We start from the raw sequence: 230,686 nt of genomic DNA, 5'->3' as shown, positions 1-230,686 counted from the left end.
GGTAAGCGGAACTTGTTTTTTTAAGATGTTACTCGGTATTTTAAGCTTTCCTACATCATGGAATAATGCACCTAATCCAACCAACTCAATATCTTCACGGCTCCATTCAAGGCTTTTAGCTAGCATCATACAAATGACCGAAACATTCATTGAGTGATGATAAATGAGATCGTCTGGCTTTGCGTCGCTCATTAAATGAAGTACTAAATCATCTGAACTAAGCAACATATTAGTCATGGTACTAATCATATCTTTAGCATCATTAACCGAGTTTAGCGGACGGCTCCCTAACTTTGATACTGTTGAGCGCATCATTGCTAATGACCGCTCAAATTGCTGTTCAGTTTTTTTGATGCTTCGACGTAGCTTGTTTTGGTACTCGATTTGATCTTGTTTGTATTGATCCATTTCGAGTTTCAATTTATCTAAACCTTCATCTTGAACAGGCGCAGATTTTTTAGTGACATCTTTTTTATCGATTATTGGACTATCGCTTCGTTCAGTATCGAAAAATACGTGCTCAATTCCGAGGCTTTTGATCAATTCTATTTGAGACTGTGTTTTTACTTTAAAGCTACTAAACAGGAATGGGTGTTCTTTCCACGCGACAGGTAAGCGGATAAAGTTACCCACTTGAATTTGATTGATTAGAACTTTTACAGATTTTTTCATAGGTTACAGCAAGTGCCTAAAGCATTTTTTATTATTGAATAGCAAATGATAAGTTGAGTACTTTTGCCAATTTATCAAATCCATGGCAGCATATTATCACTACATTATTAAAAAGTGCTGATTTAATATGGATTTTATTGAAGTCATCCCGAATGCTTTACCCGATGATTTGTGTGACAGACTCATTATGGCTTTCGAGAATCATGAAGGCGTAATAGAAGGAAAAACAGGCCAAGGTGTTGATAGGGCTAAAAAGCGAAGTTTTGATTTAACCTTGGATAATCATCAAGATATGATTTCGCTTAAAAATGAACTATTACAGAATACATTAAAGCACACCGCTGATTATTTCAAAAAATACCCCATGGCTTTGATGGGAGCGGTTTCGGTTTCTGTTGCCGATGAGCAAGGTAAACCAGTCACTCTTAATCCAGATAATTTTTCTGCTCTTGGTGAGCGCAGAGCAGAAGCATTAACTAAGTATTTGTATCGTAGCGGCGTGGTGAATATTCAAAAGTATATTAAAGGTGTTGGTGGGTATCCTCACTGGCATTCAGAACATTTTCCTCAAACAGGCTCGCATGAAGCGCTTCATCGTGTGCTGTTATATATGTTTTATCTTAATGATGTAGAAGAAGGTGGAGAGACCGAATTTTATTATCAGAATAAATTAGTTTCCCCTCAAAAGGGCACTATGGTCATAGCGCCTGCTGGCTTTACCCATACCCATAAAGGCAATACACCGATTAGTGGTGATAAATATATTGCTACGTCGTGGATAATGTTTAACAAGGCTGAACACTTATACGCGCCAATTAGATAAAAACGAGGCTTGAGGCCTCGTTTTGTTTTTACCTATTGATGCAAGGTCTTGTGTTTACAAGTTTGTCATTCGAATAATGATTATTGAGGCGGAATTTTGATGGTAAATTTCGCGCCTTGCAAATGGCTTTCTGTAATTGAAAGTAACCCATGGTAACTACTGACAATTTCGTTACACACTGCTAGGCCAATTCCTTGCCCTGGTGATTGGGTATCTGCGCGTACTCCGCGTTGAATGATGCGCTCTTTTAAAGCATCTTCAACGCCGGGCCCGTCATCTTCAACAATGAGTAAAGCATTACCATCATGGTCAATACACGCTGTAACGATGACTTCGCTAATCGATAGCCTAAAGCCGTTTTCCATCAAGTTGCCACATAGCTCCATTAAGTCGCCTTTATTAATCGGGAAACTCACTTCTGGGGAAACATTAGCGGTAAATTTTAGGTCTTTTTCACGATAAATTTTAAATAGCATTTGTGATAACTGGTCAATCATCGGCTTTACAGGAGTTTGTTCGTGCACTAAGCCTTGCCTGCCAACTAAAGCGCGTTTTAATTGATATTTAACCAACTGATCCATCTGACCCACTTGCTGCATAATTTTCTCGCTTGCATCGGCTTTAGTCAGTGAATTGTCGTCAGTAATAGCGTGCACTGCAGCTAAACGTGTTTTGAGACTATGCGCTAAGTCATTCATCGCGTTTTGGTAGCGCTCTTGTTGATCACTGGATTGTGATAATAATTGGTTTAAAGCTTGAGTGACGCCTTCAAGCTCATGGGGATATCCCTCTGAGAGGGCTTCTTTTTTACCGTCTCCAATTGCTTGTAATTCGCTTTTTAATCTTGCCATAGGGCGCATTCCCCAGTACGCAGCACTGACAAGTAATACCACTGCAAGCAGCATAACCACAGCGAGACGTAGATAGGTGAGCTTTTTGAAGCGAATAAACTCGTTCTCAACCGAATCTGCATCTTTTAACACGACCATGTTGTACTGGGTTTGATTGAGCTCAACCGGCAACATGTAGGCAAAGTAGGATTTTTCATCCGACATGGTCAAATAATAGGGTGGGTTTGTATCAGCTATGGATTCAAAACGCTGACAAATGTTATTTAAACCGCTGTCTTTGGCTGAGGAAGAGATCCATACTTCGTCAAAAGTCTGGGTACAACTCGCCATCATATAGCGTTTCTGCTTATTATTTTCATTCAACCAGCCATTGTCTGCTGGGATGAGGTCGTATTCTCTTAGCTCAGCAGCAATTTGTGGCATCTCGGCAATGAGCTGTGAAGTTTCCTTATTATAACTGTTTTGGGCATGAAGGATGGTCACTGACCAAGCCAGCCCAAACCCCACCAATGCAATGATAGATAATGAAGTAATGAACATCCGTGTTAACAGACGTTTTTTAGGCTTAAAGCTTAGCTGCATGGGAGATTAAATTTATATCCTTGGCCGCGAATAGTGGCAATAGGATTTTCAATCCCACCTTTACTGAGTTTTTTACGAATACGGCTGACCATCACTTCAATGGTATTCGGGTCGCCTTCTTTATCGCCATAAACTACATCTAATAAGCGTTGTTTCGCGACGACTTCGTGGCAGTGGCGCATTAAATACTCCAAAATGAGATATTCAAAAGCAGTCACTTCCATATTTTCATCATTTAAAATCACCTGTTTGGCCGCTAAATCCAGTTGCAGTGTACCGCTGCTGATAGTGGGTTTCACAAAGCCTGCGCTTCGTCTTACTAAAGCGTCTAATCGTGCTACCAGCTCTTCTTTTTGAAAAGGTTTCACTAAGTAATCATCGGCGCCAGCATTTAAGCCTTCTACTTTATCTTGCCAATTGACTCGTGCGGTTAGAATTAAAATCGGCGCTTTGACGCCAGCATTACGCATGTCTGATATGAGGGTCATGCCGTCTTTGTCGGGTAAGCCTAGGTCGACTATAGCGATATCAATAGGGTAGTTCGTGGCCTGATAAAACCCTTCTTTGGCTGTTAAGGCAACCTGAACTTGATTACCCAAATCAGATAATTGCACGTTCAAGTGATGAGATAAAATAGGGTCGTCTTCTATTACCAAAATTCTCATAAAAATACTCTTTGGTGTTATCGCTATAAAATTAGAAATATGATTTGAAAGGTTATTAAATAGTGTTTAGTGAACTCTTCTAAGTCACTATTTAACTACCTGCTATAGGTAGATATTAAAGTCATAATGCTTAACCTTAACTGACTGTAATAGTAATTGACTTATCAGACAAGCAGTTGCTGTATCAAACTGAGTAATATGGTGATCGCCACTCCGATGAATATCACTCCTGTAATTGCATCTATGATATTGCTTCCTTTACTCATTTTATTTTGTATTGCTGGTTTAGTCAGTATTACGGCTAAAAAGCAAAACCAAATAAGCGATAAAATAAACAATAAGCTGGCCGAAGCTATTTTGGTTGATGCAGTAACTTCAGGTGTCACCAGTACTGTGAATATTGTAATAAAGAAAATCAGCGCTTTGGGATTAAGTAAATTAGTATATAAGCCGATTTTAAAGCCTTTAGCAGGCGTTATAGTATCGAAATTGATATTAGTTTTCGCAGAAGGAGTTTGCAGTATTTCAGAAGGCTTCGATTTATTTTGAAAAGATTTTACTGCAGAAACTAACGCCCCAAATCCCATCCAAGCAAGGTAACTTACCCCAATGATTTGCACTGCGAAGTATGCCAGTTCAGATTGCTTTATCATGATGCTTATCCCCAGTAGTGACAGTAAACTGTGGAGTAAAATTGCGACGCTAATGCCTGTTGCGCACATCAATGCAGTTTGACGGCTTTGCTGGGTAGATGTTTTTACAATAATGGCGAAATCTGGACCTGGACTAATAAGTGCTAGGCAATGTATTACGGCAAGTGTTGAAAGTAAGGCAAAGTCCATTTTATTTCCGAAGTGTTGGGTTATAAAAATACTGAAATAAGGGAGGATATTACTTCTGTATAAAATAATAAATGTTAGGTTATCCCATAAATAAAAAAGGCGCCATTGAGGCGCCTATTTATTCGCTATAGATACAAGTTAGTTATTAAGCATTTTTAACTTGTTCTTCAAAGCTTGAACCAACTTTGCCTGCTTGAGAGTCATTAAAGACTTCTTCGTTGAACTCGCCTTCAGATTTAGCAATCACGACTGTAGCAACTGAGTCACCGGTAACGTTTACTGCTGTACGGATCATATCTAATAGACGGTCCACACCAATAATCAGTGCAATACCTTCAACAGGAAGACCAACTTGGTTAAGTACCATAGCAAGCATGATTAGACCAACACCAGGAACACCCGCTGTACCGATAGAAGCCAACGTTGCGGTTACAACCACTAAGGCATAATCCATTAGACCTAATTCAATGCCAAATACCTGAGCTATGAATACCGTTGCAACACCTTGCATGATAGCGGTGCCATCCATGTTGATGGTTGCACCTAATGGCAGAGTAAATGAAGCGACTTTATTGTCAGCACCTAAACGGTGTTCACAGGTTTCAATGGTTACAGGTAACGTCGCATTTGAGCTAGCGGTACTAAATGCAAATAGCTGAACATCACGCATTTTGCGCAAGAACATAAATGGACTAAGTCCTGTAAATGTTTTCAACAGTGTTGGATAAACCACCAATGCCTGCACAAGTAAAACGAAAATGACTAGGAAGAAGTATTGAACCACACTGCCAAGGGTTTCTAGCCCAAGAGTTAAGCTTAACTTAGCCATTAAAGCAAAGACACCGTATGGTGCAAGTTGCATGACTAACGTTACTACACGCATGATGACTTCGTTTAAGTCATTAAATAGCGCCGATACACGAGCACCGCGTTCACCAATATGAGAAATGGCAAAACCAAAGATGACTGCAAAAATGATAATTTGCAGCATGTTGCCTTGGCTCATTGCTTCAATTGGGTTAGTTGGCACAATGTTAATCACAACTTCAGCAAGACTTGGTGCATCTTTGGCACTGAACTCCATAGCTGAAGTTGCAAGTGATGCATTACCTGGATGAACGATAATAGCGAGCGTGATTGCGACGGTTAGTGCAATTGCTGTGGTGAACATATAAAAGGCAATGGTTTTACCGCCTAGTCGACCTAATTTAGAAGGATCACTCAATGAACTTGTACCACAAACTAGCGATACAAATACAAGTGGTACAACCAACATTTTCAAACTTGAAATAAATATGGTGCCGACAACATGTAAAATGCCTTCGGTAATATAGTCTTTTACGAATAGGCTTTCAGGAAATACGTTTCTCAGAATTAAACCGAGAAGAATACCCGCGCCCATACCTATGAGGATTTTGCTTGTTAAACCAAGCTTACTATTTTTATTCAAAACTACTTCCTTCCAATCTCAATCATCGATTTTTAATGATTTTTATTTTTTATCTTTTAAAGCCTAGCAGGAAAATAAATCTTATGAAACGGTGTAAAAGTTAAAGTTTTTAAGGAAAAATGCCGAATAAAACAGTAGAGTAACAAAAAAGTTACCAGATTTTTGTGTAATATAACGTTATAAGTAACTATTATAAATCTTAAGTACGATTTTAATGTAACAGGGAGACTGACAATGAGGTCAGCACAAAGACTATTTTTAGCGCTTTTAAGTTCAATTTTTCTTTTCGCTTGTAGTGGTGGAGGAAGTATTTCAGATGACGGTGGTGGGGGGACAAATCCTGAAACTATAACAGTGACACTGACTGTTGATAATAATCAAATATCTGTGGCAGAGCCTGCGACTTTAACTGCAACGGTAAAGACCTCTAGTGGAACTGCTGTAGATACCTTAGTTAGTTTTGAGTTAAATGATGGAACTTTCGGAACTTTTGCCCCTGCAACTGGGCAAGTTGCGACTAATTCTGATGGTGTGGCATCAATTCAACTGAATACCGCATCAATAAATACAGGTGCATCTGTTACTGCAACGATTACAAGTGGTGAATCAGCAACTGTTAATGTAACTATGGCTGGAGATGGCGGTGAAGCCGGAGGTGGGGCGCAAGTTTCAGTGGTACTTACTGACGCCGATGGAATTCCAACTGATACTATTAGTACACTTTCCCCTGGTAAGCTTGTTGCTACAGTGACAGGTATTAACCAAGCTACGATTGTTACTTTTGAATCTGACATTGGGGATTTACCTATTTTAACTGCTGTAACTAATGAAGAAGGCAAAGCGAGTGTTGATATTTATGCTGGTAGTTCTCTAGGTGCAGGAACGGTTACAGTTACTCTTCCGACCAATGAACAAGGCTCAACAATTGTTGTTGTGGGCGCAACGAATGTACTAATGGGATCTGGTGACCCATTTGTTGAAGGCGCTGCAGAAGTAAGTATAGAAAATTTATCAGCTGGTGGTACTGCAACGATAACTGTGCTGATTCAAGATGCAGAAGGGAATCCATTTAATCAACCTGTAGATGTTAATTTTTCATCGACTTGTGCAACAAAGTCTCCAGCCCAAGCGGAAATTAGTTCTCCTGTGTCTTCGAGCAATGGAGTAGCTACTTCAACATACTTGGCGCAGGGTTGTGTAGGTGAAGATCAAATCAATGTGACAGCAAATGCTGGTGGAATAAGTTTGTCTGCTGTTGCATCGTTAAATGTATTGCAAGCTGATGTTGGTAGTATTGTATTTTTATCAGCTGAACCAGAAAATATTGCTATCTTGGGGACTGGAGGTGTTGAATCATCAGTAGTTAAGTTTCAAGTGCTGGATAAAAACAGTAATGTTGTGGCTAATCAAAAAGTTGATTTTGCTTTAAATACTGATGTTGGTGGGATTAGTTTGGATCCTTTTACTGTTACGACAAATAATGAAGGTATTGCCCAAACAGTTGTTCGAACAGGTACTGTGGCAACTTCCGTTCGAGTTACTGCTACAGTCGATGATGGTTCAATTCCTGCGATATCAAGTCAATCTAAGCAATTGGTTATTTCAACAGGTATTCCAGATCAAGATAGTTTTTCACTATCAGCAGAAACAGTTAACCCTGAGGGTTGGGGCATTGATGGAACAAAAGTAGTCGTAACTGCCCGGATGGCGGATGCATTTAATAACCCAGTGCCTGATGGAACCACTGTTTCATTTACTACGGAAGGTGGTGCAATTGAAGATGCCTGTCAAACTGTTAACGGCGCATGTTCAGTAACATGGATTTCACAACAGCCACGTCCTCAAGGTGAGACTATTACTGGAGGTGCCGGGACATTACCTCGTAACGCTGATTCAGATATTCTTTATTATTCGGATTTAGGGGTATCAGGCAATGTTTACGGTCAAAAATATGGTGGCAGAGCGACAATTACAGCCACAGCTATTGGTGAAGAGTCATTTCCTGATTTGAACGGTAACGGTCGATTTGATGAATCAGAAATGGATGAGTTTTTAAATGGTGTAGATGTAACAGGTGAACCATTTGATTTAAATGATGCCTTTAACGATTACAATGAAGATACAGTGTTTAATCCTCAACCTGCAGGGCAACCTACAGGTCAAGACGGAGGCGATTTAGAAGAGTTAATTGATTTTAATTCAAATGGCCAGTTTGATGTAAAAGATAGCTTATATAATGGTGTACTTTGTTCAGATCCTGCTCATGCAGGCTGTGCTGATGGAGTTAGTGATTCAAAGTCAATATATGTAAGACGTAGTATTGTGATTGTTATGTCTGGTAGTGAAGCATATAGAACGCTTGATTCAGATATTCTTGTTAATGATAGCCGAGGCTCTGTTGTTGGACAGAGTGATATTGTTATTGTTGGTAAAGGTGTTGCTAGTGTTTTCTTCGATATATCAGACTTACATAATCAGCAAATGCCATCAGGAACAATCGTTCGCTTCTCTACGAGTGCAGGTAGTATTTCCTCTTCAAGTGAACTTGTGTGGCCAATATCCAATGTAAATAGCGGTCGTGGATTTTCTGCGCAATTGAAAGGTGAAGAAGAGCCTAATGCTGGTGTTTTCTCTGTTGAAGTAGAAACCCCTTCAGGTTTAATTACTCCATTACTTAATATGAATGTAACGATTCAGTAGTTGTAGGCGTCCTTTTGCTAAATAAAAATGCCGCTCATTGAGCGGCATTTTTTTATGCTTGTTAGAAGTAGAAAGTTTTACTTTTGGAATTGATAAACACTGCCCAGTTTTAAAATCTGAGTTAACTCATCTAACGCTGTACGAGATTCAATTATTAATTGTGGGTCAGCTAAGTCTTTTACTTCAAGGCTGTCGCGGTAATGTTTATCTACCCAGACATTTAACCGATTAAATAAAGCATCATTCATCAATGTGTTTTGATTAACTGCCGATATTTCTAATTCACTCATTGCAACACGTAAACGAAGACATGCTGGACCGCCGCCATTTTGCATACTTTGTTTCACATCATAATACTGTACTTGTTTAATAGGCGTGCCTAAAGTAACCAGTTCATTGAGGTAAGCAAATACCGCAGGGTTCTCTTGACAGTTAGTCGGCGCAATAATCGCCATTTCGCCGTTTGGTAGGGTAATGATCTGAGTATTAAATAAATAACTCTTAACAGCATCGTTAATTGAAACTTGATCTGTTGCGACTTTAATAAAGTAGACATCGGTGTTCATCTTGCTGCGGATTTCTTCAAATTTGGCTTCAGTATTTAAAAAAGCTTGTTCGTGGTAGAACAGTACATTTTGGTTACCAACTGAAATCACATCGTTATGAAATACACCTTGATCTATCACACTAGGGTTTTGCTGCATAAAGACACTGCTTTCTTCATCTAGTTGATGCAAGCGAGCGACAGCTTGTGAGGCTTCTAATGTTTGCCTAGCTGGGTATTTAGTCGGCTTGACTGCGTTTGGGTTGGTTGCTTCTTGACCGTAAACAAATAGCTCTACACCAGAGTGACCGTAATCTTGGCAAAGACGAGTATGATTGGCAGCACCTTCATCACCAAAACTTGCGTGTTCAGGTAAATGCAGATGATGTTTAAAGAAACGCTCATCTTTAAATGTCGCTTTGAGAATATTACCTGTAGTTAACGGCTCAATGCTGCGGTGCAGCTTGTCGACCAAGTTTGCTGGTGTGAAATGCACTTTTCCATCGCGAGTATCAGCACTCGGTGAGACAGTGGCCGCATTTGCTGTCCACATTGATGATGCACTGCAACAGGCATTTAATAAAGCAGGAGCATGCTTAGCGGCTTGGTTTAGTACTTCAGCGTCAGAACCTGCAAAACCCATACGGCGAAGAGAGTGAAGGTCTGGACGTTCTTGAGGGGCTAATACTCCTTGAATCATACCTAAGTCAGCAAGTGCTTTTGCTTTTTTGAGTCCTTGCTTCGCGGCAGACTTTGGATTTGAAGCTTGCGCAGCGTTGCTATATGAGGCTACATTACCAAAAGATAAACCTGCATAATTGTGGGTTGGTCCGACAAGTCCATCAAAGTTCGCTTCGAAGTGCTTCATTTATTATCCTTAAAAAATATTTATTATTGTTATGAATTATTGTTATGAAAATGAGTTCATTTGCTGCTAGGTACCGCAAGAATACAGCCAGTATACTGATGAAATAGGCCTTAACAAGCGGTGACTTTGGTCTCAAAAATTGAAAAAGTGACTAAACATGCACAACTTTTACTTGCTAGACCATAAATAATGAAATATTACTTTTAATTAACGCAATATTATTTTTTTTCATTTTTTATAATTGATTAAAAAATGGCTCGCTGGACACATATTAGAGGTATTTACTTGAAACATTCGTCTCAACACTCTATATATGGAACCAATTTAATCTATCAGAGACTTTTTGGCGCAAATTAAACTATGGGTAAATCGCTAGTTATTGTCGAATCGCCGGCCAAAGCCAAGACTATTAATAAATACCTTGGTAAAGAATTCATCGTTAAATCGAGTGTAGGTCATATCCGTGATTTGCCTACATCATCATCGCCTGACAGCAAGGTTGCGACTAAAACGCCTGCTGAAGTTAGGAAAATGGCCCCTGAAGAGAAAGCTAAATACAAGCTACAACGTGATAAACGTGCGTTAGTGGCTCGTATGGGTATTAACCCTGAAAAAGGCTGGGCCGCCAAATACCAAATTTTACCTGGTAAAGAAAAAGTCGTTAAAGAATTAAAAGCACTTGCTGAAAAAGCTGACCACATCTATCTCGCAACCGATTTGGATAGAGAGGGAGAAGCAATTGCTTGGCATTTACAAGAGATCATCGGTGGTGACGAATCTCGTTATCAACGTGTTGTCTTTAACGAAATTACCAAGTCAGCTATTCAAGATGCATTTAGTGAACCTTCAGCTCTTGATACCAATATGGTTAATGCACAACAAGCTCGTCGTTTCCTCGACCGTGTTGTGGGTTTCATGGTGTCACCATTACTTTGGAAAAAAGTAGCACGTGGTTTATCTGCAGGTCGAGTGCAGTCTGTGGCAGTTCGCTTAGTTGTTGAGCGTGAAGGTGAGATTAAAGCATTCGTGCCAGAAGAATTCTGGGATGTTCATGCTGATCTTGCTACTTCACAGCAGCAAAAGCTTAAAATGCAAGTTGCCAAGTTTCAATCAGGTGCATTTAGCCCAATTAATGAAGCTCAAGCTCAAGTTGCACTAGATGCATTAAAAGATGCCAAGTTTGTTGTCACTGGTCGTGATGACAAAGCAACGTCAAGTAAACCTTCTGCACCATATATCACTTCTACACTGCAACAAGCTGCGAGTACGCGACTTGGTTTCGGTGTTAAGAAGACCATGATGATGGCGCAACGTTTGTATGAAGCGGGCCATATTACTTATATGCGTACCGATTCTACAAACTTAAGTAAAGAAGCCGTTGAAGGCGTGCGTGACATGATTGGTTCAGAGTACGGTAAGAAGTACTTACCTGAACAACCATTACGTTATGGTAGCAAAGAAGGTGCTCAAGAGGCGCATGAAGCTATCAGACCGTCAAACGTCATCGTACAGTCAGCATCTTTAACAGATATGGAAAGAGACGCTCAGCGTCTTTATGAGCTCATTTGGCGACAATTTGTTGCTTGTCAGATGATGCCTGCCAAATATGATGCAACTCGTCTTACTGTCACTGCGGGTGATTACGAATTAAAAGCCAGTGGTCGCACATTACGTTTTGATGGTTGGACTAAAGTTCAGCCACCAATGGGTAAGAAGAATGATGAAGACAACACATTACCACCTTTAGATAAAGGTGATGTGTTAGATCTTAATGAGTTATTGCCGAAACAGCATTTTACTAAACCGCCTGCGCGCTTTAGTGAAGCATCTTTGGTTAAAGAACTTGAAAAACGCGGTATCGGTCGTCCATCAACTTACGCAACGATTATTTCTACGATTCAAGATCGTGGTTATGTCAAAGTTGAAAACCGTCGATTTTTCGCGGAAAAGATGGGTGAAATTGTTAGTGACCGCCTGGTTGAAAGCTTCAGCGACATTATGAACTTTGACTTTACTGCTAGCATGGAGCAAACGCTCGATGACGTAGCACAAGGTAAGTTAGAGTGGAAAACCGTACTTGATGGTTTCTACGCTGAGTTAACTAAGCAGCTCAAAAATGCTGAGTTAGATCCTGAAGAAGGTGGTATGCGTCTCAATGAGATGGTACTTGCTGAAGATATTAAGTGCCCAACTTGTGGTCGCCCAATGGGGATCCGCACAGGTACAACCGGGGTATTCTTAGGTTGTTCAGGTTATGCATTGCCGCCGAAAGAACGTTGCAAAACGACAATGAACTTAACGCCTGGTGAAGAAGCGGTTAGTGATAATGAAGATGCTGAAACTGATGCACTTCGTGCCAAACATCGTTGTGGCAAATGTGGCACTGCCATGGACAGCTACTTAATCGATGAAGGCCGTAAATTACATGTTTGTGGTAATAACCCAACGTGTGAAGGGTACGAAATCGAAGCGGGACAGTTCAAAATTAAAGGCTATGAAGGCCCAATCATTGAGTGTGATAAATGCGGCAATGATATGGAACTTAAAAATGGCCGCTTTGGTAAGTACTTTGGCTGTACTAATACAGAGTGTAAAAATACTCGTAAGCTGCTTAAGAGCGGTGAAGCGGCGCCGCCAAAAGAAGATCCAATCTTCTTACCTGATTTAAAGTGTACTAAGTCTGATGCGCATTTCGTTTTGCGTGACGGCGCTGCAGGTATTTTCCTTGCTGCAAGTACATTCCCTAAATCCCGTGAGACTCGTGCACCGTTAGTGGAAGAGCTTGTACATTACCGTGAGCAACTATGGCCTAAATATCAGTATCTAGCTGATGCACCGGTTACAGATGATGATGGTAATAAAGCTGCAGTTAAGTTTAGCCGTAAAACCAAGGAGCAATACGTTGCGACTGAAGTGGATGGTAAAGCGACAGGTTGGTCTTCGAAGTTTATTGGTGGCAAGTGGGTAAGCGAATCGACTAAGAAAAAACCAGCAAAAAAAGCGGTTAAGAAAAAAGCCTCTTAATTTGATTAAGCTTTCAAATTTAAATGGGACCTAAGGGTCCCATTTTTGTTTCTGGTATTTATATGGATTAGAGAGATCTCTTTGGTTCTCAGTGGATAAGTTTTAAAGCTATAACCTAAGGCTTGTACCTTTGTTAGACACATTTAAATCAATGCTATCACTTGAGTGTCATTTAGATACTCAAGTGAGTCCTCAGTAAGACTTTCGTGATTAATCATGTGTGTTATTACACACCCATTTACTGACCCAATTACAGATACAAAAAAGCCTCTTTCGAGACTTTAATTAAATAATCAATTTTTATGCTAGAACAAAACTAATGAATGCGTTACCACTTCTTCTTAGGCTGGAATAGCATATCGATATCGTCTTCATCATTTTTAGGTGTTTTGATCGCTTGAGGATTCAATTGCTTCTGTTGAGAATCAATTTCTTCTAATAACTCTTTTGCTTCTTCGACTTTTCGGCTGATGAAAGGGTCATTAGGTGTTTTAGCTTTAATAGCCTGTAATGTTGCTAGTGCTTTGGACACCATTTGTTTAGATGAACCAAATTGTTTTAGTGAGTTAGCAGCACGTGAACGTGAAAGCATTGACTCAACATTAATACGCAATTGGTAGCTATCTATACGGTTTTCTGCTTCAGCAAACACTTGCGGGTCAAGTTTACCTTTGTTGTTTTCTGCTCTAACAATAGCTTTAAGTTTCTTGAGCATCTGTACTAATTCTAAAATTTGCTTGTCATTGTCCGGTAAGCGAAAGTTTTCAATCGCTAAAGCTTGTGATGGACTAGAGCTTAAAGTAGTGATTTGAGCTTGGATATCGACTAAGCGGCGTTGGTAATCCGCTTGTTGTGGTTGATTTTCAAGATGAGTTAGGGACATTTCAAGCGCTTCATTAATTCGCTTGTAAAGCACTAAAATGACACTGCTAGGGAATGATGCCAAGCCAGTGTTAGATAAAACGTTTTCGGTTTCATTAATAATGGCTCTATGGCGTTTTAATTCCATTCTGCGCTCTGCTTCAGCACGTTCTTTTTGTTGCTGAATAACACTAATACCAATGATCAGAATAAAAAGTGCACCTAGCAGTATCAATACCAAGGTAAAGGTCATATGGTTTCCGTTCAATAATTAACAGCAGAGTGGTTTATTACCACTTTTATTAAATTTGTAGTTTATATCTTAGCGCATGACACGCAGCGTGTCGTATAAAAAGTCATTCAAATCGTTAAGAATTGCTATAACTTTGGACTGAGTCCGCAAGGTTACCATTAGAGGCCAATAACATGCAAAATTCTCAAACTCGTTATTACTATTTGCTTTAATATTTTAGATCGTCTATAACATTTAGCTATAACGGAATCTTTCATAAGCTGTTTTGGTTGTGTTTTATTTAAACAGTTTAGCTTCTATCGAAAGCTTCTAATAAATAAAACTGATTCACATCTGGCGCAAGGCGAAGGTCGTAACATGAAATTACAGCAACTAAGATATATTGCAGAAGTGGTAAAACACAATTTAAATGTCTCAGCAACAGCAGAAGACCTTTACACCTCGCAGCCAGGGATCAGCAAACAAGTCCGAATGCTTGAAGATGAGCTGGGTATTCAAATCTTTGGCCGCAGTGGTAAGCATTTAACTCATGTGACACCAGCTGGGCAATTAGTGATTGATATTTCCAATGATATTTTAGGTAAAGTTGAAAGTATTAAAAAAGTATCGGAAGAGTATACCCAACCTAATCAAGGTGAGCTTAATATTGCGACCACTGATACACAAGCCCGTTATGCGCTGCCACAAGTCATTAAGCCTTTTATTAAGCGTTATCCGAAGGTTAACCTGCACATGCATCAAGGTACGCCTTCACAAATCAGTGAACAAGCTGCAAGAGGTGATGCTGACTTTGCAATTGCAACAGAAGCAATGCACTTATATTCAGATTTAATTATGTTGCCTTGTTATCACTGGAATCGCTCGATTGTTGTTACTCGCGATCACCCTTTGGCTAATCGTAAAACACTGACTATTGAAGATTTGGCTGAGTTTCCATTGGTGACTTATGTATTTGGTTTCGACAAAGCATCTGAAATTGAAAAGTCATTTAAAAAAGCTGAACTAGAGCCTAGAGTCGTATTCAGTGCCACTAGTGCTGATGTACTAAAAACCTATGTGAGATTAGGACTGGGTGTCGGTGTTATTGCTTCAATGGCGATTGATCCCGTAATTGATAAAGACTTAGTGGCAATTGATGCGAGACATTTGTTTGCCCACAGTACGACAAAAATCGGTTTCAGACGTGGCAGCTTCCTACGTAGTTATATGTATGATTTCATGTATAACTTTGCGCCGCACTTAACTCGTGATGTCGTAGAAAAGGCGGTAGCATTGCGTGACCAGCAACTGATTGATGAGATGTTTGCTGGAATGGATTTACCGGTTCGCTAACTTTTGGTTTTAACACGTTAGGCTTATTTGATTCGATAAAAAACAAAAAATCTCGCCAAGGCGAGATTTTTAATTTTTAAGCTTTATTAAAGGAATTAATCAGGTGCGTAACCGTGAATACCAATAAGTTGGTCATCCAAATAAGCTTTTTTATCGACCATTTTTAATCGGTTTAAGCTAAACCATTTTACCACTAGTGGGTAGATAGCATGCTCTTGTTCATGAACTCGGCTAGATAAGGTCTCTACTGTGTCATCTTCATAAACAGGGACTTTAGCCTGTAATACGACAGGGCCAGCATCCAGTTCAGGTATGACAAAGTGAACACTCGCACCATGCTCCGTATCTTTGGCATCTAATGCTCTTTGATGAGTATGCAATCCTGCATATTTAGGCAATAAAGAAGGGTGGATATTGATCATCTTACCCATATATTGACTAACGAACTCATCAGATAAAATACGCATGAAGCCAGCAAGCACAATTAAATCAGGTTGATACTGCTCAATGGCTTGCTGTAGACGCATGTCATATTGCTGGCGGCTCTCATCCTTTCGGGCGATAACACAGCTGGTATTGATTTCACCATGATGAGCACGGACAAGTCCGTAAGCATCAGGTTTGTTGCTAATAACACCAACAACTTCAGCGTTAAGGTTATCATCACAACCATCAATAATGGCTTGTAAGTTAGTACCGTTACCTGAGATAAGAACAAGAACGCGGCAGCATTCAGACATCTAGTTAATCTCCACTTGCTCTTCGTCACCTTGACGATTTGCAATTTCACCAATTAACCAAGCGTTTTCACCTTCAGCTTTAAGTAGTTCAAGTGCTGACTCTACTTTTTCGGCAGGCAGAGCAATAATCATACCTACACCACAGTTGAAGGTGCGGTACATTTCAAACTGCTCAATGTTGCCGTTCTCCATTAACCAGTCGAAAACAACAGGCCACTGCCAAGAGTCACCTTTAACGACGGCTTTGCAATCGTCAGGTAATACGCGTGGGATGTTTTCCCAGAATCCGCCACCAGTAATATGTGCCATTGCATGAACTTCAGTTTGCTCAAGCAACTTAAGTAAAGGCTTTACATAAATCTTGGTAGGTTCTAATAAATGTTCGATAAGTGGCTTACCAGCAAGATCTTGCTGTGGATCTGCCTTGCTCACTTCTAATACTTTACGTACTAAAGAGTAACCATTTGAGTGAGGGCCAGTTGAACCTAGTGCAATAAGTGCGTCACCAGATTTAACTTTAGTACCGTCGATGATAGCTTCTTTTTCAGCGACACCAACACAGAAACCAGCTAAATCGTAATCTTCACCTTCATACATACCAGGCATTTCAGCAGTTTCACCACCGATTAACGCACAACCTGATTGATGACAGCCTTCAGCAATACCGTTGACAACTGAAGTGGCAGTTTCAACATCTAACTTGCCCGTTGCGTAGTAATCTAGGAAGAACAAAGGTTCAGCACCAGATACGATTAAGTCATTTACACACATAGCAACTAAATCAACACCAACAGTGTCGTGCTTTTTGTAATCAATGGCTAAACGTAACTTGGTTCCAACACCGTCAGTACCAGAAACTAATACTGGGTGTTTATACTTAGTTGGCAATTCGCAAAGAGCGCCAAAACCACCTAGGTTGCCCATTACTTCAGGACGGTGAGTGCGTTTTACCGCAGATTTAATGTTATTGACTAATGCATTACCAGCATCGATATCAACGCCAGCGTCTTTGTAGCTAAGTGGTGTAGGAGTGCTCACGGAGGATCCTCTAGGGTACATCGTTTTATGGGATTTTATGCGGCGCTATTCTATCAGTTTGTGGTAGGCGTCGAAAGTCATGATTTAGCTTTATCCGATTATGAAAACAGTTTTCTGTAATGGTTTTAGCTGTTTAGCGTGAGATTGGCTGCAATTATGAAACTTTATGTTTTATAAAGAGAATAAATAAACTAGAATTTGAACAATTTGCGAAAAATATCTCATCATCAGGAGTGCAAAAATGAAAGTCGTTGAAGTAAAACACCCGTTAATTCGTCATAAAGTAGGCTTAATGCGTGAAGCTGAAATCAGTACTAAACGTTTTCGTGAGCTAGCCACAGAAGTTGGTAGCTTATTAACGTACGAAGCAACTGCAGACTTTGAAACAGAAACTGTCACTATTAATGGCTGGAACGGCCCTGTTGAGATAGAACAGATTAAAGGTAAGAAGGTGACTGTTGTTCCTATTCTACGTGCAGGCTTAGGGATGATGGATGGTGTATTAGAGCATATGCCAAGTGCTAAAATTTCTGTTGTTGGTATTTACCGCGACGAAGAAACTTTGGAGCCTGTTCCGTATTTCGACAAGCTTGTTAGCAATGTTGATGAGCGTGTGGCGATTGTCGTCGACCCTATGCTGGCAACTGGTGGCTCGATGATTGCTACTATCGACTTACTTAAAAAACGTGGTTGTGTGTCAATTAAAGCACTTGTATTGGTTGCCGCGCCTGAAGGTATTAAAGCTTTAGAAGCTGCACATCCAGATATCGAACTATATACAGCATCAATCGATGATTGCCTAAACGAGCAGGGTTATATTTTACCGGGTCTTGGTGATGCTGGTGATAAGATTTTCGGTACTAAATAAATTTAGTTAACCCAATAAAAAAGGAGCCATTGGCTCCTTTTTTATTGGGTCTTAATCAGTATTCAAGACTTTATATTGTTTAAGACTTCATATTGTTCAAGACTGATAATGTTATTGACGACTAGAGTACCATTGCCGCAATCCAGCCAAAGCCGATAAGTGGAATGTTGTAGTGAATAAAGGTCGGGATAACACTGTCACGGATATGATCGTGCTGTCCATCAGCATTTAGACCCGCTGTTGGGCCTAAGGTTGAATCTGATGCCGGTGAACCTGCATCGCCCAATGCTGCAGCTGTACCCACTAATGCAATTGTCGCCGCAACAGAAAAGCCAAAGGTGAGTGCTAATGGCACATAAATGGTGGCGATAATAGGAATTGTTGAGAATGAAGAACCAATCCCCATAGTAATTAATAATCCTACAATCAACATGAGCAATGCTGCTAAGGCTTTATTGTCGCCTATAATGTCACCTAAAGAAGTAACAAGGGTGCTGACTTCACCTGTTGATTTTACAACAGCCGCAAAACCCGCTGCAGCAATCATGATGAAACCAATATTGGCCATCATCAATACACCTTGGTTAAACATATCTTGTCTAACATCAGGTTTAATAATGCCTGAGAAACGGAAGATGATGAAACCAGTTAATGCACCAAATATCATTGAATCGGTTTGTAATTGAACTACTAACGTTGCAACGATAGCCACAAGTGAAATGATTATGGTCTTCTTGTTAATGCCCACTTCTTCATTTTGTTCTGCAACAATATCCTTTGCTTCATAAACTCGTGGTTTACGGTAAGTAATGAACACTGCCGTTAATAGTCCAGTGATCATTCCTAGCGCAGGCAACAGCATAGCTGTTGGAATTTGTTCTTTAACAGCTTCAAGGCCATTGTTGTTCAAGTTAGCCAATAAAATATCATTTAAGAAAATACCACCAAAGCCAACCGGTAAAATCATATAAGTGGTAACAAGACCAAAAGTGATAATACAAGCAACTAAGCGTCTATCTATTTGTAGTTTGCTTAATACATGTAGTAGTGGCGGGATTAAAATCGGAATAAACGCAATATGGATTGGCAGAATATTCTGCGAGCTTATTGCCATTAATAAAATGGATGCAAGTAGCAACCAACGCACAACTAGCGTATTTGTGCTGTTAGGTTCTTTACCCACTTTTTTAATAATGTTGTGAGAAATAAGCGTAGTTAAGCCAGAATGCGATAAAGCAGCAGCAAAGGCGCCAAGTAAGGCATAACTTAACGCAATTTGTGCACCGCCTCCAAGGCCATCATTAAAGGCTGAGATGGTTTGATGGATATCTAAGCCTCCAACTAACCCTGCAACAAGTGCGCTTACAGTTAGTGCAATGACAACATTCACACGCATGAGACTTAATGCAAGCATTAAGGTGACAGCAATTACGACCGCATTCATATTAATTTTTTCTTATTTAGTTTTGTTATTAGATAGACATAGTGAAGTCATTCTTGTCCGTATCAAACTTCATGTCCAGTTTATCTCTATTCAGTTTACAAAAAGTGTATTCATGTAAGGAGGGTTTTTCATTGATGTAACAAGGCCTGTAGTTATGTTGAATATAATCTTTTGTATATACCAAGTTATCCATATGCCTTTTTCTTATCGACAAGTGGACTGTTTTTTCAGCAGGTAAAACATATTTCATCTTAAAGGACTTATTTCTTTAATCAATTAGGGGTAAGGTATATCGCAATTAACCAAGATACAGATTCATTTCAAGTTAAAGCAATTGTGTGAGCTGTCTCGCATAATGCTTTAGTTTGGGTATAATGCTACTCAGATTAACAGGCATTGTTTTTAAGTTTTTTTCAATCCATAGATGGAGATATAAAATGAGCGTATTAGTAGGCCGTCCGGCCCCAGATTTTACTGCCGCAGCGGTTCTTGGTACTGGTGAAATCGTTGATAGTTTCAATCTATCTACCGCGATTAAAGGTAAGTCAGCAGTTGTTTTCTTCTACCCACTAGATTTCACTTTCGTGTGTCCTTCAGAATTGATCGCATTCGATCACCGCATTGAAGAGTTCACTAAACGTGGCGTTGAAGTTATCGGTGTTTCAATCGATTCTCAGTTCTCTCATCACGCTTGGAGAAATACTGCTGTAGATAAAGGCGGTATCGGTGAAGTTAACTACACACTAGTTGCTGACGTTAAGCACGAAATCTGTAAAGCATACGACGTTGAGCATCCAGAAGCTGGTGTTGCTTTCCGTGCTTCTTTCTTAATCGACAAAGAAGGCCAAGTTCGCCATCAAGTCGTTAACGACTTACCATTAGGTCGTAACGTTGACGAGATGCTTCGTATGATCGATGCACTACAATTCCACGAAGAGCACGGTGAAGTTTGTCCTGCTGGTTGGGAAAAAGGCGACAAAGGTATGACTGCAACAACTGAAGGTGTTGCTTCTTACTTAAAAGATAACTCTGACAAGCTTTAATCGCTTTTGTTAGGTATTAAAAAAGCTGCCTAGGCAGCTTTTTTTGTGTCTTATATTTGTGTCTTATAAATGTGTAATAGGTTGTTGCTAACTCTCTGAATCTTCTTTCACTTCGACTTCATCCACTTCTTCACTCACCATTGGCCAACCGCCCAATTTTTTCCACTTATTGACGATATAACAGAATAACTCTGCGGTTCGTTCGGTGTCATATAAGGCTGAATGGGCTTCTTTATTATCAAAGTCAATTCCAGCCATTTTACATGCCTTAGCTAGTACGGTATGACCGATAGCTAAACCCGCTAAGGTTGCAGTATCAAAAGTCGCGAATGGGTGGAATGGAGAACGTTTTAAGTCATTACGCTCAATAGCTTTGTTAACAAAGCCAATATCAAATGCAGCATTGTGAGCCACGATAATACAGCGATGACAGTCAGCCGCTTTTTGCGCTTTTTTGACATTTTTGAAAATTTCTAGGAACGCTTGCTTTTCATCAACGGCACCACGTAAAGGGTTAGTTGGGTCGATGCCATTAAACGCTAACGCTTCAGGTTCAAGATTTGCACCTTCAAAAGGCTCAATATGAAAGTGTTGGGTTTTATCAAGTTCGATAAAACCATCATCATTCATTTTAAGTGTGGTGACAGCTATTTCTAGCAACGCATCAGTTGCGGCATTAAAACCTGCAGTCTCGACATCGATAACAACAGGAAAGTAGCCTCTAAAGCGGTGTTTGAATTTGTTTGCGTCGCAGATATCGCTCATTAAAAACCTCATTCTCAAATATGTCGGCTATTATGCTAAAACTGTGGCTCAGTGTCATGTTTGATTGTGTAATTTCTCTGCTAAAGATTAATAAAACTTTGCCGATATAGAAATGTGACTAGCAGACAGGGTGTTTTTATGTGGCGTAAAGCAATTCTATTTTCAAGCTTAGGTTTTGTATTTCCTGCGCAAGCAGATTTACAGCACTATGTTGCATCTTTGGATGACTCAATGTGGCGCATTAGCCAGAACAGCCCGATTGAATGCCGCCTAGAGCATGATATCCCTGACTACGGTAAAGCTATTTTTACCAGTAAAGCGGGTAAAGATTTAAACCTAAACTTTACCTTAGATATGTGGAACAAGCCTGATCAAGTCACAAATGCAGAGCTTATCAGTAAAGCCCCTCAATGGCGTCCTGGCGTGAATGAAAAAGCCATAACTAAACTTAAATATCAAAAGCAATTCAATGGCGAAGTACCTAAACAAGCCGCGTGGTCCATGCTCTCTGAGTTAAGTAAGGGGATGCAGCCTACTTTTTATTATGCTGATTGGTATAACCAATCCGATAAAGTGGCGGTAGGTTTATCGGCTGCGAATTTTGGTGGCCAATATAGACAGTTTCGCTCTTGTTTATCGACATTATTACCCTATGGCTTCGACGATATTGCTTTTACCGTATTGAATTATGAAGAGGGCGGTACTAACCTAACGCGTTTTTCGAAACAGCAACTGAGTCGCGTACAAGAGTACTTATCCTATGATTCTGATGTTGAACTGATTTTCGTGGACGCTTATACCGACAGTTATGGCGGCCGCTCGACTAACCAACGTGTATCAGAGCGCCGTGCAGACTCTGTAGCGGACATTCTAGTGGCCAGCGGTATTGAAGAAAGCCGTATCCATAAAACAGGTCATGGTGAAAGACGTCATGTAGCGTCTAATAACTTAGTGGAAGAAAGAGCCCGTAACCGCCGAGTTGTGATTAAGATTTCTAAAAGCATTTAAGGTTAGTCAAAAGGGCGATTAACTAACAAGAGTTTGATGCTTAAAGAACAATGATAATGGTTTAGCTTTATGAGCTAAGCCATTTTTTATGCGTGAAACAAAGATATCAGTAAATTTAATAATGGTTTTAGATAATAAATTTTAGATAAAAAAAGCCCGCTTAAAGTAAGCGGGCCAAACAATTTGTATTCACAAATTCAAGGAAGGAAGTCAAGCATAAGAACCAGGGATAAGATGAGGTATTGGGGTACATCATCTTGGAGTTCTTGGTTTTCAATAACTAAATTAGCTATGTCCTGAAAACAAGATACATATTAGAGAGATTGCTCTAGATTGACAAGCTAGAAAAATTTCAATTTATCATTAGTAAAACTAATCTGAGTTGTGTGGCTCAATTATGATGTAATCACGCTTAAGTGATAAAACTAGATTAAAACATACTTTATAAGCATTGCGAGTGCATATTTAGTCGATTTAAACGTTTTAAGCAATGATATACAATTGTTAAAAGTCAGCTTGATTACAGTAGTATGAAAAAATTATAAAATAAATTATTTACTTGTAAGCCCATGATTTCGGGTTGTTAGCTCAAATAGTGATGGCTATCACCTTTTGAAATTAGAGAATAAAACTTAGCTCAATATCCTAGGTTTTATTGGATGAGTATAATTAATGCCAAATGGCTACTTTAACCGTTTACCACCTAATATAAGCGCGAATACGTTAATTTTACTGCTGGATTGAGAAGTCACTATTAAGCGAGGTAAGGTTTTGAGTTTCGAAGTATGCAATAAATAATCTTATCCAAAACTGATGTAAGGCTTTTAGTGGATAAATTCTGATGAATAGTGCCTTATTTAACTTTGTGTGATATTTGCTTTTGCAGCACTTTGATAAGTATTTTGTTGAGAACTTTAATTGAGGCAGTGGCTGACAGATAATAATTCTTGAACACGAATGCTGATCTACTGCTTATCAATCTACTTTTTATATAGAAAGTAAGAAAGGCGCTAAATTCGCTTTGCGGTATATATAAGTATAAAAACAGCATTTGGTGCCGTGGAAATTCAAACTAAAGGCTGAGCAACAAAATTTGGTGGTTATTTCGGCACTGTTCGATAAGTTTGTTTACTTGCCTAGGTTAATAGAATGTAAACTTTTCAATGGTTAACATTAAACTTTCTTCATTTCTCTGTGTAAAGCCTGAAAAAGCCGTTTTTTAATGGCAAATTAAGCGTTGAAGCATAAAATAAAGCCGGCTTTACTGAGTCCTTTTATTCACAAGCGTTGAGGTACTCGGTATAGTAAGCCATCTTTTATTACGCAAAATTTACAATCGCTAATTATGTTTACATGGCCTATTTCAATTTATTATGAAGACACCGATGCTGGTGGAGTAGTTTATCATTCTAACTATTTAAACTTCTTCGAACGCGCCCGAACCGAGTGGTTAAAATCTATGGGTATCGTTCAGAGTCAGTTATTAGCAGAAGATATTGCTTTTGTTGTTAAGCATGCTGAATTAGATTTTCGCATTGCAGCGCGATTCGAACAGAACTTATTTGTAGAGTCACAGGTCATAGAATTGAAAAAAGCCTCTTTGGTGTTTAAGCAGCGTTTGCTTGATGACAAAGGCGACTGTTATTGTGAGGGCACTATTATTGTAGCCTGTATTGCTTTATCACGTATGCGACCAAGAGCTATCCCATTAAATATTGTGCAGGAGTTCAACCGTGCAAGCTGAAATTTCTTTTATCGGTCTTTTTTTAGAGGCAAGTGTTCTCGTTAAGTTAGTGATGCTGACTTTATTATGCTTATCTATTGCCTCATGGGCTGTCATTATTCAGCGCCGAAAGTTATTAAATAGCGCTCGGGCTAAAGCGATCAAATTTGAAGATACATTTTGGTCCGGTGTTGATCTCAATAAATTGTATAAAGAATTATCTGCGCGCAGTGAAGGGGTTTCAGGCCTTGAAGCTTTATTTGTCGCAGGGTTTAAAGAGTACTCACGTTTAAGCCAAGCCAATAGTAAATCACCTGAAGCTGTCATGGATGGAACTACTCGTGCTATGCGAGTGAGTTTATCTCGTGAAGTTGAGCGACTAGAAACACACCTTCCTTTATTAGCGACCATAGGCTCAACAAGTCCGTATATTGGTTTGTTCGGAACAGTATGGGGCATCATGAACTCGTTTATTGCTCTTGGCGCCGTTGAAAATGCCACGCTTACCATGGTTGCACCAGGTATTGCTGAAGCCTTGATTGCAACAGCTATGGGCTTGTTCGCCGCGATCCCTGCTGTTATCGGCTATAACCGTTTCTCGACTCAAGTCGAAAAGATTGAAATGTCGCACGTTAACTTTATGGAAGAGTTTTCTAACATATTGCAGCGCCAGGCCTACAGTGAGAAGGAAGCGGTGTAATGTATCAACGTAAGCGCCGTCGTCCGGTCGCCGAAATCAATGTTGTACCTTATATTGACGTGATGTTGGTGCTGTTAATCATCTTTATGGTTACTGCGCCAATAGTTTCGCAAGGGGTCAAAGTTGAATTGCCTCAAGGTGAAGCTGAACCGTTACCAGCTGAAAGTAAACCACCTATTGTGGCGTCTATAGATGAGTTTGGAGAGTATTTCCTAAATGTAGGAAGTGGATCTAATGATGATTCACTGTCTTTGGATGAAATCTCAATTCAAGTGGGAGCAATGATCTTACTTGAACCTGAAAGACCTGTGGTTGTGAAAGCTGACCGCCGTATTCCTTATGAAAATGTGATTCAGTTAATGGTCAGTCTGCAAGGTGCGGGTGTGCCTGCAGTGGGCTTGATGACTGATTCACCTAAGGAGTAATTTAGTGGCTGCTAAATCTCAATTAACCTTACCAATTACAATCTCAGCAGGTGTGCATGTTGGCGTTATTGTCGCGCTAGCATTAGGCATCAGCTTTGATGATAAGCCTAAACATTTGCCACAAGCTCAACAATCAGAGCCAATTGTGCAAGCTGTAGTGGTAGACCAACAGCGTATTAATGAGCATGCTGAAAAGCTGAAAAAGCAACGGGCTGATACTGCTCGTATCGAGCGTGAGCGTCAAGCTGAGTTAGACAGGCAAGCACGCAAAGCAAAAGATGAAGTGCGTAAAGAGCAAGAACGCATTAAGCAGCTCGAAAATCAGCGTAAGTTGAAAGAGCAAGAAACTCTTAAAGCTAACAATGCGGCAAAAGCGGCAAAGTTAAAAGAAGCTGAAGAAAAAGCCAAAGCACAAAAAGCAGCTGATTTACGTAAGAAGCAAGAAGCTGAACGCCAAGCTGCTGAGAAAAAAGCGGCTGAAAAACGCAAAGCAGAAGAAGCCGCAGCGGCTAAAAAACGTGAAGATGAGCGTAAACGTAAAGAAGAGGCTGAAAGAAAGCGTAAGGCCGAAGAAGCTGAACGTGCTCGTCAAGAACGTGAAATGGCAGAAGCAATGGCGGCTGAACAAGTTGCCTTATCAGCTACTCGAAATAAGCAAGTTGTGTCTGAAGTAAATAAGTACACCGCAATGATCAAATCAACTATTCAGCGTAATTTGGTTGTTGATGAGTCTATGCGCGGTAAAAGTTGTCGAGTATTAATTCGCTTAGCGCAAGATGGTTTTGTCACTGCAAGCCAAACATTAAGTGGCGACCAAGTAGTTTGTCGTGCAGCTAAAGCGGCAATTAACAAAGCGGGACGTCTGCCTGTTTCAGCTGAAGCAGATGTTTATAACAAAATGAAAGAAATTAATTTAACCGTATCACCGGAATTTAATTAAAGGAGTCACATGAAGATTTTGGCAAAATGGTTAACGATATTTGTACTATTTATTAGTACTACCGCTAATGCAGCATTAGATATTGTTATTACTGAAGGTGTTGACGCTGCTAGACCAATTGCGATTATGCCTTTTGTTTGGCAGGGTACAGGTCCAGCTCCACAGCAAATTAGCGATGTCGTTAACAGTGACTTAGCGCGAAGTGGTACTTTTAATCCGCTTGATGCGCGCGGTTTACCACAAACGAATATCAGCACTGTGAAAGAGTTTGTTGCCACAGGTTGGGGCGAAACGGCTTCTGAAGCATTACTCGTAGGTTCTATTAAGCCTTATGGTACTAATCAATATCTAGTGAGCTTTGATCTGATTGATCTTGTTAAAGCGCAACTGCAAACAGGTAAAGGCCCGACGACTTCAAGTGACTTATTACTTGAAAGCCGTGAAACGGTCATTAGTGAAGCGCAATTTAGACAATACGGTCACCGTATCAGCGACATCGTATATGAAAAGTTAACTGGTATTCGTGGCGCATTTTTAAGCCGCGTAGCTTATGTAGTCGTTAAGCAAGGTGAAAAGTCGCCATATCATTTAATGATTTCTGATTATGATGGCTATAACGAACAAATGTTATTACGTTCACCTGAGCCATTAATGTCACCAGCTTGGTCGCCTGATGGACGTCGTTTAGCTTATGTAAGTTTTGAGAACCGTAAAGCGGAAATCTTTGTTCAAGATATCTATACTCAAGAGCGCGTTAAAGTGAGCTCGCATAATGGTATTAATGGTGCGCCAAGTTTTTCACCTGATGGTAAAAAGCTGGCAGTGACTTTATCTAAAGATGGTCAGCCAGAAATCTATATTATTGATATCGCCACTAAAGCATTGAAGCGTGTCACTAATCATTATGCAATTGATACTGAAGCTTCGTGGACGCCAGATGGTGAGTCGTTAATTTTCACCTCTGAACGTGGCGGCAGACCACAAATTTATCAAGTAAAACTGAGCACTGGAAAAATATCACGTGTGACATTTGAAGGTGAGTGGAATTTAGGTGGCACGATAACACCTGATGGTCGCAGCATGATTTTTGTTAACCGTACAAACGGAAAATACAATATTGCGAGAATGGATCTTAAAACTCGCTTTATGCAAGTACTGACTTCGACTCAACTCGATGAGTCTCCAAGTATTGCGCCAAATGGAACCATGGTTATCTATGGTACCACTTACCGCGGTAGCCAAGTGTTAGCTGCGGTATCTATGGATGGAAGATTTAAAGCAAGACTACCAGCAGGCCAAGGCGAAGTGAAATCGCCAGCCTGGTCTCCATTTTTATAAAAAATTAATTAAGGATTACCCATGAATCTGAATAAGTTGTTTAAAGCTATGTTAGTTGTAGTACCTGTAATGGCATTAGGTGCATGTAGCACAACTTCAGAATCTGAAACAGATGCAAGTGGTTCAACAAGTGGTTCAACAACCACAACTACTGGCGGTGAATATGGTTCTGGTGGAGTTGAAACTGGTGGCGTAGCGCCAATCTTGACACCAGAAGAGCAACAACGAGTTGAGCAAGAAGAATTACGTGCTCAAAACATCATTTACTTTGATTTTGACCGCAGTGAAGTACAAAGCGAAAATGCGGCTATTATCCAAGCTCACGGTAACTACTTAGTAGAACATCCTAATGTGCGTGTATTGATTGAAGGTCATGCAGATGAGCGTGGTACTCCTGAATACAATATCGCTCTTGGTGAGCGCCGTGCAAAAGCCATTGCTAAATACTTACAAGGCATGGGTGTTCAAGCTAGCCAAATGAGTGTGGTGAGTTACGGTGAAGAAAAACCATTAGATTTTTCTCGTTCAGAAAGTGGTTTTGCTAAAAACCGTCGTGGTGTTTTAGTTTACTAATAACGTAATAACAACCGACGTTTACGGAAGGCCAGTCCTGCTGGCCAGTTTAGGAGTTTATTGATGAAACATGCTGTTTTAGTTGCTGCAATGTTTGTAGCTGCAGGCGCCACAGCCGCACCTGCGCCGGTACAAGATATTGCTGGTGGTTCAAGTGATGATCGAATCTCTCGTTTAGAACGTATTATAAAAGCGAAACAACAAACTGAATTTGAAGCCCAACAACGCTTAGATGCTTTACAACGTGAAGTATTAGATTTACGTGGCATTACTGAACAGCAAGATTACCAAATTAGTCAAATGCTTCAGCGTCAACGTCAGCTTTATGAAGAAATCGCCAATTTATCTGCTAGCGCTGCCTCAACGACTGTCACGGTTGCTGATTCAAGTGCGAGTTCAGCGACAAAGTCGACATTAGGTGAAACTGCAAGCTATGAGCAAGCCGTTAACCTTGTGTTGAAAGAAAGAAAGTATGATGAAGCGATCCCAGCCTTCAGCGAGTTTATAAAGCAATATCCTGATTCAACTTATGCTGCTAATGCAAATTATTGGTTAGGACAGTTATTATTTAATAAAGGTACCTTCCCAGAAGCTAAGCAAGCTTTTGATACTGTGGTGACAAAATACCCTAATTCAAATAAGCGTGGTGATAGTTTAGTCAAGCTAGGTATGATCGCAGAGAAAGAGGGTGATAGCGCAACAGCAAAGACTTTCTATAACCGCGTATTAAAAGAATATGCAAATAGTGCCTCTGCTCGTCTAGCACAACAACAACTGTCGGCTTTATAAGCCTAATTTAACTAAAAAACAGCCTCTTAGTTTATTTTTAGTGCAAACGGCAAAAAAACCATAAATTGCACTTGCATGAGAAGATGAAAAAGGTATTATAGGCGCCCTCAGAACGGAGCGACGTTCTGGGGTCATTAAACAGGTTAGATTAACTTATTTTGATGACAGATTGATTGAACTCTATTTATAGTCTTCACTTAATCTAAGAAACAGAAATGGGTCGTTAGCTCAGTTGGTAGAGCAGTTGGCTTTTAACCAATTGGTCGAAGGTTCGAATCCTTCACGACCCACCACTTTTCTGAAAGTGAGATTGCCAGTCAGGCTTTAATTCAGACGTAATGAATCGTTACGTAAAACTAGATGGGTCGTTAGCTCAGTTGGTAGAGCAGTTGGCTTTTAACCAATTGGTCGAAGGTTCGAATCCTTCACGACCCACCACTTTTCTGAAAGTGAGATTGCCAGTCAGGCTTTAATTCAGACGTAATGAATCGTTACGTAAAAATAGATGGGTCGTTAGCTCAGTTGGTAGAGCAGTTGGCTTTTAACCAATTGGTCGAAGGTTCGAATCCTTCACGACCCACCACTTTTCTAAAAGTGTTGCCAGTTAGGCATAGATTTAGACGTAATGAATCGTTACGTAAAACTAGATGGGTCGTTAGCTCAGTTGGTAGAGCAGTTGGCTTTTAACCAATTGGTCGAAGGTTCGAATCCTTCACGACCCACCACTTTTCTAAAAGTGTTGCCAGTTAGGCATAGATTTAGACGTAATGAATCGTTACGTAAAACCAGATGGGTCGTTAGCTCAGTTGCTTGTGCTCTTGTTAACAAGAACAGACAGTTGGCTTTCTCTCCGATTAAGACATAAGTTTTAATAAAAAATAGATGGGTCGTTAGCTCAGTTGGTAGAGCAGTTGGCTTTTAACCAATTGGTCGAAGGTTCGAATCCTTCACGACCCACCACTTTTCTAAAAGTGTTGCCAGTTTGGCATAGATTTAGACGTAATGAATCGTTACGTAAAACCAGATGGGTCGTTAGCTCAGTTGGTAGAGCAGTTGGCTTTTAACCAATTGGTCGAAGGTTCGAATCCTTCACGACCCACCACTTTTCTGAAAGTGAGATTGCCAGTCCGGCTTTAATTCAGAATCCTCATTTAGTATTCAAAACATCCTAGTTTCGTTTCAGCTGAAATTCCAAAACTTTCAACATCCCTAAAACTTTCTATATCCCTAAAGCTCAAACATTTACTAAAAACTTCTAATTTGATTCCTAAACCTTACTACTTATTAGTAACGTTTTCTCATTCTTTAAATTCGCTAGCCTTTCCTTTTTTTAATTCTTTTTATTTTATAAGTTTATCTTTTAAGACAGTAAAACTTCCTTATTCAATTTAGGGCGTTCTCATCTACTTTTGTCTAATAGACCTATTGCTAATGTTGCTTGGATGTTAACTGGGTCATATTGCTATGGATGATAAGAACAGGGAGAGCATAATGAAACAAGTAAAATATGGTTTAGTAATAGGTATCTCGATGCTGGCATTAAGTAATGTAAGCTATGCAGATACTGATATGCATTTTGGCGGTTACGTAAAAGCTGATGTGATGTTCAGTGATTACGGAAATGGTGCACCTGATTCTGGCAGTTTGTCTCGACAGTTTTATGTGCCAGGTACAATTTATGGTAAGGAAGGTAACGGCAACCAAGTTGTTGATTTTCAAGCCCGTGAAACACGCTTTAACTTTAAAACTGTGTCAGATTTTGATGGTCATAAACTGACTGGTTTTATTGAATTAGATTTCATGACTCATACAGATGGTAATGAGCGTGTATCAAACAGTTATTCTCCTCGTATTCGCCAAGCATTTGTAAGTTATGATAATTGGACTGTAGGTCAAACATGGACCACATTTCAAAACCCTGGCGCATTACCTGAAAATTTAGATTTCGTTGGCGCAGCTGAGGGTACACCTTTTGTACGCCAAGCGATGATCCGTTATACCAATGGTGGTTTCCAGTTAGCGGTAGAAAATCCAGAAACAACCGTAAATCAATATCAAACAGCGTCTCGTTTAACCAGTGGAAGTGGTATTGTGCCTGATGTTGTTGCGCGTTATAACTTCAAAACCGAAGGTGGAACAGCCATCTCTGTTGCAGGTATCTTACGTCAATTAAATGTAGAGCAAAATGTAGGAGACCAAGCCGTTGATTCAACTGAAATGGGCTATGGCGCAAGTATTGCGGGTATCATTCCGGTTGGTAACGATGATTTCAAATTCTCAGCGACATATGGCGAAGGTCTAGGACGTTATATGGCGCTTAACTATGCCAATGCTGGTAATTTAGATGCATCTGGCGAAATACAAACCATTAGTTCATACGGTGGTTATGCAGCTTATCGTCATTGGTGGAATGATAAGTGGCGTACAAGTGTAACGGTGTCAGCTTTTAAAGCAGATAACGATACTATGCTATCAAGTGACCAGGTTAATGCTGAGTCTTATTCAAGCTATGTTAACTTACTATACTCACCAACTAAGCCATTAACTTTTGGTGTTGAATATATGTATGCGATGAATGAAAGAGAAGATGGTAGTGATGGTGACTTAAGCCGTATTCTGTTTTCTGCTAAATATGTCCTATAGCAAAGTAGTTTAATTTTGTAACTTTCCCCCCGAAAATCAAGTTACATTAAAAAAGGGTTAATTCAATGAATTAACCCTTTTCTTTGTATAACATATTCGAAATAGTAGCCGTACTATTTAGCCTAATAAGTTATTTGAACGAACATATTGTTCGAATTCAGTGTAACCACCTACATGAACTTCATCTACGAAGATTTGAGGTACCGTTTCAACTGGCTTGCCCACAGTTTTCTCTAAATCAGCTTTAGAAATGCCTTCAGCATGAATGTCTACGTACTTAAATTTAAAACCGTCACGTTGTGCAGTTAGTTTTTCTGATAATTCAACAGCACGAACACAATATGGGCAGCCTGGACGGCCAAAAATAACAACAAACATAGTGACTCCTTTTTTTGATTTGACGATTTATACCATAACTCTTATTGAATTGATAATTTATACCGAACTCAGTTAAAAACTACTTTCATCAATCGTTTTATAACGACCTTTATAGTCAAAAAACTTCTCCACTAAATCCCATTTGTGTTTTTGTTTTTTGAGTAAGAGGAGATCTGGCTTTTTAAAATGCTCTGCTTGGTCAACAAGTTGATTTGGTGTTTTATATTGCGGATGTTTCATTCCTGGCGTTCGAGAATGCGGTGCGATAAAAATGGCAAATAGCGCGCGGCGCTGGGCAGGTGTTTCCATTCTAAAGGTTTCTTTGAAGTCATTGGCTTCAATATCGAAGTACTGCACGATCAATTTATTGTCATCTACCGTTAGCAGCATTTCTTGGCATTTAAAGAGGTGGTGATGCTGAGAAGATAAGACTTGCTTCAAGCGTTTATCAGGATCTATCAATGTTGATTGACAGGTTTGGCATATGCGGGCGGCAATATCATTCTCAGCGCCGCAATCAGGACAGGATTTTGATCTGAATCGAAAGTCACATTGGTGCTTCTGGTTATCATGAGTATTTTCAATTAAGCCTTGGCACCGTCTGCCAAAGTGCTCAACAATATCGCCGTCACTATCAACTAGTCCCCAAAACGTGTTGGCAAACTGACAAACAGGGCAGTGAACTTGCACTGGGACAGACTTACTGTTGGTTTTCACTTGACCAACTTCGGGGAAGTATAAGTCATAGCCATTTGCAGCGTAATCAATAACTAGGCAATCATCTTTCTCAGGCGCTAAACGGAGCCCTCGGCCAATCATTTGCTGAAATAGACTCACTGATGCAGTGGGTCTTAAAATTGCGATTAAGTCTACATGAGGGGCGTCAAAGCCTGTGGTTAATACTGCAACGTTGACAATAAATTTGAGTTGCTGTTGTTTAAAGCGAGTAATTATTTCATCACGCTCAATATGAGGAGTATCTGCGGTTATTAATGCTGCATCTTGGCTGAGTAAATTGATGATTTCTTTGGCATGCCTAACTGTTGCGGCAAAAATGAGTACACCTTTACGGTGCTCGGCAAGTTGTAGCACTTGCTTGATAATAGCGGTTGTTGCTCGCCCTTGATGATTGAGTAAGTCATCAACTTCTTTTTGCGGGTACTCTCCCGATTCTGAAGGTGTGACTTGGCTAAAGTCATATTGAGCACTTAAGCCATCAAAAATCTTAGGCGCAGTTAAATACCCTTGCTTGATTAAAGGCCGCATTGGCAGCTCAAATATACATTTTTCAAAAATTGGCTTTTCAGTGTTACCCACTTTGCCATGGTAATGGTGACGATATATCCAACCTAAACCTAAGCGATATGGCGTTGCGGTTAAGCCCAATAATTTAAGCTGAGGGTTACGTTTTTTTAAATGAGCCAACAGTTGCCAATATTGGCTATTTTCATCGTTACTCACGCGGTGACACTCATCAATGATCACCAAAGAAAAAAGCTGATTGAATTTTTCAGGTGCTCTTGCTGCAGATTGCACACTGGCAACAACGGTTTTACCAACGGCTTTTTTTTGATTGAGTCCTGCAGAATAAATACTGGCTTCTTCGGTCAGTAAACCCACTTTTTCAGCATTTTGTGCCACTAATTCTTTGACGTGAGTGAGCACTAAAACATTTCCGCGTGCAATACGTGCAAGCTCAGCGATGACGATGCTTTTGCCTGCGCCAGTGGGTAATACTAGCACCGCTGAATCATTGCTTTGTTTAAAATGGGCTATGGCAGCATTGACTGAGTCTTGCTGATAATCACGAAGCGAAATTGTTACTGGCATAAACTCGTTATTGTTGAATGTGTTGAAAAGATAACTGAGGCATTACTTTATCACGTAACGATGTGGATGTTAGGTTATTACGATTTGCTTAAGCTGAGTTTTAACATAAAAAAGCCCCCTCATTTGAGGGGGCAATGAGAATCTGGTCAAGACTCTCTAGGTGGGTAGGACGTAAAGGTTACGATTAACCTGACAATCACTTATCGTCAGTATTACTCGGTTTTATTTAAGCGGGATTCGATAAGTGTATCGATTACCGCTGGATCTGCCAGTGTTGACGAATCACCTAAGTTGGTCACTTCATTAGCAGCAATCTTACGTAAGAAACGACGCATGATTTTGCCTGAACGTGTTTTAGGAAGTCCGCCTGCCCACTGAATTAAATCTGGGGTTGCTAGGGCGCCGATTTCTTTACGAACCCATTGGCGTAGACCTTGACGAAGTTCTTCTGTTTCTTCAATGCCTTTAGTAAGCGTCACATAAGCGTAGATGCCTTGGCCCTTGATATCATGGGGGTAACCAACTACTGCAGCTTCAGCAACTAGCTCATGTGAAACAAGCGCACTCTCAACTTCTGCTGTACCAAGTCGATGGCCGGATACATTGATAACGTCATCTACACGACCAGTGATCCAGTAATAACCATCTTCATCACGACGAGCACCGTCACCAGTGAAGTACATGCCTCTAAAGGTTTTAAAGTAAGTTAGTGCAAAACGGTCATGGTCGCCATAAACAGTTCGCATTTGGCCAGGCCATGAATCTAGGATGACTAAGTTACCTTCAACCGCGCCATCTAAAATATTGCCCATGTTATCCACTAGTGCAGGTTGTACGCCAAAGAATGGGCGAGTAGCAGAGCCTGGCTTTGCGTCAGTCGCGCCAGGTAGCGGACTAATTAAAATGCCACCCGTTTCTGTTTGCCACCATGTATCCACAATAGGGCAAGACTCATGACCAATCACTTCGTGATACCAGCGCCATGCTTCTGGGTTAATAGGTTCACCTACTGAGCCCATAACACGTAACGAGCTGCCATCGAAACCTTCAAATTGCTCTTTGCCTTCAGCCATTAATGCACGGATTAATGTCGGAGCAGTATAAAGAATGTTCACTTTATGGCGGTCAATCATTTCGCCTAAACGAGAAGGGCCTGGGGAGTTAGGAACACCTTCATGAATTAACACGGTTGCGCCATTAGCAAGCGGGCCGTATACCATGTACGAGTGGCCGGTAATCCAACCCACATCAGCAGTACACCAGTAAACTTCACCTTCTTTGTAATCAAATACATATTCGTGAGTCATTGACGCATAAACCATGTAACCGCCTGTAGTGTGTAACACACCTTTAGGGTTACCAGTCGAGCCTGATGTATAAAGTAAGAAAAGCGGGTCTTCTGCGCCCATTTCTTCTGCTTGGCAATGCTCTGAAGCTGTTGCCATTACATCGCTCCACCAAATGTCACGACCTTCAACCCAATCGATGTCGCCACCAGTTCGGTTAAGTACGATAACTTTTTCGACGCAATCCACATCTGGATTATTCAGTGCATCATCAATGCTACGCTTTAATGGAATTTTACGACCGCCGCGAACACCTTCATCGGCAGTAATGAGTACTTTTGAATTGCCATCAATCACACGTGATGCTATTGAGTCAGGTGAGAAGCCACCAAAGACAACAGAGTGAACAGCACCGATACGGGCACAAGCTAGCATTGCGACTGCAGCTTCTGGCACCATTGGCATATAAATGGTTACTACATCGCCCTTACAAACACCTTGACTACGTAGGGCGTTAGCAAATTTACATACATCAGTATGAAGCTCACGGTAGGTTATTTTGCGTTGTTCGCTGGCATCATCGCCTTCCCAGATGATGGCAACACGGTCGCCATTTTTTTCAAGGTGACGATCTAAACAGTTAGCTGAAGCGTTCAATGTGCCATCATAAAACCAGTTAATTGACAGGTTATGATCATCAAATGACGTCTTCTTAATTTTGGTGTAGGGTTTGATCCAATCAATACGCTTACCGTGTTCTCTCCAAAAACCTTCTGGATTTACCACAGATTCTTGGTACATTTTCTTATAGGTATCATTGTCTACCAGTGCGTTGGTTGCGAAATCTGCTGGTACTTTATAGAGAGACTGCGAGCTCATATGGCTTCCCTTTGTCGAATTTAGCGTTACGAAAGTATCGTCTGCAAGGTGAGGTTAACACTATTAGACCTTGGTCTAGTTTTAAAATATCCTTAATATTTAACCTGTTGCGCATGTTAGCATGGCACCAAATTGACACAGATTTATTGCTTGATTATTAAGCGAATATAATAAGAAGAGAACACCATGAATTTGACCTTAGTCGTTGCTGTCATTGCAATTTGCTATGTATCTTTACTGTTTATTTTAGCGTGGGGAGCTGAGCGATGGTTTAGCAAGATCACCAAAAAAGTTCAGGTATGGATATACGGCTTAAGTCTAGCGGTTTATTGTTCATCTTGGAGCTTCTTAGGCACAGTTGGTCAGTCTGCGAACGATTTGTGGTCTTTTTTACCGATATATTTAGGGCCAATACTGGTTTTCACACTCGGTTTTGGTGTGCTGCGCAAGATGGTTATCATCTCAAAAGCACAAAATATTACCTCCGTTGCCGATTTTATTGCCGCCCGCTACGGTAAATCTCAAACCCTTGCAGCGATTGTTACTCTCATTGCACTATTTGGCATCATGCCTTATATCGCCTTACAACTTAAAGCGATGGTATTCAGTTTAAACCTCTTCCAGCCTGAAAATCAGCCATTAAGTGCTGTCAGTGTGCCTTTACTGATTACCTTTATATTGGCTATTTTTGCGATTCTATTTGGTACACGAAAGCTTGATGCGACTGAACATAATCCCGGGATGATGGTCGCAATTGCCTTTGAATCATTGGTTAAACTCGCGGCATTTTTAATCGTCGGTTTTGTGATCACTTATGGCTTTTTTGATGGCTTTGCCGATATATGGCAACAAGCGTCAGAGAAAGACATTATCAAAAATGGCAACCTGAATATTGTGTCATTTTTGCCTGAAATGCTGGTGGGTATAGCAGCCTTCATGTGTATGCCAAGGCAATTCCATGTAATGGTGGTTGAATGTGCTGAAGAAGCTGTTCTGAATAAAGCTCGTTGGATATTCCCGCTTTACCTTGCCATGTTTGGTTTATTTGTTGCGCCTCTGGCATTAGCTGGCACCTTGTTATTAGGTGACAATGTGGCAGCTGATACCTATGTGATTAATTTACCTTTGGCACTCGACCAACCTGTACTTGCGGTCATTGCATTGCTAGGTACTTTATCGGCTGCTACAGGCATGGTCATCGTAGCTGTCGTGACCATTAGTGTGATGATCAGTAATGAATGGTTAGTGCCGTTTATGCTGCGAACTGGCCGTGTAAATGGTACCAACTTTAATCAATTTGCCCGATTTTTATTGAATGCTCGCCGTTTAGCCATCGTGATCATTTTGGCTTTAGGTTATTTAAGTTACTTGTTGTTTGGTAACAGTGAATCGCTGTCTCACCTTGGGCAGCTTTCTTTTGGGGCATTTGCGCAGTTAGCGCCAGCTTTATTAGGCGGCATGTATTGGAAATACGGTAATCGCTCAGGGGTCTTTTTAGGCTTAGCAGTTGGTTTCTCGCTTTGGTGTTACATCTTATTTGAGGGCAGCGTAGGGATTGGCGGTGAGACGGGTCTGTTAGCGTCTATTAGCCCAGAAGTTGCTGACACCTTAATTGCATTACTCGCCAATGTGGTTTGCTATATTTTAGGCTCTCTTTGGTTTAGGGCGGGTGTCGCAGAGCGTATTCAAGCCAGTCACTTTATAAATCCTGGGTTAAATAAACAGGGCGATAAGAAGGACACTAACCGTAAACATGGGGCAATCTCTCAGCAGGACTTATTAATTCTTGCTAGCCGCTTTGTTAGTCCAACAAGAGCTTATGAAAGCTTTAGTAAGTTTTCACCAGATGCTGTGCGCAGTGATTCATGGCACAAGGTTGCTGGTGAAGAACTGATTTCGCATACCGAACATATGCTCGCGGGTGTGCTTGGTGCATCCAGTGCTTCACTGGTGATGGATTCGGTATTGCAAGGGCGTGATTTGGCCCTTGATGAAGTCTTTAGTTTAGTAGATGAAGCATCGTCAAAAATCATTTTGAGCCAAGACATGCTTCGCGGCGCAATTGAACATGCCTATGAAGGCATGAGCGTGGTCGATAAAGACTTAAACCTTGTGGCGTGGAATTATAAATACGCAGAGCTTTATGATTATCCTGATGACTTTTTACAACAAGGGATGCCAATCAGTGAAGTCGTGCGTTTTAATGCTGCGCGAGGTTACTGTGGTGAAGGCGATATAGAAACTCAGGTTGAGATCCGTGTTCAGCACATGCGAAATGGCACCGAACATACTTCAGAGCGGCAACGCAAAGACGGCAAGGTTATTAAGATTCAGGGTAATCCCATGCCAGATGGCGGCTTTGTGATGACCTTTACCGATATTACCCAGTATCGACAGCAAGAAAAGGCTTTGATTGAAGCGAATGAAACTTTAGAAAGTCGAGTACAAGAGCGTACGTATGAGCTAGCAATGCTAAACAGTGAGCTACTGGAAGCCAAAGCCCAAGAAGAGCTAGCTAATGCCTCTAAAAGTCGCTTTTTAGCCGCAGTAGGCCATGACTTAATGCAGCCGTTAAATGCGGCGCGTTTATTTACAGCATCTCTTGCACAATACCCCAACTTAGATTTAGAAGGTAAAACCACGATTTCCCATATCAATAATTCACTGCGCACAGCAGGTGAGTTGTTAACGGATTTATTGGATATATCAAAATTAGATTCAGGCATGGTTGAAGTGAACCGTCGTGATTTTGCGCTAGCGGAGCTACTAAACGGTTTATCGGTAGAGTTTGAAGCCATGGCAAAGGATAATCAAATTCGCTTCAATATGATTGCTTGTAGCGCCACGATTAACTCAGACTTATCTTTACTTAGACGCATTTTACAAAACTTCCTGACCAATGCTTATCGCTATGCTAAAGGTGGACAAGTTTTACTAGGTTGTCGTCGTAGAGGGGCTTTTATCGAGATACAAGTGCTTGATACGGGCTGTGGTATTGATGAGCATGAAACCGAAGAAATCTTTAAAGAATTTAAACGACTTAATCATCCAAGCAGCCGCAATGTCAGCGGGTTAGGTTTAGGCTTGGCCATTGCCGACCGCATCAGTAAGGTGCTTGACCACCAAATACAAGTGAGATCCAAACTAGGTCAGGGTTCGGTGTTTTCAATCACAGTGCCGCTTGGTGAGACTGTCAGTGAAAAAGTTATTAAGCCGGTGCCAACATTAACTCAGCCATTAGCAGGGGTTAAAGTGCTTTGTATTGATAACGAAGAAGCGATTTTAGCAGGACTTGAGAGTTTATTAACCCGTTGGAAGTGTGAAGTCGTGTGTGCATCTGACTTAGCAGACGCCCGGATTAAACTTGGCTTAAAAGGCGTCGCGCCAGATATTGTATTAGCCGATTATCATTTAGATAATGATCAAAATGGAGTTGATGCAATGGACGGCATTCGGTCTCGTTATGGTGAGCATTTACCAGGGATATTGATTACTGCTAATACTAATAAGGATTTGATTGACGATGTACAAAAGCGCGGTTATCACTATATGGCGAAAATGGTAAAACCTGCCGCATTAAGAGCGCTTATTTCTAGCCTAGTTAAGTAAGACTTAAAATTAAGAGCATAATAAGCGATTAGTCATCAAACCAAAATAAATATCAGTTTCACAAGAACAGCGAATGATTACAGTATACGGAGATGAGAAGTCAGGTAATTGCTATAAAATTAAACTTACACTACATCTGCTTAATATTGAATATCAGTGGCAAGTCGTAGACTTGATGAAAGGGGAGACGAGAACGTCAGCGTTTTTAGCCAAAAGTCCCCAAGGTAAGTTACCGATTATAGAATTAACTGATGGCGGAGTGCTGGCTGAATCTAATGCGATTATCGGTTATTTAGCCAGTCATTCAGCGCTCATCCCTGAAGATGAATTCGATAAGGCGTTGATGTATCAATGGATGTTTTACGAGCAGTATACCCACGAGCCGTGTATTGCCGTTGCACGCTTTATTCAGTTATACCAAAACATGCCTGTTGAGCGTCAAGCTGAATATGATGCATTACATGCTAAAGGGGAAAAGATCCTTAGCTTACTTGATCAGCAGTTGTCAGGTAACTCATTTATTATTGGCTCGCAGTTCACCTTGGCTGATATTGCTCTTTATGCCTATACCCATGTCGCGGATGAAGGTGGTTTTGATTTATCTCATTATGACAACATCAATAACTGGTTAGAGCGGGTTACTCAGCAAAGTGGATATGTGAGCATGTTTGGCTGACAAGAGATGGGTTAACTATCAGAACAGAGAATTCTCTTAAATACAGCCATTAATGATTTATAACGAGTTGAATCATTAAAGTAAAACGTTAGCTTCAAAGCATTCATTTCAAAATATTAACTTCAAAATATTTTTAAAAACATTACCTTACAAACATAAAAAAACCTTACTGAGTGTGACTGCATGGCAGTGTTTACACTCTAGTAAGGCTTTTAAGCAAGCTTGTTTTAAATTACTTCTCTAACTTAGCGAAGTAATCAAAAATTACAGGTACGTCATTTTGACCCATACCTGCATCAACAGCAGCTTGTAAGCTTGTTGAAGTACCTTGAGCAATTAAAGACTGAGTACCTAAGTCTTCACACATTGCTAGGAAGTAGCCAAGATCTTTGTTGGCATTAGCAACAGAGAAACCTAATTTTTCTTCGCCATCTACAGCATAGAACTTACAGAACTGCATGAATGGAGAGTTAGAAGGACCCGCTGACATGATGTCAAACAGTTGTTGGCCATCAACACCTGCAAGTTTTGCAACAGCAAAAGCTTGAGACATAGTAGCAACAGTAGTCATACCCATGAAGTTGTTGATTAACTTGGTAGTGTGACCCGCACCTAATGCACCTAAGTGGAATACATTCTCGCCTTGCTCTTCTAAAAGAGACTTAACCTTGTTGAATGTATCCATGTCGCCAGCAGCCATAATGTTTAATAGGCCATCTTTCGCGTGTGCAGGAGTACGACCTAAAGGAGCATCAATCATGCCTGCGCCTTTTTCTGCTAGTGCAGCACCGATTTTCTTGGTAGAAGCAGGGATAGAAGTACCGAAGTCAACTAATACTGAACCTTCTTTAATACCCGCTAAAACACCGTCGTCGCCGTAAACAATCTTTTCAACAACTTCTGAAGTTGTTAGGCAGAACTGAACAACATCACTTGCAGCTGCTAATTCTTTTGCTGAAGTAAACGCAGTTGCGTTACCACGGTCAGTAACTCGAGCAACAGCTTCTGCACTAAGATCCATTACATTTACTTGATAACCTCTCTTTTGAAGGTTCTCAACCATGTTGCCGCCCATAAGGCCAAGTCCGATGAAACCAATGACAGGCTTTGTCATATCTAACTCCTAAATATATTGGTAAATGCTATCTGAATGCTATTTGCGCTAGCATCAAGAATAGGCGTGCTAAGTTATTTTTATAAAAGCGAAATGATAATCAGTCTTGCTTTTATAGTTTCAATTAAAAATGTACGAATTCTTCACTTACTTCTGATTTTTCAATTGTATTACAATAAGACTGTAAAGCCAATTAATTACTGACCAATTTTTATAATTGGTTTACCAATTGCAGATTTTGTGACATTGGTTGTTTTATTTCGAAGTAAACAAAGTGGTGTGGTTAGGGTTTATTTAAAGAGAGCCTATTAAATTAACAGGCTCTCTTTGAGAGGTGCGACTAAATTAGAATCTAGCGCGTAAACCTAATGTGTAACGACGATCTGATTCACTATATTTCCATACAGAACCAAGTTCCGTTGTATATTCAATTGGCTCACCAGTTAAGTTAACAACGTTACCGACAACAGCGAAGTGTTCGTTAATATCCCAACTTGCAGAAAAATCAAACTGACCACGTGCTTCACGGTAGTTATTACCTACTGTTGCGTCAAAATCATCTGCAGTAGGGTCATTTTGGTTAAATACGTTATAACCTAATGCACCAACAGTTTGAACGCGTTTTTCAGCTTGTGAATATAAGTAACGGTCACGCCAGTTGTACGCTAAACGGAACTGAAGATCTTCATTTTCCCAGTAAATTTGGCCATTAGCTGTATTTTCTGAAATGTTCAGTAGTGGGTTGCCATCTGGCTGCTCACTGTCTGCATAAGTATAGTTAGCATTAACACCAAAACCTGACCAGAAACCTGGTAAGAAAGTGAACTGTTGCTGATAACCAAGCTCTAGACCTTTAACTTCACCACTACCACCGTTAACGTCAGTATCAATTACAATACCCGTTTGACCTGCGGCTTTTTGTTGATCGACATAAGCTAAACCTTGATCTTCTGTCGCGAAGTTAACATCACCTTGGCTTTGACCCGCTGTGTCGAGTAAACAAATGTTACCCCACTCAGTCGTGTTTTGACCTGATACTGTACTTGCATCAGCTAAACAGCTGCTGTCAGTTTGGGTAAATGAGTTAACATCTTTATAGAAAAGCGCAGCAGAAACGATACCACCGTCGCCAAAGTAATGCTCTACAGAGAAATCGTATTGTGTAACACGGTATGGCTCAAGCTGGTAAGAACCTTGAGTACCGGTCACTAGCGAGTTATCGATTGAAAGTGCAGGACTTAATTCATCAAAATCAGCACGACGCATTACTTTCGCTGCAGCAAAACGCATTAACGTTTCTTCAGTTAAGGTATATGTGACGTTTAAGCTAGGTAGGAAGTCTGAATAATCGTTTTTACCAGTATCTAGTACTTTATTACCGTCAGCGTCAACTGAAGCAACAACACTCGACTCTAGTTCGGTTTGAATATAACGACCACCGAATACCGCAGTTAAATCGTCAAAATCTAAATGGAACTGAGCGTAAATAGCACTGGTTGTCTCGTTAATTTCTTTATATGCGCCGTTATCTTCAACCATGTTGTCAGCTAAAGTACCGTTCATCGCATAAGAAGTGTCTTGCAGCATTTGTTGTACAAGTGCATAAGTGGCTTCAGTATTTTGCAGCTGATCAGCGTCGTATACATTATATGTCAACAAATCGTTTTGACCGTTAACACCAGTTTGGTCGAACGAATTATTCAAGTTAACGATATTCATGCTATCGGCAAGTAAGGCGTTATCAATCCAGATTGGTGCGAAATTACCATTATCATCAACGGCTTTTTTATATGAATCTTTAAGCGTTGTGTTGCCATTGATTGGCTTAAGATCGAAGCGGTTCGCTGTGTAATCACGGTCTGTAAAGCGAACACCGGCTTTAACAGCTGATACCCAATTTACACCAATGTCACTGATTTTAAAGTCAAAGCGTAATGCTTGCTCTTCATTGTCAGTTTCTAATGTTTTGTGGAAAAATTCACGGAACACTAAGTTATCTGGGTTAGTTAGCATACCTGAGTCAGCATACATATAACCTGGAATACCACCACCGCTGTATGAGCTACTTGTACTTGTATGAGTAGTTAATGAGTCAGTTGGGTCAGTACGTTCAATAGGGCGTAAATTAAATTCGTTAGCGGTTTGTTTTTCTTCAGATTTAGATAATGAATACTCTGCAGATAATTCGATATTATCGGTAATAAACCATTCACCACCAATGGCATGTGAGGTGGTATCTGAAGTAGTAAAGTCACTCCATGTTTTTGGAATGACGAGTACGCCATCTAAATCGTAATTATGAAGCTCGCCGTTAGCGTCGTAGTAAGAATCACTTCTTGCAACAGAAGAACCACCTACATCAAGAATAGAGTAAGCAGACTGGCCGCCATCTAGTTTAGTTGCATTTAAATCTAGGTAGATATTGGCTTCAGCACTAACTGGTTCCCATTGTAAAGAAACACCATAAGCAGTACGTTCGCGCTCTTCAGTTTTTTGCTCTACCGTGTTTTGAGTGCGGCGCAGGTATTTACCGTTCGGTCCACCTGAATCATCAACAACACCGTCACCATCAATGTCGATATTGTCTTGTAAATCTACTTTACTAAAAAATTCATCACGGCGTAATTCGCGATCTAAATAAGCTAAATTGGCCGAAGCGCCAAAAGTACCCGCATCACCTAGGTCCCAGTTATTACCAATACCCATTGAAAAGTTAGGTGCTGTATTTTCTGTTTTATCCGCGTATTCACCGTCTAACGTTATCGCTACGAGTGGCTCTGAAAGCTCTAATGGGCGAATCGTTTGCATGTTGACAGTACCACCCAAGGCACCTTCAATCATTTCTGGTGTTGGAGATTTAATGACTTCAACAGTTTTTAAGAAGCTAGATGGGAAATCGTCTAAACCAATACCACCACGGCCAGCGCCAGCAGTAGAACGGCCATTCAGTAATACAAGGTTTTCTGATACGCCGCGAATAGTGACAGATTCACCTACGCCGAAGTCAGTACCAATTGAAACACCGGTAATACGTTGTAGTGCTTCTGCAATATTGTTATCAGGTAACTTACCAATGTCTTCAGCAACAATAGCGTCGACAATACGGTCATCAGTTCGTTTTAGTAAGTTAGCTGCTTTCAAGCTACCGAAGATACCTTTAACTGCGATTACTTCAATTTCACTTGTGTCGGCTTCTGCAGCAACACTTTCAGCAGGTTCTGCTGCAAACGCTGGCATGGTTAGCAAAGCCGTTAAAGTAGCACCAAAGAGCGACACATTAGTCGCTTTACTTTTAGCCTCACTAAACATAGCGCTTATTCTATTAAGCTTCATAATTCCCCCAAAAATTGTTTTTAGTCATGGTTAAACTTTGTTATGACCAATTGTTGTTGTTTTAATCAACAGTAACATTTATATAACAGGGGTAATCTGATTGCAACTTATTATTACCAAAATTATTACATTGGTATACCAAGGTCTAGTGTGGGTAGGTTTGTTGTCATACGTGAACGATCACTTTAAAATTTCGATTTGTAATAAGTAATATAGGTCTCTGTTGGGGCTTTTCTTTAAGCTTATGATTCTAAAGTGTTTAAGTCTATTGCCTATAAGTGGGTATAGTTAGGGTTTTATTGATCTGGATGATTGTTGGTAAGGCTTTGGTCATGTAATGGTTTAATTATTGGTAATACCAGTTTTGATTGTTTTTGTAACAATATTAGTCGGATTAGAGGAGCATTTTGAACGTTAAATGGCTTTATAAAGCATAAAATTTAACAATGAAAAAGTGAGGTGATATTTTTTGTTTAAGTGTGGATTGGTGTGGATTGGTAATAGGGCTTGAACCCTAATTGGGCTATGTATTTAATTTTCCTCGATGCTCTAGTCTATGTGTTAATCCATTTAATGAATACAAGAAAACAAAAGACCCTTTACCTGGCTTGATAAAGGGTCTTTATTGTGTCTGCTTATTAAAGTCGGTTAGCCATTACTGAATGTATCAGCACTGCTTTGTTCCTGGGTGATATCGGCTGCGATGGTTTTCATCGCATTTGTCAGTTTGGTTAACTGAGCTGACGTAATCGTGTAGGGCGGGGTGATGTATATAACATTGCCAAAAGGTCTAATCCAAACGCCAAGCTCAATAAATGCTTGCTGTAGCGCCCCGGTATTAATCGCACTGTCCATTTCAATCACGCCAACAGAGCCAAGCACTCGCACATCTTTTACATGCTCATAATCAATTGCTTCAGCAAGCTCTTGCTTCATTTGCGATTCAATATCGGTGACTTGCTGCTGCCAATTGCTTGTTTGTAAAATCTGTAAACTTGCATCCGCAGCGGCACATGCGAGTGGGTTCCCCATAAAGGTCGGTCCATGCATAAACACGCCAGCAGGAGAGTCACTTATTCCTTTAGCCACTTCGTCACTACAAATCGTTGCTGCAAGGCTAATGTATCCACCTGTTAACGCTTTGCCCAAACATAAAATATCAGCTTCGATATTGGCATATTCATAGGCAAACAGTTTACCTATGCGGCCAAAGCCTGTGGCGATTTCATCTAAAATTAACAGCACTTGGTATTTATCGCATAGACCGCGTAAAGCAACTAAGTATTCGGCTGAGTAAAAGTGCATTCCGCCAGCGGCTTGCATAATCGGCTCAATGATAATTGCGGCAATGTGTTGATGATTAGCTTTTAATATTGCTTCTAAGGCATCAGTATCACCATCGACTAGCGCCTGATTAAAATCAGATTGCGGTGCAGGAGCAAATAATTGCTCTGTGACTGCGTTGCCAAACATAGTGTGCATACCATTATCTGGGTCGCACACACTCATGGCTGCGAAAGTATCGCCATGATAACCACGTTTAACGGTAAGCAATTGTTGTTTTAATGGCTGGTTTTTACCTTGCCAATATTGCATCGCCATCTTCATGGCAACTTCTACAGCAATGGAGCCAGAATCGGCTAAAAATACTTTAGTTAGATTAGGACTGGTCATATCCACAAGGCGCTTACACAAGTTTACAGCAGGTGCGTGGGTAATACCGCCAAACATCACATGGCTTAATGTGGTTAATTGATGCTGCATGGCTTCGATAATTTCAGGGCGATTATAGCCATGAATACAAGCCCACCAAGAGCTAGTGCCATCAACAACCACTTGACCATCAGATAAGGTTAACTCACAGCCGTCAGCAGATTGGACTCCCGTGACTTTTGCCGCATGGCTCATGGAAGTATAAGGATGCCAAATATGCTGTTTATCGAAGTCAAAGTCGATGGTTGAGCTAGAATGTTGAAAATCTTTATTGTTCATATTTTAACCGTTAGTCAAGGTGTGTCGCTTGCTAGCATTGACAGTTTAAACGCTGAAGGTATCCTAACCCAATATAAAGTGAATACAAAATGAATAAAAAAAGGATTAATCATGTCATCGTCAGCGATCCGTCACGACTGGACCAAAGCAGAAATTGAAGCGTTATTTGCTTTACCAATGAATGATTTACTGTTTAAAGCTCACAGTATTCACCGTGAATCTTTTGATCCTAACGAAGTGCAAATTAGTCGCTTATTGTCGATTAAAACCGGTGCTTGCCCAGAAGATTGTAAATACTGTCCGCAAAGTGCACGCTACGATACCGGTCTTGAAAAAGAACGTTTGCTTGAAATCGAGAAAGTTATCACTGAAGCGAAAAGTGCCAAAGCTGCTGGCGCATCACGTTTCTGTATGGGAGCCGCTTGGCGTAACCCGCGTGAACGTGACATGCCTTATTTAACTCAAATGGTGAAAGATGTTCGTGCCTTAGGCATGGAAACCTGCATGACCTTAGGCATGTTGTCATCAGAGCAAGCAGATGAGTTAGCCAGTGCAGGTCTTGACTACTACAATCATAATTTAGATACCTCGCCTGAGTACTATGGCGATGTTATTACCACGCGTACTTATCAAAACCGTATCGATACCCTATCTAATGTTCGCGCATCAGGCATGAAAGTGTGTTCAGGTGGTATTGTCGGCATGGGCGAAAAAGCGACTGACCGTGCAGGTTTACTGCAACAGTTAGCTAACCTTGAACAACATCCTGACTCTGTACCGATCAACATGCTGGTTAAAGTGGCGGGAACGCCGTTTGAAAAAATTGATGATTTAGATCCGCTTGAATTTGTCCGCACTATTGCTGTTGCACGAATTATCATGCCTAAATCGCGAGTTCGTTTATCAGCTGGACGCGAGAACATGACTGATGAATTACAATCTATGTGTTTCTTCGCTGGCGCCAACTCAATCTTCTATGGTTGCAAGTTGCTGACAACGCCAAACCCAGAAGAAAACGACGATATGACTCTATTCAAGCGTTTAGGTTTGCATCCTGAGCAAGGACCATCGGCAGATATTGAATCAGACAGCGCCTTGTTAGCAAAAGCGAACGCTAAAAAAGATAAAGCGACTCAACAGTTCTTTGATGCTGGCGCTATCTAGTCGTTAAAGGCAATGATTATGGGCAGTCATCCTATTTTAGATAAAATCAGCCAACGTATGCACAAGCTAGAAAGCGATGGCTTACTCAGACAACGTAAGTTGTCAAAGGCTGATAAAAATCAACAAATTATCGACTTTAGCCATAATGACTACCTTGGCTTAGCTAATGCCGCTGAAATGGTTGATGCCGTTACTCAAGGGGCAACAATCTATGGCGTTGGCAGTAAAGCATCGCCTTTAGTTTCAGGTTATAGCCAAGCTCACTTGCAATTAGAGCAAAGATTATGCGAGCTGACAGGTCATGAAGTAGGGCTTTTGTTTTGCTCGGGTTTCAGTGCTAATCAAGCGCTAATTAAAACGCTATTTGACGCTAATGATGTGGTGATTGCCGATAAGCTCATTCATGCATCAGTGATTGATGGCGTAAAAGATAGCGGGGCAGTTTTTAAACGCTATAAACACAATGACCTTGACCACGCCGAGCAACTGCTTAAGCGAAATCCTAATAGCGTGTTAATGACCGAAAGCGTGTTTAGTATGGACGGTGATACAGCGCCATTATCTGAACTAAAGCGTTTATGTGAGCAATATAATAGTTGGCTTGTGGTTGATGACGCCCATGGTTTTGGTGTCAGCAAAACTTCAAGAGATGATTCTCAGCAAACTAATTCTCAACAAGATAAGAGTCAGCAAACTAATTCTCAGCAAATAAAAAAACAGCTGTGCGATATTCAAGTGGTGACATTTGGTAAAGCGCTTGGTTGCCAAGGAGCTGCGATTCTTGGCCCACAGGCTGTGATTGATTTTATGGTGGCGCAATCTCGCCAATATATATACTCAACCGCCTTATCGCCAGCGAGCGCTCATTTAGCTTTAACCGCGGTCAATTTAACTGAGTCTCAGCCACACAGGCTTGAAGCGCTTAATGCTAATATTGGCGCATTTAGACAAGCTTGTATTAAACACAATATTGCGTTGACGGATTCCATCACAGCAATTCAACCTGTACTCATTGGTGACAGTGATAAAACGGTATCGATTGCGAGTAAATTGTATGATGCAGGTTTTGCAGTTGGCGCCATCAGGCCGCCGACCGTACCTGCTGGTCAAGCAAGACTGCGTATCACGATAAATGCGCAGCATAATAACAACGACATTGCTCAATTGGTCGACGCATTAGCGACTTTAATTTAATTTTTTTAAGCATACTTTCATCAAAAAAGTATCGCTTAGCTATCGTTTCGAGAGCGTGAATGAACTCAAATAATCCTGTGGCAGTAAAGTTTTCTCAGGCAGCGTCAACCTATAAGCAGCATGATGTGTTGCAGCGGATCACCGCTGAAAAATTATTAAGTAACCTCCCGCTACAGGGCGATATTGTCGATATTGGCTGTGGCCCAGGTACTGACTTTTCCTCGTTTAATCACAAACACCAAGGCATTGCCACTGTGACTGCCATTGACTTATCTGAGCCGATGCTAGCAGTGGTGAATCAGTCATTCCCATCTTATAAAACCTTGTGCGCTGACGCTGCGAGTTTACCCATCATTGAACAGCAATTTGACGGCTTATATTCAAACCTTGTATTGCAATGGTGTGACGATTTACAAGCTGTATTTAGCGAGTTTCATCGCGTACTAAAACCTACAGCGTCTTGTTTAATCAGTATTGTCAGCCGTGGCAGTTTACCTGAGCTAGAAACCTTAGGCTTGGGGCATAATGCCTTTCGTTCAGTTGAAGAAATAACAGCTGCAATCGATAACCAATATTGGCAAGTTGATAGTGTGGATGAATGCAGTGAGTCGTTATATTTTAATGATTTACGAGTACTGCTTTACTCAATAAAAGGGGTTGGGGCATCGGTGAAGTCCTATCAAGAGACTCCATTACAAAAGCCTTTATTACAAAACTCTTCAATTCAAGAGTGTTCACATCAAAGCCGTTCATTACAAGAGCGTTCGCTTCAAAGCTGTTCTTCAAAAGAGCGGGTAACGCTTCGTGGTCGCCAAGATTGGCTAGCACTAAAGCAACATGCTGAAACCTTGCGACAAGCTCAAGGTATCCCCTTAACTTATCAAATTACTTATTTGCAGCTAACAAAAAAATAAAAGGCTTATCGCAATGATTTATTTCGTCACAGGTACCGACACCGATAGCGGCAAAACCCTAGTTTCGTCTGCGTTATTGCACGGGGCTAAAGGTAATAAAATGGGCGTTAAGCCCATTGCATCAGGTTGTGAGCAAACTGAAAATGGCCTGAGAAATAGCGATGCATTAGCTTTGATTGCTGAGTCAAATATCAAGCTCGAATATAACCAAGTCAACCCAGTTGCATTTAAGCCAGCTATTGCGCCCCATATTGCTGCAATGCAGCAAGGCGTGATGTTAACAGCACAAGGTGTTGTAGACTCCTTACCATTAACAGAGCTGACTAACGCTGATTTTGCCTTAATTGAAGGCGCTGGTGGCTGGCGTTTACCACTAGGCAATGGGGAATACTTATCAGACAGTGTTAAATTGCTGGCAATGGAGCAGCAAGTCGGCATCATTTTGGTAGTAGGAATGAAGTTAGGCTGCCTTAACCACGCTTTATTAACTCAAGAAGCCATATTGTCAGATGGACTAAAAATCGTTGGCTGGGTAGCTAACCAAGTCGACTCAGATATGGCATATCAAGATGAAAACCTCGCGACATTAAAACAAATGATGAGTTCTGACTTTCTTGGTTACGTGCCACATTTATCGAATCCAAGCGCAAAGCAAGCTGCTCAATCAATTACCTTTAAAAATTTATAGTGCAATATTTACTTGATATCCATAGGGCTTAATACACCTGTTTGGTGTAAGCCTGCCACATGGGTATAAATTTGAGTTGTCTTAACATCAGTGTGTCCAAGTAACTCTTGAACTGTTCTTATATCGTGGTCCCGTTGCAATAAGTTCGTCGCAAATGAGTGTCTAAAAGTATGGGCCGTAACGCGCTTACAGATTGTTGTTTTAGCTACAGCTTTTCGTAATGCTTTACTAAACGTAGTGGGGTCAATGTGATGCCTACATGTATAACCATCATTGGGATGAGTTATGTAATGAATAGATGGAAATAAGAATTGCCAGTGTAATTGTTTCGCGCTAGACCTGAATTTTCTCAACAGACTTGATGGTAAGGAAGCCATTCCTAGCCCCTGAGACAAATCAAACTGGTGAGTCTGACGTACATTTTGTATTTGTTGATGAACAGTATCGAGAGTCATGTTGGGTAAAATGCATACTCTATCTTTTTTACCTTTTCCTCTGAATACGAACAGTGTTTCTTTGTCAAAATCAATATCTTTAAGTCTTATTTTTAAGGCTTCATTTAATCTCAAACCAGCTCCATATAATAAACTCCCTATCAATTGATATTTGCCATGTAAATTATCTATAACCAGTTTTGCTTCTTGATCCGTTAATACTTGAGGAATGCGTTTTGGAGCTTTTGCATATGGGAATTGCAAGTTCTCTGTATTAATCGCTAGTACATGTTTAAAGGCAAAAACGAGCGCGCATAAGGCTTGTTGCTGGGTGCTGCTTGAAACATGTTTCTCATTAGCTAAAAAAGATAAAAATTGTTCGATATGTGATGATTTAATACACCTGGCATTAGAAAACTTAAAATATCGAATAAAATATTTATTCCAATATAAATAAGATTTTTCAGTTTGGTAGCTATAGTGCCTTATGCGGATCTGCTCGCGAATTGCCTGTAAATATTTAGTATCAGCCATCAATTACTCCTTTAAATAGGGTTAACTGTATATACATACAGTTATAATGTGATTTGACAAAATAACAACTAAAAATGCTGAAAAATCGGTCTTAAGTTGTAGAGAGCTTATAACTGAAAAAAACATAATGAATTGATATTTATAGATTTATATTTTTAGGTTCTTTTCTACTTCGCTAGTTTTAAGAGCGAGCAAGGTTTGTTTGCTGATATCAGTTAAATTTATTGCTTTACATCAATGAGATAGCAAATGTAGGATGTTATAAATCAATAACTTAAACGGCCGACTTTATCAGGCGAGCCGTATAATAAGCTGTTATGTCATTCAAATGGAGTAGCAAATTTTGGCATCAAAAGAACTTATACTTCCCAAAGACAGTTCAACTGAATCAATCGAAACAAACCAAAGTATTTTACTTGTTGGCGCTAATGGTTCAGGGAAAACTAGGCTTGGATCTTGGGTAGAGATTAACTCTCCTCAGAAAGATTTAGTACATAGAATTTCTGCTCAAAAATCTTTAGCTTTACCTGACTCAACAACCCCCCAATCGATTGAGCAGGCAGAAAAAGATTTATTATTCGGCCACCCAAACTGGGGGCCCCAGAATAAAACAAGTAAATGGCAAAGCAAACCTGCTACGACTTTTATGAATGACTTCCAAAAACTTATGGTTTACTTATTTTCTGACGAGACAGAAGAAAATGCAAAATTCAAAAGAGCTTGTAAAGAGACTGATGAACGGGTCAACCCACCAAAAACTAAAATTGATCTTGTAAAAGAGTTGTGGGAAAAAATTCTTCCTCATAGGGAGTTAATTATTGGTGGATTGAGAATACAAACTCGCATAAAAGAGGATGCGGATAAAATATATAATTCATCTGAAATGAGTGACGGTGAGCGTGTAATTTTTTATTTAATAGGTCAATGTTTGGCTGCTCCTGCCAATGGAATTGTCGTAATTGATGAGCCCGAACTACATTTACATAAGTCAGTTCAAGCCCCCCTGTGGGATGCTATAGAAAAATTACGTCAAGATTGCTTATTTGTATACCTAACTCATGATGTGGACTTTGCGGCTGCAAAAGAAGCTGCTAAAAGAGTGTGGCTGAAATCATTCAATGGACAACAGTGGGATTGGTCACTTATAAACAATGATGAAAACTTACCAAGTGAGTTATTAATTGAGGTGCTGGGAAGCCGAAAACCTGTTGTATTTGTTGAGGGGGAAAATGGCAGTTTCGATGTTAGCCTATACCGAGAATTATTATCTGACTTTCTTGTCATTCCTCGCGGTAGCTGCTCCCAAGTTATTCAATCTGTAAAGGCCTTGAAAACAAATAGTCAAATTCATCACTTAGATGTATTTGGAATTATAGATCGAGATAGACGCCTCCAACCTGAGATAGAAAGACTAGAGCAAGACTCAATATTTGTTTTAGAAGTTGCAGAAGTGGAGAATTTATTTTGTACGGAAGAAGTATTAAAAATAGTGAGTGAAAGACTTGCTCGAGATCCCTCCGCTGACTTTTTAACAGTATCTAATACAATCTTTGGTAGACTCCAAGGAGAGCTAGATACGCAAGTATCACTACATGTTTCCAGTGAAGTTAAGTTTAAATTAAATGTATTCGATGTGAGTCAAAAAGGTACTGAGAATATAAATTCTGCTCTTCAAAGCTTAATTGCCAGCATTGATGTTAACCAAATATATTCAGAAACAAATCAGAGGTTCATTGATGTATTAGAAAGTAAAGATTATAAGCAGTTATTGGCCTTGTATAATCGGAAGTCACTTTCCAACCAAGTAAGCAATTCATTAGGATTAGCTAATGGTAGCCTGCCTGATACCATATTGAGGCTAGCAAAAGGAGATTGTAAGGAAGCTGTAATTGATGCTCTAAAACCTTACTTTGGTTCTTTTCAGCAATTCATGACATAACAAGGCGCTTAAATGGAAAAATTACAGTTGGCCATCGCTCCGCGATTATAGCCAACTCCAATTTTCCATTTAGCTTAGCGTTATGCACCATCACTAAACATCTAGCTATATCGAGAACTTATAATGGCAGTAGTAACAAACATAGACCTCAGGGCAATCATTTCGGTTTTATTTGGTCAATTTAGTCAAATAGAAGCTGCGTATATATTTGGCTCTCGTAGATTCGAATCAGGAAGCACAAGATCTGACATTGATATTTTATTAACGACTTCTGGCCATTTGAAGCCGTCTGATTTACGAGATTTCACTGTAAAATACTGTAAGTCTTTAGATTTATTTATTCTAGAAAATGGTAAAGCAGTTAGTGTTGCCAATGAAAGTTATGTGACGGCTGAAAATAATGATGCACTTGTTGAAAAGTTAAATGCAAAGCTAATCTATGACTGCGATAACGGTTCTTCAAATTATTTAGATGACTTAGCATCAATTCAACTGGATGAGAGGTTTGAAGAAAGAGGACTGACTGTAATGCCAAATGGCCCAGCAGATGGCCTTGAAGTAAATGCGTTGGTCAAGTTTTTTGACCGTGCTGAAAGAAACAGTCTACCTGTGAAACCATATTTGGGTGCTGATATAAACGAAGCTTGCGATATGGTGATCGATATAATTAAGCGTTTGGAAAGTGCAAATGAATCCGTTACTGGATATGGGGCTGCAAAAACTGGGTGGACAAATAATCTATCAAGTGAATATGACTTTCAAAATTTATTTTGGATTACTGTAAAGCCTTGGCTGCCAAGTTTAGCAAGAGAGGAGGTAGCCATTAGATATGATGGACAAGAAAAAAAATCTGATTTCAGCTTGTTTTCTAGCCAAGTTATTTTTGAATTTAAATATATCAAAAGTGACGGAGATAAAAGGGCTGTAGTTAAAACCCTTAGTGGACTTGGTGAATTTTACAAACAACATAGAAATGTCGGGATTGTCATATTTGTGATCTTCGTAAAGAAAGGAATAGATATTGACAAACACCGATGGGAAGAAGATTACTCGTATATATCTTCTACCCCTTCCGTCAGGACTGTGGTTATCCAAGCAGGTGCATAACAAGTTGCTTAAAAGGACAAATAACAGCTGGCTTTTGCTCCTTTGTCGCCATTGTAGCCAACAATTATTCGCCTCTTAGCAGGGCGTTAAATGCAATGAAGAATATAGCACTATTACTAACCCTACTTTTACCTGTATCAGTTTTAGCTGAAGAGTGCTCAACTGAAAAAGTAAAGCAGATCAAAGACAAGCTTTCAAACAAAAACTTGGGTAAGCCGGGTGGGCATGGGAAGCTACCAAAACTCACCGATCACGACTATCCAATAAAGTGCTCTATAAACCATAATGGTCAAGTTTTTACTTGGTATACGGACTCTGATGAATCGCACTACATTATTAGAATTCAATCAGGGGAAAAATCGGAGTATTTCGGTGTATTTAAGTCAGTCATTTAACTAATAAGGATAGGCCGCGCGCAGCCGCGTCCTTATCCCAAGTTTTGAGCAAGCCCGAGTGATACCTTTATAGTGTAAATATCGACGTAAGAACTAACGCTTTTTATGTGTGTGCTGTATCGCTAATGTTTTTGTCAGGCGCAGTAACCACTTAGTCTTGTTAGCTAATTTATTTACGCAACATATCAATGCCTTACCATCTCCTTATACTTACACTAATCTACATTTTTCTGTGTGGGTTTTATCATCCTTCGGCTTAAACAGTCGCATTAGGCGTCCTTTTATTTGGCCAAATAATCCTTGTTGGCCGCCTAGGCTTGTTTACATTACTTTGTTGCCAACAGCCCATAAATTTCATCGGCTGTTGGCAGCAAGGGCAAGGTCGTATGGCTTGGTTTTTGGTGCTGTTTTCGAGCGGCATCAACTTTGCTCCTGCAACAGCTAACATCAAGCCTATTAGTTGACCACTACATATGTTATCAGGACATGCATCGAAATCAGCACTAATGCGCCTGACAGCGTAGCTTCGTTCAACAAGAGCATTAATGATAAATCACAATCAATACGAATTATCGTACAGCTTATAATCTGCATATTAGTTCTGAACTGTAATCTCATCACATCATCTATTGGTAACACCTGTGTCAAATTGGTAATAGTCATTTTTACTAATTGGTAATACAGCTGCGTCGCTAACTAACTTTGTTCTGTTATTTGGTCATGTTGTTATAACCATTGGTAGTGAATATGAAAACTATTCAATAATAACAACTCACCATCTCTGTAATCTTTTGTTTATATTGTTTATTTTTATTTTATGGAAAAAGCGTTAAGCCAATGCGTTAGTCTTTTTTATGCCATTGTTACTACCAATTTTGGTTTTTGGTAATGCTTGAGGTGCTATTTTGGTTGACAATGATATGTTGTGCTGGTTATATTTTGTTTAATGAAAGGTTGCAGGTGTGAATGGGTTGTTAATACAGTGGCTGTATTGGATGGCTTATGTGTGATTTGTGTGGGGCAATTAATCATAGCTCTTTGATCATATGCAACAAAGAGTTCTGCTTCTTTTTACAACGAAATTAGATAATTTGTGGTGTTAATTAGAAGCAAAGTCTTACCTATTTTTATTACGTTTTTCAGGGGTAGTTAAGTTCATGTGTAGGTGCGCCACTATATGCAGCGCATATAGGTATTCTGAGTAAGCTTTGAAAATAGTTAAGCCGAACAATACACGAACATATTCAACAAAGAGATCGTAAATTATAAAGGATTCCAATATCAACACATATCAATCTTACCGACATTTTCAAAAGAAAATGTGTGACATTTTCGCTGTGCTAGTTTTTGCTTTAGCTGTTTTTAGCGCATCACTCAATGCTCAGGAAATTGAGGAGAATACGCTTATTCCTAAGTCACACACTAGCCTTGCTGAAGGTGTTTTACTGGGGGATCTGTCAAAACTCGATCCGCTTAAAAAGCCAGGTGAAAATTTTGACTTACTCGATTGGTCGTTAACGTTGCCAACCGATCTCAACGAAGATAAAAAAGCTGATACCGTCTATGAGAAATCATTAGATAAAGGCTTTAACTTAAAGCCATTTTTTTATACAGCAGATGATGGTGGCTTGGTATTCGCTTGCCCAAACGTAGGTGCAAAGACCTCAAAAAATACAAAATATGCGAGAACCGAACTACGCGAAATGCTACGTAGAGGTAATAGTCGAATAAAAACTCGTGGCCTGACTAAAAATAACTGGGTTTTTAGCAATGCGCATGGTTCGGCGAAAGCTAAGTCTGGGGGGGTTGAAGGCAGTTTGGAAGGGACTTTGGCAATAAACCGGGTATCTACCACAGGTGATAAAAAAAGGTTGGACGCGTGGTCATCGGGCAAATTCACGCGACGGATGACGAACCTATTCGTTTATATTACCGAAAATTACCAGCCAACTCGAAAGGGGCTATTTATTTTGCCCATGAAATAAATGATGGTGACGATATTTGGATAAATATGATTGGCTCACGTTCACATACTTTGTCAGACCCTGATGACGGAATCGCCTTAAACGAAAAATTCTCTTATAAAATTTCCGTCGAAGATGAAGTGTTGTTCGTCACAATAATCAGGGAAGGTAAGCCTAATATTACTAAGTACTACGATATGAAAGATAGTGGTTATAGTGCTAGTAACCAGTATATGTACTTTAAAGCGGGTGTTTATAATCAAAACAATGACGGCGCTGATGGTGATTATGTGCAAGCCACTTTCTATCATATCCATAACATGCATAAAGGGTATAAATTTTAGCGCAGTTAACACATGAATTTGAAATTCGTAACTACAATTATTGGTTATATTTTAATTTAAATTAATAGGTTAAAACTTTTGTTTGGGTTTCGTCTGTTGGAATTAATATAACGCTAATTTAAATATAAGGATTTCATGGCAGTAACCTGCTTGCAATAATAAATATATGAATTTAATGGCAATAACCTGCTTTCAATAATAAATATAAGAATTTTATGGCAGAAACCTGCTTGCAATAATAAATATAAGAATTTAATGGCAGTAACCTGCTTGCAATAATAAATGTATGAATTTAATGGTAATAACCTGCTTTCAATAATAAATATAAGATTTTTATGGCAGAAACCTGCTTGCAATAATAAATATAAGAATTTAATAGCAATAATAAATATAAGAATTTAATAGCAATAATAAATATAAGAATTTAATGGCAGTAATCTGCTTGTAAAAAAATATACCAATAAATGGCATTAACATGCTTATTAAAATACTAAGGGGAAGTACGGTATGTCGACAAAATTAAGTAAAAAAACAAAACCCATCCATAAAATAGGGAAGTTCAAGCTTTCACCTATAGCAAAATGGATGAAGCTTGCTGCATTTACTTCTGTAACCAGTTCTTTTGCATTTTCGGCAATAGCACAAGAAGCCGAAACTGAAAATCTAGATAAAGTTGATAATGATATAGAAGTTGTTGTAGTTACTGGTACACGTAGAACAATTCAAGACCAAATTGCAATAAAGCGTGAATCTACCACGGTTGTTGACGGTTTATCTGCTTCAGATATTGGTGATTTACCTGCACTTTCAATTGGTGAGGCGCTAGAGACATTAACGGGAGCATCATCTCACCGTGAAAATGGTGGTGCTACTGAAATCAGTATTCGTGGTTTAGGCCCATTCTTAAGTGCCACTAACATCAATGGCCGTGAAGCGACCAATGGTAGTGGTGACCGTTCAGTTAACTTTTCTCAGTTCCCATCAGAGTTGATGCAGAAAGTAGCTATTTATAAAACACAAGACGCTTCCATGATTGAAGGTGGGGTTGCGGGTGTTATTACCCTGGAGACACTTAAGCCTTTAGATTTTGGTAAGCAACGTTTTCAGGCTGAGGTAAAAGGTAACTACAACCCAGACCAAGGAAACGTTGACAATTCACTTCAAGGTGATTTGGGCTACCGTGGAACACTAAGTTATGTTGATCAATTTGAGTTTGATAACGGTCAAGCATTTGGTTTGAGTGTAGGTTTGCAGCGTCAAGATATTAGCCAGCCAGAAGCTGAATATAGAAGCTCAAGCCCAACGGGTTCATCTTTGTGGGCATGTTTGAATGATCCAACCGATACCAATACCGGTTTTTTCCGTAGCTCAGCGGGCGATTGTGAAGATGAAATTGTTGGCTCGAATAACCAAGGTTATAATAATGATATTGATCCAGAAACAGGTCTTGCAGTAGATGATGGCAGAGAATACGCATGGACTGGCTCAAGCCGAAGCTTCCGTCAAAATGAAACATCTGATGAAAGAGACGCTTTATTCTTTGCTCTACAATACCAACCCTCAAATAAATGGGATATCAATTTTGACGCGCAAATTTCAGATCGTACCCAAGCAGAAGCGCGTCATGATTTAATTTTCTTACAAAAGCGCGTTACACCGGGTGTAACTGGGCAAAATCTGATCACAAACGATGTTGGCGGTATTCTACATTGGGAAGGTGAAGAACGCATCGAATCTGCGGGCGAGCAATTTTCGCGTGAAGAAAACTATCGTGGATATGGCTTGAACGTTGAACATTTTTTCTCTGATGATCTAAAGATTAGTGTTGACCTTGGCTATTCTAAAACCAGCCGTGAAGAACTACAAATAACAAACCGAGGAAGAACGAGCTCTCGTCCTTTCTTATCTTGGGATTTAGGTGAATATATTCCTCATTTCACAGTGACTGATTTTGATGTGACTGATATTTCCAATTTTACTGATAGCCTTCGTACTCGTATCGACAGAGAAAATGTCCGCGACAACGAAATTATGGGTGCACGCCTTGATATTGATTATCTTCTAGACAGTGATTTTTTTAGTAGCGTTCAAGCTGGCGTTCGCGTTTCTGAGCTAACATTTGTTCAATTTGGTGGCACGAACGGTAATGGCTCAAGAACTACATTTAATTTAGATGAATCTGCAACATCGGCCATCGATGTACTTGAAGGTTGCCAAATAGCCTTCCCTGAGACTGATTTTTTATCTAGTGTTTCTGACGGTGATATTATCACCCATGTTGACAGTTCAGGTAATGTTGTAGAAAGCGGTACAGGCGCTTCGTGGGCAACTTACAATAACGAGTGTTTCTCTCAAGCAGTCGCAGCATCACAAGGCGGCGAATTCGCATATCCAGAGGTTACATACGAGAATGCAGGTACTATTGACGTAACAGAACAAACTACCTCTGCTTACGCCATGCTTAATTACGACACTGAAATGTTTGGTAAATATATTCGTGGTAACTTTGGTGTTCGTGTAGTGGATACTGACGTTACCTCTATTGGCTTTAGAGAAGGTTTCGACGTTGTCACTGATCCGGCGACAGGTATCGTCGAATTAGTACCAAACGGAAGTATTGAAAAGATTGTTGGTGGTGGTGATTACACTGAAGTACTACCAAGCTTTAACTTAGTCGTTGATTATGATGACAATATTCTCCTAAGGGCCGGTATTTACCGAGGTATGTCACGTGCAGATCCATCTGATCTAAGTTATAGCCGCACATTCGTAACCGATGACTCGGATGACCCTGAATCAGTAGAAGACTTGTTGGTTGGTGTTAATGGTTCAGGTAATCCTGATCTTCAACCATTAATGTCATGGAACTATGACGCTGCTTTTGAATGGTATCCAAGCGATGACTCTATGGTAGCGCTAGGTGTTTACTACAAGCAATTCAATGGCGGTTTCCAACAGCAAACACAGTTAGAGAATTTTATCGTTGACGGTGTGGAAGTTTCTTTACCTATTACTAATTCAGTCACTACTGACGAAAACAGTGACCTTTATGGTTTCGAAGCGACATTCTCGTATCGTTGGGATTTAGGTATTGGTGTGAAGCTTGGTTATAACTACGCCGATACAACCTATGAGTTTGAAGACAGTAACTACGGTAATACCTTTACTACTGATTTAGACGGTGAAACCACTCAGCTTACCGCAGGTATTGTTCCACCTGCCTCAGTACCTGGATTTTCTGAGCATGTATTCAATGGACAGCTTTACTACCAAATAGGCGATTTTGATACTGCTCTTATCTACAAGTATCGTAGTGAATACTTCCAACCATACACTTCTAACGGCACAAGACTGCGTTATGTTGATGAGGCAGGTATTTGGGAAGCTCGTGCTGCATATAAAATCAACAAACACGTTCGTGTTAAAGTTTCAGCAATTAACTTGTTCAGTGAGCCACGCAGTGATGACTTTTATACTCAAGGTAACTTGGGTCAAGTAAGTGATTACGGTCCTCGCCTGTTCGCAGGTGTCAGCTTTAAGTACTAGCCAACTCTAGTACTTAAATAAAACAAGCTAAATTTGGAAAGAATCTTTTTGGAGTCATAAAAATGAATAATAAATCTCTTATACCGCTCATCATTGCGACAGGCCTATTAGGTTGTGGCGGTGATGACGGTGCTGAACTAGATGGAAATACTCGCGGAAGTATAGCAATAACCGGAAGCAATTTTATCGCTGGCGAAACAATCTCTGCAGCAGCTACTGATGCTGACGGAATTATTGCAGACACCATTACCTACGTTTGGTCAACAGGTACTATCGGCACATCTTACACAATTACTGAAGCTGACGAAGGCACAGTTATTTCTGTTTCTGCTAATTATACCGATAATGCAGGCTTTACCGAAGGTGTTGGTGCATCTACACCTGTTATCAACCCAACCTTAAATGTTTCTGCTAGCATTATTAAGGGCCCTATTGATGGTGCAACTTGTGACATATTTAAAGTTGATGATAGTGGTGCTGCGGTTCTTCCTACGCAAGGCACTGCAACCTCTGACACTTCAGGTGGCGTTACATTTATCAACGTACATTTCGAAGGTACAGGTTTAATTGCATGTACTGGCGGAACTTATACGGACGAATCAACAGGTTTAACCTTAGATGCTCCTCAACTAAGATCTGTAGTGAATGTAGTTGAAAATAGTGTTCAGACTAATGAAGGAGGGGAGGAAGTATTAGTATCACCACCTACCTATGTTGTCTCTCCTTTAACCGAAATGGCTGTTCAAAACGCGGGTAGTGATTTAAACCAGTTTGCTGACGAAGCTGAAATAATTAATGCTCGTTTTGGTATTCGTTTTGATACAACAGAAGTGCTTCCTACTTTAGTTGGTACTGTTGAACTTGGTGCTGATGGTGCTGAAGATGCTGATAGATATGGTTCTGTGCTAGCGCTACTATCACAAGTTGATGCAGACAACGCAGACGCAGATTTATCTACCGTTATGCAAGACCTTGCTAGTGACGTCGCTGATGGTTCTTTTTCTGAAGAGTCTTTAGTTACACTTGAGACAGCACAAATTAATTTGCAAACTACTTCACAAGTTGCCAGTTCTGTTGATGAAGCGTTACTTGACGTAATTGGAGCCGCTGTTGGTTATAACAATGACCCTGTAGCAGCAATCATTGAAGGTGAATTTGGCGGTACTGTTCAACATACTGCTACGGATCCATTAACAGGTTTAGTAACCATTATTGATCCAAACTTTGAAGAAGATGCTTTTGTTGCTCAAACTGATGTAGCACTTGATTATGGTACATTTAGTATCAGTTCCAACGGTAGCTGGTCATATACTGTTAGCACTGAAAACGATACTGTGGCTAACCTTGAATTAGGTAACTCTGTAAGTGATTCAATCACTATCGCTTCTATTGATGGTACCACTGCTGAAATTAATATTCGTGTTGCTTCGCTTACTCAGGTTGTAAAAATAAGCGATACAGGCGGCGATACGGGTGAGATTAGATTTAGCGTTGATAACCTTCGTCAAGGTAAGCTGAGTGCATCTATATCTAAAGAAGTTGCGCTTGGTAGTGATGGAAATGTTAAAGATGCTTACATTACGCTTTATGGCTCATCTGGTAGTTCTAGTGAATCGCTTATAGATTTGCGTATTCAAGGAACTCAAACTGAAGACGACGGCACTGTAATTGACCCTCGTTTCTTTGTTCGAAATACTGACAGTGACGCTTACCCTGGCAATATGATCACTGCACCATTTGTTGAAGAGCAGTTCTATGATGTACAAATCGCATGGGACTTAGATCAAGCAGATCAAATCACCGTGACTATTGATGGTGAAGTGATTGGTGGGAGTTCTTTCTCTACTGCAGCAGTTGTTGACTCTGATTATACAGGCTTAGACCAGTGGTTCGCTGATGGTGTTAAAGCTATCCAATTTAGATTCGGTGATAATGATAGAACGATTCCTTTCGGTTCTTTCTATGTTGATAACATTGAGGTATTTTCAGATACGGCTGGCACTACAAGTATATTTTCAGATGACTTTGAAGGTTATGATGCAGGTGAAACTTTAGATGGTACAGACAGCCAGTATGGCTTAGCTATTTACTCAGAAGTTATTGTATTTGATGCAGGTGACGGCACAGAAGAACCTACACCAGCAGTATTCTTTGATTTAACAGGAAGAATTGCAGCTGATGAAGCAACGACTACAGGTTTAGTAAGTGTACTTGACCCAGATGATGGCGAAGCTTTTATTGTTCAGACAACCTTAATGGGTACATACGGTTCATTTGCAATATTAGACGATGGCTCATGGACCTATACCCTCGATACCGCTAATGCCACTATTGCAGCACTTGTTGTAGGTGAAAGTGAACTCGATACATTTACTATTGAATCTTATGATGGCACTACCGCTGAATTAGCAATCACAATAACAGGTACAGTTGTTGTGGCGACGGGAGACAACAATGTTGCCAGAATGGCTGATACATCATTAACGGCTGATGCTGAGTTACGTTTAACAACGGATCCACTAGCTGAAGGTTCTATTTCTACAACCATTAAGATACAAGCAATTGCTGGCTTCACTGCTACACCAGAAGTTTCTGAAGATAATACCGCTTACATCAGTATTTACGGTGGCTCTGCTTCTTCAAGTAACCTAACCGGTGAAATTGTCTTTAGTAAAGGCGCTGTTAAATATCGTGATGCAGAAAAATCTCAACAAACCATTGATGGCTTAACTTATTTTGATGATACCGATATTGATGTAGTTCTTGCTTGGACAGCAACAGGTTATTCACTTTCAATTGATGGTGGTACAACGTTCTACGGTCCTTATGAAGCAATCAATACAGGTACAGCGACAGAGACGTATCAAATACGTATTGGTAGCTCTTCGAAAGAGTCAGCAAAAGAATTACTAGCTGATGATGTCGTCATTGCTGATGAAACAGATATGGCAGTGCTATCTGAGGACTTCGAGACTTATGCTGAAGGTGAAGATTTAAGCACAATGTATTCAAGTTCTGCTGAAGCAACCGTTAAGACCATAGCGGGAAGTAGTGTAAATAAAGTTGCCCGAATGGCTGATACATCATTAACGGCTGATGCTGAGTTACGTTTAACAACGGCGGCACTTGCTGAAGGCTCTATTTCTGCAAGCATTAAGCTACAAGCCATTGCTGACTTCACTGCTACACCAGAGGTTAGCGAAGATAATACCGCTTATATTAGTATTTATGGTGGCTCTGCCTCTTCAAGTAACCTAACGGGCGAAATAATCTTTGCTAAAGAGGGCGTGGTTAAATATCGTGATGCAGCAAAAGAGCAGCAAACCATTGAAGGCTTAACTTATGCTGATGACACCGATATTGATGTAGTTATAGATTGGACTGCAACAGGTTACTTTTTGTCAATTGATGGCGGTACAATGTTCTACGGTCCTTATGAAGCAATCAATACAGGTACAGCGACAGAAACGTATCAAATACGTATTGGTAGCTCTTCAAAAGAGTCAGCAAAAGAGTTATTAGCTGATGATGTCGTGATTGCTGATGCAACAGATACGGCGGTTCTATCTGAGGACTTCGAAAGTTATGCTGTGGGTGACGATCTAAGTACGACTTACTCTAGTTCTGCCGAAGCAACAGTGCAAGAAGACTAATCAACTTGCAGTTGTAAATTAATGTTTTAAACAATGTGTTAAAAATGCCGCTTATTGATAGCGGCATTTTTTGTTCATATTTTGTAGACCAAAAGGAGCAGGAAAAGCGTCTTACTTTATTACCATCGACTCCAACGGTATTGAAGTTAGTAAAGAACTGATCAACTCTACTCCTGATAGGTGGATGACTCAAAAACATCTAGATAAAATGCCAAAGCGACAGTATAAGCCTTCTGAAACTAACCTTAATAAAAGACCTGTTAAAGTTAAAGTTTCATCTGAAGTTAAGCGTATGGGTTAATCAAAACATTACAAGCTGTTCAAGCGGGATAAATAACAGTTTACCCGGTTCCGCTCCGCTTCACATTATAGCAAGCTATTAATCAGCCCCTTATTGGGGCACTAAGGCCTTCTTAACTTTCAAGTCATGTACTCCAAATTACCTAATGAAATTCAAACCACTCACCTTAGTCAAAGTAACTTTTGAAACTGTCCCAAATGCCTAGTGATGTATCAGGAAATAAGTCGATCCCCAGTGCGGACTTTAATAGGTAGAGCATTAGTAGCCCAAGTAGCATGCTAATGACTATAAATCCGCCGACGGTGGCAAACATCATCAACATAGACATGTTCTTTTCTCGCCTTGTGTAAGCGCGTTTATTTTTACCCAATAAAAACACGTAATAAAAGCGCCATTTGATAAATGGAAACTTAAAGGTGCCACGTTTATCAATAAAATGACCGCCCCAAGTGTCTGGCCCCAGTGACATTTTTATTGCATTAAGTTGTTCGTCAGTAAAACTGGCGGCAATATTTGAAGGTGAACGTTTAAGCACTTTTTCAATCAGTGGATCTTGTCTTATGGCGTCGCTAGAAGCTTGAGGTTTTTCTGCCATAGATGTCCTAAAGTGTGTCTATTTCAAAGTCTATTTTAAATCTAGCATACAATTGTTAAGTTACTGCAATGGATATATAAATTGAGGAAGTGCTATGAGCGATTTTCAGCAGGTGATTTCATTTTGGTTTGATGAGATAGACCACGCTTTGTGGTTTAAAAAAGATAGCGAGTTTGACCGAGTTATTATGTCGAAATTCGCAACACTGCATGCTCAAGCGATGGCTGGTGAACTCTATGAGTGGCGAGCTAGTCCTCTTGGCAGGCTCGCAGAGATTATTGTGCTCGATCAGTTCTCTCGGAATATGTACCGTGACTCTCCTAAGGCATTTTTATCTGATCCTCTTGCTTTAGTGTTAGCACAAGAAGCGGTTGCTCAAAGCCAAGATAATCAGTTAACGCCTATTGAACGTAGTTTTTTATATATGCCTTATATGCACAGTGAATCAATGATAGTGCATCAGCAAGCTCTGGTACTGTTTAATCAAGCAGGGCTTGAGTCAAATTATGCATTTGAAAAGAAGCATCTTGAAATTATCGAACGCTTCGGCCGTTACCCGCATCGTAATAGTATCTTAGGCCGAGAATCGACTGCTGATGAAATAGCCTTTTTGATGCAACCTAGCTCATCATTTTAGCTAAGAGATTTGCAAGCAAGATTGGAAGTATGTTCAGCGAGCAGTTAGGTTTATGTTGTTAAAACAAAACGCCTATTACCGGAGTAATAGGCGTCATCATGACTTATCTAGAGCAGATTAACCTTTAGCGGTTTATCTGAACAATGAGTTTATGCTTCGAAGTTTTGCTGTTCGTAACGTAGTAAAACTAAATCATCATTACCATTCAAAACGTGTTTAACAAACGGATTATTGAACAAGCTTTCACTTTTAGCTGAATGTAGAGTGATAGGGCCGTTTGTTGGTACTTTTTCAAGATAAATATCATTTAACAAGTTACTGTAATAACCAACAAAACTAGGAAGAATAAGCGTGATGTCAGATGATAAAGTGTGAATGAACTTAATAATATTCATTCGAATATTTTTATCTATAGCAACGATACTGACTAATTTTATGAAACCATTTTGGGCAACACAAAAGGCTAAATGACCAATGATTGAGTTATTAAAGTAAAAACAAACCACTTTGACGCGCTTACATTCAATGTGCTCAAGGGTGTCGTTAAAGTCATAACCGCTTTGTACTTTATGAGCGCGATAGATACCTTCTTTTTCATCTTCAGTCATTTCATCAAACCAAAACTCTTTGATTTGATTAATGCTGTAGTTGTAGATGTTTGGCATTTGACCATCGTTAATACGATTTTTACGCGCTTTTTTAATTACTTTTAATTCATGTGCGTCGTATTGATAACATTGATTAAAGAAGTTAGCTAAGCCCACTCTTCTGTTTAACGAAGGTAAGATGGTACCTTTTTCCCACAGACTGACCATCGATTGGTTAATGTTCTTAAACAGACTATGGTTATTCGCTAGGTCATCAGCTAAAGACTGTTGTGATAAACGATAAGATTTCCGATATTGTCTTAGTACTGTTGCGAAGGTTTCTTTGCAAAATTCTGGTTCTGTTACCTGATTAGTCACTATCTTCCCCTAGATACATATGTGAACTGGATTACGTTTTAAAGTAAGTGACGCAAATCCTAGTTAACATATGTGACAGGTGCTACTTATAACAACTATAAGCTATGCTAATATAGATTGTGAAAATTAGGCAATTGGGTGGTGTATGTACAAAAAGTATTCGGAGCAAATAAGCTTAAATTACTTGCGAGTATTCAACGAGTTATATAGTACTCGCAGTACAACTTTAGCTGCGACTAAGTTAGGTATTTCTCAATCAGCTGTGAGTCAGGTTTTATCTAAATTACGTGAAGCCACGAACGATCCGTTATTTATCAAAGGGCAGGGTAAATTAGTCCCCACAGTTAGGGCGACCAGTATTGGTGAGGGCTTGGCTTCAGAGTTGATGCAGATTGAGAAACGGCTTTATCCTGAAGACTTTTTCAATCAGGCTGATTTTGATGGTGAGATAACATTTGCGATATCGAGTCCACTGATTGATATCATTGCAAAACCGCTAGTAGAAGTATCCTCAAGGATTTTACCCAAGGCCAGAATTACTTTTGTTCATTGGAACGATCATACCCTTGATCAAATTATTAATGGTGATGTGCATATTGGCCTAAATTTATTCCCTTTAAATTCCCCTAAAGAAATTAGACAAATCCCGATTACTGGGGCAAAACCTGTTTTCGTTAGTCGTACTCAAAATCAGTGGATTGAAGAAGGTATGGAAAGCAGTGGTTTTGCTGAGCACATCTTTGCAGGTGTCATTTTGAGTGGAATTAACCGTATTCAAGCCATTCTTGAAAATAGTGATTTAATGGAAGGTTTTAAATTTAAATATCGCTCAGAATCGCAAACCATTTTGGCTAATCACTTGTTGCTTGATAAGAGCGTTATTTTAGTCGATGAACTTTCAAGCTCCCATTACAAAGATTATTTTTGTTACCAGGCTCCGCAGCGACTTAATAAGCTGCTGCCAACATCGCTGAGTTATGCTATCTATTATTTACAAGCTAATCATCAACATCCGATTTACGCAGATGCCGAACGCGTTGTGAAAAAAATATTAGATGGTTTGCTCAAAGATGTGCAACTTATCCCGAATCAAAATATTTACTAAATTGGCGAGGAGTGATTGATAGATGTTTGGTGGTTAATGGAGGTTTGGTAAATAATGGAGATTTAATGTGAAATAAAACGCTACATTGGCGAAAATGAACGCTTTTGCGGTGATGATAAACGAAGCTTCAGAGACACTCATCTTGAGTGTCTCTTTTAATTGCTTATATCAAGTGCAATATCGGTATTTACAGCTTAACCATCAGCTTGCCTTTGTTTGCACCTGTAAAGAATAGGTTTAACCCTTCAATTGAAGACTCCAAACCTTCTAATACATGCGAGCGGTGTTTGATTTGTCCTTTTAATACATAAGGGGTTAACTTTTCTAGTAAACTCGGCACTTCGCCAAAGTGATCTGGCATGGTAAAACCTTGCACAGTAATACGTCTTCTAAGGATATTCATCCAGCTAGGGCCCGGCGCTGGCGTTTGTTTGCTGTAATCAGCTATTAACCCGCAGACCATAATGCGGCCATGGGGATTCATTTTATCAACAATTAAGCTTTGGATAGGGCCTGCGGTATTTTCAAAAAATAAATCAATACCTTGTGGTGCTAATTTATCTAACTCAGCTGCCAAATCTGCCGTTTTATAATTAATCGCTGAATCAATACCTAACTCATTGACAATCCAATCTGCTTTTTCATCGCTGCCAACAACGCCAATTACGTGTAATCCATCTGCTTTGGCCAATTGCCCCACGATTGAGCCTACTGAGCCCGCTGCACCAGTAACAATAATCGTTTCGCCAGCTTTTGGTTTACCGACATTGAATAAGCCTTGTGTGGCCGTTAAACCCGGTAGGGCAAATATTGATAATATGGCTTCGTCAGGTAGCGGTGCGTCGACTTTATTAATGCCTTTACCGTTAGTTAAAAAGTATTCCTGCCAACCCATCATCCCCATAACTCGATCGCCCGCTTTAAAATCTGGGTGATTGCTTTCGACCACTTCACCCACACCGCTGCTTCGCATGACATCGCCTAAATTAACCGGCGGGATATAACTATCTGTGTCTGGTTGCATCCAACCAAACATGGCTGGATCTAGTGACATGTGATTTTGTTTAATCAGAAGCTCGCCAGGTTTAACAACGGGCATAGGCTTTTGGATAACTTCAAATATATCAGAAGTGATTGGGCCGCCTTGTGGGCGTTTAACAAGGTTAATGGCGGTATATGTGTTCATGAAATTATCCTTAATGCTGTTTGTTCTTTAATAATGAAATCTATTATTCCTTTTCTTTCTTATAAGATATAGTGGCTAAAAAGCGATTCTTTATTGCTTTAAAGACAATAGTGGCTGGGTTATGGATCAATTAAGAGCACTAAAATACTTTGTTAAAGTGGTGGAGCTAGGCAGTTTTACTCAGGCTGCGAAGGCATTTTCTGTTCCTGCTTCATCTTTATCACGGCGGGTTGCTGATTTAGAAAAAAGTCTTGGGGCGACCTTATTAAAACGCTCAACCAGAGCCGTTAATTTAACTGAAATTGGTGCAGAATATTATCAGCAAGTATCACTATTATTAACCCAGCTAGAGCAAAGTAATGAAGCTGTACGCAGTTACCAAACTGAGCCCATGGGCAAGTTACGTATAAGCGCTATGGTGGGTATTGGTCGCGAGGTGTTAATTCCGCTTTTAGAAGAATTTTCCACGTTATATCCCAAGGTTATTTTAGATATTGAGCTGAGTGATGAATTGTCTTCAGTTGGCCGTGATGATGTTGATATTGCTATTAGAGGCGGCTATGCCCCCAACGATCGAGTCGTGGCGATTAGATTAATGGATAATCAATTTATTCCTGCAGCGAGTGAGCAATATCTTAATCATATGGGGACGCCAACTCATCCTAATGAATTATTACAACATAAAGGTTTATATTATCGATCCCCTAATGGCAGAGTGCCTTGGTTAAGCCTTATTGAAGGGCAATGGCAAGATGTGTCTGCTCCTGCTACCGCCATTAGTAATGTTGGTGAGTGGCTAATTGAAAAAGCGAAAAAAGGTGAGGGGATTGTGATGATGCCAAGGTGGGTTTTATCACCATTTCTGGAAAGAGGTGAGTTATTAGAACTTGATTTTGAACCGCCGTTATCAGCGACTCAAAGTGCAGACTTTGGAGTGTATTTGATATATCAAAAACAACGATACCATGTACCTAAAGTCAAAGCCGCAGTGGATTTCTTGGTAGCAAGAATCAAAAATGTTTGATGGTGAGCGAAATCGATTTACCTATAACGACAGATCATTAATAGGTGAGTTGGTCCTATTGGAACGTTAGCTAGAACATTAATTAAAACATTAATTAGGGCACTTTAGGGAAGGATATGGAATTTCAAATTTCAACAACGCGTTTAATCATTCGCCCCTTTGTGGCTGAAGATTTACCCATGTTTACGCAATACCGTAACGATCCCATTATTGCCAAATATCAAAGCTGGACTGATTACAGTTTTGAGCAAGCACAATCTTTTTTTGCTGCGATGGATTATAAGGCGTTTGGTCAGTCAGGCTTATGGTTCCAATTGGCTATAGCAGATAACCAAACTCAGCTTATTATGGGTGATATTGCGGTGCATTTTATTGATGATGAACAAATGGAAATAGGATTTACCTTAGCGCAGCAATATCATCGGCAAGGCATTGTCTTTGAGGCGGTATCCGCAGTGATAAACTACTTATTTATTGAGCTTAAAAAGCATCGAATAATAGCGATTACTGATGCTGAAAATATCCCATCGATGGGATTACTGAACAAGTTAGGATTTAGAAAAGAAGGGCACTTTATAAAAAATATCTTTTTTAAAGGGCAATGGGGCGATGAATGTGCTTTTGCCATGTTAAGGGATGAATACATTTCAAATGCGAATAGTAAAGTTGAAGGGTAAATGAATGGCCTGTGATGATTGCCAAGAGTCGATATTCAAGCAAAAAATAGGCAGGTGTAAATCGTGTATGTTGCAATTAACCTTACTATCTTTGGTGGGATGGCCGTTATGGTGGTGGCTGTATGCTGATGATATGTCGTCGGTTGAGTCAATCGCCATGATGTTTTTCTGTGGCGCTTTTAGTGGTTTATTGTGTGTTCATTTAATAGTGTTAGCTTATCGAAAAATCAATAATTTAAAGTAATAAACCTTTTAAATTCAAAAAGTCAGCAACATTGCTGACTTTTTTGTTTTAACTTTTGTTTTAAGCTTTGAATTATTTTAGTGAAGCTTTAATTCAAGATTAATTTCTACGATTCCATTTGAATAATACTGAGTATTTCCAAAGACTTTTAATCACAAAAAAGCTAATAAGAGCGAAAATACAACCTAGTACGATACACCCCAACAGGAATGGTGGGCCAATGGTGCCAATAGAGCTTTCTACCCATTGCCAGCTGGCTTCAAAAGCAAAATCTGTGGTATCCAAGCCTAAAATCTTAGAACCTAATAAATAAGCTGCATAAAACATAAACGGCATTGTGATTGGGTTAGTTAACCAAACAAGAGCAACGGCGAGCGGAATATTGACGTTAAAAAATATCGCCATGCCAGCAGCTATGACCATTTGAAACGGTACAGGAAGCCAAGCTACAAATAAGCCCACCGCAAATGAGCCAGGAGCAGATTTGCGATTCAAACTCCAAAGGTTGGGTTTATCCAACAAATTTCCGAAAACCCGTAAATATTTGTGATTACGCAAGGTTTCAGGCTTCGGCATAAATTTTTGTAATAATTTTTTTGGCATATACGCGATTACTGTCTTTAATTAATCAATGATAAATCGATTCATTTATGGTTTTTGCGCCAGTATGCTTTTTAGCAATTTATTGCCAAGCTTACTTCCTATATGGATGGCGTCTATCATTCTGATTGTCGTTTTATCCACCTTCACAAAATGGCCTTTCATCAGCGGAACACTTTGTGGAGTGATGTTAGTTTCTTTTTGTTTTAATTCATTATTTTCTTCACATGAATCAGAAATCCCTGTTCAAAAACAATTTAAGGCAGAGATAGTATCACTAGTTAGCACAAACAGCGACTGGATAAGTTTCGACATTAGAGTGATTTCTGACCAATACCAATTTTATCACTCTAACTATAGACTCACATGGCAACAACCGCCTGAAGTAAAAGTGGGTCAGGTTTGGCAGTTTACTGCGCGAATGAAGCCAATCACTAGTCCGTTGAACCAAGGAGGGTTTAATCAACAGAAATACTTTTTAAGCCGTCATATCGTTGCTAAAGGCCGAGTCAAACAGGCTGAACTTGTTGATTATAATGCCCCATTACGACAGAAAATCATTAACAAGATGGCACCCATATTACAAACACGTTCAAATGGGGCAATATTGAAAGCCTTGCTGTTTGGCGATAAATCCGATCTAAGCCCCACTCAATGGCAGCAACTAAGACAAACTGGCACCGGACATTTAGTGGCCATTTCAGGTTTACATTTATCGGTTGTATTTGGTTTGTTCTGGTTTATTTTTCGCAGTGGTTTGCAGTTTTTTCCATCATTTAGCAGACGCAATATACTGATTGCTATGGTGTTGGCTGCATTAATGGCGACGGGTTACGGCTACTTAGCAGGTTTTGCCATCGCCACTCAGCGCGCGCTGATTATGCTACTCATCTTAATTGTATTAACGATGGTGAACCAATATTCATCGCCTTGGCAACGATTAACTTGGGCATTGTTTGCCGTTTTAGTTATTGATCCGTTTGCCAGTTTAAGTGCAGGTTTTTGGTTATCTTTCAGTGCGCTTGCCATCATATTATTTACGCTAGAATATTCAGTTGCTAAAGCAAAGATAAACAGAGCTGATAGTGAAAGCACGCTTAATGATCCAAAAAATCCCCTTGAAATTAGTCATAATGAGATTGAGTTAAAAGGCATTAAAGTAAATGAACCTTATACACAAAATCTTTCATTGCTTGAGCGCCTCGCAAACCGTTACCAAGATTATAAAAATAAACTTATTGGCTTCTGGGTTGGGTTTTGGTCGATTCAATGGCGTCTGGCTATCGGTCTCGGTTTAATGCAGGCCATATTGTTTGGCACTATTTCAATTAACAGCATTTGGGTCAATTTACTCATGGTGCCTTGGTTTAGCATTGTGGTCATTCCGTTGAGTATTATTGCCTTGGTATTGAATCTCTGTTTGATGTTTATTCCAATGACTGATGAATTGAGAGGTTTTATTGGCGAAAAATTGATGAGTTTTGCTGATGTTGCTTTAACACCATTTCAGTTACTGATTAGTGGGAGCGATCATTGGCCTTTATCTCTTATACATCTATCAGACAAGTTAGTTATCAGCATAATGTTATTCATATTAGGCATATTTTTAATGATGTGGGCTGTCAATACCTTATGGCGATTGGCTGTTGGCGTGTTGTGCATCCCTTTACTTTTGTATTCATGGGTTTCTTTTTATTCTTCACCAACGCAACTTGTACCTTCTTGGCAAGTACATGTACTGGATGTTGGCCAAGGTATGGCTGTACTTATTCAGCAAGGTAATCGAGGTTTGTTGTATGACACTGGCGCCGCATACGGTGATAACTTCAGTTATGCTGATAGAGTCATAATCCCTGCACTCAATGCGAAGGGGATAAGCAAACTTGATTACATCATTATTAGCCATGATGATAATGATCATGCTGGTGGCCTAGATGCTTTAATGAAGCAATACCCTGATACTCATATTATTAGCGATTCATTCGAGAGTCATTCTAACTACTCTGTAGAAGATGGGAGAAGTCATAACTCTTGTAATAATCATCAATTTGATTGGCACGGAGTAACGCTGAGACTAGCTATCAATGCTATTGCTAAAAATGATAATAATCGCTCATGTATTGCGTTTATCACTGATGGGCAGCATCAAGTTTTGCTCGCTGGGGATATTGAGAAGAGTTCAGAGAGATATTTCATCAATAACAATATGTTATCTAAGTCTGATATATTGCTTGCGCCGCATCATGGCAGTCGGACATCTTCCACAGAGGCATTTATAGATGCGGTATCACCACAAGATGTTATTTTTACTGCAGGGTTTGCCAATCAATATGGATTCCCTAAAAATGATGTCGTCGATCGGTATAAAATGAGAGGAGTTGAAACACTCGTTAGCGGAACTTCAGGCCAAATTAGTATAGATTTTGAACCATCAACTTATACAATTCGACAATATCGTTCAGATATTGCGCCATTTTGGTATAACAAGGTGTTTAGATTTGGTGAGAAAGTTAAAGCAGAGTAGAATGTGGCCTTTGTTTGCTATTCAAGTGTTAATGTAATCAATGACAACAACTAACAACGAAATGTCGAGCGTATTTAAACGCCTTCTTACTTATCTCGTTCCAATGAAAGGAATGTTCCTATTAGCTATTGCTGGCCTGTTAACTTACGGCCTTGTCGATGCTGCTTTCATTGCATTCATTAAACCTTTTATTGACGAAGGGTTTGGTCAAGCTCCTGCTGTAGTCGGTGGCGTCGAAGTTGATGTCCCAACTCACGGCGGTTTTAACGCCAATAAAGATATTATGCTGATGGCCCCTTTAGTGGTGATAGGCATGTTTACTTTGCGTGGTATTGCTAACTTTGTATCGACTTATTGTGTCTCGTATATGAGTGCGAAGTTGATCATGGATATGCGTCAACAAGTGTTTGAGCACTATCTTCGTTTACCAGTAAGCTACATTGACCGTGAAAATAGTGGCAATTTAATTTCCCGTGTGACCTTTGATACAGAGCAAATCGCTCGAGCATCAGGTAGTGCGTTGATTTCTATTGTGCGCGATTCTATTACCGTTATTGCGATGCTCGCTATTATGTTCTTTTATTCTTGGAAGTTATCACTGTGTATTTTAGTGATAGGGCCATTGATGGGCATAGTTATCAGTGTGGTCAGTAAGCGCTTTCGTAAGGTATCTAAGCAAATTCAGTCCGCTATGGGCGGCGTAACTGCTACCACTGAACAAATGATTAAAGGCCATAAAAATGTGTTGGCATTTGGTGGACAAAAAACGGAAGTCGATCGTTTCTTTAAAGTGAATGATTCTAACCGCCACCAGAATATGAAATTAGCAGTAGCCCAAGCAATCAGCCAACCTGTCATTATGGTTATTGGCTCATTTGCACTGGCGTTTGTGTTGTATGCAGCAACATTCCCAGGTTTAAAAGATGATATTACCGCGGGTACTTTTGCGGCAATTCTAGGCGCAATGATGGCCATGCTTCAGCCAATTAAAAACTTAACCCGTGTGAATGCTGAATTCCAACGGGGTATTGCGGCTTGTACTACTGTGTTTGAATTATTAGATACCGCACCTGAATCAGATACTGGTGAGTTTGAAACTCAGCGCGTTAAAGGTAACTTGAAGTTTAACAATGTTACTTTTAGTTACCCTGATACTGAAAAACCTGCGTTAACTAATATTGATTTTGAAGTTAAGCAAGGTAAAACCATTGCGTTAGTAGGCCGAAGTGGCTCAGGTAAATCAACCATTGCTAGTCTTATGACCCGATTTTATACCGGTGTTTCAGAAGGGGATATTACCCTTGATGACGTCAGTATTTATGATTACAAGTTAAAGTCGCTGCGTAATCAAGTTGCATTGGTATCCCAGCAAGTCACATTATTTAATGACACTATTGCCAATAACATTGCTTATGCATATCCGGGAGAAGTGTCCCGTGAGCAAATTATTAAAGCGGCTGAACTGGCTTATGCGATGGAGTTTATTGAAACCTTGCCTGAGGGATTAGATACTGAAGTCGGTGAAAATGGTGTGTTGCTGTCAGGCGGGCAACGTCAGCGTATAGCAATTGCACGCGCAATGTTACGTGATGCACCGGTATTGATTTTAGATGAGGCAACATCGGCATTAGATACTGAGTCTGAAAAAGCGATTCAGCATGGTTTAGATAATTTGCGCCATAACCGCACGTCAATTGTGATTGCTCACCGTTTATCTACGATTGAATCTGCCGATGAAATCTTAGTGATCGACCAAGGTTCAGTGGTTGAACGCGGCACTCACACCGATTTGATTGCCAAAGAAGGCATTTATTCCAACCTGTACCAAATGCAATTTGGTAATTAAATGCAATCGTTAGTGAATAAAATTTGGTATCAAGGGCATCCAGCTAAATGGTTATTACTGCCATTGAGCTGGTTGTTTGCTTTAGTGTCTTTGCTAAGGCGTTTAGGATATAAATTTGGTTTTAGCACTGCAGAAACCTTACCAGTACCGGTTATTATTGTGGGTAACATCACCGCAGGTGGCAGTGGTAAAACCCCAACGGTTATCTATTTAATCAACTTATTGCGCGAGCATGGTTACAAGCCTGGAGTAATAAGTCGTGGTTATGGCGTTAACATTGACGGCGTTAAAGCTGTGAATGTTACAGGTAAAGCCTACGATGTGGGTGATGAGCCAGCGATGATAGTTGCTCGAACGCAGGTTCCTATGGTTGTTGGCGCTAAACGCATTGACGCTGCTAAAGCGCTTTTAGCTGAATTTGATGTTGATGTGATCATTAGTGATGATGGATTGCAGCATTATGCATTAGCTCGAGATATTGAGCTGGCAATAGTCGACGGTCAGCGCCGATATGGTAATCAGTGTTTGATCCCAGCAGGACCTTTACGTGAAGGTTTGTGGCGTTTAAATACGATAGATTGGGCAATTAATAATGGTGGCAGCCCTCAAGCAAATGAAATTGCGATGAGTCTAGAACCTTCTGCGCTAAAAGCGGTTAAACCTTCATTGAATCATGAGAAGTGGCAACAACAAGAAGCTATAGCGATGGCTGGTATCGGTAATCCACAGCGATTTTTTGATAGTTTAGACCATTTAGGTTATCAAATTAAGCAAACCAAAGCGTTTGAAGACCATCAAGCGTTTGACGAAGCTGAGCTAAAGCAGCTTTCACAACATACTCCATTGATAATGACCGAGAAAGATGCGGTTAAATGTCGCGATTTTGCACAACAAAACTGGTGGTATCTGCCAGTTAATGCGAAGCTTAATGAAAGTTTTGACCAAGCATTTTTGAATAGACTTAACGAAGTCGTCAAAGTTAAACAAGGAAACCTCCATGGCGTTCGATAAAAAATTACTTGAGATTGTGGCTTGTCCTGTTTGTAAAGGTAAGTTGGAATTTGATAAAGAAGCAGATCAGTTAATCTGTAAAGCTGATAAATTAGCGTATCCAATCACTGAAGGTATTCCTGTTTTACTTGAAAACAGAGCGATACCACTAGAGTCGTAAAGGGTTTATCACTTCTAAAAAGTGAATATGATCTCATTCACCATTTGTAAAAAGCGCCTGTCATGGCGCTTTTTTTGTGCATGATATTCAACGTACATTTCATTGCTTTGGTTAATTATTGTGCGAACCTTGTTATTTGTATGTGGAATCTGTTTGTAGAGTAATTACACTAAATATAATAAAAGGTAAAAGTTAGCAATTTAGTGCTAGCTAAATTTGCGGTTATTGTCTGTATATCGGGATACTGAATATTCAAAATGATAACGGACAGCCCATATGACTCAAATGCAATCCTTTAAAGATAAAGTCTCCCAAATGTTGGTATTAAACCAAGGGCAGAGGATCAGCCATTTTGAACATGGTGGAAAACGTTATTGGCTAAAGCAAGTAGAACACCTTGAAGGAGCGATGCGCTTTTTAAAGGCTGATTCAGCAAAAGCTCTGACCAAAGAAACCCAAGTTTTAAAGCAATTAGACAATGAAGGTGCGCCTGTACCTAAAGTGGTGGCTAATGGTGACGGTTATTTGGTTGTGGAAGATGCAGGTAGAACAGTCCGAGATTGGTTAGATAGAGATGATGTTGAGTTAGATAAACAGCAAAGTATTCTTGATGATGCAAGCCAAGCATTAGCAAGCTTACACTCTATGCAGTTAGCACATGGTCGCCCCGCACTTAGAGACATCAGCTGGCGCGCAGGTGAAGTTAAATTTATTGATTTTGAAGCAAATCAACAAAAGGGCTCGGTAGCTGAGCAGCAGATCCGTGACTTATTGGTGTATGTTCATAGCTTGTATCGTTATTTAGGCGAAGATAGCGAGCGTATCTCGAAGACTATCTCTGTTTATAGGGAAGCTGGCGGTGAAATTATTTGGCAGAAAGCTAAGCAGTTTTTGGCAGCGTGGCAATGGCTGTATTACTGTTCTCGCCCATTTAAAAACATTGGCGGCAAAGATTTAAAGCCTGTTTATTGGGTGTTGTGGCACTTTAGAAATAACTAGTGTGTTAATTCAACCCAATAAAAAAGCTTGTGAGGTTCACAAGCTTTTTTATTCTGAAAACTAAATCGATTTGAATGTTACTTTTTCAAATCTTGATAAAGGGTATCAATCCATTTCTTTTCGGTTATGAAATTCCAGCTCCAATCTTTCCATTTTTCAGGGAAGCCTTCTGCATGAACTTGCTCCAGAGTTTTGCCTTGAGTGATTTTTTCATTCATCCAATTAATAGAATGATCAAGCATATGCTTAAACTTCATCAAATCATCTTTATTGGCAAGCTCACCATGCCCGGGAATTATCTGGGTTTGATCGTCAATTTGGCCAATTACTGTGGCGACATTATTTCTGTAACCAATTACCGAGCCCCCTCCGTTTAAATCCACGTAGGGGAAGCGATCTTTAAAGAACAAGTCACCCATGTGCACGACGTTATCTTTAGTCCAAAATACCACGCTGTCACCGTCAGTGTGGCCTGGCCCCATATGCTTTAAGGTCATAGTGTCGTTATTAAAACGAATCGAAACATCTTCAGAGTAGGTCACAACCGGAAGCGCTGCTTCGGGCGTGCCTTCTTTCGCACTGAGTCGCTTTAAAACATTGTGATGGGCAAAGATAATCCCTTGTTCACCAAAGTGAGCATTACCACCAGTATGATCACCATGATAGTGAGTGTTGATGACGTATTTTGGGTTTCCAGGTTGGATTTGATTGAGTGAAGCGCTAATTTTATCGGCTAAAGGTGCAAACTGGTCATCGATAATTAATAGGCCGTCACTGCCGGCTGAAACGCCAATATTGCCACCGGAACCTGTAAACATATAAGTGTTTTCAGTGAGTTTCTTAGAAACGATTTCTACATCTTTAAAGCGGTCATCGTCAGCAAAAACACTGGTATTAACAAGGGATAGTTGAATTATCGATAGGGTGAATAAACTGAGACGTTTCAGCGTCATTGTGGGCTCCTGGGTCATGTAACCATTTAGCCAGCACATTAATTTAATTATGTTATCTGCTGGCGTAAATGGCTTAGCTTCCGTATTACTAATTACTTACAGTGTCCAAGGTAGCAGCTTTTTAGCTCTTTTGTCAGCTAAACCTAATTTAACCGATGATTGATAGCGAATACGGTACAGGGCTTGATAACACAAAGGCACTAAATACAAACTGGTGACTGTTGAAAAACTCAAACCACCGATGATTGCAATGGCCATAGGTGAATAGGGTGGACCACCGCCACCAATTTGAGTGTCACCCATTGCTAATGGCACGAGCCCTAGCACTGTCGTCGCCACAGTCATCAATACTGGGCGTAATCGAGTAATACAAATAGATTTTATCGTAGTTGAAAGATCAGTTAACTTTGGCGTCATTTGGTTTATTTGGTCGACCAATACAATACCATTGTTCACTACGATCCCCATCAAGATAAGGATCCCTATCATTGCCATTACTGACATTGCCGTGCCTGATATCCATAATGCCCAAAATACCCCAGTGATTGAAAATAGAATTGAGCTAATAATCGCAGTGGGTAAAAGCAGTGATTCAAATAGGGCTGCCATGACAATATAAATCATCGCTAGTGCCAGAATCATGTTTACCGCCATGATGGATTGATCTTCATCCTGACGCTGGAAACCACCACGCAAACTATAGTCATAACCGTAAGGGAAATTGACATTTTGCATCACCTTTTCAATTTGTTCTTGGGCTTCCTCGGTGGTGATTTCATTAACGTTTGCACCAATCGATAGCGCGGTTTGACGGTTGTAATGTCTAATGGTGTCAAAACGTGGCTGAATTTTGATTTCAGCTAAATTATCTAAATTGTAAACACGCTCACCTTTACGAATAATCGGCAGTTGTTTGAGTTGCTCCAACGAACGTTGCCAGCTTTTATCATAGGCAAGCTCAATACGTAATTCACCATTAGGATCATGTCTGAATGAACGCAGCGGTGTACCACGCAGTGCCATCGAAATATGTGAGGCAACTTCATTGAGTTTTAAATCTAAACGAGCTGCCATTTCCCGGTTGATGGTCACAATCACTTCTTGCTGAGCGCCATTAACCTCTGAGCGCACATCCTCTAATCCTTCAATAGCACTTAATAGCGGCACGACTTGCTTACTTAAGGTAATTAATTCAGAAGTAGAGCGGCCTGTTAATGTAATTCTTAACCCAGAATTTTCATTGCCCCAACCAAATTGAGGTGTAGCTGCAGCGTACTTAGGGAAACCTTCTCGAATGGTTTGCTTAAGTTCTGACATCGGCGTTTCTATGTCTTTTTCGAGTAAAATAGTGGTTTGGATACTGTCAGCTGAATAATAGCTATACACAGAATCAATCATGAAGGCTTCTTTATTACCATAAAGGTAGTCTTCCATTTGATTAATCATCGCTTCAGTGACTTTAAGGTTATGACGGCCTTCTAATTGATAGTTAATGTATAAGCGGTCATTTCCTTCGCCATCAGATTGATCTTGTTTAACTAAACTCAAAGGTAGGGCCGTTGATACAAGTATCAATACTGCAAGTACGCCTGATATTTTTGAGTGTTCTAGCACCCAAGTTAAACTGCGCTGGTAATAACGCTGCAATCTAGACTCTTTTTCTTCGGTATCAATCTCAAAATGTAGTTTGGTTAGCAGCAGTGGAATCAAGGTTTTTGCTACTAATAATGATGCTGCAAGAGATATACAAATTGAAATCGCCACATGCTCTAGGAAAATAGTTAACTCAACTTTTACCCCAACGATATTAGGTAAGAACACAATTGCGGTGGTTAAGGTGCCAGCGAGGACTGCTAAGGCAACTTTTTCAACCCCTGTGAGTACAGCAGATTCGTTAGCTTTTTGGCAATGGGGCTTGGTATCTTCATTACCGGTTAACCCACATCGCTGCTTTTCTTGCAGAACACTTTCGGTGACTACTACCGCGTTATCAATCAACATACCGACAGCTAACAATAGTCCCATCATGGATAAGATATTTAAGCTGTAACCCAGTAAATACATACCTGCGAGCGTCATACAAATTGAAATAGGCACAGATGAAACGACAACCAAGGTCATCTTTAAATTACGTAAAAATAGATATAAAACACCGAAAGATAAAAACGCACCGATTAATCCTGAAATCAGTAAGTCTTGCAGTGATGATTTAACCCCATAGGCTTGGTCTTCCATGACAAACAACTTAATGCCTTGGAATTGTTGATCTTGCTTAGTTTGTTCAATCACTTTAAGTACACGTTCAGAGACATGGACTAAGTTGGCACCCGATTCTTTAAATACATCTAGACCTACAGCGTATTTTTGATCTAAATGGCGGCCTTCGAAGGGTTCTGGCAAGGTAAACTTAACAGAGGCGATATCGCCAAGGGTTGTGGTGGTATTTAGTTTAACCGCTTTGATATCTTCAAGAGATAAAAACTCTCCCTTAGGTGAAACCTGAAATACCTGATTGTTATTGCGTACAGTACCTGCGCTAATAACAAAGTTTTCAAGTTGTAGGCGCTGCCTAAGCTCTGATGGATTAATGCCAGAAGCTGCTAGTTTATCGGCATCTAGTCGTATTTCAATTTGCTTTTGATCGACGCCATATAAAGTAACTTTAGACACCCCCTCAATACGCTCAAGTGGTTTACGCAGCTGTTTATCGAGCAAATCAAATGCATTTGATAATTCGCGCTCACTTGAAATTCGAATGGTAAGAACCGGCATATCAGCAGTAGAAAACTGCTGAATAAATACGCGTTCAACATCCTTTGGCAGTAAATGCCTGACTGAATCAATTTTCTCGCGGGCTTCTAAACTTTTGGTTGCTACGTCTTGTCCCCATTTCATATTAAGCTGAATATTGGCGCCGTCTTGAGATGAGTTTGAGCGAACTTCTTCAATACCACTCATGGTTGCTAAAGACTCTTCTAGCACCCGAGTAATATCACGTTCTACTTCAGCAGGAGTCGAGCCCTTATAAGGAACGTTAACCTGTATTTGCGGAATATCGATACCAGGAAACATTTCTAGTGGTAACAAGCGACTCGACGCCATGCCAAATAGCAGTATGGCTAGAAAGAACATGCTGGTGGTCACCGGCCTTTTAATCGCAAGGCGAGTGATACTAAACCCCTTTTCAGTGGATTGAGCATCATGGTTCGAAGCTTGATTGCTTTTACTCATGACTGTCCCTCCACGCTTGGTTCTGCGCTTACGTTAGTATTGCGGTTAGCTTGTTCATCTTCCGTTTGCTGATAGCTCTTTTTATCAAAAATACCGTATAGAGCAGGGATGACTAACAGAGTCAGCATCGTTGACATGCTTAAGCCGAATATAACTGTAATTGCCATAGGTGCGCGGATTTCACTGCCATCACCGACACCTATAGCCATAGGTAATAGGCCTAATGTGGTGGTTAAAGTTGTCATCATGATTGGGCGCAGACGTGACTTAGCAGCAGTGCTGATAGCCTGGTCTTTCTCGATGCCTTCTTTACGCAACTGGTTAATTCTATCGACCAGGACAATGGCATTATTTACCACAATACCTGCGAGCATAATCAGTCCGATAAATACCACCACGCTAATGTGTGTACCTGTGATAAATAAGCCAATAATACTGCCACCTACCGCCATAGGAACGGCAAATAGAATTAACAATGGGTGCAATAGAGACTCAAACTGACTGGCCATCACTAAGTACACCAGAAATACCGCAAGAATAAGTGCAATTTTTAATGACTCAAAAGAGTGTTCCATTTCTTCATTTTGTCCACCGAAACGTGCCTGAATAGAAGAAGGGAATTGCTGTTGGTTTAAAATAAGCTGTGCTTCTTTAACCGCTTCACTTAAATCACCATAACTTAAGTTAGCCGATACAATTGCCACACGCTGCTGACTCACACGGTTTATGGCAGAGGGTCCAACTTGGAGTGACACATCGGCTACCGCGCTTAATGGAATGGCATGTTGGCTATTAGGGTTGATTATTAATGCATTAACGTCTTCGATATTATTACGCTCAGCGAGTTCACTACGTACTAGAATATCCACTTTACGATCGCGCACCGTATATTGGCTGGCGATAGTGCCGCCTACACGATGTGCTATTCGACTGGCAACGGTTGGTGCATCCATGTCTAATGCTGCTAAGCGAGCATGGTCGAAGCGAATACTAATTTCTGGTTGACCGTCACGTAGCGAGGTATTGATATCGCTGAATCGATTAGACTGAGATAGCGCTGATACCAACTGATCGCCACTTTGTTTTAACTGGGCTAAATCATAACCAGACAGTTCTATCTCAAGCGGGGTTTTAAAACTGAACAATTCAGGATGTTCAATTTTGGCATCAAGGGCAGGAATGCGCCTTGCTGTTTCACGTAATGTTGCAGCAACGCTATCAAAGGCATGAGTGTTAGCAAGCACAACTTGTAAACGTCCCCAGTTTTCACCACCGCGTGCAGTATCTGATGTCATTAATCCACCACTACCTGCTTGGCTGAACGTGTGTTTTACATCTTCGCTGTCACTGATTGAATAGGCCAGTTGCTCAAGTACCGAATCGGTTTTTTGAACTGCTGTTCCTGGTGGTAATAAAATTTCCACATAAAACTCGCCTTGATTCATCGGCGGGATTAACTCAACTCCCAATCGTGGGAATAAGCTACCTGCACCAACTGTAAGCATGATGGCAATAACAACAGTAACTACTTTGTGTGCCATTGCATGCTTTAACACGCGGTGATATATCCTTTCGATAAAGCGATAAAACACATTAAAACCTGCGCTTAAAGGACGCATGAATAAACTAAATAACCACGAAATAAATCGAGTTAAAATAATGACTAAGTTTAATAGGGCATTAGGTAGGTAACTCAGTAGTACTTTGAACGGAAACCCAAGCACTAAACCGCAATAATGAGCAATTTTTCCTTTAGTGGTGGTCGGTTTTGCTTTTGGCTCTGCTATGGTTTCTTCAGGTAATTGTTTGAAACCTTGGCGAGACGCCAGCATTGGAATGGCTGTTAAGGCAACAAATAATGAAGCTAATAGCGCGAAAGTCACCGTTAGGGCTTGGTCAGAAAACAAAGCACCTGCAATACCATCAACAAACACTAGAGGCACAAACACTGCCAGTGTCGTTAAGGTTGAGGCAAAAATAGCCCCCGCAACTTCTTTGCTGCCTTTTACTGCGGCATCTAGCCTTGCTAAACCTTGGGCTTTATATCTGTCAATGTTTTCCAACACTACGATGGCATTATCGACTAATAAACCAATGGCTAGAGCGATACCGCCAAGTGACATAATGTTTAAACTGATTTCAGCAAAATACATCATATTAAAGGTGGCGATAACTGAAAATGGAATCGAAATTGAAATAATTAAGGTGGCAATAATGTCACGCAGGAATAAGTAAATTACCAGCATGGCTAATAAACTGCCGAAAAGGGCTGCTGAGGTCACTTCGCTGACGGCGCTTTGGATAAATTCCGATTGGTTATAAATAACTTTTAATTGGTTATCTTCTGATTCAGCATTAAGGTTATTAAGCTCAGCTTGGATTTTTTGCGCAACAGAAACCGTATTCGCGTCACCTTCTTTATAAATCGCCAACTCAATGGATTCAACATCACCAATACGAGTGACATCGCTTCGCTCTTTGTATCCATCAACGATGTCAGCCACTTCACGTAAGCGTATAAGAGTCTGGCCGTTGCGATATACGATTACATCACGTAACTCTTCTAAAGAGTTAAACTGGTTTAAGGTTCTGACCAAGTACTCTTTGTCTCCTTGAATCACTTTACCAGCTGATAAATTGATATTTTCTTCATTGATTCGACGTTTAATATCGTCAGCATTTAAGTTTAATTGCTGAAGCTTTTGCTGATTTAATAGAATATGAACTTCTTGCTCTAAACCACCTGATAATCGAACTGCAGCTACACCAGATAAGGCTTCAAGGCGGCGTTTTAGTTCTTCTTCAGCAAAGGTTCTCATGCCTTTTAATTGAGATTCACTTGCATCAGGCACTGATAATGCCAAGCGCATGATGGGATCTAAATTCGGGTTAAAGCGAAGCAATAGTGGTTTATTAATGTCTAAAGGCAGCTCGATAGTATCAATTTTTTCGCGTACTTCGAGGCTTGCCATATCCATATTGGTGCCCCATTCAAACTCAAGCACCACATCAGACATACCTGAACGGGATATAGAACTAATCTTGCGTAACCCTTTAACTACGCCAACAGCTTCTTCTATTGGTTTAGAGAGCAGCTGCTCCACTTCGACTGGCGCAGCGCCATCGTAAGCGGTGCGCACAGTGACACTGGGATAACTTAAATCAGGCAGTAATTTCACCGCTAACCGGGTAAATCCAACCATTCCAAACAGCATGATGGCAAGCATAAACATCCATACGGTTACAGGACGTTTAACCGAAGTATTAATCAATGACATAGTAACTCCCTTACTTAGCGTTTAAGCTGTTTTTGGCATAAGAAAGGGGTGTAATGATTTCAACTAATGACTGATCTTTAAGGTTTTGTTGGCCGCGTATAACGATTTGCTCGCCTTGCTCAACACCCGAAATAACTTCTACTTTATCTTTTTCGCGATATCCCAAGCGGACTTCACGGCGGGTGGCAGTGTTATCTTCAATAACGTACAAAGCTTGAGTGTCATCTTGATTAATCACTGCATTAAAAGGCACTGTAACCACATCTTCATGGGTGTCGTATTTAAGCTCAACTCGGGTGAACATACCAGCTTTAAGGTTAGCTTTGGTGTTATCAATGGCAATAGTGACTTTAAATGTGCCACTTTGCGCATCTACGATAGGGCTAATACGCAATACATTCGCGATAATTTCATTTGAACCTGTGGCTTTACTAGTATTTGAATATTGATTACTGATCTTAGCTTGTTGGCCTAAACGTAAGCTGGTTAGTTGCTGTTCGGGTAAATGAACTATCCCATGTAACTCATCTTGATTAACGATATAGAACAATTCTTCAAACTCTTTGGCCATATTGCCTTTTTTGACATGTCTCATCGCAACAATGCCATCAATTGGCGACACGATTTGGCTTTCAATTACATGTAATTTTGCTAAATCGCGTTGCGCGATAGCCGCTTGTAAGTTGAACTCTAATTTGGCCATTACATCCTGACTAACAAATTCTTTATTTTTCATTTGTTTTAGTCGATTTAGTTCTTGTTCAATGATTTGAACTTCAGCTTGAGAACGTTTGTAATCATAGTGCTGACGTTTGGCATCAATTGTCGCTAAGGCTTGGCCTTTAGTAACTCGGTCGCCTTCTTCTACCTTAATATCTTCTATTAAACCTGCAATACGTGTGACCACATGGGCTTCTTCAGGTGCTTCTAAGGTTGCGGTAGTGCTATAAAACGAAGACACATTACCTTGGGTAACATGGGATACTTCAACTGGAACTGCGTATTTTTCTTCTTCTTTTGAATCTTCCTGCTCACCAGTGCAACCAGTTAATCCAGTTGTCAGTGCTGCGATACAAAGTAGTGGGATTGTCATTTTTTTCATGCTGATTAACCTATCCATGGGGTACCTGCCAGTTCAATATTTTGAATTAATGACGCTTAATAGAGTTGAGTGTGAAACCTTAACTTGTAAACGTCACGTTATCATTTGTAACTAATGTTATTTTGCTTGTAACAAAGCAGTAATTGTGCCAATTTTAATTGTTTATATTTATCAGTGGTTTACTTGGTTTTTGGTTGTGGTTTAGGATTGGGTAATATTAATATGTAGTGAAAATGTTTATTTATTAGTGTTATTGGTTAATTTAACTATGAACATAAATTGTTCAGTTGGGGCTGACGTTGTTTATCTTTTGAGGTAAGTTAACTATCTAAAGGAAATCAGATAGATGTTAAGGGTTACTGTCATCTGTTAGGCAAGTTTGAGTTATAACTTGTGTTAAGAGCTTTAGTTACAAGCCAAAGCCAAAACAATATGGCTGCAGATATAAAGGAAACTGTTTTGAAAATCATTCAAGCAACAATTGAGCAATTGAATTTAGTTACAGCCTTATTCGATGAATATCGTCAATTTTATGGGCAAGCTGCAAATATAGAGCAATGCAAAAAGTTCATTAAAGAACGTCTCATCGAGAGTGATTCGGTGATTTTTATTGCGACGAATGAAGAAGGCGACGGTCTAGGGTTTGTTCAGCTTTATCCAACGTTCTCGTCTGTTGCGATGAAGAGAATGTGGATACTGAACGATATGTTTGTCGCAACAGCAGCAAGGCAACAAGGAGTTGCCAATAAACTGCTTAAACAAGTTGATTTGTTTGCCCAATATACAGATGCTAGTACAGTTAAGCTGGCTACAGCAGTAGATAATGATGTGGCAAAGGCCTTATATGAGTCGCTCGGCTATACCAAAACCACCGCTTTTGATCATTACACCAAGCTATTTTAGTTGCCAGTTGTAATACTTTTTAGGTGTGGTTAGTAGATAAGCTACCAAAACGAGGACGAGATCCTTCAAGTGTGATTACCTCGATTTATACCCGAGTTTTACCATATTCATAAATTCACATGTTTATGTATATGGGTAAAAATGAAAGATTTAATTTTCGGTGTCGTTGGTAATATGGGGCCTGAAGCAGATATCTTATTTCAAGATATTATTTTCAAAGAAGAGGTTGCCCACGGAGCTGTGAAAGATCAAGACCATATGGGAATGGTGGTAATTAAAAACCCTGATATTCCTGATCGCTCTGAAGCAATTAATGAAGGTGGCACTGATCCTATCCCTGAAATGCTTGAGTCAGTGAAGTTTTTAGAAAGAAATCAGGTGCATTTTGCTGTGATGACTTGCAATACAGCACATTATTTTAGAGATGATTTACAAGCTCAAACAGATGTATATCTTTTGGATATGCTGAAAGCGACTAGCCATAAAATCCAACAAGAAAACCCTCAAGCTACCGTAGGTATTTTATGTACTAATGGTACTTATAATTCTGCCATTTATGATAAATACCTCGACGAAGCGCAGATAGCCTTTTGTAAACCCACTTTTGAAATCCAAGAGCGATACGTGCATAGCGCAATATATGGCGCTAAGACTGGTGAGAAAACAGAATGTGGACAAGACATTCGTACACCTTTTGGAATTAAATCCGGTGAGTTTATCAATAATGCAAAATTATTAATTAAGGCCATTGAAACGTTAACAGCACAAGGCGTTGATACGATTATTCTAGGCTGCACAGAACTGCCATTAGTTCGCTCTATTCTGGAAGCTGAATTCATCGATGTTGATTTTATCGATCCGATGGAAGCGGTAGCTGAAAAAGTTGTAGAAGTTTATGATGCAGCAAAAAATTTATATTTTAATACTCAATCAGTTACTGAAATCGAGCAGGTTAATTTAGTTGAAATTCATTCAGTTGATGATGTGGCTCACTATATTGTCTCAAAAGCGAAAGCTCATCAGTTGTGTGTCGATAGCTAATTGGCATTAGCCAAGGATATTATATACGACCATTCAATTTGAGTATGAATATTAGTATTGAACAATAAATACACTTCTCATGAACTCGTTGTAATTGGGCAAGCTAACGCTTTCTGCACATTATTAATCAACTCTGGGCGGCGAATCAGAGAGAAAGGGCATTTAGCCACCAGTTATAGCAGTTCTATTGGCTCGCAGTTTTGCTTTGCTCATTTTGCTATTCTCGTATTAGCAGAAAATTAATTCTGCTTTGAAGTGTATATATTGCGTTCATTTAGGTATTCATATTTTCAGATCTTGATCCGGTAATTTAATCGATAATTTGCTCATTCTCAGGTTCTTGTTTTGAAAATCAATTGAATGGTTATTACCAATACCTAATCAGATTAAGTGAATATTCTAATATTCTCGTACGTCAGTAAATTTAGCTAAGCATTGTCGGAATTTACACTCTTATTAGAATAGGATTTGTCATTTGTTGACATTAAATCCATATTTAACCATGTTAAGTTCTGATTTTTTACCTGAATTGAATGATTTTTAAGTCCTATAAATAGACATCCGCCTAAGTAAATGTTGTAACTAATGGGTATAAAACTGGAATTTAGCTGTATTTTTAAACTATGAATGAAAATATTTTATTATTATTTAAATTAATTTTTATGCGCTAACATTGGGCATGGCGCACTTTTTGTGCACATTTCTTGTCATTTACACTTAATCATACCAAGAATTGTTAGTTCATTTGCATCTCATCAGCTATTTCTAATTAGGTATAAAATAAATTTTTAAGTCGTTTTTATTTAGAACAGGCAGATTTTTTATAATGATGACGCAATAGTTATATTAATATCGAATAAAAAAGCGGCAAACAAACTCATTTTTCAAATGAAAATCCATCTTGGTGCAGCAAATTGATACATTACATTAAGCTGTTTGATGAATAATCATTCAATTTAAAGTTGTAGGTTTATTGTTTAGTCCATTAATTGGTCAAGTGGATAAAGCTATTTGGTTAGATATTTAATGCAATTGGTTATATCTATTTGAATAGCATTTTAGGCTGTATTTTGTTGCTGATTTTTCATTTGGATATGAAACTTGAGACGTTATATGTTCTTTCTCGCTAAGGTTTAGTCAGTAAAATCACTGGGTTTAATGATTAGAAGTTAAGATTTTAAATGCTTATAACGGTTAAGTTTGAGTATTTGAGTTCAACAAAATTAGTAAATAACTCACTATATCTGTAGTGAGACTGTCTCCATTTCAAACAGACTCCAGTCTTTGGTGTAAGCGACCTCATAACACTAAATTAAAACGCAAACCCATAGTCGCTGTCACATTTATTAATCGGTAAGACTTATGGCTTTAACGCTTTGAAGAAGCACCAGATTAGCCATTATAGAGTACAAATTAGTGGAGCACTCATATTGATATAACGCTCCTTTTGTTTACTTAAAAGCTCGTTAGGTTTATCTAGACTGTGTTTATACACTGAGAATGAACTCTGTGCGAATAAGAACGGAACACGGTGGAAGAGGGTATAGGTCACGTAAGATAACTGCTAATATACTGTTTTTATTATTAATTGCAGGCATAAAAAAAGCGCCCAAAGGGCGCCTTTTATTCAGCAGTAGTAAATACTATCGTTTATCTAAGCTGACAAAATCGCGGTCTTCAGAACCAGTGTATAGCTGGCGTGGACGGCTAATTTTGTGACCTGGTTGGTCAAGCATTTCTTTCCAATGTGCAATCCAACCAACTGTACGCGAAAGTGCAAATAACACTGTAAACATACTAGTAGGAATACCAATTGCTTTCATGATAATTCCTGAGTAGAAATCAACATTTGGATACAGCTTCTTAGATACGAAATACTCGTCTTCTAATGCAATGCGTTCTAGCTCCATTGCTACATCAAGTAGAGGATCTTGAACGTTTAGTTCAGCTAAAACTTCATGACAAGTTTCACGCATAACCTTCGCACGAGGGTCGAAGTTTTTGTATACGCGATGTCCAAAGCCCATTAAACGGAATGGATCAGCTTTATCTTTCGCACGAGCAACGAACTCAGGAATACGATCAACACTGCCAATTTCTTCTAGCATGTTTAAACAAGCTTCGTTAGCACCACCATGAGCTGGACCCCATAATGAAGCAATACCTGCAGCAATACATGCAAATGGGTTAGCACCTGATGAACCCGCTAAACGTACTGTTGATGTCGATGCATTTTGCTCATGGTCAGCATGTAAAACAAAGATTCTGTCCATTGCTTTTTCAACAATAGGATTCACTTTGTACTCTTCACATGGAACTGCAAACATCATCGACAAGAAGTTACCAGCGTAACTTAGGTCGTTGCGTGGATAGACGAAAGGTTGGCCAATTGAATACTTGTAGCACATTGCTGCAATCGTTGGCATTTTAGAAACTAGGCGGAAAGCCGCAATTTCACGATGTTTTTCATCATTTACATCAAGAGAGTCTTGGTAGAACGCAGATAATGCACCGGTAACGCCACATAGCATTGCCATAGGATGTGCATCGCGACGGAAGCCTCTAAAGAAAGAAGCTAATTGTTCATTAACCATTGTGTGGTTTTTAACCATTGCAACAAACTCTTCGTACTGAGTTTTGCTTGGTAATTCACCGTACAACAACAAGTAACAAACGTCTAAATAGTTAGATTCAGTAGCTAACTCGTAAATTGGGTAACCACGGTGTGTAAGCACACCTTTTTCACCATCAATGTAGGTAATAGCAGATTCGCAAGAAGCGGTTGCTAAAAAACCAGGATCAAAAGTGAAATGTCCTGTCTTTCCTAATTTACTGATATCGATTACGTCAAAGCCAGCAGTTCCCTGCTTAACTGGCAATTCGATTGATTCATTCCCCGGTAACTCTAATTTGGCTATATTGTCAGCCATACCCCGTTCTCCTTACTTCATTCTTTTCTGTGAGTGCGGCATGTTAAGCGGACATTACTTTACAGTGAATCGTGATCACATTTCAATTTAAATAAGCGTTTAAATTTATTAGACCATGGTATAAACCTTGCTAGACGCCTTGCCAGCATTGGCTTGAAACGAAAAAAAATGCAAAAAAACAAATTTTGCATAGTGTGACGTTTGTATTTGACAATGGGCTTGAGTATACTTGGCCTCGCCCACAAAGGGCGACAAACATCACATTTTTGAAATCATTTTTTAGCTGGCTAAATTAGTGAATTCTCAAATAGTTAAGTGTTTGATAGTAGTCTGTTAAGTTTCAACAATTTGTTTACATAAGTAGTTTGGTGTAACAAATAGAAGCAAACAAGATGAATAATAAAAATAATGCTCAATGGAGCTGAGTGAGCAGAACGTGAAAAAGCAAAGACCTGTCCATATAGACCTACAGACCATTCGCTTTCCTGCAACAGCGATTGCGTCAATTCTTCACCGCGTATCCGGTGTCATCATGCTGTTTGCTGTCGGTATTCTTATTTGGATGCTAAATGAATCTTTAGCATCGCCTGAGAGTTTCGCCGGCCTACAATCTCTTTTTGATAACTTGCTGGTTAAGTTTGTTATCTGGGGAATTCTAACTGCGTTGGGTTATCACTTAATCGTTGGCTTACGTCATCTGATTATGGATACCGGTCGTTGGGAAGAATTAGCCTCAGGCTTAGCATCAGCAAAAATCGCCTTTGTTCTATCAGCGGCGTTTTCAATCATCGTGGGGATTTGGGTATGGTAACCAACGCAGCAAGCCTTGGACGCAGTGGTGTTCATGACTTTATTTTAATCCGTGCTAGTGCAGTAATTTTAACCTGTTACACCATTTTTATGGTTGGGTTTATTGCTTGTAGCGCCCCTTTAACTTACGAAATTTGGCATGGGCTATTTAGCACCTTACCAATGAAAGTATTCACTTTGTTGGCACTGGTTGCAGTATTAATCCATTCATGGATTGGTATCTGGCAAGTACTGACTGATTACGTTAAAAACGTTTCAGTGCGTGGATTACTTCAGTTCGTATTTGTCGTAGCGGCTTTTTGTTACCTAGCTGCAGGCATCATCATAGTGTGGGGTGTTTAAGTGAGTATTCCAGTACGCGAATTTGACGCAGTAGTGATCGGCGCTGGTGGCGCTGGCATGCGAGCGGCTTTACAAATTTCAAAAGAAGGTAAGAGCTGTGCGCTTTTATCTAAAGTGTTTCCAACACGTTCTCATACAGTTTCTGCGCAAGGTGGTATCACTGTTGCGTTAGGTAACGCGCATGAAGATCATTGGGAACAGCACATGTACGATACTGTAAAAGGTTCTGATTTTATCGGTGACCAAGAAGCAATCGAGTTCATGTGTAAGACAGGTCCAGAAGCGGTTATCGAGCTTGAGCAAATGGGTCTACCATTCTCTCGTTTCGAAAACGGTACTATCTATCAACGTCCATTTGGTGGCCAATCAAAGAACTTTGGTGGTGAACAAGCGGCACGTACTGCAGCAGCTGCTGACCGTACAGGTCATGCTTTACTTCATTGCTTATACCAACAAAACGTTAAACACAAAACTGAAGTGTTTTCTGAGTGGTATGCATTAGATTTAGTTAAAAACGATGACGGCGCAATTGTGGGTTGTACTGCAATTGAAATTGAAACTGGCGAGATTGTTTACTTCAAGTCGAAGGCAACAATTTTAGCAACCGGTGGTGCAGGGCGTATTTACGCTTCTACTACTAATGCTCACATTAACACCGGTGATGGTGTTGGTATGGCAATGCGCGCTGGCGTTCAAATGCAAGACATGGAAATGTGGCAGTTCCACCCAACGGGTATTGCTGGCGCAGGTGTACTTGTAACTGAAGGTTGTCGTGGTGAAGGTGGTTATCTTTTAAATAAAGATGGCGAACGCTTCATGGAACGTTATGCACCTAATGCAAAAGATTTGGCTTCTCGTGACGTTGTTGCTCGTTCAATGATGACTGAGATCCGTGAAGGTCGTGGATTAGATGGTCCACTAGGCCCGCACTGTTTACTTAAGCTTGATCACTTAGGTAAAGAAACATTAGAAGCTCGTCTTCCTGGTGTTTGTGAACTTTCTCGTACTTTCGCGCATATTGATCCAGCAGATGGCCCAATTCCTGTATTGCCAACATGTCACTACATGATGGGTGGTCTACCCGCTAAAGTTAGTGGTCAAGTTGTGCGTCAAAATAGCGATGGAACTGAGCAAGATATCGTGGGCTTATTCGCAGTAGGTGAGATTGCATGTGTATCAGTACATGGTGCAAACCGCTTAGGTGGTAACTCGTTACTTGATTTAGTGGTATTTGGTCGTGCAGCAGGTCAACATTTAGGTAAAGCCCTTGATGAAACTGCTGATCCTATCGCGCCATCAGAAGCACAGATTTCAGCATCACTTGATCGTCTTAATCGCTGGGAAAGCAATAAAGATGGTGAAGATCCTGCTGTTATTCGTAAAGACTTACAGTTATGCATGCAACTTAACTTCTCTGTATTCAGAAGTGGCGATGCAATGGCTGAAGGCCTTAAAGAGCTTAAAGCAATTCGTGAACGTTTAGCGAATGCTAAGTTATCTGATAACTCTTCAGAGTTTAATACTCAGCGTATTGAATGTTTAGAGTTAGACAACTTGATGGCTACGGCGATTGCTACAGCTTACGCTGCTAACTTCCGTACAGAAAGCCGTGGTGCGCATTCTCGTGAAGATTTCTTAGACCGTGATGATGACAATTGGTTATGTCACAGTGTCTTTGACCCTATCACTGAACAAATGACAAAGCGTGAAGTCAACATGGAGCCTAAGCTTCGTGATGCATTCCCGCCTATCAAGCGTACCTACTAGGAGAAGCCCCGATGAAATTGGAATTTGCAGTTTATCGCTACAATCCTGATGTAGATGCTAAGCCTTATATGAAAGATTACAGCTTAGAAGTGGATGAAGGTACCGACATGATGGTATTGGATGCACTGATGAAGCTGAAAGAATCTGACACGTCGTTATCTTTTAGACGCTCATGCCGTGAAGGTGTTTGTGGTAGTGATGGCGTAAACATGAATGGTAAAAACGGATTAGCGTGTATCACGCCTGTTTCTACCTTCAAAGGTAAGAAAATTGAAATTCGTCCACTACCAGGTATGCCTGTAGTACGTGATTTAATTGTCGATCTGACTCAGTTCTACACTCAGTACGAAAAAATTAAGCCGTTTCTTATCAATGATGAGAAAACTCCGGCTCGTGAACATCTGCAGTCTCCAGAAGAGCGTGCTCATCTAGATGGTTTGTATGAATGTATCATGTGTGCGTGTTGTTCAACTGCTTGTCCATCTTTCTGGTGGAACCCTGATAAGTTTATCGGACCAAGTGGTTTACTTCATGCGTATCGCTTCTTAATCGATAGCCGCGACACTGCGACTGAAGAACGTTTATCTGGTTTAGACGATGCTTACAGTGTATTCCGTTGCCACGGTATTATGAACTGTGTTGATGTTTGTCCAAAAGGGCTAAACCCAACCAAAGCAATTGGCCATATCAAGTCAATGCTATTGAAGCGAGCAGTATAAATGCGCAGTGTAGAGCTAGGACTATCTCTTAAATAGCTCTTGATGAGAGCCATCTTCATCAATGGGGATGGCTCTTTATGTGTATTAGGAAGACCTTTGTATTTAACGCTGTAAAATTATATAGTTAGATGCGATTCGATTGCGGTGCAAAAGGTATCGTAATTTTGATTATGGCGAAACACGTGTATCAAGTTTGTAAGGAAAAGTAATGCACCAAGGCATCATGAAAGCTTGGCTCGAATCGTCACATTTAAGTGGCTCAAATTCGACCTACGTAGAAGAGATGTATGAAGCCTATCAAGAAGACCCAAGTTCAGTTACTGCTGATTGGCAAGTCGTCTTTGATAATCTCCCTGCGGTAAATGGTACTTCTCAAGATATACCTGAAGCTGCACACTCTAAAGTACGTGATTATTTCCGCAGTTTAGCGTTAGAAAGTCGTGCCAAAGGCGCCAGCCGTGTAACCGACCCTGAATTAGACGCTAAACAAGTTAAAGTTCTTCAATTAATTAATGCTCATCGTTTTCGCGGCCATCAAAATGCCAATCTAGATCCACTAGGCTTATGGCAACGTGAAGCAGTACAAGAATTAGATCCAGCTTTTCATGGTCTTGATGCTGAAGATATGTTGCGTGAATTCAATACGGGTTCATTTGCATACGGTAGCGATACATTAAAATTAGCTGACATTGTTCATGCACTTAAGAGCACTTATTGTGGCTCAATTGGCGCTGAATACATGCACATTACCGATACAGACGAAAAGCGTTGGATTCAACAACGTCTTGAACCGTCTTTAGGTAAAGCAAATTATGACAACTCCACTAAGAAACGTATCTTAGAAGGCCTAAACGCTGCTGAAGGTATGGAAAAATACCTAGGTGCGAAATTCCCAGGCGCAAAACGTTTCTCACTAGAAGGTGGTGATGCTTTAGTACCAATGATGCGCGAGATTTTATACCGCGCTGGTGAAGCTGGCACTAAAGAAATCGTTGTTGGTATGGCTCACCGTGGTCGCTTAAACGTGTTAGTTAACGTTTTAGGTAAGCGTCCTGCTGAGTTATTTGACGAATTCGCAGGTAAGCACGACGAAATTCAGGGATCTGGTGACGTTAAGTATCACCAAGGTTTCTCATCAGATTTCGAAACGCCAGGTGGCAATGTTCATTTAGCCTTGGCATTTAACCCGTCACATCTTGAAATCGTTAACCCTGTTGTCATAGGTTCGGTTCGCGCTCGTCAAGATCGTCGTGGATGTACTGACGGTTTACAAGTGATGCCAATCACCATTCATGGTGACTCTGCAATTACGGGTCAAGGTATTGTTCAAGAGACATTTAACATGTCTCAAGCTCGTGGTTTTAGAGTTGGCGGTAGTATTCGTATCGTTATCAACAACCAAGTGGGCTTTACCACTTCTAATCATGAAGATGTTCGTTCTACAGAATACTGTACTGACATTGCAAAAATGGTTCAGGCGCCTATCTTTCACGTTAACGCTGATGATCCAGAGGCGGTTGCCTTTATTTCACAGCTAGCTGTTGATTACCGCAACGAATTCAAACGTGATGTTGTCATTGATTTAGTCTGTTATCGCCGTCACGGCCACAACGAAGCTGATGAGCCGAGTGCTACGCAGCCGTTGATGTACGCTAAAATCAAAAAACATCCAACACCGCGTAAAATTTATGCCGATCGCCTAATCGAAGAAAGCAGTATTTCAGCTGATGATGTGACTGGTTTAGTGAACACTTACCGTGACTCATTAGATGCGGGCGATTGTGTGGTTAAAGAATGGCGTCCAATGACTCTGCATACTGTGGACTGGACACCATATTTAAACCGCGAGTGGGATGAAACCTATCAAGCTGCGATGAAACTTGAGCGTTTAAATAATCTAGCGCAAAAGATTGTCGATATTCCAGAAAGTCACAAGCTTCAGTCACGTGTCGCTAAGATTTATAAAGACCGCGTGTTAATGGCTAATGGTGAAAAACCACTGGATTGGGGTTTTGCTGAAACCTTAGCTTATGCGTCTATCTTAGAAGATAACAAACGTGTTCGTATTACTGGTCAAGATTCTGGTCGTGGTACTTTCTTCCATCGTCACGCGGTATTGCATAACCAAAACGACGGTACGACTTATTTGCCATTACGTAATGTGGCAGATGAGCAAGGTGAGATTGATATTATCGATTCTGTATTATCAGAAGCATCTGTTTTAGCATTTGAATACGGATACGCCACTGCCGAACCTGGTGGGTTAACAATTTGGGAAGCGCAGTTTGGCGACTTCGTAAACTGTGCTCAAGTGGTTATCGACCAATTCTTGTCATCTGGTGAGCAAAAGTGGGGCCGTTTATGTGGTCTAACTATGCTGTTACCACATGGCTATGAAGGCCAAGGTCCAGAGCATTCATCTGCTCGCCTTGAACGTTTCCTACAATTATGTGCTAACCACAATATGCAGGTATGTGTTCCTTCTACACCGGCTCAGGTTTATCACATGTTGCGTCGTCAAGTTGTACGTCCTATGCGTCGTCCTCTTGTGGTGATGTCACCTAAATCATTACTACGTCACCCACTAGCAGTGTCATCACTTGATGAACTTGCTAATGGAAGCTTCCAAAGTGTGATTGGTGAACTTGATGCATTAGACGCGAGTAAAGTGGATCGCGTTGTCTTCTGTAGCGGTAAGGTTTATTTCGAGTTACTCGACAAGCGTCGTAAACAAGAAATCACCAACGTTGCTATTTTACGTGTGGAGCAACTGTACCCGTTCCCACAAGAAGAAATGCAAGCAGCACTTGCTGAATATCAGCATGTTAAAGATTTTGTATGGTGTCAGGAAGAACCGCAAAACCAGGGTGCTTGGTATTGTAGCCAACATCATTTCTGGGCAGCGATTCCTGCAGGCGCACAATTAACTTACGCTGGCCGTGAAGCATCTGCTGCCCCAGCTTGTGGTTATCCGGCTCTGCATGCTCGCCAGCAAGAAGAATTAATCAATAGCGCATTAAAACTGTCGTAATAAAATTTATAAAAAGGAAAGCTTTCCATGAGTATCGAAATTAAGGTACCCGTTTTGCCAGAATCAGTTGCTGATGCGACTATCGCGACATGGCATGTGCAACCTGGAGAACAGGTTTCTCGTGACCAAAATCTAGTTGATATTGAAACTGATAAAGTGGTTCTAGAAGTTGTTGCGCCAGAAGATGGATCTCTAAGTGAAATACTATTCCCAGACGGTGAAACCGTTCTTGGCGAACAAGTTATTGCTAATTTTGTTGCTGGTGCCGTTTCTGGCCAAGAAGTAACAAAAGCTGAAGCTGAAGCTGCTACTCCAGTTGCTGCTGAATCTGATGAATCAAATGACGCGTTAAGCCCATCAGTTCGTCGTTTAATTGCTGAGCACAACCTTGATGCTGCAGCGATTAAAGGCACAGGTGTTGGTGGACGTATCACTAAAGAAGACGTTGAAGCATTCGTTAAGTCAGCACCTGCAGCGAAACCAGCTGCAGCGCCTGCACCAGTTGCACCGCTTGAAGGTCGTAGCCAAAAACGTGTTCCTATGACGCGTTTACGTAAAACAATTGCTAATCGTTTACTTGAAGCTAAAAACTCGACTGCAATGCTAACGACGTTTAACGAAGTTAACATGCAGCCAATCATGGATATTCGTAAGCAGTATCAAGAAATCTTTGAAAAGCGCCACGGTATCCGTTTAGGTTTCATGTCTTTCTACGTTAAAGCGGTAACTGAAGCACTTAAGCGTTTCCCTGAAGTTAACGCATCGATTGACGGCGACGAAATTGTTTATCACAACTACTTTGATGTCAGCATCGCAGTATCAACACCACGTGGTCTAGTTACACCAGTACTTCGTGATACAGATACAATGAGCCTAGCTGAAATCGAAAAAAATGTACGCGAATTAGCCCTTAAAGGCCGTGACGGTAAATTATCAGTTGATGATATGACTGGTGGTAACTTCACAGTGACTAACGGCGGCGTATTCGGTTCATTGATGTCGACTCCGATTTTAAACCTTCCGCAAAGCGCAATCTTAGGCATGCATGCTATCAAAGATCGCCCAATGGCAGTGAATGGTGAGGTTGTTATTCAACCTATGATGTACCTAGCACTATCTTACGACCATCGAATTGTTGATGGCCGTGAGTCAGTTGGATTCTTGGTTGCTATTAAAGACTTCCTTGAAGACCCAACACGTCTATTGCTTGACCTATAAGAGTCAACTAGACAGTACCCTCGTAGCTGGCTCATAAGAGCCAGTAGGATTTTTTAAGAAGTATATGGATAGATCATCATGAATTTGCATGAGTATCAGGCAAAATCCTTATTTGCCGAATATGGTTTACCAGTTTCTGAAGGCTTCGCTTGCGATACAGCCCAAGAAGCGGTAGAAGCTGCTGGTCACATTGGCGGTAATATGTGGGTTGTTAAGTGTCAAGTACACGCAGGCGGCCGTGGTAAAGCAGGTGGCGTTAAAGTTACCGGCGATAAAGAAGAAATCAGAGCATTTGCTGAAAACTGGTTAGGTAAGAACTTAGTCACTTACCAAACTGACGAAAAAGGTCAGCCGGTTGCTAAAATTTTAGTTGAAAGCTGTACTGATATCGCAAACGAATTATACCTTGGTGCAGTTGTTGACCGTGCAACACGTCGTGTTGTTTTCATGGCTTCAACTGAAGGTGGTGTTGAGATTGAAACTGTTGCAGAAGAGACTCCTGAGTTAATTCACAAAGCAATCATCGATCCATTAGCGGGTCCTCAGCCATACCAAGCACGTGATCTTGGCTTCAAGTTAGGTTTAAACCCAACTCAAATGAAGCAGTTCACTAAAGTGTTCATGGGCTTAGCTAAAATGTTTGAAGACCATGATTTCGCTTTACTTGAAATCAACCCACTTGTTATCACTGACGAAGGCAACATTCACTGTCTTGATGGCAAAATCGGTATCGATGGTAATGCTTTATTCCGTCAACCAAAAATCCGTGAAATGCACGATCCATCACAAGATGATGCACGTGAAGCACACGCAGCTAAGTTTGAACTTAACTACGTTGCACTAGACGGAAACGTTGGTTGTATGGTTAACGGTGCAGGCCTAGCAATGGGTACTATGGACATCGTAAACCTACACGGCGGCAAGCCTGCTAACTTCTTAGACGTTGGCGGCGGGGCAACTAAAGAACGTGTTGCTGAAGCATTTAAGATCATTCTTTCTGATTCAAATGTTAAAGCAGTATTGGTTAACATCTTCGGTGGTATCGTACGTTGTGACATGATCGCTGAAGGTATTATCGGTGCAGTTAAAGAAGTCGGTGTTCAAGTGCCTGTTGTTGTTCGTCTTGAAGGTACTAACGCTGAATTAGGTCGTGAAGTTTTAGCTAACTCAGATCTTGATATCATTGCAGCTACAAGTCTAACTGACGCAGCTGAGCAAGTTGTTAAAGCTGCGGAGGACAAATAATGTCTGTATTAATTAACAAAGATACTAAAGTTATCTGTCAAGGTTTCACTGGCGGTCAAGGTACTTTCCATTCTGAGCAAGCAATTGCCTACGGTACAAAAATGGTTGGTGGTGTATCTCCAGGAAAAGGCGGTCAAGTTCATTTAGATCTTCCTGTCTTTAACACTGTTAAAGATGCTGTTGCAGAAACAGGCGCTACTGCTTCTGTAATCTATGTACCAGCTCCTTTCTGTAAAGATGCTATCTTTGAAGCGATTGACGGTGGCATTGAGCTAATCGTTTGTATCACTGAAGGTATCCCTACGTTAGATATGCTTCAAGTTAAAGTTAAACTTGAAGAAACTGGCGTACGTATGATCGGTCCTAACTGTCCAGGTGTTATCACTCCTGGTGAGTGTAAGATTGGTATCATGCCTGGTCACATCCACAAGCCTGGTAAAGTTGGCATTGTTTCACGCTCTGGTACATTAACGTACGAAGCAGTTAAGCAAACTACCGATGAAGGTTTTGGTCAATCGACTTGTGTTGGTATTGGTGGCGACCCAATTCCTGGTACTAACTTCATCGACGTATTGGAAATGTTCCAAAACGATCCACAAACTGAAGCAATCGTAATGATTGGTGAAATTGGTGGTACTGCTGAAGAAGAAGCGGCTGAATACATCAAAGCTAACGTAACTAAACCTGTTGTTTCTTACATTGCTGGTGTTACTGCACCAGAAGGTAAGCGCATGGGTCATGCTGGCGCAATTATCGCTGGTGGTAAAGGTACTGCAGAAGATAAATTTGCAGCACTAGAAGCGGCTGGCGTAAGCACAGTTCGTTCTTTAGCTGATATCGGCAAAGCTTTACGTACTAAAACTGGCTGGTAATCACTAGTTAGATTTAGATAAAGGCGCTTCGGCGCCTTTTTTGTTATCTATATTAAATGCCTCATATGTTCAAACATAGAAATTAACAATTAATATATGACTAAACAGTCGTTTATGTTTTAATCATTGATTCGTCATCATTTGTATTAACACTGAACGTAGATTAAGGATAATCATGGCTAAAGCTCTTCCTGACATTATTGCCGAAACCGATAGGCTTATCATTCGTCCATTTAATGAAAATGATGTAGAAGCTATTTTTAAAATGAACAGTACTTTAGAGATGTTAACTTATATTCCTCAGGAACCTCTGACGGATATTTCTCAAGCTAAAGCAGTGTTTAACAATCTTATTCAAAAAGAATATAGCAGCCGAGGTTTTGCCCGTTTTGCTGTGTATCATAAGCAAGATGATAAAGTGATTGGTTTTTGCGGCCCTAAATATTTACCTGAGTTCGATAAAGTGGAACTTGGATATCGATATTTCCCTGAATATTGGGGAAAAGGGATAGGAACCGAAGCTGCTCATGCCGTCATTGAGGTACTAAAACCTATGTTTGATATCGACCAAGTCATTGCACTTATTCTTCATGGCAATGTAGGGTCTGAAGCGGTGGCGAAACGAGTAGGTATGTGTTTAGTGGAAGAAGATGTATACCAAGGACATAAGGTTCATGTATATCACAGAGATTTGTAAGTAATTAATTTTATGATGTTGTTTTTGTAAATAACTTCTGGTTAAATTAGCTTTCTCTAAGGAAAGAGTCGATCATTTAATTAATGATTGGGTTAATGGAAACCTGCATATTCAGCCGACTCTTTCTTGTTTCATAACAAGGAAAGAACATGATTCAAAAAAACTCCATTTAGCAATTCTTGCTGGTTTATCAGTCTTAGCTTCTCCTGCAATAGCGAATAATTCATATCAACATGACGCTACACTCACTTATGCCGATCATTCTGAAAATGATGATGGAAGCGGCACATTCAATGTAAATTATCGTTATTATTTTTCAGAAGTTAATCAGAACAATAAACCTTATTTGTTGACTGGTATTTTAAGTCAGACTTCAAATATCGGTGGTTACTATTCAGGTGTCGGTGAAGATTATGATGTTTATTCTGTAAATGGCGAGTATGTACTTGAATCAAAATGGTTTATAAAAGCGGGTTACCATAATTTTGAAACTGACAATGGCTTTGATAGCGATAATTATTCTTTAACTGGGGGCTACTATTTTAATAATACAAGCTCGGTTTATTTAGAGTATATAAACTCATCTAGTGGTTATGATAATAGCGGTACAGGGGTTATCGAAAAGTCATCGACAGATTCTGATACTTTCACATTAGGCTTACAGAGTTACATGCCACTTGAATGGACAACTGGGATAAACTTTGAGGCGAGGTACAGCTATCAAGATTATCAAATTGATAGTCATTTCCAAGTACCTGATTTTTCTTCAAAGCGATCTGATGGGGATACTACTTCTATGATAGCTCTCGCTGCTGATTTATTTATCACTAACTCATGGTCTGTAGGTATGTCTTATGCCTATGATTTTGACAACAGTGATAATGATAATTGGGATATTTCAACAGACTATTATTTACCTATCACCAACAGTATTGCTGCAGTTTTTGCTATAAATACCAATTTAGATTCAGACATCGATGGCTTTGGCTATAGTGCAGGTATTAATGGACGCTTTTAACATCAAAGTTGCTTGATAGTGCAATCAAAAAAACCAGCATAATGCTGGTTTTTTTATGAAGCAATAACAAGGCTTACGAATTACTCGTCTGCGTGATCGCAAGTATCGTTAGTGCAATGGCCATATAAGTATAAGCTGTGGTGAGTCAGCTTAATATTATGACGCATAGCAATTTCATCTTGGCGACGTTCAATAACTTCATCCGAGAATTCAATAACTTTGTCACAGGTTAAGCAAACTAAGTGGTCATGATGCTTCTGAGTCGACATTTCAAACACTGCTTTACCACTTTCAAAGTGGTGGCGGTTTAGAATACCTGCATCGTCAAATTGGTTTAATACACGGTAGACAGTTGCCAAGCCGATTTCTTCGCCAATATCGAGTAATTTTTTGTATAAATCTTCAGCACTGATATGTTGGTTTTCAGGGGCTTGCATCAATTCTAGAATTTTGACTCGTGGCAGGGTAATTTTTAATCCTGCTTTTTTGAGTGCTTGATTTCCATCTGTCATCGCTAATCTCTTGATTGCAGAACCTTAAAGGTTCGTCCGTGGATAGTTGAGATCATTATATGTGGTGTAATACCAAACTGGAACCTTTCATCGAGGTTTATCGGCATATAACAGTGAATTTTCTTTCATCATCTCAATAAAACAAGCTGTTAAGTTAATAAATGGACAATAGTCTTACTTATACTAAGGGATTATTGAGAGTGTTAGCTATTTATATCACTATTAAGCTATAGAGATGTCTAGTAGGGTTTTAGGCTTAGCTAGAAGATAAAGACGAAGCTAGTGGCTAGATGTTATGGTATCGACATCTGGCTTAATATAATAAAAATAAGGAAATCAGTATGTATCAGCAGATTGTTGTCTTAACCGGCGCAGGTATTTCAGCTGAGTCTGGGATTAAGACCTTTCGCGATCAAGACGGGTTATGGGAACAGCATCATATAGAAGATGTGGCTACGCCTGAAGGTTATGCTAGAGATGTTGATTTAGTTGAAAGGTTTTATAACAGCCGTTGGGAGAATCTCCATAGCGGTGAGGTGACACCCAATGCTGCCCATGAAGCATTAGCGAAACTTGAAGCTGAGTTTCCGGGTAAGTTATTAGTCATTACTCAAAATGTCGATGACTTACATGAACGTGCGGGTTCAAAGCGTTTATTACATATGCATGGTGAGTTGTCTAAAGGTCGTTGCCCGCAATCATTACAAACCTTTGTTCTACGTGAACCGTTTAGTGAAGAAAATTGCTGTACTTGTTGTATCCCAGCCAAACGTTTACGTCCGCATATTGTCTGGTTTGGTGAAATGCCATTTGGGATGGACAGAATTCATGATGCGTTAGATAACTGTGATTTATTTATCGCGATTGGTACTTCTGGTACTGTTTATCCTGCTGCAGGTTTTGTTGATAGTGCTAATCATCATGGAGCGCAGACTGTTGAAGTTAACTTGGTTGAAGCTGACAGACACAGTCAATTTCAATATCATTTAACAGGCAAAGCGGGAGATATTGTTCCTCAATTAGTAGAGACAATTTTATCCGGTGAAACAGTGGGTAACCAGACGTTTAATGAACAACTAGCCAATGCTTTATCTGCATAGTGCTGTTCAATTAAAATGCATTTAGAAAGTGTGGTATTTCATAGCAAAAATAGAGAGAGCTTATGAAGCAGCAAGGTAAACTTGCCATCATTATGCGAGGGTTGCCTGGCAGCGGGAAATCTTTTTGGGTGAATAAATACCTTAAGCAGCTCGGTTTAGAACAAGCGTTGCATGTAAAACAACATGGTTATTTTTCCACTGACAGTTATTTTGAAAAACAGGGTAAATACCAATTTAATCCTAAGTTGCTTAGTCAGTACCATCAAGCTAATTTAACATCGTTTATCAATGCCATGGCTAATAATGAGCCATTAGTCATTTGTGATAATACGAATGTAGCAAAATGGGAATATATGGCTTATGAGGCAGCAGCTAAGTCACTAGGTTATCAAGTTCGAGTTGTGCTCATCGGAGAGCCTAAAGATTATCAGCACCAAGAGTTGTGTGCTGAAAGAAATAGCCATCAAGTACCATTGATTCAAATTAAACGGATGGCAAAATTATTTGAGCTAGATGACTAGGTAAACAAGAAAGTTGAAATAAAAGGCGCTTATTAGCGCCTTTTTGATATTTACTACGATACTAAATGATTCAAGCGTTTAGTATGAGTATTAGTTTTGCAAATCAATATTATAAATGGCAAACCCGAATTCATCAGTTAAATCTGTGCGCTTGGTCATTGGACGGACTTGGTAATCTTCGACAAATTTATCAGCCGTTGCACTGTCTTGAGTTTCAAAGCGAATATCAAGTTTAGTACTCGTGTCAATTGTCACAAAGTCCCAATTGTTGTCAGCACTTGGGTTGACTTCACCGTTTGCTTCAGACTCTTCTGAAATATATTGAGCTAACGCTTCGCGATTGGTATCAGGAAGCTCCATCACCACGAAATCAGCACCTGTTCCAGCAAATTTCCCACCAAATGCGCGGTAGTTGTTTGATGCTATGATGAACTCTTTACTTGCTAGTTCTTCACCTGTAAAGGTTACGCCTTCAGCATCGGTATAGCTTAAATCTACAATACGGTTTGCATCGGCATTAACGACAGCACAGTCACCATCAAACTTTGTTGGTTGAGTGACGTCAATTTTATAACTTACACCATCAATGACATCGTAGTTATAAGTTCTGTGTGTATCCCAGTTGATTAAGCTTTGAGCTTCGGTAGAGTTCGGATTAATTTGATTAAACTGATTCGCACTACATTCAAGCCAATCTTTAACTTCAGCGCCAGTCACTTTTACCGCTACCATTGTGTTTGGATATAGGTATAAATCGGCAGCATTTTTGTAGGTTAAATCACCAGCTGGGACTTGCACATAACTATCAGCATCAGATGTAGTGCTATGACGACCGCCAGCTTTAAACGGAGCAGATGCTGATAATACTGGAATACCTTTTAATGCATCTATTTTATCTGCAGCTTCTGCGACTGCAGCAATTTGTGCATTTGAAACAATCTGTACAGTAGGATCATCTTGAACTAATGATAAGAAGCTATACATATCTGTAGATGACTTACCAATTGGTGCATTCACATATTCAAGAGTAGCGTTGTGTTCAACTTCTACCATGGCATGAATTTGTACGTCAGCTTCTACTGAGAACTCTTCTGTGGTATCTGTCGCTTTGATGAAAATTGGGCGAGCATGGGACAAACTGTTAGAGACTGTCCATGCACCGTCTTCTTGAATAAGGGTTAAATCAACAACACCTAAGTTGTCACCCCAACGACCTGGCATTACTGCAGCTACACCATTGATGGTGCCTTTTTCGATATCTACATTGGCAACGTCAGCAAATTGTGAGCCTGGGAATACTGAATGGCTGTGACCAAACATAATGGCGTCAATACCATCTACAGTAGTTAATGCCCATGTCGCATTTTCAGCACTCATGTCGCTTGGGTTTTCAGATGAGCCGATTCCTGAATGAGGGATTGCAACAATAACATCAGCGCCTTCAGCTTTCATTTGAGGAACGTAACGTTCTGCTGATTCAACAATGCCTCGTGCAACGACTTTGCCATCAAGGTTTTGTTTGTCCCAAATTTTAATTTGTGGAGGAACAAAACCGATATAGCCGATTTTTATGGTGTGTTCATCGCCATTATTATCAACGACAAGCTGTTCTTTTATGATGTAAGGCTCAAATAATGGTTCGCCAGCTTTAACTTCTCTGAAGCAATCGTCAACTTCACAATAGACGTTGGCACTGATATAAGGAAAGTTTGATTCAGAAGTCGCTTGATCTAAAAAGTCCAATCCATAGTTAAACTCATGATTACCTATGTTACCGACTTCATAATTCAGCGTATTCATTGCTTTGTATGCTGGGTGAGTGTCTGTTAGTTGGTTTGTTGATTTAAATTCGTGGGCAATGTAGTCACCCATAGGGCTACCTTGAAGTAGATCACCGTTATCAACTAATACACTATTTTTAGATTCAGCACGGGCTTCGTTAATAAGTGCTGCGGTGCGAGCGAGACCAATTGTTTTATCCGTTTGACCACTGTAATAATTGAAATCCATGATATTGGCGTGAATATCACTGGTTTCCATGATGCGTAAATCAACTTCCACAGTTTTCACTTTATCGTCTGAAGAACTGCAACCTGTAATCCCAAGTGCACCCGCAATAACAACTGCTAATAACTTTTTGTTTAACATACGTTTCTCTCTTTTTTCCTGACCCCGGAGCTTATTGTTAACTTGCTCCATATTGTTGTAATTAATATGGAATATGCTTTCCTTGTATTAATCGTCAGCAATTATATACAAAGTAAATTACAGTGTTGCGACTTGAGAACAATAATTTAAAATAAAGTGATTAATTTGATTTGAATGTTAATTTTTGAAGTTTTGTGCTAATTGAATGTTTTAAATGGTGTTTTGAACTTTAGTTGGGTCTTGTTTAGAAACTTCTTTAGGAATTAACTATGCTTCCGTCGCGGACTAATTATTTATTCCAAGTCATTTGGTTTAAGTTTTAAACAATGATTTAACACATAGTGTTTGAGATAATTGTTGAGATTCTATTAAGTTAAAATTGGCTTTAAAAACTAGTTAGAAGTTTGATGTGATAATTTGAACTTGATAGTTTTAGATATGAAAAAGGCGCCGTAGCGCCTTTTTATTAATGAAGGTAAATTACTTATCTTCTAATAAACCACGGCTTCTTAATAGTGGTTCGATACCCGCATCTTTGCCGCGGAATTGACGGTAAAGTTGCATCGGATCTGCGCTGCCGCCTTTAGATAAGATGTTATCTCTGAAGGCTTGTGCTGTAGCAGGATCAAATATGCCATTTTCTTTAAACGCTTCAAATGCATCAGCGCCTAAGATATCAGACCATAAATAGCTGTAGTAACCAGCCGAGTATCCGCCTGCAAAAATGTGCGAGAAATAAGTGCTACGGTAACGTGGTGCAATTTCTTTGATTAAGCCCATGTTAGCTAAAGAGTCTGCTTCAAATTTTGCGGCATCGCGAACTTTGGTGTCAGTCAATGTATGCCAATCTAAATCAAGCTTGGTTGCTGCCATGTATTCAACGGTTGCAAAACCTTGGTTGAATTTACTCGCCGCTTGGATTTTTTCGACTAACTCTTGCGGGATCACTTCACCTGTTTGATAGTGCTTAGCAAATTGAGCTAATACTTCAGGTTGAGTCATCCAGTTTTCCATTACTTGAGAAGGGAACTCAACATAATCTCGTGGTACAGAAGTACCTGCTTGAGATGCGTACTCTACATCTGACAACATTCCATGTAGTGCATGACCGAATTCATGGAATAAAGTGCTTGCTTCATCGAATGTTAATAATGCCGGCTCATTTCCAGTAGGGCGAGGGTAGTTCAGTACGTTTACAATAATTGGCTTAGATTCAACGCCATTCATATTGTACTGCTGACGGTACGAATTCATCCAAGCGCCACCACGTTTGCTGTCACGTACGTAATAGTCACCCATAAATACAGCTAGGAAAGAGCCATCTTTATCGTACACTTCCCAAGTTCTGACATCTTCATGATACTTTGGTAAATCAGTACGTTCTTTTACTGTTATCCCGAACAAACGGTTAGCAGTGTAAAAAACGCCATCTAAAGTCGCTTCTAATGAGAAGTAAGGGCGAGTTTGTTGCTCATTAAAGCTGTACTTACCGACTCGGATTTGATCTGAGTAATACCACCAGTCCCAAGCTTCAAGTTTAAATCCACCACCTTGGCTGTCGATTAACGCTTGCATATCTTTCACTTCAGCGTTGGCTTGTGCTAATGCCGCAGGCCATACTTTGTCTAATAAGCCGTAAACATTTTCAGGTGTTTTTGCAGTACGTTCTTCTAATACGAAGTGAGCATGGGTTTTGTAACCCATTAGCTCTGCTTTTTCTGCACGTAGTGCTGCAATTTTAGCTAAGGCTTTTTTGTTATCGTTAGCATTATCGTTATTGGCGCGCTCGATGTAACCCTTGTAAATGGTTTCACGTAATTCACGATTTTCAGCATAAGTTAAAAATGGTGTAATAGAAGGGCGCTGAGTAGTAAATACCCATTTACCATCATGGCCACGTTTTGTTGCAGTGGCTGCTGCTGTGTCAATAATATCTTGAGGAAGGCCTGCTAAATCAGCTTTGTTATCAATAACAAGTTCAAATGCATTGGTTTCAGCAAGTAAGTTATCACCAAATTCTAGGTTTAATTTACCAATTTGCTCGTTAAGAGAGCGCAATGTCGCTTTATCTTCAGCTGATAAATTTGCGCCACCGCGTGTGAAGCGCTTATAAGTGTCTTCTAATAATTTGGCTTTAGCAGTATTCAGATTAAGTTTATCTGCTTGCTGATGAACGGCCTTAACACGTTGGAAAAGCGCATCGTTAAGCAGAATATCATCACTTGCTGCTGACAGCATTGGTGATACTTCTTTTGAAATAGCTTGGATTTCTGGGTTAGTGTTCGCACCTGTTAAGTTATAAAACACACTGGCCACTTTAGTGAGTAGCGCGCCTGAGAACTCCATTGCTTCAATGGTATTTTCAAATGTAGGCTTTTCAGGGTTTGCGACTATAGCGTCAATTTCAGCTTGTCTTGCAGCGATTCCAGCTTTAAATGCCGGTAAATAATGTTCATCTTTAATTTTATCGAAATCAGGGATTTCCATAAATGTGCCGTAAGGCTTAAAGAATGGGTTGTTTGCATTCTGAGTGATAATGTCAGATGCAACTACATTTGGCGCTTGTGCGGCTTGAGTCGATGCAGTGTTTGTTGAGTCGTTTGCACATGCACTAAGCATGACTGTTAATGCCATGGCTGAAATCAGTGGTTTGAGGGTTAATCCCTTCATAGTTATTTCCCTGTTTGCATAAAATGGTTAAAAATGAGCCTTTAGGAAAAAAAGAACCTTAAGCTCTTATATATCATCATTATTAGATTATGATTTGTGAATAGTTTACCAAGTTTTTGTCGCTTTCATGTTTTAGTTTGTAACAAAAAATAAAGGGACCTGATTTAACATCAGATCCCTTTAAGTTATTTCAATCAGTTGGGGAATAAATGAAATAACCCATAAAGCAATATCTTATAGATTAAGGCTTTAAAATCACTTTTACACTGCCATCAACATCGGCTTCGTCAATGTAACCGATAGCATTCGGGTTCGATGCTATAGCGGACTTCATTGCCGATGCACTTGATACTGTTGCTGGTGGGTTTCCTTTACCAGTAAACACTTGCTTAGACCAAAAAGCTTTTAACTGAGAATCAGACTTACCAGTTACAGTGCTATGAAACTCAGAGCGGGTAGCATTGCCTTCAGCTAGTTCGTAAACAACAGCAGACTTAGAGCCTTTGCCTAAGAATAGTTTTTTAGCATCTGAAGCTGAGATATCTGCAGCGCCTGGTGCGCCAATAACCACTACAGCCGCTTGAGCTGACATGATAGAACAAACGCTAAGCGCTAAAATTGATAGTACTTTTTTCATTTTATCGCTCCTTAAAATACGACGTCGAACTGAACTGTGTAAACGGTAGTGTCATCAAACTCTTGGCTGATATTAGTATCAAAACCACCTGAAGTATCACCGAAGTCAGTTGCGTGAGTTACATCAAACTTAAGCGCTAAGTTATCCATTGCATCCCAACGAACACCAGCACTGTAGGCAGTACGCTCACCATTGAAAATGGCAGCATGTACTGGGTTTGTACGCACGTCATTGTCTTTTGTTTCATAGTAAGAAGCGGTTACATATGGCGTGAATGCATTAATACGGTATCCTAAAGTTAAGTAACCAGCATCAGAGTCTGGGTATTCAGCATCTGTCTCAATGCGCGTCCATTCAGCAATGGCTAAGAAAGAGCCATTGTCATAGCTTCCGCCCACACCGACAAATGTACCTTTAGCATCATCAATATCCAAAATATCGACGGTGACATCAATTGAAATAGGTAAGCCTGTTGATGGATCAATACCGCCATCAACAGCAGTTTGACGTGTAACTGTACCGTCAAGAGTCGCTTGGCCGTATACTGCGCGGAAGGTCCAGGTTAAATCGGTCCAGTTAACGTTTGCACCAATTAGATTACCAATATCAATACCTGCTTCTTCAGATTGACCTCCAAAGGCTTGAATTGTTAGCGTTGAATCATCAAACTCTACATCGTAACTTGCGTCACCACCTGTGTAAGAGGTGAATGGTACCGCGTCATAAACTTCAGAAGGTGGACGTACAAATGGTTGTGCATAACCGACATCTAAGTAGTCAGAGTACATGAATAAAGGCACACGTAATTTACCCGCGCGTGCTTGTAATCCATTTTCAAAGCGGTGAGAGATATAAGCCCATTCTGCTTCTACGTCCCAGTCATTGCTGCCTTTCATCATAAGCTGCATCACGGCTTGAGTTTGATCTGTTATTGCAAATGTACCTTGAAGGCCAAATTTGCTGCCGTCATCGAAGTTCGCTGAGGTAGTCGCACCTGCATAACCAGCATTATTATCAGAGCTGATATAAGCGCCAGTCATAAAGCCGTTAAAGCTAAAACGCTCAGTTAAGCTCGCTGTTTGGCTAGCTTGCAGCGACTGTACTTGTTGCTCAAGTTTGGCAATTTTTTCTTCACTTGTTTCTTCTGCTGCAACGTATGCAGGAAGCATGGCTACTGAAATAGCTAATGGTAGCGCTTTCAAGTTGAATTTCATGGTGTAACTCCTGTTCATCTTATCCCAAGGATATGTTGTATTTCATTACCTTATACTTTTTAAGGTATTATTTTTGTTAGACTTTAAATTGACCTGTTATGGTTTGAAGTTGTTTGCTGACTCCTTCAATGTCATAACTGATCCCGCCCATTTCATCCGTGGTCATTTTTACTTTAGCGGCATTAGTTTCAATATCGGCAACATACTGCTGAATGAGCTCTGAAGTGTTGTGTTGCTCTTCAGTGGCTGCAGCAATTTGGTCGTTTACGACGGTAATCGCACTGACTTTGTTGGTAATACTGATTAATGCATCTCCTGCTAATGAAGTGGTTTTAACACCTTCTTCAGCGGTTACAATTCCACGTTGCATTGCATCAACTGCTTGAGTTGAAGTAGAGCGGAGCTCTTGCAACACTTGTTGAATTTCTTGAGTTGACGCTTGTGTACGAGAAGCAAGGGTTCTCACCTCATCGGCCACAACGGCAAAACCTCTTCCTTGTTCACCAGCTCGAGCAGCTTCAATTGCTGCATTCAAGGCAAGTAAATTTGTTTGATCTGCAATACCACGAATGGTATCGAGAATATCGTTAACGTTACTGGTGAACGCTTCGAGTTGATTGACAACGACTGCCGTTGTTTTTACTTCTTCAGCTAATTTATTAATGGTTGTGATGGCTTGAGCAACAATCTCTTGGCCTTGTTTAGCCTCGTCATTGGCGTTATCGGCTTCAGAAGCTGCGTTGGCGGCATATTCAGCAATATGTGCTACGCTGATGAACATTTCACGCATTGCATGTGAGATTTTTTCAACTGATTCATTTTGTTCAATTACTGTGGTTTCACTGTTTTTGCAACTTTCTAATAGAGTGTGCGACACAGCGCTTAGGCTATTTGTTGTTTGTTTAGTGTCAGCAATAGAAACTTGTAGCTTTGAGACAAACTGATTAAACCAATGGACTAATGTCGCGATTTCGTCTTTACCGGTATATTCAATACGTGAGCGTAAATCACCTTCACCTTCGGATATATTTTGTAAAGAGTTGGTCACGCTTTGTAGAGTGACAATAATAGAGCGGTTAACCAAAATCCCTACAATGATTAAAAATATGGATGCCAAAATACCAATAGTTAACATTGTATAGGCTGCAGTTTCAGAGCTATTAAGAGTTGAGCTGATACTTGCTTTAAATTGCGTTGAATAATCTGATTGCTTATTACCAAAGACGATTAACAGATTTTCATATCTTTTGGCGTTCTCTGCTGCTTGACGTTTAATGTTATTAAAATCAATATCATCTTTTAAAAATTCAGCCACAAGCAATTTTGCATTGTCGTGGTAAACCGTAAGATCAACTTGCATTTTAGTCGCATCGTTTATTTCGGATGGCATTAACGATTTCACAGTATTTAAATTACTGTGGATTTGTTTAACCATATTATCAGCAGTGACCAATGAATCTTCTTCACCTGTGGTGACAGCTGACTGGATATTCTGATCTAATTGTAAAAGCAGCCCTTCATTAATAGTGGCTAAATTTAATACGGGGTAGAGTTGTGATTGAAGTCCATTTAAACGTTCAGCATTTTGTTGCACGCTTTGATTGTTAATTACTAGAGAAATAACAAACGAAGAAATTGCAACGACTGTTAATAAAGCGATCCTATGCTTTATTTTTAAGCTGTCTAACTTCATCAAGTTGGGCCTGTTTTTAAGTTTTATTTTCGAGTTTTGATTTATTCTTTTTACGTTAATTTATTGTTGTTTCTATTACGGCAACTCTCCATCTTATTAGTAAATCATTTCATTATTTTAAATTAGTAGGTTGAGCATAAAATGAGCAGCATATAAATGTGCTATATAAAATTATTAAAGTTTTAGGTCTATCTTTTGCTTGTTTAATCCTAACCCTTTGTTAATAAGTGTTGCGGATTGGTCGCTGTAGCATTAATGGATGTTAAGCTTAAATTAATGAGTGTTAACAAGTCTGTTCTAGCAATAACACTATCGGCAAAAAAATAATTTCTTAATAGTTGGGGCGAATATTTATGAAATATTTAAGCGAAGACGAACTTTAGGAAGGGTATTAATGTAGTTAGTAACCATTCTTATTTTGATGGTAAATAAGAATGGTTTAATTATTAATTACTTAAGATTGAAATCTAAATTAGATTAATTAATGGCCTAATGATTCTGAACCTGCACGTCTGGGGTCGGATGCACCATAAATACCATTTTCGGTGACAACAATAGACTGGGTACTGCCCATAGCACTGCTGGTTTTCACTTTGTGACCTTTAGCCTCCAATAGAGTCACTGTGTCATTATTTAAGCTGGTTTCAACACCAATATAGTCTGGCAACCACTGATGGTGAATCCGTGGCGCGGCAGTCGCCTCTGCAATATTTAAATGGTGATCCACTACATTCATAATGACTTGCAAAGTGGTTGTGATAATCCTTGAGCCGCCTGGACTTCCGGTCACTAAAAAGGGCTTTCCATCCTTCATTACAATAGTAGGGCTCATTGAGCTCAGTGGACGTTTATTACCTTGTACCGAGTTAGCTTCACCACCAATAAGTCCATAGCCATTTGGACTACCAGGTTTTGCAGAAAAGTCATCCATCTCATTGTTGAGTAATATTCCAGTTCCAGCTGCAACTAATCCAGACCCATAACTAAAGTTAAGAGTATAGGTATTTGATACTGCGTTACCCCATTGATCGACAACTGAGTAATGCGTGGTTTGATTACTCTCATAAGGGGCAATATCTCCAGCTTTGATTTCTGAACTTGGGGTGGCTTTGTTATAGGCAATCTTTTTGGCAATACTATCTGCGTATTTCTGGCTGGTTAACTCATCAACTGGGACTGGGGTAAAATCTGGGTCGCCAAGATATTCACTTCTATCAGCATAAGCATGCTTCATCGTTTCGACCATCAAATGTAATGTTTGAGCAGTGTTATGGCCAAGTTTTTGTATCGGATAATTTTCTAATACATTGAGCATTTCAATAATATGAATACCACCAGATGAAGGCGGCGGCATAGCAACAACTTCATAGCCTCGATATTGGCCTCTAACAGGTTCACGCTCTACGACTTGATAGTTTTTAAGATCATCTAACGTCATTATGCCGCCAGCTTGGTCAATTGCGGCGACAATTTTTTCAGCCGTTTCACCTTGGTAAAACCCTTTACTGCCTTGTTTGGCGATTAATGACAAAGAGTGGGCTAAATCTGTTTGTACTAATGTGTCGTTTACCGAGAAACTATCACCATTTTTTTTGTAAAAAATTTCAGCTGAACTAGGCCATTGTGAAATTCGTCTTTTTAAGCCATCTAGAGAATCGGCTAAATCAGAGTTCACTCTGATCCCATCTTTAGCCAGTGCGATTGAAGGCTGAATAACTTCATTTAAACTCATAGTGCCATATTTGGCCAAAGCTTGCTCCAAACCCATGACAGTCCCCGGTACGCCCACGGCTAAGCCGTGTTCGCGGCTTAGCTTTGGGTTGGCATTGCCTTTTTCGTCTAAGAATATATCTTTATGTGCGTTTGAAGGTGCGGTTTCGCGATAATCGATGGCAATGGTTTTATTGTTTTCAGCAAGGTGAACCAGCATAAAACCACCGCCACCTAAATTACCCGCACGGGGTAGCGTAACTGAAAGTGCAAAACCCACCGCAACAGCAGCATCAATGGCATTACCGCCTTTTTTGAGAACGTCCACTCCAATGCGGGTTGCTAATGACTCTTGACTTGAAACCATGCCATGTTCAGCCCAAATGGGTTGAGCTGTAGCTGCTCTGCTATATATGGACTGCTCATTAGCAGCCTGTACTGAATAGGTAGAAATTGATGAAAAACCAATTGCTAGTGCAATAGAAGTTGAAATGACGATAGGTTTCAACTGAGAAAAGATACCCATTTTCAGTCCTTTGTAATTGTAATCATGTTTTGCAATGTGCCATAAGTATGATCTAATGCACAATATCTAATGCTGTTTTTTGAGGAAATATGTCAGAGTTTTTAGTTGAAGATAGGCTTGATGATATTGAACTGAGTTTTTATGATTCAGTTGCCTCAATTGGCCAGTCTAATTGGCAGCGAGTTTTTAGTGACGATAATCCATTCACACAGTTTGAGTATTTGTTGGCATTAGAGCAAAGCTTGAGTGTATGTCTTGAATCTGGTTGGCACCCGAAGCATTTAGTCGTGACATCAGCAAAAGAAGTGATCGCCATTTTACCTTGTTATGAAAAATCTCATTCTTGGGGGGAGTATGTCTTTGACTGGGCTTGGGCCGAAGCCTATGAAAGAAATGGCTTGGAGTATTATCCTAAGTTAGTGGCAGCCATTCCGTTTACGCCTGTATCTGGTCAACGTATTGGCATAGCGGCAGGCGTATCCCAAGTTGGACGTGAATTAGTCATTAATAAAATCTGTCATTGTTTAAATCAAACAATTGATGAGAAGCAATTCTCGTCATGGCATTGTTTGTTTTTACCTCAAAGAGATTTTAACCATCTAAGTCATTGCTCTATTTCAAGAATAGGAACACAGTTCCATTGGCAAAATAAGCAATACCAAAGCTTTGATGACTTCTTAAATCAATTAGTATCTAGAAAACGCAAAAGCATTAAAAAAGAACGAAAAGCTGTAGCTGAATTTAACTACAAATTTATTGATGGTGATAAGGCTACACCAGAACAATGGCAAGGATTTATTCATTGCTATCAACAAACTTACCTTAAACGTTCGGGTCATACGGGCTATTTAAATGCTGACTTTTTTACTCAAATAGCCTCAACAATGGGCAGGCAAGTCCGTTTATTACTAGTCACCAATACAGATGGAAACCTGATTGCATCGGCCTTGTATTTTATCTCTTCCACACATCTTTATGGTCGCTACTGGGGCTGTTTACAAGAGGTAGACGGCTTACACTTTGAAACCTGTTATTACCAAGGGATTGAATATGCAATACAACATGGGCTAGCAATATTTGATGCAGGTGCGCAAGGGGAGCATAAAGTCGCTAGAGGGTTTGAACCCATTGCAACGTACTCAAATCATGAAGTCATTCACCCTGAGTTTAGAAAGGCGATTTATGATTACTGCCAGCAAGAGCAGCTTCATATAAAGCAATACATGCAGCAGATATCTGAAAAGCTGCCCTATAAATTGCAATAGCCCATACCTTATTGAATACCGGCTAAGGCTAAGCAATTTTATCATTAATTAATGAAGAGTCATCAAAGTTATAATAGGATTTAATTTACTCTAATCTGAGTCAAAAGCGCTTATCTAATTTACCGTGTGTTTTAGAATTACCCTAAAAAACGTGCTAGTGTTTACAAGTCTTTAACTTAGTCATTATCCCATATGAACTTAAAAACCATTATAAATCTGGGCACCAGCAGACAATCGTTCTCTTCCGCAAATCGCACTCGAACAATGAATATTATCGGTTTAATCACCGTGGTTATTTCACTGCTTTACTCTGTCAATTACTTATTTTTCCTTGAAAACCGTACGGTAGGTTTTATCAATTTAGTTTTCACAGTCGCCTATCTTTTCACTATTGCTTTCAGTGCAAGCCATCATCCTAAATTGGCTAAGATATGGTTTTTTAGTGTTTTGATGGTTCATCTATTGGTTTGCACTAATGTGTATGTCACTAATGCTAGTGGTTTTCATCTTTATTTTTTCCTCGTGCCCACAGGTGCTTTTTTATTATTTGAGTTACGAGAAAGAGTAGAGCAAGTATCACTGAGTTTAATCGCATTAGTGCTATTTTTTTATTGTGAAAATACCTTTAATACTGATCCATTGATTGTGTTGACGGAACAAATGAATCACATGCTTTATCAGTCAGTTGTGTTTGTAACCATGCTAGAAGTCATTTTTGTACTGTATATATTTGCCAAGCAAATTGATAAAAATGAGCAGCAGTTGATATTACAAGCTACAACGGATTCTTTAACACGGTTAGCCAACAGACATTATTTTTTTGAGGAAGGTAAAGCTTTATTTGAAAATGCGGTGGACAATAAATTGCCATTCACTTTAGTGTTGTTAGATTTAGATTTTTTCAAAAAAATAAATGATCAATATGGTCACCTTGTTGGTGATAAGTGTCTTATTGAAGTGACAAGTACCATTAAAGCTTTATGTCGCGAACATGACTTATGTGCTCGAATAGGTGGGGAAGAGTTTGTAGTGGCTATGCCCAATACATCTTTAGCTGATGCACAAAAGGTGGCTGAGCGAATGAGGAAACATATTGAGGAATGTAAGATCTCGTTGTCAGAGTCCCGAAAGTTGACATGCACTGCAAGCTTTGGGCTTGCAGATAAAACGCAATGTGCTACTGAGCTTAAAGACTTATTAATTCGCGCTGACAAAGCATTGTATGTGGCTAAAGAAAACGGTAGAAACTGCGTGAAACCTTACTGTGAACAAGCGGCATAAGTGTTGGTTTAAACATTTTTACTGAATTAGCATTATTTTAATGGTTTAAATTTCGCTGGTGGAATAATGCCGTGATGCTGATTGGCTCACTTTAAACCAATTTGAATGCTTAACCCTCTTCTGGTGCCATTCAAAAGCAGCTTTATCAATAAATGCTTCATCCACATCAAATCGCAAAGGGGCAATGATATTTTGGGCGACCTTAAATCTGATACAGCCCGCTTCATTTAAGGTTAGCTGAGTATGTATTGCCAATTCAGCACGTATGCATGCTAAATCTTCATCGCTTGTGTTTTGAGGGAACTGGAGATAACCCGTTAACAGAATCTTAGGCATGACTTCCTTGTTTTAAACCATTGTAATGAGCTTTCTTCAATCTACTTTTTTAAATCAACTTTCTTTAAGTAAAATGTCTTTAAATGAAATGTTTACATTACCCCAGCGCCAACCAAAAGCCGACGCCAATCATTAAGCTTCCTGCTATGCGATTCATTAATTTGATGTTATCGCCACGAGATAAGAACATTCTTAAGCTTTTACCACCGCTTGCGTAAGCTAGCATTGATACGCTTTCTGTCACCATGATAATTGAAAGCAGCCAAAATAATTGAGGTGCTACGGCTTTATCCACACTGATGAAGGGGGGTAGTAATGAGATCATAAATGCCCAACCTTTTGGATTGGCAATTGCCGTGACAAACCCTTGGGAAATTAGCGAGTAATTACTGATGGAATTATCTGTTTGTTGTCCTTCAATAATGGCCATTTTGCCCTTTGAGCGCCACATGTTAATACCAATGTAGGCAAGATATGCGCCGCCAACCCATTTTAATACAGCAAATACATCAGGGTAGTTAAGCATCACACTAGCAACCCCCATGACTGCGGCAATTGCCACTAAAGCAACACCTACCAGTTCGCCGACCATCATCCAAAGTGTACGTCTAACACCAATACTCATGCCAAGTGTCATGGCTAAAGTCATGCACATACCTGGGGTGATAGAAACGAAAAAGAAAGTTGGAATGAACACTGCTAATACTGCAAAATCTGGCATGAATTGGAATTCTTAAATGAGAAAAGCTTGAGTGTAAGGATTTAATGCATTTGTGCAATATAATTTTTAGCCGCACAGTCTACATATAATGAGTTATGAAACAAAAGATGGAAATGCATATGACGCTTTGGAGCGAGCCAAAGCATCATATGTATTATTGGGTCAATTTCTAACTTGGCTCTACCACAATGTGTTCAAGCTCAATTGCCGCAACAGCTTGTAAAGTATCCATAGTTGCATTAACAAGGCTAATTTTACCCGCTGAAGACTCAATGAGTACGGCGCGATTAATGTCAGTGTAATCACGGTTATGGCGGATTAAGTTAGACAAGGCCATTTGCATTGGCATCATTGAAGGGTTAAATGCGGCGTTTTCTGCATAGCGGCCACAATAGGTTTTACCGTCTTTGGTTTCAATCACAACAGCAGCAAAGTTTTTGGTATAAGGAGCATAACTTAAACCTGCTTGATCAACGGCTTCAATGATCATTGGATCATCAGAGTTTAAACTGAACTCAATATTGCTTTTAGACAATAGAGGTTTAGTGACCTGTAAATCCTTAGGGCCAAAAGCGTAAGGTAAGTAATGTGCCAACAATTGTGGCTGCTGGCCAGGTAAGTGGATTTTAATATCAATACCGCTGACTAATTCATTGATGAATTGGCGACAATGGCCACAAGGGCTGAAGTTGACGACAATATCAACAATTTTCTGCTCGCCATTAAGCCAGGCATGACTGATAGCGCTTTGTTCTGCGTGAACGGTGTGAAATAACGCTTCTGAAGATAGTTCGAAGTTAGCGCCCATGTAGATGTCACCGCTTTCACCTTTTGCGATAGCGCCAACGTAAAACTCACTGATACTAGGTTTCGCTAATGCGGCTGCAATAGGTAATAAATTTAATAGTAAATCTTCTTCGGTCATTTCACTTACTTTAACAAGCTCAGCAAGTTGACTAGCATCAATATGACCGCAAAAATCCTCATTAAGTAGTGGGATTAACGCTGTAGCTACCGGTTTTGGTAGTTGGGTGATGCTATCAATGAAACGATTTTGCATGACCAATTCCTTTTTATTAAACAATAAGTGCTAATTAAATTATCTATTAGCTTAAAACGCTTAAAGTGATTGCAAGTATAAACAAAGTGCTTTTAATAACTTCTGCTTGTGTTCATTCTCGCTGGTTTCTTCCAATAAGTTTTCGAGATTAATCACATAATCAGCATCAGATAAGCGTTGCTGACAAAATTCTCGCCATATAAGCGATTCGTCATGATTAAGGGTTTCTGGGTAATTACGGGCTCGATAGCGGAAAAACATTTTATCTAAACGTTCGTCTTCAAAATCAAGTTGCAGCGCCGCGAGGTTTTCTGGACTCGTATTACGGATCATTTCCATTTTGGCTTTATCTGCATGACTAAAGAAACCGCCGCTATATAGCATTAAGTCAGGATCTGTAGCTACAGGATGATCATTGATTTCGAATACTGCTTGTAGTTTTTCTCTTAATTCAGGGTGCTGTTTAAATAACTTATATTGGCTGCGAGCAAATTCCATATCAAATTGATGGCGCTCAGCGACTTGTTCAGTTAATAACTTTGGCGTGCCAATAAAAGGACATTTATTCAAATGAATTTGTTTAAGTGCTATAGGCAACTCATCTGGTGCCAGTTCACTTCGCGGCGTATACATACGCTGGGCAATGTCTTCTGCTGGTAGCTCAACAAGTGGAGTTAAATCCATTGCAAGATTAACGCATATCATGGCGTTTTTATTGGTTGGATGCGGAGCTACGGGAGCAATTAAAGTCACACAGCCATTAGCCGCGCTAATTTTTGAACTAACGTGCACAAGCGGTTGCATGAAGTCGCCTTGAATAAGCTCTGCGACTTTCTTCTTATTACGAAGAGTAAAATAATATTCGTACAGCTTGGGCTGTTTTTCTTTAATCAGTTTTGCAATCGCAATGGTGGCGTATACATCACTCATCGCGTCATGAGCTTGCTCATGACTCAAACCATTAGCTTGAGTTAAATGCTCTAGTTTGAAGCTTGGTGAACCATCTTCTTTTAACGGCCAATTAATGCCTTCTGGTCTGAATGCGTAGCAAGCACGAACAAGATCAATAATATCCCAGCGAGTATTGCCATTTTGCCATTCACGGGCATAAGGGTCGATGAAGTTACGGTAAAAGCCATAGCGACTAACTTCATCGTCAAATCGTAAAGAGTTATAACCAACAACACAGGTATTAGGCTGGGTAAAAATACGATTGATCCGCCCCATAAACTCTGTTTCTGCCATGCCTTTTTGGTTAGCAAGTTGAGGCGTAATGCCTGTGACTAAAATGGCTTCGGGAGAGGGCAAATAGTCAGTGGACTGTTTACAGTAAAAATTTTCAGGCTCACCAATGATATTTAGGTCTAAATCAGTTCGAATGCCAGCAAACTGTGAAGGGCGGTCTTTTGCAGGACTAACGCCAAACGTCTCGTAATCGTGCCAGAAGAGGGAAGGTTGTGTTGTTTTATTCATAATAGTGTTTTATTGTCCGTAAGGTATCGATTTTGTAGCGTTTTCGATAATTTACTGTCCAGTGTTGTTTGTTTTAAGTTGTTTTTGATTGCTACTGTTTAACTGTTTTGTGTACACTGTTGTGTCCATAAAGTGAACTGGTGTGTACATATAGTATGGCTATTAATAATTCTCAATTAAACAAACTTCTTAATAAAAAACATGATAAGCCTTTTGAGCTTTCAGATCGAGACTCTTTAGGTGTCAGGGTTTCGGCAAAGGGTAAAATTGCTTGGCAATATCGCTTTAGAAGCAATGGGAAATCTGACAGAATAACTTTAGGTTATTATCCTGACCTAAGTATTGCTAATGCACGCTTAAAGGTACCACAACTAAGAGGTTGGATTAATGAAGGTAAAAATCCAAAAGTTGAATGGCGTTCAGCTATAAATCATGTGGCTCTGTCAGAAAAATGTACCTTGGCTAATCTCGCACAACGTTGGTTAAAAAATGAATCAGAAATTGGACATAAGTCGACGACTTACGAAAATTACAGTTCAATAATTGGTAAATGGATACTAAATGAACCTAGAAAGGGGGAGTTAAAACACAAGTGGGTAAAGGAAAGATTGGATATTTCACTAGATGATATTTCCAATGGACAATGGATGGATTACTTTGATTGGATTAAGCGAGAAGGAAGTGCTGTAACTTCTGGTAATGTGTTAAAGCTTTTGAAAACCATTGTTAAATGGGGAATAAAAAGGGAGTTAGTTACAGCATCGAATCTTTTAGTCTTTGAAGTTAAGGATGTCGGTGAGGCTCCCAAAAAAGGAGAGAGAACACCGTCTTTATTTGAAACGGCTAAATTGTGGCAAGAAATTGATAAATCTAGAGCATTTCCGCAAACTAAAATCTGCTTAAAACTATTAATACTCTTTGGTGCACGTAATTCCGCCCTTAGAACTGCCAGATGGAGTGATTTAGATTTTGAACAGAATATCTGGACTATACCGATTCCAAAAGGGAAAAAAGAGTCTCCAAGAAGAGGGACTCATGTTGATGATAACTCGGTACAAAAGCCAGAAAAACATCCTATACCTGAAAAAGCTAAAGAGTTATTTGAGGAACTTGCTTCTATATATGGAAAAAAAGGCTTCATATTTCCTGGAAATGCAATAAACAAACCTATCTCTATTAGCGCCATCGATAGATACTGTTTCAGATTGTCTGCAAAGCTGTTCACTAAGTATGGAATTTCTAAAATAATTCCTCATGATTTCAGGCGATCGATTGAATCCATATTGAGTGAAATTAGTCCAGAAAAAATATTTGTGTATGAAAAACTGCTTGGTCATAAACTCAAAGGTAGTATGGCTCATTACAATAAGGCGGATTATATACAGCATCAACTGGACGCATATGAGACTTATTGGGCTTTGATTAAAATTGAAATTGATTTGAACAATAAATAACAAGTGCATTTTTCCCCCAGCCTATGCAGCAAATGATGTTAAGTATTTTTCAACATCATCAGTTACAAACCTGTTTTTGTTGTAGCCTGGCATTGCTGTGGGAAAGCCTTCCTTATACAGGTGACTGTTTTTATTAGTATAAGCGTAATAAGATGAACGACTTAACTTTAATAGGTGGCATAATTCTTTTAATGTTACTGTTGGGCCATATTTGTTAGCTAAATTCATTAATTTCTCCAAGTTTTTCAGATTTTTAAATGTTTAATTTTTCAATGTGAATTTATTCTGCTTCAAATCACATCATTTGCTTGAGGTAATTAAATCAAACTTTTCAAAAATATTATAAAAAAGATTATGCCACGATATTTTTTTATGTGCCTGTTTTTAAAGTGTTTTTAATGCGTTAAAAATAAAAATAAAAATAAAAATAAAAATAAAAATAAAAAAGTGTATATTTTTATATAAGGTTTTAGAGAGTTTTTATGCTGTGTATTGTCAACGAACTTTAGGATGTCTAGAAGAGGGTTAATGGACTGACTCACTTTTGCCCCAAACCTTGTTTACTGTTTTTGAAAAAAGCAACGTCGTGGCGCTTCGCCCGCACCAGAGCAAGAGGAAATCAACAACTCCCCCTCTTGCATCACCCAGCCACCCATCGCAAAATTTTCTGTAAAACGAAATATTTCCAAATGGGATTGATCCTGCTTTGAACTTCATTTGTAGTTCTAACTCGTTTCTGTCTGTGCGACCTGAAGTCGTATGAAGCGCTGTTCACCGCGATAAGAGTGAACCATCTGTATCACCAGATTACCCTAGGGTTCTGAATAAAGCAGTGAACCAGACAATGTAATGAAGCTCTGCAGTATGCTGAACGTAAGTGAATCCATGTAAGGTGCGTCATACGAGGAACAACGGAAGTGGTTAACACGCTGTGGCCAAAAGACACGTGAGTAGGTAAGAGATTGGACTGTACTCTATCGTGAACAATACGCTCTCCGCATTATAGTGTGCATCTACCCCGACGTTGCGTGACATATGGAACAGGGTAAGCCAGTACTTCTCCCAATAGGAAAGCCGTCTGCGAAGACAGCCGATAGTTGTGCTGAAAAAGTAGGCTAGAAAAAGCGAAAGCCGTGTTGTAATGATGTGGATACAGATTGTTATCTGGCGCGAAAGCGAGCTGACTTCAAGCAGGTCTCCCGTTGCAAGATGATTTGTAGAACTTTATTTAAGGAGGAACGCAAATGGTAGCTTTAATTAAAATTAGTGCACCTCCTATCGCGACTCAATGCAAAGCCATTAACTGGACTGACATAGAGTTACATGTTTTAAGGCTTCAAATGCGCATTGCAAAAGTAACCCGAGACGGTAAACGCGGTAATGCGAAAGCGTTACAGTGGATATTGACTTACTCAAGAGTAGCAAAACTTCTTACTGTTAAACTAGTATTACAAAATAAAGGCAGTAAAACGCCAGGAATTGACGGCATCATTTGGAACACCGATGTTCGATGTTGGGCGGCGGTTAACCAACTGAGCAGAAAAGGCAACAAAGCCAAATCGATTAGGCGCATCTATATCCCCAAGAAAACGGTAAACTCAGAAAATTAGGTATTTCCTTCATGATAGACCGAACGCAACAAGCGCTACATCTTCTTGCTTTAGAGCCTATATCTGAATCAATTGTTGATATTAATAGTTATGGTTTTCGACCCAACTGAATTACTGCCGATGCAATCGCGCAATGCTTCAAATGTTTGTGTCAGAAAAACTCTAGTCGTTGGATACTTGAGGCTGATATCAAGGCCTGTTTCGACAATATTAATCATCAATGGCTCACTGACAACATTCAAACGGTTAAACGAATGCTGAAGCAATGGCTCGGATGCGGCTTTATCGGTAAAGGAATTTCTTATAACACAGCAAAGGGAACGTCTCAAGGCGGCATCATTTCCCCAACGCTTATGTTATTGACGTTAGCAGCTTAGAAAATCTGATTAAGTCGATAGCGTGTAAAATAGGCGATAGAGTCAATTTCATCGGATACGCAGATGATTTTGTAATTACAGGGACTTCGCAAGATGTCTTAGTTAACGAAATTAAACCGCAGGTCATTGGCTTTCTGATATAGAAAACGAATGTCACTCACATTGATGACGGTTTTGATTTTCTAGGATTCAACCTTTGAAAATACAAAGGCAAACTGCTTATTAAGCCAAGCAAGAGCAACGCTCTTTCATTCTTGGGTAACTTACTCGAGCTCATTAAGAAACATGCAACAACTCCAGTTAACGATTTGATTAAAATATTGAATCCTAAATTAAGAGGGGGCTAATGATTATCATCATTGTGTTGCAAAGTGAACTTTAGATTATGTAAACCATCAACTTTTCTGGTTATTGTGGAGATGGACAGTTAGACGTCATTCAACGAAAAGTAAAGACTGGGTTCGTCGAAAATATTACATGAACCGTATAGGTGGATAGCAATTTCACGGCCGGCAGAAAATCGCTAACATGGACTGCCATTTTATCTCGTTAATATTGCCCCTCAATTAAAAGGCATGTGAAAATCAGTAGTAAGGCAAAACCTTATGACCCGTTTTATGAAACTTACCTCAAAGAGCGTAAGCCAAAGAAACTGGTACGAAACTCGTGGTTTGAGCCTGTCTTAGCTACGCTGTGTGCTGGGTAACGTAACACGCCATAGTGGAGGCTTGAGCCGTATGCTGTGAAAGTTGCACGTACGGTTCTTAGGAGGGCGGCACTCGGTAACGGGGGGCGGCTATCCGACGAAACCCGTTAGGTTAGACTGTGGTCCAATCTTCCATTTTAGAAAGTCTAAAACAACACACTGTTTACATTAATATAGTGGGATAAAAAGTGTATTTAGTCGATTTTTATTACCATCGCTGCTTGGCAAAAAAGTCGTGTTGAGCCCTCCTCATAATCACCGCCTGTTAAACTATTTATTTAAAATAATTTATTATTTGATTGCATGGCATTCTAGTTTATGTTTTTATTATCGTTTTACGATATTTAAAGCTAATTTAAATGGCATGAACAAAGCCCTTTAACCACCCAGTGGTATTTGGTAAGGGTATGATAATATGGAAGTTGTATGTCTGGATTATTTCGTCAGCAAGCTGTTGAAGCGCAAAAGCAAAAGTTGCACGGAGATGTGTCATTGGCGCAGCCGATTTCCATTTATATTTCTTCCTTTGTCATCTTAGCTATTATCATAGCCATTGTATTATTCCTATCTTTCTCTCATTACGCTCGCAAAGAAACTGTTCGTGGTTATTTAGTGCCTGATAAAGGCGTGATCAAAACATTTGCCAACCGCAGCGGCAACGTTGAAATATTGCATGTCTCCGAAGGCGACTTTGTCCCAAAGGGCTCGCCATTAGCAACAATCGTATTAAGACGAAGTATGACTTCCGGTGAAGAGTTAAGTGAATCTCTCATTGATGAATTGAAAGCGCAGCTTGCGTTGCTTCAGTCTGAGCAGATGGTTAATCGCGCTTTGGAAGTGAAGGAAACGTCTCGTTTAAAAACAGAAATTAATAATCACCAAGCCTCGCTCGCTGTTCTGATTAATCTAGATTCGTTGTTGCGCGATAAGCTAGCGCTGCAATTAAAGCAGCAAAAGCAGCACGAAGAACTCTTCAAAGATGGCTTTTTATCGACGCTAGACTACCAAGCACAGCAAGAAAAGCTCATCAACGTAAGGCAAGAAGTAGAAAACCTAAAGTCTAATCAGGTTCAAACTCAAAGCCAGCTTAATGCAGTAATGGCAGAGTTAGAAGTGCTACCAAGCCAATACGCACTTAAAAAGAACGACCTAGCGCGGAGGCGCTCTGAGCTAAAGCGCCAAATCGATGAAACGGAAAATAACTACCGTTATGTAATCCGAGCAAGTGAAGCCGGAACGGTCGCGTCGATACAAATCGTAGCGGGGGAATTTGTCGTCAATAGTCGCCCATTAATGAGCTTAATTCCTGAAGGTGCTCAATTGGTGGCTGAGCTATTATTACCGACTCGCAGCGCGGGATTTGTGAAGTCAGGGGATGAAGCAAGGCTCCGCTTTGATGCCTTTCCTTACCAGCGCTTTGGTTTTTTAGAAAGTCATGTTTCTCGAGTTGATAAAGCGCTACTACTTGATGGTGAAGCTAGAGTGCCTGTCGCGTTATCTGAACCTGTTTACCGCATAAGGACGACATTATCTAAACAAGATATACTGGCCTACGGTGATAAATTCCCCCTTAAAAGCGGGATGCTACTCGAGGCTGACATCGTACTCGACAGGCGAAGCCTGCTTGATTGGTTGCTAGACCCTATCTATAGCCTACAGGGGAGGGTGAGTTAATGACGGACACATCATTAAACCAGCCAACTAATCCTGTTGAGTTGTCAGAGTTCTCGGGCAATAAGCGTGTACCGCTTATCTTGCAGGCTGAAATGGCTGAGTGCGGTCTTGCTTGCGTGGCGATGGTTGCTAGTTTTCATGGTCACAAACTTGACATGGCTGCACTGAGAAAGCGTTATAGCACCGACCTAAAAGGGATGAACTTACAACAGCTCATCAGTCTAAGCGACAGCTTAGGGCTTGCAAGTCGAGCACTAAAATGCCCGATTGAAGAGGTGGGTAAACTGTCTTTGCCCTGTGTTTTACATTGGGATATGAACCACTTTGTTGTGCTGACGGGCGTGACTAAATCAGGTGTGAGTATCAATGACCCAGGGCTGGGCAAAAGGAAGCTAACTATCAAGGGGTTTACTGAGCACTTTACTGGGATTGCATTAGAGCTTACCCCGACAAAAGGGTTTGTGCAGCAGGATGAACGTAAGCAAATGCGCTTGTCGCAGCTGTGGAGCAAAATGACAGGGTTAGGCAAAAACCTTGCCTCTTTATTTGTACTGTCCATCTTACTTCAAGTGTTTGCACTTGTGACCCCTTACTACATGCAGTGGGTGGTGGATGAAGTGTTGGTTAGTCAGGATAAGCCCTTACTCATCGTCCTTGCTTTAGGTTTTGCTCTACTGGCAATTATTAACGTCGTGACGACTGGCGTGCGAAGCTGGTTGATACTCAGAGTGTCGAGCCTACTGAATATGCAGATGGGCGTTAATCTATTGCGTCATCTTCTCCGCTTACCTATGAGTTATTTTGAAAAACGTCATATTGGCGACCTTGTGTCACGTTTTGGCTCACTGGCGCAAGTACGTGAGCGGTTCACAACAGGCCTTGTCGAAACCGTAGTTGATGGTGTGATGTCGATTGCAGTGTTGGTGATGATGCTTTTGTATAGCGTTAAGCTCACTTTAGTTGTTGTTGCCGTCATCCTCATTTATGCGTTACTGCGCTTAGCGCTATACCGTCCATTACACCGCGCAACGGAAGAGTCGATTCAAGCCAGCGCAAAGGAGCAGACCAACTTTCTTGAGAATATTCGCGGTATTCAAACGATAAAGCTGTTTACTTGTGAGCCTCAACGGCAAAGTGTTTGGCAAAACCGCTACAGCGAAGTCATTAATGCAGATATCCGCTTAGGGAAGCTAAACATCAGTTTCGAAGCTGCTAATAAGCTGTTATTCGGTCTTGAGAATATTATCGTCATTTACTTAGCGGCCACTATCGTGATGACCGGTGATTTAACCATAGGTATGGTGCTTGCTTTTATCGCGTATAAGAACCAACTAACGGAACGTTTCGCCAGTTTAATTGAGCAACTCATCTTATTTCGTATGTTGCGCCTGCATCTTGACCGAATTTCCGACATTGCACTGCATGAGCAAGAAGCTAATCGTGACAGCAATATGCCGCTGAATGTCGTCACTGGTCAGTTAACACTGGAGCATGTCAGCTATAGCTATGGTGATAATGAGCCCGATGTTATTAATGATGTCTCACTGACGATTAATGCTCATGAGTCTGTGGCAATAGTGGGCGAGTCTGGCTGTGGTAAAACCACTTTGGTCAAACTGATGTTGGGATTATTAACCCCAACACAGGGTCGCATATTACTCGATGGACAAGATATTACCCAAATTGGCTTAACGCAGTATAGGCAGCAAATAGCGGCTGTCATGCAGGATGACACGTTACTCTCCGGCTCTATCGCTGATAACTTAACCTTCTTTGAGCCAGAACCTAACTACTTACGCATGCAGCAGTGCGCGCAATTGGCAGCAATAGATGCTGATATTAATAAGATGATCATGGGTTACAACACGCGCGTGGGTGATATGGGAAGCCAGTTCTCTGGCGGCCAAGTACAGCGCTTATTATTAGCGAGAGCCTTGTATCAGCAGCCAAGCCTACTGTTTATGGATGAAGCGACCAGTCATCTTGATATCGACAACGAAGCAAAAATCAGCGAGCAAATAAAACACTTAGAGATGACTCGCGTCATTATTGCACACCGGCCTGAAACGATTAAGCAAGCGCAGCGGGTGCTCGTTATGCATCAAGGAAGAGTGTTTAAACCAGGCCAACTCGCTACAGGAGTGGGCGGTAAGGTAAGTATGCAGATGGAATCTAATTTTAAGCCGTTAAGTTTTTGATATTAATCAAAAGTAAATACAGAGGCTTGGCAGTTTAGAATAAAGATACAGCAACTTTAGACGGAAACCGCACCCTTGGTCAGTCGCTTAAGGTTAGTGGCTCAACCTGAGCAACGAAACACTTAGGCAAACATAACGTTAAATTGTTTAAATTAAGGAAGATATTATGCAAAACAAAGTAGAGAAAACTAAAAAAGTAGAAGAATTGACAGTTGCAGAGCTAGAGGCTGTTAATGGCGGTAGTAGTTGGTTAGGTCACCTAGCGAGCTTTGAGAGACACCAAAATGAAATGAGGTTTGGATACCAAACCGGTGGCAGCGGTGAGCTTATGACTTGTGACCGGATGTACTGATAGTTACTTCGCATCAGCTTAAGATAAAGAGTCAAGAAATATAGTTTCTTGACTCTGGCAGTCTAGCTTTATTTCAGAGTCTATTGAATTATGAATATTGTGAAGCTCTTTCACTTAAATGCTCTTGTTGTTTTATTTTTTATCTTCAGCACGTTATTTTTTAGATGGGCAGATATCCCCTCTTCATTTTTTTTGCTAGATTTTTTTGCGAAGTCTTTTGTTGTAATGACTTTACTTTTTTCCTTCTATTTATATAAAAAATTCAGTCCTGCTAAAATTCTCGTTTCTATAGTGCTAGTGATTTATTCTTGTGGTTGGCTTTATTTGGCGAAAACAGAGTCAATAACCTTGTTCAACTATGCAGTCGGAGGGGTGAATAGCAATTCGATGTACCCAACGCTACGCATTGGAGATTACTTAGTATATAAAAAAAGGTAAGAATGAAAAAGTAAAAAGAGGGAATATCGTAAGCACAACAGTCGTAAATCAAAGCGGTAACGGCTTTGTAGATATAGATAAAAGGGTTGCCGGAGTTCCTGATGATTTCATTTTTGTTTGTGATTATGACGTTTTCATTAATAGCGTTTCGTTTTATGACAATCATAAGGGGCTCGCTAATTGTTTGCATGTAGAAAAATTTAAGTTAAGTGAAAATTCTTATTACTTACTAGGAGATAATAAATTCTCAAGCTATGACTCACGTTTTTTTGGAAGTATAGAACTGTTAAACATTGATTATTTAATAGTTTACAAAGTGGCGCCAAACTCTGAAGTCACCTATTTTTGATAGAGCCATTTGCTACAACGATGATATGGGAAGTTAGTTCTCTGGTTAAGTACAGTGCCTATTATTGGTAAGAGTCTAAATTCCCACGTCGAGAACAACTTTGTTTGAGCTGGTATCGCCATAATAGTTTCCGATGTATTCTTGCTTGTATAGTGAGCCCCTTGTTCGCTATGGAACATAACCCCTTAGGTTCACCGCGCCCTACATAGGGCAACGAAAGCGCTTTGCCATTTAAACGGCTATCAAGTGATAATGGCATCGCCCAACTAATAACCTTACGAGTAAACAGAACAATCACAACCGTTAAGTATATCCAGTGGTTACCTACCTAATCCCATTTTGTCCAATAACAGGCTAGGTTGGTTCTAATTTAGTGTGGTCAGCTTTTGTTAGCCATTACAGGGGCGGCTCTAGTTTGCCGGTGATATTCAAACTTTGTCATAGCTGAGATTATCTAAAATGTGGAAAACTTCAGGATTTCGTATGACGTTTCAGTCCTCAAAAAACTAGCTAGATTCTTGATGGGTAGTCAATTTAAACTAGTTGTTATCACTTTTTATTTTCAGCTTTTTTGCACTTTTTACAAATAATGATGCATCCGATGATTAACACAGTTAAGGGTAGTAAGAATTCCATGAAACCTCCTTTATAGGTATCAGCTTAGGGTGATTTAAGCTGATACCTTTGCTGATTTTAAATTTAAAAAAACTTAAATAGTAAGTAGCGACATTTTAACCAAGAGTCCTCAGGCAGCCCTTTGCCCTTGTACTTTCTATCATAAGCACATTCTCCGATTATAAATTTCAAATACAATAAGCTTGAAGGTAAACAGAAAAAAGGGCTATTGGTTATCCAAAACATAGTCACACAAACTATAGTCGAGATGAGTAAAATAAGTACAGGCGTGTAACGAGCATAAAACGCCTCATTTTGTTGATTAAAAATCACTATCAAACCCCGAATCAAAACCCGAGTCGAAACTTGAACAAGAGTCAAAACTGTCGAAGCTTGATGAAATATCAGTATCACAAGTGCTTATTGAATTACTGCTTTCAGTGATACCGAATGGGTTACCTTTGATGTCTACACTGGAGCCTGAGACCATTGGTGTGCCATCAATATTGGTAATAGGGGCGTTATTTTTAGAAGTCATAATGTGTCCTTTAAAAAGAAGGTTAATTACTGTTCTAAATTTAAGTTAATGAAATAAAGTTGAATTGCAAACTTATTTATCTGCAAGGTCAGCAATAAAAATGTGCCCTTTCTTTATTCACCTCGTCAGATACCTAGACTCTTTCAAGGCTCTAAAAATTCGTTTTTCAGCTTTTATTTTCTTTGCTTTTATTCGATAGAATTGTCTTTATCTAGCAAAAGTCGGCACGATTTTCTGCAATAAAACGGCATGTGCAACAGGCTTTCAAAACGCGGATGTGAGTTATTACGAAGTAATGACGAGCAGCAGCACGCGCATGTACAGCTGGTCTGTACTAACCGAATTTTAGTTTTGCCTCAGCAAAATTTAGCCTCATATTTGGGACAAATTGAAGGCTAAACCAATGTGGTTTTCGTCAGAAAATCATAGCGATGAAAGAGGGAAATGAGGTGGAACACATCCCCTCGTCATAAGCGGTGAAAATGCGGTTAGTACAGAGCGTAGCGAAATACATGCGCGTTTGATGCTGTGAAGTGCTAGAGCGTAGCTCGTAAACCCGCGCCGATGACGAGTCATCAGAGCGGGTGGGCGCTTCAGAGCATATGAGGGATTAACGAAGTTAAACACTCATCAGCCAAAGGCAGGCTTGGTAGCGATGTTCATCGCTATTTTCATCCCGACAGGGATAAATCACTTTAACTGCATGAATATCTGAACTTTGCAGATAAAAGATGAAACTTCGTATTCTGTGAAACTAGTTATGGATACCTAAAAATCAACGCATAAAAAATATCAACATGAACGCTTATCAACAACTGCAACAAACCATCAATACCGCCGTGTTTTCATCAGGGAAACAGGCTGAAAAGTATCAACCTTATTTGTTCATGCCCATGAAATATATACCAGGGGAAAATAATAATCAGACAGGCAAAGTCAGACGGGAGTTAACCATAAAAATGGTTGCTCGATTTGGTGTCACTTCGCCAACCCTCATTGCGGTTATATATGGTATTACCAAGCGGCAAGCACTCGAACACCTCAACAAGCTTGTGAAAGAAAAGCTGCTCAGCTTAGTAGTTACCCATCGGTCAGTTGACGACCGTGTGTATGTACTCGATTACGCGGGCGCGAAATATGCTGAAGAGTTGTTATCCATTGCGGTCTACTTTCGCACCAACGACAAGCCCGCATTACGGGTTAATCAGAACACCATCATGCACGATTTAATGATGCAATATATTCAATTGCGGGGCATTCATAATAAAGCCAAAACCGGTGAGGATAATCCGTACTGGATTTCATTAGTCACAGAGCCTGAATTTAAACGACTCTTTAAATCAAATGATGTAAGAAACGTCGACGGAATTGTCATAGAACCAACCGGTAGCCTTGCTGCTATTGAACTAGAACATTCCTTTAAAACCAAAGCTGCACGACAGACCATTTTATTAAAATGGCTTTACGGCCTCAATCATGGCTATTACGACAAGGTGATGTTGTTCTCTCAATCTTTGCAGGTATTTAGTGATATTAAGCGGCTGCATAACCAACTATTTGAAGAGATGGTGACTCTAGTAGATAAAAAGACGCGTATGCCTCTTTTAACATCACAAGACGTCACTCAATTACAAAACAAAATCATATATCGAACCGTATTATGCGATGAATTAGAAAGCGTTTTTTATCAATAGGTTTTAAGCGCCACAAAAACGAGAAAGACACCCAAAGGGTGTCTTTCAAGGCAAGGCCTACAGGAGGCATTACAGAGGAGTGAGGTAGATTCAACACAATGGAAAAATCACCAGAGATTAATTTTATCCATAAAAAGAACTCCGTTTCACTGCAGCCGAGGCATCCATGATTTCCCTAGCAATAATAAATAAGCCAGAAGATAGGGAAATTAAGTTAGTTAAGAGGGAGGGGAGTAGAACACTTCAACTAATCACCTGATGACATGTAATAGATAATAGAAAAAAGTACACACAACAGGCCAATAGTGGCCCAAATTAAACCTAGAACAATATGCTCCATGCGACCTCTTAACAATCCTTGTTAATCGTCTTAAAAGTATAGTCAGAAATGGTGATTAAGGTAAGTTATCGAAACTGTATCTCGTTTATGCTTTAAACCTTGTTTACTATTTTTGAAAAAAATAATGTCGTGGCGCTTCGCCCACCCGCGAGCAAGAGGGGAACAATAGCTATACGCTCTTGTATCACCCAGACGCTCCGAAATTTTCTGTGAAGAGAAAGAGCTCTATATATGGTATTAATCCTGCGTTTAACTTCGTCTGTTGCTAACTTTAGGCTTATTCGAAAGTGCTACTGCTTCAGATAGTGCATTTGTAGTCGCAACAGATATGTCCGAACAGAAACGACCCTAGTCAAAGTTCATTATGCTGCCTAAAGTCCCAAGTTTTTATCATTCGAATAGAGTGGTGGCTCACGTTCTAATACAGTTAATAATATGTATTGACCAAAATAGTATCGATAGCTGTAGTCGCAAGTATTCGCGGGCATTATTTAATAGCCTGAATTTCTATGTAATGGTTTGAATGGAACTACATGAACAGCAATACATCATGCAACAAGAGTTGGTCAACTGAAATGCTGTTTAATGATTAACAACTCTCTTGTATGAGCAGGCTATTACACTTGAATAAATAGATACCAATACCTTTTAATTAAGAAATTATGCACTTTCCTTGATTAATTTGCACATCTTCAATGCGGCACATAGTAACTATTTGCATGGGAGAACATATCTTTTTTAATTAGATTCATAATTCACTGAAAGGTATACTCGGCCAGAGTTATTGCGCCTCCCCAAGCGCCACCTTGTTATAATTTTTAGCTTATTAAACCGTTTATACCCCCCTTATTAATTACACTAATTACTCTCTACTTTATTCAGGTAAGTTTATTTTCTTGTAACCAGCACCTTAATATCTCTTAATCAAACCTTAAGATAGGAAGGTTAATTTAAAATTAATAAACTATTTCTAAATTGGAAAATAATGAAGAACATGATAGGAATCTTAAGAAATCAATTGTCAAAACAGCAACTAAATAAATTCTACTTAGTTTCTACTTTGATTGTCAGTGGACAGTTATTAGCGGCTCCATCATTAGAAAACTCAGTGCTTAAAAAAGATGGTAATGAAAGCAGTTTACAAGAGTTCTTAGGTAAGGTCGTATATGTAGATTTCTGGGCGTCATGGTGCGCCCCATGTCGTAAATCTTTTCCGTGGATGAACAAGGTTCAATCTAAATACCAGCAACAAGGTTTTGAAGTTGTTGCGATAAACCTCGATGTGGATAGCGCATCGGCTCATGAATTTCTCGCTAAAGTCCCAGCTAAATTTAACTTACGGTTTAATCCTGATGGTGATGTGGCCACAGCATTCGATTTACTCGGTATGCCCAGTAGTTACCTGTTTAATCGACAAGGTGAGTTGGTTCAGCGTCATGTGGGGTTTTATGAAAAACATACAGCTGCTTATGAAGAAGAAATAGAACTGTTATTAAAGGAGTAAGTCAATGGAAAAGTCGTATGTAAAGCAATACCTCACCGTATTAGCCGCTTTATATGTTTTTGGGAGTTTAGCTGGCTGCTCTACTTTAGGTGTAGAACCATGGCAAAAAGATCAATTTGCACGTGCTGATATGGCGCTAAGTAATGAAAAGTTAGATCTGGCATTAGATGACCATATTTATTTTAGTAAAGAAGGAACAAGTGGCGGACGTTCATTGGCTGGAGGAGGTTGTGGATGCAATTAACACCTAAACATAATATTGCTAGTGCATTAGCGATGGCGAGTTGTAGCCTTCTTTCTTATCAAACTCTTGCAGAGGAACAAGCATCTGTAAACGACGGTTGGAATGTCGATGCTGCCATTATGTATTATGGCGAACAGGAACGAGTGCAAGCAGTTGAAGCTATTGGTAATGTTCAAAAGTCTTTTGGCGAAAGTTCACTGCTAGATATGAAACTAGTTGTCGATAGTTTAACGGGGGCATCAGCCTCTGGCGCTGTGGCACAGTCTGATAGTCAAACTTTTACACGCCCATCAGGTAATGGGGAATATACGGTTGCAGCAGGTGAAACGCCGCTTGATGATACTTTTCAAGATACTAGAGTACAGCTAAGTGCTAACTGGCAAGAAATACTTAATGCGGATTGGACTGTAAATTTGGGTGTATATGGCTCAAATGAATATGATTACTTGTCGTTAGGCTTGAATGCGGGAGTTGAGCGGAGTTTTAACAAGAATAACACGACGCTGGCATTATCGGGTGCTTATACTAATGATACAGTTGACCCTGTTGGTGGTCGTCCAGTTGCGCTTTCAGAAATGGTATTTCGTAGTGATTATGATGGCGATGATGCCTACCAAGCTGCATTTGATGCAACCCGATTGTTGGGTGATGACACTAAACAAACAGCAGATATGATGGTGGGGGTAACACAAATTCTTAATCGTAATTGGTTAATGCAAGCTAACTATGGTTTTTCAAGTGTGTCTGGTTATATGACAGACCCTTATAAGATTCTTAGTATTGTCGATGGCAATGGGCAATCCCACGGTTATCGTTATGAAAACCGTCCAGATACTCGTACTAAACACAGTGTTTATATATTAGCTAAAGGAGCGTTGGATAAAGGTGTTGTCGATTTTTCATATCGATATAATACTGATGACTGGGATATTCAAGCTCATACTTTAGAAACCCATTATCGCTATTATTTTACACCTAGTTTATACGGACAATTGCACCTGCGCTATTATCAGCAGCAGGCTGCTAAGTTTTATCAACCATTCTTGAGAACAGGGCAAGTGTTACCTGATTATGCTAGTGCAGATTATCGTATTGGGGAAATGTCGACTTATACTGTAGGGCTTAAGTTTGGTCATCGGTTGTCTGGTGGTCATGAGCTAAGTTACCGTATTGAGTATTATCAACAAAACCCTGAAAATAATGGTACTGAAATACCTGATGAGCTTAATAATCATGATTTATTTCCATCGGTAAAAGCAATTGTGGCTCAAATTAGTTATTCGTTTTAATATGAATAATACCTCAATAAATCGAGTGATTTAATTTGTTAAATAAATTACCTAAAACATTCCCTCCCCCAACAGAAGCGACGTTGTCACGTTGCTCTTGGGGTTTTTTAGGCTCGTTTACCGCGATGGCAAGTCCGTGTGAAGTCTTGATGCAAATAGATGATGAACATATTGCTATGCAAATGCTTAATGTTGCAGTTGATGAAGCAAGGCGTATTGAACAGAAATATAGTCGTTTTTTGAAAGGTAATATTCTTTGGCAAATTAATAATGCTCAAGGAAATGCAGTAAATATAGATCAGGAAACGGCTCAGTTATTGCAATTTTCCCAGCAATGTTATCAATTAAGTGGTGGTTCATTTGATATCACTGCTGGACCTTTGATTAATTTGTGGCGCTTTGATGGTAGCAATCAAGTGCCGAAGGAGGGCGCAATTAAATCTGCTTTAAGGCTAGTGGGTTTTAGTGCCATTGGCTTTACTGACAGTAAATTGAACATGCCCGCGTCAATGAGTTTGGATTTTGGTGGTATAGGTAAAGAGTATGCGGTTGATCGTGTGGCGCAACAACTGAGTCAACGTTGGCCGAATATATCAGTGATGGTTAATTTTGGTGGTGATATTGCTTGTCCTGTTCTTAAAGTAGATGGTTGGCAAGTCGGTATTGAAAACCCGCAGAAGCTGGATAATGCAGCTGCACAATTAACTATTCGTCAAGGTGCATTAGCGACAAGTGGCACCACTCGTCGTTATTTTGAGGTTGATTCAGTACGTTATGGGCATATTATCAATCCACAAACAGGATATCCAGTAGATAAAGCCCCATTGTCAGTGACGGTACTCGGCCCCAATTGTATTACAGCAGGTATGCTATCTACTATGGCAATGTTAAAAGGAGCTGACTCTGAAGGTTTTCTGGCTGCACAAAATGTTGATTTCAAGGTATTTAGGTGATTTACGGTTGATATTTTTTGACTTGATAATTTAGCAAGGAAATAAACGATGAGAGTGTTATTAGTTGAAGACAACCAGTTATTAGCTCAAGGGATAGAACTGAGCTTATCGAAAGAGGGGGTTCAAGTCGATCACATATCATCTTATAAGGAAGCGGTCGCTTCTTTAATTAACGAAGATTTTAGCGCCATCATTTTAGATTTAGGGCTACCTGACGGTAACGGTGAAGAGTTATTAAAACAGTGGCGCCGCAAAGGTATTTCACTGCCGATAATCGTGCTTACAGCTAATACTGATTTTGATACGAGGTTAAATTGTTTAGATATTGGCGCTGATGATTACCTGAGTAAACCTTTTGATGTAAGAGAGTTAGTTGCGAGGTTACGTGCTATTGTTCGTCGCCAACATGGTTTAGATAATAACCAATTTAGCTTGGGAGCATTGACAATTGATTTCTCCTGCTGTGAAGTACACTTTCGAGAACAATTAATTAAACTTCCACGGCGTGAATATCAATTGTTATTAGAATTTTCACAATCAGCTGGGCGAGTATTGACACGCAGCCAACTTGAGCAATTAACTTATGGTTGGGATGAAGTAGGTAGTAATTCAATTGAAGTTCATATCCATCATTTACGAAAGAAGATGGCACCAGAGCTAATAAAAACAGTCAGAGGTATTGGTTATATTTTAACTGATGTTCAGTAACCAATACTTTCAGTATTTCTGATAAGGATGTTATGTTTTCTTTACGGTTTTCTCTTAGTTTACTCATGTTGCTTGGGATATTACTGACGGTGACTTTGTCTAGTATACTAAGTACCAGAGATGCAATGTACGAAATTGAGGAGTTGTTCGACGCTGAAATGCTACAAACTGTAAAAATACTTGAACTTTTCTTTGTGAAGCAATTAACCCCTTCTAAATTGAGTAATCTTGTTCAAAATCCCATTCAGTTTCATGTCAATGCATCGGAAATAGAAACTTTTGCAGAGAATTCAGATGTTGAAACCCTTTCTTACGAACGAAAACTGTCATTTCAATTATTTTCGTCATTGGGAGGAGTATTAGCTTTTTCTGATAATGCTGGCGAACAACCGTTAACAGACTTTACGGAGGGATATACTTCTAAATCAGTTGGCGAGCATATGTGGCATGTTTACAGCTTATATTCTGCAGAGCAACAAGTCTGGATAATTACAGCCCAGCGCGATGATGTTCGCCAAGAGCTTGTTGATAAAATTAATGCAAACAGTTGGCGTTCCCCTGTGTTCATTGCACCAATTATGCTGATTATCATGTTGTTGATGACCTATTACCTATTCAAACCCATCAAGTTATTAGAACGACACTTGATGTATCGAGATGTTCAAGATTTATCGCCAATAGAGATACATTTGCCAGCAGAGCTGACATCAATACAATACTCGCTTAATCAATACTTATCACGAATTGCGGATCTGATGCATCGTGAAAGGCGATTTAGTGCAGATGCCGCCCATGAATTAAAAACACCTTTAGCCATTATTAAACTTCATAGCGATGGTTTGGAGAGTGTGTTAAGTAAGTCGGATGAAGAGATAAAAAGAAATGCATTACCTTATACTCAGGCTATGGGGAAAGGGATTAGCAGAATGAGCCATACAGTTGAACAATTGTTACTACTATCAAGGGTTGATGCTATACAGGCAATTAATAAAACTGGATGTGATTTACAATTCCTGATAGAGAATGTAATTAATCAACTCGTACATATAGTGGCTGATTATGAGTGGGAATTAGATATCCCAAAAGGTTTTACTGTAAAAGCTGATGCTTTTTACCTTGAATTAGTGTTGAAGAATATTATTGAAAATGCTTGTAAATACAGTTCGAAAGAGTCTGTGATTAGTATTCGCTGTTACAAAAATCATAGTCTAGACTCAATTGAGGTTACTGATCAAGGTATTGGTATGAATGAATCTGAAATAGTTTTAGCGCAGAATCGTTTTTATCGGGTGGACGAAGGAAGTTCGCAAGGAGCCGGATTGGGCTTGTCTATTTGCCGTCACATTATGTCGCTACATGAGGGTGAGTTAGAGCTTAAACAAGCTGAACCTAAAGGCCTCAGAGTGAGCCTTAATTTACCTTCATGAAATGAAAGCAAGTAACGACCTATTTTTTCAGAAATATTTAGCTCAGTAGGAATCGAAAATTGCAAGAGATTACTCTGATATCCACACTATAAAAGTGAAACATCGTTCAGGTTCATTGGGTGTCAGTCTGCCGTTGTATTGATGCGGGGGAAGCTGAGAATAATGCCCAGTTATGTATCGTATAAGATCTTGCAGAGCTTCTGTAAAGTAACGATTTCCCGTTGATGTACCCACTTTGTCCTTAGACTCCTAAAAAGCGTTTCATAGGACAATTATCTCAATAATTCCCACAACGAGATAAACTTTGTTTGAGCTGATATCGCAATAATAATTGCCGATAGCTTCTGCTTGATTAGTGAGTCCCTTTGTCATTGTGGAACATAACATCTTTGGTTCGACCATCATAGACCATCATAGACCATCATAGACCATCATAGACCATCGAAAGTACTCAGCCAATTGAGCGACGAACAGGTGAGCCCAGCTAATGACTTTACGTGTAAATCGAACAATCATAACGGCTAAGTACATACAGCGCTTAATTGCCCTCTCGTAGGTGATATCACTAACCCAGACTTCATTCGGAGCACTGACTCGAATCGTCGATCTAGGTCATTGGGGGCAGTATGTGCCTGTGCCGCTTTTGGGGATTTGTCTCAGGTATCTGACAAATAGCTATACCAAGCTCCTTCATCAGCTTAGTGGCGGGATAATGGGTTAGCGAGATACCTGCCTGGTTAAGCATATCTGAAATCGTTTTAGCACTTGCCGAGCAGTTACTTGAAGTGTGTACTTCGCGAACTAGATTTCGAAGCTTTACTTAATCTGCGTTTATAGTTGTTGGCCGTTTTCTCCAATGTGAGTCCTACATTAACAGAGTTGTGACCTTTTTAGTATTTCGTTGTGCTCCTGAAGGGATTCTACTTGCTTTTTTACTCTCGAATTTCAACTTGTTCTGGTGATGTCTTATGTTGCTTACTTTGTCGCTCTTCTCTTAATTGTCGAATCTGCTTATCCATGGTTGACTTGCCATATTAATAGCTTGAGCAGCTTCAACAACTAAGTAGTTCTGAGCGAGTAAGATTTGTGCCGGTTCAAATTTAAATTCACTATGCCATTACATTTTCTAGGTAAATAATTTCCTAACAATATATGACACAGCTACAAAAAAGATGTATAACGTATAAAAAATTATGTAAAACGATAATCATTAAGGGTAGGACGCGTGATTTAACAAGTTTCAGGCTCATTGGAATCTAGATAGAAAGTAGCTACTTTCGTTGGGGGGGGGCTGTATTTCCTTGTAAGGGTTAGTTCAATGAATGAAGTCATCATGTTGATTTTTCAATCTATGAACTCAATTGTTGACTTCGATAAATAGGTAAATAGCAAATCGTCTTTAGCGGCTAAATATTTTGGGGTAATAAGGTTATGTATCAGCATGATGAACTTTATATTTTTGTAATAGAAGAGGAGGTAACAATTTAAGGAGTGAAATTAACTTTATTTACGAGGTCATTGTAAAAATTTGTAGTCTTAATTAAAGGAATGAAAATGAAGGATATTACTATTTCAGCGTTAATAATTGCTCTCAGCTTGTCAAGTTTTGGAGCTATTGCCACTCAAGATAGGCCATATCAACATGAAGCAAGTGTTGGCTATGTTACAAATACAGAAGACGTGAGCGATGGTATTCTCGGTATTGATTATCGTTACTATGCGACTCCGATATCACAAAGTGCTAGCCCCTATGCGTTAAATGGCTTTTTAGCTCAAGTATCAAATGTTGGAATTAATTACAGTGTCTTTGATGCGATAGATATAGATACTATCACGGTAGATGCAGATTATATTTTTGACTCTAAGTTCTTTGTTGGCATGAATTACCAGCGCAATAGTATTGGTAATATAGATTTAAACGCTTATGGTATCGAGTTAGGTTACTACGTAAATTCACTAACTGCCATCTCTGCTGTTTATGATGATGGGGAGAGGAGTGTTAGTGAAGGTTATGGGGTAAAACTTCGTCATTATCTAGAACTCGAATCAACTCCAGGTATTGATCTCATTGCAAACTGGCTACACGAAAATTCAGACAATAGTTACGAGTTAGGTGCAGATTGGTATGTGTCTAACTCATGGTCTGTAGGTTCTGGTTATGTTCGTGATGTAGATGGGGAGGATTTTGATATCAGAACTGCGTATTCGTTACGTCTGTTAGATGTTGTTACTGCTAATTTTGCAATTTCTAAGATGATTAATTCAGATGTTGATGGTGTAAATGTAGGGGTTGCTGTTACAGGTCGATTCTGACTTTACGTTAATAGTGTTTACTATTGAGCTATTTCAATAGCTTTTTATGAATTAACCTGCTATTGAGTTGCGGAGCGATAAGCCCTTGGTTGGAATCGCTCTTACTCCTAAACTCTCTCTCTAGCTATTTTAACGTAGTAACGACAAGTGTACTAAGCTGGTTAAGGCTCCGAGTATCGAATCTACTGAAGCCAATGGGCATTAATTTGTTTCGTCACTTTCTCTGCTTACCTTTGAGTAATTTTGAAAACATCATATTGGCAACTTAGAGGCTCTTTGCTTGAAATAAGATTTCAAGTTGGCTAAATGAAAGTTTCAGATATCCTCTATGTTTCAAACGACAATGAGCGACCAAGAGAAAGTAAGTTATATCCCTAAAGAGAAAATACTCAACTGGAAAATGCAAAGTCAATATGGAAAATGCAAAGTCAATATGGAAAATGCAAAGTCAATATGGAAAATGCAAAGTCAATATGGAAAATGCAAAGTCAATATGGAAAATGCAAAGTCAATATGGAAAATGCAAAGTCAATATGGAAAATGCAAAGTCAATATGGAAAATGCAAAGTCAATATGGAAAATGCAAAGTCAATATGGAAAATGCAAAGTCAATATGGAAAATGCAAAGTCAATATGGAAAATGCAAAGTCAATATGGAAAGGTGTACTGCGCAAGATGTTGTAACAGGTTTAATTATTATCGTATTAAGATGTTTTTTTGTTGTTTAGCCTTATTGCTTATGTTAATATTCTATTGCTATAGGTGATTTATAGAACACCCCGGTAAGTCACTTTGTAGCTTTAACGCCCTGTAAGGGGCGTTTTTTTTGCTTGAAAAAGCTACATTCTCAAGTTATTTTAATTTGGCACGAAGTTCGTTTTATTTTAGAACTTGCTATCTTGCTATCTTGCTATCTTGCTATCTTGCTATCTTGCTATCTTGCTATCTTGCTATCTTGCTATCTTGCTATCTTGCTATCTTGCTATCTTGCTATCCATTATTTTTGCACGACTTTATTACTTTGTACGAACAACTAAAGAATATGTTGGTGCTATTAAAGTGTGGGGGAGTTAATGGTCATAGGCTAAGCAATTTTTTTGCCTGCATTTCCTAAAGAGAAATCGTAATATCATATACTTGTTAAGTAAATTTATTAGTGGAAAACGAAATTCTCTTAGTTATGGTTTGGCGTTAGTTGAGTCTATTTGAATTAATATATAAGCAAAATTTGATACTTGTCTGTGGAGGGGGCTAAACATATATGTATTCCTTCTGAAGTGTCATCTTTCGTAGGGAAAACACTTAAAGTGGGTGGGAGGGCGTAATTAATTCTATTATGTAGGTTCTAGCTTGCCGTAGGATTTATCAGTATTTTTCATGGGGCTCTCGAAGTTGATTATGGTTATTCAGTGCTTTAAGGTTATCGAAGAGTTGTTTTTGAATCTCTTGGGTGACGTTTGGTGCTCCACTAACAACTGCATCGCTTACCACCACCACATGATGTTCGATGGCATACTGCGTCACTGTTTTATCCAATGTTTGGGTGAATCGCTTGATTTCGGAGATGCGTTTTTCATCACTGAGCTGACTTTGCGAAAGGTTCTGTTTAAAGGTTGTGATCGTGCCATTAATATCAAACTCAACAATCTCTGCATGAAATAAAAATTGAGTACATAAACTTACAGTAATACTTGCAAGCAGTGCAAACAGGAAGAGCAATAGTGTGGTGAGATGGAATGTTGAAGTGTTCATTTAAGCCCCGCTGCACAATCGTGTGTATCTAACCCTTCCATAGCAAGCAAAGTATTGTTCTTGAGTGTTTTGCTCTTTCACTTAAATTCTCCTTTACTTACCTTTCTAATATATAAATTATAAAGTTATTAAAATCGATAAGATGAGTTGGCTAATAAGCTCTACTTAATCGGAAAGGGTATAATCCTAGCAATATCGTAGAGATAAAATTAGGTAACATTTACAATTGGTTCTGTACTTTTATGCGGGATAAACGAACCACTTACTAATTAAAACACTGATAAAAATATATACTGACAAATACAAATTGTTTTCCAAAGCATAATGAATTCCTCAATCGCTATTTGTGTTATTAACAAGGTCTAAAGAAATAATCGTGATGATAGATTTCCTGTGCTAATAATAATTTTAAATTAAATAAGTACTTATAAAATGTAAGGGCTCTAAAATATTTTGCACATTCCATTTTTACTTGTTTTTATGCAAGATAAAAATAGTATTTCATTGCAGTAGCTCGATGCTAATTTTGTATTCGATACTTTAAAAGAGAGTTTAAAGATGCTCCTTCGGAGTCGAACAATATTTTTTAATGCAAAAAAGTATCTAATTTTAAATTCACCTTGTTTTATTCTCTTGCGAAAGTGATAGCTCTGTTTCAAGTTCTTATCATTAATTTGAAGTGCTATATAATCCCAAACTGCTGTCGCAATGTTGTTAGTGTTGTTTTGCGAGTATTAATTTACGTAAAACAATGATTGCAGTGTGGGGGTGTTATGTCAATACTTTTCGAAAAAGTAGGAGCAAGTTGATATTACACCCAAAGCATTGGCTATCACTGCTGAGCAAAGTGATTTGAGGTGCTAGAAAATAACAGAAACGTCTAGAAAAGGGTTATAACACTTTTTAAAAGTGTCAACCATTCTTAGTGAATACAAACGAGGTAATAACCCACGCTAAAATTGAAGAAGGTAGGAGTTGATGTTTAATATATCGTTGTTTTAAGTTGGAATGCTGTTTGATTAATTTTTAAATAGAAAGCCAACGAACTAAAGAGTTGAGTGAAACTCGATTTGAGTCTGCGGTTAAAGGGGGAGCGTAATGAAGTTAATGGGGCTAATATCAGCCATAGGTTGATGGCTGAGCTTAATCATCAAGATTTTCGTGTGGAATGCAATAAAGTCTGCTGCTTAATAAGAAAGCTTAAGCAAATTGTTAAAGACCAAATGTTACATTGTCCCTTTGGGTAGGAAACACCGGTTATTGTACCGAATCATCTGAGCAAAAGTTTAACACAGGGTAACTATATGTGCATTGTTCAATAACCTGTGTTAACTATATAAGAAAGGTTGGTTGTATTTAGATGTTATGGTTGGTTGATTTGTGTTCGAGAAGGATGCTCTTATAGAGGGAAGCACAGTACTGAGTCGACTAACTGCTTTAAAGTAGTCTGTGAACAAGTCGAATACGAGGTGGAATTAATGGAAGGCCTAACGAATGCCCCAATTAATAGTTTTTAGCAACTTGGGGTGGAGCTGTAGGCGCAGTTTGATTTTATATACGGTTTTGACTCGACTTTTAAACGAGCAATAAAGTTGATCTTATATAGAGTGTCATATTTTTAGCTACAGTTTTCAATAAATCTGTAATAAAGAGCGATTCTCAACGTGTACATTGTAAATGCATTTTAGTTTAAAGCTTTAAGTAACCTTGTTGTTTAGCTGTCGTTTTTTGTAAACTAACCTGTTTAGCTAGTTTGCTGCAATAGCTATATGTTCTATCAGCTTTGCAGATATTTTTTTGTAATGATAAATTATTTGGTATACATGCACTTAATTGGAGTGTTATTTCTAAATAGTTATGAGTTAACCAAAGTAGCTTTTTAAATATTGCGCTTCCTTCTTTGTATGATGATACGTTGTTAACAATCACATTAACCTTATAGATACTATGTTTGCTATTCAATTCCTTAAGCAGTTGGTAAGCTTTGGTTAGTGAGGGGGCTGAATAGCTTAATATTATATATATTTCATCTGAAGCTTTAGCAAAGCTAAAGGACGCTTCAGAAAAGTTTATCGCAGTATCAATTAGTATTACATCATATTCAGTTTTTATCCTCTCAATATCTTGAAATATGTGGTAATGATTTTGCCAAAAACTAGCAGAATTTCCCTTGCATTCTAATATATCTGCATAAGAAACTATGTAGACATTTTTCATCAATAGCTGAATCCTATGCTCTATAGGGGATTGCTCTTTAGATTGTGGTATTGGTTTTTTATGTAATATAGAGAAGTAGTCCGATCTGTTTGTATGATCAAAATCTAAGATAAGTACCTTCTTATTTTGTTTGCTTAATGCATAAGATATTTTTAGGCTAATACTTGTTTTTCCTTCCCCACCTTTACCGCTCAGAATTGAAATTACTTTAGTCATCACTCTAATTTACCTATCGTTGTTAATTTAAAATGTGTTTGTCGCAGATCTTTCCATCTTATCGATAGAGTTATATTACCCATCATAGACTATACGATAAGTATTGTATTGCGATAATTTTTGTATGTTAAGTGGTTTTAATATGTTGTTTTGCGATGCTTTGGGTTGTTGAATGTATGTGACGGGATGTGATATAAACTATTCATGTATCTTAATGTTGCTTTATTGTGTGTATTTTGGGCTGCCTGCTATAGTCTAAGGAGTGTTTGCTTGTTGAGAGGAGATTGGGATGGGGGAGCGAAATAAATTGATGGTTTTGTGCTTTAGGATGAGGTTTGTTGTTCTATTAGGTTCATTTTTAGTCGTATTTTCAATAGGGTATTCTTTGTTGTTTTATGGCAAAATTCTATGGCACACAAGTGAGTCTTTCGTTGAGCTTTGGGAGTCAGGATTAGGCGTTAAGTGGGTGTTGCTTACGATACAATCACCAATTTTAATTTGTTTTTTCTTGAACGTCTATTGGTTTCAGAGGCTTTTGCAATTATACCACTCAGGAGATTACTGGGGGGATAGGGCTATGAAGTGTTACTTTGGTCTTATAGGGGTTGAAGTATTTGTAATAGTGTATCGTTCGGTGCTTTTGCCATCAATAGAGTATGTTTATCATAGTTTTTATTTTTACGAAACAGTCTTTCATATGGATATTGATCTTGGGGATGTTCTACTTGTAGGTATAACTGTGACTATAACGTACATTTTAAGGGAGGCTAGGCATATTAAGGACGAAAACAATAAGTTTGTATAGTTTTATTGCCGTGGGTGCTCTAGGTAGCGTGGTTGCGTTTGCGAGATCTCAGTGGTACGCTCTTTAGGTTGCTTTCATAGGGGACGGTTGCTTTTTAGAGCTTTCCCCATGATTAAACTGGTAATGAAATGACAAATGACTAATGAATATAATTGTAAATTTGGATGTTGTAATGGCGAAACGAAAGGTTAACTCTAAAGATTTGGCGGAGGCTGTTGGTATCACCGCTACAAATCTATCCTTGTTGAAGCGAGGGAAGGTTAAGGGAGTTCGTTTCGAAACGCTTGCTAAGTTGTGTTTTTTGTTAAATTGTCAACCTGGTGACATATTGGAGTTTTCTTCGAAGGTGGGAGAGGAGGTTGATGATAAAGTAAATTTTTAGTCAGGTACAGAATGAGAACAATGGCACTGCATCGATAGTTGTGGTTTGTATAGAGAATGATGAAATTAAATTGCACTACTAAAGAGTATAGTTTTTGCTTTTTTATAGTTGCTTTATCATTTCCTCAGCTAAGTATTCGTCGACATTGGCTTTGATGTGGGAAAGATGTCTTCGTGGTACTGAAGATACAGCTGTAGTTAGTGGCGTAATAGGTAGAATATGCTTAGGTTTAAAATCCTCATTACTTATATTTAGCCTGATATTTGATTTAACTTGTTTCCTAATTACTTTAGTTAGGAGCATTAGTCGGTGTATGCTTTAGTCGCTCTATGCTATTTTTTATCTACAGTGATGGGAGGTTTAAAATCTCATTGTAATTTTATCCTCTTATTGGGCGCCCTATTTGCATGCTTGTATAATGTCAAGTTAGCTTGGGAGTGTATTTACAATTATATCTTTCCTGGCTTGATGGGAAAGATCGCTTTTGAGAGGCCTAGCATGGTTGTAATATTCAATAACACATATAACAATCAAAGCTTCTTTAAGTGAGAGATAGCTTGGTCTTGGTGCTCTGGTTCAATATTTTACCTTTTTTACTTAATGCATTTAACAGCTTCGGAATATTCAAGCCCTTCGCAGAAACGTGGTGCAGCAATACTCTTTTTTAAGTTATTGTGGCAGTTCAACTAGCCTTAATTTATAGGGGGAATAGTTTGTAATGCTTTAAGAGTTGTGGGCTTTATCGGCAGCGAGTTAGGTATATTCAAGTCTTAATACTGGAGTGAAATTGGGACCATTCTGTTGTTGTGCTACCTAACTTTGATGAGGTTACTCGCAAATTGTTTAGCTCTCAGCCTTTTATCTGCTAAATGCCTCAAGTAGCAGATAAAAGACTGAGGGCTGTTCATTAATGTAGTAATGGTCAACTGATCTTGTACACTTTTTATCTATTCGTCTCATATTCTGCTGGTGAGATCTTTGACCTGTTTGTGGTGTCGTCTCTTTTGATTATTAAACTGTTTGATATAATCAATCATATCTGCTTTTGCTTGATATATTCTTTAATTGACTCGTTCAGATTTTAAACTTCTAAATACACGCTCAGAGACTGCATTATATAAACAACTTCCTGCATATTCATGTTAGCTTTGATATCTAATTTAGGGAAGCAATATGAAATCCTTAACTGGTATATTGGGCACTTTTTGAATGGAATATTAGCCCTGTTAATGGCTCTAGCTTGTTTGCTGCGAATCGTAAATTCGTAATGTTACCTGAGCAATGCGTATTTAATTGCTCAGGGTTAAACTGTCTATTCAGATGATTCGGCGCAATCGCTAATGCTTTACATGCGCAAGGGTAACGATGTAATCGTGGATATTTAGCAATTAACTTAAATCTTCTTTAAGCCCCTTACTTTATGGATCTCCATACGATAACCTTTATGATTAAGCTCAATAATTATTTTACAGCTACCATCAGTCTCATCCGTTTCATTATGGATATGCTTAACTGAAGCTTTTAAGCGAATATCATCTGGTTTTATTAGCTTAGATTTTACATTAAAATATAACGAACTGCGTGCTAATTCAAAACAACGGCAAATGCGTGAGCATTAAATCCTGCCTTCTTCAATTTTATGAGACTTGCAGCCTTTCTTCACTTCCATAACGAGGAAGGCTGAGGCTTTTTACAGGTTATTGTCACTTTCTAGCTCTTGAATTCGTTTTGCTCAGCGGTGATGCCGAGAGGGAGGCGTGATATCAATTTGCTCTTCTCTATATTGGTGTGGCCATTTTTGTAATGTGGAATATCCAACACTTATCGCATTGGCTGCTTGTTTGACTGGCTACCCTTAAATGGTTATTAATTTGACACATTCTAGTTTTAATTCGTCGGTAAACTTCTTTTATTATTGCCTCGTTGGTTTTTGGTTATGATACCTCCAACAAGGTGTCTTGTTTGGTTAGAGTATAACGTAGATCACTTAACTTATCGCTTAACGAATCATTATTATCGTGATACAATAATTTTAGGTTTAAATTTAGTATCTTGGAGGCGTTAGTGTTTGTTGAAAAAGGGAGCCGTCAGGCTAAAGTGAAGAAGGGCTCATCTAGTACAAATTCTGTCAAAACAGAGATTAGGCGGCGAATAGAGATAATTATGGAACTTAGGGAATTAAAGTCGGAGTTTGGATATATAAATATTGAAGAACCTCAAGCTTTATTTATAGATAAGCCTGATAGTTAAAGAAGGGGGAGAATGTGGTTCTCGTTAATGTTGCTTTTAAATACCTGTCCTATAATAGAATATGTTGGTGAGGTTGATTTCGATAGGAATAGTTCTTTTTATAGTGACGAAAATAAGTCTCAATTAGAAAGTATTTTAATGAAATTGAAGTCAGGAAAGCTTAAACAGGTTGTTTTAAACGCTGAATATGTTTTAAATGGTGAATCAGACCTCTTAAAATATAGCCATTGGCTCGCAGAGAGAAGGGCGGAAAGGGTTAAGTCTTCTATAAATTCAGAAGTTGAAGGGCCTTCTTATATAATTAAATACTTAAAATATGCCAATTTAGGTAGGAGAGTCACGGTTGATGCTGTATTTGAGTGTGATAAATAGTAATATATCTTGAAGGTTTAGTCTTTCGATGTGTAAAACTATAGTGGTCAACTAATATTGGCCACAAGCTTAAAGTTTAAACAGAGCAATCGTTCTGATTCTAGGGGGCCGTCCGCCGTTGTATTGATTAGGGAAGCTGACAATAATACCCAATTATGTATCGTGTAATTTCTTTCAGAGCTTCTGTAAAGAAACGATATTTTGTTGGTGTATTCTCTTTGCCTTTAGACTCCTGAAAAGCGTTTCAAAGGGCAATTATCCCAACAATTCCCACACAAAATAAACTTTTTTGAGATGGTATCTCTATAATAGTTGCCGATACCTTCTGCTTGATTAGTTAGCCCCTTGGACACTATGGAACATAACATCTTTAGGTTTGACCATTATAACCATCGAAAGTGCTCAGCAGTTCTAGTGTTCTAGGTGATGTCTTATGTAGCTTACCTTGCTGTTCTCTTAATTGTCGAACCTGCTTATCTATGGTTGACTTGTCGATATTCATAGCTTGAGCTGCTTCAACAATTAAGTAGTTCTGATCGAGTACGAGTTGTGCAGATTAAAGTTTAAATTCTGCACTAAACAGTCTTCTTGTACGTTTCTCATAGTGTCACCCGTTAACTTATAAGATGATGATATCACCTCTAACTAGCTTGCCAATTTCGCCATACCACTACACTTACTTTATTTCTTAGCAAATTTTAATAGATATAAAATAATGAAATTAAAATCGCTAGTGCGACGTAATGTATACCAATATAACCAACAGTTCATAACATTGAGTTTCAGAGTTATAAAATGAAGCTGCTTTTTAATCATGCTTCGGTAGTTTATTGCAAGATATATGATGGTCATTAGCTTATGAAGTTCCTAACTAATTGATAAAATTAGATAGTGTTAGTTTTTATTGGTTGAGGAGGAGAAATAAGAACAGAGAAGCAAAGTTATGTGAACATTATAAATATAATAAAGCTTGACCTATTAAAGTACGCGTTTATTATACGATATGTTAAAAACATTGTGCTTTGTGAGGGGGTTGGTTTTGAATTTGTTGAATGTTAAAGTTTTGTGTGTTCTTTGTATGTTTTTATACTTGGGGGGATCTCATGCTGCTGTTAATAACATAGAGTTAACCTGCAATGATAAAGGTGCTAAAGAAGACGTTTTTTTTGAATACTACTCTGAAATTGCCAAACAAGTTGATATGACTCCAAAGGAATATATAGAAGCTTTAAGACAAATTACTGATTATAATATAACTTGTAATCAGTCCTATGACTCTAATGACAAAAACTTATTTATTATTGACTTCCTAATGTGATTATTTGAATTTTATAAATAATCAGACTGTTAACTATTTGTTAGGGAGAAGTGTTTTACCTACTGGTTTTAATTCAAATATACCAATCCGCAATATAGTATAGTCTCTTGTAAACTGCTTATCAAAGTTCCTGACGCAAACTCCCCCTTCAATATTTAATGGCTTTTTGTAATAATTTTGTTATCGATAAGCCCAATACTAGATAGTCACCCTAAGTTCAAGTCAGTTTTAACCTTTTTACTATTATACAACCCACTACATTATTAAAACGTAAAGTATTTATTGTTTTGTGATAATTAATTTTCGTTCTGTGGTTGTTTTTGTCGTTTTCGTGTGGTTAAATTCTTTTTTTCTATTCTATTATTGTTTAAATTAATTTGTTTTACTCAAATTTGAGGCATTTCGAGCCTCATAAACTAAGCTTATTTAGGTCTGCCGTTGTTTGAAAGGTTAAATTATGAATTATCATTCTAAGTTACAGAGTTACATCTTTATCATCATTTTCATTATGCTCATCGGTTGTGACCGTTCCGATAAGGTTCTATTACCTAGTTCAAGCCCTCAAGTTGACGAGGTTATAGAATTAACCCCTTTCGTATTTAGAGTAGACTCTTCAAAAGGGGGGAGATTTCTTTAGATTTTTCATCAAATGTTTCTGGTTCTGATAGTTGGTTTATCGAGTCTATAGATTTTTCTGATATTACTGCTGAAGTTGAAATAAAAGATAAAAAAGCTTTTATTTCAACTGAATCTGTTGGCTTTATAACTTTTGATTGGAAGATTATTAATGAGGGGATTACATATTCTTCGACGGGATTACTAGCAATAGATAATAGACCTGAAACAAACTCGAGACCAGATACTAGGCCAGTGACTTTGACTATCACTACGGAAGAATCTTTGGTTTTTGATTTGTCAAATTATGTTTCAGATGATGATGGCGACAAGTTAGTCATTGGCCCTTTTCTACAGACTGCCGATAGATTTAAAATTCAAGACTTCTTAGTAGAGTACATTCCTGGAGAGTTTAAAGGGAACGATATTGCATTTTACGGCGTTACAGATGGAAAAGGTGGAATATCCATTGGCGAAATATCTATCATTGTTCGTGATTTAACCATAGAAAACACTCCACCAACAGCAAGAAACATTACACGAACAATGGAAGAAGGTGGAGCAATTGTTTTCGATGTAAAAGAACTCCTTAATGAAAATTTTATAACTGATGAAAACGGTGATGATATTGTTTTTGTTCGTTTACTTGGTGATTCTGGTAGAGCTACTCTTACAACTAATACTAATATTCTTTATACACCATCAAGTTTTGTTGGTAATGACAGTTTTGTTTATGTTATTTCAGACGAGCAAGGCGGTTTGGCTCAAGCTGAAATAAATATCACGGTAACACCAACGTTTATTCCCGAAGCGCTTTCAGTAAAGCCGATAGTGTTAAGCCTTTTAAAAGAAGAGAGTACTAATTTAAATGTGAGTTCAGCAGTTAACTCAGGATTAAGTTGGACACTTGACAGTGTTGCAGCAACAGGGAACGGTGTCAAAGTTGGGGCATTAACATCTACGACGGTTGAGCTTACAGCTCTTGAAACTGGGGTTGAACGCTTGAACTTCTCAGTATCAACGAGTGCTGATTCTAAAACTAGTGAGATAATTGTTGCGGTAACGGAACTTGGTAATACAGCTCCGTTAGCTCAGGATATCGTAAGTAATTCTGATAACGTAACAGCGGTTAATATTAATTTAGCTGGTAAGTATAGTGATCCTGATGGGGATAGTGTGACGGTTAATAGTCTTATACAAGAGTCTTCTCGTTTCTCGATTGTTGGTGATGTAGTGTCTTACACTCCATCCGGATTTATCGGTGTAGATTCTGCAGTTTATGTTGTTGAAGACTCTCGAGGTGGTTATGCGTTAGGTTTGTTACTCGTCAATGTTACTGATGCTAATCCTCCAGTTCCTAATATTGCGCCAACAGCTTCCGATTATGCAGCCTCAACGAATAGCTTGACTCCAATTTCGATTAACTTGACGGCGTTAGGCTTGATAAGCGATCCAGAAAACAGTCCTTTAACGGTTACAATTTATGGTGGCGAAGGGCGGGCCACTTTGGCGCAGGATATTATTACCTATACACCAAATGGGTTTATAGGCTCTGAAGAGCTTGTATATCAAGTAACAGATAATGCGAATTTAAGCGATTTTGGAACGCTTACATTTACAGTGGCGGATGGCGCACCTAATTTATCGCCTGTCGCAACAGATTATGATGTGACTATTGATCAAGAAGATTCGTTAGTTATTGATATAAATAAATTAATTTCAGATGGATTGATAAGTGACCCTGATGGTGACAGCTTAGTATTTGATTCAATAGGCGGCACATCTGGCCGTGCAGTATTGACGTCGAATACAGCTATCACTTATAACGCCGGAAGCTTTAGTGGTACTGACAGTTTTGTCTATGTCCTTTCTGATGGTAATGGTGGTTTGGCTCAAGCAGAAATAACTATCACGGTAATACCAACATTTATTCCCGAAGCGCTTTCAGTAAAGCCGATAGTGTTAAGCCTTTTAAAAGAAGAGAGTACTAATTTAAATGTGAGTTCAGCAGTTAACTCAGGATTAAGTTGGACACTTTACAGTGTTGCAGCAACAGGGAACGGTGTCAAAGTTGGGGCATTAACATCTACGACGGTTGAGCTTACAGCTCTTGAAGCTGGGGTTGAACGCTTGAACTTCTCAGTATCAACGAGTGCTGATTCTAAAACTAGTGAGATAATTGTTGCGGTAACGGAACTTGGTAATACAGCTCCGTTAGCTCAAGACATCGTAAGTAATACTGATAACGTAACAGCGGTTAATATTAATTTAGCTGGTAAGTTTAGTGATCCTGATGGGGATAGTGTGACGGTTAATCGTCTTATACAAGAGTCTTCTCGTTTCTCGATTGTTGGTGATGTAGTGTCTTACACTCCATCCGGATTTATCGGTGTCGATTCTGCAGTTTATGTTGTTGAAGACTCTCGAGGTGGTTATGCGTTAGGGTTATTACTCGTCAATGTCACTGATGCTAATCCTCCTGTTCCTAATATTGCGCCAACAGCTTCCGATTATGCAGCCTCAACGGATAGTTTGACTCCAATTTCGATTAACTTGACGGCGTTAGGGTTGATAAGCGATCCAGAAAACAGTCCTTTAACGGTTATAATTTATGGTGGCGAAGGGCGGGCCACTTTGGCGCAGGATATTATTACCTATACTCCAAATGGGTTTATCGGCTCTGAAGAGCTTGTATATCAAGTAACAGATAATGCGAATTTAAGTGACTTTGGAACGCTTACATTAACAGTGGCGGATGGCGCTCCTAATTTATCGCCTGTCGCAAAAGATTATGATGTAACTATTGATCAAGAAGATTCGTTAGTTATTGATATAAATAAATTAATTTCAGATGGATTGATAAGTGACCCTGATGGTGACAGCTTAGTATTTGATTCAATAGGCGGCACATCTGGCCGTGCAGTATTGACGTCGAATACAGCTATCACTTATAACGCCGGAAGCTTTAGTGGTACTGACAGTTTTGTCTATGTCCTTTCTGATGGTAATGGTGGTTTGGCTCAAGCAGAAATAACTATCACGGTAATACCAACATTTATTCCCGAAGCGCTTTCAGTAAAGCCGATAGTGTTAAGCCTTTTAAAAGAAGAGAGTACTAATTTAAATGTGAGTTCAGCAGTTAACTCAGGATTAAGTTGGACACTTGACAGTGTTGCAGCAACAGGGAACGGTGTCAAAGTTGGGGCATTAACATCTTCAACGGTTGAGCTTACAGCTCTTGAAGCTGGGGTTGAACGCTTGAACTTCTCAGTATCAACGAGTGCTGATTCTAAAACTAGTGAGATAATTGTTGCGGTAACGGAACTTGGTAATACAGCTCCGTTAGCTCAGGATATCGTAAGTAATACTGATAACGTAACAGCGGTTAATATTAATTTAGCTGGTAAGTATAGTGATCCTGATGGGGATAGTGTGACGGTTAATAGTCTTATACAAGAGTCTTCTCGTTTCTCGATTGTTGGTGATGTAGTGTCTTACACTCCATCCGGATTTATCGGTGTAGATTCTGCAGTTTATGTTGTTGAAGACTCTCGAGGTGGTTATGCGTTAGGTTTGTTACTCGTCAATGTTACTGATGCTAATCCCCCAGTTCCTAATATTGCGCCAACAGCCTTCGATTATGCAGCCTCAACGGATAGTTTGACTCCAATTTCCATTAACTTGACGGCGCTAGGATTGATAAGCGATCCAGAGAACAGTCCTTTAACGGTTACAATTTATGGTGGCGAAGGGAGGGCCACTTTGTTGCAGGATATTATTACCTATACTCCAAATGGGTTTATAGGCTCTGAAGAGGTTGTTTATCAAGTATCAGATTTCGATGGTGCTACAGCCATTGCGACAATCTCATTTGCCGTATCAGATGCAAGCCCAAATACCCCTCCAATTGCTAGTCCTGTGACTATCAATTTATCAGTTCAAGATATAAATACACAGCCAGTAAGAACTATTGATTTAAGCTCGTTTGTTTCTGATCTTGAAGGGGATATTATAACTGTTGATATGATATACGCATCGGTAAATCCAATATCGATTGATGGAGGGTTAATATTGAGTTACACGGCTACGTTTGATGTTGTATCTGACAAATTCACTTACGTTATTACTGATGGGGAAGGAGGCGTGTCGCAAAACGTAGTGACTGTCAATATTATTAATGAAGCGCCAATAGCAAATGCAGCTGTTGCAAATATAGATCCGTTTGATTCTTCTAATAATTCGATAGATATTAATTTGGCAGATTATACATCTGATTTAGATGGTGATACTTTGAGTTTAGTTGATATTGGTACTGTTTTACCTCCTGCTACTTTGAGCCGAAACGGCCTTATTCTGACATATAAACCAAATGGAGAAGTTAGGAATGAGGCTATTAGCTATACCGTTTCTGATAATTTATATAGTGCAAGTAATATTATCAATATTTCTTCAGCATCGGCAGGGGGATTAATCACTGGACCTTTAACATATCCCGATATTTTAATGGACTCAGGCATACAAACTATTGACCTATCCTCAGTGGTAAGTAATTCTTCAGGCAGGCCTGTTGTCATTAAGGATGTGTTTGGTGCACGTTTAGGTGATACAAATATTATTCCTAATACTCTTACGTTCAGTTACGAGCCTTTAGATGTAAATTACGGTGAAGATATATTTTATTATACGGTGACTGATAATGAAGGGCATGAAAAAATTGGACAAATAATAGTCAATATTCTCGAGCCTTCTTCACCTGTAATTAGTGATGTAGTTCTTTCATATGGGGAAGAATTGGTTGCTAACGTAAGTTGCTCTGCTTGTGAAATTGCTAATACTACTTACCAGTTTGAAGTAGAAGGATTGCCAGTAACTGCTCATAACCCTGTTAATTCATACTTTCTAAATAGTGAAGAGCAAGTTGGTGTTACTGTTACTGTTAGGAATAAATATTGTACGATTACTGCAAGTAATGCTTGTAAAAGCCAGAGGGCAAAAGTTGTTGCAGAATTGGATTACGTCAAAAGTATTTTCCCGTTGCAAGGTGGCTTTTTGGCAGTAAAGTCTAATGGTTCCGTTGTTGGTTGGGGGAGTGATTTTGAGTCTCAATGGTACCCTAAAGAAGAGCTTAAAAATTTAAAGCAGTTGTTATCATCAGGTCTAGTAGATAGGACATATGTTGCATTAAAAGCAGATGGAAGCATTGTAAATTGGGGGCTTCGTAACATCGATAGTTCAAGTGTTCAAGAGCAACTTGTCGATATCGAATTTTTAACTTTATCTTTTGGTGATGCTATAGGTGCCTTGAAGTCAGATGGAACAGTTGTCACATGGGGGAACTCTTTTTCTGGAGGTGATAGTAGTAGTGTAAGTAGTCAATTAGTTGGTGTCACTTCACTGGTTAGTAATTTGGGGGTAATGGCTGCTTTGAAAAGTGATGGCAATGTAGTGACATGGGGCTCTTTTGCTTTTGGCGGGTTAAGCACTGCAGTACAAAGTCAGTTAATCGGAGTTACGAAGCTAAATAGGCATTTTTCTGCCATTAGGGATGATGGAGTTCTAATTAATTGGGGGAAAGATAACGATAGTTCAGCTGTTCAATCAGAGTTAATTAATATAGTAGATTCAGTATCAACTAAAGGTAATACCGCCTTTGCTGCATTGAAAGCAGATGGAGGCGTTGTAACGTGGGGGGCAGGTGCACCGGCAGATAGTTCGGCAGTTCAGTCTCAATTAGTTAATGTGAAGGAAATAGTTGCAAATGATTTAGCTTTTGCTGCACTCAAAACTGATGGAAGCATAGTTACATGGGGGGACCCTTTGTTTGGAGGTGATAGTTCGACTGTTCAAAGTTCACTTCAGAATGTTGTTAAATTATATTCATCAAATAAAGATTTCTTGGCTGTAAAATCTGACGGAACAATTGTTACTTGGGGGGTCACAACGCCTGGTTCCCCCGCACCACTATTAACTGATATTAAATCTATTTATCCAAGTAATAATGCATTTGCTGTTTTAACGGGTGATAAGCATGTTATTGCGTGGGGGGATGCAGATAATGGGGGGGATATTTCTGCCTTTGCTTCTGATCTGGAGCCTAAGTTATCTATATTATTTAAAGACTTAGCTTTTAATTGATTTAAACGATTTTTTAATTTATATCGGGCGGTTTTAAATAGTCCATTAGCTTGTGTCACTATTAAATAAAGATGATACAAGCTAATAGTGTTCGTCTTTACTTTGCAAACTCGAGTGTTACTTTCTGAATATCTAAGGAACCTATTAAAATGGTTAGAGTTTTACTCTTTAGCTTTGTTGTTATATTAAGTGTGTTCTCTTTTGTCGTTACAGCTAATGATGATATGAAGTCTCTTTTTAGTGAAGCCTACTTGGGTGGTAAAATCAATTACACGAACATAGAAAATAGTTGTTATGACCATTATGATAAATGCGATATTTCTGATTTGGGTTATGGTGTATATGGTGGATATAAAATATCACCATGGTTAGCACTTGAGGTTGGTTTTAACAAGTATGGTCACTATGAAGCACTTTACCAAGATGAAAATATAGAAGCGAATATTAACGGGTATAGCGCTTCTTTATTGATCCCAATCCCGATTCCTAAGTTAGAGTCTTTCGCAGGCTTTATGCGAGTAGGAGGCAGCTATTTGGATGTTAATCGTAACTCCTCCCAAAACTCCTTAATGTCGAATGATAGTGATTTTAGCGTTCTGGGGGCTTTAGGTTTTGAATATTCCTTAAATTCTTCGTGGAGTTTAAGAACTGAGTATGAATATATTCCTAATGTTGGAGGAAGTGAAGGGCATACAGTTTCTTTAGGTGTCAGTTATATTTTTGATTCAGATAACAAAAAATATTATTCAAAAAAGTTTGACGGCGACTATGAACCCCAAATCAGCAAGCCAAAATTCACAGCTGTTTCTAGCGGAAGAAAAGAGCTTGTTAGTCCTCACGAGCCGGTGGTACTTTACTTTTTGACAGACTCTTCCGAACTGACAGCTGAACAGCTGTATGCGTTAATTCCCTTAATTAATTTTATGGGTAAGAATAATGATAGTTTCTTAAAGATAGTAGGCCATACAGATTCTAAAGGTGAGGAAGGGTACAATCTTGCTCTCTCACTGAGAAGGGCTAATTTCGTTTCTAGATATATTGAAGATAAGGGGATCTCTGTAGAACGTATAGATGTTACTGGTAAAGGTGAAAAAATGCCTGTTGTTGGAAATAAATCTAAAGAACAGAGAAAAGCGAACAGGCGAGTTGAAGTCTGGTTAACAGGGAATTAAATTTCTATACTGAAAATATCGAGTCGATTGCTTGTACTAGGTGCATTAGATTTTGAGTCATTTGGTAACATCAAAGCCTTGTTCTGAATTTGTGGCTTGTTTATTTGTTTAATAACATTTCTGGTCACTATGAAGTATCATGTTACTAGCTCTACCATACAGGTCGCATGCAATCGCTAATACTTTGGCTATTAACTTGCTGTCATTCAAATGACATTGCCTAATCAACAGATTTGCTAGCAAAAAAGTCGATTATTACAGCTAAATAGGCACTACGATTGCATTCCATATGTAACTAACATCTCTATATTTGACTTGATTGTGATCATTTCAAATTAATTGTGGGCTAACAAATTCGGTATTGTTAGTTTTGCCTTAGAGCCTTTTTATAAGTATAAGTCGGAAATTGACAACTAACTAGCACTAGATCTTTCATAAACCTGTAACACGGTATGAATCAACTTAAATTTCACTGTTTCACTATCTCTGCAATGGTCTAGCACCTGCTTTCTACTTCTAGAATTCATGTGTGACTTATTTCCGACTCTCAATCTCACATCTTCGACTGTTAGTGAAGTATCTAGAAATTGCCAGTATTTGTAATTACTACGATGAACATCAAACAAATCACATAACAGTTTTATTGAATCTACATGTTAAATAATCTAACACTATTGCATAAGTTGATTTTGGTACTTTGGATGGTTATTAAGTCGACCTATTCTAATTTAAATTGGACTGTGACTGTTAGCTTCTTCATTATAACCTAGTTAATTTTGGCTATGACCTATGACCTATGACCTATGACTTATGACCTATGACCTATGACCTATCCAACAACGTATCTCCTATGACTAGCCATTACACCTATCATATTACTGATATGTGAATGCATCATTTTTATGCTTTCTTTAAAGGGGAGAATATCATTATGCTGTCCGTTGTGTCCTAAGTGAATTTTTATTGATGTAGTGTGGTCCACTGTTCTTGTAATTTTACAGCTGTTTTAATTATCAGATTTATACCAATTATTTTTATAAGCCATGGAGCCAAACAAAGCGTTTGCTTTGGCTCTGTCGATAACACTTTGCTCAACCTGAGCAGGGGTTAACTCATTGCTATCAAAGTTGTACGTGTAACTTGATACTTTTTCGCCGGGAGAGAACACTACTAAATTCTCTCGTGTTAAGTAACCATAGTTTTTATCAAACTGCATCATTACTCGTTCGTCTTCTTTGGCTAACGGTTGCGTCATGTCGCGACCTATCATCGGTGATATGCTATCAACTCCAATCAGAGATAGCAGAGTTAGAGGCATATCAAGATTGCTAACCAAGCGTTCGTCGCTCCTTGGTGCAATGTCACTGCCTAAAATTACGGCTGGAATATGGAAATGGTTAACCGGTACTAATTGTGAACCGTAAGCTCGAGCATCATGATCTGCGATGATAATAAAAACGGTGTCGCTCCAGTATTTAGATTGCTTAGCTTTATCGAAGAATCTTCCAAGTGCGTAATCAGAATATCTTACCGTATTGTTACGCGTGTTATATTCGCTATCATAAGCTTTAATTTTTCCTTCTGGGTACTCAAATGGGCTGTGATTACTTGAAGTAAAAACTAAGCTAAAGAAAGGCCGACTTTTCTTAGTTAATTGAGTAAATTCTTGATGCGCCTTTGTATAAAGATCTTCATCGCTAACGCCCCAAGAACCTTTAAAAGTCGGATTCTGATAGTCCTTCTCTTCAACAATATCTTCAAAGCCATTACCTAAGAAAAAGCTTTTCATGTTATCAAAGTGAGCTTCACCACCATAGATAAATTGAGTGTGGTAGCCTTCATTTTTGAGTAGGTCAGCAATGGTAAAGAAATCTGTTTGGCTTTTACTAAGCTTAACAACGGCACGTGATGGCGTTGGCGGGAAACCTGTGGTTATTGCTTCGATCCCTCGAACTGAGCGTGTGCCAGTGGCATACATTTGATTGAAGGCCCAGCCTTCTTTAAGTAATTTGTCTAGATTGGGAGTCAGAGCTAAACCACCCATTCCACCAACAAAACGTGCTCCCAAGCTTTCTTGTAGAAGTATAACTAAGTTCTTTCTCTTACCTTGAAAACTTGCGATATTTTGATTCAACGTTGGTAAAGAGTTAGGAATAAAACTTGTAGACTTAGCTGAAGACTGTTTCACTAATTCAATGACTTTGTCTTGTGCCATTTCCCCGTAAAATTTTTCTGCGCTGCGCTCTGATTTCATGTTGTTCACAGCGAATAAGAGTGAATATGATGAGTTAAGCACTAGATCGTTCACTAAAGGATCATTTGAAAATGCAACCATTGCAGGGTTAATTGGACGGTGTCCTAGTGTAGATCTTGCTCCTAATACACCAAGTAAAACTACGCTTATCGCGATTACTGGACGCCAGTACCATTTGAACTGCTTTATTGTATTAGTGACTTTCCCGCTCCATAGCCAGCCAAATACTAGAGTGATGGTTGAGCCAAAAAAGCCAATGAATAACTCGAGTTTGTAACCCGTCCATAGCATACTAAAGACTTCTTTCGGATAGATTAGATATTCGACAAACAGGCGGTTAGGGCGTAAATCGTATTCCATAATGAAAGGCGGGGTTGCGAGTTCCATACAAACGAGGAACCACAAGCCGATCACAAGCCAAATACGTAAAGTGAGCCGCCAGATTTTACCTATGACATCGTTCTCCGGAAGAAACGATGCGAATAAGCTTGGCAGAATGAATAGCCAGCATAGTGTCACTATATCAATCCTTGCGCCTTGTAAAATAAGCAATACCCAGCCTTCAGCAAAAGAAACTCGATCTGCCATCCACACAGCAAGTAGAATACGAGATGTCGTCAGCAAGCCAAAAGCGACAAGTGCAAAGACAAGTATTGGTCGTAGTGGACCCAAATTCATATTTTTAAGCCTAGTTATGATTGACGACAAGAACTGAAAATATCGAGAGGTTTTTCGTATTCTTGGGTTTCGATATCCATGATTCCAAGAATGGAGTGGAAGATATTGTCATGTGAATAAATTCCACTTTGAGACTGCTGACTCAAACAATTGTAGTTGATCTGTTTACTGGCTTTAAAACCGGAAGACATCCACATTATTAATGGTACTTTCGCTTGGTGATTGGGCGCTAAGCTATAGGGCATACCATGCAAAAATAGGCCATTCTCACCAAGTGACTCGCCGTGGTCAGATACATACACTAACGCCGTGTTGTATTTATCTTGGAATGACTTCAATTTTTCGATCGTTCTACTGATGACATAGTCGGTATAAAGGATAGTGTTATCGTAAGTATTTACAATTTCTTTGACTGAGCAGTTCTCAATGTCAGCTCGTTGACAATCAGGTAGAAAGGTTGCTTTTTCTCTCGGGTAGCGCTGGAAGTAAGTCGGACCATGACTACCGATAAGGTGTAGTACAATCATTCGATTACCATCTAAACCTTCTATGTCTTTATAAAAATTTTCCAGTAGTGCCATATCGTAACAGGTTTTTTTATTACACATTTCATCTTGGTGAGAGCGATCTACTGTAACCTGAGTAATGTTACGAGCCACTCCTTTGTCACCACCATCATTTTCTTTCCATAATAATGAAACATTAGCGCGCTTTAGAATATCTAGTAGGTTGTCTTGACTGTCTGCTGTTGCACGGTCAAAGTTCTCGCGTGTTAATGATGAGAACATACAAGGAACAGAGACCGCCGTGGCTGTTCCGCATGAGTTAACGTCTTGGAAAGATATGACGTCTAGATCGCGTGTATATTGATTGGTTGGCCTTGTGTATCCGTTTAGCTCATAGTTTTGTGAACGAGCGGTTTCGCCGAGCACAAAAACAAGTAAGTTAGGCTTGTTTTGTGCTTGCTGTATCGCAGTTGAGGTTTGACGGGCATCCAATGCAATCTTGCGATATGGAATAGGCTCAGAGAAGTAAGTATCCTTTATATAGCCAGTTGCACTATAGACAAACTGGGTTGGGATAATCATTTTTTTTAAATAACTATTGTTTCGACCGACAGAGACATAATCCTTATAATACAGACTAGCAATGAGTGCAATAACCGCTAAAGAAGTAAGCATAGAAGCTAATTTAGTAAAGGTTAATTTAATGGGGGAGAATTTTTGACTGAGAGGAGTCTTGAAAACAAGTAAAGCGGGAATGACTCCCATCAATACTGTCCAGATTAGCGAATAATAACTTAAGTATGATGTCGCTTCAGTTGAGTCTGTTTCAACAATATTAACGATCATATCGTAGTCGAACAAGGTACCGTAGTTATAACTTGCATAACTGACCATACTAGAGGTAATCAATAAAATGATAAAAAATGGCTTTGCAATCCATGGCCAGCTAAATAAGTTAAATAAAAAATTTAGGGCAGCCAAAAAGAAAAAGGGGATTGAGATTACAAAGCCTATTTTTACGTTATCTAACTGGCTTAGAATATTGTTAAGCTCCTTATAAATAGGAAGATTAATAATGGTAGTAAAGTAAAAAGCCAGTAGCAAAGTGAAGGTAACAAATGACATGTTACCTTGAATTAATTGATTTTGTTTTTTCATAGTATTTCGATAATAACGGATGCCCAAACTAGTAGCTCAATTGCGAGTGCAACGAAAACAGCAGCTGAGCCAATGTCTTTCGCTCGACCACTTAACTCATGACATTCATCGCCGATGCGATCAACCACAGTCTCTATTGCCGAGTTCATCAACTCAACAATTATTACAAGCAGTAAGCTAAAAATAAGTAAAGTGCGTTCAATGTGATCAACTGGAAGCAGAAAAGCGACACATGTAAAAATGAGAGTTAGAACGACTTCTTGTCTAAAAGCGGCTTCATTTATCCAAGCGGCTTTTAATCCTTTTATTGAATAATCAGTTGCGTCAATAACGCGGCTGATACCTGTTTTTCCTGGTTTCAAATTAAGGCTCCTTAATTTTCCATATCGTGTACTTATTGACAATGTATTTTGAACTTATCATTAACTGAACGAACAACTCAAAAACGTTACTGAGGGCTATATAATCAAGATATTAAATTTCTATATTATCAGCACCGACAAAATGCAATTAGGTGGGTTAAGGGGCTTGGTTCATGCCATTTAAATCCACTATAATTATCGTAAAACGATAATTATAGGAGCATAAATTATAATCTTATGCAATCAAAATAATATATTTATTAGCAAATTGGTCGTAGCGTTCAAGTTTAGATCATCCCTAGTTAGTCAAAAATTTATCTTCATTATCAATGTTAATTAACTGATTTTTTAAGACAAAAAGTAAAGCGGTAGTGAATAGGTTTAAATTAGCTGGGCACTTTAATAATGGGGGATGTTCCAATAAAAGTGTTAAGTGCCAAAATGAACAAAAAGTAGATATACAGCGGAATTTAAACAAGAAGCTTTAGTAATAATAACTGAATAGGTTTACAGCGTAGCAAAGGTAGAAGCGTCTTTGGGCACCACTGATAAATCACTTTCTAACTAGAAAGCTAAGTTTAAAGCTGAGTAATCAGGTGCCAGTTTAAACGAGCTAACCAATTAAGGTCTTCGCAAGGAAATTAAAGAGCTAAGGATGGAAAAAGATATTTAAAAAAGGCCAGTGCTTCCAGCCAATGGAAAACAAGTAATGTTTAAAATAATAAAGATGCGATCTTCGGTACAGCGTCAGTATTAAAAGGTTTCTTCGTGCTTCGCTTTGATTTCTTTCACATCATCGAGTACTGAATGAAACTGTTTTACCAAATCAGGATCGAAATGTTTGCCTGACTCTTTCTCAATTAGCGCCATCGTGTCTTTAACCGTCCATGCTTCTTTATAAGGTCTTACCGAAGTCAGTGCATCAAATACATCGGCAATGGCAATAATACGTCCTTCTATTGGAATATTTTCGCCAGATAAACCGTGGGGGTAACCACTGCCGTCCCACTTCTCATGATGACTAATGGCAATGCGTTTAGCCATTTGCAATAAAGGGTCATCGTGATCGCCGATAATGTCAGCACCGATTTGTGCATGAGCTTGCATTTCTTTCCGTTCATCGGCATTTAACTTACCCGGTTTTTTTAATATTGAATCTGGCGTACCTATTTTGCCAATATCATGCATGGGCGCTGCGTTATAGACTAAATCACAAAATCGAGAAGAGTAACCGGATGAAATAGCTAATAATCTAGCGTAATGGCTCATTCTAATAACATGTAATCCGGTTTCATTATCTTTGTATTCTGCTGCTCGACCTAAGCGGCGAATGATCTCAAATCGAGTTTCACTCAACTCTTTAGTACGTTGGGCGACTTCTGATTCAAGTAAACGTTTTTGATCATACAATGATAGATGATTTTTTACTCTAGCCTTTACCACTGAGGGGCTGACAGGTTTAGTAATATAATCCACGGCGCCTAACTCAAAGCCTTGTGCTTCATTTTCAGTTTCAGATAATGCCGTAACAAATATCACAGGAATGTGGTAGGTAAGGGGATCACTTTTGAGTTTCTGGCACACTTCATGGCCGTTCATGCCTGGCATCATGACGTCTAACAAAATAAGATCAGGAGCCGACTTTCGTGCTAAAGCTAATGCTTTGGCGCCACTAGTTGCGACTTTTAACTTGTAACCTTTACCTAAAATATCAACTAAAATGTCAATATTTTCAGGGGTATCATCAACTATCAGTACCTTCGCCTTTTCCATGTTAAATCCCTATAACTCTTCCTAGTTTATATGACTTAAAAATACTTTTCGGTAAGTTGTAAAAAGCACATCAGTCAATATTTTTACGAATTTTCCCAATATGTTCGACAGCATCTTCAAACTGGTAAGCTTTAATCATTTCGTCTACAGGCTTAAGTTTAGCTCAAGTTTGCTGATTCACCTGTATATTGTCGAGCATATCAGTAGCCAATGTCTAACAGTCCAATAATTTGTCGGGTCATTTGGAAAAAACTTCATAACAGAAAAGTTCAAGCTGAGTTGTCTCAAAGTCAGTTTCATTGTTGTTATCAAGCATCAATAGCTGTGCAAATTGGGCAACATCTCATATTCTACTAATGAGATATTTCAAAAAATATTTACTATCGAATAGCTACCTTCTTGCCTACAACTTCTCTTAACGTTTTATTGCCCACAGACTGATTATTTAGGTATAGTCCTAAATTCTTTATCGGTATTAAGTACACATCTAAACTCAGAAGGAATTTATGAATTACTTTAAAATATGTTATCTATTTTTGTTTTTGTCATTAATCTCTTTTTTTGGGAAAGCCTCGATTACTGAGACTAGTGTTGTTCAAACAACATTAGATATAAATAATATGTCTCTTGTTTCGTATGAAGAGGCCGACAAAGATTTAAATGCGCTATATCAAAAAATCATGGTTGAATTAAATGACCAGTATGAATTAAAAAAGGCACTGAAAATATCAGAGCGAGCTTGGATTAAGTTTAAAGAACTTGATTGTCTAGAATCTGAAAGTAGTATTTGGGCGGATGGAACTGGAAGCACTTCTGCTGTTTATCAGTGTTTTACAGATAAAACTATCACTAGGATAAACACCCTCGTTGACCGGTTTTCTCCCTTTATTGGTCGAATGGAGGCTGAGCCATATAGAAAAAAATACGGAAATAAGAATTAGCATGTGTCTGTATTCAATATTTATTTTCTCAGCACATTTACGGCCTTTAAAAGACTTCCCTTTATTGTTTACACATTGGGGATGACCATCTCGCCATTCACTGAAAGAACGTCCAAATTTCAGCGGGTACGACATGTTCCCACTCAATTTTTTGCTCGTTTAATGTGTTTACTAGTTGTAAAACCATCGGGAGGAACTACCGCTTTTTAGTATCAAAGCTAGCACCACAGTAAAGCGTTTCTCGAAGGTCTTGATATACCTCTCGCTCAAGCATTTTTTTAGCTTTATTAAAAGACTGATTTATTCCATTAACAGCAGTAACACAACTTATCAATACTTAGTACGCTTTTTAGTGCATTCATATCCCAACGTTTGAAACGTTGCACTAGCATTCTATTGAATGACTTATAACCCATTCCAATTAAAATTCGGTTGTATAACTTTTTGTTTTTTCATTTAACACTTAATATTTATTGGAACATCCCCCCTCATTATCAAAGTGTCCTGTTCAATTTAAACCAATCACTACCGTGTTGATTTTGTGTTAAAAATTAATTGACTTTGATAGTAAAGAGAATATTCAGATTAACTAAGGAGCTCTTAACTTGGTCGTTACGGCAAACTCCTTAATAATTGATTGCATTGTATTCTAACTTATGTTTTTATTGTTATTATTACAATAATTATCGTTTCGCGATATTTAAAAGTGTTTAAATGATATGAACCAAGCTCTTTAGCCACCCAGTTGGTGTTGAGCATAATAGTATGGAAAATGGTATGTTTGGATTATTTCGTCTTCGTCAACAAATTGTTGAAACCCAAAAGCAAAAGTTGCACGGTGATGTGTCTTTTGCGCAGCTGATTTCCATCTATATATCTTCCTTTGTTGTCTCAGCTATTGTCCCTATCTTTCTCTCGTTACACTCGCAAAGAAACCGTTCGGGGTTAATAGCTCCTGAAAAGGAGTGTTCAAAACATTTGAAAACCGCAGCGACAACATTGAAATATAACATGTCTCTGAAAGCGATGTTGTTAAAAGGACTCGCCATTCGTAACGTCCGTATGACGGTGAAGTGTGACGTCCTATGAAGAGTTAAGTGAGTATCTCATTGATGAATTGAAAGCATAGCTTGAGTTGGTTCAGTCTGAGCAGATTATTAAGAGGTTTTTTATGAATATAAATTATCGTTTAGTGATGAAACTTAGTCACGTGGACTACTAGTGGTAAAACTTTCCTGTGCGGAGCATTGCTAATGATTGAGATGTCAATCATTAGCAAAATATCAATTTAATAGTGCGGACTGACATTCAGATTAGAGTAACCGTAAAAACTAAAATAAGGACATTACTGTGAAAACTAAGTTATCAATAGCTATTTCAGCAGCTTTAATTTCTAGTGCTACGATAGCAGGAGAGGTACAGTATTCTACAAATTCATACAGCCCTGAAATACTTTCTGTAAAGCAATATAAGAAAGCTTTATTAACCTCAAAAAAGGCTTCTGCACAAAGATTTATTATTGAATTAGAATCTCCTTCTCTATCAATGTACAAGGGCAGAATGTCAACGATTGCTGGGACAGTTCCTGCAAAGAAAGGTCAAAAAATTAATGTTCAGTCATCAGAGGCTCAGTCATATTTAAGACACTTAGTTCAAGAGCAAAATAAATTTGCATCAACACTATCTAAAGTCTTTGTTAATGCGAAAGTTGAACGTCATTTCCAAACATTATTCAACGGTGTAACGATTGTTGGTCAAGGTCTATCAATTGATGCACTAATGGCTATTCCTGATGTTAAAGCTGTTTACCCTGAAGTTATGTATGAAACCAACATGGATGCTTCTCATGAAGTTATCAATAGCCAAGCAATGTGGACTGCAATTGGTGGAAAAGAAAATGCAGGTAAAGGCATTAAAGTTGCTGTTATTGATAGTGGTATTCGTCCAGAAAACCCTATGTTCGCAGATAATGGTTTTGCAGCACCAACAGGCACAATGCCAAGTGACGATTACTGCTCAACTGTCGATACGACTTTCTGTAATAACAAGCTAATTGTTGCTCGTTGGTCTCAACCTACTTTCCCTGTATGTCCTGATGAGCACATGAGCCCACTTGGGTTTGGTGGACACGGAACTCACGTAGCAGGTACTGCAGTAGGTAATAAGATTAGCACTACTTATAAAGGGGTTGATGTTGAACTATCTGGCGTCGCTCCCGCAGCTTACTTAATGGCGTATAAAGCGCTTTACAAAACAGAAAATTGTACGAAAGCATCAGGTTCAAACATCATGCTGATGGAAGCGCTTGAGCATGCTGTAAATGATGGCGCTGATGTAATTAACAACTCTTGGGGCGGTGGTCCTGGTGGTAACCCTGCAAATAGTCCATATAAAACAATGTTTGAAGCAGCTGAAGCTGCGGGAATTGTTGTTGTATCTGCAGCAGGTAATGATGGTAATGCTGCTAAAACAATTGGGTGCCCAGCTTGTATTGAATCAGGTATTACAGTTGCAAACAGTACCACTGGTCGCTTCTTCGCAAATAGTTTCAATACTGACGGCGATGAGATGTTAGCTATTGAAGGCGATAATGCCCTATTAGAAACAGATATTTCATTGCCAATAGTAGCTTCAATGAATATTGACTCTGATAACTTTGAAGGTTGTACTCCATTTGATGCAGATGTATTTAAAGGGAGCATTGCACTCATTTCTCGTGGTAAGTGTGCATTTGCCGATAAAGCTGCAAATGCACAGGTTGCTGGTGCAGAAGCTATGGTTGTTTATAACAATAAGGCTGGTGCACCTATTAGCATGCATATGCCGGATGCAACGTTACCAGCTGTTATGATCTCTCAAGAAAATGGTAAAAGTGTATTAGATTCTGGAGCTATCTCTGGTACAATTTCTGCACAAGTTCAGCGTATTGTCACTAAGCTACTAGCTGATAATATTGCAACATCAAGTTCACGTGGTCCAAATGGTAACGAGAATATTCTTAAGCCTGATTTAGCTGCGCCCGGAACTAACATCCTTTCAGCTTTCTCTCCAGATGATGGTGGAGAAGACTTTAACATGATCTCTGGTACAAGTATGGCAAGCCCTCATGTTGCTGGGGCTGCTGCAATGATGACTCAACTGCACCCCGACTGGACTGCTACAGATATTAAAACAGCGCTGACATCGACTTCTAAGATAGAGGGCATTTGGGGGGATGATGCTGCGACACCTGCGTCACAGTTCGCCATGGGAGCTGGTCGTATGGACCTTGATGCTGCTGCAAAAGCTGTGCTGACTTTCGACAAACCTTCTATTGCAGCTGATTCTTGTGTTGGCCCTTGCACTTTCACTCGCACTGTTTTCAATAAGAGTGACGAGAAAACATCTTGGAACTTAACCGCTTCAACCGATATTGCTGCTATTACTGTTTCACCAACTACTCTAGATCTTGATGGTGGTGCATCTGCAAGCTTTACGGTAACTGTTGATTCTACCTTTACTGACTATGGCTCTTGGATTTTCGGCAACATTATGCTGAAAAGCAACGAAGGCAAACAAGATGCTCACCTCCCACTAGCTGTTATGGCAAAAGAGTCTAGCGATTCATCTCTTGTCTCTGCAGTGACAACAGCTACAGATATTAAAGTTAGCGATGAGTTTCCAATCAAAGCCGTTGTTAACAACTCTTTATTTAAAAATACAGTAACGGTTAAAGCTTACACCCCAAAAGGTACATCATTAACTTCAGCAGACGATGTTGTTGTTACATCTAAAGGGACGACTCAGAACGGTCTAGAGATTAATGAAGAGTTAGGTCTTGTTACATGGGTTGGTAGGTTAGATTTACCTGAAATAGGCATGAGAAAAAATAGTAATGATAAGCCTAGTATTTTTGACTTAGGTATAGAGAATGTTCCGGCGTGTAATGAAGGATGTGATGACACTAGCTTTACTATTACAGTTCCCTCATATAAATACAATAATGAAATTTATTCTAGTATTACTATATCGACTAATGGTATGGCAATAGCCGGCGGGTTATCAAAAGCTAATACTGCGCGTAATAAAAAGCTTCCTGATAATGGAAATCCAAATAATGTAATGGCTCCATTCTGGGCTGATTTCGATCTATCCGATGGCTCAGAAGGAGATGCTGGCGGAGGTAAATTAGGCTTTGCTATTGTATCAACAGGTACAAAAAATTGGATTGTTGCGGAATGGAATGAAGCGAAGCTCTTTGGGGATTCATCCGATGATAAATACTCGTTTAGTTTATGGATCGAAACAGGTAATGAAGAAAATATAAGCTACAATTATCTTACTATACCATCAATGCCAACGAAGGTGACAATTGGAGCTGAGAATTCTACTGGAACTGTCGGCACTACATATCATTATAATGGTGAAGGGAGCTCAATTAATACAGGAGATAAGCTCAATTTAACAAACAAACCAGCAGGGCGCTTAGAAATTGATTACATGGTTAAAGCTACATCATTTGACGCAGGCCAGGCTGATTTGGCTGAAGTAGAAGAAGAAGGTACTGTTGATTTTAACGTACTAGACAATGATATAGCAGATCAAAAAGTAGCCCGTGTATCAATTACTGGTGACGGCATGACAGCCAAAGCACAACGTCTTATCGATGTTACTCCAATAGGTAAGCTTGGCAAAGTATCAATGGTTACAGAGCCTGAAAATGGTGAAATAACTCTAGCTGTAGACGGTACTGTTAGTTACACGCCAAATGATGACTTCTTCGGCAAAGATAGTTTTACCTACACGTCAGAAGATGAAGATGGCAATATGAATAAAGCTACTACCGCCACTATCACGGTTACTAACGTCAATGACGCTCCAACAGTGAGTCCTTCTAGTATGTCTAGTGCAGAAGGTTTTGTAGTAACAGCTAACGGTAAAGATGTAGATGGTGATGCTCTAACTTACACATGGACGCAAACAGCTGGTACAGATGTTACGTTTACAAATGGTGGAGAATCTATCTCATTTACAGCTCCTAGTGGTAATCAAGCTCTCATTTTTTCTGTCTTAGCATCTGACGGTCAACTTTCAAGCAAAGCTGGCACCGTTACTATTCCTGTAATGAAAAAAGAAAAAACTTCTGCAGGTTCAATTAGTTGGTTGATATTTCTATTTCTTTCATTTATAGGTATTGGTAAGTATGTATTAAAAAATAAAAGCGCTATCTAATGCTAGGTTAGTTATTTGACAAGCATTGAATTTGATAATTTCAGTGGCTTTGTTCCCTAAATCAAATTAGTAAGCAAAGTCACTATCTTTTAATTGTTATGCAAGTTGTAGAGACTTTATAGGGTTATTATGCCACGATTAAAGGATTTGAAATGATGAATATGTTTAAGAAAGGGCAGTCAATATGGTCAAGGAACGACAGGTGAGAGCCGCTTAATGACTGATGCGTTGACTCATTATTGATAACGATTCAAGTGAAACCAGTAATTTGATCTCTTAATTAAATATTTGCAACAGTGCCTAAAGAATAGAGTCTCTAGCAGATATTTCACTTAGGAATGAAATTAAATCTCGATATAAAAAGTAAACCTTTTAGGTCTTGGTAAAATATACACACCATCAAATACATAACTCTAAAATTTACTTAAGGGTTGTATTTTACATAGCATATCGGCATATTAAAGCGTTCTACATTAGACATGTTTTAATAAATAAGGATATTTATAATGTCATTCAAAAAAATCGCCATTTTCGGCCTTTTATTTTCATCAGTAACCTCAGTATCTTCACTAGCAGCCGACTCCATTATCGCTGAATGTGCAACTTGCGAAACAGACTCGCAATTTTATACAGCCGCAAGAAGAAACGCAGTTCTAAATCAAACCTTATCAATCAATATCATAAATTTCGAGAACTATGAATTTAGAAAATTTAGAGTCTCTAAATCCTCGTCTATAGAATGCGAATATGACAGAGAACCAGATGGAGAAGGTGGGAGACAACAGATTTGCCGCAAGAAATATCAATACTCAACAATACCAACATCAATCACAAATAAAGAGTTAAATCAATTTACTGATTTAGCGGATGCGATGAATGACGCTAGAAAATATTACTCTCAACGCTCAATAGCAATACCTTCAGAGGTTGTAGAAAGTGGATATGAGTTAATTGGTGCAGGTTATGTAAAGAGCAGAGTCACTGACCATTTTAATAGCATGCCTCTAAAACGAAGTATTCTCGAAAAAGCAGTAATAGCTGGTGCCGCAGCTTCAAGCATGGTTGAAGTAGGAGGTATCAAATTTAGCATGCCTGCATTAGTTTTTACTTTTTCTGACGGTGTAAAAGCCTACGCGACCCTTGATTTTTATGACATGGATGATAACGCACATTTCAAATTCACAAAATTAATTGATAAAAATGGAAATATAATTGATTTTACAAAATCAAATCCTTTTGTTGAAAAAACTTACACCTTTGAAGGAATGTCAGTCGCTTCATGGTCAGTATTTTTCAAAGCGATGAGTGCATACGGCTTAACCGTTCGAGGCGCTTCAAGCAAAGTAGTTCCAAGAGGAAGCGTAACTGTAGTTGTTTGTAGAAGTGGAGATAAGGAGTGTACACATATTAACTAATTAACATGTGTTGATATATTTCCGCATAAAGAAATATCCGGATATATATTTTCCTAGTAGAGATACTTCTCCACCAAACACATATTAAGGCAAGTTAAAAATGTCACATTATTTTCCAAGATAGAAATGTCACATATTCATAATAATTGTGATATTTCCATTGAATTGTTTCTTTTGTAATCCCATATCAAAATTAACCCTGCATTCTACATGGGTATAATTAGGGGGAAACATGGCTTATTATTACGTCAATAAAAATGCTCAAGCTAATGGTGAACATGAAGTGTACACTGGTAATTGCTCTTACCTACCGGTAGAACATAATCGGATTTATCTCGGTAATTTTGCAACTTGCCAAGAAGCCATTAGATAAGCAAAAAAAACTATTCAAAGTCCAATGGATGTTTTTATTGCTCAAGAGATTGTCACACGTCATAAGGAAAACTGTTAATGGAGAAGGTGTGTAACACATTTCTTCATTAACTTTTTAAAAATAAGCATAATGTTAAGAGTTGAGTTATTCAGATATAGTCATTACTGCGCTTACACGATGATAAAAAATAATGACCAACAGGCGAAATGTAAAAAGTAAAAAAACTGGCGCGACAGATAGTCATGAACGATAAAGATTTTCTGACAGAAAGAGAAATTAAGCTGCTGTTGTCGGCCACCCAAAAAAGGCAGACATGGATCACTTGACTATTTAATCATCCTTATGATGTACCATCATGGATTAAGACTCAGTGAAACCGTTTTATTAAAGCGCTGTTATGTTAATTTAGCTCAGTCTCGTTTATGGGTTAAACGTTTGAAAAATGGTCTTTCTGTTGAACAGCCGATTGATAGTGAAGAACTCAGAGCAATTAAAAGATATCTTAATGGCCGTGATGACATGTTGCCATAGCTATTATTAGTGAGCGACAACAAGCACTCTCCAAGATTATCTCGGCTATAGAGACCCAAAACCGTTCATTACACCCGAATAGCCAGTATTCATTTTGAAGGTATTTGGGATTAAATACAGCTTAATCTCTCGATGAACTTGGCTCAAACACCACATCGGAGAGGTAAACTGGATTCATAGACAGTCTAGGCGCTTTACGATTCGCCATCCTCATGTTTCTATTTCGGAGAGGCTCATCCACGCGTTCATCCTGACTTTGTTTGTAGTGGTCAACTAATATTGGTCGCTACAGTGTAAAAAGTTAGCATGAGGTGTTTTCAATTTAAAAAGGAACTTTTAAGATCTATAAAAACTTAGCCATAGCAATCCTTTTAGGCTTATTTTCCCAAACTTCTTCTGCCTCCGAAGAAATCTCTTCTCTATGCAAAACCTGCGTAACAGAACAACAATTCATGTCTCACGCTCGTTCATTGTTATCAGAAGAGGGAAGTCTTATTACACATATTTTTAATATGCCTAATATAGCATATAAAAAGTATCGAGGTTCTAAAACAGGATACGTTGAATGCGAGAATGTTCACGAGCTAGATGGTGAAGGAGGTCGACAACAAATTTGTAGAAAGAAATACAAATACGTAATAACAGAAATGCCACTTACTAACCAACAGCTTAGCGACTTCACAGCTTATGCGTTAGACTACAATGATACCGAGAAGCTTTTTCAAGAAAGAGCTGTTGAAGTTCCAAGAATAGTACAAGGTACTGCATTTGACTTAATCCAGAATAGCTATGCGCAAGGAAAAGTAATTTATTATTTCAATAACAATGCGCCTTTTAGTAAATATTACTCTGAGAAAATGGCAGTTGTTTTAGGCAGCTATTCTAAAGTCCTAAATAATGTACCAACGGCATCAGTACCACCAATAGCTTTTCGCTTTGACGATGACACAATTGCTTATGCAGTATTGGACTTTGTCGATTCAGACGATAAATTTCATTTTAAATTTATAAAAATTGAAGATAAGTATAACTTTATAGATTTAAGAGAGAAAAACCCTTTTACCGGAAGCTATACGTTTGTAAATTTTTCTCAGTCAGCATGGTCAGCATTTCTCACAGCTTTAAATCATTCTGGACTTATGATTCGCGGAGCTAAAGAAAGCATAATACCAGAAGGAACAGTAACTATTGTTCCATTATGCAGCTCAGGAAAAGTGTGCCCGCAACCAGAATAAATAAAAGCTGATAATTTGCCTTTATTAGGACTCTAATACTAAACCGTATTGGAATGCTCACCTTAAGCCCCAAAAACAGCATCAAACAATGTACAGAGGAAAGCATCAATGCTTTGAACATAATCTATGGTAGTGCTCCATAGCAACTTTAATGTTCTCAACTTTTTTACCCAAGTAACTACCTCTGGAGAGCCAAAGGACATATCCATAAGAACATTAATTTCTAATTTTAAGTACTCCAGCTCTTCCATTAATTCAGCTTTAGATTTCATCCTAAAGGTAATATGCTGTTTTAGTCTTGCTGAGAACGTAAATAAACCGCATTAGATTCGACTGGAGAGTAGTTCCTATCAACCATATCAGTAGCGTCTAAATGTGTAATTAGCGCTTTAATTACACCCTTGTACTTCTCTGGAATACGCATAACCACGGTGTTTTCGTATTTTGGACTAACGGGGCACTTGAACAGAAACTTACGGTTTCACCTGACACTTTCGAAATCTAGCCGTAATTCACTTGCCCTTACTGCTCTCGATATACTTATAGAGGGTTGGTTTAGAAATCCCCATCATCTCGCAGATTTGATCTACCATATGTACCTTTTCGTCATAAAGTTTCACTGCTAAAGCCTGCTTATCTTTGCTAAGTGATTTAGGCCTACCACCTTTTCGACCTCGTGCCGCTAAAAGACCTGCTTGAGTTCGTTCCCGGATCAAGTTCCGTTCAAACTCAGCTAGTGCACCGAAAATATGGAAAACTATCTTTCCAGAGTTCGATGATGTGTCGATAGCTTCTTTAAGGCTCTTTAAGTCAATCTCTTTAGATTCTAATAATATCACCATTTCAATCTGGTCTTTGAGTGAACGACTCAGTCTGTCTAATCGCCAGACCACTATGGTGTCACTGGCTCTCGCGTACTGCAGAACTTGATGTAATCCTGGACGTTCTGCTTTGCTTCCATAAGCCTATCTTCATAAATTTATTCACATCCAGATTGACAGAGTGCATCTCGTTGCAAATTAAGACTTTGATCGTCTGTCGAGACTCGCACATAACCAACCAGCATGAACTTCTCTTTCTCCAAGCTATTTTCTCTAGCTTAAAGTTAAATAACTCATTATGTACCAGCTTATATTAACATTGATATATTTACCGAGTATATTTACTTAGTTTGTTCTGTAAATTCATAGCCTTCTAAAGAGAGCTGCAGCCAGTAAATAAAACGTGGATTTTATTTACTCTGTCGTTCATTAAGAAATCTGTGATATAGTAATAAAAGGTATTACCTATTAAGAAGAGGGATTAAAATGGCGACATCAGTAAAAATGGCTCTGTTGCAAATAAGGGGCGTGAGTGAATGAGCCACAAGGGGAAATCAGCCCCTCATCAATGATTAGTGACTAGACAGCTCTCTCCTACTGTTTCTTGCCCGTATTGCCACATTTCCAATTTCCCTTTCTTGAACATATGCATCACTCCAAATCCTTTCAGCGTGGCATACGCCGTTTATATGGACCCATCCGATTTGCAAGATATTTGATATGAATTCTGAGAATAGTTCATTGCCCCCATATATTCGGCCTGTTATTGAGCAAATGCTCTGGCCCTGATGGATATCTGCTTTTACTGTCCTTATCATCCTTGCGGCTTCTTTAGAGCCAATGGCGTATTAAGGTTTTCAGTAAATCAGTCTGACTGTCTCTTCATCAAATCAAATGTCTTAGCAACTTGTGGGGTAGATTAAATTTTTGTTCATTCCAGCCGTTTAAAGTGCCAATTTGTATTCTTCCTCACGAGCAGCGATGACCCATGCCATTCTCGCAAGCTTATTGGCAACAGCAACACAGGCGGTATTGAATCCTCGTCTTTCTGCCAATGCGATAGCCCAGCGACTAAACTTATCTGATTTATTACCAGTGTGTTGTAAAACCGTTCTGGCTCCATGAATAAATAAGGTTCTTAAATAAGCATTGCCACGTTTACTTATTCCCATGAGGTGATCTTTTCCTCCACTACTGTGCTGCTTGGGAACTAGACCACACCATGCAGAAAAGTGTCTGCCATTATTAAAATCTTTACCTTCTCCAGCAGCTGCATAAAATGCTGTTGCAGTGATAGGGCCGATACCTGGAATGCTTTCTAATCGCTGACAAACTTGATTGTGTTTTGTCTCTTGTTGTACCTGGATATCACAAGATTTAAGCCGTTCTTCAATAGCATTAAATTCTTCATATAGTTGATAGAAAATAATTCTACCCTTGGTTGTTAATTCATTATCGGCATTCTCTAAAATGTCGGGCAATTTTGACCTAAAAGACGCTTTTCCTTTTGAGATAACAATGCCATATTCAGTGAGCATTCCTCTAACCTGATTAATCAACGCTGTAGACTGCTTGTTCAGCCTTTCTCTCATTCTATGTAGCATTTGAACATCTTGCTGCTCTATAGGTTTAGGTTGTACAAATCGCATGTTAGGACGTTGCGCTGCTTCCGCGATAGCCAGTGCATCGTTGTAATCATTTTTATTACCTTGGCGGTAAGGTACGACATATTGAGGGGCTATTAATTTGACTTTATGACCGACTTTTTCAAATTCTCTAGCCCAGTAATTTGCGCCACCACAGGCTTCCATTACGACAAGAGAAGGCTCTAATTGGGTAAAGAAATGAATCAAGTCTTTACGCTTAATCATTTTCTTTTTGACGAGCTTGCCAGCTTTGCTTACACCAACAAAATGAAAAACAGACTTTGCGATATCTAGACCAATTGTAGTAATGTTCATAGTGGACCCGTCCTCTTTCTGATGAGTTTTAGCAACTACATCGTGGCCCATTGTGAGGCCGATTTAAAGTGGATGGGTCCATTCCATTATTCATGCTCTTAAATCCACGGATTGGGTGGATGAGTCGTTTCAGTTTTCCATGATCCGCTTCAACAGCATTGTTTAAGTATTTAACTTGGCGGTGAACCAACTTATTTGGGCATTTCCTTTGAGTTTTTAACGCTCGGATAGCTACGCCGTATGCCGGCGCTTTATCAGTATTGAGCACATTGGAGTACTCCCAGCTTTTCAGCCCTCTCAATGCCTTTGCTAAAAAGAGCTGTGCCGCTTTAGCATTACGCGTAGTAGACAAAAGAAGTCGATAGTGTTTCCACGTTTATCAATCGCTCTATAGAGGTAAACCCACTTTCCTTTGACTTTAATATACGTCTCATCAACTTTCCTACTCTAACATGAGCGTGGGCGCCAATACCATCTGAGCTTTTCTTGAATGAGTGGAGCATACCGCTGAACCCATCGATAGATTGTTGTGTGGTTAACATTGACACCGGCTCTCCCTGCATATCTTCAAGCTCACGATAACTGAGGCCGTATTTACAATACCTCGAACGGCCCAAATAATGATGTAGTATTTGAAGTGGCGATGCTTAAAGATGTTCATGGTGGATTATCTCAGTTTAAAGTGGTACTAGATTAACCTGTCATGCTTTATTTGCAACAGAGCCTATAATTTTTGTTTTTTCATTTAACACTTAATATTTATTGGAACATCCCCCTCATTATCAAAGTGTCCTGTTCAATTTAAACCAATTCACTACTGTGTTGATTTTGTGTTAAAAATTAATTGACTTTGATAGTAAAGAGAATATTCAGATTAACTAAGGAGCTTTTAACTTGGTCGTTACGGCAAACTCCTTAATAAATTAATTGCATAGTATTTTAACTTATGTTCTTATTGTTATTGTTATAATAATTATTGTTTTACGATATTTAAAGCTGTTTAAATGATATGAACCAAGCTCTTTAGCCACCCAGTTGGGTGTTGAGCATAATAGTATGGAAAATGGTATGTTTGGATTATTTCGTCTTCGTCAACAAACTGTTGAAACACAAACACAAACACAAACACAAACACAAACACAAACACAAACACAAAAGTTGCACGGTGATCTGTCATTGGCGTTAGCGATTTATATTTATATTTCTTCCTTTGTTATCTTAGCTATTGTTCTAGTCATTGTAATCTCTCTGTCTTTTTCTCACGATGCTCGTAAAGATACTGACCATGGTTATCTAGTCCCCAATAAGGGCCTAATCAAAACATTTGCCAACCGTAACGGCAACGTTGAAATATTACATATCTCAGAAAGCCACTTCGCCTTAAATTAATATCATCATTAATGAGTTGAAAGCGCAATTTGCAATTGCTCAAAACCAATTTAGGCAAAGGCTATCAAACAAGATTTAACAATGTTTAGGACTGTGCTGTTTTGCTTATTCTATTTTTAAGGGGTGCTTATATGTCGCTATCTCACAAATTCCTATTTGTTCCAGTGTCTTCTTCAGAAGGCATGGGTGAATATATGCGCTCTTTAACCATCGCCAATGAAGTTAAGCAACGCTGGCCTGATGCTAATATCCAATTTATTATAAGTCGTCAGGCACCCTATGCATTCACATGCCCATTTCCTGTGGCACTTTTAAATGATACGCCGACAAAAAATATTAAAGCGGTAAATGACTTCATTTCTTTTTTTACACCAGATTTTGTGTTCTTTGATGCGTCTGGTCGTCGCTCACAGTTGGCTCATGCCAACAAGTTGGGAGCGAAAGTAATATTCATTAGTCAACATAAACGTAAGCGCAGTAAAGGGATGAAGCTGTTACGAGCGCGAGTCACTGATAACCATTGGGTGGTACAGCCTGAGTTCATTATCGGCACGGTTAGTCCGTTAGATAGGCTAAAGCTTAAGTTCATTAACAAACCTGAGCCGACTGTTATCGGTTCGGTGTTTGCAAATCCAGTTGCGCATCGGCAATCAGAGTTACTTAAGAGACTAAGTTTAGTCGCAAATAATTTTATATTGTTTAACGCTGGTTCTGGCGGGCACCAAAATAGGCAAGGTCATTGTATTGAGGTGTTTGCGATGGCTGCGGCAAGAATTTACCAAAAAACAAAAATACCATGCGTGGTAATTTTCGGCCCTAGTTACCCTAAGGCAATGTCTGAGTTTGAAGGTGTCATTAATATTAAAGAATTAATTCATGTTGATTTTATGGATCTTCTTGATGCTTCGAAAGCGGCCGTGTTAAGTGGTGGTGATACACTTTTACAGGCTATAGCGTTAAGAAAACCGACAGTATCGGCCGCTGTGGCTAAAGATCAGAATTACAGAATTAGATTGTGCCAAGAAAGAGGACTCACAGTGTGGAGTAGCGTTACAGCTAATGAGATAACTTCAAGACTGCTTACTCTTATTCAACCTGAGAGTGCTCAACAACTCTATATTGCTTTGACGCAATATGAATCGACCAACGGCTTAGATGTAGCAATGGAAGTGATTACTGACTTAATGAGCGAGCAGAGCAAATGAATAAAACAAAATAGCGATGGTTATTACTAGTTCTCTTTAACGTTAACGTCTGGTGAACTAGAGTGCTTTGCTCAAACTTTTTAAAGAGTTTTCATAATCAATAGCTAACAATGAATAGTTATGGTTTTAGAATCATGGGCGACTGCATACCATTAATAATGGTAGACCACCACTAATGGCAGCCTTTTAACGGTGGTTAAAAATTTAACGAGTTGCTAAGAAATTTATCGAACAACTAATTAATAAGTTGTGTAATTCACAATGTGTGGACATTTTTAAACTATGGAGTATTTATGAAAAAAGTAATTATAATTTTATGTTTATTTGTATTGGGAGGATGCTCATCACTCAAAGTAGCCAATGTTGAACCAAAATCAGGATATTTCCCGAGTAAAACTAAAGCAACAGTTGTAGTAAATAAACCTTTAGATTTAGACCAAAGAAGCTCATTGATTTTAGTAGGAAATTCAGATTTTCAAAAAAAACAAATTAAAAATATTAATTACTTTAAAGAGGTTATAACTTTTGAAGATCTGGAAGCAATAATTGTGAAAAACTGCTTAGGCACTAAAGTACCATCGATTAAAGACCAGATCGGGATTAATAATGCTGCAAAACACTACAAACCATTTTTATGGTTTAGGCTTGTTACAAGAAGTTCTGGAAATGATGAATATGCTCAACTTATCCTTACCGATTCATTAACACTTGAAGACTACTTTGTAACTGAAACCCATTTAGACCGTATTTGGGATCAAAGTAACTGGTATCCGATGTATAACTCTTTTATTGACTATATTAAAGAACATTCAAAGACATATAAATAAAACATAACAAGAGACGATGGCGTCAGTACCGAAACACAAGAACCTCAAAAAGGTATTGAACTAGATGAAGCTAAAAGGGTCAGGATACACTCAATGAAATGTTGCGCAAAAGACAACTTAATGATTCGGATAACCAAGTGATTATAGCCGAAATATGATTAAGTGAAGAAAAACTTGGCCTACTCTCTCATTAACCATCTTAGCCGTTCCATTACAACATTTTTCAGTTTGAGTTTATTGGAGGTGATAGTCGCATTGGGCTTGTTGCAAAAATATCTTGAGGTGAAGTTTGGCTGGGAGGGAACTGGTTCTAGTTGAAAACAACCTCAACACTGACCAAACGATTCATAAAGGCGGAGCGCTCCCGCAGCAAAGTTTTGGACTCATTTGTTCTCAACCAAAAATCTAGTTGATCTTTATTCAACATACGTAATGACTCGCCCCTTGAATTGTTGACCAAGCTCGTTTCTGGGTTCTGGGGCATAGTTCATTTCTTCAATTTTGCGACAGAACCTTATTTCCTTCTTCAGGTGCGAATAGTTTTTAATTTAAAACCTCTTCCAGCTTTATATTAAGATTACAATAAATATTTGGATCGGTATTAAATCTATCTGTAACATTTTCTAGAAAACCACTGCACTCATAGATGAACTAATAAGTTCTTGACTATGGATTGAGCTACTAAGTAATTTTTATAAAAGTAGAGTTGTAAATACATGCGCTACCTCAGCTCTATAATCGTCATGATGATATTTCATTACAAAATCATTGCTATGTCTTTTTTGCTTTTATTAAAAAGCACCTTTTTAGCATAAATCAAATCAATGTTAGATTTATCTCTTTGTATTAAATCATCCCATATTTCTTGCGTTACAACCTTGTAAAAACCTTAATAAAAAGTAACTGAACAAGTTACAGCATACCAAAGGCCGAAGTGTCTTTGGGGGCCATTGATAAATAATTACTTTATCAATGGAAGCTAAGTTGAAGTTGAGTAATTAGGTGCCAGTTTGAATGAGCAGACCTTAACAGGGGGGAAATAGGAAAGGAGTATTTCAGAGAGGAAGGTGAGCCAGTTTAAAAGGCTCACATTCGTTTGATTATCGGCCGGTCGTTCCTTTCGCCAGTGCTTTGATTTTTACGACTTCGAATGGTCTGATGCCAATATCTTTGCCGTTATTTAAAGCTGCGGTTCGGTTAAGTTGATTGACTGTTACATAAACATAACCATCAGGACCAAATGACATGCCATCAGGCCAAGTTTGGTTCTCTGATAGCGTTGCAATAATTCGATACCCTTTGGGTGTGGAGACACCAATTGCATTGTTCTCAATATCCGTAACATAAACGTTCTGTGCGCTGTCTATAGTAATCCCATCTGAATAAGGTTTGTTTGCGTACCTTTTAATATTATCTGCGACAGTCTTTCCATCGTTATCGAATTCACTCGCTTTAACTCGATAAATAGTGCGGCCATTGACAGCTCCGAAATAGACCCATTCGTAAGATGGATCGATAGTGATTGGATTTAATGCAAAACCAGTTTTATTCTCGGCTTTCATAGATGGGTGATTTTCAGCCACTCGAACTGCTTCTCCAGTCTTTAGGTCAACCGTTACAAAGGCAGGAATGGCTTCACTTTTTAGATCATTCTGGGTCATATCAGCAATGATAATACGTTGTCTTTTTTGGTCTAAAGCAAAGTCTTGTAGGAAGCTTGTCGGTCTTAGAACTGAAGCGGGGATTTTTATCGTTTTTACCAAAACTTCATTGCGAGTATCCCAGCCCGTTATGGTATGAGTCACAAGATCGAGAATCCACGCGACTCCGTTATCATCTGTACGAATGGCTATGACGGCTTTAAATTGAGAGTTTTTACCTTGTGCATATTTCATTGTCGGGTACGGCGTTTGATTTCCACCGACGCTTAACTCGATAACTTTAGTTGTTGGGTGATCAAGCGGATGAACGCTTAATAATAAACGTCCATCTGGCGTAACAGAAGGATTACCTGGGCGCTCAGTCATGGTTGCGACCAGCGTAGCTTGTTTTGGAGGGTGTTCAGCCTCAGCCTCTGCATATGCATAAGTCGATAAAATTGTGCTAGCTAGTACGGCGTGGATTATTGTTTTTTTCATTTTCTTCTCCTTGATAGTTTACGAAAATTTTACCAATGGGTTACTAATCATCAACAGCATTGTATTTGTTACACTTTCAAAAATAATTTGATAATTAGTTTTAATTTTTTCATATCAATGCGTATTGATAATCAGTTGAGTTAGGTTTAGTTCTTAAAAATCGTGGAGGTGAAGGAGTTGTAATTACTCTTTGTTTCGAGTAACAGATTGTTATTAGTGTTAGTAATTTTTAACTTTTATGACTCAAGTAGGTTAAGTGTCGGCAACCTATCTGAGTCATCGTTTACCCGCTAGTTTTGTCGAGGGAATAAGGCTGATGGATTAGCTAAATTAATCGAGTATGATGCATTACACCCTATGCCTATTTATGTTAACAAAGAAGGCTTTGAGGTTTTTCCTGAAAATCTAAAGGATTATGACGTGCTGATTGACGCTACAGGACGTGCCCCCGTAAGCTTAACTCTCGCTGGTGCTGTTAGAGATATTCAGTCAAATCAGCCGACTATTATCGATGGTTTGATTTAGAGCTGGGGTCAAGAGTTAATTGCGATTATCGATAACGGCAGACTTGCTATGGTTGCATGGATAGATTAACTAAGGTGGAAGCTGTCCAGCCAAATTTCGATACTTCTCGATATTCTTGTGGGAGTATTTATACGCCATACGATGCGAACGTCAGCTTGATTTCTGCTGTTTTGGTAGGTGAGGGGGTATTGAATAAGCTAAAACCGAATCTTAACTGGACTTATACAAAGATAACGAGCAAAACACTAAGTCCCCAAAACGGTTAGTGCTAAAGCCTTGTCTCGATTGTAAAGTTTGCAGTAGAGGAAAGTTTGTTGACTGAGTATGATATCGAATTAGTTTTGAGGTAGAGGGATCTTACTGTATGCCTTTTGTTGTTATAGATCCTCTAGCTATTAATGCTATGCGCTTTAAGACAAATAGAATCAGGCTGCACATGGCGAACTAAGAGGTGGAAGTTTTATCGTTAAGGAGGTTACGACTCCCTAGTCGAAAGACAGTTCTTTGTGCTTTCATTTCGTCAGAAAGTTTTACATCACCAGCTAACTATTGTGAATGCTAAGCGACATTCTAGTGTAACTAATAATTATCTAGACGAGTGGCATACGTACCCTCAAGATAAACCTTACCTTTCAAATATAGACTTTAAGAACTGGAAATCGAGTTTACTTGGTCAAAAACCTTGCCTAGTAACAGTTATTGGGTGCTCCACGAAAACGGAAAGTTTCATAACTTAATCTTTTTGAACACATTTTAGTATTGCTCCAATAAAAAACTTTACCTTATGGAGAGTCGGTATACTTTCTCACATCGATTATGTTAAGCCTAGTTCAAAATCTCAAAAAATGATTATAGTGGCATATCGAATTTTAAAGCGATTTTAGTTCTTAGCTAGTGCCGTAGCGATATCCAAAGTATTCAATGTAGTAGCTCGATGAATTTGGTTAGAGGGGGTGAATTACTTTTAACCCATTCGAAGTCAGACCTAATTGATTCACAGTATCGCCGAGCCGTGTTTTACATTCTTTTTCTAGACTAGGAGAATGCATTGTAATTGGGTATCTTGCATACTGAGTAAAGGATAGGACAGCAAGGCTGTGCTTCGAAGGTAATGGTGGAAATATAACTTTAGATATCCCCCTGAAGTACACTGATGACGAAATTCATAGGGTAGTACAAGCGCATAAAGCAATAGCTAGCCATACAGCAAGGGTATATAAAGAAGATAGCATTAGAGATTTAAGAAAAAGAAGTAGTATGGTATATTTTTTAGCCCTAAAAAACGAACCCAGAAGGGTTCGTTAGTTGGTTGCCAATAACATTAATCTAATGCATTAACGTGTTCTGCCCAGACTGGTGCTGCAAATTCAAAATAATCTGTTGGGCATAAACCAAAGATTTTTGAAAATTGAGTACAGTGCAACTCACAGAACATGGCTATCTCGTCTTTGTACATTATTAGTACTTTTAACATATCAATTCCTGTTAAGTATTGTTCGCCGACATCAGCGTGCTTATTCAGAATGGAATGACTAATGTTAATCCCCAACATGTTCCACTCAGCATCAACATTAAGATAGATGTATCGAGAAAAACATAATCTTGATGATTCATTGGTACTTTCAGCGTTTGCTAATAGTAAAAATGAACAGCTTTCAATACCTCTAGATTTGGGATGTAAACGAAAAATCATATATTGGTCCATATATAGCTCCTAATTAATGGTTTGTGGCCCACCATTAACTAGGTTGCGACTGGGGATTTTTTGACTGTTAATAGAATTTATTGTCAATTAGGTAAATAATTTATTACGTTTAACAAGGTCATAATTGGCAACTCAGTCAGTTTTATTAATGAATTAATGTTTAGATTGAATGAGTAAAAGACATGAAACTATTAATAGAAAAGCGAACCCAATAGGATTCGCTAGATGGCGATTACAGTGCTTCAGCAGCAATAATCAAATCAGACCAACATTGCTCAGCTGTTTCGAAGTAATAATGCGGATATACCCCAAAAATACTCATAAATTCATTTCTGAACCGTTCACAAAAAGCAGTAATATCGTCGATGTAAATTAATAGCATCATATAAGCTTCAATACCTGTTAGATATTGACTCTCGAGCTCAACATTTTCTTCAAGTAGCGATTTGCTGATACTGATACCTATCATTTGGCCTTGTACATTTCGATGTAAATAAATGTATTTATTAAAGCTTACTTGAACCTCATCATTCTCAAGTTGATGGTCTGCCAGCAGCAATACTGTGCTGTGGTCATCCCATGGCGATTTAGATTGACGTTTATAGACCCGTATAAGTTGTGTTTGTGTCTTGTTCATAGTAATTCCTAGCGTTGATGTCCTTATGATTAACTAGGTTTGAACGATGGGAGATTATCTGCCTTTTATTTACAGGTTAATAAAATCCATTGCTAGATTAATGGCCTCTGTTTTTACTCCTTGACTACTCAAATGCTGTTTAACTTGAACGGTGGTAGGGCTGGAAAATCACGAAGAAAGAAAGTAGTCGAACAAATTATTTTAAATTAGATACTTATAGTTTCGTAGAACTTTTGAGGGGATTTATAGGGAGTCTGTTGATACTATTATTGCTGTTTTGTGTCACATACAGGGGGAGTAAAGGCTATTTATTTAGTAAAGATATAAATGTGTACATAGTAGTGTACATAAAAAAACATTATACGCTTAATGCCTTTGCAGTAGGCGGGGTCTCATAATCGTGCCAGAACAGAGTCGGTTGTATTCTAGTGTTCATTCTTATGTGTTTTCGTCCATTAAAGCTTATTTCATCGAATCAATATCGAAATCTGATCAATCACTTTCCCTTGTAGGTAAAGGGAAATCTTGTCTGTATCTCAACAGTCATGAGTAAACACAGAGTGCGTTGATTGACTTCATATTTAAATAAGAGAGTTTAGAAAATCATAATAAACCTTTTCAGCAGTAAAATCGAAACTGATTCAAATAGGCGTGTTTTGAAAGAAACAATGAAGACAGTTTTGGTTGTTTATGGATTTAAGCAAGAGCACTTTAAGCGCTTTAAAGTGGCAATAATTTGTCCACTAAGTCGTTAACTTATTGTTTTCACGTTCAGAGGAAGGATAAGAATTCTTGTTAAGAGTGGATGGGATCCATCAAATGCGATTATTAGACTTATAACTCCAAGTTTATAATTTTATTCATTAAACACGTATTTTTGATTTAGATAACCGATCACTTTTAATCTTTTAATTCAAAAATATCTTCAATATCCGCAGCTAATAAACGGTTTACATCGGTAAAAATGTCCCATTTTCTGCGAATACCATAAAAAATAGAGTAGGACTCACCTAAAAATGTCTGAATACCTCGTTTCACCTTTAATTTCTTTCACTATCGCAATCTCGCTATTGTTTGTTGGCAAGGGGTTAATTGAAAAGTCTGCATTATTACAGAAATACTCTATTCCTGAGCCTGTTATCGGCGGTTTTGTTTGCGCAGGTTTTGTGGCGTTTCTTTATTATGTGTTTCATTTTCAATTAACTTTTAGCTTGGAAGTGAGAGATGTTCTGCTGTTGTATTTTTTTGCTGGTATTGGACTTCAAGCAGATTTTAAGACCTTAATTAAAGGGGGCAAGCCGTTAATTATATTATTGGTTTTAGCTGCCACGTTTATTGTTTTGCAAAATATAGTCGGTATGGGGGTCGCTTCTGGTTTTGGTATGGATCCTAAAGCTGGTTTGCTGTCAGGTTCGGTAAGTTTAATCGGTGGGGTAGGAACAACGCTGGCTTGGGCACCTATCTTTGTCGAAGAGTATGGTATTTCAAATGCGATGGAGATTGGTATTGCTTCAAATACCGTAGGCTTAATCGCAGCTTGTGTTATCGGCGGTCCGATCGCTAATTACCTTATGAATGAACATAAAGTTAACCCTTCCAACGGTAAAGATGTTGCCGTGGGTGCTTATCAAGATAACCAATCTAGTAAAGAATTAAGTCATTATGGCGTGCTTTGGGCTTGGTTGGTGTTAAATGTTGCTTTGATGCTAGGACATTCAATTAATGATGTTTTTGAGTCTCTTGGACTTAAACTACCAACGTTTGTTAGTTGTTTGATTGCTGGTATTTTTATTGGCAATATCGGCCGTAGAGTGTTTAAAAAGAAGCGAACCCAAGAAAGAATAGAGCAAGGTCAAAAAGGCCTCGCAATGATTTCTGATATCTGTCTTGGTATGTTTTTAACCATGGCGTTAATGGGACTACGTATTTGGGATTTAGATGGATTATTCGGTTATATATCCGTCATTATGACCGCACAAATACTGCTATCGTTATTGTTCACTGTACTCGTTGTTTATTATTTTATGGGTAAAAACTACGATGCTATTGTGATTTGTTCTGGCTTTGGTGGCATTACATTAGGCTCTACAGCAACCGCTATTGTTAATATGACTGCGGTAACCAATCGGTATGGCGCTAGCGCGCAAGCTTTTATTGTTGTGCCATTGGTGTGCGGATTTTTCATTGATTTGGTTAATGCCATTGTTATTAGTTTTTTTGTTGGTTTGTAGCGCTGCCGCTTTCAAAGAAAAACTCATTGTAGATTGAGAGGTTTACATATTAGATATTTGCTGGTTAACTTCAAATAATGATAAGGGAGCAGTTATGTATAATCATTTATTTAGTCAACCAGTTAAGTATCGAATCAATCAGGGGCAAACCTTATTGATTGCACTTGCAGATGACGTGAGTGATTTTATTTTATTACCTGCATTAAGCCAGCCATTGGCTGAAATTATCATCTGCGAGTCTGATAGCGCCCAATCTGCGAGTTTAATTTTAACCTGTCAGCCATTTTTTAAAGTTGAAGTGTTAGATGAGCGCCTTAATTTGACAACTGTCATTGAGCCTACAGTTAGTGATGACGCAGAAATTCAATCTGACACTGAATCAAGTCCTCAGGCTATTAATTGCTCGTTTAACCGAACCTTAGGCCAAGGGTTTCGTCTATATGCCAAAATAGGCATTGCCCCGAGGATTTCTGCCCAGTCATTAAGAAAAGGTGTCGGTTTATCATTTGATGTTGAAAACTTATCGCAAAATTTGGTTAGCGTGAGTTATCAGCATTCAGTATGTGAATCGGTGAACCTCGAACAAGATTTACGTTTAAACCAAGAGCCAAAAGAGCTGATGATGGCCAAAGCGATCCTAGCCAGAAACTTTGATTATGAAGAGCCGCCAGCGACGTTAGCGTTAAATATTAGCGAGATTGAACAGGTAAGGGCGGATATCAATTTATATTTATCAGAAACACATCATAAAGTTCATGCGATCATTGCGGCTCAACTGCTGAAACTCGATAATTTACTCAACCACAAACAACAGTGGCTACTAAGAACCTATAGCCAGTCTCAGCAGCGAACCAATTACGCTACAGCAGCTAATGAGCTCTCTAAAGATGTTGAAGATTTACAGCGTAAATTAGAGTGCTTTGCATTATTGGCACCAGCTGATGTGAGCCTAATGGTAGATAAGCTGACTGAAGAAACCTGACTTTTCCCTGTTCATTGCGTAAAATCCTTTCCAAATCGTTTCAAGCAACTCTTTAATTAGAGTTCAACCATGCCTTTTATTATATAGAGTTATTTGATGCAATATATTTGTCCTATATGCCGTACATCCTTGTCACTCAATGCCAAGTCTTGGCAGTGTGAGAATCGTCATCAGTTTGATTGTGCAAAAGAAGGCTATGTCAATTTGCTACCGGTTCAAAAGAAAAACTCAAAAGATCCTGGTGATAATAAAACCATGATGTTTGCAAGACGTGAGTTTTTAAATAAAGGTTATTATCAAAAGCTCAGTGATAGGGTCAACGAACTCGCGATTCAATTCAGTTATTCAGAGACTGAAACCACACAGCAAAAAATATTAGATATTGGCTGTGGTGAGGGCTATTACAGTCATCGTTTATTCAAAGCGATTAAGGATAACATTGCTGCAAAGGCTGATGTTAGCGTCAGTACGAGTTCAGAGGAACTCTCTGAACAGGCTACTGGATGTCACTTACAAGGATTGGACATTTCTAAATCAGCGATTAAATACGCCTCTAAACGATATTCTGATTTAGATTTTTGTGTTGCGAGTGCATATGAAATGCCATTTGCAGATAGTTTGTTCGACTTGGCCATGCGAATTTATGCGCCGTCTAAACTTGAAGAATTGCAAAGAGTGATCAAAAAAGACGGCATTTTAATTACGGTTTCGCCGGGTCCAATGCATCATTTCGCTATGAAAAAAATTATCTATAGTGAGCCTAAACCCCATGACGAGCCTAAAGCTGAGCTTGAAGGCTTTACCTGTTTGCATCAAGAAAGACTACAGTATCCATTAGAGTTATCAGACCCTATTGATATTGAACACTTTTTAAATATGACACCCTATGCATGGAAATTAACTCAAGAGCAAAAAGCTCAAATAGCAGATCAAGGACTTAGCTGCGAATTAGACTTTAGTATTGAAATTCATCAACGTAATTGATTTGTCATCTAAATTTGCTATTTTACTTTTTGAATCTGATATTTAGTTTTTAATTGTTATCGAATTCGCGAATTTTAAGCGTGGTTATAACTAATTGAATTAAAATGTTGATGTTAGTTGACATCCCCGTAGAAAGGTTCATAATCTATCGGGCTTGAAGGTTGGGCTTAGTTTATGTGTTTCAATACGACCAGTTTCGTCCTGTGAACATAAGTAAAACCGGCATTTTCAGCTCTACCGCCGTTAAGGCTTTATTTTTTATATACAGGATTTATATCATGTCTCAAGTTACTGGTGTTGTTAAGTGGTTCAACTCTGACAAAGGTTTCGGATTTATCGAGCAAGAGTCTGGTCCAGACGTATTCGTTCACTTCCGTGCTATCAACTCAGACGGTTTCAAAACTCTTGACGAAGGTCAAAAAGTTCAGTTCACTGTTACTCAAGGTCAGAAAGGACCTCAAGCTGAGAACGTAACTGTAGTTTAATTATTCCTAGCCTCGGCTAGATAATTAAATAAAACTGTAGTCTTTGACTACAGTTTTTTTTTGCCTTTAAAAAAGATTCGATAAATACTTTCGTAAAACCTCTACAAACTCCTGCAGCTGTTCTGTCGTCCAATATCGCTCCATAACGTTAAAGTACTCATCCCTTAATAAAGCCTATGCCGTGATGTTTCCTACTATAGAGCGCTGAAACGGGTTATATGCCATGCTTATAAGCGTCAGTTATATGTGTTAGTTATGTGCGGTGATTATAAGAAATAGGCACTATCTGGTTAAAGCTCCCTTTAAAAAGCAGCTAAAATTAAAACTGAATATAGACTTGGCTTAAGGTTCTGAATTAAAGGGGTGAGGCGGCATTAGTTGAGAGTCATTAAGCACTATTTATTGGTTAGCTTTCTGCAGGCTTAACCTGCTTAGTATCACGTTTATTCGATGACAAAAACCATTAAAAAATCCCAATGAAACCCCAATAAAAAGCCCAGTAACGAGACTGGGCTTTTAAAATTTTTTATTATTAGCTGGAAGTCATCTAGCGTTAACTCTTAACTGCTAAATAGCGAACAATAGTTAGCTGGAGAATAAGGTTTCTTCTAAACTTCTGCCTTTCATTATGGCTTTGTATTGCCAGCCTTGTTCGCTAAATAACGCTAGCAGTGACGATTCTAGACTAAAGCTATGATCAATGTGATGTTCAATAATGATTTGTTCGTCATTATTGATTTTAACATTGATTATTTTTGGCATGCTTCGCACTTTATCACTGAGTAATTCAATATCAGATTGCTGCATGGTAAGAGTTAAAAAGGCTGTTTCAGCATCAGCTTTCATTGAAACTGATTGTTGCAGCTGCCCTTGCTCAAGATATAGCACCTGATCACAAAGCTTTTCCAACTCTTCTAAGTTATGTGAGCTAATGACAAAAGTGGTGGTCGCAGATAAATCTTTTACGATTTGGCGGATTTTTTTGGCGTTAGCAGGGTCGAGGCCAGCCGTTGGTTCATCCAGTAATACCAATTTAGGTGAACCCATTAACGCCTGAGCGATAGAAACGCGCTTGCTCATGCCATGGCTTAGGCTTTTAGGCAGCATTAAGGCTGACGAGGTGAGGTCGACTAAATCTAAAACTCTTAAAGCCTCTTGTTTTGCTTGTTTACCAGTCATACCTTGTAACTTTCCAAAAAAGGTCAGTTGCGACACGATAGTAAAGTTTGGATCAAGCGCGGCATCTTGAGGTAAAGCTGAGACCAAGTTTTGTAGTTTTTGACTGCCAGGCTTCTCACCCAAAATGGTAATGTCACCAGCACTTGGATGAATAAAACCACATAACAAACTAAAGAGGGTGGTTTTACCCGCGCCGTTAGGTCCTACAAGAGCAATAGGTGCTCCAGTATCTAATGATAAATTAATATTAGATAACGCAGCTTTAGCGCCGTATTGCTTTGATACGCCTTCACAAGTAATTAGCTTCATAGTGCACTCCGTTGCATGTAAATACGACCTGCGATTAAAACTGCGAGCGTTTGAATCAAAGGAATTGGCGCATAAATTAGTGAGCCCAAACCTTGGGTATTTATCATCAGAGACAATTGCGAGCCTGGGAGCACCCAGCTTAAAAATGACATTGCAGGTATTTGGCTATTAATGAGCATAATTAAAATGCCACTAACTGCCCACAGAATGACTGCATAAATACTCGCTTGTCTAGCACTGTTGGCGTACCAAGATAATACTGCCATTACCGCGGTATAAGGCAGTAATGCGATAAACACATTAATGAACACAGAAAAACCACTAAAAAGTGCATCAGCAAATAAGCTAGCATCTCGACTTAGTACCATTAGGACCGTGGCGATAATTGTCAGTAATAGTAAACAAGATTGAATCAGCATCTGACCTAAAAACCGGCCGAAGAAAATACTATCGCGACTGACTCTTAGTGTCAGAAACCTGAATGAACCACGCTGTTTATCAGAACTAAATTGGTCGGCGGTAATAAAGATGCTAAACATGGGGAACACATAAAGTGCAATACACCAAAAGACAGCAAACTCAGCGACTTTCCAGCTAAATAGCTGGCTTAACGCATCTGGCCCATATATGCCTTGGACCAACTCTTTAAATCCTGGCTCTAGCATGTATACCGATGCGCTTTGCACAGGATATAGCAAGATAATTGCCCAAAGGAGCGAGAAAGCGATTAACGCCGCAATCCCTTTGGTATTGGTAAATCGCTTACTCAGTTCGTAACTGGCAATCAGCCAAGTCTGACGAAGTGAGGAAGACCGAGGAGAAGAGTCCATATATAAAAAATATCCTTGAGAAAAACGGTGATGTGTCCGCCATCATACTTGATAGCGGACTCGATGAAGATTAATTTTTGTTAAGTCAGTGTTAACTTAACCATTAATGATTAATCTAGCAGTTGTTCAAGCTCAGTTAAACGTTGGGTTAAATCACTGACTTGAGCTTCTAAGGTGTTTACTCGCTCAAGTAATGCATTGGTTGCCTCATTATTCACTGATTTACTGATCGGAGCGGCGCTGACTTCAAATTGAGTACTACCTTGCTCAAGATATTGTTTATCTGAAAATAGTTGCGCATAACGGCTATCACGACGGTTAGCTTCACGGGGTAATTGCACTACTAAAGGCTCATCGCGAGATGCTAAAGATTGTAACGCGGCTTCGACTTGCTGTGGACTATCAAATTCATGCAATCGATTACAGCGCGTTTTCAGTTCACCAGGGGTCTGTGGACCACGAAGTAGCAATACAATTAGCACTGCAAGTTGTTCACTTGAAAACTGAAGGTCACTAAATTCTGTGTTACAAAAACGATGTTTGTATTTGACTACTCGACTGCCAAAACCTGTCTGCTCACTGATCAGTCTTTTCTTAGTGAGATCATCGATGAGTGATTGTGTTTCTTGCTCTGTGAGACTCATGACGGGTTCACGGCTGCTTTTTTGATTGCATGCCATGGTTAAGGAGTTAATTGAAAGAGGGTATTGCTCGGGGGTAGTAATTTCTTTTTCTAATAAACAGCCGATAATGCGGGCTTCTTGATTGCTAAGTTCCATAAATTACTCCAAATAAAAAAGCATGGTTTGTTATAACAGAACCATGCTTTTTATCAAATAATTCAGGCTGGATGCAGTTTATTTAAGCAATTTGATGCCATCGTCTTGGATGCTGATTTGTCCACCTTTGAATAAACCACCAATACTACGCTTGAATGCTTTTTTACTCATGGCTAATTGATCATAAATAATAGCTGAGTCAGTCTTGTCATTCAGTGGCAAGAAGCCACCTGCTCGGTGTAATTTATTGATGATGGTTTCAGCATTTCTGTCTAAGTTTTTTTGATCGGCTTTTTGTAAAATCAAATCCACTTTGCCATCTTCACGAACTTGTTTGATGTAACCTTTTATAGATTGACCGAAACTCAAACGCTGGAAAACTTCGTTTTGGAACAATACGCCCCAATGAGCATTGTTGATAATGGCTTTAAAGCCTAAATCAGTACTGCCACCAATGATCAAGTCCACTTCTTGTCCTGCTTCATATTCAGCAGGCGTTTTATCTAAAAACTTATCGACCTTTGATGAAGCCATAATACGCTCATCTACGTGGTTAGCATGAACATAAACTAGGTATGACTTGCCTTCTTCGATACTTCTATGTTGCTCACCGAAAGGAAGTAATAAATCTTTATCTAAGCCCCAATCTAAAAAAGCGCCAAAAGGGCCAGTCGCGATTGCTTTTAAATAAGCGAACTCGCCGACTTGAGCGTAAGGCTTTTGGGTCGTCGCAATAACAATATCTTCAGAATCAAGATAAAGAAATACATCAACCATATCGCCAACTTGGCAGTTTTTAGGGACGAACTTATTAGGTAGTAATACTTGACCTAGTTCTTGCGCATTCATATAAATGCCAAAACTGACTTGTTTAACGACTTCTAGGGAGTGACTCTTTCCGATTTGTATCATTTGCGGCTCTATTTAACTAAAGATAAGGAGAAAACAGGGTAATTATATACGCAATATCGATGCTTGTAACTGTGCTTATTTCAGGGTTTGATACTTGAGAGAATAATCTCAAGCTTAAAAGCTTAGTTTGAAAATGGCTAGGTTAATAAACTATCTCAATTGAGCACAAATTATTTGCTAGAACTGTTTGGTTTTTAACAAAAAAAACATAACATTGCCGTTGCAGTTAAATAATGAACTAAATTTATACTAAAATTGCTTTTTCACCCTTGCATTATCATGGTTTGCAGGGTTTAATTGCGCCGCTTTTTTAATTGAACCAATGAATCCTAATATTCGTTAATTAAGATTAAAAAATAACAGATTTTTAATTGGGTAATGAGTGTTCTCTTGTTTGCATGAAGTAAAGCTACAGCTACCCGATTTAAACCATAGAAGCATTGATTGAATTCTGTCTAAATAGCATTGGCTCGAGTAATGAGTTTGACTATAAATAACAGTACAAGCTTAATGATTCACGTTTTTAACTTACATCTACGCTGTGACGGTCATCGAATTTATGGCAGCGTTGGACTTTAACATGCTAAACAAATCAAATATCTATTACGAAACATTGCATACCGGCTACGGTCAGTATTTTGAAGTTGAACAAGTTCTGTTTGAGCAAAAAACAGAGCAATGGCATTTAAGTATTTTTGAAAATACTAATTTTGGCCGAGTAATGGCACTTAATGGTGCTATTCAGACAACTGAAAAAGATGAATTTGTTTATCATGAAATGATGACTCACGTACCTATCCTTGCTCATGGGAGTGCTAAAAATGTGCTTATCATCGGTGGTGGTGACGGTGGAATGCTACGACAAGTATTAAAACATCAATCTATAGAGCAGGTTACTATGGTTGAAATCGATGCTAATGTAGTTGAAATGTGCAAAACCTATTTCCCGCAGCACTCACAAGGTGCATTTGAAGATGCACGGGTGAATTTAGTGATTGATGATGGGATGCATTTTATTGAACATTGCCAGCAGCAGTTTGATGTGATTATTTCTGACTGCACCGACCCTGTGGGGCCAGGTGAAGTGTTATTCAGCTCGGCATTTTATGAAAATTGCACCCGCTGTTTAACAGACAATGGTATTTTTGTAGCTCAAAACGGGGTGGCATTTATGCAACCAGAAGAGCTGCAAGATACAGTAAGACGTATGAGCCCTTATGTAAAAGACTGTTGGTTTTATAATGCTGCAGTACCTACATATATTGGTGGCACAATGGCTTTTGCATGGGCGACTAATGATTTAACGGCTCGTGAGCAAGATTTAACGACATTAAAGCAACGTTTTGAACAGGCTAATATCAGCACTCGTTACTATACGCCTGCTTTACACATGGCAAGCTTTGCATTGCCTGCATTTGTTGAAAGTGCAGTAAAAGACGCTCAAAGCGTTTCTGCATTATCGGCTGAATAGACGGAATGAAGAATATGAAAGATTGGTCTATCGAAAACGCACGTTCAAGCTATAACGTAACGCATTGGAGCCAGCAATACTTTGGTATTGATAATAATGGTGAAGTCACAGTCACCCCTGACCCAAGTAAACCAGATTGCACAATTGGTTTAAATGAGCTTGCCAAAGATATGGTTAAAGCTGGCGTTGCTTTACCTGTGCTTGTGCGCTTCCCGCAGATTTTACATCGCAGAGTCGAAAACCTTTGTGATGCATTTAATGAAGCTATTCAGAAGTACGAATATCAGAACGATTACTTATTGGTTTACCCAATTAAAGTGAATCAACAACAAACGGTTGTTGAAGAGATTTTAGCAAGCCAAAAGTCTAAAGAAGTCCCGCAGTTGGGCTTAGAGGCTGGTAGTAAGCCTGAATTGATGGCCGTTCTTGCCATGGCTCAAAAAGCCAGTTCAGTGATTGTTTGTAACGGTTATAAAGACAAAGAGTATGTACGCTTAGCCTTGATAGGTGAAAAACTTGGCCATAAAGTCTATATCGTTATCGAAAAGATTTCTGAGCTAAAACTGATTCTTCAAGAATCTGAAAAGTTAGGCGTTACACCGCGTTTGGGCCTTCGCACTCGACTTGCGTTTCAGGGGAAAGGTAAATGGCAAGCAAGTGGTGGAGAGAAGTCAAAGTTTGGCTTATCTGCAGCGCAGGTTTTAAAAGTCCTTAACGAATTAAAAGAGCTCGATATGATGAGTTCTCTACAATTAATTCATTTCCACTTAGGCTCACAAATCGCCAATATCCGCGATATTCGTCAAGGTGTAAGTGAAGCAGGGCGCTTTTATTGTGAGTTACGCAAGTTAGGTGCATTAATCGATACCTTTGATGTCGGCGGAGGCTTAGCCGTAGATTACGACGGCACTCGAAGCCAAAGCAATAACTCAATGAATTACGGCTTAACTGAATACGCCAATAACATTGTCAGCGTGTTGAGTGATATTTGTAATGAATATGAGCAACCAATGCCGCGGATTATTTCGGAATCTGGTCGACATTTAACCGCTCACCATGCGGTATTAATTACCGATGTGATTGGTACTGAATCTTATAAGCCAGAAGACATTCAGCCTCCTGAAGAAGATGCGCCACAACTATTACACAATATGTGGGAGTCGTGGACGGACATGAGTGAGCGTCCTGATAATCGCGCGATTATTGAGATTTATCATGATACTCAAAGTGATATTGCTGAAGCGCATTCGTTGTTCTCTGTAGGCCAATTGACCTTGATGCAACGCGCTTGGGCTGAGCAAACCAATTTACGAGTTTGCTATGCATTAAAAAGCTTATTAAGTAATAACAACCGATTCCATCGACCTATTATTGATGAGTTAAATGAGAAGTTAGCGGATAAGTTTTTCGTCAACTTTTCATTGTTCCAATCAATTCCTGATGCATGGGGAATTGATCAAGTGTTCCCTGTATTGCCGTTAAGTGGTTTAGACAAACCACCTGAAAGACGTGCTGTGATGCTGGATATCACTTGTGATTCAGATGGTATTGTTGACCAATACGTAGATGGACAAGGGATCGAAACCACATTGCCAGTGCCAGCTTGGACTCCAGAGAGTCCTTATTTAATCGGCTTTTTCATGGTTGGTGCTTACCAAGAGATCTTGGGTGATATGCATAACTTATTTGGCGACACTAATTCGGCAGTCGTGCGTGTTGAAGAAAACGGTTTACCTAATATTGAATCGGTTTTAGCGGGTGATACGGTTGCCGATGTGCTTCGTTATGTAAACTTAGATGCAGTGGCATTTATGCGAACCTATGAAGAACTGGTAAATCAGCATATTGCTGAAGAAGAAAGAACCTCGATTTTGGAAGAGTTACAGTTAGGTCTAAAGGGTTACACCTATTTAGAAGATTTCTCGTAAAAAGTGTGTCAGCAGAGCCACATGATTGGCTCTGCGTTTTTAGGTTTTGAAATATGTTTTTTGAAGGTTCGGAAAAAAAGATTGAAGTCATACTCGCTGACTCATCCCAAAAACTTCGCAGTTTTGGTCAGCCATTTTGGGCTGATATTGTGGCTTGCGCTAACGCTGAAATTCTCTCGTCAATCAGTAATGAATATTGCGATGCCTATTTATTAAGTGAGTCGAGTTTATTTGTGTGGGATGACCGTTTTGTCATGCTCACCTGTGGCACAACCACACTCGCTGATGCGGTGATGTCGTTTATTGCTCATGTGGGCGAAGAAGCGATAGGCTTTGCCAGTTATCAGCGTAAGAACGAATATTTGTCTCACCTGCAGTCGAGTTCGTTTCAAGATGATTTGAAAAAAATCCGTCAAACGATTACGGGTAATGCTTATCGCATAGGTCATTTAGACTCGCATCATCATTATATGTTCAGCACAAAAAAGCCATTTATAGCCCCAGTAACGGACGTGACGAATGAACTGCTGATGTACCACATAAACGGTGAAGCTGCTGATTACTTACGTGGTGTGAATCAATCAGCACAGGGAATTCGTGATTTATTAGCACTATCAGAGTTATTCCCTGACTTTATTGTGGATGATTTTTTGTTTGAACCGTTTGGTTATTCAATAAACGGCATTAAAGGGCAAGAGTATTTTACGATTCATATTACCCCACAAGAAAAAAGCTCTTATGTGAGCTTAGAAACTAATGTGAACTTAGCCAACCATCCTGTGGATATTTACTCAAGGTTATTAAGTAGCCTAAACCCAGGAAGTTGGGATGTCATTGGTTTTAATTCGCCTAAAAACACTGAAGGGTTCCCAGCACATTTGTGTTTAGGCAGCTGCTCACTTGCAACAGAGCAAGGGTACGATGTGAACTTCAGTCATTATCAGCAACTTTGTCATGAAGTACTGATACCAGAATATTTGTAGTTATTGGCGTTTAGCCATTACGGAGATTTTTATGAGCACTTTTGCTGAAAAAGCAGATTATTCATTGTATTCAAATGCATTTGGTTACTTACGTCAGCCACTTAACTTTAAGCCGATAGAAACAGACGCTGATGTAGTTGTGATTGGTTTGCCATTTGATATGGCGACAACAGGTCGCTCAGGTGGCCGTATGGGACCTGATGCTATCCGCCGCGCATCTGTTAACCTTGCTTGGGAAGAAACCCGCTGGCCATGGGATTTCTCCATCAGTGAATCTATTAATATCGTTGATGCTGGCGATTTAGTGTTTGATTGTGGTGATCAAGAAGACTTCACAACAAGACTAGAAGGCTTTGCTACTCGAATCCTTGATAGTGACAAAGCATTATTAAGTTTTGGTGGTGATCATTTTGTCACTTTGCCGTTGCTGCGCGCGCATTATAAAAAGTACGGCAAAATGGCGTTATTACATTTTGATGCCCACACAGACACTTACAGTCAGGGCAGCAAGTATGATCATGGAACCATGTTTTTCCATGCGCCAAATGAAGGTTTAATTGCGCCAGAAAACTCGATTCAAGTGGGAATTCGCACAGAATACAATACTGCAGATCATGCGTTTAAAGTCATTGATGCCGCAACGGCAAATGATTTAACTGCAGCGCAAATCGTTGAGAAAATTAAAGCCCGTGTTGGTGATATGCCATTATACGTGACCTTTGACATTGACTGTTTAGATCCTGCCTATGCACCAGGTACAGGCACACCAGTATGCGGCGGATTAACCAGTGACAAAGCCATGAAAATTATCCGTGGTCTTCGTGGCATGAATATCGTGGGTATGGATGTAGTTGAAGTCGCTCCAGCTTACGATTCTGCAGATATTACGGCGCTTGCAGGTGCTACCTTAGGTCTTGAGTTGCTACACGTGTGGGCTGAAGGCAAAGGCTTAGTTAAAAAGTAAGTTTGCATATTAACCTTATTTAAAAAACCAACGATTGTCGTTGGTTTTTTTATGCCTACTTTTTGCAATTAATGCTTATAAACATAATTATCAGCAATGTCATGAACATATAACAGTAACTGTGAGTATAATGACATTAATTGAAGAGGTATCTAAATGAATGATTTAACTGATATCCGCCGTGAATATACTCAAGGTGGATTACGCCGAAATGATTTACCAGACAATCCAATGGACTTATTTAACTTGTGGATTGAACAAGCAAAACAAGCTGAACTAACCGATCCAACCGCAATGTGTGTTGCCACTGTGGATGAGCACGGTCAGCCATTCCAACGTATAGTGCTACTGAAAAAGTTTGATGATGACGGTTTTGTTTTTTTTACTAACTTAGAAAGCCGAAAAGCCACCCAGTTGGCAAACAATGCTAAAACCAGTTTATTGTTTCCATGGCATCCTCTCGAAAGGCAAGTTGCTGTAACCGGTGAAGCAGAGCCATTATCTATGATGGAAGTGACCAAATACTTCATGAGCCGTCCAAAAGACAGCCAAATAGCTGCATGGGTATCAAAGCAGTCGAGTAAAATAAGTGCTCGCCAAGCTTTAGAAGGTAAATTTAATGAAATGAAAAGCAAATTTGCTAAAGGTGAAGTGCCATTACCGAAATTTTGGGGTGGTTACCGAGTAAAGCCAGAAAGCATTGAGTTTTGGCAAGGTGGTGAGCGTAGACTTCATGACAGGTTTATTTATCAAAAAGCGCCTTCTGGTTGGAATATTGATCGTTTAGCGCCGTAATTGAATTGATAATATCGCTCTAACACAAAGTTATTGAGAGTATGAATGAGTAAAACAATTTGGGTCGATGCAGATGCATGTCCAAACCCTGTAAAAGAAATGCTATTTCGCGCAGCTGATAGAAAATCAATACCATTAATCTTGGTGGCGAATCAGCTTATTCGTGTGCCTGCTTCACCGAACATCTCAGTTGTTCGAGTGAGCTCAGGCTTTGATGAAGCCGATAATTATATTGTGGATCAGCTACATGATGGTGACTTAGTGATAACCGGTGATATCCCTTTAGCCTCTGACGCTATTGAAAAGGGCGCAATGGTATTTAACCCTCGTGGCGATATATATACTACTGATAATATAAAGCAGCGTTTAACTATGCGTGACTTTATGGAAGAGTTAAGAAGTAGTGGTGTGCATACCGCAGGACCTAATAGCTTTTCACAAGCGGACAAACATGCGTTTGCTAAAGCACTTGATAAATGGCTAAGTCGTTTATAGCTGTTGTGGTAATTTAATGTTTAGTTGATGCTCAGTTGGCATAAAGGATAATTAACTCGCAGTGGGGATAGTCTCCGAGTTAATAAATTTTAATCTATAATTTAACTGTTTTTATTCACAAAAGGGATTAATGATGAAAAAATGGCTCGCAGTATTACCTATAGCGTTACTGTCTACTACTTTGTTATCTTCAGCTGCTTTTGCTGCTGATTGGCAAGTTAAGCAAGGGCACTCAAAAGTCAGTTTTATATCAGTGAAAAAAGGCGACATTGCTGAAGTTCATGACTTTAAGAAAGTAAGTGGTAGTTTAACTCCTGAGGGAGCGTTTAATTTATCGATTGACTTAGTCAGTGTCGATACCGGTGTTGAAATTCGTGATGAGCGAATGCAGACGATGCTGTTTGAGGTGGCTAAATTTCCTGAGTTAACATTATCAGCGGTCGTTAACCCTAAGTTATTGGCAGATTTGAGTGTAGGCTCAACGTTAGTCACACAAATTGATGGCACTATTGATTTGCACGGCAAAAGCCGATTAAAAACATTTGATGTGCTAGTGGCAAAATTATCGGATAAAAAAATGGTGGTAAGCAGTATGTCACCAGTTGTTGTTCAAGCTGATGACTTTAATTTAGTCGAAGGCGTTAACAAACTCCGAGAAGTAGCAGGTTTAAGCAGCATTAGTTTAGCAGTTCCAGTGTCTTTTGTGCTTACGTTGTCGCAATAAAATAATGTATTAAGCATACCAAATTAGAAATTTACAAGTGGCTTTTGACTATCAAAAGCCACATCATTAGGGGACGTAATGGTCACTGATAAAGATGGCTACATTCATTTAATTCAATATTTAACTGAACATCTTGGGTTGTTTGAGGCATCAGAAGATAACAGTATTAATAGTCAAACGGTAATGGAATTATTTGAAGATCAACTATCCGCTCAAATCATTATGGTTTGTGGTCAAAATCCAAACTTATCTTTCGCTCAGCGTAATAAAGTAATTCGAGAGATTGATGCCATTGTGTATGATTTGGAAGAGATTTTAGCAAGCGTCGCCACTCATAATGCGACCCCAGAGCAAAGTGTTTTTATTACCGAGTTTTCAGGGTTAATAAAAAACTTATTCGATAAAGAAATCGAACAAATTCTTAGATAAACTTCATTCTAAACACCTTCATTCATTATATTTTTAGGATTTTTGCATGTTCAAAACAATAGTTACTGCCACCTTATTCAGTTGCATTTCATTTTCTAGCATTGCTGCTGAAAAAGAAGTGTTAGGCCAAACTGAAATGATGTCTGTCAGTGAAAATGGAATTGTATTTGAAGCGAGAATGGATACTGGCGCAGTAAACTCATCTCTACACGCATTAGATATAAAATTAGAAGGCGGTAGTGCTACTAAAATGAAAGATAACATTGGCAAAAATGTATCTTTTACTACCTTTAATGAAAAAGGCGATAAAGAAATCATTACCGCTGAAATTATTGGTACTTCAACGGTGAGTAATTCGCAAGGCACCGAAACCCGTTACGCTGTGAAGTTGCCTATCACTTACGGCGAAAGTACCCGAAGTGTAAAAGTTAATTTAAAAAATAGAACTACCATGGATTACAAATTACTGATTGGTCGTAACTGGCTTAAAAGTAAATATGTTGTCGATGTGTCGGAGAAAAAGTTTATTGGTCCAACATCAGGGATCAGTATTGTAGAATCTGGTTTGATCTTTGATACCCGAATTGACACTGGCGCAGTTGAGAACTCATTACATGCAGTAAACTTGCGGATCAAAGGTGAAGATAAAGCCAACATGGAAAATAATGTTGGCAAAGACGTCACGTTTACTACCATGAATGAAAAAGACGAAACAGTAGACGTCACAGCTCGTATACATAGTACATCGCTAATACGCAATGCACAGGGCAGTGAAATCCGTTACATGGTGACATTGACCATCGGTGAACCTGGTGAAGAGTTTAAAGTTGATGTGAACCTACGTGACCGCAGTAAAATGACTTACAAATTACTTATTGGACGTAATTGGTTGCAAGGGCATTATATTGTTGATGTGAATATGTAGTTCACAAATATTCATCATACTAAGGAAACCGCTTTAATAGCGGTTTTTTTGTATTAGTCATCATAAAATAAACGGATAGGATGATTTTAATATCGATTTTTAACAAGCATGTGATGATGTTTAAAATTTGAATAAACTCAGATTATTTTTATTAAAGTGAATATTCATCAGTAATAGTGCTACTAAAACTGATTTTATTCGAGAATATTGAATCAAGATATTTTGAGTGCAGATTAATTTAACTTTTGAGGCTTTTGATTTTGTTATCAAAATACAAGCTGCTATTCTTCTAAGTAGTTTGTTTTGATGATCTTGCTGATAACTGAAAGGCGCCGGATAGGGCCAATGGAGTTTATATGAAAGTAGTAATACCAGTCGCGGGCTTAGGTACAAGGATGTTACCTGCAACAAAAGCTATTCCTAAAGAAATGCTACCTATAGTTGATAAACCGCTTATTCAGTACATTGTTGATGAATGCGTTAGTGCTGGTATCACTGAAATCGTATTAGTCACCCATGCCAGTAAAAATGCCATTGAAAACCATTTCGATAAATCATATGAGCTCGAATCCACCCTAGAGCAACGTGTAAAACGTCAGTTATTACATGAAGTAAAATCCATTTGCCCTAAAAATGTTACCATAATGCAAGTTCGCCAAGGCGAAGCAAAAGGTCTAGGTCATGCGATTTTATGCGCGAAACCTTGTATTGGAGACAGTCCTTTTGCGGTAGTGCTTCCGGATGTGATTTTAGATGCTTACTCAGCTGATCAACGCACTGAAAACTTATCTACTATGATAAGCCGATATAATGAAACTGGTGCTAGCCAAATCATGGTAGCGCCAGTTGATGAGAAATATGTGAATAAATATGGTATCGCAGATTGTAACGGCGAATCTATTTTACCTGGTCACTCTTCTCCAATAATAAAGATGGTGGAAAAACCTAAAGTAGAAGAGGCGCCATCTAACCTTGCTGTAGTGGGCCGTTATGTACTTTCTGAAAAAATTTGGGGCTTATTAGCTAAAACACTGCCAGGAGCAGGCGATGAAATTCAATTAACAGATGCGATTGATATGCTGATTGAGTCTGACTCTGTTGAAGCATTTAATATGTCAGGTAAATCTCATGATTGCGGTGACAAATTAGGCTATATGAAAGCGTTTGTTGAGTATGGTTTACGTGACCCTAAATTAGGTGCCGATTTCTTAAAAGAAATTAAAAAGTCGCTAGCTGAGTTTTAGAACTACTAGTAATCCAATCTAGAAAACCGTCTAATAAGGCGGTTTTTTTATTTATGCTTTAAATGTTTTTTATAAAACAACTTTGTGGAATAAATTTTCCCATTTTATTACCATGTCCTTCTTTTGAATCCTCTATGGCTGTAATGACCGAATTTATTGCTCCACCTTGTAAAGAAAAAATTTCAATTCTATATCAGGATGAGGATATATTGCTGATCAATAAGCCTAGTGGCTTGTTAAGTTTATCAGGTAAAAATCCACTCAATAAAGATTCTGTTCACTTCAGGCTTGTTCAAGATTTTCCCACAGCTACCTTGGTACATCGATTAGATTTTGGTACATCAGGCATCATGCTGGTGGCGCTTAATAAATCAATCAATGGATTATTAACTAAACAATTTCAAGATAAAACGATTATCAAGAATTATCATGCGACTTTATATGGCCACGTTTCAAAAGAATTAGAAGATTCCGCGCTGATAAATGCAGCAATTGCCAAAGATATTGATAATTTTCCTTTTATGAAAATCTGTGCTGACACTGGCAAAGCGGCCTTATCAGAAATAGAAGTGATTGAACGAACGCATTTACAGGTACTTGATGATGGCAAATCTAACTTAACTCCTGTCACGAAAGTCAGATTTAAACCGATAACCGGTCGAACACATCAATTAAGAATTCACAGCCAGTATATTGGTCATCCAATTCTGGGTTGTGACTTATACTGCAATAAGGACTCACAAGCGCTAGCACCACGGCTGTTACTACACGCAAGTTACTTATGCTTTATCCATCCAGTGACACTTGAGCCTTTAGAAATCAACTGTGAAGTGCCGTTTTAATTGCTAGAAATATCATTTTAGTAAATAAAAAAGCCCGATGCTTGTTTAAGCAACGGGCTTTTTTGTGTTGCCAAGAGGCAAATACTAAGCCTTACAGTACGCCACGCTTCATTTGATCACGTTCGATAGATTCAAATAATGCTTTAAAGTTACCTTCACCAAAGCCTAGGTTATTCTTACGTTGAATGATTTCAATGAAGATTGGACCAAATAAGTTTTTAGTGAAAATTTGTAGTAAGTAACCATCATCATCACCATCAACTAAAATTTGATGATGCTTGATACGATCTCGGTCTTCTGTCACTTGTGGTAACTTATCGAAAATCGTGTCGTAGTATTCTGGGATGATATCCAAGGTCTTGATTGCTGTGCCTTCCATCGCATCAAGAGAACCAACAATATCACGGCTTCTAAATGCTAAATGCTGAACGCCAGGGCCATTGTATTCACCTAAGTATTCATCAATTTGGTTGTTATTGTTGCCTTTACCTTCGTTAATCGGAATGCAGAAACTACCGTCTGGTGAACGAAGTGCATATGAAACTAGTGCTGTTTGTGCACCGCTGATGTCGAAATAACGAACTTCAGTAAAGGCAAAAATGTCTTTATAAAAATTAGCCCATTTTTCCATAGTGCCTTTATAAACATTGTTGGTGAGGTGATCGACTTCCATAAAGCCTTTCTCTTCAACAATCATTGGCTCTGCTAAATCTTCAAAGTCAGTAAGGTAAATATTTTCCGCTTCGCCGAATACGTCGATAAAATAAATTAAGCTGTCACCAATACCATAAATTGCAGGGTAGGCCATATCTTTAGCTGCATCATCAGCTGGCTTTGCGCCACGTGCTACCGCTTCGTTAAAGGCAAATTCAGCGTCTTCAACACGCCAGCCCATTGAACAGATTGCAGGGCCGTGAGATTTAGCGAAATCTGCTGAGAAACCTTGCTTAGATTTATTCAGTAAGAAATTAATATCGTTTTGCTTGTAGTAAACAATATCGTTTGCTTTTGCTTTTTTAAGCATAGAAAAACCAAAGTCAATAAACACTTGATGCATAAAATCAGTGTCTGGGCTGGCAAATTCTGTAAATTCAATGCCTAAAAGACCAAGTGGGTTTGTTTCGCTCGCCATTGTGTTTTCCTTAATTTTATTTGCTTTGAGCGTCACTCTTTGGTGACGTTTTAATCGGTTAAAGCTGAATCAAAATGTTGCTTATGATTCAATCCATGAACGGTTGTAGTCGTCACTCATGCAGTTTTTAACATGAGTGGTTAAATTGAGTGGCGCAAAGGTGTCTACCATTACGGCATATTCATAGGTTTCTGTTTTGCCTATCGAGGCTTCAGTTTTACCTGGTTGTGGGCCATGAGGGACGCCTTTTTGATGCAGTGTCATATAACCCGCTTCAATCCCCGTTCGACTCATGAAGTCACCGTCGACGTAATACAGCACTTCATCACTATCGATATTGTTATGGTAGTAAGGTGCAGGTATTGACTCAGGGTGGAAGTCATACAGACGAGGCACAAAGTTACACACCACAAAATTGTTTGCAGTAAAGACAATATGATCAGAAGGAGGTAAATGAATTTTGCCCACTTTAGGCGCATATTCTGTGATGTTAAACGCCCACGGGTAAACACATCCGTCCCAGCCAACAAGATCAAAAGGGTGCCATTCAAGCGTGGTGACTTGATATTTATCACCAAACTTACTGACAAGAGGGAACTCACCTTGTTCAACAATTGCTTCTGTTAAGGTTGGCGTTCTAAAATCTCGCTCGCAGTAAGGGGCTGACTCGAGCATCTGGCCATATTCATTACGAAAATGTTTGGGCACCTCAACCATTGAAAATGACTCGATAACAAATAAACGAACATTTTCGTAGTCGTTAAATTTAAGCTGATAAGTGGTACCGCGAGGGATCACTAAATAATCCCATTGTTTAACGTCTAGTTCACCATACTCACTGAGTAATTTACCTTCACCTTGATGCACAAATACGATTTCATCAGCATATGCATTACGATAGAACTCAGCAGTATCTGTAGAGACTTTGGCGGTGTACATCGCCACATCACTATTATAAAAAATCTTATTCCGCGCACTGAAAAAGTTACCTTCACAGTCAGCTTGTCGAGAGTCGAGTTTATAGTTTTGAATTAATGAATCTTGCCAAGCCTCACCGTGCTCTAGTGAGTATGGAGCGACATCTAACGCCTTCGTTGGCATATTATGGTGATATTTATTGGAGTAAATATTTGAAAAACCGTGGGTCGAAAATAACTCTTCACGGTACAACTCGCCTGACTCTTTCTTAAAAGCGATATGACGTTTAGCAGGTATCTGACCTTGCTGAACATAAAAAGGCATACTGACTCCTTAACCCTATTTACTCATTTGATAAGTCTTGATTAGCTTGTTGCACGGTTATTGTTAGTGTTTCTAGCGCAATAGAATCAAATACTTTGTGATCTAGTTATCAATTTAGTTGCTAGAATGAACAAAAAAAAGAATAATAAACTACGTAACTTAATCAATTTTTTAGATGGTATTGGTTTGTTTACAATAGTGTCACGGCAATTGGACAGCGCCTAAGTGTGAGGGATATATGAAAATTGATGTTGAAGCCTTCAATGTTCTGCAAGTACTTGTAGAAGAAGGTAGTTTTGCTAAAGCATCTGAGCGTTTGCATAAGGCTCAATCAGCCGTAAGTTATCAAGTGAAAAAGCTTGAGCAGCACTTAGGGGTGCAATTATTTAACCGAGATCAATACCGAGCCGAATTAACCCCTGAAGGAAAGGTTATTTTAGCTGAAGGCCAACGATTACTGCAGCATTTATCCAATATTGAACACTTAGCTAGTCGCTTTAGTGATGGCTGGGAGCCAAAGCTTGAATTAGTTATAGATGGTGCACTACCAATGGAGCCTATTATGACTGCGTTGCAACGAATGTCTGAACATAATGTGCCGACGAAAGTGCAGTTAAATATGGAGTTTTTAGGCGGAGTTCAACATCGATTTGAGCGAGATAAAGCGGATTTGATGTTAGTTAAAGATTATACCGCCGCGCCATATTTCTCAGCTAAACAGTTGCCCACAGTTACAAGTCTATTAGTCTGTTCAGCACAGCATCCGTTAGCTACTAAGCAATCAATCAGTTTAACTGAATTACAACAGCACGTTGAACTTACCATTGAAGATTCAGCGCCGACACAGCAGCGCGATGAGCTTCAATTTGGCGGTGATAAAGTGTTTTACTTGTCAGGTTTCATCATGAAAAAAAATGCGTTATTAAAAGGATTAGGCTTTGGCTGGATGCCGGCGTTTTTAATTAATGATGAACTTGCTGCAAATCAATTATCGCTTGTTGATTTTGTTGGCGGTCATCGGTTTCGTTTTACGCCGCAACTTGTTTCAACACTAGAGCGGCCTCTAGGTAGAGCGGGGAAGTTATTTACCGATTTAATTTTAGAAGAATTCGCACTATTTGATAAACAGCGCCACATAGAGGGAGCATGATATGGCCTTTTGGTTAATGAAGTCTGAGCCAGATGAGTTCAGTATTGACGATCTAGCACAATGCGAAAATCAAACAGAAACTTGGGATGGGATCAGAAATTATCAAGCTCGTAATTTTTTACGGGATAAAGTAAAGCTTGGCGATACCGTTTTTTTTATCACTCCAGTTGTAAAGTGCCAGGCATAGTGGGTTTAGCCACAGTGTCGTCAGCGCCATATAGTGATCAAAGTGCTTTTGATGAAAAGTCAGCTTACTTTGATGCGAAATCTTCTATTGATAACCCTCGCTGGGTGGCTGTGGATTTGACATTCAAAGCTAAATTGAGCCGTATTATAACGCTGACAGAGTTAAAAGCAGATCCTAATCTGGCTGAAATGGTATTAGTTAGCAAGGGAGCAAGACTTAGTGTGCAACCGGTTACTCAGCATGAGTTTGATTACATATTGTCTCTTGAGTAAATGCCTCAATATCGGCAATGACATTTAAAAATATGTAATTAAAAATGAATATAAAAAAGGAACTCAATTGAGTTCCTTTTTCGTGATTGTCTAGCTATCAGCTAATGCTAACCGCTTTGCGTTATATCGGTTAATAGCTTTCTTTAGCTACAATGGTTTGGCCGATAGGCGTAAGACTTAATAGTGCTAGTTTTACATGCTGTATCGCAAATGGGATACCGATAATAGTAACAAAACAGGCTAATGCATGGGTCAGATGACCAATGGCTAACCATATTCCACAGAATAGAAACCAAATCACATTCCCCACCATACCTAATGGGCCAGTACCAAAGTCTTCTATTCCAGAAAGGTGTTTACGGTTTACATTTTCTTGACCAAATGGCCAAAATGCCATTTCACCAATAACGAAACATGCACGGCCAAAAGGAATACCAATAATACTGATAAAACATAAGATGCCCGCAAGCCACCAAGCAAGCCCCATCACAAACCCACCCATGATGAACCATGCAATATTAAATATTAATCTCAACACTGACATTGATAATCCCTTAATTTCGATTGAATTGATTATTAACCTGAACGTTAACCTATATACTGATAAGCGAGAAATATGCCAATATGGATTAACAAAGTTGAGAGTCACCAGTTTTTGACTTAAGTGGCTGATTAAAAAGTGTATATTTTAATTTTTATTTGAGTTATTAAAGGAGGGTTAAGCTTTTAACACTATTTAAATTACAGAGTGTAAAAGTTAGATATAGCGGTTTTCACTATTTATTAGGTAAAATACTCCTTCAAGTTTATAAATGAAATTACAAGTGAAAAGCTATGTTTGCTGCAACTCCTGTCGAGTCAATGATGTTTGCTGGTCGAGAAATATTTGTGAAACGAGATGATCTCATTCATCCCGATTTTAGCGGTAATAAAGCACGTAAGTTTCAATATTTTCTAGCTAATGATTTCCCACACATCAGTAAAGTAGTAGGTTACGGCTCAGCCCAAGCCAATTCGCTCCATTCACTCGCTGTACTGGCTAAAATGCGTGGTTGGCAACTTGATTATTATGTCGATCATATTGCTGATTACTTAGAGCAAAATCCTCAAGGCAATTACCTTGCCGCATTAAATAATGGCGCCAATATCATAGAGAAATCTGCAATAGACAAGCTGCAAGCTAAAGACTTTGAAAATGCCACTGACTTTAAAAATGCTAGCAGCTTTAAAAATATTAGCGGCTCTGAATATAGTAAAGAAGAACAAAGCTTGTCACTGGAAGAATATGTGGTGAGTTTATCTAAAAACGGATTGGAAAATGAGTTATACATTCCTGAAGGGGGCCGTTGTGAGTATGCCTCTGTTGGACTTGAACAACTCGGCAAGCAAATTTTAGATTGGGCGCAGTTGCACAATCATGTTGAATTAAATCTATTTCTGCCTTCAGGCACCGGTACTACCGCTTTATTCCTCCAGCGTTTTTTTATTAAGCAGACATGTACTAACAAGCCTAAAGTGAATGTACTGACATGTAGCTGTGTAGGTGGTGATGATTATTTAAAGCTGCAATTTAATCAGCTGACTGACATTAGTGTTTATCACCCAAGAATAATTTCAAATGGCACTAAATACCATTTCGGCAAATTGAATCGCCAATGCTATGAAATGTGGCAACGAGCGTGTGAAACCGGAATTGAATTTGAACTGCTATATGACCCTGTGGGTTTTATTATGCTAGAACATTTTCTGACAAACCAAGGCGTAGAGCCTCAAATCGACAGTTCATTGCCATTGATGTATTTGCATCAAGGTGGACAGCTGGGTAACCCAAGTATGCTGGCTAGATATAAAAGAAAGTATGGCTGATTGAGCGTCAGTTGAAGCTAGATTAAAAAGGGTATTTAAGAAGAGTAAAAGTGAAGTATTAATATAAAGGGATTGAAAGAGGAAAGTTCTTTTCATATTGCTCAGTTCTAATAAACGTCCGGTATAGTGTGAGATGAAATACCGAGAAGCGATGTTTATTGAGTAACTGAGCAAATGAATAACGCAAGCGTTATAGAAAGTGTTACTTGTTAGCCGTAATCAACCATTTCATGAACTTTAACGCTTCTGTGCGCTTTGAAAAAGTTGTTTTAGTTTTACCTTGGCTGTCAGTAAAAGCTATTGAGTTTTTGTTTGATGATATTGAATTTACAGGAAAATTAACTGTAATTTCGTGACCATTAATGTTGTATGACATATGCCACACTCCTTGTTTAAAATTTCACCTTATGGTGAGTAAGTAATAACAATAAATATCCTTAAGCAGTTGTGTTGCGTAAGTTTGTGCTTATTGAAGCTAATGTGTGTGCTTAAGTTAGTTGTGCTCATTACACTTACAAGTAGGCTTATAGATTAATTTTTTTAATCGCCAACATACTTGCTTTGATTAGTTGAACATAGGCATATGACAAACTAATGACAATGTTTAACTTTGCAGGATGACTTGTAGTGTGGGTTTACAGTTGCGGTTATGACTAACAGAAGGGTAAACGAATAAATACAAGTTAACTTAATAACATAAAGGATAATATGCGTATATTTTTTATATGGCAATACATTTTTTTCAAAATAAAACAGTTTCAGACGAAAAGGTGAGCTAATTAGCTTTTTTTTGCATGCTAATTCACCAAAAAGTGTAAAGTCAGCGCAATAATTACCATAAACGTTGGATTTTTAGATCCTTAGTATAGGTCATTAATACACTGACAATACTTTAGTTGGTGTTTATTGAATTAATAAATCAATTCACCAATTGGATTGAGTAACTTACTGATCCCTTTAGTGAAGTACAATGGCGCATCCACTACGGTGTAACACAAGCAGCCTTCAACTGTTTTAGGGCTGTGCTCATGTTCGCTATTAAGCACCATAAAATCACCTGCGGTATAAGTGTTATATTCGTCGCTAAACTCACCAGCAAGTAATAAAGTTAACTCTTCACCTTTGTGACTGTGCTGCGGTATCTCTCCGTTTTCAGCAATGTGTAACAAACTTGCCCTGGCTTTGATTTCACCAGTATCTAAACGTAGGCGACTCACTTTACCAATTCCTTGCCATTGATTAGCTACTTGCTGTCTGAAGGCGCGGGGTAATCTGTAGTCTTGTCCTTTAACAGTGATATCGATATTAGAGACAGTTGAGTTTGTTTGTTGTGAGCTGTCAGCAACATCTAAATTGTCGTCGGTCATCATATCAGCCAGTAATGCCTCTAAGTCTGAATCTAGCTCAGCGTTCATTTGGCTATCATCTGAACTAATTGCAGATAAGGTAAAACTGTCTTCAGTCGCTGCTAGAGTAAGCGAGGCTAACTTGGCTGCACATTCAGAACACAGCTCACAATGTGCCGAAACTGCTATCGAAAGCGATAGTGGTAATTCACCTTGGGCATGGAGTGTTAACAAATCCTGATTTGGGTGATATTTAATCATAATGTTTCTCCATGAAGCCTTTTAACTTTTCTAATCCAAGTCTTAATCTTGATTTTACTGTGCCGATGGGCACTTTTAATTTATCTGACAGTTCTTGTTGAGTCAGTTCTTGCATGTAGATCCCTTGAACAACTTGCTTTTGCAATGGGGGTAGGTCTTCTACATGTTTAAGTAAAGTGGCTGACAGCTTAAAGTCGTTATCTGTTTCATCGCTTTCGTCAGACTCAAACAAAGGCCAGATGTCGTCGCCAAAAGCATCTTCACGATTATTTTGCACTTTACGCAGCATATCAAAGCACTGATTTCTCATTACCGTAAACACCCAAGTACTTACTGCCGCTTTGTCAGCATTATATAAATGGGCTTTGGTCCAAACACGGGTCATGGTTTCTTGAACCAAATCCATTGCTAAGCCTTGTTGACTTAATCTTTGCACGCCAAAGGCTCGAATTTTAGGTGAGAAGTGGGCAAACAATTTAGCAAAGGCGGCTTTACTACGTTGGTTGGCAACTTGCTGCATTAATTCGGCAAGATATTGAGCTTCGTTGTCACTGGTATCTTCTGATTTCATAGCACTATGTTTTGCATTATTATTTTTAGATAACATGCCTTTATCATAGCGATTTTTTATAGGTTGTGATTGAAAATTTTCCATTTATTTTCGCTCGCATTGTCAAAAGAAGTCTCAAAATAGAAAGCTTCAAGAAAGACTTAACATTATTGATTGTATCGTCATGCGTAAACAGCTTTGACTCACAACATCAATATGTCACTTATTGGTTAGTACGCGGCGGTTTGAGAAAAAGATCATAATGATTGAAGATTTATAAGAAATAGATAGATTATCGATACGCTGTAATTATTCTTTGTCGATTTTCAGTTCAAGTTTTTATGAATTAGCTGAGTAAGGCTGATATTTATTTAAGTAAAAACTAACAGCATCATTATTTAATGATGCTGGAGATTAAATTCTGAGTCATTTCATGGTTGTGGCTATTAATACATTGGTATTTTTCTTCTGCTGTAATAGGCATGATTTCTAGCCAACGCTGACAAACCCAAGAGATATTTTCGAAATCACTTTTATTGTAATGAGATAAATGCGCTGGGTATTGCTCGAGTAATTGTTGTAGTGTTTCGCTTAGGTATTGTTGATTTGGCACAATATCAATGCTTGGCCAGTCAGGGATTAAACTGAGATCCCCTCGTTTGAGTCCATCGTCTTCAATCGAAACGTCATTAACCTTAAAACGTTGCTGACCTTGGATACTGATCCCGAGCAGGCCATCATCTAATGTCTCAAAATCTATGATATGAACCCAAGTGCCAATAGGCATAAGCTCGTTATTGCTGTTTAGCATACATAGGCCAAATCCATCACCAGATTTTAGCGACTCAGTGACTAAACGTTTATAGCGAGGCTCAAAAATCCTTAGTTGCGTAAAGCCTTGGGGCAATAAACAAATTGAAAGCGGAAATAAGGGTAAAATCATAACTGCACCTATATGATGAGTGACTCAAATATCGAGACAAGGTTTATTATTAAATCAACTATATATACGAAGTTGAGTCACGCTATGATCACTATTTACAATTTAGTTTTGTTTTACCCAAATCAGCTGTTCTTGGTCAATGCCTAATTGCTCCATTTTACTGACAAAACGCTGTTTGATATCAGCAGGTAGTGTGTTGTTACGTGCAAGTATCCAAGCGTATTCATTATTAGGGCCGATAACCAATGATGCTAGGTAATCGCCTTGTTCATCTGATACTAAGTCATGAATTTGATATGCACCGTAAAAAGGACCAAAGAAAGAGACTTTTAATCGGCCAATATTATCTGACTCAATAAAGTAGGCTTTACCCTCAGCTTGCTGCCAATCAGACTTTTCTTCTGAGTAACCTTTATTAATCACGACTACTTTGTCGCCTTCTACAGAGTAACTTGCTGTTACTTGACTAAGGCCTCGTTCGAATGAGTGATCTAATCGAGCGATTTCATACCATGTGCCTAGGTAATTGTTTAATTTAAAGTCGTCAACCACTTCAACTTTAGTGTCTAGCATAGTGCAGGCACTGGTAGATAAAAGTAATAAAGCAGAAGCGATGATTTTAATTGATTGTTTGTGCATCTTATTTCCTTTAAAGCAGTTCATTAATAAATGGGCAGTAGGTAAGTAAATTATTATTTAGATAGTTAACATTTCTTAAGTAAGCCAAAGACTTTGCTAAGGTTACATTTTAAATCTAATAACTAATGATACGTGGAACTCAGCCGATAAGATCTGTATCAATAAAGGATTGTAGAATTTGCATACTATTTGGCAATATTTTAAACAATTAGCTGAGTGTTTTAGATAAAGGCTGCAGTTTTTAGCGCTAAATCATCTTATAATTTAATGAAAATCGATGTTGAGTTAACTGAGAAATAATAATGAAGAAAGTTCTTGATACTGTAGATCAACGCACCCAACTAGTGGGTGAGAACCGTTTGGAATTACTACTGTTCAAAATTAGTGCAACTCAATTATTTGCGATTAATGTATTTAAAGTAAAAGAAGTGGTTAAGTTACCGCCCTTAAGCGCCTTGCCTGGTAGTAATAATAATATTAGTGGCGTGGCCAACATCCGCGGCATGTCAATTCCAGTGATTAACTTAAGAGGGGCGATTGGTTTTAGCCCAATGCCAGTATCTGAAGACTGTAATCTGATTATTACTGAGTATAACCGTAGCGTGCAGGGCTTTTTAGTGGGTAAGGTTGAGCACATTGTCAATATGACATGGAGCGACATCATGCCGCCGCCAAAATCTGCAGGGGCAAATAACTATTTGACGGCCATCACGAAGCTGCAAGATAATAACGTCGAGCGTTTGGTTTCTATTATCGATGTCGAGAAAGTGCTAGCTGAGATTATTGATTATGATATTAGCTTATCTGATGGCGTGTTAGATGAACATTTAGCCGAGCATATGCCAGGTAAAAAAGTGCTTATTGTTGATGATTCATCTACAGCAAGAAAGCAGGTTAGGGATACGCTCAGTCAATTAGGTATCGACATTATAGAAGCCTCAGATGGCTTACAAGCTTTACATTTACTGCAACGCTGGGCTGATGAAGGCAAAGACGTGGCCTCTGAGTTATTAATGATGATAACGGATGCTGAAATGCCAGAAATGGACGGTTATAAACTAACGTCAGAAATTCGAGCAGATAAACGTATGTCGTCATTATTTATTACGCTTAATACATCGCTCAGTGGCAGTTTTAACCATGCAATGGTTGAGAAGGTCGGTTGTGATGAGTTTATTTCAAAATTCCAGCCCGACTTATTAGTCGGTGTGGTGCAAACACGTTTAAAAGCATTACTTGGCTAACACTGATAATCTCTTATTATGTATTATTAAACTTAACAGGCTAATGACTCAGTGATTAGCCTTTTTAGTTTCTGTGAATAGTTTCTGTGTATAGTTTCAATCTAGGTGCTTCGATGGTTATTGTTCGAATTCCTCTTGAACCTGCTGCAACAATAACTTTTGATGTTCCCTGGTGATGCCAATGTTCATTCGACATAACCTAATTGCATAGGCAAACTTTTCTTTGCCAACAATGTTCAGTATTTCACATAACAGATGCTTATTCAGTGAAAGCGTGTCGCAATAATGATTTATCGCTTTTGTGAGGGAATTAAAGGTGAGTCCATCGAACTCAAATTGAGCGCTGTAACCTTGCTCTATATCCACCGCATTCAGTACTAATGGCCAACCTTTCGCATTTATCCGGCCTTTAGCGATGTTGTACATCATCCAAGCGCTTTCTTTAAAGCCTGAAAGAATTCGACAATCAAAACCTGACTCTTCAAGCTCTTCTTCAGTCCAATTAATTCCTATGGCTAAATCTTTGTGATAAATCCGCATTAGGTCATCTTTCACGGCATCACGGCAATCCCAAATTGATGTGAGCAAGTTCTTTTTAGCTAAACGTGCGCATTCCGTACAAGCAGGCAATGTGAGTGAGGGGTGGGGCGTACTAGGTTTTGCATAATAACTGAATACATCATTGGACGGCTCGGCGCAAAACCAACATTGATGGCGGAGATCAAAAGGGATTTCAACTAATGGGGGTAAATGATTCACAAAAGACCCTTAATCAATCTGTACTTAATAAAATATGATTCAATAAAAAAGCTGCCGAGTTTCGCAATAGATACGATTCCTCAATGCAGCTTTATTTCAATTAACCGTTTTATGCTCACATTGATTGCTTAGGAATAATGTGATTAACGAATTGTATTTAAAGAATTATTCAGCTTCTACATCAACTAATTCTTTAGCTAAAACGATAGGATCGACTTCGATACATTCTTCATCTGCAATCCAATCTAAACCGACTAAAACACCATCTTCGTTTAAGTCACCAACCCAGTATTCTAAAAATTCATTTAGGCTGATTTTAACAGCTTTGTATTCAGCCCACTCTTCTGTGCAATGGCTTGACGCTGCAGATTCTGTTGACCATAAAGGCATTACATCAGTTTCTTCGAATTCAGAAGAGTCACATACAACCCAACCTTCGCCCGTTTCATCCGCTAAGCCCCATAGGACTTGATGTTCTTTAACGTTCTCAATAAAGCTTGTAACAGCAGGGGTTTGTTCAATCATGATTAGTCTCTTTGATGAATTCAATTAACGTGACGATTATACGGTAACTCTAATCAATACAAAACACTATTAAGCTAATGTGACAACATCAATTTAAACATGAACTGAAATTAACCTTATAAACACATATTTTCAATATTTAAGACTTAAAGGCTCTTGTTTCCTGAATCGCTATCAGTCACGATGTCAACAGTCATTATTTGCAGAAGTATTCATATATGGTGAGTGTTAAAGTATCCCCAGTTTTTAAGTCAGTGTTATTACTTTCTAGTTGCTTTGTAAGTCTTCAATCTATTGCAGCGCCTGACAATTTTTCTCAATGTGTTGATAACCTAAAAATCAAAGCACGCAGTGAAGGTTTATCTGAACAAACCATTAATACTAGCGTTGCCAACCTTAAATTTATTCCTCGCGTCATTGAACTTGATAACCAGCAGCCTGAATTTAGCCAAACTTTTGGTAATTATTTTAATAAGCGCGTGACTGATTGGCGCGTCAAAGAAGGGCGCCGTTTATTAGCTGAAAATCGTGAGTTATTAAACAAGTTAACTGTTAAATATGGTGTTCCTGGACAATATATTATTTCTTTTTGGGGGTTAGAAACCAATTTTGGTGGCTATAAAGGGAAAATGTCAGTGCTCAATTCGTTAGCTACATTGGCATGTGATCCTCGCCGCAGTGACTATTTTACTAATGAGTTGATGCAGGCGTTAAAGCTTAAAGAAAAATATCAGTTTGACGATTCAACTATGGTGGGTTCTTGGGCTGGCGCCATGGGGCACACCCAATTTATGCCAACCAATTACGCTAAGTATGCTGTTGACGGCGACGGTGATGGCAAAGTGGATTTATGGAATAGTACTGCAGATGCATTAACTTCTGCGGCAAACTTTTTACAACAATTAGGTTGGAAGCCTAACGAACGTTGGGGACGGGAAGTGAGCCTACCTGAAAATTACGATTATCAATATTTAGGTCGTAAACATCCGCAACCGTTAACTAAGTGGTCAGAACTTAATATCACTCAAACCAGTGGTAAAGCGCTGTCGACGCCAGATATGGAAGCATCATTGTATGTGCCTTCTGGCCATACGGGACCTGCTTTTTTAGGCTATGACAATTTCGACGTGATTATGCGCTGGAATCGCTCAGAGTTTTACGCTATTGCCGTTGGGCATTTAGCTGACCGAATTAATGGTGCAGCCCCTCTGGCAGTCAGTGCTCCAGAACACGGCATGTTTAACCGCAGTGATATTAAAGTCATGCAAGCAAAACTCAATGAGTTAGGTTTTGATGTTGGCAAACCTGATGGCGTATTAGGACGTAACTCGATAGCTGGTGTACAAGCTTTTCAGCGCAGTAAAGGCCTTGTTGCTGATGGTTTCCCTGATGAAAAAACCTTTACCGCTCTTGGTATGACCTTAAGTGAGTAATTGAGGGCAAAACCCAAACACTCACTCGATAACGGTTAATACCTCCTCAAGCTCTATACCTCAGATAAACAGCAAAAGCCGATTAAATACGGCTTTTGCTGGCAGCTTGTTAGACGATTTGTTAAGCTGCGGCAATTATTGAAATCGAAGTAAATTAAGGACATTCGATGACAGCTCAAGATAATATGGTAGTACGTTTCAACTATACGCTTCGTGATGAAAAAGGCGAAGTGATTGAGACTAATGAAGGTGGTTCACCTATTGCTTACTTACACGGCCATGACAACATGATGCCAGGTATTGAAGATGCGATTACAGGCAAAGAAGCTGGTGCCAAATTTAGCGTGACACCTCCAGCTGCAGCTACTTACGGCGAACGTATGGAAGCAGCTGAGCAGCGCGTTTCTGTTAAGCACCTGCAAGGCGCTAAAGTATGGAAAGCGGGTATGCCTGCAATTGTTAACACTGAACAAGGCCAGCGCCAAGTGACAGTGGTTAAAGTTGGTAAGTTTATGGCAACCATCGATACTAACCACCCTTTATCAGGTCGAGAATTGACCTTTGATATTGAAGTTGTTGAGGTTCGTGAAGCAACTGATGAAGAAATTGCCCATGGCCATTCTCATGGTGAAGGCGGTCATCAGCACTAATATTGATTAATAATCAATATTTAAGTGACTATTAATAAGTGAAAATAAGCTTCTGTTTAAACCCAGGTTCTTGTTTTGATCCCAAGTGAATCTCACTTGGGATTTTTGTTTTCAGCTCTGTTAATTCGGAAATATATTAATGATTATTGAATTTTCACAAGGCAAATTAGTGGTCACACCTTTTGAAGTGCAATGCCGTTTAAATGTGAATAATATTGTATTAACTGCAATGGTTGATGACCTCAAGTGTATTGCTGACAGGTTATTACTTATCGCCGATGCGGGTGCGGTGCGTTGGAGTATTCAGCTCGACAATAACCAACAATTTTATGAAGTATTAGAAGTGATTGGTATTGCACCTGAGTAACGTCATTCTCAAGTGCAATTGGTGTTTATAAGCTAGCTCGATGGTGCGGGAGCATATAGTCAAGAATAGGGCCTGCGGGAACAATTTGAGTTGGGTTAATGTGCTGGTGGCTGAAATAATAATGTTGTTTGATATGCTCGAAATTAACGGTTTCTGCGATACCTGGATGCTGATATAAATCCCGTACATAAGCTGATAAATGTCGGTAAGATTCAATCGTACGTAGATTGGTTTTGAAGTGTCCAACGTATACACAATCAAATCGTATTAATGTGGTAAATAATCGCCAATCAGTTTCGGTGATATCTCTACCTGTTAAGTATCTTTGCTGACTAAGTCGTTTATCTAACGTGTCTAAGGTTTCAAATAACGGATATATAGCCTCTTCATAAGCTTGCTGACTTGTAGCAAAGCCTGAACGATATACACCATTATTGATATTGGCATAAATAATGTCATTGAGAGCATCAATTTCACTTTGTAATTGCTTTGGATAGTAGTCAGCTTCATTACCTGTAATATGATTAAATGCCGAGTTGAACATTCTTATAATTTCAGACGATTCATTACTCACAATAATATTTTGCTGTTTGTCCCATAAAACCGGCACAGTTACGCGACCGTTGTAATCGGGGATCGCTTGTTGGTATATCTGATACATAAAGTCTTTATTAAACAAGGGATCGACTTGAGAGCCGACAATAGGGTGAGCTGTGGGTGACTGTTTTGGTCCTTTAAATTCCCAGCCATTTGATAGCATATGTGGCTCAACCACAGTGATATCAATATGATTGGTTAGTTGCTTTAATTGTCGAAAAATCAAAGTACGGTGAGCCCAAGGGCAGGCCAGTGAAACATATAAATGATAACGACCTGATTCAGCTTTAAATCCAGCTTTGCCTGCAGGGCCTGCTTCACCGTCAACTGTCACCCAGTTTCTAAGCTGCGCATCTTCACGCTGAAATTTACCGCCATTCTCTTTCGTGGCATACCATTGATCAACCCACTGACCATTCTGTAATAAACCCATGTTAACCCCTGCGCTTTAATGCTAAAAGTTAATCATAACCATGAAGTAAATCGAATAAAATCTCATAAATTTGTTCGTTTCATTCGATTAAGTGAAATGGTTTGATCGTTAAGTAAAAGCGGACTACATCATGTAGCGAAAAAGTCAAACTGTGACTTAGCTCCAATTGTGAGATTTTTTGTGGATGTTCGTATAAAAAGACAATCTATTTGAAGGCCTGTTTCGATTTATAGTTTGCATAAATAAAGGCTTAACTCACTTTTTAACTGATTGTTTTAATTAACGAGCATGCTAATGCTTAGTCCCAAAAACATTGTCTTTGTTGTTAATGTAATAATTAGTGTAACGTATTGTTGTTAATGGGTTAAATGTCACGTTTTGTAATAAAAATGACATGAAACTAGTCCAGTGTTTGCTACCATTCTGCGCAGAGCTGGGTAGCTCGATAATAAAATAAAGATATTGATTAGGGGTTAGATCATGAAAAATACATTATACAAAGGATTAGTGGCTACAGCTGTCATTGCAGCATTGTCTGGTTGTAGTAGTGACGATGATAAAGATCAAACAGCATGTGAAGCAGCGGGTGATGCTTGTACTAGCTTTACCGTCATTCATACCAATGATAACCACGGTCGCTTTTGGGAAAACAGCGATGGTGAATACGGTATGGCAGCACGTAAAACTGTCATTGATCAAATTCGCGCAGAAGTCGAAGGTCGTGGCAACGAAACCATTTTATTATCAGGTGGTGACATCAATACAGGTGTTCCAGAATCTGATATGCAAGAAGCTATCCCTGACTTTGTCGGTATGAACTTACTTGGCTACGATGCGATGGCAGTGGGTAACCATGAGTTTGATAACCCGTTAAGCACGTTAGATATGCAAGCGACTCTTGCTAACTTCCCAATGCTTGCTGCAAACATTTACGATAAAAATGCTGAAGAGCGTTACTTTGAGCCATACCGTGTATTTGAAATTAACGGTCTTAAAGTCGCTATCATTGGTTTCACAACCGTTGATACACCAAAAATTGTTAACCCAGAAAATGTTGATAACTTAGAGTTTACTGATCCACAAGTTGAGTTACCAAAAGTATTAGCTGAAATCGAAGCGAACGAAGAAGTTGATATGGTATTTGCTGTGACGCATATGGGTCATTATGCAGATGGTAATCACGGTACTGAAGCCGCTGGTGATGTGATGTTAGCGCGCTCTGTAGAAGAAGGTCAATTACACGCAATCATTGGTGGTCACTCACAAAACCCAGTATGTATGGAAGGTGACGAATACGCTGATTTTGCTCCTGGAGATGAATGTAAACCTGATCAACAAAACGGCACTTACATCATGCAAGCCCACGAGTGGGGTAAGTACGTTGGCCGTGCTGATTTTGAATACATGGATGGCGAGTTAACCTTAGCAAACTACTCTTTGATTCCGATCAATTTGAAAGAAAAAGATGACAACGGTGATTTAGTCTTTATTACTGAAGAAATCGAGAAGAATCAAACTGTTTACGATATGTTGAAACCATATCAAGAACGAGGCCAAGAATTGCTTGATGTGGTTATTTCATACACTGACGGCAAGTTAGAAGGTGACCGCGAGGTTGTTCGTGCTGAGCAAACAAACCTAGGTAATTTGTTAACTACGGCTTACTCAGAATTCGTTACTCAAAACTTCAATGTTACTGCTGATTTTGGTGTGATGAACTCAGGTGGCGTTCGCGCATCAATCGCTGAAGGTGATATTTCTTACCGTGACGTGTTGACTGTTCAGCCATTTGGTAACTTTGTTGCTTATGTAACAATGACAGGTACAGAAGTCGAAAGCTATCTTGCTGACATCGCAATTAAAACTGGTGGCGGTTACCCACAATTAAATAAAGTTGCAATGGACGTTGACTGTGCCGCTGGCACTGTTGATATTGCTTCTTTAGGTGGTCGCGCTTTTGATGCAGAAGAAAACTACACCTTCTCACTAATTCACTTTAGTGCTGCTGGTGGTGATGATTACCCTGTGATTAATCAACATCCTAACTACATTGATACTCAGTTAACTGATGCAGCAGTATTCCGTGAATACTTTGTAGCTAATCCTGAGATCAGTGCAGAAGATTATGCTCCAGTAGATGGTCAGTTAAACTTCTACCGCAATGGTACTTTAGTTGGTAGTTGTGCAGAATAATCGTTAATTCGATTCAAGGAAGATTAAAAGGTAGCCTCGGCTACCTTTTTTGTTTTGTACTACTAGAGTTTTGTTATAAGCCCGTTTAAGTGAAAGGTTAACTCATTAAAAACTTTGGGGTAAGATAGCGGCAAAAATCAATAAGAGATTGGATAATGCCTACAGCACTTGAACGTATTACAATTGAACCCACCAATGCCGCAACCGCCTGTGTTATTTGGCTTCATGGCCTAGGAGACTCAGGGGCAGGTTTTGCGCCAGTCGTACCGGTATTAGGTTTGCCACAAAACCATTCGATACGTTTTATCTTTCCCCATGCACCTGAACAAGCGGTGACGATCAATGGCGGTTATATCATGCGCTCTTGGTACGATATTAAAAGTATGGACTTACACGACCGTGCGGACATTAATGGCGTATTAGAATCAGAACAAGCAGTTAAGGCGCTGATTCATGAGCAAATAGAAGCAGGCATTGCCGCTGAACACATTATTCTGGCAGGGTTTAGTCAAGGCGGTGTCATGAGCTTATTTACTGGCTTACGTTTTGAGCACAAGCTTGCAGGTATTATGGCTTTATCTTGTTACTTACCGGCAGGTGAAAACTTACCTGACGATTTACATCCCGCGAATGCTAATACGCCTTTATTGCAACATCATGGTGAGCAAGACGAAGTAGTGCCATTATTTGCAGGTAAAATGGCATATGATGCATTGAAAAAAGCAGGATATGCTTCAAATTGGAAAACTTTCACAATGCCTCACAGTGTTATTCCAGAGCAGTTAAACGAGATTGGTCAGTGGATCGCAAGTAAGTTAATTCGATGATTGTTTTGTAAGTGGAATAATTGAATACTATTGTTGATAGTTCAATATCAGCAATAATAGTTATGAAATAAAAGGCTTAACAATAGTGTTTTTAATAACACTATTGTTGAGCCTTTTTTGTTTGTCTAGTAAGTCTTCGGGTAATTGTGGTGTGTTCTAAATTATGCATAATCAAACCTTATTTTTATATATTAAACTATTGTTATTTAAGGAGTTGGATTCAAAAAAATGACATGTAATGATGTTATTTTGTTAATATATTTGACGGTTAATGTGAATATGTAAAATACATCAAGATTTAACATCTAAGAACGCAGATAGATTACGGATACAATAATGATAATAAATATTCCGCCAAGGTCAGTGGTATCACTAACCTTAAGTTTGGCAGTTGCCACAATTAGCCTCCTTACATTAAGCGGTTGCGAACAACGTCCAACTTGTACAGATGACAATTGCACTAAATTCACGGTGCTGCATACCAATGATAACCATGGCCGTTTTTGGCAGAATAAAGCGGGTGAAGCTGGTATGGCTGCGCGTTTTACGGTAATTGATGGCATTCGCAAGCAGGTCGCAGCAGAAGGTGGGCACACTTTAGTTCTATCAGGTGGTGATATTAATACTGGTGTACCAGAATCAGACTTACAAAAAGCCGTTCCTGATTTTATTGGCATGAACATGATTGGCTATGATGCAATGGCTGTCGGTAATCATGAGTTCGATAACCCGTTGTCAGTGTTAGATGAACAAGCTGAATTAGCTAATTTCCCAATGCTTGCAGCCAATATTTATCGTAAAGAGACCAATGAGCGTTACTTTGAGCCTTACAAAGTCTTTAATTTGGGTGATATCAACATTGCTGTAGTGGGTTTAACGACTGACGATACGCCAAAGCTGACTAACCCGTTACATACGGAGTCACTATTATTTACCAATCCCATTGAAGAAATGAAAAAGCTGTTACCGCAACTTAAAGCGGATGACAACATTGACTTAGTGTTTGCCGCAACGCATATGGGGCATTATCAAAACGGTGAGTTTGGTAGCAATGCTCCCGGTGATGTCACTATGGCTCGAGCACTAAATGAAGGTGATTTACATGCCATTATTGGTGGCCACTCTCAAAACCCTGTGTGTATGAGTGGTCGTAACAGCGAATATGATACGCGCTTTATGCCTGGAGATTCATGTCGCCCAGATAAGCAAAATGGCACCTTTATTATGCAAGCGCATGAATGGGGCCGTTATGTTGGTCGTGCAGATTTTGAGTATATTAATGGCGAGCTATATTTAATTGATTATCAGTTAATTCCAATTAACTTAAAACGAATGGCATTTGGTAAGAAGTTAGCTTGGCCGGTTGCTGAACCTATAGAGCGAAATGCCGAAGTAGAAGCTGCTTTACTTCCATATCAAGAAAAGGGCAGTGCAGAACTTGATGTGATCATTGGTCGTGTGGATGGCTTATTACAAGGTGATCGCAAAGTGGTTCGTGCGCAGCAAACTAACTTAGGTCGATTAATTGCTAAAGTGCACAGTGAAAAGGTTCGTGCCGATTTCGGTATTATGAATTCCGGTGGCGTGCGTGCTTCTATTCAAGCTGGCAAAGTCGCTTATCGTGATGTGCTAACTGTGCAGCCGTTTTCAAATACGATCGGTTTAGCTGAAATGTCTGGTGAAAAGTTAATTAAATACTTATCTAAAGTCGCTACCAACACCAGAACAAGTGGCGCCTATGCACAGTTTTACGGTATCGATATGACGGTTAAATGTCGCGATCAAGATGTTGAGATACACAGTATTAATAATCAGCCTTTTGATATAAACGCTCAATACACTTTCTCGATCCCAAGCTTTAGTGCGGCAGGCGGTGACAATTACCCGAAGATTAATATTTTAGAAGCAGGCTATGTTGATGCCATTGAGCTATATGATTACATCAAGCAGAAGCAGCAGATAAACATCGCTGATTATGAACCAAATGGTGAGCTTAAATTTGAACAGTCGAAGAGTAGTTTAGGCTGCAGCATCTACTAATTTAGATATCAAATTGATCGGTAAAATAGATAAAACAGAAGGGCAATCGAAAGATTTCCCTTTTTATTTTAAAATGTTAAATGCGTTAAGTTATTGTATTTATGCGATTTTAATTTTTAAATGATAAAAGTATCAAATTATTTTTAGAAATTTACTTGAAAACAAAAATATCGTTCTCATATCTAGTTATAAGTTAGGCACGCTCAATAGAGGGTTTAACTTACATTACGCCGTAAGGGTAATGACAACCGCCAAAAATGGCATATTATTTTTTAACATATTGCTTTAGACAAGGGTATGAACATGCGCAAATTTAACTTAACTCCAGATTTAACTCCTCTTTATCGTAGTGCGATTGGTTTTGACCGTTTAGCTAAAATGGCAGAACACGCCGCAGTGCAAAATGGTAACACTGGTTACCCTCCATACAACATCGAATTACTAGGTGAAAACCGTTATAGCATCACAATGGCTGTTGCAGGTTTTACTATGGACGAACTTGATATCACAAGCGAAGGTGACAAGTTATTAGTCAAAGGTAGTAAAGTTGCTGCAGTAAACGATGAGCGTAAATATTTACATCAAGGTATTGCTGAGCGTGGGTTCGAGCGTACGTTCCAGTTAGCAGATCACGTAAATGTGGTTGGCGCAGGTTTAGAAAATGGCCTATTAAACATTGAACTGGTACGTGAAATCCCAGAAGCATTAAAGGCACGTAAGATTAAAATCAATACTGCCAACACAACCAATACCATTGAGAGCTAAGATTCTCATCGCTATCTCTTATTAATGATAAGAGATAGCGAACTTGTAAGACATTAGTTTTTATCGTGCTTTCTATCTCCCAATACACTCATCATGTATTTAGCAGCACGAAGTTTCACATCTCCCCTGATTATTTTGCCCAACGAGAATCTATTTCCTTGTTGGGCTTTTTCGTTTTAGATGATCCTTAAACCTATATCTATCGCTATTCGCAAAGTGCTTTATCTAAAATAACTGAACCAACGCCATCAATGCCAAGTTCATCTTCAGGGTTGTAAAGTGGACAAGTGGTCATAGAAAGGCAGCCGCAACCGATACAACCATTTAGTGAGTCTCTTAACTGGGTTAAGTAGCTTATTCGCTGGGTTAGTTTGTCGTGCCAAGCTTGAGATAATGTTGCCCAATCATCTTTAGTTGGCGTTCGCTCGTTAGGTAAGTAGCTCAATGCTTGTTTTATCTCTTGGAGGCTAATCCCCATTTTTTGGGCTGCTTTTATCACTGATATACGGCGGATGACATCACGGCGATATCGACGTTGGTTGCCTTGATTACGTAAGCTTGAAATTAATCCCTTTGACTCGTAAAAGTGCAAGCTAGACACCTTAATCCCACAACGCTTAGCCACTTGACCTACCGTTAAATCAGCTTCATTTAACATGATTTCTCCCTAGCTATTAATTTTTATGAAAACCGTAGCGACCTTAGCCCGATAAAAAATTTATTTCGAAATAACCGTAATTAATACTTTACCTCAACTTAGGTTGAGGTTTTATAGTGTGTTCATCTTATATAAACATTCACTAAATTGACAGACATTTGCAGGAGGCAGATATGAGTAAAGCGATGACTTATAGCACTGACATTAATGAGATTGTGAACAGCACTGATCGTCAAAAAAAACAGGAAAACGCACTAAGTGGCAATTTCAAATATAGGTTTATGACTCATGAAGATAACCAGCAAGCAATCAAAAATGTAATTACTAAAAGCCAATTACTTTTTAGTCAAACGATGAAATTGAAATAGCTCAACATTAGTAAGCGAGCAAACACTTAAACACTCAAAAAATAAGTTTAATAAGGACATTATTATGCGCTTAGAACATTTAAATTTAGTGGTAAACGATTTAGCTGAAACCTTGTCATTTTATCAAGCTGCATTCCCGCATTGGAAAGTCAGAGGTGGTGGCGAAGGGGAATGGCATGGTGTATTGCGTAAATGGATTCATTTCGGTGATGATTATAACTACCTTTCTTTTAATGATAACGGCAAAGGATTAATGCGTCCTGTTGAAGGCTATGATCTTGGATTAGCTCACTTTGCTTATGTGGTGTCTGATTTACAAAGCTTGATACAAAGATTGACCTTAGCTGGTTTTGAAATAGCGATTCAGGGCGGTAAAGATGTAAATTACGACAGTGTTTATTACATGGATCCTAATGGCTATGAAGTTGAGTTTGTTGAGTATTTAACGGACATACCGAGTGAGCGAAATCAATATAGTTAAGTTAGCAATTAACTCAATGTCTGCACGGGAATCTGCCATTTGAACAGAGTAAAGCACAGGATATTAGAGGTAAAAAATGAGATTAAATCAAATAACATTGCCGGTTAATGATATGGCTAAAGCGTGCGAGTTTTATCTGTTATTAGGCTTTACACAAATTGTTAGCACCGCTCAAAATGGTAACCATTACGCACGTTTTGCATGCCATGAAGGTGAAGCGACATTCTCAT

General features: G+C 39.1%; 181 protein-coding genes, 6 tRNA genes and 9 pseudogenes (2 of these 196 only partly in view). 120 read left to right on the top strand and 76 right to left on the bottom strand.

The features are described from left to right. Positions 1-672, bottom strand: the 5' portion of a protein-coding gene (locus AC0L4E_RS10885; protein WP_473679192.1) for an HD-GYP domain-containing protein. It extends 585 nt beyond the left edge of the window; 672 of the gene's 1,257 nt are visible here — the first part of the coding sequence; it begins with the start codon at positions 670-672; the stop codon falls past the left edge of the window. A 127-nt stretch (positions 673-799) separates the two neighbouring features. Here AC0L4E_RS10885 and AC0L4E_RS10880 point away from each other — a divergent pair, with 127 nt between their 5' ends. Further along, positions 800-1,495, top strand: a complete 696-nt coding sequence (locus tag AC0L4E_RS10880; RefSeq protein ID WP_473679191.1) for a 2OG-Fe(II) oxygenase — start codon at positions 800-802, stop codon at positions 1,493-1,495. A gap of 80 nt (positions 1,496-1,575) precedes the next feature. On the opposite strand, the gene AC0L4E_RS10875 is transcribed toward AC0L4E_RS10880, so the two are convergent. The 4 genes from AC0L4E_RS10875 to AC0L4E_RS10860 all read right to left on the bottom strand — a co-directional run bounded on the left by AC0L4E_RS10875 (position 1,576) and on the right by AC0L4E_RS10860 (position 5,885). After that, on the bottom strand, positions 1,576-2,928 hold the full coding sequence (locus AC0L4E_RS10875; RefSeq protein ID WP_473679190.1) for an ATP-binding protein: 1,353 nt from the start codon (positions 2,926-2,928) through the stop codon (positions 1,576-1,578). Beyond that, on the bottom strand, positions 2,919-3,593 hold the full coding sequence (locus AC0L4E_RS10870; RefSeq protein WP_473679189.1) for a response regulator: 675 nt from the start codon (positions 3,591-3,593) through the stop codon (positions 2,919-2,921). Before AC0L4E_RS10870 ends, AC0L4E_RS10875 begins: the two co-directional genes overlap by 10 nt. A 164-nt stretch (positions 3,594-3,757) precedes the next feature. Further along, positions 3,758-4,435, bottom strand: coding sequence for a LysE family transporter (locus tag AC0L4E_RS10865; protein ID WP_473679188.1), 678 nt, complete (start codon positions 4,433-4,435; stop codon positions 3,758-3,760). A gap of 145 nt (positions 4,436-4,580) precedes the next feature. Next, positions 4,581-5,885 (bottom strand): dicarboxylate/amino acid:cation symporter, encoded by a 1,305-nt coding sequence (locus AC0L4E_RS10860; RefSeq protein ID WP_473679187.1) that lies wholly within the window; start codon positions 5,883-5,885, stop codon positions 4,581-4,583. 234 nt (positions 5,886-6,119) lie between these two features. On the opposite strand from AC0L4E_RS10860, the gene AC0L4E_RS10855 reads away from it, so the two are divergent. Beyond that, entirely contained in the window at positions 6,120-8,585 is a 2,466-nt protein-coding gene (locus tag AC0L4E_RS10855; protein WP_473679186.1) for an Ig-like domain-containing protein, read from the top strand. Positions 8,586-8,662: 77 nt separating this feature from the next. Here AC0L4E_RS10855 and astB read toward each other — a convergent pair whose 3' ends face one another. Continuing rightward, positions 8,663-9,997 carry an N-succinylarginine dihydrolase gene (astB, locus tag AC0L4E_RS10850; RefSeq protein ID WP_473679185.1) on the bottom strand — a complete coding sequence of 445 codons (1,335 nt, stop codon included), beginning with the start codon at positions 9,995-9,997 and terminating at the stop codon, positions 8,663-8,665. 360 nt (positions 9,998-10,357) lie between these two features. Between astB and topA the strand changes: the two genes are divergently transcribed. Continuing rightward, positions 10,358-13,021 (top strand): type I DNA topoisomerase, encoded by a 2,664-nt coding sequence (gene topA, locus AC0L4E_RS10845; RefSeq protein WP_473679184.1) that lies wholly within the window; start codon positions 10,358-10,360, stop codon positions 13,019-13,021. Positions 13,022-13,349: 328 nt separating this feature from the next. On the opposite strand, the gene AC0L4E_RS10840 is transcribed toward topA, so the two are convergent. Further along, positions 13,350-14,135: a hypothetical protein gene (locus tag AC0L4E_RS10840; RefSeq protein WP_473679183.1), complete on the bottom strand. Its 786-nt coding sequence runs from the start codon at positions 14,133-14,135 to the stop codon at positions 13,350-13,352. Between the two features lie 357 nt (positions 14,136-14,492). Here AC0L4E_RS10840 and cysB point away from each other — a divergent pair, with 357 nt between their 5' ends. After that, positions 14,493-15,467 (top strand): HTH-type transcriptional regulator CysB, encoded by a 975-nt coding sequence (cysB, locus tag AC0L4E_RS10835; RefSeq protein WP_102528355.1) that lies wholly within the window; start codon positions 14,493-14,495, stop codon positions 15,465-15,467. 95 nt (positions 15,468-15,562) lie between these two features. Here the strand turns inward: cysB and purN are convergent, their stop codons facing one another. Beyond that, on the bottom strand, positions 15,563-16,207 hold the full coding sequence (gene purN, locus AC0L4E_RS10830; protein ID WP_220755012.1) for a phosphoribosylglycinamide formyltransferase: 645 nt from the start codon (positions 16,205-16,207) through the stop codon (positions 15,563-15,565). Further along, the gene (gene purM, locus AC0L4E_RS10825; protein WP_220755013.1) at positions 16,208-17,245 is read right to left on the bottom strand and encodes a phosphoribosylformylglycinamidine cyclo-ligase; all 1,038 of its coding nucleotides are present in this window, start codon (positions 17,243-17,245) and stop codon (positions 16,208-16,210) included. Positions 17,246-17,486: 241 nt separating this feature from the next. Between purM and upp the strand changes: the two genes are divergently transcribed. Continuing rightward, the gene (gene upp, locus AC0L4E_RS10820) at positions 17,487-18,113 is read left to right on the top strand and encodes a uracil phosphoribosyltransferase (RefSeq protein ID WP_220755014.1); all 627 of its coding nucleotides are present in this window, start codon (positions 17,487-17,489) and stop codon (positions 18,111-18,113) included. Between the two features lie 121 nt (positions 18,114-18,234). Here upp and AC0L4E_RS10815 read toward each other — a convergent pair whose 3' ends face one another. Next, positions 18,235-19,557 (bottom strand): Na+/H+ antiporter family protein, encoded by a 1,323-nt coding sequence (locus tag AC0L4E_RS10815; protein WP_473679182.1) that lies wholly within the window; start codon positions 19,555-19,557, stop codon positions 18,235-18,237. A 437-nt stretch (positions 19,558-19,994) separates the two neighbouring features. On the opposite strand from AC0L4E_RS10815, the gene AC0L4E_RS10810 reads away from it, so the two are divergent. Beyond that, positions 19,995-20,600, top strand: a complete 606-nt coding sequence (locus tag AC0L4E_RS10810) for a peroxiredoxin (protein WP_102528360.1) — start codon at positions 19,995-19,997, stop codon at positions 20,598-20,600. 87 nt (positions 20,601-20,687) lie between these two features. On the opposite strand, the gene rnt is transcribed toward AC0L4E_RS10810, so the two are convergent. Further along, on the bottom strand, positions 20,688-21,365 hold the full coding sequence (gene rnt, locus AC0L4E_RS10805; protein ID WP_473679181.1) for a ribonuclease T: 678 nt from the start codon (positions 21,363-21,365) through the stop codon (positions 20,688-20,690). Positions 21,366-21,503: 138 nt separating this feature from the next. On the opposite strand from rnt, the gene AC0L4E_RS10800 reads away from it, so the two are divergent. The 15 genes from AC0L4E_RS10800 to AC0L4E_RS10730 all read left to right on the top strand — a co-directional run bounded on the left by AC0L4E_RS10800 (position 21,504) and on the right by AC0L4E_RS10730 (position 31,504). Next, positions 21,504-22,373 carry a flagellar protein MotY gene (locus AC0L4E_RS10800; protein WP_473679180.1) on the top strand — a complete coding sequence of 290 codons (870 nt, stop codon included), beginning with the start codon at positions 21,504-21,506 and terminating at the stop codon, positions 22,371-22,373. Between the two features lie 1,342 nt (positions 22,374-23,715). Next, positions 23,716-24,117 (top strand): tol-pal system-associated acyl-CoA thioesterase, encoded by a 402-nt coding sequence (gene ybgC / locus AC0L4E_RS10795; RefSeq protein WP_473681614.1) that lies wholly within the window; start codon positions 23,716-23,718, stop codon positions 24,115-24,117. Further along, positions 24,107-24,796 carry a protein TolQ gene (tolQ, locus tag AC0L4E_RS10790; protein WP_220755018.1) on the top strand — a complete coding sequence of 230 codons (690 nt, stop codon included), beginning with the start codon at positions 24,107-24,109 and terminating at the stop codon, positions 24,794-24,796. The genes ybgC and tolQ overlap by 11 nt, the downstream gene beginning before the upstream one ends. Further along, positions 24,796-25,221, top strand: a complete 426-nt coding sequence (gene tolR, locus AC0L4E_RS10785; protein WP_220755019.1) for a protein TolR — start codon at positions 24,796-24,798, stop codon at positions 25,219-25,221. The genes tolQ and tolR overlap by 1 nt, the downstream gene beginning before the upstream one ends. A gap of 4 nt (positions 25,222-25,225) precedes the next feature. Continuing rightward, a complete protein-coding gene (gene tolA / locus AC0L4E_RS10780; RefSeq protein WP_473679179.1) occupies positions 25,226-26,161 on the top strand; it encodes a cell envelope integrity protein TolA in 936 nt (311 codons plus the stop codon). Positions 26,162-26,170: 9 nt separating this feature from the next. Continuing rightward, a complete protein-coding gene (gene tolB, locus AC0L4E_RS10775) occupies positions 26,171-27,499 on the top strand; it encodes a Tol-Pal system beta propeller repeat protein TolB (protein WP_473679178.1) in 1,329 nt (442 codons plus the stop codon). A gap of 21 nt (positions 27,500-27,520) precedes the next feature. Then, complete coding sequence (pal, locus tag AC0L4E_RS10770) at positions 27,521-28,072, top strand: peptidoglycan-associated lipoprotein Pal (protein ID WP_220755022.1); 552 nt, start codon at positions 27,521-27,523, stop codon at positions 28,070-28,072. A 63-nt stretch (positions 28,073-28,135) separates the two neighbouring features. Continuing rightward, positions 28,136-28,861 carry a tol-pal system protein YbgF gene (ybgF, locus tag AC0L4E_RS10765; RefSeq protein ID WP_473679177.1) on the top strand — a complete coding sequence of 242 codons (726 nt, stop codon included), beginning with the start codon at positions 28,136-28,138 and terminating at the stop codon, positions 28,859-28,861. A gap of 217 nt (positions 28,862-29,078) precedes the next feature. Then, positions 29,079-29,154: transfer RNA gene (locus tag AC0L4E_RS10760), tRNA-Lys, on the top strand. Positions 29,155-29,223: 69 nt separating this feature from the next. Beyond that, positions 29,224-29,299: transfer RNA gene (locus AC0L4E_RS10755), tRNA-Lys, on the top strand. A gap of 69 nt (positions 29,300-29,368) precedes the next feature. Next, a tRNA-Lys gene (locus AC0L4E_RS10750) sits at positions 29,369-29,444 on the top strand. Between the two features lie 66 nt (positions 29,445-29,510). Beyond that, positions 29,511-29,586: transfer RNA gene (locus AC0L4E_RS10745), tRNA-Lys, on the top strand. Positions 29,587-29,745: 159 nt separating this feature from the next. Beyond that, positions 29,746-29,821, top strand: a tRNA-Lys gene (locus tag AC0L4E_RS10740). Positions 29,822-29,887: 66 nt separating this feature from the next. Beyond that, positions 29,888-29,963, top strand: a tRNA-Lys gene (locus AC0L4E_RS10735). Between the two features lie 389 nt (positions 29,964-30,352). Then, on the top strand, positions 30,353-31,504 hold the full coding sequence (locus AC0L4E_RS10730) for a DcaP family trimeric outer membrane transporter (protein WP_473679176.1): 1,152 nt from the start codon (positions 30,353-30,355) through the stop codon (positions 31,502-31,504). 117 nt (positions 31,505-31,621) lie between these two features. Here the strand turns inward: AC0L4E_RS10730 and AC0L4E_RS10725 are convergent, their stop codons facing one another. The 3 genes from AC0L4E_RS10725 to acs form a co-directional block, all read right to left on the bottom strand. Further along, positions 31,622-31,882, bottom strand: coding sequence for a GrxA family glutaredoxin (locus tag AC0L4E_RS10725; RefSeq protein ID WP_473679175.1), 261 nt, complete (start codon positions 31,880-31,882; stop codon positions 31,622-31,624). 72 nt (positions 31,883-31,954) lie between these two features. Next, on the bottom strand, positions 31,955-33,712 hold the full coding sequence (radD, locus tag AC0L4E_RS10720; RefSeq protein ID WP_473679174.1) for a DNA repair helicase RadD: 1,758 nt from the start codon (positions 33,710-33,712) through the stop codon (positions 31,955-31,957). Positions 33,713-33,924: 212 nt separating this feature from the next. Beyond that, positions 33,925-35,877: an acetate--CoA ligase gene (gene acs / locus AC0L4E_RS10715; RefSeq protein WP_473679173.1), complete on the bottom strand. Its 1,953-nt coding sequence runs from the start codon at positions 35,875-35,877 to the stop codon at positions 33,925-33,927. A 186-nt stretch (positions 35,878-36,063) separates the two neighbouring features. On the opposite strand from acs, the gene AC0L4E_RS10710 reads away from it, so the two are divergent. Further along, complete coding sequence (locus AC0L4E_RS10710; protein WP_473679172.1) at positions 36,064-39,486, top strand: hybrid sensor histidine kinase/response regulator; 3,423 nt, start codon at positions 36,064-36,066, stop codon at positions 39,484-39,486. Positions 39,487-39,559: 73 nt separating this feature from the next. Further along, positions 39,560-40,162 carry a glutathione S-transferase family protein gene (locus tag AC0L4E_RS10705; protein WP_473679171.1) on the top strand — a complete coding sequence of 201 codons (603 nt, stop codon included), beginning with the start codon at positions 39,560-39,562 and terminating at the stop codon, positions 40,160-40,162. A gap of 232 nt (positions 40,163-40,394) precedes the next feature. Here the strand turns inward: AC0L4E_RS10705 and AC0L4E_RS10700 are convergent, their stop codons facing one another. The 3 genes from AC0L4E_RS10700 to bioA all read right to left on the bottom strand — a co-directional run bounded on the left by AC0L4E_RS10700 (position 40,395) and on the right by bioA (position 46,601). Then, on the bottom strand, positions 40,395-41,276 hold the full coding sequence (locus AC0L4E_RS10700; RefSeq protein WP_473679170.1) for an NAD(P)-dependent oxidoreductase: 882 nt from the start codon (positions 41,274-41,276) through the stop codon (positions 40,395-40,397). A 345-nt stretch (positions 41,277-41,621) separates the two neighbouring features. Next, on the bottom strand, positions 41,622-44,609 hold the full coding sequence (locus AC0L4E_RS10695; protein ID WP_473679169.1) for a TonB-dependent receptor: 2,988 nt from the start codon (positions 44,607-44,609) through the stop codon (positions 41,622-41,624). Positions 44,610-45,257: 648 nt separating this feature from the next. Next, a complete protein-coding gene (gene bioA / locus AC0L4E_RS10690; protein ID WP_473679168.1) occupies positions 45,258-46,601 on the bottom strand; it encodes an adenosylmethionine--8-amino-7-oxononanoate transaminase in 1,344 nt (447 codons plus the stop codon). Positions 46,602-46,712: 111 nt separating this feature from the next. Between bioA and bioB the strand changes: the two genes are divergently transcribed. The 4 genes from bioB to bioD are packed head-to-tail and all read left to right on the top strand — an operon-like array spanning position 46,713 to position 50,561. Then, positions 46,713-47,765, top strand: a complete 1,053-nt coding sequence (bioB, locus tag AC0L4E_RS10685; RefSeq protein ID WP_220755672.1) for a biotin synthase BioB — start codon at positions 46,713-46,715, stop codon at positions 47,763-47,765. 18 nt (positions 47,766-47,783) lie between these two features. Next, on the top strand, positions 47,784-48,959 hold the full coding sequence (locus AC0L4E_RS10680) for an 8-amino-7-oxononanoate synthase (protein ID WP_473679167.1): 1,176 nt from the start codon (positions 47,784-47,786) through the stop codon (positions 48,957-48,959). Between the two features lie 59 nt (positions 48,960-49,018). Further along, positions 49,019-49,873 (top strand): methyltransferase domain-containing protein, encoded by an 855-nt coding sequence (locus AC0L4E_RS10675; protein ID WP_473679166.1) that lies wholly within the window; start codon positions 49,019-49,021, stop codon positions 49,871-49,873. 16 nt (positions 49,874-49,889) lie between these two features. Continuing rightward, a complete protein-coding gene (gene bioD / locus AC0L4E_RS10670; protein ID WP_473681612.1) occupies positions 49,890-50,561 on the top strand; it encodes a dethiobiotin synthase in 672 nt (223 codons plus the stop codon). Positions 50,562-50,569: 8 nt separating this feature from the next. On the opposite strand, the gene AC0L4E_RS10665 is transcribed toward bioD, so the two are convergent. After that, positions 50,570-51,529, bottom strand: a complete 960-nt coding sequence (locus AC0L4E_RS10665; RefSeq protein ID WP_473679165.1) for an integron integrase — start codon at positions 51,527-51,529, stop codon at positions 50,570-50,572. A 343-nt stretch (positions 51,530-51,872) separates the two neighbouring features. Here AC0L4E_RS10665 and AC0L4E_RS10660 point away from each other — a divergent pair, with 343 nt between their 5' ends. The 3 genes from AC0L4E_RS10660 to AC0L4E_RS10650 all read left to right on the top strand — a co-directional run bounded on the left by AC0L4E_RS10660 (position 51,873) and on the right by AC0L4E_RS10650 (position 54,970). Further along, complete coding sequence (locus AC0L4E_RS10660; RefSeq protein WP_473679164.1) at positions 51,873-53,468, top strand: DUF4435 domain-containing protein; 1,596 nt, start codon at positions 51,873-51,875, stop codon at positions 53,466-53,468. Positions 53,469-53,591: 123 nt separating this feature from the next. Beyond that, a complete protein-coding gene (locus AC0L4E_RS10655; protein ID WP_473679163.1) occupies positions 53,592-54,575 on the top strand; it encodes a PD-(D/E)XK nuclease domain-containing protein in 984 nt (327 codons plus the stop codon). A 95-nt stretch (positions 54,576-54,670) separates the two neighbouring features. Then, positions 54,671-54,970, top strand: coding sequence for a hypothetical protein (locus AC0L4E_RS10650; RefSeq protein ID WP_473679162.1), 300 nt, complete (start codon positions 54,671-54,673; stop codon positions 54,968-54,970). Positions 54,971-55,226: 256 nt separating this feature from the next. Here AC0L4E_RS10650 and AC0L4E_RS10645 read toward each other — a convergent pair. Beyond that, positions 55,227-55,433, bottom strand: a pseudogene (locus tag AC0L4E_RS10645) (IS91 family transposase); the annotation flags it as partial. A gap of 874 nt (positions 55,434-56,307) precedes the next feature. Here AC0L4E_RS10645 and AC0L4E_RS10640 point away from each other — a divergent pair. The 4 genes from AC0L4E_RS10640 to AC0L4E_RS10625 all read left to right on the top strand — a co-directional run bounded on the left by AC0L4E_RS10640 (position 56,308) and on the right by AC0L4E_RS10625 (position 64,477). Beyond that, positions 56,308-56,955, top strand: coding sequence for a polysaccharide lyase family 7 protein (locus AC0L4E_RS10640; protein ID WP_473681610.1), 648 nt, complete (start codon positions 56,308-56,310; stop codon positions 56,953-56,955). Further along, complete coding sequence (locus AC0L4E_RS10635) at positions 56,850-57,278, top strand: polysaccharide lyase family 7 protein (protein ID WP_473679161.1); 429 nt, start codon at positions 56,850-56,852, stop codon at positions 57,276-57,278. Before AC0L4E_RS10640 ends, AC0L4E_RS10635 begins: the two co-directional genes overlap by 106 nt. A 507-nt stretch (positions 57,279-57,785) precedes the next feature. Continuing rightward, positions 57,786-60,824 carry a TonB-dependent receptor gene (locus AC0L4E_RS10630; RefSeq protein WP_473679160.1) on the top strand — a complete coding sequence of 1,013 codons (3,039 nt, stop codon included), beginning with the start codon at positions 57,786-57,788 and terminating at the stop codon, positions 60,822-60,824. A 62-nt stretch (positions 60,825-60,886) separates the two neighbouring features. Next, the gene (locus tag AC0L4E_RS10625; RefSeq protein ID WP_473679159.1) at positions 60,887-64,477 is read left to right on the top strand and encodes a VCBS domain-containing protein; all 3,591 of its coding nucleotides are present in this window, start codon (positions 60,887-60,889) and stop codon (positions 64,475-64,477) included. 467 nt (positions 64,478-64,944) lie between these two features. On the opposite strand, the gene AC0L4E_RS10620 is transcribed toward AC0L4E_RS10625, so the two are convergent. Next, positions 64,945-65,373, bottom strand: coding sequence for a hypothetical protein (locus tag AC0L4E_RS10620; RefSeq protein ID WP_473679158.1), 429 nt, complete (start codon positions 65,371-65,373; stop codon positions 64,945-64,947). Positions 65,374-65,467: 94 nt separating this feature from the next. Here AC0L4E_RS10620 and AC0L4E_RS10615 point away from each other — a divergent pair, with 94 nt between their 5' ends. Continuing rightward, a complete protein-coding gene (locus AC0L4E_RS10615; protein ID WP_473679157.1) occupies positions 65,468-66,010 on the top strand; it encodes a DUF924 family protein in 543 nt (180 codons plus the stop codon). Positions 66,011-66,159: 149 nt separating this feature from the next. Here the strand turns inward: AC0L4E_RS10615 and AC0L4E_RS10610 are convergent, their stop codons facing one another. Continuing rightward, positions 66,160-66,975, bottom strand: coding sequence for a helix-turn-helix domain-containing protein (locus tag AC0L4E_RS10610; RefSeq protein ID WP_473679156.1), 816 nt, complete (start codon positions 66,973-66,975; stop codon positions 66,160-66,162). A gap of 145 nt (positions 66,976-67,120) precedes the next feature. Between AC0L4E_RS10610 and AC0L4E_RS10605 the strand changes: the two genes are divergently transcribed. After that, the gene (locus AC0L4E_RS10605) at positions 67,121-68,080 is read left to right on the top strand and encodes a LysR family transcriptional regulator (protein ID WP_473679155.1); all 960 of its coding nucleotides are present in this window, start codon (positions 67,121-67,123) and stop codon (positions 68,078-68,080) included. Positions 68,081-68,267: 187 nt separating this feature from the next. Here AC0L4E_RS10605 and AC0L4E_RS10600 read toward each other — a convergent pair whose 3' ends face one another. Continuing rightward, positions 68,268-69,266 carry an NADP-dependent oxidoreductase gene (locus tag AC0L4E_RS10600; protein WP_473679154.1) on the bottom strand — a complete coding sequence of 333 codons (999 nt, stop codon included), beginning with the start codon at positions 69,264-69,266 and terminating at the stop codon, positions 68,268-68,270. A gap of 121 nt (positions 69,267-69,387) precedes the next feature. On the opposite strand from AC0L4E_RS10600, the gene AC0L4E_RS10595 reads away from it, so the two are divergent. From AC0L4E_RS10595 to AC0L4E_RS10585, 3 genes are all read left to right on the top strand, one after another. Further along, positions 69,388-70,290: a LysR family transcriptional regulator gene (locus tag AC0L4E_RS10595; protein ID WP_473679153.1), complete on the top strand. Its 903-nt coding sequence runs from the start codon at positions 69,388-69,390 to the stop codon at positions 70,288-70,290. Positions 70,291-70,406: 116 nt separating this feature from the next. Further along, positions 70,407-70,967: a GNAT family N-acetyltransferase gene (locus AC0L4E_RS10590; protein WP_473679152.1), complete on the top strand. Its 561-nt coding sequence runs from the start codon at positions 70,407-70,409 to the stop codon at positions 70,965-70,967. 4 nt (positions 70,968-70,971) lie between these two features. Beyond that, positions 70,972-71,211: a DUF3624 domain-containing protein gene (locus AC0L4E_RS10585; protein WP_473679151.1), complete on the top strand. Its 240-nt coding sequence runs from the start codon at positions 70,972-70,974 to the stop codon at positions 71,209-71,211. Between the two features lie 99 nt (positions 71,212-71,310). Here the strand turns inward: AC0L4E_RS10585 and AC0L4E_RS10580 are convergent, their stop codons facing one another. Beyond that, positions 71,311-71,814: a DUF2062 domain-containing protein gene (locus AC0L4E_RS10580; protein ID WP_473679150.1), complete on the bottom strand. Its 504-nt coding sequence runs from the start codon at positions 71,812-71,814 to the stop codon at positions 71,311-71,313. Positions 71,815-71,878: 64 nt separating this feature from the next. On the opposite strand from AC0L4E_RS10580, the gene AC0L4E_RS10575 reads away from it, so the two are divergent. From AC0L4E_RS10575 to AC0L4E_RS10555, 5 genes are all read left to right on the top strand, one after another. Beyond that, a complete protein-coding gene (locus tag AC0L4E_RS10575) occupies positions 71,879-74,335 on the top strand; it encodes a DNA internalization-related competence protein ComEC/Rec2 (RefSeq protein WP_473679149.1) in 2,457 nt (818 codons plus the stop codon). 40 nt (positions 74,336-74,375) lie between these two features. Further along, a complete protein-coding gene (gene msbA, locus AC0L4E_RS10570; RefSeq protein WP_473679148.1) occupies positions 74,376-76,181 on the top strand; it encodes a lipid A export permease/ATP-binding protein MsbA in 1,806 nt (601 codons plus the stop codon). Continuing rightward, on the top strand, positions 76,182-77,192 hold the full coding sequence (lpxK, locus tag AC0L4E_RS10565; protein ID WP_473679147.1) for a tetraacyldisaccharide 4'-kinase: 1,011 nt from the start codon (positions 76,182-76,184) through the stop codon (positions 77,190-77,192). Next, positions 77,179-77,352 (top strand): Trm112 family protein, encoded by a 174-nt coding sequence (locus tag AC0L4E_RS10560; RefSeq protein ID WP_102528526.1) that lies wholly within the window; start codon positions 77,179-77,181, stop codon positions 77,350-77,352. The genes lpxK and AC0L4E_RS10560 overlap by 14 nt, the downstream gene beginning before the upstream one ends. A 276-nt stretch (positions 77,353-77,628) precedes the next feature. After that, positions 77,629-78,351: a phosphotransferase gene (locus AC0L4E_RS10555; RefSeq protein WP_473679146.1), complete on the top strand. Its 723-nt coding sequence runs from the start codon at positions 77,629-77,631 to the stop codon at positions 78,349-78,351. A 77-nt stretch (positions 78,352-78,428) separates the two neighbouring features. Here AC0L4E_RS10555 and AC0L4E_RS10550 read toward each other — a convergent pair whose 3' ends face one another. The 4 genes from AC0L4E_RS10550 to AC0L4E_RS10535 all read right to left on the bottom strand — a co-directional run bounded on the left by AC0L4E_RS10550 (position 78,429) and on the right by AC0L4E_RS10535 (position 86,915). Beyond that, entirely contained in the window at positions 78,429-79,304 is an 876-nt protein-coding gene (locus AC0L4E_RS10550) for an MBL fold metallo-hydrolase (protein ID WP_473679145.1), read from the bottom strand. 96 nt (positions 79,305-79,400) lie between these two features. Further along, on the bottom strand, positions 79,401-82,535 hold the full coding sequence (locus AC0L4E_RS10545) for an efflux RND transporter permease subunit (RefSeq protein WP_473679144.1): 3,135 nt from the start codon (positions 82,533-82,535) through the stop codon (positions 79,401-79,403). Beyond that, positions 82,532-85,813, bottom strand: coding sequence for an efflux RND transporter permease subunit (locus AC0L4E_RS10540; protein ID WP_473679143.1), 3,282 nt, complete (start codon positions 85,811-85,813; stop codon positions 82,532-82,534). Before AC0L4E_RS10540 ends, AC0L4E_RS10545 begins: the two co-directional genes overlap by 4 nt. A 10-nt stretch (positions 85,814-85,823) precedes the next feature. Then, complete coding sequence (locus AC0L4E_RS10535) at positions 85,824-86,915, bottom strand: efflux RND transporter periplasmic adaptor subunit (protein ID WP_473679142.1); 1,092 nt, start codon at positions 86,913-86,915, stop codon at positions 85,824-85,826. A 459-nt stretch (positions 86,916-87,374) separates the two neighbouring features. On the opposite strand from AC0L4E_RS10535, the gene AC0L4E_RS10530 reads away from it, so the two are divergent. Then, on the top strand, positions 87,375-87,818 hold the full coding sequence (locus AC0L4E_RS10530; protein WP_473679141.1) for a GNAT family N-acetyltransferase: 444 nt from the start codon (positions 87,375-87,377) through the stop codon (positions 87,816-87,818). A gap of 141 nt (positions 87,819-87,959) precedes the next feature. Next, on the top strand, positions 87,960-88,859 hold the full coding sequence (locus AC0L4E_RS10525) for an aspartate/glutamate racemase family protein (RefSeq protein ID WP_473679140.1): 900 nt from the start codon (positions 87,960-87,962) through the stop codon (positions 88,857-88,859). A gap of 1,643 nt (positions 88,860-90,502) precedes the next feature. Here the strand turns inward: AC0L4E_RS10525 and AC0L4E_RS10520 are convergent. Then, on the bottom strand, positions 90,503-91,789 hold the full coding sequence (locus AC0L4E_RS10520) for a citrate synthase (protein WP_220754215.1): 1,287 nt from the start codon (positions 91,787-91,789) through the stop codon (positions 90,503-90,505). 415 nt (positions 91,790-92,204) lie between these two features. Between AC0L4E_RS10520 and sdhC the strand changes: the two genes are divergently transcribed. The 10 genes from sdhC (at position 92,205) to AC0L4E_RS10470 (ending at position 103,508) form a co-directional block, all read left to right on the top strand. Further along, the gene (sdhC, locus tag AC0L4E_RS10515) at positions 92,205-92,600 is read left to right on the top strand and encodes a succinate dehydrogenase, cytochrome b556 subunit (RefSeq protein ID WP_102528518.1); all 396 of its coding nucleotides are present in this window, start codon (positions 92,205-92,207) and stop codon (positions 92,598-92,600) included. After that, positions 92,594-92,941: a succinate dehydrogenase, hydrophobic membrane anchor protein gene (gene sdhD, locus AC0L4E_RS10510; protein WP_055023360.1), complete on the top strand. Its 348-nt coding sequence runs from the start codon at positions 92,594-92,596 to the stop codon at positions 92,939-92,941. The genes sdhC and sdhD overlap by 7 nt, the downstream gene beginning before the upstream one ends. Then, positions 92,942-94,708 (top strand): succinate dehydrogenase flavoprotein subunit, encoded by a 1,767-nt coding sequence (sdhA, locus tag AC0L4E_RS10505; RefSeq protein WP_473679139.1) that lies wholly within the window; start codon positions 92,942-92,944, stop codon positions 94,706-94,708. Between the two features lie 11 nt (positions 94,709-94,719). Further along, a complete protein-coding gene (locus AC0L4E_RS10500; RefSeq protein ID WP_220754213.1) occupies positions 94,720-95,427 on the top strand; it encodes a succinate dehydrogenase iron-sulfur subunit in 708 nt (235 codons plus the stop codon). Positions 95,428-95,635: 208 nt separating this feature from the next. Beyond that, positions 95,636-98,458 (top strand): 2-oxoglutarate dehydrogenase E1 component, encoded by a 2,823-nt coding sequence (sucA, locus tag AC0L4E_RS10495; protein WP_473679138.1) that lies wholly within the window; start codon positions 95,636-95,638, stop codon positions 98,456-98,458. 27 nt (positions 98,459-98,485) lie between these two features. Then, on the top strand, positions 98,486-99,676 hold the full coding sequence (gene odhB / locus AC0L4E_RS10490; RefSeq protein ID WP_473679137.1) for a 2-oxoglutarate dehydrogenase complex dihydrolipoyllysine-residue succinyltransferase: 1,191 nt from the start codon (positions 98,486-98,488) through the stop codon (positions 99,674-99,676). A gap of 78 nt (positions 99,677-99,754) precedes the next feature. Continuing rightward, positions 99,755-100,921: an ADP-forming succinate--CoA ligase subunit beta gene (gene sucC / locus AC0L4E_RS10485; protein ID WP_220754210.1), complete on the top strand. Its 1,167-nt coding sequence runs from the start codon at positions 99,755-99,757 to the stop codon at positions 100,919-100,921. Further along, positions 100,921-101,793 (top strand): succinate--CoA ligase subunit alpha, encoded by an 873-nt coding sequence (sucD, locus tag AC0L4E_RS10480; protein ID WP_220754209.1) that lies wholly within the window; start codon positions 100,921-100,923, stop codon positions 101,791-101,793. Before sucC ends, sucD begins: the two co-directional genes overlap by 1 nt. Positions 101,794-101,989: 196 nt before the next feature. After that, complete coding sequence (locus AC0L4E_RS10475; RefSeq protein WP_473681608.1) at positions 101,990-102,490, top strand: GNAT family N-acetyltransferase; 501 nt, start codon at positions 101,990-101,992, stop codon at positions 102,488-102,490. A gap of 37 nt (positions 102,491-102,527) precedes the next feature. After that, complete coding sequence (locus AC0L4E_RS10470; RefSeq protein ID WP_473681606.1) at positions 102,528-103,508, top strand: putative porin; 981 nt, start codon at positions 102,528-102,530, stop codon at positions 103,506-103,508. Positions 103,509-103,588: 80 nt separating this feature from the next. Here the strand turns inward: AC0L4E_RS10470 and fur are convergent, their stop codons facing one another. After that, the gene (fur, locus tag AC0L4E_RS10465; protein ID WP_473679136.1) at positions 103,589-104,020 is read right to left on the bottom strand and encodes a ferric iron uptake transcriptional regulator; all 432 of its coding nucleotides are present in this window, start codon (positions 104,018-104,020) and stop codon (positions 103,589-103,591) included. Positions 104,021-104,361: 341 nt separating this feature from the next. Between fur and cobB the strand changes: the two genes are divergently transcribed. Together cobB and AC0L4E_RS10455 are read left to right on the top strand one after the other, a co-directional pair. Beyond that, positions 104,362-105,120: a Sir2 family NAD+-dependent deacetylase gene (gene cobB, locus AC0L4E_RS10460; protein ID WP_473679135.1), complete on the top strand. Its 759-nt coding sequence runs from the start codon at positions 104,362-104,364 to the stop codon at positions 105,118-105,120. Between the two features lie 62 nt (positions 105,121-105,182). Further along, entirely contained in the window at positions 105,183-105,641 is a 459-nt protein-coding gene (locus tag AC0L4E_RS10455; RefSeq protein ID WP_473679134.1) for an ATP-binding protein, read from the top strand. Positions 105,642-105,731: 90 nt separating this feature from the next. Here AC0L4E_RS10455 and AC0L4E_RS10450 read toward each other — a convergent pair whose 3' ends face one another. The 6 genes from AC0L4E_RS10450 to ggt form a co-directional block, all read right to left on the bottom strand. Next, positions 105,732-107,789 carry a bifunctional 2',3'-cyclic-nucleotide 2'-phosphodiesterase/3'-nucleotidase gene (locus AC0L4E_RS10450; RefSeq protein WP_473679133.1) on the bottom strand — a complete coding sequence of 686 codons (2,058 nt, stop codon included), beginning with the start codon at positions 107,787-107,789 and terminating at the stop codon, positions 105,732-105,734. 480 nt (positions 107,790-108,269) lie between these two features. Beyond that, positions 108,270-110,459 carry a M3 family metallopeptidase gene (locus AC0L4E_RS10445; protein ID WP_473679132.1) on the bottom strand — a complete coding sequence of 730 codons (2,190 nt, stop codon included), beginning with the start codon at positions 110,457-110,459 and terminating at the stop codon, positions 108,270-108,272. A 241-nt stretch (positions 110,460-110,700) separates the two neighbouring features. Then, positions 110,701-111,096 carry a type 2 periplasmic-binding domain-containing protein gene (locus tag AC0L4E_RS10440; RefSeq protein ID WP_473679131.1) on the bottom strand — a complete coding sequence of 132 codons (396 nt, stop codon included), beginning with the start codon at positions 111,094-111,096 and terminating at the stop codon, positions 110,701-110,703. An 11-nt stretch (positions 111,097-111,107) separates the two neighbouring features. Further along, positions 111,108-112,310, bottom strand: a complete 1,203-nt coding sequence (locus AC0L4E_RS10435) for a porin family protein (RefSeq protein WP_473679130.1) — start codon at positions 112,308-112,310, stop codon at positions 111,108-111,110. Positions 112,311-112,386: 76 nt separating this feature from the next. Further along, positions 112,387-114,003, bottom strand: coding sequence for a methyl-accepting chemotaxis protein (locus AC0L4E_RS10430; protein WP_473679129.1), 1,617 nt, complete (start codon positions 114,001-114,003; stop codon positions 112,387-112,389). Positions 114,004-114,484: 481 nt separating this feature from the next. Then, complete coding sequence (ggt, locus tag AC0L4E_RS10425) at positions 114,485-116,239, bottom strand: gamma-glutamyltransferase (RefSeq protein ID WP_473679128.1); 1,755 nt, start codon at positions 116,237-116,239, stop codon at positions 114,485-114,487. A gap of 89 nt (positions 116,240-116,328) precedes the next feature. Here ggt and AC0L4E_RS10420 point away from each other — a divergent pair, with 89 nt between their 5' ends. Both AC0L4E_RS10420 and AC0L4E_RS10415 read left to right on the top strand, forming a co-directional pair. Continuing rightward, the gene (locus tag AC0L4E_RS10420; RefSeq protein ID WP_473679127.1) at positions 116,329-117,504 is read left to right on the top strand and encodes a GNAT family N-acetyltransferase; all 1,176 of its coding nucleotides are present in this window, start codon (positions 116,329-116,331) and stop codon (positions 117,502-117,504) included. Between the two features lie 192 nt (positions 117,505-117,696). Further along, on the top strand, positions 117,697-118,785 hold the full coding sequence (locus AC0L4E_RS10415; protein ID WP_473679126.1) for a GGDEF domain-containing protein: 1,089 nt from the start codon (positions 117,697-117,699) through the stop codon (positions 118,783-118,785). Positions 118,786-118,830: 45 nt separating this feature from the next. Here the strand turns inward: AC0L4E_RS10415 and AC0L4E_RS10410 are convergent, their stop codons facing one another. From AC0L4E_RS10410 to sbcB, 4 genes are all read right to left on the bottom strand, one after another. After that, complete coding sequence (locus AC0L4E_RS10410) at positions 118,831-119,121, bottom strand: putative quinol monooxygenase (RefSeq protein WP_473679125.1); 291 nt, start codon at positions 119,119-119,121, stop codon at positions 118,831-118,833. A 97-nt stretch (positions 119,122-119,218) separates the two neighbouring features. Next, on the bottom strand, positions 119,219-119,842 hold the full coding sequence (locus AC0L4E_RS10405) for a LysE family translocator (RefSeq protein ID WP_473679124.1): 624 nt from the start codon (positions 119,840-119,842) through the stop codon (positions 119,219-119,221). Between the two features lie 169 nt (positions 119,843-120,011). Then, entirely contained in the window at positions 120,012-120,902 is an 891-nt protein-coding gene (cdd, locus tag AC0L4E_RS10400) for a cytidine deaminase (protein ID WP_473679123.1), read from the bottom strand. 60 nt (positions 120,903-120,962) lie between these two features. Next, positions 120,963-122,375, bottom strand: coding sequence for an exodeoxyribonuclease I (gene sbcB, locus AC0L4E_RS10395; protein ID WP_473679122.1), 1,413 nt, complete (start codon positions 122,373-122,375; stop codon positions 120,963-120,965). A 155-nt stretch (positions 122,376-122,530) separates the two neighbouring features. Between sbcB and AC0L4E_RS10390 the strand changes: the two genes are divergently transcribed. Then, on the top strand, positions 122,531-123,829 hold the full coding sequence (locus AC0L4E_RS10390; RefSeq protein ID WP_299573213.1) for a tyrosine-type recombinase/integrase: 1,299 nt from the start codon (positions 122,531-122,533) through the stop codon (positions 123,827-123,829). A gap of 21 nt (positions 123,830-123,850) precedes the next feature. Here AC0L4E_RS10390 and AC0L4E_RS10385 read toward each other — a convergent pair whose 3' ends face one another. Next, positions 123,851-124,057: a helix-turn-helix transcriptional regulator gene (locus tag AC0L4E_RS10385; protein ID WP_299573211.1), complete on the bottom strand. Its 207-nt coding sequence runs from the start codon at positions 124,055-124,057 to the stop codon at positions 123,851-123,853. 1,016 nt (positions 124,058-125,073) lie between these two features. On the opposite strand from AC0L4E_RS10385, the gene AC0L4E_RS10380 reads away from it, so the two are divergent. From AC0L4E_RS10380 to AC0L4E_RS10355, 6 genes are all read left to right on the top strand, one after another. Further along, complete coding sequence (locus tag AC0L4E_RS10380) at positions 125,074-125,439, top strand: reverse transcriptase N-terminal domain-containing protein (RefSeq protein ID WP_299573209.1); 366 nt, start codon at positions 125,074-125,076, stop codon at positions 125,437-125,439. Positions 125,440-125,585: 146 nt separating this feature from the next. Further along, positions 125,586-125,816: a reverse transcriptase domain-containing protein gene (locus AC0L4E_RS10375; protein ID WP_299573207.1), complete on the top strand. Its 231-nt coding sequence runs from the start codon at positions 125,586-125,588 to the stop codon at positions 125,814-125,816. 1,132 nt (positions 125,817-126,948) lie between these two features. Further along, complete coding sequence (locus AC0L4E_RS10370) at positions 126,949-128,196, top strand: HlyD family secretion protein (protein WP_299573205.1); 1,248 nt, start codon at positions 126,949-126,951, stop codon at positions 128,194-128,196. Next, the gene (locus AC0L4E_RS10365) at positions 128,196-130,394 is read left to right on the top strand and encodes a peptidase domain-containing ABC transporter (protein ID WP_473679121.1); all 2,199 of its coding nucleotides are present in this window, start codon (positions 128,196-128,198) and stop codon (positions 130,392-130,394) included. The genes AC0L4E_RS10370 and AC0L4E_RS10365 overlap by 1 nt, the downstream gene beginning before the upstream one ends. A gap of 166 nt (positions 130,395-130,560) precedes the next feature. Continuing rightward, positions 130,561-130,746 (top strand): hypothetical protein, encoded by a 186-nt coding sequence (locus AC0L4E_RS10360; protein ID WP_299573201.1) that lies wholly within the window; start codon positions 130,561-130,563, stop codon positions 130,744-130,746. 424 nt (positions 130,747-131,170) lie between these two features. After that, positions 131,171-131,533, top strand: coding sequence for a S26 family signal peptidase (locus AC0L4E_RS10355; protein ID WP_473681604.1), 363 nt, complete (start codon positions 131,171-131,173; stop codon positions 131,531-131,533). A 79-nt stretch (positions 131,534-131,612) separates the two neighbouring features. Here the strand turns inward: AC0L4E_RS10355 and AC0L4E_RS10350 are convergent. After that, positions 131,613-131,858 (bottom strand): annotated as a pseudogene (locus AC0L4E_RS10350) (DDE-type integrase/transposase/recombinase); the annotation flags it as partial. A gap of 612 nt (positions 131,859-132,470) precedes the next feature. Next, on the bottom strand, positions 132,471-132,686 hold the full coding sequence (locus AC0L4E_RS10345) for a hypothetical protein (protein WP_473679120.1): 216 nt from the start codon (positions 132,684-132,686) through the stop codon (positions 132,471-132,473). 797 nt (positions 132,687-133,483) lie between these two features. Here AC0L4E_RS10345 and AC0L4E_RS10340 point away from each other — a divergent pair. The 7 genes from AC0L4E_RS10340 to AC0L4E_RS10310 all read left to right on the top strand — a co-directional run bounded on the left by AC0L4E_RS10340 (position 133,484) and on the right by AC0L4E_RS10310 (position 140,845). Further along, positions 133,484-134,380: a hypothetical protein gene (locus tag AC0L4E_RS10340; protein WP_473679119.1), complete on the top strand. Its 897-nt coding sequence runs from the start codon at positions 133,484-133,486 to the stop codon at positions 134,378-134,380. 1,358 nt (positions 134,381-135,738) lie between these two features. After that, positions 135,739-136,224 carry a TlpA disulfide reductase family protein gene (locus AC0L4E_RS10335; protein WP_473679118.1) on the top strand — a complete coding sequence of 162 codons (486 nt, stop codon included), beginning with the start codon at positions 135,739-135,741 and terminating at the stop codon, positions 136,222-136,224. 4 nt (positions 136,225-136,228) lie between these two features. Next, entirely contained in the window at positions 136,229-136,468 is a 240-nt protein-coding gene (locus AC0L4E_RS10330; protein ID WP_473679117.1) for a DUF4266 domain-containing protein, read from the top strand. Next, positions 136,459-137,757, top strand: coding sequence for a DUF3570 domain-containing protein (locus AC0L4E_RS10325; protein ID WP_299573176.1), 1,299 nt, complete (start codon positions 136,459-136,461; stop codon positions 137,755-137,757). Before AC0L4E_RS10330 ends, AC0L4E_RS10325 begins: the two co-directional genes overlap by 10 nt. A 125-nt stretch (positions 137,758-137,882) precedes the next feature. Continuing rightward, the gene (locus AC0L4E_RS10320; RefSeq protein ID WP_299573337.1) at positions 137,883-138,710 is read left to right on the top strand and encodes an FAD:protein FMN transferase; all 828 of its coding nucleotides are present in this window, start codon (positions 137,883-137,885) and stop codon (positions 138,708-138,710) included. A 48-nt stretch (positions 138,711-138,758) separates the two neighbouring features. Then, positions 138,759-139,418: a response regulator gene (locus AC0L4E_RS10315; RefSeq protein WP_299573173.1), complete on the top strand. Its 660-nt coding sequence runs from the start codon at positions 138,759-138,761 to the stop codon at positions 139,416-139,418. Between the two features lie 125 nt (positions 139,419-139,543). Further along, on the top strand, positions 139,544-140,845 hold the full coding sequence (locus tag AC0L4E_RS10310) for a sensor histidine kinase (protein ID WP_299573170.1): 1,302 nt from the start codon (positions 139,544-139,546) through the stop codon (positions 140,843-140,845). A 69-nt stretch (positions 140,846-140,914) separates the two neighbouring features. Here AC0L4E_RS10310 and AC0L4E_RS10305 read toward each other — a convergent pair. Next, positions 140,915-141,929, bottom strand: a pseudogene (locus tag AC0L4E_RS10305) (DDE-type integrase/transposase/recombinase). Between the two features lie 470 nt (positions 141,930-142,399). Between AC0L4E_RS10305 and AC0L4E_RS10300 the strand changes: the two are divergent. Beyond that, the gene (locus AC0L4E_RS10300; protein ID WP_473679116.1) at positions 142,400-143,158 is read left to right on the top strand and encodes a putative porin; all 759 of its coding nucleotides are present in this window, start codon (positions 142,400-142,402) and stop codon (positions 143,156-143,158) included. Positions 143,159-143,571: 413 nt separating this feature from the next. Further along, positions 143,572-143,886, top strand: coding sequence for a hypothetical protein (locus AC0L4E_RS10295; protein ID WP_473679115.1), 315 nt, complete (start codon positions 143,572-143,574; stop codon positions 143,884-143,886). A 637-nt stretch (positions 143,887-144,523) separates the two neighbouring features. On the opposite strand, the gene AC0L4E_RS10290 is transcribed toward AC0L4E_RS10295, so the two are convergent. Beyond that, positions 144,524-144,910 carry a TrbI F-type domain-containing protein gene (locus tag AC0L4E_RS10290; RefSeq protein WP_473679114.1) on the bottom strand — a complete coding sequence of 129 codons (387 nt, stop codon included), beginning with the start codon at positions 144,908-144,910 and terminating at the stop codon, positions 144,524-144,526. Between the two features lie 1,689 nt (positions 144,911-146,599). Further along, positions 146,600-147,343 (bottom strand): AAA family ATPase, encoded by a 744-nt coding sequence (locus AC0L4E_RS10285; RefSeq protein WP_299569612.1) that lies wholly within the window; start codon positions 147,341-147,343, stop codon positions 146,600-146,602. A gap of 947 nt (positions 147,344-148,290) precedes the next feature. On the opposite strand from AC0L4E_RS10285, the gene AC0L4E_RS10280 reads away from it, so the two are divergent. Beyond that, positions 148,291-148,530 carry a helix-turn-helix domain-containing protein gene (locus tag AC0L4E_RS10280; protein WP_473679113.1) on the top strand — a complete coding sequence of 80 codons (240 nt, stop codon included), beginning with the start codon at positions 148,291-148,293 and terminating at the stop codon, positions 148,528-148,530. Between the two features lie 2,262 nt (positions 148,531-150,792). Then, positions 150,793-151,152: a hypothetical protein gene (locus AC0L4E_RS10275; RefSeq protein WP_299569597.1), complete on the top strand. Its 360-nt coding sequence runs from the start codon at positions 150,793-150,795 to the stop codon at positions 151,150-151,152. Positions 151,153-151,561: 409 nt separating this feature from the next. Here AC0L4E_RS10275 and AC0L4E_RS10270 read toward each other — a convergent pair. After that, a pseudogene (locus AC0L4E_RS10270) lies at positions 151,562-151,791 on the bottom strand (transposase); the annotation flags it as partial. A gap of 400 nt (positions 151,792-152,191) precedes the next feature. Between AC0L4E_RS10270 and AC0L4E_RS10265 the strand changes: the two are divergent. The 3 genes from AC0L4E_RS10265 to AC0L4E_RS10255 all read left to right on the top strand — a co-directional run bounded on the left by AC0L4E_RS10265 (position 152,192) and on the right by AC0L4E_RS10255 (position 160,392). Further along, complete coding sequence (locus AC0L4E_RS10265) at positions 152,192-152,470, top strand: hypothetical protein (protein ID WP_299569595.1); 279 nt, start codon at positions 152,192-152,194, stop codon at positions 152,468-152,470. Positions 152,471-153,346: 876 nt separating this feature from the next. Continuing rightward, entirely contained in the window at positions 153,347-159,220 is a 5,874-nt protein-coding gene (locus AC0L4E_RS10260; protein WP_473679112.1) for an Ig-like domain-containing protein, read from the top strand. A 149-nt stretch (positions 159,221-159,369) separates the two neighbouring features. Next, on the top strand, positions 159,370-160,392 hold the full coding sequence (locus AC0L4E_RS10255; RefSeq protein ID WP_473679111.1) for an OmpA family protein: 1,023 nt from the start codon (positions 159,370-159,372) through the stop codon (positions 160,390-160,392). Positions 160,393-161,398: 1,006 nt separating this feature from the next. On the opposite strand, the gene AC0L4E_RS10250 is transcribed toward AC0L4E_RS10255, so the two are convergent. The 4 genes from AC0L4E_RS10250 to AC0L4E_RS10235 all read right to left on the bottom strand — a co-directional run bounded on the left by AC0L4E_RS10250 (position 161,399) and on the right by AC0L4E_RS10235 (position 167,123). Beyond that, a complete protein-coding gene (locus AC0L4E_RS10250; protein ID WP_299569589.1) occupies positions 161,399-163,324 on the bottom strand; it encodes an LTA synthase family protein in 1,926 nt (641 codons plus the stop codon). Between the two features lie 14 nt (positions 163,325-163,338). Further along, the gene (locus AC0L4E_RS10245; RefSeq protein WP_299569587.1) at positions 163,339-164,988 is read right to left on the bottom strand and encodes a phosphoethanolamine transferase; all 1,650 of its coding nucleotides are present in this window, start codon (positions 164,986-164,988) and stop codon (positions 163,339-163,341) included. Beyond that, positions 164,985-165,350: a diacylglycerol kinase gene (locus tag AC0L4E_RS10240; RefSeq protein WP_299569585.1), complete on the bottom strand. Its 366-nt coding sequence runs from the start codon at positions 165,348-165,350 to the stop codon at positions 164,985-164,987. The genes AC0L4E_RS10245 and AC0L4E_RS10240 overlap by 4 nt, the downstream gene beginning before the upstream one ends. A 753-nt stretch (positions 165,351-166,103) precedes the next feature. Next, positions 166,104-167,123, bottom strand: a complete 1,020-nt coding sequence (locus tag AC0L4E_RS10235; RefSeq protein ID WP_299569583.1) for a response regulator — start codon at positions 167,121-167,123, stop codon at positions 166,104-166,106. Positions 167,124-167,629: 506 nt separating this feature from the next. Here AC0L4E_RS10235 and AC0L4E_RS10230 point away from each other — a divergent pair. Continuing rightward, positions 167,630-168,064, top strand: coding sequence for a lysozyme inhibitor LprI family protein (locus AC0L4E_RS10230; protein WP_299569581.1), 435 nt, complete (start codon positions 167,630-167,632; stop codon positions 168,062-168,064). On the opposite strand, the pseudogene AC0L4E_RS10225 reads toward AC0L4E_RS10230, so the two are convergent. Then, a pseudogene (locus AC0L4E_RS10225) lies at positions 168,064-168,398 on the bottom strand (HNH endonuclease family protein); the annotation flags it as partial. The gene AC0L4E_RS10230 and the pseudogene AC0L4E_RS10225 overlap by 1 nt on opposite strands. 443 nt (positions 168,399-168,841) lie before the next feature. On the opposite strand from AC0L4E_RS10225, the gene AC0L4E_RS10220 reads away from it, so the two are divergent. The 6 genes and pseudogenes from AC0L4E_RS10220 (at position 168,842) to AC0L4E_RS10195 (ending at position 176,829) form a co-directional block, all read left to right on the top strand. Next, positions 168,842-169,153, top strand: coding sequence for a hypothetical protein (locus tag AC0L4E_RS10220; protein ID WP_473679110.1), 312 nt, complete (start codon positions 168,842-168,844; stop codon positions 169,151-169,153). Between the two features lie 261 nt (positions 169,154-169,414). Then, the gene (locus AC0L4E_RS10215) at positions 169,415-173,275 is read left to right on the top strand and encodes a S8 family serine peptidase (RefSeq protein ID WP_473679109.1); all 3,861 of its coding nucleotides are present in this window, start codon (positions 169,415-169,417) and stop codon (positions 173,273-173,275) included. A 506-nt stretch (positions 173,276-173,781) separates the two neighbouring features. After that, positions 173,782-174,690, top strand: a complete 909-nt coding sequence (locus tag AC0L4E_RS10210; protein WP_299569574.1) for a hypothetical protein — start codon at positions 173,782-173,784, stop codon at positions 174,688-174,690. 232 nt (positions 174,691-174,922) lie between these two features. After that, positions 174,923-175,063: a hypothetical protein gene (locus AC0L4E_RS10205; protein WP_299569572.1), complete on the top strand. Its 141-nt coding sequence runs from the start codon at positions 174,923-174,925 to the stop codon at positions 175,061-175,063. Positions 175,064-175,390: 327 nt separating this feature from the next. Further along, positions 175,391-175,594, top strand: a pseudogene (locus AC0L4E_RS10200) (tyrosine-type recombinase/integrase); the annotation flags it as partial. Between the two features lie 452 nt (positions 175,595-176,046). After that, on the top strand, positions 176,047-176,829 hold the full coding sequence (locus AC0L4E_RS10195; RefSeq protein ID WP_299569570.1) for a hypothetical protein: 783 nt from the start codon (positions 176,047-176,049) through the stop codon (positions 176,827-176,829). Positions 176,830-176,891: 62 nt separating this feature from the next. Here the strand turns inward: AC0L4E_RS10195 and AC0L4E_RS10190 are convergent, their stop codons facing one another. From AC0L4E_RS10190 to AC0L4E_RS10175, 4 genes and pseudogenes are all read right to left on the bottom strand, one after another. Then, positions 176,892-177,080, bottom strand: coding sequence for a hypothetical protein (locus AC0L4E_RS10190; protein ID WP_299569568.1), 189 nt, complete (start codon positions 177,078-177,080; stop codon positions 176,892-176,894). A 261-nt stretch (positions 177,081-177,341) separates the two neighbouring features. Further along, the gene (locus AC0L4E_RS10185; protein ID WP_473681602.1) at positions 177,342-177,752 is read right to left on the bottom strand and encodes a recombinase family protein; all 411 of its coding nucleotides are present in this window, start codon (positions 177,750-177,752) and stop codon (positions 177,342-177,344) included. 842 nt (positions 177,753-178,594) lie between these two features. After that, positions 178,595-179,611, bottom strand: a complete 1,017-nt coding sequence (locus AC0L4E_RS10180; protein WP_473679108.1) for an IS110 family RNA-guided transposase — start codon at positions 179,609-179,611, stop codon at positions 178,595-178,597. 28 nt (positions 179,612-179,639) lie between these two features. Continuing rightward, positions 179,640-180,272: pseudogene (locus tag AC0L4E_RS10175) on the bottom strand (IS6 family transposase). A 407-nt stretch (positions 180,273-180,679) separates the two neighbouring features. Here AC0L4E_RS10175 and AC0L4E_RS10170 point away from each other — a divergent pair. The 3 genes from AC0L4E_RS10170 to AC0L4E_RS10160 all read left to right on the top strand — a co-directional run bounded on the left by AC0L4E_RS10170 (position 180,680) and on the right by AC0L4E_RS10160 (position 183,032). Beyond that, the gene (locus AC0L4E_RS10170; RefSeq protein WP_473679107.1) at positions 180,680-181,000 is read left to right on the top strand and encodes a hypothetical protein; all 321 of its coding nucleotides are present in this window, start codon (positions 180,680-180,682) and stop codon (positions 180,998-181,000) included. Between the two features lie 131 nt (positions 181,001-181,131). Next, positions 181,132-182,205: a hypothetical protein gene (locus AC0L4E_RS10165; RefSeq protein ID WP_473679106.1), complete on the top strand. Its 1,074-nt coding sequence runs from the start codon at positions 181,132-181,134 to the stop codon at positions 182,203-182,205. A 293-nt stretch (positions 182,206-182,498) separates the two neighbouring features. Next, on the top strand, positions 182,499-183,032 hold the full coding sequence (locus AC0L4E_RS10160; protein ID WP_299569560.1) for a hypothetical protein: 534 nt from the start codon (positions 182,499-182,501) through the stop codon (positions 183,030-183,032). Positions 183,033-183,342: 310 nt separating this feature from the next. On the opposite strand, the pseudogene AC0L4E_RS10155 reads toward AC0L4E_RS10160, so the two are convergent. The 5 genes and pseudogenes from AC0L4E_RS10155 to AC0L4E_RS10135 form a co-directional block, all read right to left on the bottom strand. Beyond that, positions 183,343-183,509: pseudogene (locus tag AC0L4E_RS10155) on the bottom strand (IS6 family transposase); the annotation flags it as partial. Positions 183,510-184,132: 623 nt separating this feature from the next. Next, a complete protein-coding gene (locus AC0L4E_RS10150; protein ID WP_473679105.1) occupies positions 184,133-185,170 on the bottom strand; it encodes an L-dopachrome tautomerase-related protein in 1,038 nt (345 codons plus the stop codon). Between the two features lie 1,846 nt (positions 185,171-187,016). Continuing rightward, complete coding sequence (locus AC0L4E_RS10145; protein WP_299569556.1) at positions 187,017-187,400, bottom strand: hypothetical protein; 384 nt, start codon at positions 187,398-187,400, stop codon at positions 187,017-187,019. A gap of 232 nt (positions 187,401-187,632) precedes the next feature. Next, complete coding sequence (locus AC0L4E_RS10140) at positions 187,633-188,037, bottom strand: hypothetical protein (protein WP_299569554.1); 405 nt, start codon at positions 188,035-188,037, stop codon at positions 187,633-187,635. A 900-nt stretch (positions 188,038-188,937) separates the two neighbouring features. Beyond that, entirely contained in the window at positions 188,938-189,075 is a 138-nt protein-coding gene (locus tag AC0L4E_RS10135; RefSeq protein WP_473679104.1) for a hypothetical protein, read from the bottom strand. Here AC0L4E_RS10135 and gltS point away from each other — a divergent pair. The 4 genes from gltS to AC0L4E_RS10115 all read left to right on the top strand — a co-directional run bounded on the left by gltS (position 189,054) and on the right by AC0L4E_RS10115 (position 192,719). Then, positions 189,054-190,268 carry a sodium/glutamate symporter gene (gltS, locus tag AC0L4E_RS10130; RefSeq protein WP_473679103.1) on the top strand — a complete coding sequence of 405 codons (1,215 nt, stop codon included), beginning with the start codon at positions 189,054-189,056 and terminating at the stop codon, positions 190,266-190,268. The genes AC0L4E_RS10135 and gltS overlap by 22 nt on opposite strands. Positions 190,269-190,362: 94 nt before the next feature. Next, positions 190,363-191,250: a hypothetical protein gene (locus AC0L4E_RS10125; RefSeq protein WP_473679102.1), complete on the top strand. Its 888-nt coding sequence runs from the start codon at positions 190,363-190,365 to the stop codon at positions 191,248-191,250. A 96-nt stretch (positions 191,251-191,346) separates the two neighbouring features. Then, on the top strand, positions 191,347-192,234 hold the full coding sequence (rlmA, locus tag AC0L4E_RS10120; RefSeq protein ID WP_473679101.1) for a 23S rRNA (guanine(745)-N(1))-methyltransferase: 888 nt from the start codon (positions 191,347-191,349) through the stop codon (positions 192,232-192,234). A gap of 278 nt (positions 192,235-192,512) precedes the next feature. Then, positions 192,513-192,719, top strand: a complete 207-nt coding sequence (locus AC0L4E_RS10115) for a cold-shock protein (RefSeq protein ID WP_012155714.1) — start codon at positions 192,513-192,515, stop codon at positions 192,717-192,719. Between the two features lie 585 nt (positions 192,720-193,304). Here AC0L4E_RS10115 and AC0L4E_RS10110 read toward each other — a convergent pair. The 4 genes from AC0L4E_RS10110 to AC0L4E_RS10095 all read right to left on the bottom strand — a co-directional run bounded on the left by AC0L4E_RS10110 (position 193,305) and on the right by AC0L4E_RS10095 (position 196,728). After that, positions 193,305-194,207, bottom strand: a complete 903-nt coding sequence (locus AC0L4E_RS10110) for an ABC transporter ATP-binding protein (protein WP_473679100.1) — start codon at positions 194,205-194,207, stop codon at positions 193,305-193,307. Next, positions 194,204-195,037: an ABC transporter permease gene (locus tag AC0L4E_RS10105; RefSeq protein WP_473679099.1), complete on the bottom strand. Its 834-nt coding sequence runs from the start codon at positions 195,035-195,037 to the stop codon at positions 194,204-194,206. The genes AC0L4E_RS10110 and AC0L4E_RS10105 overlap by 4 nt, the downstream gene beginning before the upstream one ends. A gap of 110 nt (positions 195,038-195,147) precedes the next feature. Further along, on the bottom strand, positions 195,148-195,816 hold the full coding sequence (locus AC0L4E_RS10100) for a YceH family protein (protein ID WP_473679098.1): 669 nt from the start codon (positions 195,814-195,816) through the stop codon (positions 195,148-195,150). A 78-nt stretch (positions 195,817-195,894) separates the two neighbouring features. Further along, positions 195,895-196,728, bottom strand: coding sequence for a CvfB family protein (locus tag AC0L4E_RS10095; protein ID WP_473679097.1), 834 nt, complete (start codon positions 196,726-196,728; stop codon positions 195,895-195,897). Between the two features lie 580 nt (positions 196,729-197,308). Here AC0L4E_RS10095 and speE point away from each other — a divergent pair. From speE to AC0L4E_RS10040, 11 genes are all read left to right on the top strand, one after another. Next, positions 197,309-198,199, top strand: a complete 891-nt coding sequence (gene speE, locus AC0L4E_RS10090) for a polyamine aminopropyltransferase (RefSeq protein ID WP_473679096.1) — start codon at positions 197,309-197,311, stop codon at positions 198,197-198,199. A gap of 14 nt (positions 198,200-198,213) precedes the next feature. Continuing rightward, complete coding sequence (gene speA, locus AC0L4E_RS10085; protein WP_473679095.1) at positions 198,214-200,127, top strand: biosynthetic arginine decarboxylase; 1,914 nt, start codon at positions 198,214-198,216, stop codon at positions 200,125-200,127. A 53-nt stretch (positions 200,128-200,180) separates the two neighbouring features. Further along, entirely contained in the window at positions 200,181-201,110 is a 930-nt protein-coding gene (locus AC0L4E_RS10080) for an adenosylmethionine decarboxylase (protein ID WP_473679094.1), read from the top strand. Between the two features lie 31 nt (positions 201,111-201,141). Beyond that, positions 201,142-202,074: an agmatinase gene (gene speB / locus AC0L4E_RS10075; RefSeq protein WP_473679093.1), complete on the top strand. Its 933-nt coding sequence runs from the start codon at positions 201,142-201,144 to the stop codon at positions 202,072-202,074. Between the two features lie 156 nt (positions 202,075-202,230). Beyond that, complete coding sequence (pdxH, locus tag AC0L4E_RS10070; RefSeq protein WP_473679092.1) at positions 202,231-202,869, top strand: pyridoxamine 5'-phosphate oxidase; 639 nt, start codon at positions 202,231-202,233, stop codon at positions 202,867-202,869. Positions 202,870-202,914: 45 nt separating this feature from the next. Continuing rightward, the gene (locus AC0L4E_RS10065; protein ID WP_473679091.1) at positions 202,915-203,364 is read left to right on the top strand and encodes a YaiI/YqxD family protein; all 450 of its coding nucleotides are present in this window, start codon (positions 202,915-202,917) and stop codon (positions 203,362-203,364) included. Positions 203,365-203,497: 133 nt separating this feature from the next. Then, on the top strand, positions 203,498-204,088 hold the full coding sequence (locus AC0L4E_RS10060; RefSeq protein WP_473679090.1) for a YceI family protein: 591 nt from the start codon (positions 203,498-203,500) through the stop codon (positions 204,086-204,088). Positions 204,089-204,166: 78 nt separating this feature from the next. Continuing rightward, a complete protein-coding gene (locus tag AC0L4E_RS10055; protein ID WP_473679089.1) occupies positions 204,167-204,517 on the top strand; it encodes a DUF3802 family protein in 351 nt (116 codons plus the stop codon). Between the two features lie 46 nt (positions 204,518-204,563). Next, entirely contained in the window at positions 204,564-205,442 is an 879-nt protein-coding gene (locus tag AC0L4E_RS10050; RefSeq protein WP_473679088.1) for a putative ATP-dependent zinc protease, read from the top strand. 356 nt (positions 205,443-205,798) lie between these two features. Then, positions 205,799-206,686, top strand: coding sequence for a UTP--glucose-1-phosphate uridylyltransferase GalU (gene galU, locus AC0L4E_RS10045; protein WP_473679087.1), 888 nt, complete (start codon positions 205,799-205,801; stop codon positions 206,684-206,686). A gap of 143 nt (positions 206,687-206,829) precedes the next feature. Beyond that, on the top strand, positions 206,830-207,528 hold the full coding sequence (locus tag AC0L4E_RS10040) for an RluA family pseudouridine synthase (RefSeq protein ID WP_473679086.1): 699 nt from the start codon (positions 206,830-206,832) through the stop codon (positions 207,526-207,528). Positions 207,529-207,619: 91 nt separating this feature from the next. Here the strand turns inward: AC0L4E_RS10040 and hppD are convergent, their stop codons facing one another. Both hppD and AC0L4E_RS10030 read right to left on the bottom strand, forming a co-directional pair. Beyond that, positions 207,620-208,660 carry a 4-hydroxyphenylpyruvate dioxygenase gene (gene hppD / locus AC0L4E_RS10035; RefSeq protein WP_473679085.1) on the bottom strand — a complete coding sequence of 347 codons (1,041 nt, stop codon included), beginning with the start codon at positions 208,658-208,660 and terminating at the stop codon, positions 207,620-207,622. A gap of 81 nt (positions 208,661-208,741) precedes the next feature. Further along, a complete protein-coding gene (locus AC0L4E_RS10030) occupies positions 208,742-209,902 on the bottom strand; it encodes a homogentisate 1,2-dioxygenase (protein ID WP_473679084.1) in 1,161 nt (386 codons plus the stop codon). A gap of 238 nt (positions 209,903-210,140) precedes the next feature. Here AC0L4E_RS10030 and AC0L4E_RS10025 point away from each other — a divergent pair, with 238 nt between their 5' ends. Both AC0L4E_RS10025 and AC0L4E_RS10020 read left to right on the top strand, forming a co-directional pair. Beyond that, positions 210,141-211,052, top strand: a complete 912-nt coding sequence (locus AC0L4E_RS10025; protein ID WP_473679083.1) for a LysR family transcriptional regulator — start codon at positions 210,141-210,143, stop codon at positions 211,050-211,052. A gap of 1 nt (position 211,053) precedes the next feature. Then, a pseudogene (locus tag AC0L4E_RS10020) lies at positions 211,054-211,511 on the top strand (EVE domain-containing protein). A 130-nt stretch (positions 211,512-211,641) separates the two neighbouring features. On the opposite strand, the gene AC0L4E_RS10015 reads toward AC0L4E_RS10020, so the two are convergent. Further along, positions 211,642-212,055 carry a YccF domain-containing protein gene (locus tag AC0L4E_RS10015; protein ID WP_220754171.1) on the bottom strand — a complete coding sequence of 138 codons (414 nt, stop codon included), beginning with the start codon at positions 212,053-212,055 and terminating at the stop codon, positions 211,642-211,644. A gap of 290 nt (positions 212,056-212,345) precedes the next feature. On the opposite strand from AC0L4E_RS10015, the gene AC0L4E_RS10010 reads away from it, so the two are divergent. Further along, the gene (locus AC0L4E_RS10010; RefSeq protein ID WP_473679082.1) at positions 212,346-213,377 is read left to right on the top strand and encodes a 1-aminocyclopropane-1-carboxylate deaminase/D-cysteine desulfhydrase; all 1,032 of its coding nucleotides are present in this window, start codon (positions 212,346-212,348) and stop codon (positions 213,375-213,377) included. Between the two features lie 202 nt (positions 213,378-213,579). Here the strand turns inward: AC0L4E_RS10010 and AC0L4E_RS10005 are convergent, their stop codons facing one another. From AC0L4E_RS10005 to AC0L4E_RS09985, 5 genes are all read right to left on the bottom strand, one after another. After that, a complete protein-coding gene (locus AC0L4E_RS10005) occupies positions 213,580-213,753 on the bottom strand; it encodes a hypothetical protein (protein WP_102527949.1) in 174 nt (57 codons plus the stop codon). 535 nt (positions 213,754-214,288) lie between these two features. Further along, positions 214,289-214,984, bottom strand: coding sequence for a ChrR family anti-sigma-E factor (locus AC0L4E_RS10000; protein WP_473679081.1), 696 nt, complete (start codon positions 214,982-214,984; stop codon positions 214,289-214,291). Beyond that, positions 214,977-215,555, bottom strand: a complete 579-nt coding sequence (locus AC0L4E_RS09995; protein ID WP_473681600.1) for a sigma-70 family RNA polymerase sigma factor — start codon at positions 215,553-215,555, stop codon at positions 214,977-214,979. The genes AC0L4E_RS10000 and AC0L4E_RS09995 overlap by 8 nt, the downstream gene beginning before the upstream one ends. Before the next feature lie 373 nt (positions 215,556-215,928). Then, complete coding sequence (locus AC0L4E_RS09990) at positions 215,929-216,477, bottom strand: LON peptidase substrate-binding domain-containing protein (RefSeq protein ID WP_473679080.1); 549 nt, start codon at positions 216,475-216,477, stop codon at positions 215,929-215,931. Between the two features lie 102 nt (positions 216,478-216,579). Beyond that, positions 216,580-217,116 (bottom strand): lipocalin family protein, encoded by a 537-nt coding sequence (locus tag AC0L4E_RS09985; RefSeq protein WP_473679079.1) that lies wholly within the window; start codon positions 217,114-217,116, stop codon positions 216,580-216,582. A gap of 302 nt (positions 217,117-217,418) precedes the next feature. Here AC0L4E_RS09985 and AC0L4E_RS09980 point away from each other — a divergent pair, with 302 nt between their 5' ends. Next, positions 217,419-218,360, top strand: coding sequence for a chemotaxis protein CheV (locus AC0L4E_RS09980; RefSeq protein WP_473679078.1), 942 nt, complete (start codon positions 217,419-217,421; stop codon positions 218,358-218,360). A 117-nt stretch (positions 218,361-218,477) separates the two neighbouring features. Here the strand turns inward: AC0L4E_RS09980 and AC0L4E_RS09975 are convergent, their stop codons facing one another. Further along, positions 218,478-219,119, bottom strand: a complete 642-nt coding sequence (locus tag AC0L4E_RS09975) for a hypothetical protein (RefSeq protein ID WP_473679077.1) — start codon at positions 219,117-219,119, stop codon at positions 218,478-218,480. Positions 219,120-219,284: 165 nt separating this feature from the next. Next, positions 219,285-219,644, bottom strand: coding sequence for a DUF2750 domain-containing protein (locus AC0L4E_RS09970; protein ID WP_220754162.1), 360 nt, complete (start codon positions 219,642-219,644; stop codon positions 219,285-219,287). A gap of 218 nt (positions 219,645-219,862) precedes the next feature. Here AC0L4E_RS09970 and AC0L4E_RS09965 point away from each other — a divergent pair, with 218 nt between their 5' ends. The 3 genes from AC0L4E_RS09965 (at position 219,863) to AC0L4E_RS09955 (ending at position 222,094) form a co-directional block, all read left to right on the top strand. Then, complete coding sequence (locus tag AC0L4E_RS09965) at positions 219,863-221,077, top strand: lytic murein transglycosylase (RefSeq protein WP_473679076.1); 1,215 nt, start codon at positions 219,863-219,865, stop codon at positions 221,075-221,077. A gap of 167 nt (positions 221,078-221,244) precedes the next feature. Beyond that, entirely contained in the window at positions 221,245-221,727 is a 483-nt protein-coding gene (locus tag AC0L4E_RS09960; RefSeq protein WP_473679075.1) for an FKBP-type peptidyl-prolyl cis-trans isomerase, read from the top strand. Between the two features lie 139 nt (positions 221,728-221,866). Beyond that, the gene (locus tag AC0L4E_RS09955; protein WP_473679074.1) at positions 221,867-222,094 is read left to right on the top strand and encodes a DUF3389 family protein; all 228 of its coding nucleotides are present in this window, start codon (positions 221,867-221,869) and stop codon (positions 222,092-222,094) included. Between the two features lie 25 nt (positions 222,095-222,119). Here AC0L4E_RS09955 and AC0L4E_RS09950 read toward each other — a convergent pair whose 3' ends face one another. After that, the gene (locus AC0L4E_RS09950; protein ID WP_473679073.1) at positions 222,120-223,124 is read right to left on the bottom strand and encodes a glutathione S-transferase family protein; all 1,005 of its coding nucleotides are present in this window, start codon (positions 223,122-223,124) and stop codon (positions 222,120-222,122) included. Between the two features lie 480 nt (positions 223,125-223,604). Between AC0L4E_RS09950 and ushA (AC0L4E_RS09945) the strand changes: the two genes are divergently transcribed. From ushA (AC0L4E_RS09945) to AC0L4E_RS09930, 4 genes are all read left to right on the top strand, one after another. Beyond that, the gene (gene ushA, locus AC0L4E_RS09945) at positions 223,605-225,317 is read left to right on the top strand and encodes a bifunctional UDP-sugar hydrolase/5'-nucleotidase UshA (RefSeq protein ID WP_473679072.1); all 1,713 of its coding nucleotides are present in this window, start codon (positions 223,605-223,607) and stop codon (positions 225,315-225,317) included. 155 nt (positions 225,318-225,472) lie between these two features. Continuing rightward, positions 225,473-226,144 carry an alpha/beta hydrolase gene (locus tag AC0L4E_RS09940; protein WP_473679071.1) on the top strand — a complete coding sequence of 224 codons (672 nt, stop codon included), beginning with the start codon at positions 225,473-225,475 and terminating at the stop codon, positions 226,142-226,144. A gap of 336 nt (positions 226,145-226,480) precedes the next feature. Further along, positions 226,481-228,184 carry a bifunctional UDP-sugar hydrolase/5'-nucleotidase UshA gene (ushA, locus tag AC0L4E_RS09935; RefSeq protein ID WP_473679070.1) on the top strand — a complete coding sequence of 568 codons (1,704 nt, stop codon included), beginning with the start codon at positions 226,481-226,483 and terminating at the stop codon, positions 228,182-228,184. A gap of 303 nt (positions 228,185-228,487) precedes the next feature. Beyond that, the gene (locus AC0L4E_RS09930) at positions 228,488-228,949 is read left to right on the top strand and encodes an Hsp20 family protein (protein WP_473679069.1); all 462 of its coding nucleotides are present in this window, start codon (positions 228,488-228,490) and stop codon (positions 228,947-228,949) included. A gap of 205 nt (positions 228,950-229,154) precedes the next feature. Here the strand turns inward: AC0L4E_RS09930 and soxR are convergent, their stop codons facing one another. After that, positions 229,155-229,607, bottom strand: coding sequence for a redox-sensitive transcriptional activator SoxR (gene soxR / locus AC0L4E_RS09925; protein ID WP_473679068.1), 453 nt, complete (start codon positions 229,605-229,607; stop codon positions 229,155-229,157). 173 nt (positions 229,608-229,780) lie between these two features. On the opposite strand from soxR, the gene AC0L4E_RS09920 reads away from it, so the two are divergent. The 3 genes from AC0L4E_RS09920 to AC0L4E_RS09910 all read left to right on the top strand — a co-directional run. Further along, on the top strand, positions 229,781-229,975 hold the full coding sequence (locus tag AC0L4E_RS09920; protein ID WP_473679067.1) for a hypothetical protein: 195 nt from the start codon (positions 229,781-229,783) through the stop codon (positions 229,973-229,975). A gap of 61 nt (positions 229,976-230,036) precedes the next feature. Continuing rightward, positions 230,037-230,456, top strand: a complete 420-nt coding sequence (locus AC0L4E_RS09915; protein WP_473681598.1) for a VOC family protein — start codon at positions 230,037-230,039, stop codon at positions 230,454-230,456. 76 nt (positions 230,457-230,532) lie between these two features. Continuing rightward, positions 230,533-230,686, top strand: partial view of a VOC family protein gene (locus AC0L4E_RS09910; RefSeq protein WP_473679066.1) — the 5' portion only. The gene runs 305 nt beyond the window's last position; the window shows 154 of its 459 coding nt (coding positions 1-154); the start codon lies at positions 230,533-230,535; its stop codon lies off the right edge, out of view.

This window comes from Shewanella sp. GJ50-10, from assembly GCF_055808815.1.
The sequence above is the reverse complement of the archived record's forward strand: the minus strand, read 5'-3'. Positions and strand labels throughout refer to the sequence as shown.

What these genes read in the sequence shown, in the direction of transcription:
- AC0L4E_RS10880 (WP_473679191.1), top strand. Translation starts at nt 800, where the DNA reads ATGGATTTTATTGAAGTCATCCCGAATGCTTTACCCGATGATTTGTGT.
- AC0L4E_RS10875 (WP_473679190.1), bottom strand. Translation starts at nt 2,928, where the DNA reads ATGCAGCTAAGCTTTAAGCCTAAAAAACGTCTGTTAACACGGATGTTC.
- AC0L4E_RS10870 (WP_473679189.1), bottom strand. Translation starts at nt 3,593, where the DNA reads ATGAGAATTTTGGTAATAGAAGACGACCCTATTTTATCTCATCACTTG.
- AC0L4E_RS10865 (WP_473679188.1), bottom strand. Translation starts at nt 4,435, where the DNA reads ATGGACTTTGCCTTACTTTCAACACTTGCCGTAATACATTGCCTAGCA.
- AC0L4E_RS10855 (WP_473679186.1), top strand. Translation starts at nt 6,120, where the DNA reads ATGAGGTCAGCACAAAGACTATTTTTAGCGCTTTTAAGTTCAATTTTT.
- astB (WP_473679185.1), bottom strand. Translation starts at nt 9,997, where the DNA reads ATGAAGCACTTCGAAGCGAACTTTGATGGACTTGTCGGACCAACCCAC.
- topA (WP_473679184.1), top strand. Translation starts at nt 10,358, where the DNA reads ATGGGTAAATCGCTAGTTATTGTCGAATCGCCGGCCAAAGCCAAGACT.
- AC0L4E_RS10840 (WP_473679183.1), bottom strand. Translation starts at nt 14,135, where the DNA reads ATGACCTTTACCTTGGTATTGATACTGCTAGGTGCACTTTTTATTCTG.
- cysB (WP_102528355.1), top strand. Translation starts at nt 14,493, where the DNA reads ATGAAATTACAGCAACTAAGATATATTGCAGAAGTGGTAAAACACAAT.
- purN (WP_220755012.1), bottom strand. Translation starts at nt 16,207, where the DNA reads ATGTCTGAATGCTGCCGCGTTCTTGTTCTTATCTCAGGTAACGGTACT.
- upp (WP_220755014.1), top strand. Translation starts at nt 17,487, where the DNA reads ATGAAAGTCGTTGAAGTAAAACACCCGTTAATTCGTCATAAAGTAGGC.
- AC0L4E_RS10815 (WP_473679182.1), bottom strand. Translation starts at nt 19,557, where the DNA reads ATGAATGCGGTCGTAATTGCTGTCACCTTAATGCTTGCATTAAGTCTC.
- AC0L4E_RS10810 (WP_102528360.1), top strand. Translation starts at nt 19,995, where the DNA reads ATGAGCGTATTAGTAGGCCGTCCGGCCCCAGATTTTACTGCCGCAGCG.
- rnt (WP_473679181.1), bottom strand. Translation starts at nt 21,365, where the DNA reads ATGAGCGATATCTGCGACGCAAACAAATTCAAACACCGCTTTAGAGGC.
- AC0L4E_RS10800 (WP_473679180.1), top strand. Translation starts at nt 21,504, where the DNA reads ATGTGGCGTAAAGCAATTCTATTTTCAAGCTTAGGTTTTGTATTTCCT.
- tolR (WP_220755019.1), top strand. Translation starts at nt 24,796, where the DNA reads ATGTATCAACGTAAGCGCCGTCGTCCGGTCGCCGAAATCAATGTTGTA.
- tolB (WP_473679178.1), top strand. Translation starts at nt 26,171, where the DNA reads ATGAAGATTTTGGCAAAATGGTTAACGATATTTGTACTATTTATTAGT.
- pal (WP_220755022.1), top strand. Translation starts at nt 27,521, where the DNA reads ATGAATCTGAATAAGTTGTTTAAAGCTATGTTAGTTGTAGTACCTGTA.
- ybgF (WP_473679177.1), top strand. Translation starts at nt 28,136, where the DNA reads ATGAAACATGCTGTTTTAGTTGCTGCAATGTTTGTAGCTGCAGGCGCC.
- AC0L4E_RS10730 (WP_473679176.1), top strand. Translation starts at nt 30,353, where the DNA reads ATGAAACAAGTAAAATATGGTTTAGTAATAGGTATCTCGATGCTGGCA.
- AC0L4E_RS10725 (WP_473679175.1), bottom strand. Translation starts at nt 31,882, where the DNA reads ATGTTTGTTGTTATTTTTGGCCGTCCAGGCTGCCCATATTGTGTTCGT.
- radD (WP_473679174.1), bottom strand. Translation starts at nt 33,712, where the DNA reads ATGCCAGTAACAATTTCGCTTCGTGATTATCAGCAAGACTCAGTCAAT.
- acs (WP_473679173.1), bottom strand. Translation starts at nt 35,877, where the DNA reads ATGAGCTCGCAGTCTCTCTATAAAGTACCAGCAGATTTCGCAACCAAC.
- AC0L4E_RS10710 (WP_473679172.1), top strand. Translation starts at nt 36,064, where the DNA reads ATGAATTTGACCTTAGTCGTTGCTGTCATTGCAATTTGCTATGTATCT.
- AC0L4E_RS10705 (WP_473679171.1), top strand. Translation starts at nt 39,560, where the DNA reads ATGATTACAGTATACGGAGATGAGAAGTCAGGTAATTGCTATAAAATT.
- AC0L4E_RS10700 (WP_473679170.1), bottom strand. Translation starts at nt 41,276, where the DNA reads ATGACAAAGCCTGTCATTGGTTTCATCGGACTTGGCCTTATGGGCGGC.
- AC0L4E_RS10695 (WP_473679169.1), bottom strand. Translation starts at nt 44,609, where the DNA reads ATGAAGCTTAATAGAATAAGCGCTATGTTTAGTGAGGCTAAAAGTAAA.
- bioA (WP_473679168.1), bottom strand. Translation starts at nt 46,601, where the DNA reads ATGAACAATAAAGATTTTCAACATTCTAGCTCAACCATCGACTTTGAC.
- bioB (WP_220755672.1), top strand. Translation starts at nt 46,713, where the DNA reads ATGTCATCGTCAGCGATCCGTCACGACTGGACCAAAGCAGAAATTGAA.
- AC0L4E_RS10680 (WP_473679167.1), top strand. Translation starts at nt 47,784, where the DNA reads ATGGGCAGTCATCCTATTTTAGATAAAATCAGCCAACGTATGCACAAG.
- AC0L4E_RS10675 (WP_473679166.1), top strand. Translation starts at nt 49,019, where the DNA reads ATGAACTCAAATAATCCTGTGGCAGTAAAGTTTTCTCAGGCAGCGTCA.
- AC0L4E_RS10665 (WP_473679165.1), bottom strand. Translation starts at nt 51,529, where the DNA reads ATGGCTGATACTAAATATTTACAGGCAATTCGCGAGCAGATCCGCATA.
- AC0L4E_RS10655 (WP_473679163.1), top strand. Translation starts at nt 53,592, where the DNA reads ATGGCAGTAGTAACAAACATAGACCTCAGGGCAATCATTTCGGTTTTA.
- AC0L4E_RS10650 (WP_473679162.1), top strand. Translation starts at nt 54,671, where the DNA reads ATGAAGAATATAGCACTATTACTAACCCTACTTTTACCTGTATCAGTT.
- AC0L4E_RS10630 (WP_473679160.1), top strand. Translation starts at nt 57,786, where the DNA reads ATGTCGACAAAATTAAGTAAAAAAACAAAACCCATCCATAAAATAGGG.
- AC0L4E_RS10625 (WP_473679159.1), top strand. Translation starts at nt 60,887, where the DNA reads ATGAATAATAAATCTCTTATACCGCTCATCATTGCGACAGGCCTATTA.
- AC0L4E_RS10620 (WP_473679158.1), bottom strand. Translation starts at nt 65,373, where the DNA reads ATGGCAGAAAAACCTCAAGCTTCTAGCGACGCCATAAGACAAGATCCA.
- AC0L4E_RS10615 (WP_473679157.1), top strand. Translation starts at nt 65,468, where the DNA reads ATGAGCGATTTTCAGCAGGTGATTTCATTTTGGTTTGATGAGATAGAC.
- AC0L4E_RS10605 (WP_473679155.1), top strand. Translation starts at nt 67,121, where the DNA reads ATGTACAAAAAGTATTCGGAGCAAATAAGCTTAAATTACTTGCGAGTA.
- AC0L4E_RS10600 (WP_473679154.1), bottom strand. Translation starts at nt 69,266, where the DNA reads ATGAACACATATACCGCCATTAACCTTGTTAAACGCCCACAAGGCGGC.
- AC0L4E_RS10595 (WP_473679153.1), top strand. Translation starts at nt 69,388, where the DNA reads ATGGATCAATTAAGAGCACTAAAATACTTTGTTAAAGTGGTGGAGCTA.
- AC0L4E_RS10590 (WP_473679152.1), top strand. Translation starts at nt 70,407, where the DNA reads ATGGAATTTCAAATTTCAACAACGCGTTTAATCATTCGCCCCTTTGTG.
- AC0L4E_RS10585 (WP_473679151.1), top strand. Translation starts at nt 70,972, where the DNA reads ATGGCCTGTGATGATTGCCAAGAGTCGATATTCAAGCAAAAAATAGGC.
- AC0L4E_RS10580 (WP_473679150.1), bottom strand. Translation starts at nt 71,814, where the DNA reads ATGCCAAAAAAATTATTACAAAAATTTATGCCGAAGCCTGAAACCTTG.
- AC0L4E_RS10575 (WP_473679149.1), top strand. Translation starts at nt 71,879, where the DNA reads ATGCTTTTTAGCAATTTATTGCCAAGCTTACTTCCTATATGGATGGCG.
- msbA (WP_473679148.1), top strand. Translation starts at nt 74,376, where the DNA reads ATGACAACAACTAACAACGAAATGTCGAGCGTATTTAAACGCCTTCTT.
- lpxK (WP_473679147.1), top strand. Translation starts at nt 76,182, where the DNA reads ATGCAATCGTTAGTGAATAAAATTTGGTATCAAGGGCATCCAGCTAAA.
- AC0L4E_RS10560 (WP_102528526.1), top strand. Translation starts at nt 77,179, where the DNA reads ATGGCGTTCGATAAAAAATTACTTGAGATTGTGGCTTGTCCTGTTTGT.
- AC0L4E_RS10555 (WP_473679146.1), top strand. Translation starts at nt 77,629, where the DNA reads ATGACTCAAATGCAATCCTTTAAAGATAAAGTCTCCCAAATGTTGGTA.
- AC0L4E_RS10550 (WP_473679145.1), bottom strand. Translation starts at nt 79,304, where the DNA reads ATGACGCTGAAACGTCTCAGTTTATTCACCCTATCGATAATTCAACTA.
- AC0L4E_RS10545 (WP_473679144.1), bottom strand. Translation starts at nt 82,535, where the DNA reads ATGAGTAAAAGCAATCAAGCTTCGAACCATGATGCTCAATCCACTGAA.
- AC0L4E_RS10540 (WP_473679143.1), bottom strand. Translation starts at nt 85,813, where the DNA reads ATGTCATTGATTAATACTTCGGTTAAACGTCCTGTAACCGTATGGATG.
- AC0L4E_RS10535 (WP_473679142.1), bottom strand. Translation starts at nt 86,915, where the DNA reads ATGAAAAAAATGACAATCCCACTACTTTGTATCGCAGCACTGACAACT.
- AC0L4E_RS10525 (WP_473679140.1), top strand. Translation starts at nt 87,960, where the DNA reads ATGAAAGATTTAATTTTCGGTGTCGTTGGTAATATGGGGCCTGAAGCA.
- AC0L4E_RS10520 (WP_220754215.1), bottom strand. Translation starts at nt 91,789, where the DNA reads ATGGCTGACAATATAGCCAAATTAGAGTTACCGGGGAATGAATCAATC.
- sdhC (WP_102528518.1), top strand. Translation starts at nt 92,205, where the DNA reads ATGGAGCTGAGTGAGCAGAACGTGAAAAAGCAAAGACCTGTCCATATA.
- sdhD (WP_055023360.1), top strand. Translation starts at nt 92,594, where the DNA reads ATGGTAACCAACGCAGCAAGCCTTGGACGCAGTGGTGTTCATGACTTT.
- AC0L4E_RS10500 (WP_220754213.1), top strand. Translation starts at nt 94,720, where the DNA reads ATGAAATTGGAATTTGCAGTTTATCGCTACAATCCTGATGTAGATGCT.
- sucA (WP_473679138.1), top strand. Translation starts at nt 95,636, where the DNA reads ATGCACCAAGGCATCATGAAAGCTTGGCTCGAATCGTCACATTTAAGT.
- odhB (WP_473679137.1), top strand. Translation starts at nt 98,486, where the DNA reads ATGAGTATCGAAATTAAGGTACCCGTTTTGCCAGAATCAGTTGCTGAT.
- sucC (WP_220754210.1), top strand. Translation starts at nt 99,755, where the DNA reads ATGAATTTGCATGAGTATCAGGCAAAATCCTTATTTGCCGAATATGGT.
- sucD (WP_220754209.1), top strand. Translation starts at nt 100,921, where the DNA reads ATGTCTGTATTAATTAACAAAGATACTAAAGTTATCTGTCAAGGTTTC.
- fur (WP_473679136.1), bottom strand. Translation starts at nt 104,020, where the DNA reads ATGACAGATGGAAATCAAGCACTCAAAAAAGCAGGATTAAAAATTACC.
- cobB (WP_473679135.1), top strand. Translation starts at nt 104,362, where the DNA reads ATGTATCAGCAGATTGTTGTCTTAACCGGCGCAGGTATTTCAGCTGAG.
- AC0L4E_RS10455 (WP_473679134.1), top strand. Translation starts at nt 105,183, where the DNA reads ATGAAGCAGCAAGGTAAACTTGCCATCATTATGCGAGGGTTGCCTGGC.
- AC0L4E_RS10450 (WP_473679133.1), bottom strand. Translation starts at nt 107,789, where the DNA reads ATGTTAAACAAAAAGTTATTAGCAGTTGTTATTGCGGGTGCACTTGGG.
- AC0L4E_RS10445 (WP_473679132.1), bottom strand. Translation starts at nt 110,459, where the DNA reads ATGAAGGGATTAACCCTCAAACCACTGATTTCAGCCATGGCATTAACA.
- AC0L4E_RS10440 (WP_473679131.1), bottom strand. Translation starts at nt 111,096, where the DNA reads ATGAAAAAAGTACTATCAATTTTAGCGCTTAGCGTTTGTTCTATCATG.
- AC0L4E_RS10435 (WP_473679130.1), bottom strand. Translation starts at nt 112,310, where the DNA reads ATGAAATTCAACTTGAAAGCGCTACCATTAGCTATTTCAGTAGCCATG.
- AC0L4E_RS10430 (WP_473679129.1), bottom strand. Translation starts at nt 114,003, where the DNA reads ATGAAGTTAGACAGCTTAAAAATAAAGCATAGGATCGCTTTATTAACA.
- ggt (WP_473679128.1), bottom strand. Translation starts at nt 116,239, where the DNA reads ATGGGTATCTTTTCTCAGTTGAAACCTATCGTCATTTCAACTTCTATT.
- AC0L4E_RS10420 (WP_473679127.1), top strand. Translation starts at nt 116,329, where the DNA reads ATGTCAGAGTTTTTAGTTGAAGATAGGCTTGATGATATTGAACTGAGT.
- AC0L4E_RS10415 (WP_473679126.1), top strand. Translation starts at nt 117,697, where the DNA reads ATGAACTTAAAAACCATTATAAATCTGGGCACCAGCAGACAATCGTTC.
- AC0L4E_RS10410 (WP_473679125.1), bottom strand. Translation starts at nt 119,121, where the DNA reads ATGCCTAAGATTCTGTTAACGGGTTATCTCCAGTTCCCTCAAAACACA.
- AC0L4E_RS10405 (WP_473679124.1), bottom strand. Translation starts at nt 119,842, where the DNA reads ATGCCAGATTTTGCAGTATTAGCAGTGTTCATTCCAACTTTCTTTTTC.
- cdd (WP_473679123.1), bottom strand. Translation starts at nt 120,902, where the DNA reads ATGCAAAATCGTTTCATTGATAGCATCACCCAACTACCAAAACCGGTA.
- sbcB (WP_473679122.1), bottom strand. Translation starts at nt 122,375, where the DNA reads ATGAATAAAACAACACAACCTTCCCTCTTCTGGCACGATTACGAGACG.
- AC0L4E_RS10390 (WP_299573213.1), top strand. Translation starts at nt 122,531, where the DNA reads ATGGCTATTAATAATTCTCAATTAAACAAACTTCTTAATAAAAAACAT.
- AC0L4E_RS10385 (WP_299573211.1), bottom strand. Translation starts at nt 124,057, where the DNA reads ATGAATTTAGCTAACAAATATGGCCCAACAGTAACATTAAAAGAATTA.
- AC0L4E_RS10380 (WP_299573209.1), top strand. Translation starts at nt 125,074, where the DNA reads ATGGTAGCTTTAATTAAAATTAGTGCACCTCCTATCGCGACTCAATGC.
- AC0L4E_RS10370 (WP_299573205.1), top strand. Translation starts at nt 126,949, where the DNA reads ATGTCTGGATTATTTCGTCAGCAAGCTGTTGAAGCGCAAAAGCAAAAG.
- AC0L4E_RS10365 (WP_473679121.1), top strand. Translation starts at nt 128,196, where the DNA reads ATGACGGACACATCATTAAACCAGCCAACTAATCCTGTTGAGTTGTCA.
- AC0L4E_RS10360 (WP_299573201.1), top strand. Translation starts at nt 130,561, where the DNA reads ATGCAAAACAAAGTAGAGAAAACTAAAAAAGTAGAAGAATTGACAGTT.
- AC0L4E_RS10345 (WP_473679120.1), bottom strand. Translation starts at nt 132,686, where the DNA reads ATGACTTCTAAAAATAACGCCCCTATTACCAATATTGATGGCACACCA.
- AC0L4E_RS10340 (WP_473679119.1), top strand. Translation starts at nt 133,484, where the DNA reads ATGAACGCTTATCAACAACTGCAACAAACCATCAATACCGCCGTGTTT.
- AC0L4E_RS10330 (WP_473679117.1), top strand. Translation starts at nt 136,229, where the DNA reads ATGGAAAAGTCGTATGTAAAGCAATACCTCACCGTATTAGCCGCTTTA.
- AC0L4E_RS10325 (WP_299573176.1), top strand. Translation starts at nt 136,459, where the DNA reads ATGCAATTAACACCTAAACATAATATTGCTAGTGCATTAGCGATGGCG.
- AC0L4E_RS10320 (WP_299573337.1), top strand. Translation starts at nt 137,883, where the DNA reads ATGGCAAGTCCGTGTGAAGTCTTGATGCAAATAGATGATGAACATATT.
- AC0L4E_RS10315 (WP_299573173.1), top strand. Translation starts at nt 138,759, where the DNA reads ATGAGAGTGTTATTAGTTGAAGACAACCAGTTATTAGCTCAAGGGATA.
- AC0L4E_RS10310 (WP_299573170.1), top strand. Translation starts at nt 139,544, where the DNA reads ATGTACGAAATTGAGGAGTTGTTCGACGCTGAAATGCTACAAACTGTA.
- AC0L4E_RS10300 (WP_473679116.1), top strand. Translation starts at nt 142,400, where the DNA reads ATGAAGGATATTACTATTTCAGCGTTAATAATTGCTCTCAGCTTGTCA.
- AC0L4E_RS10295 (WP_473679115.1), top strand. Translation starts at nt 143,572, where the DNA reads ATGGAAAATGCAAAGTCAATATGGAAAATGCAAAGTCAATATGGAAAA.
- AC0L4E_RS10290 (WP_473679114.1), bottom strand. Translation starts at nt 144,910, where the DNA reads ATGAACACTTCAACATTCCATCTCACCACACTATTGCTCTTCCTGTTT.
- AC0L4E_RS10285 (WP_299569612.1), bottom strand. Translation starts at nt 147,343, where the DNA reads ATGACTAAAGTAATTTCAATTCTGAGCGGTAAAGGTGGGGAAGGAAAA.
- AC0L4E_RS10280 (WP_473679113.1), top strand. Translation starts at nt 148,291, where the DNA reads ATGAATATAATTGTAAATTTGGATGTTGTAATGGCGAAACGAAAGGTT.
- AC0L4E_RS10275 (WP_299569597.1), top strand. Translation starts at nt 150,793, where the DNA reads ATGTGGTTCTCGTTAATGTTGCTTTTAAATACCTGTCCTATAATAGAA.
- AC0L4E_RS10255 (WP_473679111.1), top strand. Translation starts at nt 159,370, where the DNA reads ATGGTTAGAGTTTTACTCTTTAGCTTTGTTGTTATATTAAGTGTGTTC.
- AC0L4E_RS10250 (WP_299569589.1), bottom strand. Translation starts at nt 163,324, where the DNA reads ATGAATTTGGGTCCACTACGACCAATACTTGTCTTTGCACTTGTCGCT.
- AC0L4E_RS10245 (WP_299569587.1), bottom strand. Translation starts at nt 164,988, where the DNA reads ATGAAAAAACAAAATCAATTAATTCAAGGTAACATGTCATTTGTTACC.
- AC0L4E_RS10235 (WP_299569583.1), bottom strand. Translation starts at nt 167,123, where the DNA reads ATGGAAAAGGCGAAGGTACTGATAGTTGATGATACCCCTGAAAATATT.
- AC0L4E_RS10230 (WP_299569581.1), top strand. Translation starts at nt 167,630, where the DNA reads ATGAATTACTTTAAAATATGTTATCTATTTTTGTTTTTGTCATTAATC.
- AC0L4E_RS10220 (WP_473679110.1), top strand. Translation starts at nt 168,842, where the DNA reads ATGTTTGGATTATTTCGTCTTCGTCAACAAATTGTTGAAACCCAAAAG.
- AC0L4E_RS10210 (WP_299569574.1), top strand. Translation starts at nt 173,782, where the DNA reads ATGTCATTCAAAAAAATCGCCATTTTCGGCCTTTTATTTTCATCAGTA.
- AC0L4E_RS10205 (WP_299569572.1), top strand. Translation starts at nt 174,923, where the DNA reads ATGGCTTATTATTACGTCAATAAAAATGCTCAAGCTAATGGTGAACAT.
- AC0L4E_RS10195 (WP_299569570.1), top strand. Translation starts at nt 176,047, where the DNA reads ATGTCTCACGCTCGTTCATTGTTATCAGAAGAGGGAAGTCTTATTACA.
- AC0L4E_RS10190 (WP_299569568.1), bottom strand. Translation starts at nt 177,080, where the DNA reads ATGGAAGAGCTGGAGTACTTAAAATTAGAAATTAATGTTCTTATGGAT.
- AC0L4E_RS10180 (WP_473679108.1), bottom strand. Translation starts at nt 179,611, where the DNA reads ATGAACATTACTACAATTGGTCTAGATATCGCAAAGTCTGTTTTTCAT.
- AC0L4E_RS10170 (WP_473679107.1), top strand. Translation starts at nt 180,680, where the DNA reads ATGTTTGGATTATTTCGTCTTCGTCAACAAACTGTTGAAACACAAACA.
- AC0L4E_RS10165 (WP_473679106.1), top strand. Translation starts at nt 181,132, where the DNA reads ATGTCGCTATCTCACAAATTCCTATTTGTTCCAGTGTCTTCTTCAGAA.
- AC0L4E_RS10160 (WP_299569560.1), top strand. Translation starts at nt 182,499, where the DNA reads ATGAAAAAAGTAATTATAATTTTATGTTTATTTGTATTGGGAGGATGC.
- AC0L4E_RS10150 (WP_473679105.1), bottom strand. Translation starts at nt 185,170, where the DNA reads ATGAAAAAAACAATAATCCACGCCGTACTAGCTAGCACAATTTTATCG.
- AC0L4E_RS10145 (WP_299569556.1), bottom strand. Translation starts at nt 187,400, where the DNA reads ATGGACCAATATATGATTTTTCGTTTACATCCCAAATCTAGAGGTATT.
- AC0L4E_RS10140 (WP_299569554.1), bottom strand. Translation starts at nt 188,037, where the DNA reads ATGAACAAGACACAAACACAACTTATACGGGTCTATAAACGTCAATCT.
- gltS (WP_473679103.1), top strand. Translation starts at nt 189,054, where the DNA reads ATGTCTGAATACCTCGTTTCACCTTTAATTTCTTTCACTATCGCAATC.
- AC0L4E_RS10125 (WP_473679102.1), top strand. Translation starts at nt 190,363, where the DNA reads ATGTATAATCATTTATTTAGTCAACCAGTTAAGTATCGAATCAATCAG.
- rlmA (WP_473679101.1), top strand. Translation starts at nt 191,347, where the DNA reads ATGCAATATATTTGTCCTATATGCCGTACATCCTTGTCACTCAATGCC.
- AC0L4E_RS10115 (WP_012155714.1), top strand. Translation starts at nt 192,513, where the DNA reads ATGTCTCAAGTTACTGGTGTTGTTAAGTGGTTCAACTCTGACAAAGGT.
- AC0L4E_RS10110 (WP_473679100.1), bottom strand. Translation starts at nt 194,207, where the DNA reads ATGAAGCTAATTACTTGTGAAGGCGTATCAAAGCAATACGGCGCTAAA.
- AC0L4E_RS10105 (WP_473679099.1), bottom strand. Translation starts at nt 195,037, where the DNA reads ATGGACTCTTCTCCTCGGTCTTCCTCACTTCGTCAGACTTGGCTGATT.
- AC0L4E_RS10100 (WP_473679098.1), bottom strand. Translation starts at nt 195,816, where the DNA reads ATGGAACTTAGCAATCAAGAAGCCCGCATTATCGGCTGTTTATTAGAA.
- AC0L4E_RS10095 (WP_473679097.1), bottom strand. Translation starts at nt 196,728, where the DNA reads ATGATACAAATCGGAAAGAGTCACTCCCTAGAAGTCGTTAAACAAGTC.
- speE (WP_473679096.1), top strand. Translation starts at nt 197,309, where the DNA reads ATGCTAAACAAATCAAATATCTATTACGAAACATTGCATACCGGCTAC.
- speA (WP_473679095.1), top strand. Translation starts at nt 198,214, where the DNA reads ATGAAAGATTGGTCTATCGAAAACGCACGTTCAAGCTATAACGTAACG.
- AC0L4E_RS10080 (WP_473679094.1), top strand. Translation starts at nt 200,181, where the DNA reads ATGTTTTTTGAAGGTTCGGAAAAAAAGATTGAAGTCATACTCGCTGAC.
- speB (WP_473679093.1), top strand. Translation starts at nt 201,142, where the DNA reads ATGAGCACTTTTGCTGAAAAAGCAGATTATTCATTGTATTCAAATGCA.
- pdxH (WP_473679092.1), top strand. Translation starts at nt 202,231, where the DNA reads ATGAATGATTTAACTGATATCCGCCGTGAATATACTCAAGGTGGATTA.
- AC0L4E_RS10065 (WP_473679091.1), top strand. Translation starts at nt 202,915, where the DNA reads ATGAGTAAAACAATTTGGGTCGATGCAGATGCATGTCCAAACCCTGTA.
- AC0L4E_RS10060 (WP_473679090.1), top strand. Translation starts at nt 203,498, where the DNA reads ATGAAAAAATGGCTCGCAGTATTACCTATAGCGTTACTGTCTACTACT.
- AC0L4E_RS10055 (WP_473679089.1), top strand. Translation starts at nt 204,167, where the DNA reads ATGGTCACTGATAAAGATGGCTACATTCATTTAATTCAATATTTAACT.
- AC0L4E_RS10050 (WP_473679088.1), top strand. Translation starts at nt 204,564, where the DNA reads ATGTTCAAAACAATAGTTACTGCCACCTTATTCAGTTGCATTTCATTT.
- galU (WP_473679087.1), top strand. Translation starts at nt 205,799, where the DNA reads ATGAAAGTAGTAATACCAGTCGCGGGCTTAGGTACAAGGATGTTACCT.
- AC0L4E_RS10040 (WP_473679086.1), top strand. Translation starts at nt 206,830, where the DNA reads ATGACCGAATTTATTGCTCCACCTTGTAAAGAAAAAATTTCAATTCTA.
- hppD (WP_473679085.1), bottom strand. Translation starts at nt 208,660, where the DNA reads ATGGCGAGCGAAACAAACCCACTTGGTCTTTTAGGCATTGAATTTACA.
- AC0L4E_RS10030 (WP_473679084.1), bottom strand. Translation starts at nt 209,902, where the DNA reads ATGCCTTTTTATGTTCAGCAAGGTCAGATACCTGCTAAACGTCATATC.
- AC0L4E_RS10025 (WP_473679083.1), top strand. Translation starts at nt 210,141, where the DNA reads ATGAAAATTGATGTTGAAGCCTTCAATGTTCTGCAAGTACTTGTAGAA.
- AC0L4E_RS10015 (WP_220754171.1), bottom strand. Translation starts at nt 212,055, where the DNA reads ATGTCAGTGTTGAGATTAATATTTAATATTGCATGGTTCATCATGGGT.
- AC0L4E_RS10010 (WP_473679082.1), top strand. Translation starts at nt 212,346, where the DNA reads ATGTTTGCTGCAACTCCTGTCGAGTCAATGATGTTTGCTGGTCGAGAA.
- AC0L4E_RS10005 (WP_102527949.1), bottom strand. Translation starts at nt 213,753, where the DNA reads ATGTCATACAACATTAATGGTCACGAAATTACAGTTAATTTTCCTGTA.
- AC0L4E_RS10000 (WP_473679081.1), bottom strand. Translation starts at nt 214,984, where the DNA reads ATGATTAAATATCACCCAAATCAGGATTTGTTAACACTCCATGCCCAA.
- AC0L4E_RS09995 (WP_473681600.1), bottom strand. Translation starts at nt 215,555, where the DNA reads ATGAAATCAGAAGATACCAGTGACAACGAAGCTCAATATCTTGCCGAA.
- AC0L4E_RS09990 (WP_473679080.1), bottom strand. Translation starts at nt 216,477, where the DNA reads ATGATTTTACCCTTATTTCCGCTTTCAATTTGTTTATTGCCCCAAGGC.
- AC0L4E_RS09985 (WP_473679079.1), bottom strand. Translation starts at nt 217,116, where the DNA reads ATGCACAAACAATCAATTAAAATCATCGCTTCTGCTTTATTACTTTTA.
- AC0L4E_RS09980 (WP_473679078.1), top strand. Translation starts at nt 217,419, where the DNA reads ATGAAGAAAGTTCTTGATACTGTAGATCAACGCACCCAACTAGTGGGT.
- AC0L4E_RS09970 (WP_220754162.1), bottom strand. Translation starts at nt 219,644, where the DNA reads ATGATTGAACAAACCCCTGCTGTTACAAGCTTTATTGAGAACGTTAAA.
- AC0L4E_RS09965 (WP_473679076.1), top strand. Translation starts at nt 219,863, where the DNA reads ATGGTGAGTGTTAAAGTATCCCCAGTTTTTAAGTCAGTGTTATTACTT.
- AC0L4E_RS09960 (WP_473679075.1), top strand. Translation starts at nt 221,245, where the DNA reads ATGACAGCTCAAGATAATATGGTAGTACGTTTCAACTATACGCTTCGT.
- AC0L4E_RS09955 (WP_473679074.1), top strand. Translation starts at nt 221,867, where the DNA reads ATGATTATTGAATTTTCACAAGGCAAATTAGTGGTCACACCTTTTGAA.
- AC0L4E_RS09950 (WP_473679073.1), bottom strand. Translation starts at nt 223,124, where the DNA reads ATGGGTTTATTACAGAATGGTCAGTGGGTTGATCAATGGTATGCCACG.
- ushA (WP_473679072.1), top strand. Translation starts at nt 223,605, where the DNA reads ATGAAAAATACATTATACAAAGGATTAGTGGCTACAGCTGTCATTGCA.
- AC0L4E_RS09940 (WP_473679071.1), top strand. Translation starts at nt 225,473, where the DNA reads ATGCCTACAGCACTTGAACGTATTACAATTGAACCCACCAATGCCGCA.
- ushA (WP_473679070.1), top strand. Translation starts at nt 226,481, where the DNA reads ATGATAATAAATATTCCGCCAAGGTCAGTGGTATCACTAACCTTAAGT.
- AC0L4E_RS09930 (WP_473679069.1), top strand. Translation starts at nt 228,488, where the DNA reads ATGCGCAAATTTAACTTAACTCCAGATTTAACTCCTCTTTATCGTAGT.
- soxR (WP_473679068.1), bottom strand. Translation starts at nt 229,607, where the DNA reads ATGTTAAATGAAGCTGATTTAACGGTAGGTCAAGTGGCTAAGCGTTGT.
- AC0L4E_RS09920 (WP_473679067.1), top strand. Translation starts at nt 229,781, where the DNA reads ATGAGTAAAGCGATGACTTATAGCACTGACATTAATGAGATTGTGAAC.